The following is a 227,343-nucleotide window of genomic DNA, read 5'->3' on the forward strand; positions in this document are numbered from 1 at the left end:
GTCCGGGTTCTGTCGCCCTTGCGCGAAGCCATCGCCGGCAATATCGGGCGTTATGAAGGCCCTTACCGCACCACCTACAACGGCCATGACCTCAACATCGCCATGCATTGCGCACCGCTGCGCGACGAGGCCGGCGCCATCGTGGGCGGGATCGCCATCCTCGAGGACATCACCGAGCGGATGCTGAAGGACCAGGAGCTGGCCCGCTACCGGGACAGCCTGGAAGAACTGGTCGATGAGCGCACCGCCGATCTGGTGGCGGCGCGGGCCGAGGCCGAGCGCCTGGCCCGCGTGAAGAGCGAGTTCCTGGCCAACATGAGCCACGAGATCCGCACCCCGCTCAACGGGGTGCTGGGCCTGGCCCACATCGGCTACCGCGACAGCCGTGGGCGGGACAAGGCGAGGGACACCTTTGCCCGCATCCTGTCGTCGGGCCAGCTGCTGCTCGGCATCATCAATGACATCCTGGATTTCTCGAAGATCGAGTCGGGCAAGCTGCGGGTGGAGTCCATACCGGTGGATCTCGGCAAGGTGATCGGTGGGGCGCTGGAGCTGATGGAGGAGCGGGCCAGCGCCAAGGGCCTGATCCTGCGTTTCCGCCGCAGCGCGTCGCTGCCGGAGTCCTGCCTGAGCGACCCGCTGCGCATCGGCCAGATCCTGATCAACCTGCTGTCCAACGCCATCAAGTTCACCGACCACGGCGAGGTCAGCCTGGCGGCCGGTCTCGAGGGTGAGCGGCTGCTGTTCCAGGTGACGGACTCGGGTATCGGCATGAGCGAGGGCGAGCTGGCCAAGGTGTTTGCTCCCTTCGAGCAGGCGGACAACTCGACGACCCGCAAGTTTGGCGGGACGGGCCTCGGCCTTACGATCACCCGCCGCATCGTCGAGCTGATGGGCGGCGCCATGGTGGTGCACAGCCGGCCGGGTGAGGGCAGTTGCTTTGAAGTGCGCCTGCCCTGTGTGCCGGCCGCCTTGCTGCCGCCCCCCGAAGCGCCGCCGCCCCGGCCTGGCGCCATGCCGGGCGACCGGCGGCTGGCCGGGCTGTCCCTGCTGGTGGCGGAGGACAACGAGGTGAACCGCATGGTGCTCGAGGAGCTGCTGGGTGAGGAGGGGGCCACGGTGACCCTCGCCTGCAACGGGCAGGAGGCTGTCGATGCGGTGCGCGGGCAGGGCATGGCCGCTTTCGATGCAGTCTTGATGGACGTGCAGATGCCGGTGATGGACGGCTTCGATGCCACCCGGGCGATCCACGAGCTGGCGCCCCGCCTGCCGGTGATCGGCCAGACCGCTCACGCGCTCGACGAGGAGCGGGAGCGCTGCTTTGCCGCCGGCATGGTGGATCACCTGGCCAAGCCCATCGACCCCGAACGCCTGGTCGAGGTGGTGCGCCGGCATGCCGCCGCCCCCCTGCGGTTTGAGGGGGCGGGCGGGGCCGGTTAGCGCTGGCCGACCCGGGCGTCGGCGAACAGGTCGGGCAGGCCGCGCGGCTGGCAGCGCCAGTACTGCGGGGCGGCATGCACCTTGGCGCCCAGCTTGGCGGCGGCATGCCAGGGCCAGCGCGGGTCGTAGAGCATCACCCGGGCAACGCCCACCAGGTCGGCCTGGCCGCTGGCGACGATGGCCTCGGCGTGCTCGGCCTCGGTGATGAGGCCCACGGCCACCGTTGGCAGGCCGGTTTCGGCGCGGATGCGTTCGGCGAAGGGCAGTTGGTAGCCCGGGGCCAGGGTGATCTGCTGGCGGGGGGACAGGCCACCCGACGACACATGGATGAAGTCGCACCCGCGCGCCTTGAGCGCCTGACTGAAGGCGATGCTCTGCTCCAGGTCCCAGCCGCCGTCCACCCAGTCGGTGGCCGAGATGCGTATGCCCACCGGCTTGCCGGCGGGAAATACGGCGCGCACCGCGTCGAAGACCTCCAGCGGGAAGCGCAGGCGATTCTCAAGGCTGCCCCCGTAGGCGTCGCTGCGGATGTTCGAGAGTGGGGACAGGAACTGGTGCAGCAGGTAGCCGTGGGCCGCGTGTAGCTCCACCGCGTCAATGCCGATCGCCGCGGCGCGCCGGGCAGCGGCCACGAAGGCATCACGGACACGCAGCAGCCCGGCGTCGTCGAGGGCTAGCGGGGCGCGTTCATCGGCGCCGTGGGGCAGGGGCGAGGGGGCCACGGTATCCCAGCCGCCGGCGCCCAGGGGGATCAGCTGGCCGCCTTCCCAGGGCAGGTGGCTGGAGGCCTTGCGGCCGGCATGGGCGAGCTGCACGGCCACCGGCATCGACGAGTAGCGGCGCAGGCTGTCGAGGGTGCTGCCGAGGGCTGCCGCATTGGCGTCGGACCACAGGCCCAGGTCGGCCGGCGAGATGCGGCCCTCCGGCGTGACGGCGGTGGCTTCGATGATCAGCAGGGCGGCGCCGGACAGGGCCAGGTTGCCGAGGTGGATGCGGTGCCAGTCGGTGGCGTTGCCGTCCTCGGCCGAGTACTGGCACATGGGGGCGATGACGATGCGGTTGACCAGGGCCAGATCGCCCAGGCGATAGGGGGAGAACAGCGCGGACATGGAGACTCCGGTAGTGGATGGGCGGGGCGCTCAGCCCCGCGGCGCAAACATGATGATGGCCATGCCGGCCAGGGCCACGGCGCCGCCGGTGACGTCCCAGACGGTGGGGCGCAGCCCGTCCACCGCCCACAGCCAGATCAGCGCGACGCCGATATACACCCCGCCGTAGGCTGCATAGGTGCGCCCGGCCGCCGTGGGGTGGAGGGTCAGCAGCCAGGCGAAGGCGGCCAGGCTGAGCGCCGCCGGCACCACCAGCCAGGGGCTGCGCCCCTCCTTGAGCCACAGCCAGGGCAGGTAGCAGCCGAGGATCTCGGCCACCGCGGTGATGGCGAAGAGGGCGAGGGTGCGCAGTTCGAACATGGCGATGAGCGGGGCCGGGGATCAGGCCGCTCAGGCTTTGAGGCGGCGGGTCCAGGCGGCCAGGGCCTGCATCTGCTCGGCGATCAGCTTGAGCAGGCGCTCATCGGTCAGGTTGCCGTCGGCATCGAAGGAGGCCGAGAAGGCGTTGGCGAAGACTTCCGGCTTGTTCAGTGGATGCAGGTCGAGACACACGCAGACCTGGCGCAGGTGGTGCTGGGCGCGGGAGGTGCCCATGCCGCCGCCGGCGCCCATGATGGCGAGCGGCTTGCCGGCCAGGAGCAGGTTGTCCTTTTCGCGGGAGGCCCAGTCGAGGATGTTCTTGAGGGCCGGCGACAGGGAGTAGTTGTATTCCGGCCCGGCCAGCACCAGCGCGTCGGCGGCGCCGATCTGGGCCAGCACGCGCTGCACGGCGGCGGGCTTTTCGGTGAGATCGGCGTTGTAGAAGGGGATGTCCGACAGGTCGGCGGTGTCCATCACGACGCCGTCGGGCAGGCTGGCCGCGGCGGCGCGCAGCAGTCCCTTGTTGGTGGATTTCTGGCGCAGGCTTCCGGTGATTCCGAGATACTTGAGCGACATCATGATGCTCCCAGGACGGTGGGTGGCGGAGCGGCCCTGAGGCAGGGCCGGTGACGAGGGGGCATTTCGTCATGCGGCGGCGGTGCTGTCAATCCGCATCGCCGTCGGCCTGGCTTCCTCAGGCTGGGGTGGCCTCGAGCAGTGCCTCGAAGTGGGGCGCGGGGACGGGCGGGGAGAAGTGGTAGCCCTGGTATTCGGCGATCTCCCGCCTGGCCACCCAGGCCAGCTGCTCGCTGGTCTCGACGCCTTCGGCGACCACGTTGAGTTTGAGCAGGCGGCACAGGGAGACGATCATCTCGGCCAGCGGGCGGTCCACGTCGGGGGCCTGGATGAAGGTCTTGTCGATCTTCAGGGTGTGCAGCGGGTAGCGCTGCAGGTAGGCCAGATTCGAGTAGCCGGTGCCGAAGTCGTCCAGGGCGATCGACATGCCCAGCGCCTCGATGGCCTTGAGCACGGCGATCGGCCGCTCTTCGTTGCCGAGCAACATCGATTCGGTGACCTCCAGCTCGATCCGCGAGGGCTCGCAGCCGTAACGCCGCAGCACCGCCGCCATGCGGGCGACCAGGTGGGTGTCGGCGAGCTGGAGCGGCGACAGGTTGACCGAGATCTGCAGGTCGTGGCCGCGGGCGGCCCATTCGGTCTGCTGGCGGACCGCGGCCTCGAAGACGAACATGCCGAGCCGGCCGATCAGGCCCAGGCGTTCGCTCATCGGGATGAAGATGTCCGGCCCGACCAGGCCGTGCACGGGGTGGCGCCAGCGCACCAGCGCTTCGGCGCCGAGGATGCTGCGGCTGCGCACGGCCATGCGCGGCTGGTAGTGCACCTCGAACTCGCCGCGCTCGAGGGCCAGCCGCAGCTCGGCCTCCAGCGAGGTGCGGGCGCGCAGTTCCATGCCCATCGATTCGTTGTACAGGACCATGCGGTTGCGGCCTTCCGCCTTGGCGCCGTACATCGCCAGGTCGGCGTGGCGGAGCAGGGTCTCGATGTCGCAGGCGTGCTCGGGAAACAGGCTGACCCCGACGCTGGGGGTGATCCGGACCTCGAGCCCTCGGACATTCAGGGGCGCGGCGAGCGAGGTGGCGATGCGTCGATAGGCGTGGTCCACGTCGCCGCGGATGTCGGAAGAGCGGAGCAGGACCATGAACTCGTCGCCGCCCAGGCGCGCCACCAGGTCTTCGGTCCGGGTTGCGTCGCGCAGGCGCCTGGCCACGCCGACGAGGAGCTCGTCGCCGGCCGCGTGGCCGAGGGTGTCGTTGATGTCCTTGAAGTTGTCCAGGTCGATGAAGACCACGGCGGCCTCGGCGCCGCCGGCGCCCAGCTCGCGCAGGGCGTCGGCAAAGCGCGCCATCACCTGGGCCCGGTTGGGCAGGCCGGTGAGCGGGTCGTGCAGGGCCAGGTGCCGCACCTGCGCCTCGGTGTCCTTGATGGCCGTGACGTCGGCTTCGCTGAGCAGTAGCGCGTCCTGCCCGGACACCGCGTCGTGGCAGCGCCGGGCGGTGACCTCGTGCCAGCGCACGCCCTGCGGCGTATGGACGCGCAGGGTCAGCGAGCTGCCCCCGCCGCTGGCCAGGCTGTCGTGCAGCAGCTGTATGTCTTCCGCATCCACCAGCCGCTCGGGCAGGCATTCGTCGGGGCGGCAGGTGGAGTCGCGGGCTGCCGGGTTGCGGTAGAGCGGGTGCCCCTCCAGGTCGTAGAGGGAGATCATCAGGGTGGTGTGCAGCAGGGCCTCCACGGCCCGCACGGAGTCCGGCGCATGGGCACCGGCCGGCTGGCCTTCGCACATCATGGCCATGCGCCCGTCGGCCAGGCGGTGGCCGCTGAAGCGCACATGGAGGGCTACCGCCTCACCCACCGGGTAGAGCGTCCATTGCTCGGCGAAGATCGCGTTGTGGGCCTCGAAGTCGCGCTGGTACTGGGCGAGCCGGTGGGCGACGGTGGCCGACATGTCGCGGCCCAGGTCGCGGGCCTGCAGTTCTTCGAGGGAGCGGGCCTTCCAGACCTGCAGGGCCGGGCTGTTGGCCCACAGCACGTGCCGGCGGTCGATGTCGAAAATCCAGACAGGCTGGCTGATCAGTTCAAGGGCGGCGTAGTCGTTTGCGGAAGGGAGGGGGGCGGCTCCGGCGGTGTTCGGCTGGCTGGAGGACGGAGCGGGTGGGGATGGCGGTGGAAGCATGTAAGGTGCAGGACTCGGTGCAATCCCTTGTGCTTGCGATGGGAGGTCTGACCAGGCTGCCTGGCCACGTGCAAAGATACACTATTACACACTTATTCTTGTGCTCCGGGCATATGCCTTGGGGTTTTCGGGGCGCTGCGTGACATCTTTCTTGTCACCCGCCTACATCCGCCCCAGGCCACCTCCCGGCCCGCCTGCCATTCCTCCGGGGGTCGGTGGAGAGGCGGGAACGGTTGGGGCTGCGCGAGCCTCAGGCGGGTGCCCGGTAGACCAGCACCTTCAGTGAGCGCTCGCTCGATACGTCGGCAAACACCGGCGGGTTGGCGATGCGCTGCACGAATTCCAGTTGGGGGGCGATGGCCTGCATCTGCTCCTGCAGAAAGGCCACGCCCAGCTTCGGGGAGTTAAGGCACAGCAGCGCGTGCCCGCCCGGGGCCAGCAGGTCGGGCAGGCGGCGCATCAGGCGCGCGTAGTCCTTGTCGGCGACGAAGCTGCCCTTCTGGTAGCTCGGCGGGTCGAGGATGATCAGCTCATAGGGCCCGTTGCGGGTGATCTTGCCCCAGGAGCTGAAGATGTCGTGGGGCAGGAAGCTGGCGCCCGCGGTGAGCCCGTTGAGCAGGTGATTGCGCTTGCCGATGGCCAGCGCGCCATCGCTCATGTCCACATTGATCACCTGCCGGGCGCCGGCCTGCAGGGCCACCACCGAGAACGAGCAGGTGTAGGCGAACAGGTTGAGCACCTTCAGCCCGGGCCGGGCCGCCACGTGCTCGCGCACCCAGTGCCGGCCTTCGGCCATGTCCACAAAGAAACCATGGTTGAGGCCCTTGAGCAGATGCACCCGGAACTGCGCCCCGTTCTCGGTCACCACATGGGGCTCGGGCACGCTGCCCGCCATCAGCCGGGTCTCGGCCCGCGCCTCGAAGCGGTACTGGTAGACCCAGTTCAAGGGCTCACCGGGGCACAGCTGGTGCCAGCGTTCCGACAAGGCCATGTGGACGGCGGCCAGCTCGGCATCGCTGGCCGGCACGAAGCTGGTCAACACCCAGACGGGTGGAAAGACATCCAGCGTCCACTGCTCGCAGCCCGGGTAGAGGCCACCCCGTCCATGGAAGATGCGCTGGGCATCGGCAGACAGGGGCGCAGCGGAGATGGCGTCGAGGAGGGCTTGCATGGGCGGGGCAGGGGGCAGGGGAGGGCCGGATTGTCCCGGAAAGCCGGCGGGAAGGCGAGGTGAGGGGGCAGGCAGGCTGCGTGTCTGTTGTCGATTGATGTAGTGCCCATTCTGGTGCTATAAGATCGGCACTCTTCGTTGATGACATTTGGGAAAGCAAATGTCATCGGTCTGTGGTCCCGTCAATGTCCAGGAGCCTTCCCCATGACTCAGAACCTCGTCTCCATCGAATTCGCCCCGGCTGATCTTGAAGCGATCGACAGCGCCCTCGACGTGCTCGAAGCCCGGCTCGATGGCCTCGTCGTGCTCTCTGCCGAAGAGCGCCGCAAAGCCATCAAGATGGGCGACAAGTCCGAAGTCTTCTGCCGCCAGACCGAACTGGTGTTGCGCCAGAACCCCGGCATCGTGCCCTCCAACTTCGATCTCGCCGGGCTCCAGCGCGACATCGCCGCCCTCGACGCCCTGCGCTCGCGCCTGCAGCGCCTGCGTACTCTCACCGACCGGGCGGACGACACCGAGCTGGCCCTCGGTAGCGACATCATGAGCGCATCCTTCGACGGCTATGCCCTGGCCAAGGTCGGCGGCAAGGGGACTGCCCTGGACACCCTCAAGAGCGCCATGCAGACCCGCCTCTCCCGCAAGCCGCGCAACCCCGGCAAGCCCGACGCCTGATCACAGGCTTCGCCGCCGGCCCGCTTCCCGGGCTTGCACACCGGATACCGACCCGGCCTGTCCGGCAGTGGCTCGCCCCAGGCTCGGCGAATGGCAGGCCCTGTCCGCGCGTGTCTCGCGAGCGCGAAAGGGACAGGCCCACCCTATCCCGCATACAGGCCGGCCCACACCGCGAGCGCTTCGCGAGGCGCGTCGAGCTGCTCACGAGCAGCGTGGGGACTGGGGCGGGCGGTTTGGGGGAGGGCGCGGAGCAGCTCGGGGACTGGGGCGGCCTGGCTTCGACGCCGTCGCGACCAGAGCGTGACCAGACGGTCCGGCTGGCGACACCCGTCAGGCGACCTCCGCCACCAGCCTGATCCGCTGCGCGGCTGCCCGGACTCCCTTCATCCGGCCGTGGCCCGGCAGGATCTTCTCCGAAGCCGTGCCCAAGCCCGTCCGCGCCAGCTCGTCCACATCCCGCTTGGCCGCACTGCGGTCGCGATGGAGGCGCTCCGAGATCTGGGTGATCGAGCCAGGCATCTCCTTGATGGAACGGAGCAGGGCAAGCCGCGCTGTGGTGATCCTGCTCGAAGCGCTCTTCAATGTCTTCGAAGCTCACGAAGTCCACGGGCTCCACCACCCCGAAGCAGCAACCAGAAAACAAAAAGGCCAACCCCTGGAAGGTTGGCCTTTTTACGCGCAGATCAACGACCTGCATGAATCTGATGTGGAGCGGGCGATGGGAATCGAATCCGACCCCCAAGTTGTTGAGTCTTAATCGATTCTTCCAAACCTAAACCAGTCACTGGACTGGCTCATGGACTAGTTTACCCTGCCAGTCGGAAAGCAGGCAACGCCTTCGCTCCAAGGCGAGCCATCCTCAGCCATGGACAGCCAGCGCACGGGGTGGCCTTCCTGGCCCACGTTGAACGCTCGTACCCTTCTGCGGCGCGATTCCTTTTTAGCCTATCAGCATACCGACCAGGTCTGACCCAGGGCGCTTTTGCCTGAAATTGGGTGGTGTGAGGCATCGCATTGCCGGATATCTCAAAGTCATAGATCGCCGCGAGATCAGTCCATTCCCAGCCGGTCTTGCCGGCGCTTCGCGCGATCATGATCCTCGCATGCGCGGCAACAGAGGCGCAGCCCCCATCTTGCTGACGCCGGAGCGACCTGCGTGCGATCACCGGCCATTCGTCAAGGCCCTGAGTGGGCTACCCCGGGGTAGCTCGCGTGTAACGCCGACATTGAGCCTGAATGGGAGGCGACTCGCGATGAGGCTCGATCCCTCCGCGCAGGGCTGCGCAGCGCCATCGTACCGCTTACGGGTTTTCAAAGCACTGGCCTCGACCGGGACAGGCAGGAGTCCTTGATGGGGTAGCAGTTACAGGGAGGCAACTACATGCAAGGGAGTTCGCTTTCGGAGGTGTATTACCGACCCATCGATGCGGCCATCCGATGGGCCGGGTTGTTCCGGTTCAGGGATGACATTCTCGCGGCCGTCAAGTCAAGAAGCCTGCCGGTAACGCTGGATTGCCCGCGCTGCAACGAGCTTCGTCTTTATACCGATCGCATCTACGATGCCATCTTCCACGGTGAACTGCCCTACGGACTGAACGGCATTACGATCAATGACGAGTCCCTGTGGGACTCACCCGATCTGACCGTTCGCCACGTCGACCTCAAGCGCTGGATGCTTCGGACCTATCCAGAGCAACGGCCGACCTTCCTTTTCTCCCGCCACGAGAGGATCACCCATCCGGTAATCACGCTGGAGACCGGTCATGCGCTCTTGGTGGAACGGGAAGCGCTGAAGTCCCAGCTGGAGCAGTGTCGCCATCAGTTGCATCAGCTCCAAGAGCAGCAGAAGAAGCAAGGGGCCCCGAATCTCAACTGCACCCCGTGCCCCCTCAGTGATCGTGCCGAGATCACCTATCTGAACATCATCGGCACGATGTTGGCCTTGATGCTCGGACGAACACCTTCCGGGGCTCCATACTCCAGTTTCAACAGCCAGGACGCGATCATCAGCGCCCTGATCGCCCATCACGGCAACCTCATGGGCGTCACCGAGCGTACGCTGCAGGCCAAGTTCGCCCAGGCCCGCCGCAGGTTGCAGGCAGCGAACCATTGAAGAGCGTCAAGCCCCAATCTGCGGTCGCGGAAACCGCATTTGCGGTGTTCTTTCCCACGGGGTTCCTGTCAATTACGGGTCACGCCAAACAAGCGCCAGTAAGCGCTAAGGAGTGCCCCTCATGTCGGACAAGCCACTTCCGCAGCCTGCGGGCGAACACCGCATCCTGCGCCGCGAGGAAGTCGAAGCCAAGACCGGTTTCAAGCGCGCCCACATCTACAGCCTGATGAAGGCGGGCAAGTTTCCGAAAGCCATGCGTTTGGGAATACGTGCGGTCGGCTGGGACTCGCTCGAAATCGAGCAATGGATCGCCGAGCGCCGCAGTGAGCGCATCTGATCCTCGTTCAGCTCTCCAACAATGAAACGAGGAGTCTGACGATGCTGGTCATCTCGATCATCTCCACCAAGGGCGGTGTGGGCAAGACGACAACGGCGGCCAACCTGGGTGGCCTTGCCGCCGACGCAGGGCTGCGCGTGCTGCTGCTCGATCTGGATGTGCAGCCCACGCTGTCGAGCTACTTCGCGCTGGACGCACGTGCGCCCGCTGGCATCTATGAGTTGCTGGCGTTCAACGAGCGTCGCATCGATCAACTGGTGTCGCGCACCGCCATCGCCGGGCTGGACCTGGTGCTGTCGAACGACGACCGCGGAGAACTGAACACACTGCTGCTGCATGCGCCGGACGGACGCCTGCGGCTCCGACACCTGCTGCCGGTGCTGGCACCGTTCTATGACCTGCTGCTGATCGACACCCAGGGCGCTCGCAGCGTGCTGCTAGAAATGGCGGTGCTGGCCTCGAACCTGGCGCTGTCGCCGGTGACGCCGGAGATCCTGGCCGCACGCGAGCTGCGGCGCGGCACGCTGCAACTGATCGAGGACATCGGGCCGTATCGGCACCTCGGCATCGAGCCTCCGCCGCTGCACCTGCTCATCAATCGGGTGCACCCGGTGTCGTCGAATGCCCGGCTGATTCAGCAGACGCTGCGGCAGATGTTCCAAGGAACGACGGGCGTGCAGGTGCTGGACACCGACGTGCCAGCCATCGAGGCCTATCCGCGCGCGGCGACGCGCGGCCTCCCGGTGCACCAGGTGGAGTGCCGACAGCCCGCCGGTCGTGTCGCGCCTTCGGCGCTGATGACGATGCGCGCCCTGGCCGGCGAGCTGTTTCCGCAGTGGCGGGAACGCTTTGCGCGGGTGTCCGGCCGATGCGTTGCGAAAGGCCCGGCAGGGAGCGAGGGCAATGACGAACGCGCATGACCTGGCCCGCGGCCACAAGCGGCTGCGGGCGCTGATCGACTTCGCCCTGGGTGAAGGTTGGCACGTGGTGCGCACACCGGGCGGTCACCTGAAGTTCACCAAGCCGGGCTGCGCGTCGGTCTACACCAGCTCGACGGCGAGCGACCACCGCGCCGGGCTCAATGCCCGTGCGCAGCTTCGCCGTTCCGACCGGCAGGCGCCCATCGGCGGGATACCGCCCCAGGACAACGGCCGTGGTTGAGCTGACCCCGCAGGACATGGCCGCCAAGCTGATGGCCTCCGGCTTCGAGCGCGGCGGTCCGACGGCCAAGGCCTTGAGCGACCCAATCGCCGACACACCGATGGTGGTGACGCTGGATCAATTGCGCCCTTACGACCATGACCCGCGCGTGACCCGCAACCCGGCCTACGAGGAGATCAAGGCGTCGATCCGTGAGCGCGGGCTGGATGCCCCACCCGCGATCACACGCCGGCCCGGAGGGGCCCACTACATCATCCGCAACGGCGGCAACACGCGCCTGGCGATCCTGCGTGATCTGTGGAGCGAGACCAAGGAAGAGCGGTTTTTCCGCATTGCCTGCCTGTTCCGGCCATGGCCGCAGCGCGGCGAGATCGTGGCGCTCACCGGCCACTTGGCCGAGAACGAACTGCGTGGCGGGCTCACCTTCATCGAGCGGGCACTGGGCATCGAGAAGGCACGCGGCCTTTACGAGCAGGAGAACGGCGGGCAGGCGCTGTCGCAGTCCGAACTGGCTCGGCGCCTAACGGCCGACGGCTACCCGGTGCAGCAGTCGCACATCAGCCGCATGCAGGACGCAGTGCGCTACCTGCTGCCGGCGATTCCGACGGTGCTGTACCGCGGGCTGGGCCGGCATCAGGTCGAACGGCTCGCGGTGCTGCGCAAGGCTTGCGAGCGCGCTTGGGAACGGCGTGCGCTGGGCCATCAACCCGCCGTGGACTTCGCCTCGCTGTTCCAAGATGTGCTGTCGCAGTTCGACACGCAGCCGGATGGCTTCTCGCTCCAGCGGGTGCAGGACGAGCTGGTGGGCCAGATGGTCGAGCTGCTGGAAGCGGACTACGACACGCTGAGCCTGGAGATCGACGACAGCGAAATTCGGCAGCGGGCGTTGACCAGCGAGCCCCAGCCGATGAGCCCGGCGGCACCCATCATGCCTGCGGCGCCGCGGCCTGCATCACCACCTCCGGCGGGGATGCAGGTCGGCGCATCGGCTGCACCCGCTGCCGAGCTTCCCCCCACACAGAACGCTGTAGCACCCGTGGCTGGCAGTGGGCAAGGTGAGGGGGAAGACACCGCTCCAGTACTGGCAAGCCGCGATGCGGAGCGCCTGCAAGGGCACATCGTGTCTCCAGCACCAACCACCGAACGCCTGCAATCCATTCAGCGCCTGGTAGCCGACCAGTTGGGCGACAAGCTGCCCGACTTTGAGACCAATGCCTTGCGCGCGATTCCCGTGCAGGTCGGCGGGCTCTACCCCATCTCGGATGTCTGGTACATCGAGCCCGGATTGGACGCGCCTGACCGGCTCCGCGTGCATATCGCGCAGTTCGCTCGTGAGATCGCCGAGGAAGCGGCGGTAGCGGGGCAAATCGAGCCCAGTGAGAGCGGCATCGGTTTCATTTGTGTAACTTCGACCATTGCCCAGGTGAAAGCGCTACCGGCCTTTGCCCGTGCGATGCTGACTCTGCTGGATGCGCTGAGCGCGGCGCCGGCACCCGCGACGGGGCTGGATCGTGCGCGACTGACCGACGACCTGGCGCCGCTGCTGCACGGCAGTGGCGGAACATCCATGCGCATGAGCGACGCCGGCCTGGTGAAGCTGTTCCGGCTGCTGCGCCTGGCGCGCCGGCTGCTGGACTTGGAAAGCGGTGCGGCTTCAGCCGACCCGGGCCGCGATTCCTGAGCGCTGGAGGCAACCATGTCGTCACCCCATCCGCTCAACCAGGCCGTCATCGCACAAGCCCTGCACGATCTGCGCAACGGCCAGTTGCGCCGCTGCAAGGCGATGGGTTTCGGCGAAGAGGAGCTGGACGCGCTCAAGCATCCGGCGCTGGTCAGCGTCCTGGTCAACGCCACGGTGTCGTGGTGTTCGGTCTCGGTCAACCGCGAGGTACTGAAGCGACTGCTGACGCAGGTGCATGACGTGGAGCAGGAAATCGCCACGGTGGACCGCATGCTGCGCCTGGGCGCGAGCACGGAGATGGTGAGCCGGTTCTACGGCCTCACCCATCAGGAGGTCGCCCTGCGGCGCGACATCCTCGGGCTGCCCAAGCGCAAGGGCCGGCACCCGGTGCTGGACGAGGCGCAGGAAACCACCCTGTGGGAGCACTGGAAAGCCGGAGTCACCGAGCGCCATATCGCGCTGGACGACGAGTTGGCCATGTTGGGCCTGACCATGGACCTGGCCGAGACCCTGACGCTTCCGATGTCGGTGGTCTGGGCGGCGATACGGAACTGGATCGACCAGGGGCTGGTGTAGGCCATGGCGACGGGCGGCGCACCACGGCGCGATGGTCCCATGGCGCTGTCGGCGCTGTTCGACGACGCGCTGCAGAACCTGGCGATGGCGCAAGGCACGGCGCCGGCCGGCGACGGGTTCCTGTACAGCGGCAATCGCCATGAAAGCGTGCCGCGTGCACTGTTCCTCGACCGGCGCCTGACGCCGCTGGAGCGCAACGCCTGGCAGGTCTTCCGCCTCCAGCTCAACGACGACGGCGTGACGGCCTTTCCGACCTATGAACAGCTTCGGCCTTACCTGGCCTCGATGCCGTGCGGGGCGCGGGCCTCGCACGAGACCGTCGCGCGCGCCCTGACGCTGCTGCGCCTGACGCGCTGGCTCAGCCTAGTGCGCCGCCGCCGCGACCCCAAGACCGGCCGCATCCTGGGCAACCTCTATGTCCTGCACGACGAACCGCTGACGCCCTTCGAGGCGATGCAGCTCGACCCCGACTATCTGGGTCTGGTGAGCCAGGCACTTACCCATGCAGCCAAGGCGGTGCAAATCGTCGGCATGCACACGCTGAAGGAGATTGCCGAGGACCCGCTGCTCAGCGGCCGCACGCTGCCGACGCGCTTGCAGGTGCTGTCCCAGCACATGGCCCGGCATGGGTGGACGACGACGAGTTATCCACAGGAGGGTGTCGACCACGAATCCGAAGAAGGCAAAGATAGCTTGCTTCGGAATGCAGAACGCCCGTCTTCGGAATCCGAAGCGGGGCCGAAGCCCGCGCCGGATGGCTCTCTTCGGAATCCGAAGGAGGACCGTACCGTACGTAAGGATCGTATTGATGAAGTACGTACAGTACCGCGCGCGAGGACGGTGCAGAACCTGCGACTGCCCGAGCGATTCCTGCGCTTGAAGGAAGAGCAGCAGGCAGGGGCGATGATCGCTTTGCAGCAGGTGGAAGAGACCCAGCGGCAGGCGGTGCTCGACGAGTGGGCAGCGCGGTGCCGCAGCAGCGCGGTGCGCAACCCGGCCGGCTATCTGTTCGGCATCATCCAGAAGGCGATCCGTGGAGAGTTCAAGGCGTGGGCAGGTCAGTCCGGCCGAGAGCATGGTCCACCGACGCCCCTATCCCCTGGGGATAGCGCTTCCGCGCCTGCCACCCGCGAAGTTGCCCTGCGGCACATCGCCGACCTGCGGGAAAAGCTGCGATTGCGGTGACTGCGGGGGCGCGGTCCGGCCGGAATCAGAATGTGCTACAGGCAAGATGGGGATCGGGGCGGGCGCTCAGCGCAAGCATTGCCGAAGATCACGGGCCTTGACGCTGTCCTGGTAGATGGACACGAAGGTCGCGACATCGATACCCAGAATGCCGGCGATGTCGACGAACTCAGTGAAGTCGAGACGCCGCTCCCCTCGTTCGTACTTGGAGATGAAGCTCTGGGGCCGGCCGAGGGCCTTGGCAACCTGTACCTGGGTAAGCCCGGCGACTTCCCGCGCCTCGATCATCATCGTTCGGAAGAGCTCGTATTGGGGGCGGTGCAGCGAATTGACCATCCCCATACCTTAATAACCCATTGTGGGATATCCCGAATCGGGATCTCCTGATGACATGCATCCGGATCGCGTATCGACGCTGGAGGAACGGACTTCCGACGAGGGGGACTCTCGCCCCTGCCCAGTAGCGGGCGGCGAGGTGCCGCCCGGCGTGGCCGGCGACCGGGGCGGTCGGCTGGCGGCGATCGAGGCCGAGTTTCGGGCCGCGAAGGAGCGCGCGCTGGCTGAAGCAGAGCACCTGCGCCAGCTCAAGGCAGAATTCGTGAACAACATGCATCACGAATTGCGCACGCCCCTGTACGGCATCCTCGGCATGGCCACCGTCGGGATGCGTGCCAATGATGTTGAGAAATCCCGGCACGCCTGTCGGCGCATTCTGGAAGCAGGCCGCCGCTTGGCCGAGCTGGTGGAGAACGTCCTCGACTTTGCCCAGTTCGAGGCAGGCCACGGCCTTGTCAGGCCGGTGCCAACGGCACTCCGGAAGCCCCTGGAAGCGGTTGCGCGGCGTGCACTGGCGAGCGCGACGGCCAAGGGGCTGGGCTTCGAGCATCGGCATGAAGGCCCCCAGCCGGCCTACTGCGTGATCGACGGCCATCGACTGGAGGGTATCCTGGACCACCTCCTGGACAATGCCGTGAAATTCACCGATGAAGGGAGGGTCACCCTGGTTTCGGGGCGGGACGGCGACCAGCTGGTCTTCGTGGTGGCCGATACCGGCATCGGGATGGGTATCGACCACGTCCGACAGCTCTTCCGCCCCTTCGAACAGGCGAACGGGAGTGCCTCGCGCCGCTTCGGCGGAATGGGACTCGGATTGGCCTTGACGGAGCGGGTGGGGCGGCTGATGGGCGGAACGATTCGGGTGGAGTCGACGCCAGGGCAGGGAAGCCGCTTCGAGGTACGGTTGCCGTATGTCGAAGCGGCGGATGCTGATCTTGAGTGAATGCCTGCTGCGCTTCTGGCGCGGCCTTGAGATCTTCAACACCCCGACTGCCCCTTCCGCCCGGGATGCCAACGACCAAACGAAGGTCGCCACGCTGCGGCGCGTTGCGGCCGCGCGGAATCGGCGTACCGGGCAGGATGCAGCGTTTGCGTTCGCGGACGATCAGGAGTCGATCCTGCAGGCATTGCGGATCGCAGCCGTCGGCGGGCAACGCCGGGCCATCTTCTGCATTGTCCATCTCGATCTCGGCCAACGCCTGCCTATCCCCAGGGGATAGCCGGCACACACAGCCTTCCGCGTCGGGCAAACCGGGCGGACGTTGGATGCGGTTTGTTGACTGACAGCCTTCCGGCTGGTGCCGATGCTGGCGACTCGTTCATTCATCGCGAGTCGTCTCCATGGCCAACGAACCCCTGCAACTGAATCTCGGATCGCTGCGCAGCGCGATGTCGCTGACGCTGCACACCCATCACGCATCGCGCATCTGGCATGGCCGCGCGCCGGCCGAGGGTCGTCCTGGCATCATCGGCCTCAACGGCTACATCAGCGTGATGAACAAGATGAAGCGCGGTGCCGAGCAGGATGACCCCTACTCGGACTGGTGGATGCTGCGCATCGAAGACAAGCTCACGCAGACCAAGACCAGCCTACAGGCGTTGCGCGAACAGGTGGACCAAGCACTGGCTGATGTGCCGCCCGCGCTGTCCCTGGGCGAGAACATGAACGTGCAGCCAGTGAAGCTGCCGCTGTTCGTCAATGCGCAGCTTGGCTTCATGGCGGTGTACCTGCTGGCCGACTACGACGACCTCGCACGCAAGCTGATCCTGGCCCATCACACGGCACTGATCGACCGCAGCACGCTGGAGCGCTGGCTCAACGACGGTGCGCATGCACTGCGCAGCCTGTTCTCCCTGGCGCAGCAGTACCGCTACTCAGGTGCGACGCGCGACGACTTTGCGGCGAAGAACGCCGTGGCGCGGGCGGCGCTGGAGAAGTTCGGCGAGCTGCCGCAGGACATTTTCGAAGGCACGCGCCGTTCGCGCTTTGCGCCACCCATCGCACGGAGGGGAAGCCGGCCCGAGTCACCGGTCGCTGATGCTTTGGAGTCAGGCATTGGCGCAGGCGACTCCGCGAGACAAGACGATGAGGGCGTCAACGCATGACGGCACCTTCTTCTTCCGGCCACCCAGCGCGCTTCATTCCGCTGGGACAGACGGACTTCCAGCGGCTGGAACATGCAGGCTACCTAAAAGGCCTTTTACAGCCCTTTAAGGGTAAGGGGAGTCTGGAGACCTGGGCCAGCCAGTGCATGGCGCTGCGCGACGGGTTGATCGCCCTGGCACAACGGCAGGTGTTGCCCCAGGCGCGGGCCTACCCCTTCAACCTGCTCGATGTGCAACTGGCCCAGCAGACGACTGGCGCAGGGACGACCTTTCTGCGCTGGCGCAACCTCGACCGCTCGGCCATGGGCGTGGCCTTGTGGGAGTCGCTGCTCGATCGCCCCGCGACACCGGCCTCGCTGATCGACGACCTGTATGCGATGGAACTGCAGCGCATCGCGCTGAACATGCAGATCAGTCTGACCCACAGCATCACCCGCCTCGCCCTGGAATGCGCCAGCAGGGTGGACCGGGCCGAGGCAACCTATCTGCGGCGTGTCCACGGGCATGTCGCGTCCGTTCCCACCACTCCCAAGGAGTCACCATGAGCACGCACTTCGTCGGCGAGGGCAACATCGGTTCCGCGCCGGAGTACCGCGAATTCCCCAACGGCAACGACGAGCCGAGGCGGCTGCTGCGGCTGAACGTCTATTTCGACAATCCCATCCCGAAGAAGGATGGCGAGTACGAGGACCGCGGCGGCTTCTGGGCGCCCGTGGAGCTGTGGCATCGCGATGCCGAGCACTGGCAGTCGCTGTACCAGAAGGGCATGCGCGTACTGGTCGAAGGTCGCACCGTGCGCGATGAATGGGAGGACGCGGACGAGAACGAGCGCGTCACTTTCAAGATCGAGGCCCGGCGCGTCGGCATCCTGCCTTATCGCATCGAGGCGGTGACGCTCGGCGCCAAGCCTGCCGGGGGCCAGTGACCAAGCATCGCGGGCGGCTGTAGCAACCGTCAGACGCCCGCCTTGCACCAGTGGGCTATCCCCTGGGGATAGTTCCACTGCGGCCCACCGAGCTCCAGCCGCCCTCCCGACGCGAATTTCCCGCCCCTCATACCGCTGCGGCAACCATTCCCCAACCGAGGACAATTCGGTGTTCATGCCGTCCGGCTTCCTTGCTGCCGGTCTCTCCTGGCCCAGCCATGCTGTTGTCCATCTGATGAACCGCACATTCCCGAGGAGGCTTCATGCGCGTGTTCCTGTGCGAGAAGCCTTCGCAAGGCAAGGACATCGCCCGCGTGCTGGGTGCCGGCCAGCGTGGTTCCGGCTGCTACAGCGGCGCGGGTATCGTCGTGACCTGGTGCATCGGTCATCTGGTCGAAGCAGTTCCGCCCGAGGGTTATGACGAGCGCTACAAGCGCTGGGCCATCGAGCAACTGCCCATCATTCCCGAACGCTGGCGCGTCGAGCCCAAGGCTGCGACCGCCGCGCAGTTCAAGATCGTCAAGCAGCTCGTCGGCCAGGCCAACGAGCTGGTGATCGCCACCGATGCCGACCGCGAAGGCGAGATGATCGCCCGCGAGATCATCGAGCTGTGCGGCTATCGCGGACCGATCCAGCGGTTATGGCTGTCGGCGCTCAACGATGCGTCGATCCGCAAGGCACTGGGCGCGCTGAAGCCGTCGGCCGAGACGCTGCCGCTCTACTACTCGGCCCTGGCCCGCTCGCGTGCCGACTGGCTGATCGGCATGAACCTGAGCCGGCTGTTCACCCTGCTTGGACGCCAGGCCGGCTACACCGGTGTGCTGTCTGTGGGCCGGGTGCAGACCCCGACGCTCAAGCTGGTGGTGGATCGCGACCGCGAGATCGCCCGCTTCGTCTCGGTGCCGTTCTGGGCAATCGAGGTCACGCTGTCCCATGTGGGGCAGTCCTTCACGGCGAGCTGGACGCCGCCGCAAGGCTGTACCGACGACGCCGGCCGCTGCCTGCAGCAGCCCGTGGCACAGCAGGCCGCCGACCGCATGCGCGCCGCCAGCAGAGCCCAGGTGGTGTCGGTCGAGACGGAGCGCGTGCGCGAAGGTCCGCCGCTACCGTTCGACCTGGGCACGCTGCAGGAGGTGTGTTCCAAGCAGTTGGGCCTGGATGTGCAGGAGACGCTGGACATCGCCCAGGCGCTGTACGAGACCCACAAGGCGACGACCTACCCGCGCTCCGACTCGGGCTACTTGCCCGAGAGCATGCTGGCCGAGGTGCCGACCGTTCTCGAGAGCCTGGTCAAGACCGATCCCGGCCTGCGCCCGTTGATCGACCGCCTGGACCCGACCCAGCGCTCGCGCGCCTGGAACGACGGCAAGGTCACGGCACACCACGGCATCATCCCGACACTGGAACCGGCCAAGCTCTCGGCCATGAACGACAAGGAGCTGGCCGTCTACCGGTTGATCCGCGCGCATTACTTGGCACAGTTCCTGCTCCACCACGAGTTCGACCGAACGGTGGCGCAGCTCGCGTGCGGCGGGCAGTCGCTACTGGCCGTGGGCAAGCAGATCGCCGTGGCCGGCTGGCGCCAGGTGCTGGCGGCGCCGGAGGAAAGCGATGCGGATGGCGACGACGCCCAGCGCAGCCAGGTGCTACCGGCACTGCAAGCAGGATTGTCCTGCCAGGTCGGCCATGTCGATCTGAAGGCGCTGAAGACCTTGCCGCCCAAGCCCTACACGCAGGGCGAACTGGTCAAGGCCATGAAGGGCGTCGCGAAGCTCGTCACCGACCCGCGCCTCAAGCAGAAGCTCAAGGACACGACAGGCATCGGCACCGAAGCCACGCGCGCCAACATCATCGGCGGCCTGCTCGGTCGCGGCTATCTGCTGAAGAAGGGCCGCGCCATCCGTGCTTCGGATGCCGCCTTCACCTTGATCGACACCGTGCCGGCGGCCATTGCCGATCCGGGCACGACAGCAGTCTGGGAGCAGGCACTGGACATGATCGAGGCCGGCCAGATGACACTGGACACTTTCATCGCCAGGCAATCCGCCTGGGTGGCTCAACTCGTGCAGGAGTACCGCGGTGCGACGCTCGCCATCAAGCTGCCGCCTTCGCCCTCCTGCCCCCAGTGCGGCGGGCAGATGCGGCAGCGCACCGGCAAGAGCGGCGCTTTCTGGTCATGCAGTCGCTATCCGGACTGCAAGGGAACGCTGCCGATCGACAGCTCGGCAGGCAAGCACGGTGCGCCACGCAAGCAGAGGGCTTCCCGCAAGGCGTCCTGACACCGACGAATCCCTTCGCCACGCCAGCCGTTTCTAGCGGCGGGTCCAACCTCCCGTGCAATGCGGGATTCCCCAGCGCACGCCCCCTTCTGCAACGGTGTGCACGTCTGGCTGCCCAACGACGGGCTCGCAAGACGAGAAGGCCGTTTCTCCGCGAATCGCGTCTGTCGCGACTCCATTGATCGAGATGCTCCCGTCGATGACGAGGGGTCTCCTGACGCCTGGCGGACCTGTGTCGAAGCGAGCCGTCAGGAGACCCCTCGGGTCGACGGTATTCGGTGCCGGTGCCCGCCGGCGGAACAACGGGCTCCCTTTGTGCGCGGATGTGTGCCGAAGGATGTCGACCCCAGCCACGACACGGGTCGGGTGCGATTGCTGACGCAGCGAGCGGCTTTGACGACGGCCGGGACTGCCACAGCCCACAGGTGGTTTCTCTCTTCTCCGGCTGAAGGCTCAAGGGCCTTCGGCCCGTTGGTCATTGTTTGATCTTGGTCGGTGTCGCACAGCCTCAAAGCGGCCCTTGCGCGATGCACATTCCTAGAAGACGCCAGTGAGGCGTCGCGTCCATCCTGCAGTCATGTGCTGCTGACGGTCGTCAGCACCATGCCCTGGCAGCCCCGGTCTTCAAGGCTGCAACGCGGTTTGCCGCGTGGATCGAACCAGTCCGCTTCGCATCACCACCGCGGACGTGCGTCTTCACGACGCCGATGCTTCTTCCTTCAACCCTTCGGGAGATATCCGCTCCCGTCCGGGTGTGGGCTCCCGGTCCTTCAACCAGGAGAGCCCCATGTCCCTTGCATTCGCATCGGCACCGCTGAGCGCCGCCCAAGCCCGCACCGAAGCCATTGGCTATCTGGCCCTGGCCTGCACCGGTAAGCGCCTGTCCCTGCAGGTGCGCCACAGCGCCGCCGGCCACTTCATCGGCACCGCCGATGAAGACGGCCCGGTGTCCCGAGAGTCCGTCGAGTACTTCCGCTCGCAGCACGCCGCCGAGCACGCCCTGGCAACAGGCCGCTGGCAGCAACGCATCCACCCCTGACTTCCACTCACAAGGAGCCATCTCATGAACCAGTCTTTGCCCCAAGACGTACTTGATCAGATCGCCGCGGAAGAGCGGCATTTCGCCGAAGCCCCGCAGGCCTTCTTCGAAGGGTGGAAGCGCGGTGTGGAAATCGCCGGCGCCGAATGGTTCGGCGACGGCACGCCCGAAGGCCTGCAGCGCGCCACCAGCAAGTGGGATCTGCGCCCCAAGGTGCTGTTGCTCAACGACGCCCTGGATGTCCTCAGCGGCGGCCAGCGCATGTTCCTGTCCGCGATGGTGAGCTTCTACAACGCCCGCGAAGGCGGCGCGATGCTCAAGCGCTGCGGATTCGAGGGGCTTTCCGATCTGGGAGGTCTCGATCTGGATCGCCGCAAGGTCATCGCCGATCTGGTGCTGAACTACAGCGGCTGGTGATCCCGATTCGCTTGTTCGCCATCCGTTCCTTTTTTCCACCCACGAGGGACATGCGCCTCCTTTCGAGGCGGTGTCCCTCCCTGTTCTCAACATCTCTTCAACCACCCGCTGGGGGCTTGCTCCCCAGCCGGGGAATGGGCTCCACTTCCTCTGATGGAGAAACCCCATGTCCCCCGATTCCAACCCTTTCCTCCGCGGCTACCAGAACCTGCGCATTGATCGCTCCCTGTGCATCACCTACGAGGACGACTGCCCGCCGGTCTGGCACCCGCTGCATCCCAGCCAGGCGCATCTGCCAGACGACCAGATCGCGCTCTTCCCCTGCGTCTTCAACAACGACTTCGCTCTGATCACCGAAGGCCAGGACATTCCAGAAGACCTGGAGGCCCAATGCCAGACCGAGGGCGTGGTGCGCACCGTGGTCTACGCCGTCAGCGGCGACGACTTCGGCCAGCCCGTGCACGTCGGCGACACCTATTCGGAGGAAGCTGCGCGGGAAGTCGTGTGGCGACTGAGCTTCGAGACGGGCTTCTACAGCCGGTGCTGGGAGATCAGCAGCGCCCATCTCACCCCCGAGGCAGGCCGCTTCCTCGCCGGGTTGGCGGACATCGCCACACCGAGCGGCTTTCTGTTCGTCGCCTTCCGCATCCCGTACAGCCCCGCGATCGGCGTGAAGCTGATCGCCACCCCCTGGACGGATGCGAACCTGCAGCTTGTCGAGGGCATTACCGCCGAAGAGCTGCGGCAGGAGCACCGGGCCAAGGGCATGCCGGAGTCCCTCGTGGAGGTATTGCACCTGGCCGCACTCGCCAACGTCCGCATGCTGATCTTCGATGCCGATGCGCCGGTGCTGGACGGATTGCCCTTGTACGAAGACGAGTAGCACCTTCGAGCCCCCACCCGGGGCTCTTCCTTTTCGTGGAACGAGGTGGCGACAGGTTGCCGATTCCCGGACGACGGGCACCTGCGCCTGCCGCACGCTTCCCGCATGTTCGCTGGCGTTGCCGGCAGCATGCCCAGGCAGTCGAGACCTTCGAGACTGCGGTGCGGTTCGCCGCGCTGGTCGCTTCTTTCGCCGGACGCATGCCGCGTCCATCCACCTCACCCTCAAGGGACATACCTCCCTTGCGGGCGGGAGTCCCTTGGTTGCCACAAGGAGTCTCTCATGGATACCCAAGCCATCCGCGCACAGATGCCGACGCTCGTCCACGGCCATGTGCCTTCCAACGTCCGCAGCTTCAAGTTCAACATCTTCGACGGCCAGCCAAAGGTTTCGACGCTGGGCTTCCACATCGATCCCAAGCCCTTCGAGGGCAAGGTCATCGCCACCACCGAAGAGGCCATCGTCATCAAGACGGGACGCGCCGAATTCGCGGTGCTCGACCGGGCGCTCGTGACCGAGGTGCCCGGCGAGGGCGCCAAGGTGCAGGTCGAACCCTACGCCCGACGCCGTTTCGATGGTCTGCGCGCCGACACGCCCGAGGAAGAAACCGCATTCACTGCCGACGGCAAGCCGTACACGGTGCAGCGGTTCGTGCTCGGTTCCGCACCGGCGAAGCTGCCAATTCCAGAGGTACGCAGCCCTGAGCTGCAGGAGCTGATCCAGCAGATGGAACAGTTGCCCGCACCCGACGGCTACCGGCGCATCACCCATATGCTGGTGGATGCCGGCGCACGGGACTTCACCTGGGTCGATCCGCTGCCCAAGGACATCATCGCGACGCCACCGGCCATTGGCTTCACGGTGGCCACGGCGAAGTTCCAGGGACGCGTCACCGTGCTGTACGAGCGCGGGCTCGACGTGTACGCAGTGGAACTGCACCGCGACGGCGAGCTGGTCGAACGGGTCGATGAGGTGTTCTTCGACTCTCTCGGCGAGACGCTGGAGCGGCGGATCGACGACGGGAACTGGCGGCGCATTCGCGTGCAATGCCTGTCCGGTCGCAAGCCTGTCCGGCACTGACCTCCACGCAGCCTCCCGTCCTCTCGGCGGGAGGCCCTTCATTCGTTTTCCTGGAGATCACATCCATGTCTGTTCGATTCAAAGGTACCGACCTGCGGCCCGTGCTCGCCGAAGCGGTGGTCAATCAATGTCGTGTCGTCCTGGTCAAGGACCAGGGCGTGTACTTCCTGGCCGAGCGCGGTGAGCGCAGGCCCGATGGGCGCCAGAAGCTCATCGCCTACGCCGTGCACTGCAATCCGGATGTCGATGCGTTCGATGATTGGTGGGAGCTGGCGCGCGCCGAGTTCGGTGGCGACGACTTCGGCGAGTTCTTCGATCCGCACGATGGTGTCTTCGCGCTCATCCTGAGCGGCGAGGGCGACCTCGAGGTGTCCGCGACCGCGACGCACTTGTCATTGCATGCCGTGGCCCCTGCGCACAACGGCAATTGACAACCCCTTCCCCATGCCCCCTTTTCGGGGGCTTCTTTTTGCTGGCCTACAGTCGTTGTGATGCACTTCTTTGCCTACCAGAACGACCTGTTGGACTCGGCCAAAGAGTCGATGGCCCGGTTCTGCGACGCCTGAGTCAGACCCTCGCCAATGCGGGAACCAGATGGTGCCAATTCCGACTGGCGCGGGCATTGACCTCGGGCCACGCTTCCCACCATGTTCCGCTGACTTCCGTCAGCAGCATGCCCAGGTAGCCACGATCCTCAAGGCTACGACGCAGTTCCGACCGCGTTGATCCCACCAGTTCGCACCGGCGTCCATGCGCGAACGGCCATCGGTTCTCGATGGCGATGCCACCAAGCTGTTCCATCAACCCACGCGGGGGTTCCACACCTTCCCCGCCTGGGTCGGGTGTGTCTCCGCCTCTTTGTTCTTCAGGAGATTCACCATGACTACTTCCACCGAAAAGTCCTACTTCGATCTGCACATCACCGGCCTCGGGTACCTCAATCGCATCCGCGAAGTGAAGCCCAAGAAAGGCGATGCGTTCCTGGCCTGCGACATCGCGGCCCTGAACGGTCCCAGCGATGACGTCTCGTACGTGCGTTTCGACACGCGCGTATCGGGTTCGGAAGCGCAGCACCTGGTTCGTCGCTGCATCGACGCCGTCGAGGCAGAGAAGAAAGTGATGATCGGCTTCCGCCTGGGCGACCTGTGGACCGACACCTTCACCTATTCCAAGGGGAAGCGTGCCGGCGAGCAGGGTGTGAGCCTCAAGGCACGCCTGCTGTTCGTCAGTTGGATCAAGGTCGACGGCAAGCTCGTCTACAAGGCCGAATCCAAGCCGATCGAGACCGACGCGCGCGAGCCGGAAGTCCCCGAGGCTTCCGAGGTGCCCGCCGCGCAGCAAGCCTCGACACCGGAGCCCTCCAGGCCCGCTGCCGAAGCTGCCGACGATGCTGACGCCGATGCCCCCGCTTTGGCCGCTGCCGAGCCGTTCTGATCCGCAAGGCCCCGTTCCCTGGGGCCTTGTCTTCTCTTCGTCAGCAGGAGACCTTCATGATCACCATCCCCGGCCAACTGGCCATCAAGACCATCCACGGCCGCAACGGCGATTTCAACGTCGGCCGCCTCGCGACCTCCATCGGCGAGTTCGTCGTGAAGAACGCTGAGCTCGACCAGTACGCCGAAGGCAAGTACGAGGGCGATTTCGCCATTGCCGAGATTCGTCCCTCCACCTACAACGCCAACGGCCGCATGGTCATCGAGATCCGCGCCCTTCTGGGCGGGATGACGCTGTCCAACATCGACGCTCTGAGCCGCGACGAAGCCCGCCGGCTGAGTCCGCAGGAAGTCGATCCGATCGACGAGGAAGCGCAGGCACCCGCGCCGGCCGTACCCCAGGCCAAGCCGAAGGCGAAGCCACGCAACCCGCGCGATCCCCTGGTCGACACCACGCCGTTCGGCAGCGAGCCGACCGCATCCCCCGAGGCCTCGGCCAACGCGGATGACGCGGCGCTGTTCGGTGCGCTCTGGCCGCTGGGCGAGATCGTCAAGCTCGATGCCACCGTCGATCGCCGCGTCCTGCGTCAGCAGCGCGACCGTCTCGGTGTGTTGGGCTACGAGTTCGCTCCGCTGTCCCAGGACTGGCATCTCGCCAAGGCCTGATTCCCAACGCCGCGCCAGCGACGTTCCACCACCCGCCGGGGTTCCTCCCCGGTGGGGCGGGGCTCCGGTCTCTCATCCAAGGAGATCGTCATGCAACTCGCATCCCGCTTCACTTATCGCTCCCCGGTGCTGCGGTCGAATCATCCGCTGTCCGATGACCAGATTCGCACCGTAGCGCCGTCCATCTTCGCGGACACCCCGCACGAGAGCCGCTCCGAGCGGTACAGCTACATCCCCACGGCGGCAGTGCTGACCGAACTGCGCAAGGAAGGCTTCCAGCCGTTCATGGTGTGCCAGACCCGCGTGCGCCAGGAGGACCGCCGCGACTACACCAAGCACATGCTGCGCCTTCGCCATGCGAGCCAGATCAACGGCGCCGAGGCCAACGAGATCATCCTGCTCAATTCGCACGATGGCACCAGCAGCTACCAGATGCTGGCGGGCATGTTCCGCTTCGTCTGCCAGAACGGTCTGGTGTGCGGCGACACCTTCGCCGACGTGCGCGTGCCTCACAAGGGCAACGTCACCGATCACGTGATCGAGGGTGCCTACGAGGTGCTGCATGGCTTCGAGCAGGTGCAGGACTCGCGCGACGCCATGCGTGCCATCACGCTCGACGACGGCGAGGCCGAGGTCTTCGCCAGATCGGCCCTGGTCCTCAAGTACGACGAACCCGGCAAGACCGTGCCGATCACGGAAGGCCAGATCCTGCGCCCCCGTCGTTTCGACGACAACCACGCGGATTTGTGGTCCACGTTCAACCGCATCCAGGAGAACCTCGTCAAAGGCGGTCTGACCGGCCGCACTGCCAACGGGCGCCAGCAGCGCACACGGCCTGTCCAGGGCATCGACCAGAACGTCCGGCTCAACCGGGCACTCTGGCTGCTCGCGGAAGGCCTGCGTAAGCTGAAAGCCTGACCTCCAAGCGGATCGTGCCCATCGCGGCATGATCCGCTTCTTCTTTGTCGAGGTGCCCGAATGCGCGAGGGCCGATCAACGTGAGCAGTGCGCGCAGCGGTTTGTCGCTCACGTCCCGCTCGGCAATGAGGCAGGCTATGCCCATGTCCGTCGGCGAAGCCGACAGCATGCCCAGGTAGCCAAAACCTTCAAGGCTACGGCGCGTTGCGACGCGTAGGTCGTCCTTCTTTGCCAAGCCGCTTGCGGCGCTTTTTCCACCCCTTGGGGCAGTGAGTGCCCCGGCGGGCCGTGCTGCCTCCGATTCCTTCGAGGACAACACCATGCCTGTCACACATCCCTCCAAGACGCTGTATCGCATCGATGAATGCCCCGACCTCATGGCCGACGGCTGCATCGGTAACGAGAACGGCAACCTGGTCTTTCTCTCCATCTGGGCGCGCGACACCGCGGTTCAGGAATTCCTCGCTCGCCTGACCCTGGGACGGGATGAACAGGGACTGGACCAGTTCCATCTCATCACCGAGCAAGGCGGCAGCGTCCCGGTTTTCGTCGGCAACGTCGAGAATCTGGAAAAGCGCAGCGCGCGCGCCTACCGGCGCACGCTGTTCGGCTCGCTTTCCAACGTGTGGCTGTTCGACCGCCGTTGCGTGCGTCCCGATAAGGCCAACGCCAGCGCGCTGGCGCTTCTGCCACGCGACTCCACACACCGGCTCGACCGGCTGTGGTTGCTGGTGCGCGACACCTGCCCGCTGCCGCTGCTCGATCACTGGCGCGACCTCGTGCTGGAGCTGCTGCAGGCGAAGTCGATGCTGACCCGCCTGCCGTTCGCCCTCGGCCCACTGGAAGGCCACCGACTCGCCATCGACGTGCCGGTGCTGACCCAGACCCTGGGCGGCTTGATCCGCAGTGGGGTGCTCGCCGCTGAGACGCCTCGGCCCGAGCCTGTCTCAGCGCTGCCGCTCGAAACGGTGGCTTGAGACGCTTCCCCATCGGGCATGCCCCGCATGTCCGCTTTCCTTCATTCCCGCCTTCAGGAGAATCCCATGGCACTCATGTTTCCGCGGCTCGCCCGCAATTTCGTTAAGAACGGGTATTTCCCCACGGACGAGCCCACGCTCGAAAGAGCGCTCACTGCGCTGGCCCCTTCTGACGGGCCGATGTGCATTCTCGATCCCTGCGCCGGCGAAGGCGTGGCGATTGCCGAAGTCGCTCACGCCCTCGGGCGCGAGCAGGTCAAGGCTTTCGCCGTCGAGTACGACGACGAACGCGCCGCACACGCACGCGGACTCGTCGATCGCTGCATCCATGGCGACCTGATGGACACGCTGATCTCGCGCCAGACCTTTGGCCTGCTGTGGCTCAACCCGCCCTATGGCGACCTGAGCAAGGACGCCAACGGGAACATCGGCTACCAGGGCCAGGGTCGGGCCAGGCTGGAGAAGCTGTTCTATCAGCGTGCGCTGCCGCTGCTGCAGTACGGCGGCGTGCTGGTCTTCATCGTGCCGTCCTACGTGCTCGATGCCGAACTGGTCGGATGGCTGACGCGCCACTTCGCCGATCTGCGCATCTACCGTGCGGTGGAGACGCAGTTCAAGCAGGTGGTGGTCTTCGGTCGCAGGGTTCGCCAGCGCGACCAGGCATCGGATTCGGTCAAGGCCACGCGCGGTCTGCTGCTACAGATCGGGCAAGGCGACGCCGAAGCCGAGGAACTGCCGCTGGAATGGCCGTTCCTGCCGTACTCGGTCCCCATCAGCCCGGCCGAACCGGAGCACTTCTATCGCGTGACGATGGAACCCGAGCAGTTCGCCGACGAGGTCGGCCGGCTGCAAGGGCTCTGGCCGGCACTCGATACGCACCTCGGTGCCGCGCAGCAGGCGCTGCGCCCTCCGGCACGGGCCTTGTCGCATTGGCATCTCGCCCTGGCCCTGGCCGCGGGCGCGATCTCTGGCGTGGTGAGGTCCAGGACCGGGCGCGTGCTCGTCGTCAAAGGTGATACCCACAAGGAGAAGACTCTCCAGACGGAATACACCGAACGCGACGACGGCTCCGTGGCCGAGACGCGCATCCTCACCGACAAGTTCGTGCCGGTCATCCGCGCCTGGGACATGACGCCAGGTTCCCCGACACGGGGAGATGTGCTGACCATCCGCTGATCGCTGTTCCCTGACGGTTCGCCGTCGCTTTCATCCACCCACCGGGGTCATGTCGCCCCGATGGGGTGCCGTGGCCCCTTCTTCCAGAAGGAGAGCCCACCATGGCACTCGCAGTCCTCAACCTCGCGTCACAAGCACGTTTCTCGCCCGGTCAGGTAGTCATGACCATCGGCATCGATGCATTGGTCCAGCAGGGCCGGCTCAATCCGTCTCCGTACCTGCGTCGCCATCTCAGCGGCGATTGGGGCGATCTCGACGAAGGTGACAGGCAGCAGAACGACGCCGCACTGAAATCCGGCGAAGATCGTTTGTTCTCGTCCTACCAGGTCGCGCCCGATCTGAAGCTCTGGATCATCACCGAATGGGATCGCAGCGTCACGACGCTGCTGTTGCCCAGCGAGTACTGATCCTTCTCGACGGCCCCGCGCCGTTCCATTCTCCCCACCCCGGGGCATGCCATCGCCCTGCAGGGGGAGGTGCATGCCCCATTACTTTGGAGCATCACCATGTCCCTCGATCTCGAAACCACTCCCGAAACCGCTGTGCAGGGCGATCTGCTCGAATCGTCCGCTTCTCCTCTCACTCTCAGTCTGCAGGATTTCGTGTCCGAATTCGGCGACGAGCTGCTGGACTCGCTCAACCGAGCCAATCCCCCGGTCTACGCCGGACAGGCACGGTCGCATCGGCAGATCGTCCTCGCCAGTCTCAAGCGCAAGCTGTTCCAGGCGCAAGCCGATGTAGTCCATGCCGTCACCGAGCTGTTGGTTGACCGCGGCGAACGCGCCGCGATCGTCAATGGCGAGATGGGATGCGGCAAGACGACCGTCGGCATCGCGACGGCCGCCGTGCTCAACGCCGAAGGCTACCGCCGCACCTTGGTGCTCTCGCCACCTCACCTGGTCTACAAGTGGCGGCGCGAAATCCAGGAGACGGTGGCCGGCGCCAAGGTCTGGGTGCTCAACGGCCCGGACACCTTGCTCAAGCTGCTGAAGCTCCGCGAGCAGTTGGGCGTGCCGGCGAGCGGCCAGGAGTTCTTCGTCCTGGGCCGCGTGCGGATGCGGATGGGGTTCCACTGGAAACCTGTCTTCACCCTCCACCGCACACGCCACGGCGACGTGGGGGCGTGCCCGGACTGCGGCCATGTCATTGCCGACCTCGACGGCGAGCCGGCCAACCCGGTCGAGCTGGAAGCCGAGGAGTACCGCCGCAAGTGCAGCCAGTGCGCCGCACCGCTGTGGACGCTGATCCGCCCGAGGAGCCTGTCCGCCAGCGACCAGTCCTCGTCCGTGCTCAAAGCCTTGAAGCGCATCCCGACCATCGGGGAAGTCACCGCGCAGAAGCTGATGCAGAAGTTCGGCGATGCGTTCCTTGCGTCGATGCTCGGCGACAACATCCACGAGTTCATCAACCTGATGGACGACCGGGGTGAGTTGGTCTTCTCGGATCGCCAGGCGCACCGCATGGAGCGCGCGATGGCGAACATGGAGTTTGGTTTTGGCGAGGGCGGCTACCAGCCGTCCGAGTACATCAAGCGCTATCTGCCCCAGGGCACGTTCGACCTGCTCATCGCCGACGAGGCACACGAGTACAAGAACGGCGGTTCCGCTCAGGGCCAGGCCATGGGCGTGCTCGCAGCGAAGTCGCGCAAGACCTTGCTGCTCACCGGCACGCTGATGGGCGGCTACGGCGACGACCTGTTCCATCTGCTGTTCCGAGCCCTGCCCGGGCGGATGATCGAAGACGGCTACCGCCCGACCAAGAGCGGCAGCATGACCTCGGCCGCGATGGCGTTCATGCGCGATCACGGCGTGCTCAAGGACATCTATTCGGAGAGCACGGGCACGGCGCACAAGACGGCCAAGGGCACCAAGGTGTCGGTGCGCACGGTCAAGGCGCCGGGTTTCGGTCCCAAGGGCGTGCTGCGTTGCGTCCTGCCGTTCACCGTCTTCCTCAAGCTCAAGGACATCGGTGGCAACGTGTTGCCGCCCTACGACGAGGAGTTCCGCGAAGTCGCGATGGATACGGCGCAGGCCGCAGCCTACCGCGATCTGGCGGGTCGACTGACCCAGGAGCTGAAGCAGGCCCTGGCCAAACGCGACACGACACTGCTCGGCGTGGTCCTCAACGTGCTGCTGGCCTGGCCGGATTGCTGCTTCCGGTCGGAAACCGTGGTGCATCCGCGCACGCGCAACACCCTGGAATTCGTCCCGGCTCAGTTCAACGAGCTGGAGGTGATGCCCAAGGAGCGCGAGCTGATCGAGATATGCAAGCAGGAGAAAGCGGAAGGTCGCAAGACTCTGGTCTATTCGGTCTACACCGGCACGCGCGACACCACGTCGCGCCTGAAGGTGCTGCTGGAGCAGGAGGGCTTCAAGGTGGCGGTGCTGCGCGCAAGCGTGGATGCCTCCCGCCGCGAGGACTGGATCGCCGAGCAGTTGGACCGCGGCATCAACGTGCTCATCACCAATCCCGAGCTGGTCAAAACCGGGCTGGACCTGCTGGAATTCCCGACCATCGTTTTCATGCAATCGGGCTACAACGTGTATTCGCTGCAGCAGGCGGCGCGGCGCTCATGGCGCATCGGCCAGAAGCAACCGGTGCGCGTGATCTATCTCGGCTACGCCAGTTCCTCGCAGATGACTTGCCTGGGGCTGATGGCCAGGAAGATCATGGTCTCGCAATCCACCTCGGGCGACGTACCTGAATCGGGGCTCGATGTCCTGAACCAGGATGGCGATTCGGTGGAGGTGGCGCTGGCACGGCAGTTGGTGCATTGAGAGTTGCTGGACTTGGCGGCCCCTTCGGGGGCCGCTTCTTTTCAGCGAAGCTGGCGCTGTTTCCGTTCCTTGTCCCGAAGTTCTCGATCCGGCGGATGTCGCACGCCTGGGGCGCATGGCACCTCCTCGGAATTGGGGAACGGTCAATGCCCGATTCCCGGCTGCCTGCACGGCACCTTTCTGCAATGGTGATGGCATCTCGTCGCCAAGGGTTGCCACATGCCATCATCTTCTGCCCGACTACTTTGTGCGCTTTTCGTGCTCGGCGGATTGCTGTCCGGCTGCACGACGATTCCGGCCCCCTCTGAACCCGGAAGCCTTTCGCCGGTCGAGGCTGTGCCTGAGCAGACGCCGGAACTCGTTCCCGTCGTCCGCCAGGGGCGCTACACCCTGGTCGAGCTGGTGCCGGAACCGGCTCAGCGTGACCTGATGGAGCAGGTCGTCGAGGTCGCGATTCCACCCACCTTCGACGCGAGCGTGGGCGACGCCATGCGTCACGTCCTCCGCCGAACGGGCTATCGCCTTTGTGACGCTGCGGATGCCACGGCCCTGTATGCGCTTCCGTTGCCCGCAGCGCATCTGCGTCTCGGGCCGCTGGCTCTGCGCGACGCGCTGCTGGTGCTCGCCGGCCCGGCATGGGTTTTGTCGGTCGACGATGCCTCCCGCCACGTGTGCTTCCTGCGCCAGGCGGCACCCGCTTCCGCCAGTTCGATCGCAGTCCCGACTGGCGTCGTTCCGGGCGCAGATCAAGATCGGGTCGAGGCCGCAGAGCCTCGGGAGGTCCGGCCATGAACATCCCTCAGATCCCTCCCGCCAGCAACGACCGCACGCGCTGGCTCAGGATCGCCGCAGGCGTCTGGCTGCTGCTCGTCAGCGCTCTGACCATCGTCAACAGTGTCGGACTGTCGCGCCTGACCGAGCAAAGCCACACCAGCGCCCAGGACGCCCATGTCCAGGCACTCGCCACGCGCGTCGGCGACCTCGAACAGCAGGCCGAAGCGGTCAAGCACCAGCCCAAGCCTATCACCCAGACGGACTTCGACGCCGCCCGCCAGGCCCTCGAGGAGCGGCTGTCGCACGTCGAACAGGTACAGGCGGCGGATGCCCGCGGCGAAGACCTTCAGGCACTGCAGGTTCGCGTGGGCGCGATCGAAGCGCGCCTGAAGAAGGCGCCGCCACCAGCGACGGTATCCCGCCGCACCGCCGAGGCAGCGAAACCCAAGGTGCTCGAACCGCCGTTCAGCGTGGTCGGCCTTGAGCTGCGCGGCGGCGAACGCTTCCTGTCGGTTGCGGCGCCAGGAGCGACTTCGCTACCCGAAGTGCGGCTGCTGCGTGAGGGCAATTCCGTCGGTGCATGGCACCTGCAGGCCATCGAGGTGCATGTCGCCGTGTTCCGCGTGGATGGCCAGACGCTCCGCATCACGTTGCCGTAGGAGCGTGTGCCATGAAACCGGGATTTGCGTCTGCGATCAGCCTTGCCATGGCCCTCACCATCGCTGCGGCCGATACAGTCGCGCAATCAGCACCGGTGACCACTTCCCGAGCGGCTCCGAGCCAGGTGCAGAACAGCATGGACGCCGCACTCGACGAACGCCAGGCGCGGGACTGGGGGCTGCGCCCCGAGGAATGGGCGCGCTACCGGCAACTGATGCAGGGGCCGCTCGGCATCTATTCGCCCAACCTCGATCCACTCACTGCCCTGGGCATCGAGGCCCGCAGCTACGAGGAACGCAACCGCTATGCGGAACTGCAGGTGCAGGCGGAATCCAGGCGCGTGAATAAGACACTTGCCTACCAACGCGCCTACGATGCTGCGTGGAAGCGCCTCTTCCCGGGCCAGCAGCGCGTGAACCTGCCCGGCGCGCATGCGCCCGGTTCCGGCAACAAGGGGTCCGGCCGGCTGGCCGTTTTCGTGAAAGCCGATTGCCCGCCGTGCGAGCAGCGCGTGCGCCAATTGCAGGCGGCCGGCACATCCTTCGATCTCTACATGGTCGGAAGCCGTCAGGACGATGCGCGCATCCGCCAGTGGGCGGCCCAGGCCGGCATCGATCCCGGACGCGTCCAGGCACGCACGATCACGCTCAATCACGACGCCGGGCGCTGGCTGTCCCTTGGCTTGCCCGGCGAACTGCCAGCCGTGGTGCACGAGGTGAACGGCCAATGGCAGCGCCAATAGCCACCGGGCGCCTAGTGCAGTGGAGTGCAATGGCCGCCCATGCCGCACTGGTTCTCGGCACCTGCACTTGTGCGTCCCCCGCTCCTGCCCGGGAACTGCCGCCCCCAGCCTACCAGCTCGCTGCGCAACAGGTGGGTGTGCCGTCGCCGGTGCTGTACGCAGTGGCCCTGCAGGAGAGCGGCACCCGGCTGCGCGGCCGCCTGATTCCCTGGCCGTGGACGCTCAATGTCGCCGGCAGGGCCGAGCGCTACCCCACGCGGGCCAACGCCTGCACCGGACTTCGCAAGGCTCTCTCTCACACGCCGGCCAGCCGCATCGATGCCGGCCTCGGGCAGGTCAACCTCGGCCACCATGCGCACCGCTACGTCCACCCCTGCGAACTGCTCGATCCATACCGCAATCTCGCGATCGCTGCGGAGATCCTGCAGGAGCAACACACGGCCGGTGAGGATTGGCTGGTCGCCATCGGTCGCTACCACCGACCTGCAGGTGGCGCACCGGCCGCCCGTTACCGCCGCAGCGTCCACCAGCACCTCGCCCGGGTGCTGGGTCCGGATGCGTCCCTTTCCTCCATCCGGACCACCACACCATGAACCGCATCCTCTTCACCGCCACTCTGGGACTGCTCTTGGCCGCGAGTACCGCCGTCCAAGCCACCTCCGAACCGCTGATCGTCGTCGAGGACCGCAGTGGCACCTCGGCGCTGCCGTACTACCAGGCATTGGGTCCCCAAGACTCGGATCGCGCCACACCCCCGGTGCCGGAACCGGTTCCCCGCGTGGGTAGCGCGGCCGATGCCGAGGCGGCCATGCTGCCGGTGCGCTCGGCGCGGCTGTCACCGGGCGACGAGCCACGCCGTGTGATTCGCGCATCGGGCCTCACGCCGCTATTCCTGCTCGGCGACGACGACCGGTCCCGCACCTGGCTCAAGCAGAGGCGGGCGGCGCTGCAGGAGCTGCACGCGGTGGGGCTGGTGGTCAACGTGGCTTCGCCCGAAGCTCTGGCCGAGCTGCGCCGCCTCGCACCGGGGCTGACGCTCTCGCCGGCCTCGGGCGACGACCTGGCCCAGCGGCTGGGCATCCGCCACTACCCGGTGCTGATCACCGCCACCGGCATCGAGCCCTGAAGTGACGTGAAGCGCCGGCCATGGCCCAGTCCCAAGCCGTCGAGGTGTTGCTGCGGCCAGCGGTGGAGCTGTACACCGTCGCGGTCTGTGCCGGCGCCGCGCTACTGTGCCTGGTGGCGCCGTGGTCGCTCGCGCTGAGCCCCTTGCTGGGGCTGGGCAGCGCGCTGGCATTTCTGACCTTCGGCACCATCCGCCTGCGGGACGCTTGGGCCATCCTGCGCTACCGGCGCAACATCCGCAGATTGCCGCGCTACGTGATGACGAGCCGCGACGTACCGGTGAGCCAGCAGCGGCTGTTCATCGGCCGGGGCTTCCGCTGGGACCAGCGCCACACGCACCGGCTCATGCAGACCTACCGGCCGGAGTTCCGCCGCTACGTGGAGCCGACGGCGATCTATCGGGCGGCGCGGCGGATCGAGGAACGGCTGGAGTTCGCCCCGTTCCCGGTCTCGAAGTTGGCGAAGGCCCTGGCCTGGGACAGCCCGCTCAATCCGGCGCGCCCGCTGCAGCCAGTCGGCGGACTGCCTCGCCTGCACGGCATCGAGCCGAACGAGGTCGACGTCACCTTGCCGCTGGGGGAGCGGGTCGGCCATTCGCTGGTCCTGGGCACCACGCGCGTGGGCAAGACACGCCTGGGCGAACTCTTCATCACCCAGGACATTCGCCGCAAGGTCAATGGCCAGCACGAGGTGGTGATCGTCTTCGACCCCAAGGGCGATGCCGATCTGCTGAAACGCATGTACGTGGAGGCCGGGCGCGCCGGGCGCGAAGGCGAGTTCTACGTCTTCCACCTGGGCTGGCCGGACATCTCGGCGCGCTACAACGCCGTGGGCCGTTTCGGTCGCATCTCGGAAGTCGCCACCCGCATCGCGGGCCAGCTCTCGGGCGAGGGCAACAGCGCCGCCTTCCGCGAGTTCGCCTGGCGCTTCGTCAACATCATCGCCCGGGCCCTGGTGGAACTGGGGCAGCGGCCCGACTACCTGCTGATCCAGCGCCACGTCGTCAACATCGATGCGCTGTTCATCGAGTACGCCCAGCACTTCTTCGCGAAGAACGAGCCGAAGGCCTGGGAGATCATCGTCCAGCTCGAAGCCAGGCTGAACGACAAGAACATCCCGCGCAACATGATCGGCCGCGAGAAGCGCGTCGTAGCGCTGGAGCAGTACCTCTCGCAGGTGCGCATCTACGACCCGGTGCTTGACGGCCTGCGCAGCGCGGTGCGCTATGACCGCACCTACTTCGACAAGATCGTGGCGAGTCTCCTGCCGCTCCTGGAGAAGCTGACCACCGGCAAGATCGCCCAACTGCTCGCACCGAACTACTCGGACCTCGACGACCCGCGGCCGATCTTCGACTGGATGCAGATCATCCGCAAGCGTGCGGTGGTCTACGTCGGTCTGGATGCGCTGTCGGATGCGGAGGTCGCCGCCGCCGTGGGCAATTCGATGTTCAGCGACCTGGTGTCGGTTGCCGGGCACATCTACAAGTTCGGCATCGACGATGGCCTGCCGGGCGCCTCCGCCGGCGTAAAGGTGCCGATCAACGTCCATGCCGACGAGTTCAACGAGCTGATGGGCGACGAGTTCATCCCGATGATCAACAAGGGCGGTGGCGCCGGAGTCCAGGTCACGGCCTACACGCAGACGCTCTCGGACATCGAAGCGCGCATCGGCAACCGCGCCAAGGCCGGCCAGGTCGTCGGCAACTTCAACAACCTGTTCATGCTGCGCGTGCGCGAGACCGCCACGGCCGAGCTGCTGACGCGGCAACTTCCCAAGGTCGAGGTCTATGCAACCACGGTGATGAGCGGCGCGACCGACAGCTCCGACCCGACCGGCAACACCGCATTCACCTCCAACACCCAGGACCGAATCAGCAGCAACAGCGTGCCGCTGATCGAGCCGGCACACGTGGTCGGACTACCCAAAGGACAATGCTTCGCGCTCATCGAAGGCGGGCAACTGTGGAAGATCCGCATGCCGCTGCCGGCACCCGACCCCGACGAGGCTATGCCCAAGGACTTGCAGGAGCTGGCCGGCTACATGCGGCAGCATTACGTCGAGGCCGGCGAGTGGTGGGAGAGCGAGGGCGTCCCTGGCTTCCAGGATCAGGCGCTGCCGGACGATCTGCTGGCGAACTTCCAGCAGATGGCTGCGGCCGATGAGGCTGGCGAGGAAGGCGCCTGCACGTGAGCGATCCGGCCGTCGCGGCGCAGCGCCAGCAGGTCCGCCAGCAGGGGCTGATCGCGGGCCTCATCACCTTGCCGTTCCGGTTCTTCGGCGTGCTGTGCGGTTCGCTTCTCCTGTGCATCGTGATCGAGTGCGTCGGGATGCACTTCTTCTGGCCCGAGGAAAGCTGGCGCCACGCCCAGGGCATGCTCAACCACGAGCTGGCCCTGGTGTCTGAGAGCTTCACGCGCAGCGTACTGGTGCAGGAACCAGGACGCGCCACCCTGCATCTCGTTGAGCTGGCCTACGACTGGTTGTTCGTGAAAAGCGGGTTGCTCGACTGGATACGCGATGCCGCCACGCAGGCCAGCGCCGGCGCCCGCAGCAAGACCCATGACTTCCGGTACTACTTGGGCATGGTCTATGTGCATATGGAGAGCTACCTGATCGCCTCGGCCTACACCGTGCTCGTATTTCTCGTGAGGCTGCTGGTGCTGACGCTGACCTTGCCGCTGTTCCTGATGGCCGCCTTCGTCGGCCTGGTGGATGGGCTGGTGCGGCGCGACGTGCGCAGCTTCGGAGCTGGGCGCGAATCAGGGTTCGTCTACCACCGTGCGAAAGCCAGCCTGATGCCGCTGGCTATCCTGCCGTGGGTGACTTACTTGGCACTGCCGGTGAGCGTCCATCCGCTGCTGATCCTGCTGCCTAGTGCAGTATTGCTGGGGGCTGCGGTGGACATCGCGGCGGGAACGTTCAAGAAATATTTATAGCGCATGCCTTGTATCTGATGAGGGCTGTATTGGGTTAATATTCCCTACTTTACTGACCAGTTTTCGCCCTGATGGGTACTTCATGAAGATTCATTTCGGTACAAAAAAAGTACAGAAAATGGGACGAATTGCCCTCACTGAAGCGTTGCTACGCAATGCCGGCATCCAGGAGGGTGATTCAGTGGATCTGTATTTCGACGCTACCACAAAGGCCATCATCGTCGAACGCTCTCCATCGGCAGAGGCCGCTGAGGCTTCTATCGGCGCGAAACGCACCAAGAACAAGACCAAGGCACCATGACAGTCACCGATCGCTTTTCCGGACACGAGTCCTTCGTCTGCCGATATGGCTGGTTACCAAAGGCCTACCAGGCGGTCTCTGTCGAGCCCGGCCTTTTGAAGGATGAAGAGCGGGCAATGCACGCTCTGGGTATCGGTCGCAACATGCTGAAGTCGCTGCAATTCTGGTGCGAGGCCACGGGCATTCTTGTGTCCGTGACGGGTCATGGGCACCAACCTGGTCCCGTCGGACGCAAGCTGCTCGACCCCAAGCACGGGTGGGACCAGCATCTGGAGTCTCTTGAGTCGCTGTGGTTGTTGCATTGGCGTCTATGTACTCGTGCGGCGCTGGCAGCCTGGTCAGAAGTGTTTGGTGAGGGGCGACTGGTGCGCTTCGACCGTCAGCGGCTGGTCGCGGCACTGGCCCAACGCGCCGAAGGTTCAGCCAGGCCGCTCGCCGCCAGCACGCTGGAGCAGCATGCAGCCATCTTTCTCCAAAGTTACTACCAAGCCGAGCGTAGTGGCGACGACACCTCTTGGTGCCCGCTGCAGGATCTTGCATTGCTGCGCGCCGCCAAGGAAGAAGATGGACGTATCGTCTTTAACACCGATCTTCGCGCGCCAATCGGTTTGAGCCTGCGCGTGTTTGCTATTGCGTTAGTGGAGTTTGTAGCTTCGTCCGAACAAGGCTCGTCATCTGTGGATTTCCATCGTCTGCTCAAGGGGGTGAACAGCCCCGGGGTCGTCTTCCGCTTAGATGAACACCAGTTGCGCGCTTTCGTGGAGAACGTGGCACAAGGCCCCTTGCGCGATGCCGTGCGTTTCGTCGACACCTCCGACACGCAAAGCGTTGTACTTCACCGCGACCGCGTCGATCCGTACTACCTACTGGATGCACACGAGGAGGCTCCCATCCATGCTTAAACGAATCATCGATGGACTGGAGCTGAACGCGCACCACACCCGCTCAATCTCGCTGAGCCGCGACCTTCACGACGATACGACCATCGCCAGCTACCTGCCTACGCCCAATGCCGTCCAGGCGCTCAAGCAGATCGGTACGGCGCTTGCGGAGTGTCGGTCTCAGCGTGCCTGGAAAGTGGTTGGTCCGTACGGAAGCGGCAAGTCGGCGCTGGGGATTGTGCTTGCCCAATTGCTCGCTGGTCGTGACACTCATCCTGCGGCCTCGGAAATGCTGCGGGAAGCCTCCGCGTCTGTCGCCGACCTATTCGCAAGTTCCAAGCGTTTCGCGCTCGCGATCGTGGGAGCGCGGCTGTCCATCGGATTAGCGCTGGAAGCGGAAGTCCATCGCGCTCTGGAAGGCTGGCACCAAGGCAAAGGGGCAAACGCCCTGAAGCGCCATCTGAGCGAGCCGGGCCTCTACAAGGGGCGCCCCATCAACGCGGTTGCCGGGGAACTGATGCGCGATTTCGCGTCTGTCGCTCGAGCACAGGGTTTCTCTGGCACGTTGCTCCTGGTTGATGAAGTGGGCAAGTTCGTCGAGCACGCCGCGATGCACCCAGAAGCAGGGGACCTGATCGCACTTCAACAACTGGCTGAGGAAGCATGCCGGCAAGGGGACGATTCTCTCGCGATGGTTGTGCTTCAGCACCAGCACTTCGCGAGCTACGCGGCAGGCATTGGCCGCGCTCTGGGGGACGAATGGCACAAGGTCGCGTCGCGCTTCGAGGAGATACCCTTCGACGAGCCCGTCGAGCGCTACGTCCACTTCGCGACCCATGCGCTAGGCACTAAGCCGGCGCTGCACCGCGATTCCAAACTCGTGGGTGCCGCACGGTCTCTATTCGCAACGGCGCTGGAGCAATCCATCCTTCGGGCGCCAACCCCCGCTGACCGTCGTCTGTTCCAGCATCCCGAGAAACTTTACCCCCTCCATCCGCTGACGCTGGCTTCGCTGGCCGTCGTCTCCAAACGCTATGGTCAGAGCGAGCGCTCATTCCATGCCTTCCTCAACAGCAACGAGCCGGCGGGGCTTCGGGACTTTGCGCAAGTCACCTCCGTAGAGGGATACCCCTGGTATCGCCTGGCTCAGGTGTTCGACTATCTGGCTTCGGGGAATGGGCTACGCTTTCGCGATCTCGCTGCAGAGCGTCGTTGGGCATTTGCACTCGTCAGCATTGAGAGGCAGGCGAAAGACGCGGACGCTCTGGTGGCACTCAAGACCATCGCCGTGTTGGAGTTGGTGCAGGCACCCCTCGCGCTACGCATTACTCCGGAGTTGGTCGCATTCGCGCTCGGCAACCTCTCAGTCTCTGAGACACGGACGCTACTTGACCGCCTGGTGGACCAAGGCTTGCTGATCTGCCGCCACAGCCGTTCCGAATACGGATTCGCTGTATCAGATGCCATTAACATCGAAGCGCTCTACGAGCAAGCGGCGCAGGCGGGCGACGACGAGCTTACTGTGCGTGGTGCTTCGCACGCGCTTGGGAATCGGTTGGTTGTGGCCAACAAGCACTATGACCGCCGGGGAACGATCCGCACACTAGCCATTGATGTCGGAACAGTCACCGCGTGGCCCCATGCAGGCGCCAACAGAAGTGATTCAGACGGGCAACCTGACGGCTGGCTCCGCTTAATCCTGGTGACGGCAGACTCACGGGAAGAGCGACAAGTCCTGGACCGCGTACGCGACGCGGACGATCCGCTCAGCGTGCACTGCTGCCTGTCGCTGTCCGCTCGGGGGCGGGCGGCGCTCGCAGAGTTGGCGATCTGGCTGGCGGTGCAGCGCGAGGTAGCGGCCAAGCGGCTCGATCCCTGGACCAGCCAGTACGTCGAGAGCCGCCTCCATCAGGCCAAAGAGGATGTCGATGCACTCGTGTTGTCCGCATTGGCGTCTAATCCGGGGCGCATTGGCCCAGTGTATTGGCACCAGGGTAAGGCTGTGCCGGACAGCGAGTCGATGAACGTCGGCCAGGTGGCATCTTGGATGTTCGAGAAGGTCTTCCACCGTGCTCCGCGCATCATCAACGAGCTGATCAACAAGGATCGCCCCGCTTCCGCTATCGTCCTTGCGCGTCAGCGGTTGCTTGACGCTCTGCTGGCTGGTTCCGGTGGAGCCACACTCTTTCGCGACAACGAGTACCCGCCCGAGCGGCTAATCCACGCCACGCTGTTGCGCGACACGGGCATATGGCAGGCCGACGGCAACGACTGCGAGCTCGTTGAACCCAAGCTTGGGGCTCGCGTCGACATCTGCGCACTCTGGACTGAGATTTCGCTCGTCCTGACGAGAGACGAGGCACCCACGTTCGAGCAAGTGCTTCAGGAGCTTGCAGCTCCGCCGTTTGGTGTACGCAATGGTCCAGCCAGCGTATGGGTCACGCTTTACCTGATGATCCATCGCAGTCGCTGCGCAGTCTTCGAGCGGGGCACACTGGTGCTGGAACTCACGAGCGAGCACCTTCAGCGCATGCATCGGAATCCGCACACGTTCACGTTGCGCGAACTCCCGCAGGCGCAGGGCGGCCACAATTTGTTGCGTGACTACGGCGCTGTGCTTGCCTCGCTTGGGGCCGTGCCCAGCGGCGAAGCGACATATCTGGAGCTAGCTCGGGCCCTGTACCGCTGGTTCGGACGGCTGTCGGATTTCACTCAACAGACAGGACGAGTCAGCAAGGATGCCGCACTGGTTCGCTCGGCTTTGCGCAAAGCGCAGGATCCGATCCAGTTGCTGACCTCGACGCTGCCTAAAGTGTATGCCCAGAGCAAGGGGAAACGCCCCTTTCAAGAATGGCTGTCTGCGGCGCTGGTTGATCTGGGCATGAGCCAACGCAAGCTGCAGGATGTTGTGGTCACAGAGCTGGGGCAAGCGTTTGAGATGATCGGCCCGCTTGGCAAGATCCGCAGCCAGTTGCAGTCCGAATGCTCTGGTACCGCTACCGGATTGGCAGACGCCCGACTCAAGAGCTTTATCCTGCGTTGCACGGACTTAACGCTGACGGACGAGAAGTGGCTCGATTCCGTGGCCAGCCTACTCGTCCAGCTCCCTTTGGACGCCTGGACGGACGAGACTGTCGTCAGTTTTGCTCAGGCTGTGACAGACATCTCCGGCCACTACCGACGCTGGCTGCGTCTGGTGATGCAGCGCAAGGGCGCACCGCGCGCTGCCGAACGCTTCATGAGCCTGACGCTCACCAGCGCTAGCGGGCAGGAGTCCGCGTTGCTGGTCGCCACGACCGAGCATTCCACCCGGCTTGCGCACAACCTGTTGGACCTGCTCGCGCAGGAGGCCGGTGCTGACCCACAGACCGCCGCTGCTGCACTGGCGCAGGCACTGCAGAACTTGCAGGTAACGCGTGCACCGACGAATTCCACCGAGGAGAAGCACCATGACAAGCGAGAAGCGGGTTAGACATATTCTCAGCTTGTCTGGCGGGAAGGACAGCGCGGCACTGGCCATTTACCTGCGTGACCGCGTGCCGGAGATGGAATACATCTTCAGCGACACGCGCAAGGAGCTTCCCGAGACCTACGAGTATCTGCAACGCATCTCGAACTACCTCGGCAAGGAAGTGACGCATCTCAATGCAGACGTCGGGTTCGACCACTGGTACGAGATGTACGGCGGCATGATTCCATCCAATCACCGGCGCTGGTGCACGCGGGCCTTGAAGCTCAAGCCTTTCGAGCAATATTGCGGCAACGACGAGGTCGTGAACTACGTTGGATTGCGCGCTGACGAGGACCGCAGCGGCTACATCAGCCACAAGCCGAACATCAAGGCTGTCTATCCGTTCCGCGAAGACGGACTGGTGCTGCGCGACATCGAAGAAATCCTGAGGAATTCCGGCGTCGGCATGCCTCCATACACACGCTGGGGCCGTACCCGCTCGGGATGTTACTTCTGCTTCTACCAGCAGAAGATTGAGTGGGTCCGCCTCAAGGAAACGTATCCGGACTTGTACGACAAGGCCAAGGCGTACGAAAAGCCATACGAGAAGACCGGTAACTTCTTCACGTGGAGCCAGGGGGAAAGCCTGGCAGAGCTGGAGCGGCCGGAACGCATGGAGGAAATCAAGCGCGAGCACGTGATCCGTATCGAGCGCAAGGCCCAGCGCCGCGAAAACGTGACGCTGATGGAGGTCTTCTCCCAAGCGGATTCCGCCGAGGTGCCGGAGGACGATGATGATCAAGGGTGCCTCGTATGTCAGTTGTAGCTGCTGTTGAGCACAGAGCCATCTTGTCGGGAAACTTCCGAGCGTCGAGCGCCCCCCTGTTGATTGGGCGCTCAGCTCTTGCACCGGTAGGTAATTGTCTGTGGGTATAACAGTCAAGGCTCGCGTCCTGCTTGAACTCGGTGCTGAGTTGATCAGCTCCGACCAGATCGCTATCTACGAGTTGGTGAAGAACTCTTTAGATGCGCGGGCCACGCGCATTGCAGTACATGTTCGCGTCACATTACCGCGCAGTGAATACCTCGGCATTCGCCAGAGCCTTGAGCGATCTTTCCAGAAGAAGGAAAGTCTCTCTCGGGATACGGTTCGGCAAATGCTCGAGGCCGGCATGGAGCCCACGGCAGCGCAGGCGGACCGTGATGCATTTCTAGAGAAGGCGCTGTCGCCGTCAAATGGTGATTACATCCAGGCACTAGATGCCGCCTACACACGCTGCAATTGGGTCGAGATTACTGACGACGGTGGCGGCATGTCGTTCGAGGACCTTGGTGGCGTCTATCTCACCATTGGCACCACCCACCGCCTGGACGATCGAATGCGCAACAGCACCCACACGGTGCTTGGTGAAAAGGGCATCGGCCGCCTCTCCGCCGTGCGCCTTGGCGATCAGCTTCACGTCTTGACGTCTAAGACGGGCGATAAGACGCTGCATGAACTCAAGATCGACTGGTCCACGATCAAACGCAATCCACACCTCAACCTAGACGAGTTCCCTGCAGCTCCCAACGTCGGGCCGAAGAAGAACAAGGCGTCTGATCACGGCACAATCATCCGCATGTCGAACCTGACGAGCGAGTGGTCGATCGAAAAGATGGAGTCTCTTGCGAAGACAGATTTCGCCAAGTTGGTGGATCCGTTCCTGACTTCGTTCAGCCGCCCGAATGTGCGACTGTACTTTAATGGGCAGTCAGTCGACATCCCTTCGTTTCAGACGCGTCAGCTCGCATACGCGCATGCACGATGCTCGGCGAGTTTCGCGCTCGATGCCGACGGGCAACCTGTCCTATCGGGTGAGGTAACTTACAAGGCCTACGGACAGAGCAAGACCTTCAGCCTGGAGGGGATGCATCTTCTCAGCGCACTGACTTTGAAGGGCAAGCGTCCAAAGACGGGCGAGGCATTCCGTCCAGCGGGTACGCTGATGCAGGGTCTAGCGAGCCTAGGCCCTTTTGAGATGGAGGCGCATTGGTTTAACCGGCAGAAGCTTCGCCTCGATAAGCCTGATGGCTATGAAGCGGCCCTGCAGTGGTTGACTCACTGGGGCGGAGGGTTACTGCTTTATCGCGATCACTATCGCGTATATCCGTACGCAGAGGCGCGTGACGACTGGCTCGACCTGGACGGCATTGCGTTGGCCACGCAGGGCTACAAAATGAATCGGAAACAGCTGGTCGGTGCGGTCCGCATCTCCAGTCGTGGCAACCCACATCTGCAGGATCAGACCAATCGGGAAGGCTTGCGCGACACGGAAGAGAAAGCAGCACTGATCGCACTATTGCGCCACATCTTGGTGGTCGAGTTCAAGAGCTACCTCAACGCTGTTGAGGGGGCACAGGACGAGTCGGCGGCTAAGGAGTTTCCGAAGCTGGAGAAGCGCCTGGAGGAAGCCCAGAAACAGGCGCTGAAACAGGTCCAACACCTGAGGACCAAAGTCAAGGCTCCGGAGGACGTCGCGGCGATCAACACCCTGCTTGCTCGCATGACGGACATGTCCGAAGCCTGGGAGCGTTCGAAGATGACCGTGCGCGCCTATGAGGAGGACATTGACAAATACGTCCATCTCGCGGGCGTCGGCCTAATGACGGAGTTCATCTTCCATGAATTGGCGCGCCTTTCCGCAAACGCCTTGAAGCTGCTGCAGACCTACAAGCCGAGCAACGCTACCGAAAACCGCCAGCTTCGGAATCTGCGAGATCAACTGAGCACTCTCGAGAGGCGGATCCGAATCCTAGATCCATTGTCGACGCCGGGGCGTCAAAGGAAGGAATCGTTTGACCTAGTTCAGATGCTGCGGGATGTCGTGGAAATGCACGAACCTCAATGTGGGCGTCATGGAATCCGAGTCGACCTGACCGGTCTAGGCAAGACGCCCGTGCTGATCAAGGCCGTCCGCGGGCAGCTTCTGCAGATCGTAGAAAACTTCATCTCCAACTCGGTTTATTGGCTCAAATTGCTTGCGACGACGACGAGGTTCGAGCCCATCATCAGCTTCAGCATCGACAGGGCTGCCAACACACTCACCGTTTTGGACAACGGTCCTGGGATTTCAGAAGACCGCGGCGATGAAGTATTCAATGCGTTCTTCACGACCAAGCCTTCTGGCGAAGGGCGCGGGATGGGTTTGTATATCGCGAAGAAGCTTGCGGAAGGTAATGCGATGGAAATCGCACTTGCGGAAGCCGATGAAGACCGGATCCATCATGGATTCGTTGTCAGCTATAGAGGGGCAAGGAATGGAGGCTCTTGAAGAAGCGCTCGTCAAGCCGTTAAAGAAGGTTGTCGTAATCGACGATGCCTATGCATCGGCTGATCCCGTCGATATTGATGGAGAAGCGGTATCTCGATTTCGCGACACCCTACTCGATGTACCGAAGCGGTTGACGCAGGTGAAGAGGGAGTTTCATCGCCCAGAGCTTGATCCCTCAGTTCCGCAGCACCTTGATGAGCTTCTTCAAGACACGGCCACTGTGGCCCGGCTTTGGGCTTTGCGAGAGAAGCAAGCTTGGTCCTGGCTAGTTGAAACCGTCTTCCGAAAATATGCAGAGGACGTAGAAGAAAAGCTAGGCGCTCTCGAAGGGCTTGAGGGCTTCTTGAATGAGCAGAAATGGCGCGTCAACCGAGTTTCGAAGTTTGACCCCGCGATGCTCGATGTTACCGGATACCAGGTCATCTTTCTGGACTTCTACCTCAAAGACGAGAGAGATCCAGAGCGGTCATTAGCGCGCGCCGCGCAGCTTGCTCAACTGATCATTGATGCGAGGCACAAAGGTACTCTCAAGCAGTACCCGTTGGTTGTTCTGATGTCGTCGAGGCCTGGGGCTGCAGAACAGCAGGGAGCTTTCAAGGAACGAACGGGGCTTCGGGCGGATTTCTTCTGCTTCGTCGAGAAGAACCAGATCCCCCAACAGCTCATGCCGAAGCTCAGACGCATGCTTGAGGGCTACCATGGCAAACAGTCTTGGGCGCACATGCTCGACGAGTTCTGGCTAGGTGCCATTCGTGCAGCGATGACGTTGCGGCAGAATCTGTCGAAGATCGAGCCTTCGGAAATCGCGCTGCTTCATGAAGCTGAGCTTGCTGTCGAAGAGGCTAGGCTGCCTGATTACCTGTCATGGTTAGTCTCGGAGTCGCTCGCGAGCGGTCTGCTGGAGGACGCGGGAGTGCGCGCCTTGGGGGCGCAACTGCCAGACTTGATTGGGCACAGCGCGTTTCCCGGGACGGTACCGCCCGGCAGTCGACTGGCCGAGATGCACGTGCGCTCGGTGATGCGGCTGGATATCACTGACGACCTCCCAGAGACCAAGAGTTCGCCGGTCCAACTGGGTGACCTCTTCGCGAGATTGAACGGGGACGGCACACCGAAAGAGTTCCTTCTCGTGGTTGATCAGAGCTGTGACCTCGCAAGACCCCATTCCAGTCAGAAGACCGTGGTCTTGTGCCTGCGCTGTGTTCCGCAAGAGATCAGCGACGTGGCACTCGCGTTCTATCGGACGGCGTACGGATCGGTCGACTTGGTCAGCATGACTTTCGGCGAGGGGCAAAAGTACTACCTGGCGAGTTGGGATCCGGTGAACCCCACGACCCCGGAATTGGCGGAACTGTCCCAACGCAGGGGTGGCATCAAACGGCTGGCTCGATTGAAGCCAGTTGCTGCGCTTGCACGTCAAGAAGACTTAACTCAGCGCGTCGGGCGGATCGGTCAGCCTGTTGCGCCGCCGTCGGTGACAGCGTATCGCGCAAAGCTTGTCCTGATAGGCAAAGATGGGTTCCAGAAGGAATTTGATGCCACTAAAGAGCCTTGGGCTTCTGTGATCATCGTGCAAGGACGCCATATGCCCAAGCCAGACCCTGTCGACGGCGGCGCAACATCGAAGAAGAAGCCTCCGACAACGACGACCTTGAGTCTGACATCGGACTTCGGCGAATGGCTCTCGGGCAAGCTGGACCGCGCACACTTGGCAGACGCTCAAGCTTCCAGCCAAGCCAACCTGCTGAAGCAGCACTTGGCAGCTGGGACGGTACAGCGCGTGAGCTTTGAGAGCGGTGACCAGATTAAGGCGAGCCTTGGACGGGCATGGAGAAAGGCAAGCCTTAAGAAGCCACCGACTGCCATCCATTGCGTCTTCGACAAGACCATACCGAAGGATCTGACGGACGCCATGATCGTGCTGCTCTTAACGCCTTATGAGCAGCAGCTCTGATACTTAGTTTAACGCTGTTGGAAAAGGGATAATGACGATCGACGCCGAAAAATGGATCAGCTTCGTCAGGCAATATGGTCCTCTCGCGCGCAACGCGAACATGTACGACGAGGAGATTCGACGCTGGTCGAAGAAGCTCAGCGTCACACCCATTGCCTTCGAGCATCCGCTCAGCCGCGACGTACTCGCCTCCTTCACCGACCGCAAAGAAGGCCACGGCGGCGTGGTCATACTCACCGGCACAGCCGGTGACGGCAAGAGCTACCTCTGCTACCAAGTATGGGAGGCGTTGGGAGGCTCACCAGACGCCTGGGCCAGCAATATGTCCTATTACAAGCTGCCTGTGACCATCAATGGCCACGCCTACACACTCCATCTCATTCGCGACCTGACGCCGTTCTGCAAGAACGATCCAGACGGCTCAAAGGCCCAGCTTCTGCAGGAACTGAGCTCCGCGCTATTCGAGCCCTCGTCCAATCTGTTCCTGGTCGCCGCCAATGACGGGCCGCTCGTCGAAAACTGGCGAAAGCTAGGCAACCATGCTGCCTCACAGCGCGCCTTGGCGTTGTTCGAAGCCCGGCTCATGAATGACGAAGATCCAGAGCCGACCGACCGCCTGCATTTCTTCAATCTCAGCGCAGTGCCCAGTGCGACGGTACTGGCACTCTGTCTCGACGCACTCCTTGGCCACGAGGGCTGGGAGAGTTGCTATGCCGCCGCGCAACCGAACGGATTCTTCGGTCCCGGATGTCCGATCCGGCACAATTTTGAGCTTTTGCGCGACCCGCTCGTGCGTACCCGGCTCGTGGCGTTATTCCAACTCTTGGACTTCAACGAGCTCCACACCCCGGTCCGGCGCGTCCTTCTACTGCTTGCCAACGCTATCCTGGGCCATCCCGCAGCCAAGGACGGTCTCATGTCTGCATCTGACGTGGCCAAGATCCTCGCCGCTGGAGAAACCCACAAGGCGAGTCTCTTCGCCAATCTCTTCGGTGCCAATCTGAAGAGCGCGAAACGCGATGCACAGGAAATCTTCGACTATCTCAGTCGATTTGGCATCGGTTTTGAGACCACGAACCGGATCGACAACATCCTGATTTTCGGTTCGGAAGACGAGAACGTCAGCCAATATTTTCATGACCTGGTCGAGGCCGACGGCTTCTATGGTGCAACCGAACGATATCGCGGCGAGCAACGCAGCTATATCGAGATGCCAGAGGCGCAAAACGGCGAACGGCACCCCTTCCTAGACATGCTCATTGACCAGAGGCGCGGCTTGTTTTTCAAGATTCCAGATGCCCACGCCGACGAACTGAAACTTTGGTGTTTAACCGTATTCAATAGTGCTGGCGAATATCTGCGCGATGTCGCACAACCATTAAACGACGGCAGGCGTGTGTCGCGTCAAACAGTCAGCAAGCTCGTAAATGGGCTCAACCGCATCTTCACTGGACTCCTTACCACGACGAAGAGCGAGCTGCTGCTAGCGACCAGTCTGTCGCACTCCGGCGCCAAGATTAGCCAACTGCTCGAAGACAAAGTCGCCATCAACTCCCACGGGCGTGTGGAGCGAGTCGAAATATCCCTGTGCCGCGACTTTCCGCATCTGATCGTGACGCTGCCCAACGGACAAACGAGATCGCTGGCCCTCAACCTCACGCGCTACGAATTCCTCATGCGCGTGAGCGAAGGCGCACTACCTGGCAATTTCTCCCGCGAATGCTATGAGGATCTGCTGGCATTCAAGAGCGCTCTTCTCTCGGCTGCGGGGATCGACCGTCATGTGCTGGACGATGATGATGGCCTGATATTCCGGCTCCTTGCCCTGGATACCACCGGCAATGCCATCGACCAAGTTGTAGAGCTCTCAAATGACTGACATTGTCCAGCTTCCTCCGCCACCGGCGAGCTATCATGATGACAATGACCTGTGGCTCGACGAACAAATCTGGGGCCATCGACTGTGGGAGCAGGACCCATGGCTCCTATTCCTCGAATTTCTCTCGGTCGCAGAAGCTTCTCATGCAACCGGACAGCTATTCGCAGCTGACGCGACGCAATTTCCATTCAGTTTCCGGCCGGCGCAACGGCCCTATCTGCGTAATCTCTTGTTCAACAACGACAAGCTGCTGGAGCTCGCCGATCTCTATCCCGATAACGAAACCGGATGGGCTAAATGGCTCGAGTGGATGCAGAGCAACGCCAAGATGGTCGCCCACCGCGACTTTTCTTACCTCAAGAACAGATTTCAGAACTTCGAACAGCTCGTCAAAGTCATCGAAATGCTGCGCTCTGCGACGATCGAAAGCAGCATGAATAAGAGATGGAGTTCGCGCTTCGTATTTCCGTTCGGGCGCCATGCGATTTATGAAGACCTCAACACTGAGGGTAACCGCGAATACATCAATTTCACGCGCAACGGCGATCTGCTTTATCAGATGCTCGCGCGATCAAGCGCCGCACCCGAGCTCGCGCGGCATTTTGCACATCTGTTCGAGCGGCGTGATCCCTGCGATCGCCTAACCGAACTCCTCCAACCGGAAATCGCCGAGGAGCGGCATACGCGAAGCGGCAGCTACCTGCCTTACGCCAAGCATCCCGCCTTTGAGGTGCTGGCCCAGGATTGGCTGGCCGTTCTCGAGCTCCAGCTCCCGAGATTCGACGCCTATCCGTACCTGACGATCCTTGGAGCACTTCATATCACCCTTTATCAGCTACAGGTCGCCGCCCACGTCTGTGACAAGCCCAAACCCCACTTCATTTGCGAAGTTGTCGCGCCCAAGAAGACGCTGGTTCGCGAGCTTTCGGCAGGCAATTACATCGCGAACAACCAACTGTCGCTTTCGGCTGTCGATACCTATGTGCGAAACATCGGCAATTCGTCGGAGTGGATCGCAGCGGCGGCAGAGCAGTCGGGATTTGTGGCATGCCGTGAAATCATGCGAGAAAAAGTGCGTTGGCCCGATGAGGACTACACCGGCCCAGTCGACCCTGACGCTCTCCTCGAAAATCTGCGTCACACAGCGCAGCGGCGCCATCGTCAGCATACGGCCAACATCCACAACAGCCTCGGACGAGGCGCAGGGCTGGTCTCGCGTCGCGGCACCAATCGGCTGCGCTACGCACCAACCGATGAACTTCTCAAGGCCCTAATCCTCGCCAACGTTCCGGTGCGCATGGACTACGGCCAATTCCTTGGCCGCCTCTACGACCGCTACGGCCTCGTCTTTGGGGAGCAGGAGGGCCAGCTCGCCATCACCACGGAAGATTTCGACAAGCGCGCGTTTCAAGCCAATGCCTCGCGGCTCGAAAATCGCCTCAAGACTATCGGCATGCTACGGCGGCTCTCTGACGCCTGCGCCTATGTCGAAAATCCCTTGCGGAGATCCGCAGCATGAACGTAGCCTCGCTCGTCGGCGCAGTCGCCGCCGCCTATCTCCGCGAAGAACTCCAGGCCGATACGGGCGCAGTGCAGTCGACTGCGCGGTATGTGCTCAATCTCAGCGCCGAACAGGTCGCAGCCGTCGCACGCGCCGTGCTCGCGGATCCGTTTCTCAAAGAGCGCATCGACATCAAGCTACCGACCTCGCTTGTGAGCGGCCAAGGCCTACCCGATGAGACTCTGACGACCGAAAGCGCCACCTTCTATCGAAACGCTGATTGTCCGAAGGCCGCCTATCTACTTGCCGAACACGAACATGGTGAAGACGCCTCGATTCGTGAAATTGCGAAACTTGGCCCCCCTGAGCTACTGGAGCGCATCGACCTTTGGGTTCGCGAGGCCTCAAAAGGCCTGCCTATCGCCCAGGAACAGCAAAAATGGTGGGAAAAAGCCCTGACTGGGCTCCGTGATCTTCGAATCGTCTCGATCGACCGCTTTGCCGTCTACATCTTGCGCACCCGCCGAGAAAACGAGGAAGCGGGTCGCCCCATCATCGATGCGCTGGGCGCCGCAATGCCGGCACTACGTCTTCCTAACGACCCTGCGTGCTTCGGAAGCCTCAAAGAGCGCCAGCGCGGACATGCATCTGCATGGAAGCAGCAATTCAACAACGCTCACAAGAGGCGATCCGGGCTGCTCCTCAAGCAGACCTCAAGCCAGCTCCTGCTCAGCGAAGAAGACCTGCGCAACGCGTTCGAAAAGGTTGCGCACCAGATCCCGAATGCCTGTCATCCCGCGATCGAAGCCTTTATCGGGGCGCCCAGCGGCTGGAACGCCCAGGCCGAAGCTTTAGCAGAACAAGATTGGGAGCAAATAAAGCCGATCTTCGATGGCCTGCAGCGTGAGAAATTCAACCTTGGCAAAAACACACTTGAATACTTCAGTGAGCTAGAAGAAGACAAGCTTGAGGATGAGGAGCGGGAATATCTCAAGCTCTTGTCCAAGCGGTCGGAAAAAATCGATGAAGACACGGATTTTTATGAAGCCCACCGTAGCGAAATCAAAGACGACAAGAAGCTGAAGTCTGCTTGGGATCGCTTCGTATATGGCCGCCCCATCGAAACAACCGACTTCATCGCCGGCATTTGCGCGGTTATGGAGCCACTTTACAACCGGATGCCGCCAGGCGATCAGCGCAAGCTGAAAATCAAATGCGAATCCGCGACTAAGAGAGACCTGCGATCTCTCAACTATGAAGCAGGTCTCTATTTCGCGCACCGCTACGCCGGCCTGCGTCGTCTGTTCGGCGGGATGATCGATTGGGATGTCGGCGATCTCTTCGAATTCGACAAGCTTGTCTCCGACTGGAAAAAGGGCGACAAGGCCAAGAACAAGCTCAACACGTCCACCGCCAAACCGGCGCTTCAGCTCAAATTCGTCGTCGAATTGGAGACAACGACCGACGGGGACAGCATTCAAAAGCATTCGACGCAGCTGATCTGGCGCTACGACCCCTCATGCGTCGCGAGCCAATTGGTCGACGACTGGGGGCGGTTGACCCAAAATCCCTTCACGGCCTGCCGCACACAGCGCGAATTCACCGCTGACAAATCGATCGATTTGGCCAACGTAAAGACGTTCATGCCGGCGTTCGACCGTGATCGCGGCTCATTCGTGCCAGCGGCCAAACCTGACCGGAATCTCGACGCGCTTTGGCGCAACAATGTCAAAGAGTGCGTCGATCAAGCTTATCTCTCCGCCCAGGATGCCAAGACATTGGGTGAGGCCTTTACAGCCTTTGAAAGTGCCTACAAGCTCGCAATCGTCGACTTCTCGACGAAAGGAGGCGGCGCCGACTCCGTACTCAATCAGACGACAGCGTACGCTGCGCTGCTCGAAACCGTCCTAACACTCGCCAAGGGCGATCGCAATCGCGACAAGCTGCTCAAGCCACTGCTCATGATTGGTGTCGCGCCGATCGACGGCGGCAGGCCGGCGGCCGTCGTCGCGCCCTGGCATCCGATGCGTCTGGTCGCCATATGGCGAAAGTCTAAGCTTGCCGTCGATCTCGTCAGTCAGGTTCTCGGCAGCATCGAGGCAGAGGGCGATCCAAAGCTGTTCTTCCGGGATATCGCTCATGATTTCGAGCACGCGCTATACCCTGAGATTGTGTCGATCTGGACGAATGACGGCCCACAATTCCTTACGGTAAGCGACGTGGTCGCCGACTACAGTCTGCATGAACCTCCCGTCGCCGACCCCAAAGGCGAGAACGACACCAATGAAAGCCCAGCTGAGGGCGGCTCCTGCGTCCATGACCTCGTCAAGCGCTATCTCGCCCTGCAACCGCACGAACGCTCCAACCTGTCGGTCGTACTGTTTAATTGCGATTCCGCGCGGCTGCCTCAGGCGGTCGTGGCGAAGATCGGCGGCATGCAGGATGACGAGGACGACGTTCGATGCCAAGTTCTGCTGCGCCACATCGAAAGCCAGAAGCTTCGTAACATCTATTGCTCGATCTTGAGCTCCGAAGCTACGGCAGACGCCTATAGCGCGAGTGAAGCTTCTCAAGACTTCATGGCCCGCCTGCGGATCTCGGTGATTGCTGACCAGGCGCCGCCGCCCAACCCCAAAGACGGCCATCCATACGACATCGTCTTTTCGCAAGATGTCATATCGCGTCACGCGCAACTTGAATGGTATCTCGAACAAGGCGAACCAGCCGACATTCGCAAGCTGTTGCCGTCACGCTGGTCGCGCCGCCGGCCGGCCGCCAGAGACGACCTTAAGTCAGCGGTCTTCCTATGCTGCCCGGTACAAAGCGCCGAGGGCTGGGCCTATATCTCCGCCGTCGCGAGCATTTTCAAAGGCGACCGCGATGAATCGACATCCAAACGGTTTTTGCCCGTTCGCCAGCTCGACTTTGCCGACGGCCGGACCAAGCGCATCTTCGAAGAGACCCACGACCTAGGCAATTGGGTCGTCAATTTCGACGAGCTTCTCGACCGGCGTCAGCTAATGAACCACCAGGTCCGGGTCATACGCTACAAGCAGATCTCGACCCAGGGGCGCAACCTGATCATCTCTTCGCGGGCGCCAATGACGCTTTTGCGCTCGATGATTATGAGCCGCCTCAAGGCGCTGCAGCTGCCGCTGACCGACGCCGAGGTGCGGACACTGGCCGATCGCCTGATCGACGACGCTAATGATGTGTCGGGTGACATCGTGCTGCGTGCGGCCACATGCGGCCAGAGCGCCAGCGAACTCATGGGCATCGTGCTGAGCCGCCGCATGTTGCGTGACGACTTGGGTGCCGATCAGCTGATCGGCTGGTACTTTCTTGATGACTATGCGTCCTGGCTTGGCCAGCGCGAACAACAGATCGCCGATCTGCTCGCAATCTGCCCCCAAGTCGCCGAAGAAGGCACACTGCGAATCACGCTCGCTGTCAGCGAAGCGAAATACGTCGAGATCGAGAGCCTGGCCGCCAAGCGCAAAGAATCGCAAAAACAGCTGCGCGATACGCTTGAGCGCCTAGAAGACGCCATATTCGGTGATCCGGAGCGGCTCGACCGCCAATCCTGGCTAGCTCGGCTGGCTGACCTCATGCTTGACGGCATCCGCATCCCGGCCGCCCGCGGCATTGATCTCGGCGAATGGCGCCGCGCTATGCGCGAGGGCCGCTGCGAGGTCCACCTCAAAGGCCTATCTCATGTCTTCGTTCCGACCTCGTCCGACGCCGACGATCTCACGATCGCAACCGAGGTCGCCGACACTCGCTACGCCTATCAGGAAATCATCGGCCGCAAGGCGCTCAAGCAGCTCTTGATGGCCTACTGGCACAACCAGAGCACCGCCGACGTCCGGCGCAGCATGGGTTTCTACCATATGGACTTTGAGCCAACCTGGCGTGCTCCGGGCTCCGGCGTTGCCTTTCTCCGCAGTGCATATCGCGCGCCTGTCCGCAGACCGGCGCCCCTGCCTGCACTCCCTGTTCCTGAAGCGCCGGACACACCCGCTGAAGCGCCAACGGAACCGAGCATCGAAAATCTGTTCCACACGCCGCTCCCTGGCGATAGCGTGCCGTTACCCGTCGATTCTTCGCCGACACGGGCGCAAGCTCATTGGGCCTATTCGGAGATCGCCGATTTGCTCGCGTCGGCGCTCCACGTGGCCACTATCGCACCTGAAGAAGGGGAATGGCTCAAGCAAACAGCCTTTTCGACGCGCAGCGCCCTGCAGCAGTTACAGCTTCAGGCCAAATTGATCGAGTCCGCTCTTACGCCCAATTCTGCGCTATTGCGGTTCGCCGGCAACGCCAACCTCACTGTCGAGCAGGTCTTGAAGAAGCGGTCCGAGCTTTTGACGACCTATGGACTGAACGTCATCTCGGTCCGCCCAGAACCCGGTGCCGTCATCGTCGCGGTGGAGCGACCCAAACGCCAGATCATTGATATCCGCTCCCTTTGGTCCGATTGGTCACCGGCCTCGAACGGTTGGGGTAATCAAGAGCTCATGATCGCAGTGCAAGAAAACTCGGGCGCTCCCCTGTTCCTCTCACCTGGTAAAGACCATGCGCCACACACGCTGATCGCGGGCAGCACCGGCAGTGGCAAGTCCGTGCTGATGCAGAACATTATCATGGGGATCGCCGCGACCAACACACCGGAACAAGCGAAGATCGTCCTGATTGACCCCAAACAAGGCGTTGACTATTTCGCTTTCGACAGGCTGCCGCATATCGACGGCGGTGTCATCGATGATCAGATCTTGGCAACTCAGCGGCTCGAAGAACTCGTGGCCGAAATGGACCTCCGCTACGCTCGCTTCAAGGAAACGCGCGTATCCAATCTGGCCGCCTTCAATGCCAAGGTCGCAGCAAACGAACGCCTGCCTGTCATCTGGCTCATTCACGACGAGTTCGCCGAATGGATGCTGACGGAAGATTACAAGGACGCCGTGTCGGCAATCGTTCAGCGGCTCGGTGTGAAGGCTCGAGCCGCGGGCATCTATCTAATTTTCGCCGCCCAGCGGCCGGATGCCAATGTTATGCCGATGCAACTGCGCTCAAATTTGGGCAATCGCCTGATTCTGCGTGTCGACTCGGAAGGAACATCCGAAATCGCTCTTGGCGAAAAAGGCGCGGAACGTCTGCTGGGCAAAGGTCATCTGTTAGCGAAACTCGAAGGTGAGAGGGAGGTGATCTACGCCCAAGTTCCATTTGTCGACATTGAATTCGTCGAGACGCTCATCAAGAAAATGCTCAAAGAGCACACGGCCGCCTAGATTAGTCCGTTCCATCAGCTTCGAGCACGCGACCTCGGAGTCGCCCTGACGCAGCCGCATCAGGGCCCGGCGGTACTCAACATCTCGGTGCTCCTGCGGGCCGCCGCCTTCCTCCTGCCGAACACGCATTGGCTCCCATATGCCAGTCGGTGACAACATGGTCATGCGGTGTTCCACATTGATTGCGGCGCGAAGCGAAAACGTGCCACAGCATTTAGCCATTCGCTTCAAGAGGGAATGGCACGATGGGACAGACCTGCCGGCGCACATTAGCATGGCCTCGCTTGATGGCAGGCTTGCCACTAGCATTAGCTGTGTCGTTCTTAGTTCTGCGTCCTGCCCATGCCACCGACGACGCGCCAGAGCGCGAGCAACTTGCCACACTCGTACGCCAGCTTGACCTGATCGACCGTCTGGCCGAGCATGCGGCCAGCACTGCTCCGCGGGAACGTGCCCACTACCACTTCAACTACGCCCGGCTGCGCGCCGACCTCAAGCGCATCCGCGCCGGCCTGCAGGACTACCTCGTCCCGCAGCGTGCCCAACCACGCGATCCCGCTCCGCTGGCTGGCGACTACGTACGCAGCGATGAACGGCAGGAGCCGTTGCCATGACACCTTCCGCCGATCAAGTCGCCGCCTTCCAGGCCAACGGCGGTTTCACGCCCGTGACCGTCTCCACCGTTGTCCTCGGCTTCGTCTTCGCCATCCTGTTGCTGTGGGGCGTGTGGGCGATGCGTACCGCCTATGTCGGTTGGGCCGAGAACCGGCTGACCCAGCGCCAGTTCCTCGGCGTGGTCGTGCGCTTCGTCGCGATGTACCTGGTGCTGAGTTTCTTCCTCCTGTCCTGACCACCACGAAAGGTTGAATCGCCATGAACCCTTCTTCGACTTCTCATCGCGCCGCGCGCATTGCCGCCGTACTCGCTCCGCTGGGCATCGCGGCCACGCCGCTGGCTTCGTTCGCTGCCGGCTTGCCGACCATGGAAGACCCGTCGCGCGGCGCGGGCAGCGGCATCATGCAGACGCTGCAGAACTACGGCTACGACATCGTGCTGCTGATCGCGCTGCTCGTGGTCGCCTCGATGTTCGTCGGGGTCTGCTACCACGCCTATACGCGCTATGCCGAAATCCACACCGGCCGCACCACGTGGGGCCAGTTCGGCCTGACGGTGGCGGTAGGCGCGATCCTGCTGGTCGTCGGCATCTGGCTGCTGACCAAGGCCACCGGCGTGCTCTGAGGGCCGGCACCGATGGCCGGCTCCCCGGAGAGTCCGCGCGACGGGCTCGTGACCTTCCTGCCGCATCGCCTGAACCGCCACCCGGTGGTCGTGCGCGGACTGACCGCCGACGAGCTGTGGGTCTGCGCTGGTCTGTCGGCCGTAGCTGGATTTCTGGCCGGCATACCGCTGGCCTGGCTCACGCACAGCATCGCCATGGTGCCGACGCTGATCGTCGTCGGCATCGGGCTCGGCGTGTTTGCGGGTAGCGGCTTCCTGCGCCGGCAAAAGCGCGGCCGGCCCGACATCTGGCTGTACCGCCAGCTCCAGTGGCGGCTCGCACTGCGCTATCCTGCCCTGGCGGCCCACGTGGGGGGACGGCAGCTCATCACCCGCTCGGGCTGGTGGACCACGCGGCGCCAGCGGCCTTCCACGTCCATCCGTCGAGGTGCTGCCCATCCTCCCTCGGGAAGGGCGTCACGCAGTGACAGGGGGGCTGTCCAGTGAGTCGGTTCAAGAACGAAGTCATGCACCTGCGGGCGCACGTCAAGACCTTGCGCCTCGGCGCCGCCGCGCTCTTCGTCGTGGCACTGCTGCTTGGGTTCGGCTGGTGGAGCGCGCCGAAGAGCCTGACCATCCACGTACCCCCGGACTTGCGCTCCGGCAGCACCCGCAAGTGGTGGGACGTGCCTCCAGAAAGCGTCTACGCCTTCACCTTCTACATCTGGCAGCAGGCCCAGCGCTGGCCAACCAACGGCGAGGAAGACTACCCGCGCAACCTCAAGGCGCTGTCTGCCTACCTCACGCCGAGTTGCCGCTCGTTCCTGCAGCAGGACTACGAATTCCGGCGCAGCAACGGCGAGTTGCGTCAGCGCGTGCGCGGTATCTACGAGATTCCCGGCCGGGGTTACGGCGACGATCCCACGTCGCGCGTCCAGGTCGTGTCGGCAAAGAACTGGATCGTCACCCTCGACGTGAGCGCCGACGAGTACCTGGGCTCCGAGCAGGTCAAGCGCGCACTGGTGCGCTACGCCTTGAAGGTCGAACGCATGGACGTCGATCCGGAGCGCAACCCCTTCGGCCTGGCCCTGGATTGCTACGCGAGCGCGCCGCAGCGCATTGAACCGGCGCCGGCACCTGCGCCGGCCGCCCAGCCCGCCGCAGCCAACCACCTGCAAGGAGGAGCCTCATGAAGCGCCTTGTCCTGCCGGCCCTGGCCGGCTTCCTGCTCAGCATGGGGCTCGTCTCCACCAGCCAGGCCGTGGAGATCCTGCGCTGGGAGCGTCTGCCCCTGGCCGTACCGCTCGTGGTCGGCCAGGAGCGCGTGATCTTCATCGACCGCAACGTGCGCATCGGCGTGCCGGAGAGCATCGGATCGCACCTGCGGGTGCAGAGCGCGGGCGGTGCGATCTACCTGCGCGCGAGCGAGCCGATTCCGCCGTCGCGACTGGAACTGCAGGATGCCGAATCCGGGGCGCTGATCCTGATCGACATTGCCGCCGAGCCGGCCAAGGCGGGCCAGCCGGCGCTGGAGCCCGTGCGCATCGTGGAAGCGGAGGCCCCCGCGAAGCGCTACGGCGGCAGTGCAGCAAGCGGCGCGGACCAGCAGGCAGAAGCGCCCGCAGACAAATCCGTTCCCCGGCGCGAAACGCCGGTATCGGTCGTGCTGACGCGCCATGCCGCGCAAAACTTGTACGCGCCGCTGCGCACCGTCGAGCCGGTCGCCGGCATCGGGCGCGTGAACCTGCGCCGCGGCCTCGCGCTGAGCACCTTGCTGCCCACGCTGCCGGTGCGCGCACAGGCGCTGGCCGCATGGCGGCTCGAAGACCAGTGGGTGACGGCCGTGAGGCTCACCAACACCTCCGCGCGCTGGCTGAACCTCGATCCGCGCGCCCTGCAGGGCGATTTCGTCGCGGCGACCTTTCAGCATGCGAGCCTGGGGCCCGCCGGCCAATCGGCCGACACCACCGTGGTCTACCTCGTCACCCGTGGCCATGGCCTGGCCGAGTCGCTGCTGCCGAAGGTCGCGCCGATCGACGCGGCGGTGAGTCTGCCGCCGGCAGCCGCAGCCGGCCAGGCCGAAGGAGGAGGCGCTCGCGATGAAGAGTAACCCTCTCCTCAAGTGGCTGCTGATCCCGATGGCGCTGCTGGTGATCTTCGTCGGCATCAAGCTGTTCTCGGGCGACCGCGGCGCCAAACCCGCGCAACCCGGCGCCGCCAATCCGCTCACGCCCGAGGAGATGAAGGCCCTGGGCATCGAGGGCGACACACCGCGCGACACCGTTGCCACGCTGGTCGCCCAGGTCAAGCAGTTGCGCAACGAGCTGCAGACCGCGCTCACCGACAACAAGAACCAGAAGGCCGAGAACGAACGCATGCGCGCCCGCGAGAGCGCGGTCGACCAGCGCATCCAGACTGCCCTGGACGGCGAGCGCGGCCGCCTGCAGCAGGACCGTGAGCAGGTCGCCAGCGACCGCCAGCAGACGCAGAGCCTGCTGCAGGACCTGCAGCGGCGCCTTGATGGCCTCACCGGCAAGGGCGGCCAGGCCGATCTGCCTGTCGGGCTGGGCCTGGAGGAAGGCGACGGCAAGAACTTCGGCGGCAGCTTGGGCAGCGGCGCTCGCGGCAGTAGCACGCGCTGGGTGGAGCCGGACGACGCCAAGCCACCGAAGAACGGCGCCGCGAGCAGCGGCCCAACATTTCCCACCAGCTTCGGACCCGCGCAGAAAGCCCTGACCAATACGGCCGACAGCGTTGCGAGCACCGTCGCCGATGCGGGCAGCCGCGCCATGGGTGCCTCCGCCAAGCCGGTCTACACGGTGCCGTCGAACTCGACGCTGATGGGGTCGATTGCCATGACGGCGCTGATCGGACGCGTGCCGATCGACGGCACGGTCAATGACCCGTACCCCTTTAAGGTGCTGATCGGGCCGGACAACCTGACCGCCAACGGCATCGACATCCCCGACGTGGCCGGCGCCGTGGTCAGCGGCACCGCCTCGGGCGACTGGACGCTCTCGTGCGTGCGCGGACAGATCCGTAGCGTGACCTTCGTGTTCCAGGACGGGACCATCCGCACCGTGCCGGAGAACAGTTCGCGCAGCCAGGGTGGCAACGGCGGCCAAACCGGCGGCAGTGCCACTCAGGGCGGCCTGGGCTGGATCAGCGATCCCTACGGCATCCCCTGCGTCTCCGGCGAGCGGCGCAGCAACGCCCAGCAGTACCTCGGCTCGCAGGCCCTGATCACCGCGGCCGGTGCCGGTGCGGCCTCGCTGATCAAGTCCGACAACGGCAGTATGGCGGTGGTCGCCAACAGCAACGGCTCGCTCGGCACGGTCGGCATCTCGGGCAACGAGGCCATGGGCCGCATCCTGGCCGGTGGCGTGCGCGACATGGCCGATTGGGTCAACAAGCTCTACGGCCAGGCTTTCGCCGCCATCTACGTGCAGCCCGGCGCGAAGGTCGCCGTCCACCTGGAGCAGCCCCTCAACATCGACTACGACGCCAAGGGGCGCCGGGTCAATCACCGCATCGGAGGCGCCCATGCGTCGGAACTGGACTGATACGGTCGTGGCAATGCTCGTGGCCACGGCGCTGGGCGGCTGTGCCACCAGCAAGGACAAGGTGCTGCCGCATGGCGATCACACCATGCTAGATGTCTGGAACCAGGAGACCGGCGGCAGCGCTGGCGGGGGCCAGTCGGCCCGGCAACTGCTCGATGCGCGCCAGGGCCTGCGCCGGCCGCTGATCGAGGCCGACGTGCAGGCCGCGCCCGCGAACAATGCGGCCTACACCCGCACGGCGGCCAACGAAATCTACCGCCAGTTCCACCGGCTGCCGAACCCGGACCTGGTGATGTACGTCTTGCCGCACCTGGCCGGCACCGACCCCGTGCCGGTGCCCGGTTACACCACGGTGTTTCCGCTCTACCAGCGGGTTCAGTACGCCATGCCGGGCGAGCGTCTGGAGGACTACTGATGACCTGGTCCGTTCCCTTCCTGCAGGCGCGCCCGGCCGAAACCCCAGCCGGCGCAGAGGCAGATGCCGACGACGCATGGACGCGGCACGTGTCGATGCTGGCTACGCATGGCATCAGCGAGCCCGGCAGTGCGCTGGCCGTCCGCCGCCGCAAGCCGGCCACCGAGGCGGACGCCCAGGCGCTCTACGGCGTGGCCCCGTCCTTCGCCGATCTGTTGCCCTGGGTGGAATACCTGAACGAGTCGAAGTGCATGCTGCTGGAAGACGGCCAGTCGGTCGCCGCGTTCTTTGAATTGGCGCCGGTCGGCACCGAGGGTCGCGAACTGGCCTGGCTGTGGCAGGCGCGCGATGCGCTGGAGAACGCGCTGCAAGACTCCTTCGACGAACTCGACGAGAACCCCTGGGTGGTCCAGCTCTACGCCCAGGACGAGGCGAACTGGGACGGCTATCTGCGCGGGCTGGCCAGCTACGTGCGGCCACGCGCCCGGGGCAGCGCCTTCAGCGAATTCTACCTGCGCTTCTTCGCCCACCACCTGCGCGCGATCGCCAAGCCCGGCGGCCTGTTCGAGGACACCACGGTGACACGCCTGCCATGGCGCGGCCAAGTCCGGCGCGTGCGCATGGTGGTCTACCGGCGTACCCCGACCACCGCGTCGTCGCGGCGCGGCCAGTCCCCCGGGCAGGCCCTGGCCACGATCTGCGACCGGCTCGCCGGCGGGCTCGCGAACGCGGGCGTGAAGGCGCGGCGCATGAACGCCGCCGACATCCACGACTGGCTGTTGCGCTGGTTCAATCCCCACCCGACGCTGCTGGGGCCGAGCGCCGAGGATCGGGAGCGCTTCTATGCGCTGACCCGCTATCCCGAGGAGACGGAAGAGGGTGAGATCGAGCTGGCCAGCGGCGACTTCGCGCAACGCCTGTTCTTCGGCCAGCCGGGCTCGGACGTGGGCAACGGCACTTGGCTCTTCGACGGCATGCCACACCGGGTGATCGTGATGGACCGCCTGCGCATGCCGCCGCCAACGGGCCACATCACCGGCGAGACCCGCAAGGGCGGTGATGCGGTCAATGCGCTGTTCGACCAGATGCCGGAAGACACGGTGATGTGCCTCACGCTGGTCGCCACGCCCCAGGACGTGCTGGAAGCGTACCTGAACCACCTGAGCAGGAAGTCGGTCGGCGAGACGCTCGCTTCGGAGCAGACCCGCCAGGACGTGCAGCACGCGCGCAGCCTGATCGGCAGCGCGCACAAGCTCTATCGCGGGGCGCTGGCGTTCTTCCTGCGCGGGCGCGATCTGGCGCAGCTCGACGCCCGCGGCCTGCAACTGGTCAATGTCATGCTCAATGCTGGTCTACAGCCGGTGCGCGAGGAAGACGAGGTGGCGCCGCTCAACAGCTACCTGCGCTGGCTGCCCTGCATCTTCGACCCGGCCCTCGACAGGCGCCAGTGGTACACCCAGCTCATGTTCGTGCAGCACGCCGCGAACCTCGCGCCGGTCTGGGGCCGCAGCCAGGGGACGGGGCATCCGGGCATCACCTTCTTCAACCGCGGCGGCGGACCGATCACCTTCGATCCCTTGAATCGCCTCGACCGGCAGATGAACGCGCACCTGTTCCTGTTCGGCCCCACCGGCTCGGGCAAGAGCGCCACGCTCAACAACATCCTGAACCAGGTGACGGCGATCTACCGGCCGCGCCTCTTCATCGTCGAGGCGGGCAACAGCTTCGGCCTCTTCGGCGACTTCGCGGCGCGGCTGGGCCTCACGGTGCATCGCGTAAAGCTCGCACCCGGCGCAGGGGTCAGCCTCGCCCCGTTCGCCGACGCACACCGCCTGGTGGAAACGCCCAGCCAGGTGCAGACGCTGGATGCTGATGACCTGGACGAAGACCGCGACGAGGTAGCGCAGGTCGCCGATGCCGACGAGCAGCGCGACGTGCTGGGCGAACTGGAGATTACCGCGCGGCTGATGATCACCGGTGGCGAGGACAAGGAAGAGGCTCGCATGACGCGCGCCGACCGCAGCCTGATCCGCCAGTGCATCCTCGATGCGTCTCAGCGCTGCGTGGCGGAGAAGCGCACCGTGCTCACGCGCGACGTGCGCGACGCGCTGCGCGAACGCGCCCGCGATGCGACGCTGCCGGAGGCACGGCGCACCCGGCTGCTGGAGATGGCCGACGCCATGGACATGTTCTGCCAGGGTGTCGACGGCGAGATGTTCGACCGTCCCGGCACACCCTGGCCCGAGGCCGATATCACGATCGTGGACCTGGCGACCTTCGCCCGCGAGGGCTACAACGCCCAGCTCTCGATTGCCTACATCAGCCTCATCAACTCGGTGAACAACATCGCCGAACGCGATCAGTTCCTCGGACGACCGATCATCAATGTCACCGACGAGGGCCACATCATCACCAAGAACCCGCTGCTCGCGCCCTACGTGGTCAAGATCACCAAGATGTGGCGCAAGCTCGGCGCCTGGTACTGGCTGGCGACCCAGAACATCGACGACCTGCCCAAGGCGGCCGAACCGATGCTCAACATGATCGAGTGGTGGATCTGCCTCTCCATGCCCCCGGACGAGGTGGAGAAGATCGCGCGCTTCCGCGAGCTGAACCCGGCGCAGAAGGCGCTGATGCTCTCCGCCCGCAAGGAGGCCGGCAAATTTAGCGAAGGCGTGATCCTCTCGAAGTCGATGGAGGTGCTGTTCCGCGCGGTGCCGCCCAGTCTGTACCTAGCGCTGGCCCAAACCGAGCCGGAGGAGAAGGCCGAGCGCTACCAATTGATGCAGCAGTACGGCATCGGCGAGCTGGATGCCGCCTTCAAAGTGGCCGAGAAAATCGACCATGCCCGCGGCATCGAGTCGCTGGCGCTCGATACGCTGGCGTGACGGGGAGGCGGCAATGCACCTGCCCGGATTCGTACGATCCCGCCGTTTCATTCTGCTCGCGTTGCTGACAGCCGCCTTGCTTCTGCTCGCCGCCTTGTCCTTCCTGCGCCCGCGTGCCACGGCACAAGTTGAAACCCGCCCTCTAAGCTCCACAGAGACGGTGCCGTCTGTACCTTCACCACCATCCAGGCCACCCTGGCGCTATGGCCGGCCCGATGCGCGTTTCACGGTGGTTGAGTATGCCGATCTGGAGTGTCCGTTCTGTCGAACCTATTTCCCGGTACTCAAGCACTGGATCGATGGACATCCAGAAATGAGCTGGCAATGGCATCACCTGCCGCTGGCCATGCATGAACCGGCGGCCTCCGCCGAGGCACGCCTGGTCGAGTGCATCGGTGAGGCCGGCGGCCCCGCCGCGTTCTGGCAGGCCGTAGACTGGGTCTACGCGAACACGCGTGGCGACGGGCAGGGGCTGCCCGAAGGGCTGCGCTATCCCGACCTCACGCCTGCCGCGCAGCAGTGTCTCGCCAGTGATCGGCCCGACGCGGTGATCCACGCCCAGGTTGAGGAGGCGGTAAAGAACGGCGTTTCCGCTACGCCGGCGCTGCAACTACGTGACCGGGAGACCGGCAAGGCTCTCTTGTTGCACGGCTCCGTCGAGGGCGATGCTCTGCTGTCTGCTCTCGATCTGCTCACTGCGAGCGGCACCACCGGCTTGCCATCGAAGGAAATGCCAGCCGACTCTGTCGGCGACATGCCCAGGTAGCCATCGATCTTCAAGGCTACGGTGCGGCTCGACCGCACTGATCGAACCCGTTCGCTTCGCATCCTCGCCTGCGAACAGCCGCCGCGTTTGTGGCGGTGGATGCCTCTTCTTCCTCTGTTCCATCCCCGTCGTCCTTTGGAGGGTTTGCCCTCCTGGGGCATACGCCCTCCAATCTCATCCATTGGAGGTTCGCCATGTCTTGTGTCGTCGCCGATTCCCGCCCGGAGTCGCTTACCCTGATCGCCGCCCAGCACGAAGGCTGGATCATCCAGCAGGCCATTAACTTGCTGGAGAAACGCATCTTCAAAGCCGGGGCGTTGCTGGACAGTCCTGCCGCCGTGCGTGACTACCTGCGCCTGAAACTGGTCGTGGAGCCCAACGAAGTCTTCGCTGTCGTGTTCCTCGACAGCCAGCACCAGGTGCTCGCCTACGAGCCGTTGTTCAAGGGTTCAGTCGACCAAACCTCGGTATACCCGCGGGTGGTCGTCCAGCGCGCCTTGGCCCTCAACGCGTCGGCGCTGATCCTGGCGCACCAGCATCCCTCTGGGGTGACCGAGCCTTCGACCGCTGATCGCTCGCTCACGGATCGACTCAAAGCCGCTCTGGCCATTGTCGATGTCCGGGTGGTGGACCACTTCATCGTCGGCAAGGGCAAGCCGTACTCCTTCGCTGAGGCCGGTCTGCTGTAGCTCCCCGCTGTCCCGGCATCCGCCGTTCATCCCAATGGGAGCCCTCGGGCTCCCATACTTTTGCAGCACTCCTGAAAAATGGGGACTCCCCGGCAACGGATTCTTTGTCGCTCCGCACACGCTCTTGGTTTCGACTACAGCCTGTATCGACCCCCCGGAGGCGCGACATGCTGTTTTCATCTCACGGCTTTCTTCCTGGCTCACCGTCGTGGCAATCCATGGCTGCCGTAGTGGTGACGGGGTTGTGCATGGTCTTGTTGAGCGGGGTAGCACTGGCCGACGTGCTGGTCGTAACCGACAGCCGTCACCCGATCCAGCGCATGGGTGGTGAACGTGTCATAGAACTGGACCTCCCAGCCCGGATCGAAGCCGAACTGTCGACGGGGCTACCGGCCGATCCGGGGCGGGCCGAGGCAATCATGCAGCAGCGATTGCGTGAGGGCAACGAGACGTTGCAACGCCACATTGGGCTTGCCTACCAGGATGTTGCCGAAGCTTGGGGCTTGGGTATCGTCAAGATTCCCGCAGTGGTGGTCGATCGACGCTACGTGATCTACGGCGAGCCCAACGTGGCGCGTGCCGCCGCCCGTATCGATGCCTATCGGAGCGCGCGGCCATGACCCGTCTGTCAACAGCGCCGTCCCAACGCTTGCGGACAGTCATGGCTTCGCTGTTGCTATGCGGAGCCACGTCGAGCTTCGCGCTGAACACGGCGACCATCACTTCATCGTCCTTGTCGCCTGATTGCCTGGAATACCGCGTTGTCGGTGTCTGCTACTGGTTGTTCTGCACCATGTTCGGTTGCTCGGTACGCACCTCGGTCAAGGTTCGCCACTACGTTCCCGATGCGGTGGTATCCAGCTATTCGAACACCGGCGCGAACCCGTGGGGGGAAGTGCGGGCGATGAGCACGCCCAATTCCATGGCGCAGGCCGGCGGCGATGGCACCACGAACCACGACAACGAGAACAACCTCGCCAAGTTCAAGAACGCCGATGTGATCGGGCATCCCGGTGGCTCGGTGTTCAGCCAGTTCGCCAGCGCTTCCGGCTACACCTGTCAGGGAGCCGGCGCAGCCTTCATGCCCTACCTGCTGAGCACGCTCGACACGCTGGCCTGGCGCTACTACATCCCCGAGATGGTGTTCCCGGAAGCGCTCATTCCCGGTATGCGTGAGATCGGAAGCTACGCCAGCGCCAACCTGTGGGGCAGCGTCTACCCACGCGGCGGCTTCCTGCATCAAACCGACGACTACAAGAGCGGCGCGGTGGTGGTGCAGCGCGCGGGTGACATCGTGACCCGGCGTGGTCAGATCCACGTTTATCAGCCGCTGCTTGCGAATGCGCGCGATGGCTACTGGCCGGCTGGGGCGTTGATGGAGGGCGACGCTTCCACCGGCAAGTGGCAGGAACTGACGCCCACACTTTCCAGCACTTGTGCCGTCTTCCCTCACAGCAACACGCGCGTACAAGCGCAGCAAGGCGACTACGCCTGGGCGCTGTGGCGGCCCTATGCCTGCTGCCAGCGCCGTGGGCAGGTTTTCCTCGGTAGCGTTGATTTCCAGTGAGGTGCCCGCGATGAAGGTGTCCTTTTCCCACATCACTCAGCGAGCCAGGCTCTACACCCTGGCCGTTGCGCTCGCCTGTGCCGTCATGGCAGCGGGCGTCGCTTGGGCGCAGACCCGCATCAATCCCAGGGGCGTCAGTGTGAATGGCAGCGTCATCGGCGACGACGTGCTCTACAGCATCGGTGGCGGCCGGGCCGTTTCCATGGGTGGTGCGGGAAACATGCAGAGCATCGGCGTCGGTGTCGGTTGGAACAGCAACCTGATCTGCGGAAACATGAGCATCACGACCACGCTGCAGAACCAGCTCAATGGCATCACCAACGGCTTCCAGGCGATCATGAGCACGGTGATCCAGAACGCCACCAGTGCCGTGGCGTCGCTGCCGGCGCTGATCATCCAGCGTGCCGATCCGGGCCTCTACAACCTACTCACCAACGGCGTCCTGCAGGCTCGCCTGGACTTCGACCGCTCGAAGATGACCTGCCGGGCCATCGCCAACCGCCTCGCGGACATGGCGGGCGGCCAGGCAGGCTGGGACCAACTCGCTGAGGGCATGGCGCTGCGCGATGCGGTGAGCAGCACCGATGCCGTGTCGGCCGTCGAGCAGGCCGAGTCGAACAGGGGCAACAACGGCGTGCCCTGGGTCGGCGGCGGCAACGCGGGCGGCTCGGGCCAGGGGTCGATCAAGGTGGTGGGCGACGTGACGCGCGCAGGCTACAACCTGCTCAACGGGCGCAGTGTGACGGACACCTCGTCGATCTCTCGCGCCACCTGCGGCAACCGGCTGACCTGCCAGACCTGGTCCTCGCCTGGTGCGGCTGCAGCCTGGGCGACGCGCGTGCTGGGCGAGCGTGAGCAGCGCACCTGCGAAAGCTGCACCAAGACCCAAACCACGCCCGGTGTCGGGCTCACACCGGTGATCCAGGAGGAGTACGAGACCAAGCTGCAGGCGTTGCAGGAACTGGTGACCGGCGCCAAGCCGACGACGGTGGCGAACCTGGAAGCGGCCGGCAGCAACTCGCTGCCGATCACCCGCGGCGTGATCGAGGCCCTGCGTGACGAGCCCGACCAGGATCTGCTGGGCAAGCGCCTGGCCTCGGAGGCGGCGCTGTCCAGCGTGCTGGAGAAGGCACTGCTGTTGCAGCGGACGCTGCTGACCGGCAAGAAGGAGCCCAACGTCGCGGCCAACGAGCTGGCCGTGAAGGCGGTCGATCAGGAGAACGGCGCGCTGGAGCAGGAGATCAGCAATCTCAAGACTGAACTCGAATTGCGGCGCACGCTGGCGGGCAACTCCGCGATGGCCATCGTCCAGCGCCACGGCACGCGCGCCGGCGGCTCGCGCGGCATCTTCGAGGGCGACACCACGCGCGACCGCCTCAAGGAAGTCCAGAAACCCCGGAGCACACCATGACCGGCCGCACGTGGCTGCGGCCTACGTGGCTGTTCAACCGCCGGGTGGGCGTCGCACTGCTGTGGGCGCTGCTGGTGGCCGGAATCGCGGTGGCAGTGAACGTCGCCGGCATTCATGTCGTCGGCGGTATTGATGGCTGGGAGCGCTGGCTGCACGCGCATTCCGCCCACTTCCTCGTCTGGCGGCTTTTTCTCTACGCGGCGACGGCCTATGGCTGGTGGTGGATGCGGAAGCGCCTGCGGCAACGCGAGCCGTCAGCCGAAACGCATCACCGCCTGCTGCGCGTCGAGATCGCGGCCGTGACGACCATCGTACTGCTCGAAGGCAGCCAACTGCTGCGCCATGGCTGAGGCGGGGAGGATGTCATGACCCTCTACACGACCGACTACCTCGAGTATTACCTGACCCTGGTGGGCTGGCTGGTCAACAACGGCATTTGGAACATCCTCGTCGCCAGCGGCGTGTTCGCGCTCCCGTTCGTCGCCATCGTGATCCAGGAGTGGCTGCGGGCGCGCGCGGAAGGCGCGGACGAGGGCAACAAAGGTGTGCTGTCCTCGATGCGCATCGAGAACCGCGTCTGGGTGGCGATCGTGGTCATCATGTTCGCCGGCATCCCCTTCATTCCGGTGGACCTGAGCACGATCCGCTTCGATACGAGCCGCTCCGCGCAGTGCCAGGTCAGCGTTCCGCAGCCGGCGGACACGGGCTGGTCCAACGCCTACACCACGCTCAACAACCAGAGCGCGCTGGTGCCGGTGTGGTGGTTCTTCATGCACGCCATCTCCAAGGCCGTCACCGGGGCTGCGGTGGCGGCGATCCCCTGCGGGACCGATCTGCGGCAGATGCGCATGGACGTCGATTCCACCCGCATCGACGACCCGGTACTGGCCCAGGAGGTCGGGGATTTCGTGCACGACTGCTATGGGCCTTCGCGCGCCAAACTGTTCATGAACCGGCCGACGCTCTCCGACGAGCAGATGAACGACGTGACTTGGATCGGTTCGAGCTACTTCCTCGACGCGCCCGGCTTCTACGACACCTACCATTCGAGCACGCCGCGCACGGCTTGGCCCTACGATGCCACCCGCGACGCGGGGCTGGCCCAGGTGGACAGCGGCGGCGGCTATCCGAGCTGCCGGCAGTGGTGGTCCGACGGCAACAGCGGGCTACGCGCCCGCCTGCTGGCCCAGGTCGATCCCGATCTGCTCTCCCGTATCGGCCGCTGGGCGGGGTTCCTGTCGCAGAACGAGGTCAACGACTCGGTGATCCGCGCCGTCGTCTCACCCAGGCAGCAGAAGATGAACCAGGGCGCCGTCTACACCGACTACGGCGGCCAGATCGAGAAGACGCTGCCCAACATCGTGACCCGCGGTGCCGGCGACCTCGGGATGGCCGTCGGCTCGCTGGGCTTCTTTCCGGCCATGGATGTGGTCCGCCAGGCGTTGCCGATGGTGCTGTCGCTGCTCAAGATGGCGCTCGTCATCTGCATCCCGCTGGTGCTGCTCTTCGGCACCTACGAGCTGAAGGCCCTGGTCGCGGTGAGCTGCGTAGAGTTTGCGCTGTTCTTCGTGGACTTCTGGTTCCAGCTCGCGCGCTGGCTCGACAGCACGATCCTCGATGCGCTCTATGGCTGGGGCTTCGGCGCGAGCCGGCCGCATTCGAACTTCGATCCCCTGATCGGCCTGAACAACGCCTTCGGGGACATGCTGCTGAACTTCGTCATGGCGACGATGTTCATCGTGCTTCCGGGCTTTTGGGTGACGGCCCTGGGATGGGTGGGCATCCGCGCCGGCAATGCGCTTCAGGGGCTGTCGGAAGGCACGAAATCAGCAGGCCAAGCCGGATCAAGGGGCACGGGCACCGTGGTTCGGGCAGCCAAGTAACTACCTACCGCTCATCATCAAAGCGGGGGTCTGGATCGTCGTCGTAGTTGATTGGATCGTAGAAAACACTGCGCTTGTGATCCGCTTGATCGCCGATCGCCCATTCCTCCGCTTCGCCGGGAGCGGCGTTCCGTGCCGTCCAACCCGCAAACACGGCGATCATGATCAACATCGCAAGCCAGAGCGCGACGTAAATCAGCACGCCGAATGCAACGAGCTTGAGGATCAGCAACACCCCTCGGGCGGCAACAGGCGCCAATCCTTGCGCCACCAGCCAGTCGTGCGCTTGGCGGTCCAGACGCACACAAGCCCGCCACATCCGGCCCAGTGTCCGGCCAGCGCGTTCCGCGAAAGTGGTCTGTGCAGCGAGCTTCATGGTGGCTACCTCATGGCCGTCCTATGGGTTCTCACTCGGCACCCGCTCCAAGGGATCGTCGATTGGATCCATCGTGGATTTTTCAAAGATCGTTTGAAACTCCATGCGACATCCAATCAACGTTCCTTCGATGCCCATTCCGCCTGGCTCGTTGCTACAAGCGCCGCCCAGTCGTCGGGCGGATTGCCACGTCCGAGCATCTTCTCGAACACCGCATAGGGATCGGATTCGCTGCCAGCCGATCGCAAGGTCTGTTCGTCGTTGACCCAGGCAAACACGATCGCCTTCGCCTTGGAGTCGTAGCGGAAGAACAGGCGGAATCGCCGCCCGATCTTTGCGCGCCGCCAGTGACGGTACGCCGGTCCCAGGGTGTTGCCCTGGCGGTACTCGTCCCGTGAGGGATCGCTCGGCACGACCTCCATGATCAACTGGCTCAGCGCCCGAAACAGCTTGACGTTGGCGTTGCCCTCGAACCCTTGCGGGTCGTTCTGTTCGGCCCGTTCTGCGGCCGCCTGCAGCTTGCGCAACTGCTCGATCACGCCCTCGTGGAACAAGAGCGTCCAACCGTGCCGCTGCATCAGAGCGCCACTTCGCCGTCGATGTCTTCATCGAGATTGACCGCGTGGCCGGCACTCGCCAACATGACCCGGGCCAGATCATCCGGGAGGGACTGGACATGCCGGCCGGCCCGAATGTCGGCCTCCAGCAGGCCCAGGAAGGCCTCGATGGCCGGGTCTTCGTGCTCGGCGTCCGCGCGGGTCACGATGACTTCGCCTCCGCGCAGGTCGAAGGCCACTTTTCCGCCGGCGTCCACGCCCAGTGCCTGCCGGATGGGCTTGGGCAGTGTGATCTGGCCCTTGGAGGTCAGCGTGGCGACTTCATGGATCTCAGGCATGGATGTTCTCCTGATGACAACACTTGCATGGTAAGGAATTTTCCTTACATCGTCAATCTGCCTGAGCATGGGGCCTCCATCCAGTTGAAAGAGAAGGCCCCATCGTAGCCCCGGCACAGGCGCCTTCCCGCCAGAATCCGATTTGGGCCAGTCCCGCATTGGCTGTGGCTCGGCTACCTTCGCTGCTCTATACCAAAGACTTTCCGACAAAGGACAAAGGGCTGGGAAGGGGCAAGGGAACGGGGTCAAGGGGAAAGGCCCTACCCGAAAGGGCCAAGAGGCTCCCCCGAACAGCCCGCCATCCAGGATTCGCCATGCTCTCGCTGTTCCAACGCAAACGGATGCCACCTGCCACCGCAGTGACGCCCACTCCCTCCGCCGAGCCCCCCAAAGGGCTGACGCGGACGGAATCGGCCGCATCACTGCTGGCGACACCGCGCCGGCAGAAGCTGCTGGAACACATCTGGCAGCGCACGTCCGTCTCCCGTGACCAGTTCGCCACGCTGTATCGGGCGCCACTGGAGCGCTACGCCGAGCTGGTCCAGAATTTTCCAGCCTCGGAAAGCCACCACCACGCCTACCTGGGCGGCATGCTGGACCACGGCCTGGAAATCGTGGCCTACGCGCTGAAGCTGCGACAGTCCCATCTCCTGCCGGCCGGCGCCACGCCGGAAGCCCAGGCCGCCCAGGCCGAGGCCTGGACTGCGGGCATCGCCTACGCGGCACTGCTGCACGACGTCGGCAAGGTCGCCGTCGACCTGCATGTCGAGTATGCCGACGGCACGATCTGGCATCCCTGGCATGGTCCGCTCCGGAAGCCGTACCGCTTCCGCTACCACAAGGCACGCGAATACCGGCTGCACAGCGCAGCTACCGGGCTGCTCTACGCCCGACTGCTCGACGCCGGTATCTTCGACTGGCTCAGCGTGTATCCGGACCTGTGGTCGGCACTCCTGTACGTGCTGGCCGGCCAGTACGAGCATGCCGGCATGCTCGGGGAATTGGTCGTGCAGGCCGACCAAGCCTCGGTCGCCCAGGCGCTGGGTGGTGATCCGGCCAAGGCGCTGGCGGCACCCCGCCATGCGCTCCAACGCAAGCTCCTCGACGGATTGCGCTACCTGCTCAAGGAAGAGTTCAAACTGAACCAGCCCCAGGCCTCGGACGGATGGCTGACCCAGGATGCACTGTGGCTGGTCAGCAAGACGGTCTCGGACAAGCTGCGCGCCCATCTGCTGGCCCAGGGCATCGATGGCATCCCGTCCAGCAACACCGCCGTCTTCAACGTGCTGCAGGACCATGGCATTGCGCAACCGACGCCAGAGGGCAAGGCCATCTGGAAGGCGACCATCACCAGCGACGCGGGCTGGTCTCACACCTTCACGCTCCTGCGCCTCGCACCGTCGCTGATCTGGGAAGGCAATGAGCGGCCCACACCGTTCGCCGGCACAGTGATGGTGGTGCAGGACGAGGGGGAAGCAACTGTTTCCGCATCGTTGCCCGCCGTACCGGACTCGGTCGCCCCCGAGCCTCTGTCGGCGCAGCCAGCCGGCGAAGGCGTCGAGGCGCTTCTGGATCTGCTCGACATTCCAGATATGGCGTCGGCTGTTCTCTCGTCGACCACCGAAATGTTTTCTCCAACCCTGGAAGAGCCGCCTCTTGAGTCAGGTGAGTCAAGGTTACCGCTCGACTCGGCGACGCCTGCGTCGATTCCAGGATTGGAGGAAACGCCGTCAGGCGAGCATTTCGTCGCCTGGCTGCGCCGGCATATCGAAGAGCGCAAGCTCATCATCAATGACACCAAGGCACTGGTGCATACGGTCGCCGATACCGTCTATCTGGTCAGCCCCGGCGTGTTCCAGCGTTACGCTCAGGAACATCCAAGAACCGCCTTCCTTGCCAGGCAAGACCAACTGGCCGATTGGCAATGGGTGCAAAAACGCTTCGAGAAGCTGCAATTGCACCGCAAGCAGCAGAATGGTCTGAACATCTGGATATGCGCAGTCACAGGGCCGCGGAAATCGCGGAGACTCCACGGCTACCTGCTGGAAGACCCGCGAGTCCTGTTCAGCGATATGCCACCGAACAACCCTTACCTGTCGGTATCTGCTGCCGCCGATCCTGTGTAGGAAGGCACCTATCGGCAACCCACCCATGAATCACGGAGCGAGTCCAACGTACGAGATCGTCCAAAGGAAGGTCACCACGATGATGCAGCCGCCAGTGACGCATGGTCTCCCGCATCGCTTTCGCCGCTCTGTCACTCACGGCAGGAGAGAAACTGACGAAGAGCCCGCCCCTGCAAGCCGACTTCGAGGGGCCTCCCCTCATCTTTGGTAAAGCATCGCTTCTACCTCGCCATTGGCGGTTGCGTTCGTAGCACACGATGCCCTGGTACTTGGCAATGAGCACCTGTTCGCCGGGCTCGGCGCGGGATGCCAACGTCCATAGTGTCACCATCGAAATTGGTGGGCACGATCTTCAGCGGATGACCGCGCCATGGGACAGGTGAGTTTTCCGGGCGCTTACGCTATGTCGGCCAGCCATTCGCTCATGCCGTTGAGGAATGGCTTGGCGCTGAAGTCCAAATCGCCAAGCACAGCGAGTTGCATTCCTTTGCCGTCATGCCTCAGCGATGGGTCGTCGAGCGGTCATTCGCCTGGATCGAGAAATGCCGCCGCCACTGGAAAAACTGCGAGCGGAAACTCAACACCAGCTTGCAGTTCGTCCACTTGGCCTTCATCGCACTACTGCTCAAAGGATTGTGAACAGGTTCTCAGTAGGCTGGATGGTGCAAACCACATCTGACAGAGATATACTGATCGTTCGTTAAGTTTATCGGAAGGGCCACCAATCTATGATCCGCCAGCCGATTAGGATCATTCGCAAGCGAAAAACGCGGGAAGAGATTCTTGAACTATCGGCGCCTCTGTTTGCGCGGAACGGTTACGACGGCGTCTCGATGCGCGATGTCGCTGCTGCCGTCGGCCTCACCCAGGCGGCGCTTTACTACCACTTCGCCGACAAGGACCAGCTCTATCTCGATGCGGTGGCCTACGAATTCCGGGAAAGAGAGGCCGCGCTGAAAGACATGCTGGCCGGCGACGGTACTCCACGGGAGAGGCTTGAACGCTTTGTGGCCGGGCTCGCCCGGATGATGGCCACGGATAAGGACTTTCTGCGGCTGGTGCAGTGGGTACTTCTGGACAGCGACGAGGCGCGTCAGAGCACCTTGGCCAAACATGTATTCAGGGACATGTTCGTCGCCGTCCATGATCTCGCCAGCGAACTGGACCCGCATCAGGATGCCCACCTGCTTGCGATGTCGATCTTTGGCCTGGTGATCTTCCATTTCCAGACCGGTGCAACCCGTCAGTTCATGCCGGGACACCGGCCCCACCAGGACAACCCCGAAGTGCTGGCACGCCACGTATGCGAACTGCTGCGAAGGAGCCTAGCCGCAGCCGAGGGGGAGGCACGCTGAGGATGGGGCTCCTGGACAGCTCATACCGATACCCGGCCCCGTACACGCCGGATTTTCCACACTCTCACTTTGAAAAGGAGCAGCGACCATGACCAAGGCAAAATCCACCTCCGCTTCGAATGCGGCACCGGAATCCGTTGCGGAGAAGAATCCGCCCGTCACCGCCGAGGAGCGCTATCGAATGATCGCGGAGGCCGCCTATTTTCGCGCGGAGAAGCGCGCCTTTCTGGGCGGGAACGTGGCAGAGGACTGGCTGCAGGCCGAGGCCGAGATCGACCGGATGCTCAAAGAGCAGGGACGTCTTCCCTCGATGACGCCGGAGGAAATCGAGCAACGCGTACAAGGCGCCCTCGCCACCGACCCGGCCGCGATCGCCGCCCAGGTGCGCGCGATCACGCTCGATGCGCTCACGCGCGGCAGCCTCGACACCGAGGCGCTCAAACGCGTGACGGCGGCCGTGGTCAAAGGCGCCCGCGAAGGCGCCGCGCCGCTCGGGGAACACGGCGGACAGGCGCTGAAAGAGGCGATGCGCGGTCTGGACGAGGCCCTGGCCGGGGCAGCGGAGGCCGCCCAGTTGGCCATTCAGGAGGCCGCGGGTCGCACCAGCGAGTTCTCCCGGCAGGGGCTGAAGCGGGCGGCGGACGAGCTGGCTACGCTGCAGACGCTGTTCATCGAAACGCTGCAGGAGGCCGCGCAGAGCGCCAAGGGCGTCGTCCAGGCCACCTTCACCGAGCTTGCCGAACATGCCCGCACCAGTGGCTCGGCCGTCGGCCAACGTACCCGGATCGCGCTCGAGCAACTGGCCCAGGCCATTACGGCAGGCGCTCGCGATCAGGCCAAGAAAGGGACGGAAGTCGTGCGCCATGAAGCCGCGCTGCTTGCCGGTCTGGCCGCCGGCCTGCTCCAGGGCATCGCTGCCCGCCTGGAATCGAAAGATACCGGCAAGGACGTTTGATGCTATGGCAAGCGATCGGCGCCGTCCGCGACCTGGGCCGCCTGCATGACATCGCCTCCGTCCTGATCCGTTATGGCTTCGGCGATCTGGTGCGGCGGATCGGCATGGCGGGCGCCCTGGAACGTGCCGGCCGCACCCTGCACTGGCACGAACCGGAGGAACTGGCGCGGCTGGAGCCGCCGGCCCGCGTGCGCCGGGCGCTGGAGGAGCTGGGGCCGAGCTTCGTCAAGCTGGGGCAGATCCTCGCCACCCGCGTCGATCTGTTCCCGGCGGAATGGATCGCCGAGTTCAGCAAGCTGCAGGATGCCGCACCCGCCATCCCTTTCGCCGAGCTGCTGCCGCAGCTGACCGAGGACTTGGGCGAGTCGCCCGAGGCCATCTTCCCACGCCTGGAACCGCAGGCGCTGGCGGCGGCCTCGCTGGCCCAGGTGCATCGCGCCTGGCTGGCGGACGGCACGGCGGTCATCCTCAAGGTGCGGCGCCCCGGCATCCGGCCGATCGTGGAGGCCGACCTGCGCCTGCTGGCCCGTCTCGCCGAGATCGTCGAGGCGGAAGCGCCCGAGTTGCGCCGCTACCGGCCGCGGGAGGTGGTGCGCCATTTCACCCTGTCGCTGCGCCGCGAACTGGATTTTTCCGCCGAGGGCCGCAGCGCCGAGCGCATCGCCGCCAACTTCGCCGCCCACCCCGAGATCGTCGTTCCCCGCATCCACTGGCCGTGGACCGGCGGGCGGCTCAATGTGCAGAACTATGTCGAGGGCATTGCCGGCCGCGACCTGGCCGCCGTGGACGCGGCCGGCCTCGACCGCAGGCTGCTGGCCCGTCGCGGTGCCCGGGCCGTGCTCAAGATGATGCTCGAAGATGGCTTCTTCCACGCCGACCCGCATCCCGGTAACGTTTTCTACCTGCCGGACAACCGCATCGCCTTCATTGACTTCGGCATGGTCGGGCGCCTTTCCGAGGAGCGCCGCTATCAGCTGGCCGTGCTGTTGCACGGTCTCGTCAGCCACGATGCGGAGAAGGTGGCCGAAGTGCTGCTGGACTGGAGCGGCGGCGCCGAGATCGACAGCGAGACCTTGCAGCCCGAGATCGACGCCTTCGTCGACCAGTATCACGGCGTGCCGCTCAAGAACCTCGATCTGGGCGCCATGCTCTCCGACCTGGTCGCCATCCTGCGCGAGCACGGCCTCACCCTGCCGCCCGACCTGGCGCTGCTGATCAAGGCCTTCATCGCCCTGGAGGGACTGGGGCGCCAGCTCGACCCCGACTTCGACATGGCGGGCGAGGCTACGCCGTTTCTCGAACGGGTGCTGCTCGCCCACGCCGCGCCCGGCGCCCTGGTCTGGCGCGGCTGGCGCGCCTTGCGCGACACGCTTGCCCTCGTCGCCGGGCTGCCGCAAGACCTGCGCCAGCTCCTGCGCGCCGCGCGGCGCGGCAAGCTCCTGGTGCAAGTCGAGGTCCTGCCCCTCAAGCATTTCGGCGACCGTCTCGACCGCGCCGCCAGCCGCCTGGCGATCAGCGTCGTCACCGCCGCCCTGATCATCGGCTCGGCCATCGTCATGACCGTCGAGCGCGAGCCCGGCCTGCCATCTTTCGGCTTGCTCGGCTTCATCGCCGCCGTCATCGGCGGCATCTGGGTGCTGTTCTCCATCTGGCGTGGCGGCAAGGGCTAGAGATGGCGAAACCAGCACCCGAAACCGTTCCCAATCCGCCCGCGCGCAAGGTCGGCCTGGCGCTGGGCAGCGGTTCAGCGCGCGGGCTGGCGCACATCGGCGTGCTGCGTGCCATCGAGGAGGCCGGGATCAAGGTCGATCTGGTCGCCGGCACCAGCATAGGCGCGGTGGTGGGCGCGGTATATGCCGCCGGCAAGATCGGAGGCTTGGCCGACCGTTTTCGCGCCTTCGATTGGCGGCAGATCGTCGGCATGCTCGACCCCGTTCTCCCCCGTTCCGGGCTGATCGACGGCCAGAAGATCGCGGACTTTGTACGCGCCCATGTGGCGGCCGCAAGCATCGAGGATCTGCCGATCCCCTTCCGCGCCGTGGCCACCTGCATCATGAGCGGCGAGGAGGTGGTGTGCGCCTGGGGCGACCTGATCGATGCGGTGCGCGCCAGCATCTCGGTGCCCGGCATCTTCACGCCGGTGCGCAGCAACGGCCGCATTCTCGTCGACGGCGGTCTGGTCAACCCGGTGCCGGTGAGTGTGGTGCGTGCCATGGGCGCAGGCCTGGTCATCGCCGTCGACCTCAACCACGACATCGTGGCGAGCCGGGTATCCCGCCCAGATTCGAACTCACAGGGAACATTCCATACCCAGGCCATGGCGCGCCTGCTGGCAAGCCTCCGAACAAACCCCGGCTTGGTCCAGTTCGAAGCCTGGCTGCACAAGGAGCCGGAACCGCTGCCGGGCATCTTCGATGTGCTGCTGAGCTCCATCTACATCATGCAGGCGCGCATGACCCAGGCCAGCCTGCGGCAGGACAAGCCGGACATCCTCATCCGCCCGCCGCTGGGTGCGGTGCGTTTCATGGAGTTCGACCGCGCCGAGGAAATCATCGAGATCGGCTACCGCAGCGCGGCGCAGCAATTGGCCCGCTGGGCAGGAGCGCCCACTGATGACTGACAGGCATCCCATGAACTTCCCCGAGGCTGTGATGACGGGCGTCCGCGCCGCCATTGCAGGCGCCCTGACCTGCGAGGCACCCCCCGTCCAGCTTGCCTTGCGCCTGTTGCTGTCAGGCCAGCAGATTCCGATCCGGGCGCTGGTGACCAGCAGCTTTCATTCCGGGCAGGCGGGCATCGATGCCGGCACGGCCTTGGACCTGATCCATCTCAGCCTGCAGCAATTGCATGCCCACGTCGATGCGGCGAGCGGCCCATCCGCGCATCTCGGCAACGCCGCCACCGTGCTGGCGGGCGACTACTTGACCACCGGGGCCTTCCGCCTGCTGGTGCGCTGCGCTGACCTGCAAGTCCTCGCCCTGATTTCTCATGCGGTCAACCGTGCCGCGGAATTGGAGGCCGCGAATCTGAGCCTGGCGCGAGATGGCGTCGATGACCCGACGCAGTGGGTGCGAACCCGTCAACGGTTGGCGGCGCCGCTGGGCGGGGCGGCCGGTGCCACAGGGGCTGCGCTCGCGGGCTACCCGGAACCGCTCGCCGGCGTCGCTCGGCGCTACGGCGAAACCCTCGTGGCGAGCCACGTGTTGCTGCAAGAAGCCAATGCCATGGAGCGCTGCGAGGCACGCACCGCCCTCCTGTGCGCAGCGCGCGACCTGTGCCGTCAGGCGACGCAGGAGGCGCGCACCCTTGCGACGGCCACAGGGAACGGCCGTCCACTCGAACTGGCTGAACGGATCGCTGCCAGCATCGAGGCTGGAGGCAGTGAAAAGTAATCATGAATTTAATGAGCCCCAACCCTCAGCCGGCCCGCGTGACAAGCCAGCAGGGAATGAAAATGGACGCGTCCTTGCCACCGAAGAAGATCGTCATTTTCTATTCGTCGATCGGCTACGGGCACATCAGTGCTGCCCAAGCCATAAGGGCGGAGATACATCGGCAATCCCGGAACACCGAGGTGGTTCTGCAGGACATTCGCGCCTTCATGCACCCGCTCTGGCGGCGCGTCGACGAACGCCTGTACTGGTTCGTCGCCAGCAACTTGCCCGAGTGCTTCGAGAGCCTGTTCGACGCGATGCAAACCAGAGGCAACCGCATTCCCTCGCTGTCGATGATGCCCACGGACTACCCGGAGGGGAAAGTTCACGCCTACCTGACCCAACAGGCGCCGGACGTCATCCTGTCGACCCACTACGGCGCTGCCCAGGTGCTGGGAACGCTGCGCGAAAAGGGGTTCCTGGCCAATCGAAGAATCGGATGGCTGCATACGGACTTTTTCGAGGGCTACTTTCCACGTATCTCCAAGCTGATCGATCGCACCTTTCTGGCGCACCCGGAACTGGAATCGCGCTGGCTGGCGGCAGGCGTGCCACCGGACAAGGTAATCACCAGCGGGATGCCGGTGCAGGTCGAGGCGGTGTCCGCAGTCGCTCGCCAGGACATCCGCGCGTGTATCGGGTTATCGCCGGACATTCCCACCCTGACGCTCGCGGGCGGCAAGGAAGGCCGGGGGGACTATGTCGACTTCATCTACAGCGTGATGCGTCATGTTCCCTGCAGCCTGCAGATCATCGCCGCATGTGGCGCGAACGCGAGCCTGCGTGCCAGGCTCAAGGAACTGCGCGGGAGCCTGCCGTCGCGGCTAACACTGAAGGTCGTGGGACTGGTGCCACGATCCGACATGACTGCGTACATGGGCGCCGCCGACGTCCTGATCACCAAGGCGGGAGGACTGACGCTGGCGGAAGCGTTCACGATCGGCGTGCCGACCATCCTCCTCGATGTCATCAGCGGCCACGAGCGCGAGAACGCCGCCCTGTTCGTGCGCCAAGGGCTGGCCAGTTTTGCTGGCAATGCGGAAGACGCGGGAAGACTGGTCGAGGAAATCCTCTCCGATCCGGTCCGACGGGAAGAAATCCTCACCGCCCAACGGCAGTACAGAGAGCGGACGAACATCGTCAGCATCGCCCGGTTCGCACTGGACGACGCAGAGGATCCCGTATATCCATTGCCGACTTACGGGGTCGAAGATGGCGCGCCGGTGCTCGGCATCGACGCAGCGCTCGCACGACTCGACGCCGAGTCATCGGCCGAGGTCGAGTTGCTGCTTTCCTACGCGACCTCGCAGACGCCGGAGCGGATCGTCCGCGAAAATCCGTTCGGACACCTTGCCATCCGTATCGAGGGCGTCGTTTATAGCGCGAACTACATCGCGGACCCTTCCGTCGATCCAAATTTTCTCCAGCACGTGAGCCTTGCGGACTATTTGTACGGTGTCACTCGTCCGTCCCCATCGCAAGTTCATACCAACACCTATGGCATGGCCTACGGCCGCGAGACGCTCGGTTTGCGCGTCCGGGGCGTTCCCCCCGAAAGCCGCGCCGCGATGGTGGCCGAGGCGCGCCGCCAGGAAGGCGCGTTCCGGGATGGCAGCCTGCAATGGCACCGGAGCGATTTCAATTGCGCGGACGTCGTGGCGCAGATGCTTGCGGCCGGTGGCTATGGCCGCCGCTCCCTCGGCAACCGGATAGGGCTGCCGAGCATGCCTTTGGACGTGTTCGAGGGCATCCGAGCACGGTTCGAAGAAGACCCGTCGTTGCAGGAGGAATTGATCGCCTACCGTTTGCTGCCTGGAACTCAGGCGCCTTATCGCTTTTCCCGTTTTCCGCTCTCGATGTGGCAGCCATTGCGCTCGATGGCGCGCGTGCTCAGCGACGCGTCTCGCGACGAGCTTGAGCAGGCAACAACCCGACAGGTCACTGGGTATTTCAGCGATTCCCGGCTTTATGTCGAGGACTTGCGGGCCTGCCGGTCGGCATCGGGAACCGAGGATATCCCGCTTGTCGAGCGTCCTCCCCTGGCACTGGAGGAGGCGATCCTCGCCGACTTGCGGCGTGTGCTCGCGGTGTACTTGGAACTTCCGTTCCAGCGGATCGGGCGCTTGGAGGGTCGCCCTGCCATCAAGGGGTTTGACGCGCTCGTCAATCGGGGACTCGAACTCGCCCGGCTGGCGACGGAGCATGCCGAAGACGGTCTGCTCCGTCTTCGCGCGGACCGGCTACGCGCGCTATTCAACCGGCTCGTGGAAGACTACGGGCAGATCGACCCGCAGCGCTTCGAATTGCGTCACGTCCAGGTCTACTTGGCGCAGCTACGGGCGTTCGAGTCGGTGCTGGGACGGGAGCTGTTGCCCCCGGGCGCTTCGTGGACCGACAGAGTGCGGACATCGCTGCATGTTTGGTGGCGTCCAAAGGTGGTGTTTGCTCGCCGCGTTGCCCAGGTGTATTTCCGCAAAAGAGAGAAGTAACTTGCCTTCACCACGCCCCCATTCAATGTGGCTCTCGCACGTTCTGTCCGGCGCTCTTCTGTCTTTCGGCAGCACAACGGCATTCGGTGCCGATCAGCTCGGCAAACAGTTTCAGATGCGGATGCCCCAGCCGGAGCGCGCTGCCTACGAGGCCGCTCCGCACCGGCCGCCGCAACACTCGCGGCACCGACAAGGCCGCGTCCGCAGAATGGCTGGCCCGCGTCCTGCTAATCACCATTTAAAGTCCAATCGGAAAAACCCGCCCCATGAAAAGAAAAACCCTGCTCACACACATGGCGCCGCTGGCGCTCTACGCTCTCTTGACCGGATGCGGTAAAGCGCCGGAGGCCCCGACTCAAATCGACGCCAAGACCTGGAATCTTCCGGTCATGACGGCGAGCGCCAGTGCACCGGTCGAGTACACTACGGTCGGCTCGGTGGTGTCCGATCAGCGCGTCGAGGTCGCCTCGCGGCTGAGCGGTTATATCCGCGAGATCCAAGTGCAGGAGGGTGAACGGGTGCGGCGCGGCCAGGTGCTTGCCCGCCTCGATGCCGCGGACGTGGAAGGCGGCATCCGCCAAACGCGCGCGGCCCAAGGCGCAGCCGAGGCCGCCTTCCGGGATGCGCAGACTGACCTCGAGCGATTCGAGCGCCTGTTCGAACGCGGCAGCGTCTCGGAAAACGAGATGCGCAAGGTGCGCCTGAAGTTTGACGCCGCCCGCGAGGCCCTGAACCAGGCACGCGCCGGTCTCGACACGGCGCTCGCCCAGCGCGCCTATGCCGAGATCACCAGCCCCGTGGCGGGCACGGTGGTGGCCCGCCTCAAACGGGCCGGCGATCTCGCCGTGCCCGGCATGCCGCTCTTGACCGTGGAGTCGGGGCGCGGCCTGCTATTCGAGACCTTCGTGGCGGAAGGCCAGATCGCCGCCATGGCCGAGGGCAAGCCGGCGGTGGTCAGCATCGACAGCCTGCCCGCGCCCCTGAAAGGCACGGTGACCCGGGTGGTCCCCTCCGGTGACCCGGTCACCCGCAGCTACCAGGTCAAGATCGCCCTGCCAGAGACGGTAGGGCTGATGCCGGGGATGTTCGGCCGCGCGGTCTTCACGGTCGGAGAAAGCCCCTCGCCGGTGGTGCCCCGGCGGGCGCTGGCCGAGCGCGGCGGGCTCACCGGAGTCTTCGTGCTGGATGGCGAAGGCCGGGCGCGCTTCCGCTGGTTGCGCACCGGCCGCGAATGGCCCGACCGGGTCGAGGTAAGCGCCGGTCTGGCGGCCGACGAGCGCTTCGTGGCGGCGGTCGAGCCCGCCCTGCGCGAGGGTGACCGCGTCATGCCGGTGGAGGCGCCGCGATGATCGACCGCAGGCTCAACAGCGCCGGACGCCTGGCCGAGTTCTTCGTCAACTCCAGGCTGACCGTGCTATTCATGCTGGCCTGCGCGCTGCTGGGTCTGCTGGCAATGGCGCTCACCCCGCGCGAGGAAAACCCGCAGATCGTGGTCCCCGGCGCCGAGGTGCGGGTGGCCCTGCCCGGCGCCTCCCCCGAAGAGGTGGAGGAACTAGTGATCCGGCCACTGGAGGGTATCGTCAAGCAGATCCCGGGGGTGGACCACACCTACGCCACGGCAATGAACTCGCTGGGCGTGCTGATGGTGCAGTTCAAGGTAGGGGAGAACAAGGAGAAATCCCTGGTCAAGCTCTACGACCGCGTGCTCGGCCAGCGCGACCGCCTGCCCCTCGGGGCGATGGAGCCGCTCATCCGCAGTGTGGACGTAGACGACGTGCCCATCGTCACGGTCACTCTGGCCTCGGAGCGCTATGACGACTATGCGCTGAAGCGGCTGGCCGACCGCATGCTGGAGGGGCTGCGCAGCCTGGAGGCGGTATCCACCACTTTCGTGCAGGGTGGCCGCGACCGGGAGATGCGCATCGAACTAGACCCGCAGCGCCTGCAGTCCTTTGGCGTGACGCTGGACCAGGTGCGCGCCTTCCTGAGCGCGGGCAACGTCGCCGCCCCCCTGGGCACGGTGGTGCAGCAGGGCGAGAACCGCCAGGTGTACCTGGACGGCTTCCTCGCCTCGGCGGAGGAGCTCGGGCGCCTGATCGTCGGCAACCACGCCGGCCGCCCCATCTACCTGGGCGAGGTGGCGCGCGTCGTCGACGGCCCCCCCGAAGAGCGGGATAAACTGAGCCGCATGGCCTTCGGTCCGGCCGATGCGCGCTTCGGCAAGGTGCAGCAGGCGGAGATGCCGGCGGTGACACTGGCTGTGGCCAAGAAGGCCGGCACCAATGCCGTGGTCGTTGCTGATGAGGTGCTCGCCCGCATCGAGCGGATGCGGGTGCAATTCGTACCGGCCGACGTCGAGCTCGTGGTGACCCGCAACGACGGCCAGAAGGCGGACGCCGCCGTCAACGGCCTGATCGAGCACCTGGGCATCGCCGTGCTGGCCGTGTTCCTGGTGACCGCCGTCTTCCTGGGGCTGAAGGAGGCGCTGATCGTGGGCGTGACGGTGCCGCTGATTCTGGCGCTCACCCTGGGCGCGGCCTATTTCGGGAGCCTGACCATCAACCGCGTCTCCCTGTTCGCGCTGATCCTATCGCTCGGGCTGCTGGTCGATGCCGCGATCGTCGTCATCGAGAACATCCACCGCCGCTACGCCCGCCTCGGCCAGGAGGACAAGGCGCGGGCCACGGTGCAGGCGGTCAACGAGATCGGCTCCCCCACCAACCTTGCGACGCTGGCGGTGATGCTGGTGTTCGGCTCGCTGCTGATCGTCTCCGGCATGACGGGGCAGTATTTCTATCCGGTCGCCTTCAACGTCCCCGTCGCCATGGCCGCCTCCCTGCTGGTGGCCTATGCCGTCGTGCCCTGGGCGGCCAACCGCTGGCTCAAACCGGGCGAGGGGCACGACCTGGAAGACCACGACACCGGGGACCGCCTGCACCGCTTCTACCACGCGCTCATGGCGCCCTTGGTGGACCGCCCGCCCAGACGGCGGGGCGTCTTTCTGCTGGCCGCCCTGGCGATCGTGCTCTCCCTGTTCCAGGCCGCCTGGCAGTTCGTGCGCCCGGCGGGTCTGAGCGGGCCGCAGGCCTGGTTCGGCGTCGAGATGGCGATGATGCCCAAGGACGACAAGAATACCTTCAACATCACCTTCGACCTGCCGGAGACCACCCCGGTAGAAACCACCGATCGCCTCGCCCGTGAGATCGGTGCCCTGTTGCGCCAGAACCCCGACGTGAGCGATTACCAGAGCTGGATCGGCCAGGCCGGTGTGATCGACTTCAATGGCCTGCTGCGCGGCGCCGGCAGCAAGCAGGGACCGCATGTGGGGGAAGTCCGCGTCAACCTCCGGGACAAAACGGCGCGCGACAAGACCTCAATCGATATCGTTCGCGAGCTGCGTCCCGCGGTGCAGGCCATCGCCGCGCGCTTCCCCGGCAGTACCGTGCAGCTGGTGGAAGACCCGCCGGGGCCGCCGGTGCGCGCCACGGTGCTGGCCGAAATCTACGGCACCGACCCGCAGCAACTGCGCGCGCTCTCCGGGCAGGTCAAAGCGGCCTTCGGGCAAACCTACGACATGGTCGAAGTCACCGACACCGAGGTCGAGGATGTGTACCAACACCGCCTGACCGTCGACCGGGAAAAGGCCGCGCTCTCCGGGCTGACCGTCGCCGAGGTGGCCGTCGCGCTGCGCCGCTTGATCGACGGCGAGGCATTGGGGCGCGCCCATGTTCAAGGCGAAAAGAACCCCGTGCCCATCCGCTTGCAAATCCCGCGCAGCCACCAAATCGACCCCGAACTGCTGACACGGGTGTCGCTGACCAATCGGCAGGGCCAGCGGGTGCCGTTGTCGGAACTGGTGCAGGTGGCGCCCGCCCGGGCCGACCGGCCCATCCTGCACAAGGATGGCGAGCGCGTCACCTTCGTGGGCGGCGAGCTCGAATCCACCGCCCCCGTCTACGCGGTGCTCGATCTCGACCGGCGCCTGGACGGCCTGGCGCTGGCCGACGGCAGCCGCCTTGTGACCGGCAACCTGCGCTTCAAGCCGGTGGCGCCCGACACCCTGGACGGCCCCCGCCTGCTCTGGGATGGCGAACTGCGCATGACGCTCGATACCTACCGCGACATGCTGGGTGCCCTGGGGCTGGCGATCACCTTCATCTTCCTGGTGCTGGTGGCCTATTACCAGTCCTTCAGCCTGCCGCTGGTCGCCATGGCGGCGATCCCCCTGGGGCTGGCCGGTGTCTTTCCGGGACACTGGCTCATGGGGCAGCCGTTCAACGCCACCTCCATGATCGGCATCATCGCTCTGGCCGGCGTGGTGGTGCGCAACTCGCTGCTCATCATCGACTTCGTGCTCGACTACCGGCGCCAGGGCATGGACCTGCGCGAAGCCATCCTCGAAGCCGGTGCGGTGCGCCTGCGTCCCATCCTGCTGACGGCGCTGGCCATCGTCCTGGGCAGCGCCGTGATGCTCGCCGACCCGGTGTTCGGCGGCCTGGCCATCTCGCTGATCTTCGGCACGCTGGTCTCCACCGTGCTCACACTGATCGTCGTGCCCCTGCTGCTCTATCTGCTGCTGCGCCACAAACAGCGCAAAGAAGCGGCCACAAAAGAAGGAACAACATGAATTCCGCTCATCACCCAAAAAGACTCCGCGGCCTGCTGCCGCTGGCAGGCCTGGCCGCCGCGCTGCTCGCGGGCAACTCCGCTGCCGAATCCCTGCCGCAGGCATGGGACACCGCCCTGGCCGTGGACCGCGGCCTGAAGGCGGCGCGCGAAAACACCGCCGCCGCCGAGAGCCTGCTGGAGGCTGCCCGATCCAGCAGCCTGCCCAGCGTGAGTCTGGAGGCAGGCTATACCGCCCTCGACAACACGCCGGCGTTCAGGGCCGACCTGCTCGGCCAGTCGCTGCAGATGCCGATGGCCCAGCAAGACAGCGCCGCCTACAAGGCCATGGCGACCCTGCCGCTCTACACCGGGGGCCGCATCGAGCGCGGCATCGATGCGGCGGCGGCGGGCCTGGAGGCGGCGAGGCTGGGCGAGACGGCCGACGTGCAGAACCTCAAGCTGCGCGTGGCCGATGCCTACGTCAACGGGCTGCGCGCCGGCCGGATGCTGAAGGTCGCCGAAAGCCATGTCGAGAGTCTGTCGGCCCATGCTCGCGATGTGGGAAACCTGCACGAGCAGGGCATGGTGGCCAGGAGCGACCTGCTCTCCGTGCGGGTCGCCCTGGCCGATGCACGGCAAAAGGCCCTGCAGGCGGCCAATGCCCTGGATCTGGCCCGCGCGGCCTACAACCGGCTGCTGGGGCGCCCGCTTGACCAGGCCGTCAGCTTGGATGAACTGGCCCCCGATGCGGGTCGGGTACCCTTGGCGCGCTTGACCGAGCGGGCGCTCGTCCAGCGCAGCGAATTGGCCGCGCTGGCCGGACAGATCGAGGCCTTACGCCATCAGGCGGCAGCCGTGCGCGGAGAAAATCGTCCGCAGATTGCGCTGTCCGGCGGCTATGGCTACCAGCAAAACCGCTATCAGGTGCATGAAGGGCAGTGGATGGTCACCCTGGGAGCCCGATGGAACGTGTTCGATGGCGGTGTGGCCGGTCACCGCGCCGGCGCGGTCGAGCGCCAGGCGGCAGCGTTGACGGAGCAGCGCGAGGAGCTCGCCTCGGTGGTCGCCCTGCAGGTGCGCCAGACTTGGCTCGACGTGGAGGAAACGGGAAAGCGCATCGAGGTCACCCGCTCGGCCATCGACCAGGCCGAGGAAAACCTGCGCGTGGTGCGCGACCGCTATGCCAACGGCCTGTCCACCCATACCGAGGTGCTGGACGCCGAAACCCTGCGCGTCAACAGCGAGGCCAATCACGCCGCCGCGCACTATGACGCCGCGCTGGCTGGACTGCGACTGAAGCGTGCCGTGGGCGATCTTTAGAGAGGGAGCCAGCGTGAAGAAGAACATCCCGTTCGTTGGGCTCGTTTCCGGATTGACCGTGCTGGCCCTGCTCGCCGTCGCGGGTTGGTGGTTCTGGCTGCGCACGCCGCCGCTGCCTGATGGACTGATCCAAGCCAACGGCCGTATCGAGGGCGATCACTATGCCGTCGCCGGAAAGATGCCGGGTAAGGTGGCTGATCTCCCTGCCCGCGAAGGGGATAGCACGCAGAAGGGCAAGGTGCTCGCCCGCCTGGACGATGCCCAGGTCCGCGCCAGGCTCGATCAGGCCCGCCAGGCGGCAAGCGCCATGGAGGCGCAATGGCGGGCGGCGCAGACGGCGCTCGCAGTCGCGCGCAAGGACCTGCCCCTGGCGATCCAGACCGCCGAGGCCAACCTCGCCCATGCCCGCGCGCAGCTCGCCTCGGCCCACTCCAGCGCGGAGCAGGCGGCGCGGGATGCCGAACGCTTCCGCCGGCTGGCCGAGGCGGGAACGGTGGATCGGCACCGTTACGAGCAGATGGCGCTCGCCGCCGAGGTCGCGGCCAACCAGGCGCGCTCGGCCGAAGAGGCCGTGCGCGTGGCGGAAAGGCAGCTCGCCCAGGCGCGTCTGGGCGATGAACGGCTGGGCGCCAGAAAGGATGAAGTGAAGGCCCTGGCCGCCCAGCTCGATCAGGCGCGGGCCGCGCTGAAAGAGGCCGAGAGCGTGCTCGCCGATCTCGCCATTGTCGCGCCTGCCGACGGCATCATCACCCAGCGTCTGGTGAATGCGGGCGAGGTGGTCGGCGCGGGTGCGCCGCTTTTCGACGTCGTCGATCTCGACCGCCTCTATCTCAAGGCCTATGTGCCGGAGAAGGACATCGGCAAGGTGCGCCTGGGGCTGCCGGCGCGGGTGTACACCGACGCCTTCCCCGACCGGCCGTTCCCCGCCACGGTGCGCTACATCGCCGCGCGGGCGGAGTTCACGCCGAAGGAGGTGCAAACACCGGACGAGCGGGTCAAGCTGGTCTATGCGGTCAAGCTGTATCTGGATGTAAACCCGGAGCACCGCCTCACGCCGGGGCTGCCGGCCGATGCCATCATCCGTTGGCGCGAGGACACCCCATGGGCGAAGCCGCGCCGCTAACGCCCGCGCCGGCCGTCCGGGTGCAGGGTTTCGGCAAGCGCTATCGCCGGCAGGCGGCGGTCGCCGGGGTCGATCTCGAGGTGCGGCGCGGTGAAATCTACGGCCTCATCGGGCCGGACGGCGCCGGCAAGTCCAGCCTCATGAAGGCCGTCGCCGGGGTGCTCGCCTTCGAGGAGGGCTCGATCGAAATGTTCGGCATCCGCATCGATTCGGAGGCGGCGGCCGAGCGGGTGAAGGGCCGGCTCGGCTTCATGCCCCAAGGCCTGGGCCTCAACCTCTATCCCGAGCTGTCGGTGGAAGAAAACATCGACTTTTTCGCCCGCCTGCGCGGCGTGCCGGCCGCAGAGATTGCCGCGCGCAAGGCGAAGCTCCTGGCCATGACGCGGCTCGACCGCTTCACCGGCCGGCCGATGAAACACCTCTCCGGCGGCATGAAGCAGAAGCTCGGCCTCGTCTGCACCCTGATCCACGAGCCGGAGCTCATCGTCCTGGACGAGCCCACCACCGGTGTCGATCCGGTCTCGCGCCGGGATTTCTGGGCCATCCTCGCCGAGCTGTTGCGCGAGAAAGGCATCACCGCCCTGATCTCCACCGCCTACATGGACGAGGCCGAGCGCTTCCACCGCCTGTCCCTGATGCACGGCGGGCGCGTGCTTGCGAGCGGCGAACCCGATGCGATCCGGGCCCGGACGCCGGGCAGCGTGTTGGAACTCGAGGCCGAGCCGCAGGTGGAGGCGCTGGACCGCATCCAGGCCAGCCTTGCGCAGGCGGAGTCGGTGGGGCCGCGGCTGCGGGTGTTCGTGGACGACGCGGCGCCCGAAGCCGCCGTCGGCACGGTAGCCGGGCTCCTCAAGGGACTGTCTCTGCGGGACCTGCACGCCACCACGCCCGATCTCGAGGACGCCTTCGTCGCCCTCCTGCGCCGGCAGCGGCTGGTCGAGGAGAGGGCCGTTGCCAAACCCCGGGCCGGCGACGGCGATCCGCCTGGCGACGATGTCGCCATCCTCGCCAAGGATCTGACGCGGGATTTCGACGGCTTCCGTGCCGTGGATCGCGCGAGCTTCACCGTCCATCAGGGCGATATCTTCGGTCTGGTGGGCGCCAACGGTGCCGGCAAGACCACGCTGATCAAGATGCTCACCGGCATTCTGCCGCCCAGCGATGGCGAGGGGCGGGTGGCCGGGGCCGACATGCACTTTGCCGCGCAGGCGATCAAGGCGCGCATCGGCTACACCTCCCAGGCGTTTTCCCTGTATCAAGACCTGAGCGTGCTGGAGAACCTGCGCCTCTATGCCCGCATCTACGGCGTAGCGCGGCACGCGGCTGGCGAGCGCATCGAACAGGTGGCGGAGCTGACCGGGCTTACGGGCCGCGAGCGGCAGCTGGCGGGCCGCCTGCCGCTGGGCATCCGCCAGCGCCTGGCGCTCGCCTGCGCCATGGTGCATCGGCCGCGCATCCTGTTCCTGGACGAACCCACCTCCGGCGTGGACCCGATCGGCCGGCGCCGCTTCTGGGACATCCTCGTCCATCTCGCCCGCGTGGAGCAGGTCGCCATCCTCATCACCACCCACTACATGAGCGAGGCCGAGCATTGCGACCGCCTGGCCCTGATGCACGCCGGACGGATCGTCGCCGACGACCCGCCCGCGGCATTGAAGCAGGCCCTGCGCGAGGAGGCCGGCGAGCTGCTGGAGGTCGCCACCGACCGGCCGCTGGCCGCCATGGCGCTGCTGGAGCAGGCGGGCTTCGCGGGGGTGGCGCTGTTCGGCCGGCACATCCATCTGTTTGCCCGCGATGCGCACACCGCGACGCGCGAGATTCAGACCATCCTCGCCGGCCGCGGCATCGGGCTCGCCAGCGTGACACCGCGCCCGCCCTCGCTGGAGGATGTGTTCGTCTACCGGATCACGGCCTTGGAACAGGGGGAGCAGCGGCTATGAACCTCGCACGCATCGCGGCGCTGGCCCACAAGGAGTGGCGCGAGATCGTGCGCGACCGCCTGTTTCTCGCGCTGGCCTTCGTGGTGCCCGCTGCGCTGATGCTGGTCTTCGGCTACGGCCTGTCGCTCGACGTGGAGCATATCCCGTTCGCGGTGGTGGACCATGACCGCAGCGCCCTCTCGCGCGACTACACCCACCGCTTCATCGACTCGCGCTACTTCGACTACCGGGGCCATGTGAAGAGCGAACGCGAGCTCGACCCCCTGCTCGCCGACAGCCGCATCCGCTTCGCCATCGTGGTTCCGCCAAAATTCGAGGAGAACCTCATGGCGGGGCGGCCCGCGGCGGTGCAGAGCCTGATCGACGGCACCTTCCCGTTTCGCGCCTCGACCAGCAAGGGCTACGTCATCGCCATCAACGCGGCCTTCAACGGCGAACTGCTGGCCGCCTATATCAGCCGCCGCTTCGGCGTCGCGCCGGAACGGGCGGCGGCGCTCGCCCAGCCGGTGCGGGTGCAGCTGCGCTATCTCTACAACCAGGAGCTCAAGAGCACCTGGTCGATCGCCACGGCGCTGGTCATGCTGGTGCTGATGGTGGCGCCTCCATTCCTCACCGCGCTGGGGGTGGTGCGCGAGAAGGAGAGCGGCTCCATCTACAACATCTATGCCTCCACCGTCACCCGCGGCGAATTCCTGGCCGGCAAGCTCCTGCCCTACGTGGGTATCTCCATCGTCAACAGCCTCATTCTGTGGGCGCTCGCCACCGGTCTGTTCGGCGTGCCGTTCAAGGGCGATCCGCTGTTCTTCTTCCTCTCCTCGGTGATCTATGTCACCTGCACCACGGGCATCGGCCTGCTCGCCTCGCTCATCGTGCGCACCCAGGTGGCGGCGATGATGCTGACCGTAGTCATGACCATCATCCCCTCCGTGCTGTACTCGGGCCTGCTGGTGCCCATCGCCTCCATGGACCCGCAGGGGCAATTCGAGGCGCACCTGTTTCCCGCCATGTATTTCACCGACATCGCCTTGGGCAGCTTCCTCAAGGGGGTGGGCCTGGAACAGCTCTGGGGCAAGGCATTGGCGCTGGCCATTTACGCGGCCGTGCTGTGGCTGATCAGCTTCGCGCTCTTTCACAAAAGACCGCGCACATGAACTCAAGGTTGACACTCTGGTGGTCGCGGCTGGCAGCGATGACAGTCAAGGAGCTGCTGCAGCTCTTTCGCGACGGCTTTCTGATGTTCGCCATCGTCTTCCTGTTCACCGCCGACATCTACATGACCCGCAATGTGCGCCTGGAGCTCAACCATGCCACGGTGGTGGTGCACGATGCCGACCACAGCGCCGCCTCCCGCGAGCTGATCTACCGCTTCCGTCCGCCTTATTTCCAGCTGGGCGGCGAGATCCAGGACAGCCGCGAAGGGCAGGCGCTGCTGGACCAGGGGCAGGCGCTGGCGGTGCTGGACATCCCTCCCTACTTTCAGCGTGACCTGCAGAGCGGCCGGCCCACGGACGTGCAGGTTCTGGTGGACACCAGCAACACCGTGCTGGGGACGCTGGCCGCCAGCTACAGTGGCCAGATCATCGGTCGCTACGGCTTCGAGGCGGCGCTGGCGCGCATGGGGGCGAGCGAGGCGAGCCTCGACACTGTCCCCATGATCCAGGACCAGCACCGCGTCTGGTACAACCCGAACCAGAACGATGCCTGGTTCATCCCCATCTCGGAGCTGCTGACCGTCATCACCGTCATGGCCATCATGCTGCCGGCCGCCGCCGCGGTGCGCGAGAAGGAGCGCGGCACCATCGAGCAACTGCTGGTTTCGCCGCTGACCCCGGCGCTGATCCTGCTGCCGAAGGTGATCTCCATGACCCTGGTGATCCTCGCGGGCACTGCAATCTCCCTGTTCCTGGTCCTGGTGCCGGTCTTCGGCGTGCCCATCAAGGGCAGCCTGCCGCTGTTCTTCGCCGTGACCACCCTCTACACCGTCGCCACCTCCGGGCTCGGTCTCTACATCGCCACCCTGAGCCGCAACTTGGCCCAGGCGGCGATGCTGGCCATTTTCATCCTTATGCCCATGGTGTTTCTCTCCGGCGCCTGGACCCCGCCCGAGGCTATGCCCGCCGGTTTACGCGAGGCGATGTATCTGTCGCCGCTCTACTACTTCATCGAGATGGGCTACGGCATCCTGCTCAAGGGCGCGGGGCTCGACGTGCTGTGGGATTCGCTGCTGGGATTGACGCTGCTGGGGGTGGGGATCTTCGGTTTTGGCGTGCGCAGGTTCAGGCGGCAGTTTGGCTAGGCCATGACGTGAACCGGGTGACGAGCACCCTCTGTTCATCGGGCCACGTGATGTAGATCAGCTTCTGCCGCGCCGCCATGCGATGACCGATCGTCCCTGTCGATCACCGCGGCGTGCGAGGTGGCCGGCTAAGCGGCGCGGGTAGGGTAGTCCGTGTAGCCTTTCTCGCCGGGAGTGTAGAAAGTGTCGAAGTCCGGCGCGTTGAGCGCCAACCCCTGTTGCCAGCGGGCGGGCAGGTCCGGGTTGGCGAGAAAATCACACCCGACCGCGATCAGATCCGCGCGGCCGGCGTTCAGATCGTCCTGGGCGCGCTGCGCGTCATAAGCGCCGACCAGGATGACGGGGCCGCCGAAGGCCGCGCGCATGGCCTGCTTGATCTGCTCCGGCACTGCAGGCGCGCCCATGGCAGAATGATCCACGATGTGTAGATACGCCAGCCCCAGCTTGCCCAATTGCTCGGCCAGGTAGGTGTAGTCGGCCTCCATTTCCGCGTAAGGCGGCATGTCGTTGAACACGCCGTAGGGCGAGAGGCGAATGCCCACCCTGGAGGCGCCGATGGCCTCGGCCGTGGCCCTGGCCACTTCCAGCACGAAACGGGCGCGGTTTTCGATCGGGCCGCCGTAGTCGTCGCTGCGCTGGTTGCTGGTGGGGCGGATGAACTGCTCCAGCAGGTAGCCGTTGGCGCCGTGCAGCTCGACCCCGTCGAAACCGGCAGCAATGGCGTTTTGGGCCGCCTTGACGAAATCCTGCCGGGTGCGGGCGATGTCGTCGAGGCTCATCGCCCGGGGCGCCGGGTGCGGCTGCATGCCGGCGCGGTCGGTGTAGATCTCGCCGGCGGCGGCGATGGCCGAGGGAGCCAGTACCTGCGCGCCCTGCGGCAGATTGTGCGGATGGCCAATACGTCCGGTGTGCATGAACTGGACGAAGATCTTGGCGCCGCGGCTGTGAACCGCGCCGGTGACGCCCTTCCAGCCGGCCACCTGGGCCTCTGAGAACAGCCCTGGAATGCGCGGATAACCCAGGCCTTCGGGCGAGGGGCTGGTGCCTTCGGTGATGATCAGCCCGGCCAAGGCGCGCTGCGCATAATACTCGGCCATCAGCGCGTTGGGCAGATTCTCGATGGCGCGGTTGCGCGTCATCGGCGCCATGACGATGCGGTTCTGTAGCCGGTGGCCGGCGACGGTGGCCGGTGAGTACAAATCACGGTTGTTTTGAGTCACTGCTTTCTCCTCATTCATGGATGACGATGGTTGAAGGTAGATTTATATGGCCGCAGGCAAAGTCCCAGGAGGTGCGCAGGATGCCCAGCAGGATGTCGATCTCGGCGATGTCCCGGGGCGCGTAGGCCATCACGGCATTGGCCGGGATGTAGCCCGCCTCGGCCATGGGATGTGGCTCGCCCCAGCCTTTGCTGACCAGCTCCAGGGGCAGAATCAGGTGCATCGAACCGTCATCAGCCGGATGCACATGGGCGAACTCGCGACCGACCATGAAGGCTTGGGGCGGACCACATGCGCGCTCATGGGATAGCACCAGAGCCTCGGCCCCGGGGACCGAGATTCTCGATGGCTCGCTGCGCACGAAGGCAACTCGATGCGTGTACCTTGAAGGTCCGGTGCACCTCCGGAGCGCTGTTCTGGCTGATCTGGGTGTGCGGTGCACAAGGCGTGGTCCGCGGACGTTCGCCCGGGCGTGGCGGAAATTCGAAGCTCATGGCCTGCCTCCATACCTCCATATTCAAAGGCACTCTCCACGGTGCCCATGACGTGATCTTCCAGCATCTTGCGGCGTGGCTCGCCAGCGGCGGCGCCAGCCACCACATGCAGGGGTAACAGATGTTCCTCACGCGTGTCGGCGGCGACCGCCTCCAGCCAGGCATCGAATTCACGGCTCGCACCCGGCTGCGCCCGTGCATACCCGCTATCATCTCCTGCATGTTGTGGAAGCTGTTGTCCGAGCCGATGATCAGCACCCCTTCCTCGCGCAACGGGGCGAGCGCCGCGCCTGCGGTCAAGTGAACGTCGAGGCCGAGGCCGGCTTTGAGCGACGTCTGCGCGCATGGAAATCTTGCTTTGGGAGGGGCGATCTTCAGTGGCACGAACACCCCGTGGTCGAAGCCCTGTCCGTCGAAGGCGGTGGCGATGGCTGCGGCCTCGAGCAGCCCGCTCGCTCGGCCAGCCATGGCGCACCCGGCGCCGGCCAGGTGAGTTCGTAAGTGTCGGGTGGATCCAGCCCATGAAAAAACGGGGCCCGCCGCAGTGAGGGAGGTAGCGCGTGGGCTGGCGGCGCATGGGCTCAGCTTGTCAGGGCCGTGCGGTTCACCGCCAGCCAGTCGCCCAGGCTTTGCGGTTCACGGCCAGCGAAGTATGTCACCGCATCGGTGACCACGTTCATGTGCCCTGCGCGCACGTTGGCATCAAAGGCGACCATGAGCTCAACGAATGGGTGGGGACCCCTGCGTCGCGCATCCCGGCCGCGAGCGCGTCGTCGGAGACCTTGACCACCTCGATGGGCTTGCCCAGTTGCTTGCTGGTCGCGGTTGCCAGCGCGTCAACGGTCAAGGCCACAGGGCCGGTGATGTCCTGGATCGATGACTGGTCCTCTGTGAGCAGGGCGCCTGTGGCCGCTGCCGCGCAGTCGAGGCGCGTCACATAGCCCACTGTCCCATCGCCGGCAGCGGTGTACCAGCGCCCCGACGCAAGCACCGAGGGCATCGTGAACAGCAGGTTGTCGAAATACCAGTTGTTACGCAGAATGGTGTAAGGGATGCCGGTGGCGATGACCGCCTCCTCACTGCTGCGATGGTCCGGCGCGAAGGGGATCAGACTTTCAGGTCCAGGGTTGGTCATCGAGGTGTAGAGGATATGCCCGACGCCAGCCTTGGCGGCCGCCTCGATCGCCGCCTTCTGCTGGCGGGCGAGCTTGCCAGGTTCACCCAAAGCATCGGTGGCAACGATCAGCAATCGATCGATACCCTCGAAGGCTTCGTCCAGGCTGACTGGGTCGTCGAAATCCACCCTGATTTTTGACTCGGCGAGCCCGCTGATCCGCACCGGGAACCGGCTCCCTGCGGTCACGTACCGGGCGCCTTGGGCGTTGAGCGCCCGCAGCACCTGAGTGGCAAACTTGCCCGAAGCGCCGGTGATGAAAATCCGTGCGTCGCGAAAATGGGGCATAGCATTACCTTTCAGGTTACAATAAAGAACTTGGTGCATTCTAGGAACTGTCGTCAAACTGCACAAGAAGGCACGCGTATGTCGCAAGGTAATCATAAGGGAACCACTCCACTGCCTTTGCCCACCCACGGCGAAAGTTGCCCGGTGCGTGATGTGCTTGATCGGCTGGGGGACAAGTGGTCGGTCTTGATTTTGATCACCCTTGCCAACAACTCCATGCGCTTCAATGAACTCCTCCGCGCCGTACCCGACATCTCCCGTCGAATGCTCGCCGAAACCTTGCGTCATCTCGAACGCGACGGGCTCGTCTGGCGCGAGGTGACCTCCACCACGCCGCCAGCGGTGCGTTACGGACTCACGGCGCTCGGTACCTCGCTTATGCCCCCGCTCACCGCACTCATCGCTTGGGCGGAGCACCACCAGCCGGCGATCGCCGTCGCACGTGCCAGATTTCAGGCGCAAGTGCCGACGCAAGCGTCAGTCAGGTAGGCCAAGCGTAACCGGTAACTGCCCGGCGTACTTGCCTACGCCTGTGGATTTTGCAAAGGCGATCGGAGAGGATTGCTAGCGAAGAGTTGCTTCCACATGCGTGGCGTCAGTTCGTGGACCTGACTGGCCGGATGCTGACCAACTCGCTGCAGGACATCGACCAGATAGTCATACGAATCGATTTCGTGCAGGCGGCAAGTGACGATCAGGCATCTGCATGATGCCGACCTGCCTGGCGCCGAGTTCGGTCCAGCAGAACAGCCAGTTCCGGCGCTTATCGAAATATTTCGATAAGCGCCGTTATCCTCGGTCAACTATTAGGCAAGCTACGCCGTCGCGAGCGTTCTCCTGTACGGTGGTCCGCATGCACAGGTTTGCATAATTCAGAGGCTTTCGAGGAATTTGAGGACGGCGTCGCTTGGGCGATAGCGTTTGCGTTTGGTCTCCGGGGGCGCGAGGGTCGCGAGGGCACGTTCCTTCATTGCCAGATCAGCCTCGACATAGCCATGGGTCGTGACCGGGCTCTCGTGACCCAGCCACAAGGCGATGACCGTGATGTCGACACCGGCCTGCACAGATGCATGGCCGTCGCGTGCCTCCAGGAATGGGGCGATATTCTGCGCCCCGCCAGCCGCGGACACTGCGTCGTCGCGGCCGTGATCGCGAGGGCAAGTCGGTCGGCCACATTCGTGCGAGTCATCGGTCGCCCGCTGCGGTTGGGGACCAGGGGCTGGTCTGCACGCAAGTCTGCATACTTCAACCAGTGACCGATTTCGGCCGCCGTCTCCTTCCACAGCGGCACGGTTCGTTGCTTGCGCCCCTTGCCCTGCAAGCGCACCGAGGACGTCGTGGCGAGCGTGACATCGGCCACCCGGATGCCGATCATTTCGGAAACTCGCGCGCCGGTGTTGTAGAGCAACGCGAACATGACCCGATCACGGTGACCACATCAGGTGCTCGTGTCGGGGGCGGCGAGAACGCCTTGAACCTCATCGCGGGAGAGATACTCGAGCAGGGGCCGCTCGAAGCGTTTCATGGGTATCGCCAGGACCTGCTGTGCGTGTAGATGTGCGGGACGAGGCGCCGGTGCGCCGGGCCGAAGAGCCCCTGCGGCGGCATCTCCGTCGCCGGATCGTCGCGCAGGCAGAAACGTGCGAAGCCACGCAGAACCTCGATACGACTCGCCCACATGAGCGGATTCCGCCGCCGCGAGGAGCGGGCCCATGCGATGGCCAGCGCCACCGTCAGGTGATCTGCCGTGCCGGCTTCGTCAGCAAAGCGGGCAAACGATTGAAGCTGCGTGGCATCGATGCTGAGCTTGAATCCGTGACGACGCCGATACGCCAGATACGTCTCGACCCGAGTCATCCATGAAACCAGGGCGTTCATGGCAGACTCCCGGGCCACAGCAGGGCCACGGTCCACAACCCTTCCAGATCGACGCGGGCGTAGGTGTTGGCCGTGTCGAGGCTTTGGTGGCGCAGAAGATCGGCGATCTCTTTGACGGAAGGCCGAGCGCCTGTTCGACGTGCTCGATCCTGCGACTCACGAAGAACGGGAAACAGATTTCGTCGAGTTCCCCGTAGACCGGCTAGAGGTACGCCGCTTTCAACTTCCCCGGCCCGGCACGCCGTGCCTTGATCGGCGTCTCGTCCATCGCCTTGACGCACGAGGCGCGAATCGAGTCGAACTGCGCGGTGTAGATCGGCTCGAGCAACCCGATGCCTTGTTGCCCGATTCTAGGCCTTGCAGTTCGACGCACTTGAAAGGCGGGGCCGGCGTGTCAGTTGAGCAGAGCGTGCTTCCAAATGTACGCCCCTGAGCAGGGTTCGTCTTCCCGCAAGATCGTCGCTTGGGCCAGTCGTTCGTACCAGAGCACTTAGTGGCGCTCTTGCAATGCTGCACTGCAGCGTGCAAACATCCAAAAAATCGATTATCGTTAATCGACATTCGTGACAAGTCCGTCGCCAGTCGAGCAGCAGCGCCGCCACAAGTGCGATGTGCTGTCTCTAGGCGATTTCGAAGTTCAATTTTCAGAAAAGATATAGGTGAGAAGAGCGATGAATCAGCCAGCGTTGGGTAAAGAGGCAATTGGCATTGACCTTTTTGCGGCCGATGTTGCGTCGCCTAAAGGAAAGCCGCGCAGTCTGATTGAGTCAGTTATGCATAGGCTTCGATGCGAAATTGTGCAAGGAGTCTTGTCGGCAGGATCGAGACTGCTGATTGATGACCTTCAGCGGCGTTTCGATGTAAGTGGCGGGACAGTGCGTGAAGCCCTGAGCCTCCTGGTTTCTGACGGCTTGGTGCATGCCAAGACACAGCGAGGCTTTTTCGTGGCGCCAATGTCGTTGCAAGACTTGGAGGGCCTCACTCGAACCCGCATAGCGCTTGAGTGTGAATCTGTTCGCGAAAGTGTGAAGTGCGGTGGCTCTGAATGGGAGAGCAATTTGGTTGCCGCATATAGCGAACTCACTCGGTCCGATGAGCACGTAATGCGTAATCCGGACGACGAGTTTGACCGATGGGAGATAGCGAATCGCAATTTCCACCGTTCACTTATTAGCGCCTGTTCGTCCGATTGGACCTACAGATTCTTGGCTGTTCTGAATATTCACCTCGAGCGTTACCGGCGCCTTACGTCGACCCACACTTTGCCCGAGAGAAATGTCCACGCGGAGCACGAGCTCATTTTTCAAAGCGCGCTTGCGCGTGACGCAGAACAATGTTCCCTTCTGCTGCGTCAGCACATTGAGTCGTCAGTCAGTGTAGTTCGGCAGTTTGCATTGCTGCGGTGAAGCACCTACGCCGCAAGTTTAATTTATAGGTGCGTTTAACAGCTCTTCACCAAGGGCAATTGAGGAGACAAATATGAGTTCGTCAATTAACGAAGTTTCACAAGCCACGATTAGGCTTTCTCGAAAGTGGACTCCCGAGGAGATTCGTGGCCTCGTCGATCAAGAGCAAGGACTGCTTGATCCCCGTATCTATAGTGATCAGGATCTGTATGAGCTGGAACTGGAACGAATTTTTGCTCGTTCGTGGCTGCTTGTGTGCCACGAAGGACATATTCCAAATCCGGGTGACTATATAACGACGTATATGGGTGAAGACCCGGTGATCGTGGTTCGGCAAAAGGATCGCTCCATCAAGGTATTTCTGAATCAGTGCCGTCACCGTGGGATGGTCATTGAGCGCTCAACTTATGGTAATGCAAAGTCCTTTACTTGCACCTATCACGGCTGGGCGTACGACATTGCAGGCAATCTTGTCAATGTTCCGTTTGAAAAGGAAGCCTTCTGTGACAAGAAAGAAGGGGACTGTGGTTTCGAAAAAGCCGACTGGGGTCCGCTGCAGGCGCGGGTAGATACCTACAAGGGTTTGGTATTCGCCAATTGGGATGCAAAGGCGCCGGCCTTGATGGACTATCTCAGTGACGCCACGCCATATATGGATGTGATGCTGGACCGTACCGAGGCTGGGACTGAAGTGATTACCGGGATGCAGCGGACCGTTATTCCATGCAATTGGAAATTCGCAGCCGAGCAGTTTTGTAGCGACATGTATCACGCGTGCACTATGTCGCATGTGGCCGGTGTCGTTTCCAGCCTACGTCCCGATCAAGACCTATCCGACGTAAAGCTGCCTGTCACTGGGAACCAATTCCGTGCAGCGTGGGGTGGTCATGGAACGGGGTGGTTCAATGACGACTTCTCCCTGCTGTACGCAATTATGGGGCCTAAAGTTGTGGACTATTGGACAAAGGGTCCGGCCGCTGAACGTGCACAGGCGCGGCTCGGTAACAAACTGCCTGCGAACCGCATGGTTGCTCAGCACATGACCATCTTCCCGACCTGTTCATTCCTGCCGGGCATCAATACTGTTCGTACTTGGCATCCACGTGGACCGAACGAACTCGAAGTCTGGTCGTTCATCGTAGTCGATGCTGATGCCCCCGAGGAAATCAAGGATGAATATCGCCGAATGAATATCTTGACCTTCAACCAGGGTGGAACTTTCGAGCAGGACGATGGTGAAAATTGGGTTGAAGTGCAGCGTGTTTTGCGGGGGCATGTGGCCCGCAGCCAACCCTTCTGTGCATCAATGGGTGTCGGTAAACCAAATGCAAACAATCCAGATTTCCCAGGGAAGACTAGCTACGTCTACGGCGAGGAGGCTGCGCGCGGCTTTTATCACCATTGGAGCCGCATGATGTCCGAGCCGAGTTGGGAAACCCTCAAGCCGTAATTTACTACCGGCCACATTGCTATTCGTTCCGCACTAACCAAACAGATCAACTTGTCAGGCCAGTCTTGCTGATACTTCGATCCAAACGAAATGATGGAGACGTTCCATGTCCATAGAATTGACACAACCGTTTAATTATCTCGAAAAGCCTGTGAGTCTTGAGCTCCAAAACGCAGTCGAACAGTTTTACTATCGGGAAGCGCAACTTCTTGATCATCGTAAATATCAAGAATGGTTAACCCTGCTCACTGAGGACATCCATTATTGGGTTCCAATTCGGACCACTCAGACCACAAAAAATTCGAACCTGGAGTACTACGGTCCGGGATGTAACGCCCACTTCGACGAAGACCACAGTCGATTGACTGCCCGTATCCGTGGCAGGTTGTCAGGCCTTAACTGGACCGAAGACCCCCCTTCCCGATCCCGTCACATGATCACTAATGTGATTGTGCGCGAAGTGTCAGCTGAGAAGCTCGAAGTGAGTTCCGCCTTCTTGTGCTATCGCAATCGTCTTGAACGAATGACTGACATTTACGTCGGGGAGCGTCGCGATATTCTCCTACGGGCAAATGATGGTCTGGGTTTCAAGATCGACAAGCGCACAGTATTGCTCGATCAAGGCACGATCACGGCCAACAATCTGAGCATGTTCTTCTAAGGCTGGGGTATCGGAGAACCGACGACAGGGTTCGCACCGGGGGTGTGAATCCTGTCGTTCAGGAGGAAGCAATGAACGATAAAGCAATCCGCTGGTTCCTGGCTGCAATCGGCATTTTTTATTTACTAAATTTTTTGGGACTGCTTCCTGCCCGTAGTGCTGCCGTCCTGATGCTGATGTACCCCTCTGTCGGAAATGGCTTTCAAGGGGAACTCATGATGCTACTTCAGGATGCGTGGCTCGTGGTCGGGATGCAGCTTGGCGCTGTGGGGGTGCTCGCTCTTTGGGCCCTGCGCGAACCCATTCGCTATGCAGGCATTATTCCTGTCGTTGTGTTCATCGAGATTTTCGACGCAATGTGGGATGTCTATAGCATGGTCTTAAGTAGCGAGACCCTGTGGTTTGGGCTTACTACACTTGCTATTCATTTGGTGTGGATCATATGGGGAATCAGCCTCTGGCGCCAGGTAGGCGACCGCTTGAGTCAACCCCGTGCTGTTGATGCAGAAAGAAATTGAGCGGATTGAAAAGTTAAGTCCAATCTACGAGGTAAGGAATTATGGGTTTTGAGAAAGTTTGTGAGGTTAGTGATATCCCTGTCGGCGAAGCGCTCAAAGTTTCTGGCGAAGAATTCGATGTGGCGATCTTCAATGTAGACGGAGAACTATTTGCAACACAAGATCGTTGCACTCACGGCGATTGGTCTCTGTCCGAAGGAGGGTACTTGGACGGGGATGTCGTTGAGTGTTCGCTGCACTGCGGGAAATTCTGCGTTCGGACAGGAAAAGTCAAGGCATATCCACCGACTGAACCGCTGAAAGTCTTTCCGATACATGTAGAAGGAAATGCTGTTTACATTGATTTTAGCGCCGGAGATATTGCCCAATGATCAAGAGTATCGTCATTGTTGGCGCGGGACTCGCCGGGACAACGGCTGCGCGCGCCCTTCGTGCAAGGGGATATGCCGGGCGGATTCATCTGATCGGCAATGAATCCCAGCTGCCCTATGATCGCCCATCATTGTCAAAAGGGGTTCTAGGGGGGGCGCAGGAGATACCGCCTCTGCTGATGGAGGCCGCGTGGTTTGAGAGCGAAGGGATTGAACTGCATCTGGGCGACCCCGTATTTGCGATCAACGCCAAGGAGCGCCTTGTAACCCTGCACTCAGGTTTGAGCCTGGACTTCGACCGGCTTTTGTTCGCCACCGGAATGCGACCGCGCAAGCTGTCTATTCCTGGCGGCAATCTGGAAGGCGTGTTCAGCCTTCGCAACTTCGCGGATTGCGCCGCGTTACGCCAGGCCTTCACGGCGGCGAAATCGCTCGTAATTATCGGTGGCGGTCTGATCGGCTGCGAAGTGGCGACCTCCGCGCGCAAAGCGGGACTTGAAGTCACGATCCTGGAATGCGCCGATGAGTTACTGACGCGCGTTCTAGGCCGGCAAATTGGCGCGTGGTGCCGCGAGCAACTCGAGGCAATGGGCGTTCGCATCGAATTGAATGCGCATATTTCGCATCTTAGCGGTGAGCGCAGTGTGCGTTCGCTGGTGTTTGCTGATGGCAGAGAGGTGGAAGCCGAACTCGTATTGGTCAGCATTGGCGGCGATCCGGAAGATACCCTGTTGAATGCAGCTGGCGTCGCCTGCAATCAAGGCGTAGTTGTCGATGCGTGCGGACAAACATCATCGCCCGATATTTACGCCGCTGGCGACGTAGCTGTGTGGCCCCTAAGGCACGGGGGCCGCCGCGCGCTAGAGACCTATATCAACTCGCAGCAACAGGCGGAAGCGGCGGTAGCCGCGATGCTAGGCGAATACAATCCGGTGCCCCAAGTCGCTACATCGTGGACCGAGATCGCAGGGCACCGCATCCAGATGATTGGGGATATGCAGGGACCCGGTGAATATGTGCAGCGCGGCGAGTTCGAACCCAATCAGCAAACCGTGCTGTTCCGGGTTTTGGACGGCAAGGCGCTGGCTGCGGTGGCGATTAATTCGACCAAGGACTTCGGTGGCGTAAGCCGTTTAGTGATGTCCGAAATAGAGATAGTGCCTGACCACCTCGCTGATACGGATATCAGCATCCGCGAACTACTCAAGGGGAATGCGGCGCGAACCGTAACCGCCTAGATGATGACTACGGACAAAATATGGAATGTATGTCGCGCTTCAATTTGGGGATAGCAAAATGAATCTGAAAGATCAGGTTGTCTTTATTACAGGCGGTGCATCTGGGCTTGGTCGTGCGCTCGTCGAACGCTTCGTTACAGAAGGTGCAAAGGTAGGGGTGCTCGACAGATCCGAGAAAGGCATCCAAGAACTAGAGTCGATGCATCCAGGGCGGGTGATCGGAGTCGCGGGTGATGCCCGCTTGCTGGCTGACAATAAAACCGCAGTCCAGCGGTGCGTGGATTCCTTTGGAAAGATCAATACTCTGATTCCCAATGTTGGAATCTGGGATTACAACACCCCGTTGGTGGATATCCCAGACGAAAGGATCGATGAGTCTTTCGACGAAATCTTTCAAATCAATGTCAAATCCGGTCTCCTCGCGGTGAAGGCTGCTCTTCCTTATCTCGTTTCGAGTCGGGGGGGGGTGATATTCACGATTTCAAATGCTGGCTTTTATCCCAATGGCGGCGGCCCGCTATATACCGCATCGAAGCATGCACTGATTGGTGTTGTAAAAGAGCTTGCTTTTGAACTGGCCCCCTATGTCCGCGTCAATGGTGTAGCGCCTGGAGGCATGGCAACGGATTTACGCGGCCCGCAATCGTTGGGCATGGGGGATCGTTCCATTTCGAGTATTCCGCTTGGCGAATTACTTGAATCCGTCCTCCCAATTGGTCGAATGCCCGATGTGAGGGAGTACACCGGAGCGTATGTATTTTTTGCCAACCACGGAGATGCAGCTCCAGCCACCGGCGCTGTTCTCAACTACGACGGTGGGATGGGCGTTCGCGGCCTCTTCTCTGCAGTTGGTGGCAAAGATCTTGAAGAGAAACTGAAACTACAGAAGTGATTCATAACTAACCAAGGAGAAATAGGATGGAGATCAAGGCATTGGGTTATATGGGGTTTTCCGTAAACGATGTTCCGGAATGGCGGCGGTATCTCACCAAGCTGGCCGGTTTGATGGAAACGCCATGCTCAACAGATGAACAGGCCCGTTTTCGAATGGATTCGAGAAGCTGGCGTATTGGCGTAGAACAAGGCGACTTGGATGATCTGGCATTTGCAGGATTTGAAGTTGCTAATCCTAGTGCTCTAGAAAAAATGCGTGTCCGACTTCAGGAAGCTGGAGTAAAAATCATAAGCGATGTTGGCGATCTCGCGAAAAAGCGCGATGTGCTTGATCTGATTGCCTTCAAAGACCCGTTCGGCATGCAAATAGAAATCTTCTATGGCGCGGGGGATTCCTACGAAAAACCCTTTGTTTCGCCAACCGGCGTAACAGGCTTTCAAACGGGAGACCAAGGGTTGGGGCACTATTTTTATGCCGTTCCAGATGTTGTCAAGGGTTTGTCATTTTACGTTGACGTGCTTGGCTTTAAATTGTCGGACGTAATCGATATTCCTTTAGGTCCGGATATGACGGTACGTGGCCACTTTCTGCATTGCAATGGACGTCACCATACCATGGCAATCGCTGAAGCCCCCATGCCTAAGCGCATCCACCATTTCATGCTCCAAGCCGCCACGCTGGATGACGTTGGGCATGCATGTGATCGTTTGGACGGTTTTGATTACCAAACTACCGATTCCAATCTTGGAGTTGCTGAAGAAAAGCCCAATAGCTACCTGACCACCACTATTGGCCGGCATGTAAACGACCATATGGTTTCATTTTATGCCCGGACGCCATCAGGATTCGAAATGGAATTTGGTTGGGGCGCTCGTGCTGTTGACGATTGCAACTGGACAATGACCCGCCACAGTCGCACAGCCATGTGGGGGCACAAGTCGCTCCGGAAACAAAAATAGCGTGTGATCAAACTATTCTTCCCAAACGGTGGATTTTCAGATGTTTGGGGGGAATAGGAAAACGCCTTTAGGACAAAGTGATAGCTGAATGATTTTCTAAACAAAAGCTATCGGTCTATGACGGCAGACGGGTGATTTACTAAAGTTCCGAATAGGAGATTGAATGGCATGATGGATGAAGATATTGTCACCAAGCTGGGAGACGAGCTTTACGACGCATTATGTGCAAAAAGAATGCTCGAGCCTTTGAGCAACCGTTATCCCGGTATCTCAGTTGATGACGCTTACAGAATTCAGTTACGGATGATTTCCTGCCGCCAAAAAGCAGGAGAGAGAATTGTTGGAAAGAAAATTGGAATCACAAGTCGGCCTGTAATGGATCTGCTCAAGGTCTATCAGCCTGATTTTGGGTATTTGCTCGATGGAATGTCTATCTGTGACGGAGCGCGCATTCCAATTGAATCGCTTATTCAGCCCAAAATTGAAGGCGAAATTGCCTTTGTGTTAAAGCGCGACTTGATGGGGCCAGGAATCAGCGCAGCCGACGTCCTTGCGGCTACCGATTTTGTTATGCCTTGCTTTGAAATTGTCGATTCGCGTATTCGGGACTGGAAAATCCAGATACAGGATACGGTAGCAGACAACGCTTCCTGCGGCCTATTCGTGCTCGGAAACACCATGGCCGATCCGAGGAAGCTTGATCTAACAACTTGTGGCATGGTCTTGGAAAAAAATGGTGAGATTGTGGCGACAGGAGCAGGGGCGGCGGCGTTGGGGTCTCCTATCAATGCTGTAGTTTGGTTGGGGAATACACTTGGTGGCCTGGGAATTCCACTTAAGGCAGGAGAAATTATTCTTTCTGGGGCGCTTGCGAGTATGTTTAGTATTCATGCAGGCGACCATTATCGTGTGGCAATTGGAGGTATCGGTAGTTGTTCCGTCTCCTTTGTCTGACTGGATAGCCATTGACGTGGGGTTATTGGACGCCACTAAGTCACTATGCCACTCCGTGTGTTGCGGTATTCCTCAGCAATACTGATTTCCAATAGGCTAAGTTTGCAGGGGGACGTGCCATGCAAATAACGCCACCGCCAAAAGAATTGTGTATATGTGCATGTCAAATCTATGCTTTATGAATTGGAGTTTTAATGAACAAGATTAAGTGCGCCCTGATCGGCCCGGGCAACATCGGCACCGATCTTCTGTACAAACTTAAGCGCAGCCCCTTCCTCGAACCGGTGTGGATGATCGGCATCGACCCCGAATCCGAAGGCCTCAAGCGCGCCGCCGACATGGGCCTCAAGACCTGTGCCACCGGCGTCGATGGCTTCCTGCCGCATGTCCTCGCCGATAGCATCCAGATCGCCTTCGATGCGACCAGCGCCTACGTCCATGCCGAGAATAGTCGTAAGCTCAATGAGCTCGGCGTCCTGATGATCGACCTGACGCCGGCGGCCATCGGCCCCTACTGCGTGCCGCCGGTCAACCTCGTCGAGCACGTCGGCAAGCGCGAAATGAACGTCAATATGGTCACCTGCGGCGGACAAGCCACCATCCCGATGGTCGCTGCCGTCTCCCGTGTCCAGCCGGTCGCTTACGGCGAAATCGTCGCCACTGTCTCTTCGAAGAGCGCCGGCCCCGGCACCCGCAAGAATATCGACGAATTCACCCGCACGACCGCCGGTGCCGTCGAAAAGGTCGGCGGCGCCAAAAAAGGCAAGGCCATCATCATCATCAACCCGGCCGAACCACCGCTTGTCATGCGCGACACCGTGCATTGCCTGACCGAAACCGCGCCCGATCAGGAAAAAATAACTGAATCCATCCACGCCATGATCAAGGAAGTCCAGAAATACGTGCCGGGCTATCGCCTGGTCAACGGCCCAGTATTCGACGGCAACCGTGTGTCCGTCTACATGGAAGTCACCGGACTCGGGGATTTCCTCCCGACCTACGCCGGTAACCTCGACATCATGACTGCTGCCGGTGCCCGTACCGCCGAAATGTTCGCCGAAGAAATTATTGCTGGTCGCCTCACCCTCGAACCCAAGGTTGCTACCGGTTCCCCCAAACTGGCCGGTTGCGGTTCCAACTGATACGGAGAAAATAATCATGACCGCCAAAGGCAAGACCGTTACCGTCCACGACATGACCCTACGCGACGGGATGCATCCCAAGCGCCACCTGATGAGCCTCGACCAGATGGTGTCCATCGCCACCGGCCTTGATGCCGCTGGCATTCCGCTGATCGAAGTCACCCACGGCGATGGCCTCGGTGGGTCATCGGTCAACTACGGATTCCCGGCCCATACCGATGAAGAATACCTCGGCACCGTCATCCCCAAGATGAAGAACGCCAAGGTCTCCGCCCTGCTGCTCCCCGGCATCGGCACCGTCGACCACTTGAAGATGGCGCGCGACCTCGGCGTCAACACCATCCGTGTCGCCACCCACTGCACCGAGGCTGACGTCTCAGAGCAGCACATCACCATGGCCCGCAAGCTCGGCATGGACACCGTCGGTTTCCTCATGATGAGCCACATGAACAGCGCCGAAGGCCTGGTCAAGCAGGCCAAATTGATGGAAGGCTACGGCGCCAACTGCATCTACGTCACCGACTCGGCCGGTCACCTGCTGCCGGAAGGCGTCAAGGAACGTCTCGGTGCTGTGCGCGCTGCCCTCAAGCCGGAAACCGAACTCGGCTTCCACGGCCACCACAACCTGGCCATGGGCGTCGCCAACTCCATCGCCGCCATTGAAGTCGGCGCCAACCGCATCGATGCTGCTGCGGCCGGCCTCGGTGCCGGTGCCGGTAATACGCCGATGGAAGTCCTGATCGCCGTGTGCAGCCTGATGGGCATCGAAACCGGTGTCGATGTCGCCAAGATCACCGACGTTGCCGAAGACCTCGTGGTGCCAATGATGGACTTCCCGATCCGCATCGACCGTGATGCGCTGACCCTGGGTTATGCCGGGGTCTATGGCTCCTTCCTGCTCTTTGCCAAGCGGGCATCCGCCAAGTACGGCGTGCCGGCCCGCGACATTCTGGTCGAGCTGGGCCGCCGCGGTATGGTCGGCGGGCAGGAGGACATGATCGAGGATACCGCCATCACCATGGCCAAGGATCGCTCTATTGCCTCCGCATAATGCCACTTGGCGCTGAGCCTTTTATATATTTAACAGGGGGAGAGATGCAAATGAATCAATATACGGAATCTACAACCAGCAGGTTTGCCAAGATCAACGAGAAGGGATTTGAAGACTTCCAGGTTCATTTCAACGAAGCTGGCGACGGCGAGGCCGTCATCATGTTGCACGGTGGTGGGCCCGGGGCAGGTGGATGGAGTAACTATAGCCGCAATCTGGGCCCGCTGGTTCAAGCAGGTTATCGCGTGATTTTGAAGGACTCACCAGGATTTAATAAGTCTGACCCCGTCGTAATGGACGAACAGCGAGGTCTGGTGAACGCACGCGCCGTCAAGGGTTTGATGGATGCCCTAAACATCGAAAAAGCGCACCTGGTGGGCAACTCGATGGGGGGGGCCACCGCACTGAATTTTGCCATCGAATATCCGGAGCGCATCGGTAAGCTCATTCTGATGGGGCCGGGGGGGCTTGGCTCGAGTCTTTTTTCCGCGATGCCCATGGAAGGCATCAAATTGCTTTTCAAGCTGTATGCCGAGCCTACGCTTGAAAATTTGAAGCAAATGCTATCGGTATTTGTTTTTGATCAGACCCAGATCACCGATGAACTGATTGAGGGCCGCTGGCGGGCGATTCAGCATAATCAAGTACACCTTCGAAATTTTCTTGTCAGTACGCAACGCGTGCCATTGAGTGCTTGGGACGTTACATCGAGATTAGGAGAGATCAAGGCAGGAACGCTTGTCATCTGGGGGCGCGACGACCGCTTCGTACCTCTTGACCATGGATTGAAGTTGGCTTGGCACATCCATGATGCGCGCTTGCATGTCTTGCCTCGGTGCGGTCACTGGGCGCAATGGGAACATGCTGAAGAGTTTAATCGCTTGTTGATCGATTTCTTACAACATTGACACCAAAGGGGGCCCGATTGACCACTTTACTACGTAACCACCGGTTACGAACGAGAAGTAAGAATTTCGGATTTTCGAGATCAATAATCAGAAGCAATTAAACAGAACAGGAAGTAAGCCACCGCTTAGAAAAAACGGGGTTGATTTCTTTAATTAACATATAAAAATGGAGGAGGCTGTATGCAATTCAATCTTAAATCTAGTGTAATGGGCGTTGCTCTAGCAGGGGTATCCTATACTGCCTTGGCGACAACAAGCGATGTTTATCGCTTTGTCGGTCATGGTCCAGTTTCTGGGGCATTGGGTGGGGCCGCTACAGCCTTTGACGTCGGTGCGGCCGGCATGATGACAAATCCCGCTACCTTATCCCTTGGCAAGCCTGGGGAGGAAATGCACCTTGGAATGGACGTCATTTTTGCAGATCTATCAATCAAGAACACCGCGACGGGCGAATCCGCAAAATCCAAAGAGCATTCCAGCAACCGAGGACCCTATGCGGCTCCGCAAATGGCATATGCTTATCGTGCCGAACGATTTGCATTCGGTATTGGAGCCTTTGCACGTGGCGGAGTAGGCACAGAGTACGGAAAGGATAGCTTTCTTTCACGTGCAACAGGTGGATTGGATACGGGTTTGGAAAATTCAAGTCGCTTATTGACACTAAATATACCCATGGCCGCAAGCTTTCAGATGACTGATAGTCTTGCCGTTGGCGCAAGCGTGGATGCAGTGTGGCAGGGACTGAATTTAGATATGCTCCTCGGGGCCGATCAAGTGGGTTCCCTAATTGGCGCCGGGCGTGCGCAGGGAAGTTTGATCCCTGTGCTTGGAGGGTTGCCAGATATGCGTGGTGCGCATTTGAGCTTCACCAAGAATGAGCCAATTGCGAGTGGCGCCGACGCCTGGGGCTGGGGAGGGAAAATCGGCCTGACGTACAAGGTCAGCAAGGATACGATCCTAGGTGCTTCGTACGTTCTTGAAACACATCTTGATGACATGACTGGGAGTGCTACCCTTACCGCAATTGACGGCTTGGTAGGCCAAGTCAAGCTAGATGGAAAGATTCGTATTAAAGACTTCCAATCGCCGGCACAATTGAATTTCGGAATAAGCCATCGTTTTGACGATCAGTGGATGGTCGTGGCGGATATCTCCAGGGTATTCTGGAAACATGCAGTAAAAGATATTCATGTCTCCTTTGTTTCAAACGCTGGTCAAAATATCGATATTGATCTGCCTCAAAACTATAAGGACCAGACTGCATTGTCGTTGGGTGTCGCCTACACTTCCGGAAAATGGACATTGCGCGGAGGTGCTCGTGTTACTACACAGGCTTTGAGATCGGACACGGTATTGGCTGTAATCCCTGCCATTCCAAATAGATTCGGGACTCTTGGCTTTGGTTACCAACTTACACCTATGAGTAGTTTTGATTTTGCTTGGACTCATTCATTTAAAAAGACGATGCAAAACTCTTCATTGCCAAACACGTCTGCTCCTATCGAAATAAATCACGCCCAAGATAGTGCCACTTTTGCCTTCACTTATCGTTTTTAGGTTTGATATTAAGTTGAAATTGTCATGGTTGTGCAAATCTTAAAATTACAAGATTCTACCTGTTTTAATATTTTATGGTGAATTAACTAGGAAATTGAAATGACCAACGTAGAAATTGGAAAAGAAATCGTCGCTGCTGGAATTAAGACCAATTATCACGAGCTCGGAACAGGAGATCCTGTTTTTCTTATTCACGGATCGGGTCCAGGTGTCAGCGCTTATGCAAATTGGCGCTTGGTGTTGCCAACACTGGGGCAATTATTTCGCGTCATAGCACCGGATATGGCGGGGTTCGGTTTTACAGAGCGCCCGAAGAATTACATCTACTCAAAGGATAATTGGGTTGGGCACATCATAGGTATGCTTGACGCATTAAAAATCGAGCGTGCAGATTTTATTGGGAATTCTTTCGGTGGTGCCCTTGCAATCGCAACCGCCGTTAAGCACCCCGAACGCGTTGGCCGTTTGGTCTTGATGGGCGCAGCAGGAACACATTTTGAACTTACCCCTGGGCTGGATGCAGTTTGGGGTTATACGCCGTCAATTGAAAAAATGCGCAACCTGCTGGATATATTTGCCTTCGATCGTTCGCTTGTGAATGATGAACTTGCAAAACTGCGTTATGAGGCAAGCATTCGGCCAGGCTTTCAAGAGTCATTCGGCAGTATGTTCCCCGCTCCTCGGCAGCGCTGGGTTGACGCACTGGCGAGCTCGGATGAGCAAATTCGCAACCTCGCGAATGAGGTGCTTTTGATTCACGGCCGTGATGACCAGGTGGTACCACTGTCAAGCAGTCTTCGTCTTTTTCAACTATTGGAGAACGTCCAGTTGCATTCTTTTGCTCGCTGTGGGCACTGGGTGCAAATTGAAGCCGCCAATGACTTTTGTAGATTGGTTGTAGACTTTCTTAGCAAGCCGCATTGATTGAGCGTTCTGCGCATCCGGCGAAATTTCTTCTTCCAGATAATTGGGTAATGCGTCCGAATTGATTGGAAGGAGAAATCGAGTTGATGGTCTCATGAAGGCGTTACCGCTGGTTGTGGAACCAAGTCCTTCTTATACAAGACTCACATAGCCTCATCGTGTATCGCCTGCATGGTCGTGGTCGCGTCCAATGAAAGGGCTGTTTTAGTTGCGAAGGAAAGTCGCCTTCCTTTGCGCTCTTCCGCCCCGCGTCCCGTCTGACTCGGAAGGCTGTGCAGATCTACTGTGGTATCGCTACCGACCGCGCCTATCCACCACGTACCGGCCCGTACAGCCATATCGATCTGACGCACGCCTTGGCTGTTATTGAACGGGTCAAACATACCTGGTTCGGAACGGCTTGGACGCGAGGCTGCGAGCAAATCCCATTGGGTTCCCGTCTAGTATTTCAGTAGCGCCTGACGAGTAATTCATCGCTTCTGGATAGGCGGTCCAACCGACAGTCCTCGTGATTTGACTAGAACTGCAAGTATCCCGAGGCTGCAAGTGGAACCGTACGGTAACATCACGATGGAGGACAAACCATGGAGTTGCGCCACCTTCGCTGCTTCGCTGTCCTGGCGGAGGAACTGCACTTCACCCGTGCTGCTGAAAGGCTGCATATCGAGCAGTCCCCCCTGTCCCGTACCATCAAGGAGCTCGAAGACGAACTTGGCGCACTGCTATTCGATCGTGACCGCCGCGGCACACGGCTGACACAGGCCGGTGCAGTTTATCTCCAGGATGTGCTTCGGTTGTTCTCGACGCTGGAACTTGCCCGTGAAAACGTAAAAGCGGTTTCGTCAGGCTATCAGGGGATTCTTCGCATCGCCGTCCCCTGCGGCTGCATCGATCCGCGGCTATCTGGCTTTCTCGCACGCTGTCGCGAGGAAGATCCGGAAGTCGAGATACGTTTGACAGAAGCGACGCTGGCCGAGCAGGTGCGCGGACTGCGTTCGGGCAGCTTCAATGTGGGGTTTGCACATACCACCGACGTCGGGGATGGAATCGTTGCCGAACCGATCTGGATTGATCCGCTGGTCGTGGCCGTATCGGCACGGCATCCGCTGCTCGTTCACAAGCAGGTGCCCTTGGAGGAGTTGGTGCGTTATCCGCTCGTAATGGCTGATCCCCGGTTGTTCGGGCGGAGCAATTGCGAGCTGGATCGATTGCTGCACACCGCGACGGGCAAACCCGGCGCCGTCGAGCACGTCGCCTCGATGGACATGATGCTGACGCTGGTCGCAGCCGGTTATGGCGTTGGGTTCGCGAACGCTGCACGAATCAGAGTTTGTCATCGCCCCGACGTGGTGACTCGTCCTCTCGCGGCCCAAAATGTCACCCACACCACGTACCTGTTACGACCGGACAGTGGCGCGGACACCCCTTGCGCCATACCTCTGGACCGCTTTATGGCGCGTCTACACGCTCAAATCGACGAGTAACAGGCAAAGCCCGGTGCCGTTCACCGGTTACGTCTTTGGCCCCGAGCGCAGGTTATCCTCCGTCACAGCGATCAGATCAGCGGCACTTCTGTTCAGAGCCCCGGCGATTCTGAGGATCAGCGCCAGCGTGGGCATGTGCTCACCCCGTTCTATCTTTCCCATGTGGGAGCGCTCGATTTCCGCCAACGACGCCAGCTCCTCCTGAGCCATTCCCTGTTCCATCCGTGCCGCACGAACCGCCAGGCCGAAGGCCAGCGCAGGCTCAGGTTCGTAGGTGGTCGATCCGACAGGGCGGCCTCGCTGGACAGTACGCTTTTGCATCGGCAAAAGCGTCGAATATCGCGATACTTTTAACCACGTTAAATTTAACTCTTTGCTATGATGCTTGCTGCCACGGTCTGGCCTCCATCACGAAATGGCATCCATGAGTGCCCCCAGCCAATCGTCGATACTCAAACTCGCCGTTTCGGCTGACGCGCTGTCGCCACAGCTGGCGACCCTACTTGCCCTGCAACGTGCCGAGGAGCCGGAAACCCTCGTCCTGCTGCAGGAGGTCACTGCCGGCGATCTGGTCCGTGGCCTGGAAAACGGCGATTGCGACATGGGCATGGCGGTGAGGGCGACGTCAACGCACCTGGCGTTGGACACTCAGCCACTTTGGGGTGACGAACTGGCTTTGGCGGTTCCGTTACGCTCGCCGCTGCTTGCCCACGTCGAGGTGTCATTGGATGCGCTGCTGCACTATCCACTGGTTCGGTGGTGCCCACGGGCATGTGAAGCGCTGAGCCAGCAGGTTGATGCTGTCATTGGGCCTGAAGACCGTTCTGCCCGGGAGGTCAATTCCTTCGAACTCATGGCTCTGCTGGTGGCGGCAGGCTACGGTGTCGGCATTGCGCCCCGATCGCGCATCGCGCAGGCACGTGGCTGGGGTGTTGCCATGCGCCCCCTGGCCGACGGTCCCTATCTCATCCGAACCCAGTTGCTGCTGCCGTCGCGAGGGTGTGTGCCGGCTGTCGAGAGGTTTGCCGAACGGGCGGCGAAGATCACGGAGACCAGGTCGGCGTGATCAGGCGTCCATCGTACGTTCGCGTGTTTCCAGACGAAAGCGGCACGCGGCATCTTGCTGTGCAAGTTCGCCATCGCGCGTATCGCTAGGCGTACCGGGACAGTTGTGGAGTCCGACTATCGCGTTGCACCACCCTTTCGCTGACAGCGCTGCATACCAGATGAACGACGAGGTGAAGATTCTCCAGCGTCACTGCCTCGATGGGGGACTGCCCTTGGAAGAGATCGCTCGGCCGTGTGAGTGCATGGTAGATGTGCCACGTGTCGATTCCCGGGGGCATCTGCTTGAGGATGGTCTGGATCAGGCGGCGCTTGAGCGGATCGAGCTGCCAATCCGGCACGCGCTGTCCCCGGTTGCCCAGGCTGATCGACAGGAGGTTGCCGGCCTGGATTTCGTAAGTGATCCAGCGACGGGACTTGCCTGCGAGCTTGGCATAGTCGGCGACCGACAGGTTGTGCGGAGCCTCCAGAATGTCGAGCAGGATCATCCGCTCGCGCTGGACGTTGGAGATGGCCGGCTCGATCTTGGGCACGCGCACTGCGGAAAGGCGCTGCACCGGAGCCGTGGCCAGCGCCATGGCCCCCTGGAGCGGTTGCGACACCACCAGCGTGGGAGCAGCCCTGGCCGCCGACAACGGTTGCGCCTCCGCTTCGGTGGCGACCACGGGAAAGCCATCCAGTTTAATGGACAGCAGCGTACTGGCCGCTTCGACCTGCCCCTGCTCGAACAGGTCCAGCCGGTCCGCCCAGTCCTGCATCATGCGTCGGCGCTGCTCCACATACTTGGCGTGGTTGTAGGTTGCGCGAACCTGGTTGGGATCGACGTGGGAAAGCTGTGCATCCACCCATTTCTCGGGATACCCCAGTTCGTTGAGTGCGGTCGAGATGGTTCCGCGGATGCCGTGGCCGGTCAGCCGGCCCTTGTATCCCAAGCGATGCAGTGCTTTGTTGAGGGTGTTCTCGCTGATGCGCTGCTTGAGGCTCTTGTCCCCCGGGAACAGGTACGTCTGGGCTGGCTTGAACTGGTCGAGCATGTGCCGAACGATCTCGATCGCCTGCACGGACAGCGGCACGATGTAGGGTGGGATGTCCTCCGGCCGGACGTTCTCCTTCTGCATCTTCAATTCCAGCTGTTTCACCACCTCCGGCGGGATGATCCACAGGCCATCGTCGAGGTGGAACTGTTCTGGCGTCGCCAGCCGCAGTTCCCCGGTCCGCACGCCGGTCAGCAACAGCAGGCGGAGGCCAAGCTGCGTTTTCAGCTTGCCGGGGTACTTGCGCAGCAACTGCAAGAACTCGGGCAATTCGGGCATGCGCAGGAAGGGGTTGTGGCGTACCGGCGGCTGGGGCATGGCGACCACATCCAGGTCGGAGGCCGGGTTCTGTTCCAGGCCCGGCACGATCACGAGGGCATACCGGAAGAGTTGGTTGAACCAGGTGCGCACCTTCTCGGCGATGGATGGCGCGCCGCGCTTCTCGATGCGGCCGACGATTTCAAGTAGGTCGGCGCGGGTGATCTCGTAGATCGAACGCTTGCGCAGGCTCGGCAGGATGTCGTTCTTGAAGATGCGCGGGATCATCGACAGCGTGGTCTGCCGGCCTTTCTTGAGGCGCCCCTGCGCCCGGAAGGCGAGCCACTTGTCGTACACCGCCTCAAAGGTGTTCTGCTCGGCCTGGGTGGCGATGTGCCGATCCTTTTCTCGCTGCCGCTGTGGGTTGATGCCTTTGGCCACCTGCGCCCGCGCGTTGTCGCGGCGCTCGCGCGCTTCGCGCAGGCTGATCTCCGGGTACGTCCCCAGGGACATCCGCTTCTGTTGGCCCAGCCAGGTGTAGCGGAAGTGCCAGGACTTGGTGCCCTTGTCCGAGACCGCCAACGAGAGGCCGTCGAAATCGGGGATCGTGTAGTCCTTTCCGGTGGCCTTTGCCTGCCGGACGAACATGTCGGTGAGTGCCATGCTTGCTCCTGAACAGAGTCAGGAGTCAGATGCTCATCCCGGCACCCGCTCGGCCCAAGGAACAATCCGGACTCGAACACAACCGCTTTGATGGACTGCCGGATGGACTAATTTAGTCCAGCAGTGGGTGGATTTCGGTGGATCTCATTGGAATGTTGTCTAGCGAAAAATTCTTTTCTGACAACCGCTTATGGAACTCAGTGGATTTCCATGGAAGCCTAATTGGAGCGGGCGATGGGAATCGAACCCACGGCTCTAGCTTGGGAAGCTAGGGTATTACCATTATACGACGCCCGCTCGGGATCCGTAATTCTACGCGGCGGGCGGTCTGAGAGCAACCGGGCGGGCGTGGTAAACTTCGTGCCATGACTACGACTGCTTCAATTTCGACCCTTTCCCTCACGATCAACGGCGAGGCCCGCGTGCTGGCGGGGCCGGCTACGGTGGCGTCCCTGCTCGACGAGATGGGGCTGGCCGGCAAGCGGCTGGCGGTGGAGCGCAACGGCGAGATCGTGCCCCGCGGGCTGCATGCCACGACCGGGCTGGCGGATGGCGACCGGCTCGAGATTGTTGTGGCGGTGGGCGGCGGCTGAGGCTGTCCGGCTCCCTTCTTTCATTTTTTCAGACTGGCGCTTCGATGGACGATTTGCTGACGATTGCAGGCAAGGCCTATTCCTCCCGGCTGCTGGTGGGCACGGGCAAGTACAAGGATTTCACCGAGACCCGCGAGGCCGTCGTGGCCAGCGGGGCGCAGATCGTGACCGTGGCGATCCGCCGGACCAACATCGGCCAGGACCCGAATACGCCCAGCCTGCTGGATGCGCTGCCGCCGTCCGAATTCACCTACCTGCCCAATACGGCGGGCTGTTACAGCGCCGACGATGCGGTGCGCACCCTGCGCCTGGCCCGCGAGCTGCTGGACGACCACCGGCTGGTGAAGCTGGAGGTGCTGGGCGACCCGCACACCCTCTTCCCCAACATGCCGGAGACCCTCAAGGCGGCTCAGGTGCTGGTGAAGGAGGGCTTCGAGGTGATGGTGTACTGCTCCGATGATCCCATCCAGGCAAAGATGCTGGAGGACATCGGCTGTGTGGCGGTGATGCCGCTGGCGTCCCTGATCGGCTCTGGCATGGGCGTGCTCAATCCCTGGAACGTGCAGTTGGTGCGCGATGCGGTGAAGGTGCCGGTACTGCTGGATGCCGGCGTAGGTACGGCTTCCGATGCGGCCATCGCCATGGAGCTGGGCTGTGACGGGGTGCTGATGAACACCGCCATCGCGCTGGCGAAGGATCCGGTGAAGATGGCCGGCGCCATGAAGAAGGGTGTCGAGGCAGGTCGCGAGGCCTTCCTGGCCGGCCGCATGCCCAGGAAGTTCTACACGGCCAGTCCGAGTTCGCCCACCACGGGCATGATCGGCAGCTGATTGCCGGGTGGCGCAGGCCACCCCGGGTTATTTTGCGGCGCGCCTGGGGTGCGCCGCTTTGGTTTGACGGATTCCCTCATGAGTGACGAACAACTTCCCGTTTCCGGCGACGAGCCGACCCCCGCCGGCCGCCTGACCTCCCAGTCGATCCGCAGTTTCGTGCTGCGCCAGGGGCGCATGTCCGAGGCCCAGCACCGCTTCCTGGACGAGATGATGCCCAAGGTCGGCCTGCCGTTCCGGCCGGAGCCGGTGGACCTGGCCCAGGTGTTCGGCCGCAAGGCGCCACACATCGTGGAGATCGGTTTCGGCATGGGGCAGGCCACGGCCCAGATCGCCCAGGCCCGGCCGGATGATGATTTTGTCGGCATCGAGGTGCATGCGCCTGGCGTGGGCAGTCTGTGCAAGCTGATCGACGAAGGCGGCATCAGCAACCTGCGCATCGTCCAGCACGACGCGGTGGAGGTGCTGCGGGACATGATCCCGGAGGCGTCGCTGGCAGGGGTGCATATCTATTTCCCCGACCCCTGGCCCAAGAAGCGTCACCACAAGCGCCGGCTGGTGCAGGGGCCCTTCGTCAAGCTGATCGCCTCGCGCCTGGCGCCGGGCGGCTATCTGCACTGCGCCACCGACTGGGAGGAATACGCCCAGCAGATGCTCGAGGTGCTGTCGGCCGAGCCCCAGCTGGCCAACACGGCCGAAGGCTTTGCGCCCAAGCCCGACTATCGCCCCCTCACCAAGTTCGAGAACCGCGGCATCAAGCTGGGCCACGGGGTGTGGGACGTGGTCTTCCGGAAGGTCTGAGCGTGGCCTTGAAGCGGCTTCCGGCAGGCGCCTGGTTACTGGGGATTCCGGGGCTGCTGTGCCTGATCGCGGGTGGGCTGCTGCTGGCCGGCCTGGGCGCCGATCTGCATCCCCTGCTGCAGGAGTCGGGGGCCGGCCTGGTGCTGCTGGTGTCCGGCGTGGCCCTGGTCGGCAGTGCGGCGTTTCCGCTGGTGCTGGCGGAGCTGGCCGCGAAGGATGAGCCGTAGGGGCGGCTTTAGCCGCCCCTACAGGTTTCGCTCAGTAGATCTTCGGCTCGCCGGGCGGGCGGGTCTTGAAGCGGCGGTGCACCCAGTAATACTGGGCTGGCATGGTGCGCACCAGGTCTTCGATGCAGGCGTTCATGCGGCGGGTGTCGGCGTCCACATCGCCGCTGGGGAAGTCCGTCCACGGTTCGCCCAGCGTCACCACGTAGCCCTGGCCGCCGGGCAGCATGCGGGTCACGCAGGTGATCACCACCGCGCCGCCCAGGCGGGTGAGGCGGGGCAGGGCCGACAGGGTGGCGGCCTGCACGCCGAAGAAGGGCGAGAAGATCGAGTCCTCGATTCCGTTATCCATGTCCGGCAGGTAGTAAAAAGGCCGGATTTCCTTCATCGCCTTGATCGACGCGCGCACGCTCTCGTCCCGCCGCAGCAGCACCTGGCTGCCAAAGCGGCTGCGGCCGTGGTACAGCCAGCGGTCGATCACCGGGTCCCGCTGGCGGGCGTAGATGCTCACGCAGTCGAAGTCGGCGGCAATGCGCGTGCCGCCCAGGTCGAGGCCCAGGAAGTGGGGGGTCAGCATGATGATCGGCTGGCGTTGTTCGATCAGGCGGGCGAGGGTCTCCGCGCCTTCGATGCGCACCAGCCGGCGGATGCGTTCTTCAGGGGCGAACCAGGCCAGGCCCCGTTCGATCAGGCTGCGCCCCGCCAGGGCAAAGTGTTCCTTTGCCAGTGCGCGGCGCTCGGAGTCGGACAGTTCGGGGAAGCACAGGCGCAGGTTGGTGTTAACCACCCGCCGCCGCGGCGCGATGATCCAGTACAGCAGCAGGCCGATGCCGCGGCCGATGGGGGCCTGGACGGACAGGGGCAGCCAGTGGATCAACCACAGGAGGGCGACAAGGAGACGACTCATGCTTGGGGGTTCCGGTTTGCGGGGGCGGGGGGGGCGCCGGAGGGGCGTTTGTAGCGGTTGTAGCCCCACAGGTACTGGGCAGGGTTCTCGTGGATCTGGGCTTCCAACTCACGGTTGATGGCGGCTGCGCGGGTTTCGGTGTCGCCCTCGAGGGGGTGAAGCGCGGGGCGCAGGTGCAGGTGGAAGCCGCGTCCGCCGGGCAGGCGTTCGGCCCAGGCAAAGATCGTGGTCACCCCGGCCACCTCGGAGAGGCGCGCGGCGAGCGTCATGGTATACGCAGACCGTCCGAAAAACGGCAGCCATGCGCCTTCGCCGGCACCGGGCACCTGGTCGGGCAGCATGCCCACCGCCTCGCCGGCCCGCAAGGCCTTGATCAGGCGGCGCACTCCGCCCACGTCGGCGGGCGCCAGGCGCATGTTGCCACGGCTGCGGCCGGCATCGATGAGTGGCTGCAGGACGGCCTTTTTCGGGGGGCGGTAGAGCACCGTGATCGGCTTGTGCAGGGAGAAGTACTGGGCGGCGATCTCGAAGCAGCCCAGGTGGGGCGTGATGAAGAGGATGCCGTCACCACGGGCCTCAGCCGCTTCCACGTGCTGCCAGCCGCTGACCTGGGCCATTTTGGCGCGGAGGTGGTCCTGGGGGCGCAGCAGCACCCAGGGCAGCTCGAGCGCCTGCTTGCCGACCTCGCCGACGGCGCTGCGCCACAGCCGGAGTGCAGCCTCCTGGCCAAGCCCCTGCTCAAGATTCGCGCGCAGGCGCCGACGGTAGGTGGGTGATAGGGCGTAGGTCGCCCATCCCGCGAAGATGCCTAAGGCCTGCAGGAATCCAAGGGGAAGACTGGCCAGAAACTTGAAGATCATGGAGGCCATCACGGTGCCGGGTCGTGGCCGCTTTGACGGCCGGGTGCGTAAAGCTATAATTGTGATTCCGCCGAGTTAATCCGACAACTTGCAGGGCGGGGTTGCCAGGCTCAAAGGCCGCAGGCGAGTCCAAAAAATACTGCTAAAGCGTCGCCGCTCCGAAAATCCCCCGAGACGGCAACGCCGACACACCGGGGGTTTTTTGTTTTTTGGAGTGTTTCCATGGCACGTGAATTCCTCTTTACTTCGGAGTCTGTCTCCGAAGGCCATCCCGACAAGGTCGCCGACCAGATCTCCGATTCGGTGCTGGATGCCATCCTGGCCCAGGACCCCCTCGGCCGGGTGGCCTGCGAGACCCTCGTTTCCACCGGTCTGGTGGTGATTTCCGGCGAGATCACCACCAACGCCGACATCAACTACATGGATATCGCCCGGGAGACCGTCAAGCGCATCGGCTATGACGATTCCGAGATCGGTTTCGACTACAAGAGCTGCGCGGTGCTGACCGCCATCAACCGCCAGTCCTCCGACATCGCCCAGGGCGTGAACGAGGGCGAGGGCCTGGACCTCGACCAGGGGGCCGGTGACCAGGGCCTGATGTTCGGCTACGCCACCAACGAAACGCCGAGCCTGATGCCCTTCCCGATCTACTACGCTCACCGCATCATGCAGCGCCAGGCGGAAGTGCGTAAGGACGGCCGCCTGCCCTGGCTGCGTCCGGATGCCAAGAGCCAGCTCACCGTCAAGTACGTGGACGGCAAGCCGGTGGCCATCGACACGGTGGTGGTGTCCACCCAGCATCACCCGGATGTGTCCCACGCCGATCTGACCGAAGCCGTCATCGAGCTGGTGATCAAGCCGGTGCTGCCCAAGGAGCTGCTGACCGACGGCACCCGTTACCTGATCAACCCCACCGGGCGTTTCGTGATCGGTGGTCCGAACGGCGACTGCGGCCTGACCGGTCGCAAGATCATCGTCGACACCTACGGCGGCGCAGCCCACCACGGTGGCGGTGCATTCTCCGGCAAGGACCCTTCCAAGGTGGACCGTTCCGCCGCCTACGCCGGCCGTTACGTGGCCAAGAACATCGTGGCTGCCGGCCTGGCCGACCGCTGCGAGGTGCAGGTGGCCTACGCCATCGGCGTGGCCAGGCCGGTGAGCCTGATGGTCGAGACCTTCGGCACCGGCAAGGTGTCCGACGAGAAGATCGTCGAGCTGGTGCAGAAGCACTTCGATCTGCGTCCGAAGGGCATCATCGCCGCCCTCAACCTGCTGCGCCCGATCTACTCCCGCACCGCCGCCTACGGCCACTTCGGCCGTGACGAGGTGGACTTCACCTGGGAGCACACCGACAAGGCCGACGCACTGCGCGCTGACGCCGGGCTGTAAGTCCTGCCCCTGCAGGCAGCAAAAAGGGCGACCCTCGGGTCGCCCTTTTTGCTGCCTGGGGACGCGGCTTACCTGTCGCTGCGGATCGGGCTGAACTCCACCGGAACCCAGGCGTAGCCCTTGCCTTCGCTGCGCACGTGGCCGAGGCCCGGGAAGGGCAGGTGCATGCCGGCCAGGGCCAGCTTTTCGCGGGCGGCCAGGGCGAAGAGCTTCTTGCGCGCAGCGATGGCCTTCTTCTTGTCGCTGTCGAACTCGATGGCGACTTCGGGGCGGGCGAACTGCACGGCGTGGCTGTGCACCGCGTCACCGACGATGAGCAGGCGCTGCCCCCTGGATTCGACCATGTAGGCGGTGTGGCCGGGGGTGTGGCCATTGGCTTCCACGGCCTTCACGCCGGGGGCCAGCTCGGCCTCGCCCGCAAAAGGCTTCCACTTGCCGGCGGCCTGGTAGGGGGCGGCCGACTCCCGGGCCAGCTTGAAGAAGGGCTTGAAGCCGTCAGGCGCCTTGGCGGCGATCTCCTCGGACAGCCAGAAGTCGTTGTCGGCCTGGGCCACGCGGATTTCGGCGTTGGGGAAGAGGGGCTTGCCTTCGGCCGTGAGCAGGCCGGCAGCGTGGTCTGCGTGCAGGTGGGTGAGCAGCACCACGTCCACCTGTTCCGGTGTGTAGCCGGCGGCCTTGAGGTTGTCGCCGATGTAGCCCAGGGTGGGTCCAAAGGCCTTGGCGGCGCCCGCATCCACCAGCACGAGCTTGCCGCCAGTGTTGAGCAGGAAGGCGTTGACCGCAGTCTGCACCTTCTGGCCACCCAGGAACATGCGGGTCAGCAGGCGTTGGATCTCGGCCGGGGTGGCATTGTTGAGGACCTTGGTGTCGAGGTCGATGTAGCCGTCGTAGAGGGCGGTGACTTCCACGTCACCGACAGCCAGTCGGTAGTAGCCGGGGACCTGGGTCTTCACCTGGGGGGCCTCAGCCAGGGCCGGGGTGGCGGGGACGATGGTGACACCGAGGGCCAGGGCGAGGGCGACGCGGCTGAGCTTGCTTCGAATCATGGGTGACTCCGGGACGGTAAAGGACAAGAGAGTAGCGAATTATGCCGTCCAGGCGTAGCTCAGGTGGCCAGATGCAGGGCCAGCCAGACGGTGTCCGGCCCCGTGGCGGCGACCCGGTGCCGGCGTCCGGCAGGGATCAGCAGCCAGTCGCCGGGGCTCAGGGCCAGCTGTTCGCCATCGCCGAAGGCCAGCTCGGCATGGCCCTGGACCAGCAGCACCCATTCGTCTTCGCTTTGCTCGTACCAGAAGCCGGCAGGGCTGGCGTGACCATGCGACACGATGCGCTCGAGGCGCAGGCCGGAGCGGGACAGCAGGGTCTGGAAATGCTCTTCGACGCCCGGCGGGGGCAGGGGCGAAAGCAGGTTCTGAAGGAGCATCCGGAGAGGGGCGGTAGAAATGGCGGGATGAGCGGGCTAAATCAGAAGCCTGTCATTGCCGACAATAAGGGCCAGGGGGCAGCAGAAAAGAAAAAGGGCCACGCCGGGGAGACATCTCTGTGGGGTCTTGTGGGGGTATTGTAAGTGCCCCGGCGGGCCTTCCTTCATATTGACGCTTCCATCGTACGGGGTGTGGCCCTCATCCACAAATTGAATCCGGTGATGGACCGGATAGTGAATGGCTATCATATGCCCCGGATTTTCAGATTTGAGCCCATATTGGGTGGATGGGCTTCCCCGTTCATACCCCGGCAGGGCTAAGCTCGAACACGCAGGAAGACGGGGCACATTCCCGGAAATGTCCTGGAGAGACAATGGGACTGGTTTGGCAGCATTTTTTCGGATCCATGCGCACACGGATGGCCGCGGGGCTTCTGTTGGGTGCGATGCTGGCTGTCTGGGGCAGCACCATCAGCCTGGGTTATGTGCTCAGGCAGGAAATGCTGGCCACCTTGTCTGCCCAGCAGTATTCGGTGGTGGGGCTGCTGGCGGATGAGATAGATCGCTCGGTGAACGAGCGGATGCGCGCCCTGGAAGCGCTGGCCGAGACCATTGATGCTGCGACGCTCGCCGATCCCGCCCGGCTCGACGCGCTGCTGCGGCATCAGCCGGTGCTGCTGTCCCTCTTCAACTGGGGAGTGATGGTGACCGACGGCAAGGGTACGGCGCTGATCGACTTTCCCGAGTCCCTGCTGCGCAAGGGGAACAATTACGGGGACCAGGAGGTGGTGCGCCACGCCCTGGCAAGTGGCCGCAGCGGGGTGGGCGCGGCAGTGGTCGGCAAGACCACGCACCAGCCCCTGGTGCCGGTGATCGCACCCATCAAGGACGGCAGGGGGCGGGTGATCGGTACCGTCATCGGCTTCATCAATCTGGCGGCCCCCAATTTCCTCGATGAGATCGGCGCCAACCGCTTCGGGCGTCAGGGCGGCTACCTGATCACCGAGCCCAAACGGCGCATCTTCATCGCCGGCACGGACAAGAGCCGCGTGATGCAGCCAGGGCCACCGCCGGGCATCAATCCGGTTTATGACCGCTACATCGATGGTTATGAAGGGTCCGGGGTGGCGCGCAGTTCGCGCGGGGTGGTGGAGCTGTCGTCTAGCCGCCGGATCCGGTCCACCGGGTGGTTGATGCAGTCCGTGCTGCCGGCCGATGAGGCCTTTGCGCCGCTGTACAGCCTGGAGTGGCGTCTGCTCGCGGTGGCGGGCGGGCTGACCCTGCTGGCCGGGGGCCTGGTGTGGTGGTGGCTGCGGCGGGAGCTCAAGCCATTGGGCGAGGCATCGGACATGCTCAAGGCGATGCGGGACGGTGCGATTCCGCGGCAAGCCCTGCCTATCCACCGGGATGACGAGATCGGTGCCCTGGCGGGGGCCTTCAACGGCTTGCTGGAAACCATCCAGGAGGGCGAGGCGCGGGCCGCCGAGCACACCTTCAACCAGCGCCTGCGGGCCATCGTGGCCCAGGTGCCCGGAGTGGTCTTCCAGTACCGGATCGGTGGCGACGGCCACCATTCCCTGCCCTATGTCAGCGATGCGGTGCGTGACTCATGGGGCCTGGCGCCGGGTGATCTGGCGAGGGACGCGGGCGTTCTCCGGCAGGCGGTGCATCACGATGACCGGGATGGTTTTGCGGCGAGTCTGCGGGCCTCGGCGGAGTCCATGGGGCCGTGGCGGCTGGAGTTCCGCATCGATCATCCGCTGCGTGGCGTGCGCTGGATGCGGCTGGATGCGCTGCCTGAGGCTGGTGGCGAGGGTTGCGTCACCTGGCAGGGCTTCGCCATGGACATCACCGATGCCAAGGCCAGCGAGAGCGAGCTGCGCATTGCGGCGGCCACCTTCGAGACCCAGGAGGGCATCTTCATCACCGATGCGGACGAGCGCATCGTGCGGGTCAACCAGGCTTTCACCGCGATGACCGGATACACCGCCCGCGAGGTCGTCGGGCAGACGCCCCGGATGCTCCGCTCGGGTCGTCACGGGCCGGAGTTCTACCGCCGTCTGCGGGAGGGGCTGGCACGGGATGGCTTCTGGCGTGGCGAGATGTGGAATCGGCGCAAGAGTGGCGAGATCTTCGTGGAATGGGTGACGATCTCGACGGTGCGCGATCAGCAGGGGCGCCTCACCCACTATGTGGCGGCCTTCTCGGACATCACCGAGCACAAGAAGGCGGAGGAGCAGATCCACCGGCTGGCCTTCTATGATCCACTGACCCATCTGCCCAATCGCCGGCTGTTCCATGATCGTTTTGAGCAGGCCCTGGCGGCAAGCGCCCGCAACGGCAGCAGGGGCGCCCTGGTCTTCCTGGATCTGGATGGCTTCAAGGGGCTCAACGACAGCCGCGGCCACGTGGTGGGGGACCAACTGCTGACCGAGGTGGCGCGTCGCCTGAGCCTGTGCGTGCGCGAGTCGGATACGGTGGCGCGTCTGGGCGGCGACGAGTTCGTGGTGATCCTGGAAGACCTGGATGACGGCCAGCACGCTGCCACGGCACATGCCGGGCGGGTCGCCGAAAAGCTGCGCGAGGTGCTGAGCCAGCCCTATCTGCTGGCGTCGTCGGAGGGGGGCGACGCGGTGACCCACCGCTGTACGGCCAGCATCGGGGTATGCCTGTTCCAGGGGCACGGCCTGTCGCGGGATGAGCTGATCCGCCGGGCTGACGTGGCCATGTACGACGCTAAATCTGCCGGGCGGAATACCGTCCGGTTCTTCCGCCCGGAGGGCGGGGAGCAGCAGGCCGACGATCCGGCCTGACCGCTCCGCGGCGCCTGCCTCAGGGCAGGACCTTGTCGATGCTCAGCTGAAGGTTCTTGGCTCCGGGCTTCACCGGCACCAGCTCGCCGCTCAGGTCGCCGGACTTGGGAATGGCATCGCCGGACTTGGAGATGCGGGCCTCGATGCGCAGTTCGCCCGCCGACGAGAGCTTCATGTCCGGGCTCATGGCCATACTGTCGTCCAGGGTGAAGTCGCGGGGCAGGTCGGCGGCGCGGATGCGCAGGACGGCCAGCGGCATGCGCGGCCCCTGGGCGGCGCGGGCGAAGATGAAGACCACGTCGTCTGCTGCGGCCTTGCCGGCCAGGGCCGGGGCCAGGCTCACGCGGCCGCTCACCGCCGTTGCCGTGGTGCTTGCGGCAGCCTTGGCCGGGGCGGCGGGCTGTGCGGCAGGCGCAGCCTGACCCATCTGGCTGCGTACCTTCTCGATGCCGGCGGACAGGTTGCGGGCATCTTCGGAGTCGGGTGGCACCTGGGCCAGGACGCGTTCCCAGTGGCGCAGGGTGGCGGGGTAGTCCTGCCGGAAGTAGGCATCGGTGCCGGCCAGGACGAGGGCCCTGGGGTTGTCCGGCTGATCCTTGAGCACGCGCTTGAGCAGCGCCGCACCGCGGCCTTCGACCTTGCCCTGGTTCATCTCGGCGGACAATTCGGACACTTCGAGCATCAGCTCCGGATCCGACTCCATCGCGGCGCCAGCCTTGTCGAAGGCCTTGGCGGCGTCATCGAAGCGACCCATCACCTTGTAGCTGCGGCCGAGCATGACCCAGCCCTGGGGGTTGTCGGGGTTCTGCTCGAGGCGTGAGGCCAGCTTGGCGACCATCTCCTCCACTTCCGCGGCGGAGGGGCTGGCGGCGGCCTGCTGGGCTGCCGGGTCGAGGGCGGCCGGGGTGCCGATCAGCAGGTAGAGGGCGATGGCGGCGGCGGGCAGGGCTACGGTCAGGCCGATGGCTGTACGCGGCAGGCGGCGCTGGGCATCAGGCTCCGCCTGGGTGTCGGCGGCCACATCCTCGAGCACGCGGCGTTCGAGCTCCTCACGGGCGGTGGCGTGGTCGCCGGCTGACACCGCACCGCTCGCCAGGTCGCGGTCCAGCTCGGCGAGCTGGTCGCGGAAGATGGCGGTGTTGATGGATTGGCGGCTGTTTCCCGAGGATGACTTGCGGCGCAGCAGGGGCAGGCACAACAGGGCGAGGACCAGGGCCACAAGGGCCCCGGCGGCAATCCAGAAGGCGGTCATGCGTTGTCTTTCGGGGGGGCGGGGGGCGTGCCGAGCAGGGCTTGGGCGGCGGCCTTCTGCTCGTCGGACAAGGTGGTGGGGGTCAGGCGGGTGGCCCGGCGGCGCAGGTAGGCGATCAGCCCGAAAACAGCGCCGGCGAGGATCACGAAGGGGCCGAACCAGAGCAGCCAGGTGGTGGGCTTGACCGGCGGGCGGTAGAGCACGAAGTCACCGTAGCGGGCCACCAGGTAGTCGCGGATCTCCGCGTCGCTCTTGCCGTCGTTGATCAGCTTGCGGACTTCCCGGCGCAGATCGTCGGCCAGCTCGGCGCGGGACGCGGCCAGGCTCTCGTTCTGGCAGACCAGGCAGCGCAGTTCTTCGGAAATGGTGAGCAGGCGGGCTTCCACCACCGGATTGTCGGCCATCGGGGTGGCTTCGGCGGCGAGGAGGGGAGCGCTGGCGCCCAGCGTCAGGGTGGTTGCGATGGCCATCAGGGAGGCGCGGATCATCTCAGGACTCCGTCGCCAGCTGGCGCGCCAGGGGCAGGATCTTCTTCTCGAGGGCCTCGGGCGTGATCGGGCCGATCTGCTTGAAGCGGATCACTCCCTTCTTGTCGATCAGATAGGTCTCGGGCACGCCATACACGCCGTAGTCGATCCCCACCCGACCGTCCATGTCAAGGACCGACAGGGTGTAGGGGTTGCCATGCTGGCTGAGCCAGGCGCCGGCGCGCTGACGGGTCAGGGCGAGCTCGTCATCGGCGGACAGCTTCTTGGCGTCGATGCCGCCGTCGCCCCGCACTTCCTTGTAGTTCAGGCCGACGATGGGCAGCCCGCCCTGTTTGGCGAAGGCCACCAGCAGCGGGTGTTCGGCCCGGCACGAAACGCACCACGAGGCCCACACATTGAGCAGCCACACCTGGCCGCGCATGTCGGCGGGGGTGAAGCTCTTGTCGGGCGTTGCGAGGACGCCGAGTTTGAAGTCGGGTGCCGGCTTGCCCACCAGGGGCGAGGGAACCTCATGCGGATCGCGGTTGAGGCCGATGGCCAGGAAGACGACCAGGACCAGGAACAGCCCGAGGGGGATCAGGAAACGTTTCAAGATGCGGCTCCCTGGCCGGCCAGCTTGCCGGCCTGCGCAGCGGTTGATTTGATGCGGTAGCGGCGATCGGACGCGGCGAGCAGGCCACCGAGGGCCATGAAGACGGCGCCGGCCCAGATCCAGCTGACGAAAGGCTTGTAATACACGCGCACGCTCCAGGCGCCGTCGCCGCCTTCCAGCGGGTCACCGAGGGATACGTAGATGTCGCGGGTCAGGCCCGGGTCGATGAAGGCCTCGGTCATCGGCATGGCTGAGGACAGGTACTTGCGCTTCTCCGGATGCAGGGGCATCAGCACCTTGCCGTCGCGGATCAGCTCAAGATTGCCGCGGGCAGCGTTGTAGTTGGGGCCGGGCACGCTCTCCACGCCCAGGAAGCGGATCTGATAGTCGCCGGTCTGGACGGTGTCGCCGGGGGCCATGCGCACATCCTTCTCGGTTTCGTAGTGCTTGACCATGACAATGCCGACCAGGGTGACGGCGATGCCAACGTGGGCGAAGTGCATGCCCCAGAAGGCCCGCGGCGGCAGGCTGGACTTGCTGCGGGCCAGGATCTGCAGCACCGACGAGCCGGTGATCCAGATGGCCAGACCGATGCCCAGCGCCACCCCGGCCGACCAGCCGCCGAACAGGAAGGGCACACTCACGCCGCCCGTCACCGCAATGGCGAAGGCCAGGCGCACCGGGCGCACGATGTCGGCCAGCCGGGCTTCCTTCCAGCGTGCCACCGGGCCCACCGCCATGAGGAACAGCACCGGCACCATCAACGGCGCGAAGACTGCGTTGAAGTACGGGGGGCCGACCGACAGCTTGCCCAGGTTGAGGGCGTCGATCACCAGCGGGTAGAGGGTGCCGAGCAGCACGGCGCCGGCGGCCGACAGCAGCAGCACGTTGTTGATCAGCAGCAGGGTTTCCCGGGACACCAGGGCAAAGGCCCCGCCCAGGCTGACCTTGGGCGCGCGCCAGGCGAAGAGGGTCAGGGAGGCACCCACCACCACCACCAGGAAGAGCAGGATGAAGACGCCACGTTTCGGATCGGAGGCAAAGGCATGCACCGAGCTCAGCACCCCGGAGCGGACCAGGAAGGTGCCCAGCAGCGACAGCGAGAAGGCGCCGATGGCCAGCAGCACGGTCCAGTTCTTGAAGCTGCCGCGCTTCTCGGTGACGGCCAGGGAGTGGATCAGCGCGGTGCCCACCAGCCAGGGCATGAAGGAGGCGTTCTCCACCGGATCCCAGAACCACCAGCCACCCCAGCCCAGCTCATAGTAGGCCCAGATCGAACCCAGGCCGATGCCGAGGGTCAGGAAGATCCAGGCGGCGGTGGTCCAGGGGCGCGACCAGCGCGCCCAGGCCGCATCGAGGCGTCCCGACAGCAGGGCCGCGATGGCGAAGGCAAAGGCCACCGAGAAGCCCACGTAGCCCATGTAGAGCATGGGCGGATGGAAGATCAGGCCCGGGTCCTGCAGCAGCGGGTTGAGGTCGCGGCCCTCTTCGGCGCCGGGCAGCAGGCGTTCGAAGGGGCTGGAGGTGGCCAGGATGAACAGGATGAAGCCGAAGGCCACCAAGCCCAGCACGCCCTGCACCCGCGCCACCATGTCGTCCGGCAGGCTGCGCGAGAAGGCCGCCACGGCCAGTGACCACAGGGACAGCATCAGCACCCACAGCAGCAGGGAGCCCTCGTGGCCGCCCCACACGCCGGAGATGCGGTATTCGAGGGGCAGCCGCGAATTGGAGTGCTGCGCGACGTAGACCACCGAGAAGTCGTTGTTGATGAAGCTCGCCGTGAGGCAGCCAAAGGCGATGGCGATGAGCAGGAACAGCGTGCCCGAGGCCGGGCGCGCCAGCCCGATCCAGGCAGGGATGCCGCGCTGGGCGCCGATGAGGGGCAGGGTGCCCTGGACCAGCGAGACGAGCAGGGCCAGGACGAGGGCGAAGGTACCGAGTTCCGGAATCATGGGTGGCCTCCTGGCCTTACTGCTTGAGGGTGCGGCTGGCCTCGTGGGCCTTGTCCACGGCGGCCTGGGCTTCCGGCGGCATGTAGTTCTCGTCGTGCTTGGCCAGCACTTCGCTGGCCGTGAAATTGCCGTCGGCGCCGAGCGTGCCCTGGGCCACCACGCCCTTGCCTTCGCTGAACAGGTCCGGAAGGATGCCCTTGTAGGCCACCGGAATCTCCCTGGCGGTGTCGGTCACGATGAAGCGGGCGGTGATGTCGTTGCGCTGCAGGCTGCCTTCCTTGACCAGCCCGCCGATGCGGAAGGGGCGGTCTTTGGGGGCTTCGCCGCCGGCCACCTGGGTGGGGGTGAAGAAGAACACCAGATTGCTCTGGAAGGCGTTGAGGATCAGCGTGGCGGCGATGCCGACGGCGGCGAGGCCGCCGAGCACGATGGCGAGGCGTTTCTGGCGTGGTTTCATGATCAGTCTTGGTTGTCGCGGTCGGCGGCAAGTTCCCGGCGCAGCAGGCGACGGGTATCGGAAAGGCGTTTGCGGGCCAGCAGGGCTTCGATCAACAGGGCCGCCGCAGTAACCCCGAAACTGCCCCACACATAGAAACCATAGCCTCCCATGGCGAAGAATTCGCTGGCGCTGCCCCAGTTCATCGTTGCATCTCCGGCAGTTCGGCCACCCAGGTGGCGTGTCGTTCCCGTTCGAGGATGATCGCCCGCACCCGGTAGAGGGCGATGGCGATGCTGTACATCCAGAAGGCCAGGGCCATGATCAGCATGCCCCACAGCATGGTGGTGGCCATGGTCGGGGCCTTGGTCATCGAGACGGAGGCGCCCTGGTGCAAGGTGTTCCACCACTTCACCGAGAAATAGATGATCGGCACGTTGATCACGCCCACCAGCGCCACGATGGCGCCCGCCTTGTCGGCCCGTCGCGGGTCGTCGATGGCCGAGGTGAGGGCGATGTAGCCGATGTAGAGGAAGAACAGGATCAGTTCGGAGGTGAGCCGCGCATCCCACACCCACCAGGCACCCCACATGGGCTTGCCCCACAGGGCACCGGTCCATAGGGACAGGAACGCGAACAGCGCGCCGGTGGGTGCCAGGGCGGAGCTCATCATGCCCGACAGGCGGGTGTTGAAGGTGATCCCGATGGCCGCCCAGAAGGCCATCACGCAGTAGATGAACATGGACATCCACGACGCCGGCACGTGGATGAAGATGATCCGGTAGCCCTCCCCCTGCTGGAAGTCAGTGGGAGCGACGAAGAAGCTGATCCACAGGCCGACCGCGCAGAGCACGCTGGCCAGGCCGGCAAACCAAGGCCATAAAGTGCCCGCCAGGGGGTAGAAGCTGGCTGGCGAGGCGAACTTGAACCAGTTGATCAGACGCTGACTCATGGGGTGATCCGGTTGGGTTGGGGCGGGCGCCTACTCGAGCGCAATGCGCAGGGCTGCGGTGGCTGCCCAGGGGGCGAAAAACATGCCCAGGGCGAGCAGGGCCCCGAGCAGGGACAGGTGTCCGCCTGCGCCGAGCCCGGCCAGGTCGGCCTCCACGGCGCCGGCGCCGAAAATCAGGGCCGGAATATACAGGGGCAGCACCAGCAGGGACAGCAGCACACCACCACCGCGCACGCCCAGGGTCAGGGCCGCACCGATGGCGCCAATCAGCGATAGCACCGGGGTGCCCAGCAGCAAGCTGATCATCAGGATGCCGAGGGAGCGCGCCGACAGGTCGAACTGCAGGCCCAGCACCGGCGCCAGCAGCACCAGCGGCAGCCCGGCGGTGAGCCAGTGGGCCAGCACCTTGCCGCTGACCAGCAGAGCCAATGGAGTGGGAGACAGGCTCATCTGCTCCAGGGTTCCATCCTGGTGATCGGCGGCGAACAGGCGGTTGAGGGACAGCATGGCGGCCAGCAGCGCGGCAACCCACAGTACCCCCGGGGCGATGCGGCGCAGGGTGGCGGACTCCGGCCCGATGCCCAGGGGAAACAGGCTGACCACGATCATGAAGAAGAACAGGGCGGTGAACACCTCGCTCTTGCGCCGGGCAGCGAGCAGCAGGTCGCGCCGGACGATGGCCAGGAAGGCGTTCATGCCGCGCCCTCCCGGGGTGCCGGCGGGGTGCCGAGGCGCAGGCTGGCGCCCGTACCCGCCAGCTGCACGGCCTGGTGGCTGGTGAAGATCAGCATGCCGCCGCGGGACAGGTGGTCGTCGAGGATGCTGCAGAGCTGGGCCACGGCGGCCACGTCGAGGGCCACGAAGGGTTCGTCCAGGATCCACAGGCGGGCCTGGCTGCACAGCAGGCGGGCCAGGGCGACGCGGCGCTTCTGGCCCTGGGAGAGCACCCGGGCGGGCAGGTCCTCGCGGCCTTTCAGGCCGATCCGGCGCAGGGCCGCCATGGCGGTGGCCTCGTCGAGCGGGCGACCGGCCACTGCGGCGGTGGTATGCAGGTTTTCCAGGGCGGAGAGATCTTCCTTGATGGCCGGCGCGTGGCCTAGGTAAAGCAGGCGGGCGTGGTAGTCGTCGCGCACTTCGGCGACGGGGCGTCCCTCCCATTCGATCAGGCCTTCCGCCACCGGGGCGAGGCCGGCCAGGATGCGCAGCAGGCTGGTCTTGCCGGCACCGTTGGCGCCCTCCACCTGCAGCCACTCTCCGGGGGAGACGGACAGGTCCACCGCCGAGAAGAGTCGGCGGTCGCCGCGATCGCAGGCCAGGCCGTGGGCACGGAGCATGAAAGGAAGGAGCCGGGAAGTCTGAGGACGGCGCATTCTGCCCGACCCACCCCGGTGGGTAAACCGCCTAAATCAATGAAAGCCGATGAAAGCGGGACCTGCCGGCAGGACGGCCCCGTCAGTGGCGGGCGGTGCTGGCGTAGCCTTCCGGCAGTACGGTCGGGGGAGGCGAGCCAGCGGCCTCGTTGCGCTCCCGGGAAGCGCCGGGTGTGCTGGCCGCGTCACCGACCTCGAGGATGTCCAGCACCTGGCGGGCCAGTGCCCGGCAGGCATTGCCCAGGTTGGAGGGGAGACCTTCGGGGATGGACTTCTGCAGCAGTTGTTTGGAGGCCGACAGGCTCGGGACGGGGAGCAGCAGACGGTGCTTCTGCTCACCCAGGATCTGGGCCACGCTGCGGTCGGCGGCATCTCGCGCCCAGGCGTTGGTCGGCCACTGGGAGGGCAGGCCGTAGGCGTGGCTGAAATCCTGCAGGTCACGCAGCACGGTGCGGAGATCTTCGTGGGATTCGCGGAACGGCAGCAGCACGATGTCGGCCAGGCCGTTGAGGGTGCGGTCCACCTCGGTACGGTTGCCGCCGCCGTCGATCACGCCGATCCAGCCCTGCATGGTGCGCAGCTTGCTGACCACCTTGTGCAGGGCCTCGGGCGTGCGTGCATCGGCGGTCACGTAGCGGCGCCCATCCGGCGTCAGGGGCTCCCGGGACGTATCCGTCAGCACGCAGGCGGAGCGATGGCCAAGCAGGCCGAGCCCCTGGCAGAGCATGTGGGACAGGGTCGTCTTGCCGGTGCCGCCCTTGTTGCCGATGATGCAGATGATCCGGGACATGGTGATTACCTCGTGCTGAACGCAGGACGCGATGACAACATTATTCGGCTACTAACGGCAGCGCAGAGCCCGGAATTGAGGGGCTATCCGCCGGCAATTCCCGATTTCTGCCGATAGGCCGGGCCGGCCGGGAAGTAACAGTAGAGTCGGGTGCGCCGCCGGTCATCCACTTCGACCACCGAGTCGGGCTCCACGCCATCCACCGGGAAGCTGTTGCTCACCAGCATGGCACCGGGCCGCATCTCGGCGCGGGCCTTGTGCCACACCTGGGTCATGGGGACCGGCGAGAGGAAGGCGTACACCATATCGTAGTCGCTCCAGGGAATCTGGAAGAAGTCGCCGCGGGCCAGGCTGATGGTGGGCTGGTGGCGGCTCAGCAGCAGCGACAGGGCGTAGGGGGCCGGTGCCGACTCGATGCCTTCGAGGCGGCACTCCGGGCGCAGGCGGGCCAGCGGCCGCAGCAGGGACCCGGTGCCGCTGCCGAGATCAAGCAGGTGACCCGGCCGGCCGCGGGGCAGCAGTTCGGCCACGGCAGCGGCCGTGCGCCGGTTGGACAGGAACAGGGGGACCTGGGTGCGGAAGCTGCTCCAGAACACCAGCGCGAGGACGACAAAAGCCGCCAGGTACCAGCCGGGGGCGACGCGGGCCTGCAGCGCGGCCACCGCCAGGGGCAGGAAACCCAGGTGGATCCAGCGCCACCAGGGCGCACTGCGCAACAGGATGGCGGTGAGGGTGGCGCCGGCCGCCTGTACCGTGACGAGAGGCCAGATCCCGGCCGGCAGCAGGCCGCTGCGGCCGGCGCCAAAGGCCAGGGCCGCGCCGGCGAGCTGGGCCAGGAGTGCCTTGAGGGCAGGGGGTAGAGAAGGTCTGGCCGGCATGCGTTGGCCTCCGTGCATCGGCCTCAGCGGGCGCGCCGGACGATGAAGCCGTTGTCCACCGGCTCGAAACCCAGCCGGGGGTAGAAGTTCATGGCTTCGGGTGCCGACAGCAGGATGACCGACACCTCGTCACCCAGCAGCGCCCGGCAGCGCTCGACCAGTTCCCGGCCGATGCCCTGGTGCTGACAGGCCCGGTCCACCGCCAGATCGGACAGGTAGCAGCAATAGCTGAAGTCGGTGAGGGCCCGGCACACGCCGACCAGGCGCTCACCGTCCCAGGCCGAGAGGACCAGGCTCGACTGGGCGAACATGCGGCCGATACGCTCCGCATCGTCGATGGGCCGCCGGATCCCGGAGGCCTGGAAGACGCGGACGATATCCTCGGTCCGCAGGGGAACGTCCCGACGGTAGACGATCATGATGTTGCAGTGCAGGAAAAGCAGATGACGGGGAGCATACCGGACTCCCCGTCATCTGCGGCACCCCGGCGCCGCGTCGCCCTGCTTCAGCCTGCCTCGGCCTTCCTCAGGTCTTCCTTCTTTCATCGCCGGGCCGTCCCAAGATGAAAGGCGCCCCCCTGGGGGGCAGCGAGCCGCGCCAGCGGGGAGCGTGGGGGCATCTTTCATCGCCGGGCCGTCCCAAGATGAAAGGCGCCCCCCTGGGGGGCAGCGAGCCGCGCCAGCGGGGAGCGTGGGGGCTTCCTCAGGCCGCGCGGCTGGCGCTTGCCCCGGCCGGGCCGAGGCGCGCCAGCAGGTTCTCCCGGCGCGGCGCGACCCGGGCCATGGCGGCCGCCTTGATGTGGCCGAAGCCGCGGATATCCTCCGGCAGGCTGGCCAGTTCCACCACCAGGGGCAGGCGTTCCGCGTTGAGGCCGTCCAGCACGCCCAGCAGGTCGGCTTCGTACTGGTCGATGAGGCCTCTTTCCGCCTTGCGTTCCGGGTGATAGCCGAAGGGGTCGAAGGCGGTGCCGCGCAGCCGCCTGAAGCGCGCCAGCCACTTGAAGGCGGTGAGCATCCACGGCCCGAAGACCAGCTTGCGGATACGTCCGGAATCCGGGTCCGGCCGGGCCAGGAAGGTGGGGGCCAGGTGGAAGTTGAGCTTGAAGTCGCCCTCGAAGCCGGCGTCCAGTGCCTCCCGGAAGGCCGGGTCACTGTACAGCCGGGCCACCTCGTACTCATCCTTGTAGGCCATCAGCTTGTAGAAGTAGCGGGCGACGGCTTCGCCGAGGCGCTCGCTGCTCAGGGGCGCCTCGGCGGCCCGGACCCGCGCCACCAGGTCGGTATAGCGCCGGGCGTAGGCGGCGTCCTGGTAGTCGGTGAGCAGGGCGGCGCGGCGGGCAATGCGGTCGTCCAGGGTTTCCGGGCGGATCGGGATGACCGGCGCCGGGGTGACCTCCCGCTCCACCGCATGCAGATCCACGGCGGCGCGGCGGCCCCACAGCAAGGCCTTGCGGTTCATCTCCACCGCGGCGCCGTTGAGCTCGATGGCCTTGTCCAGGCTGTCGGCGCTGACCGGCACCCAGCCCCGCTGCCAGGCGTAGCCGAGCAGGAACAGGTTGGTGGCGATGGCGTCGCCCATCAGGCGGGTGGCCAGATGCTGGGCGTCGAGGAAGTCGCAGGCCTCCTTGCCGACCGCCTCGGCGATGGCTGACTGCATCTTTTCGAGGGGGAACTGCCAGTCCGGATTGCGGGTGAATTCCGAGGTCGGGGTCTCGGCGCAGTTCACCACGCCGCGGGTGCGGCCGACCGCCATCTTGGCCAGGGCATCGACGCTGGCGGTGACCACCACGTCGCCGCCGATCACCACATTGGCCTCGCCGGCAGCAATGCGCACCGCGTGCAGGTCTTCCGGCCGGTCGGCGATGCGGATGTGGCTGAACACCGAGCCGCCCTTCTGGGCCAGGCCGGTCATGTCGAGCACCGTGACACCCTTGCCGTCCAGGTGGGCGGCCATGCCGATCAGGGCGCCGATGGTGACTACCCCGGTGCCGCCGACGCCGGTGACCAGGATGCCCCAGGGCTCCCGGGTGGCCGGCAGGCGGGGGGCGGGCAGCTTGCCGAAGCGGCTGTCGTCGGCCTGCATGGCGCGGCCCTTGCGCACCCGTCCGCCCTCGATGGTGACGAAGCTCGGGCAGAAGCCGTTCATGCAGGAGTAGTCCTTGTTGCAGGCGGACTGGTCGATCTGGCGCTTGCGGCCGAACTCGGTCTCCACCGGCAGGATGGCCATGCAGTTGGATTCCCGTCCGCAATCGCCGCAGCCCTCGCAGACCGCTTCGTTGATATAGACGCGGGTCTGCGGGTCGGGGTAGGTGCCGCGCTTCCTGCGGCGGCGCTTCTCGGCGGCGCAGGTCTGGTCGAAGACCAGGGCCGACACGCCGGGGGTGGCGCGCAGCTCGCGCTGGATCACCTCGAGTTCGTCGCGGTGGCGGATCGGGATGCCGTGGGGGATGTCGGCCACATGCCAGGGGCGGTCGGTGCCGTCGGTGACCAGCACGATGGTGTTCACCCCTTCGCCCTGCAACTGGCGCAGCAGCTTGGGCACGCTCAGGTCGCCGTCCACCGGCTGGCCGCCGGTCATCGCCACGGCGTCGTTGTAGAGGATCTTGTAGGTGATGCCGCTGCCCTGCGGCTCGCTGCCGCCGGGCCGGTTGAAGGCGGCGACTGCCTGGCGGATGGCCAGCAGGCCGGAGTGGAAGTAGGTGCCGTCACCCAGGTTGGCAAAGATGTGCGGCTCATCGACGAAGGGGGCCTGGCCGACCCAGGGTACGCCTTCGCCGCCCATGTGGGTGAAGGTGCCGGTCTTGCGGTCGGGCATGAAGGTGGCCATGTAGTGGCAGCCGATGCCGGCCATGGCGCGGCTGCCCTCGGGCACCACGGTGGAGGTGTTGTGGGGGCAGCCGGGGCAGAAGGTGGGCACCCGGTCGATGGCGAAGACACGCCGCCCCAGGGCTGTCTCCTTGGCCTGCAGGAAGGCCAGGCGGGCCTCGATGCGCTCCGAGGTGAAGAAGCGCCCGATGCGCGCGGCGATGACCCGGGCGATCATCGCCGGGGTCAGTTCGCCGGCGGCCGGCAGCAGCCATTCACCGTGATCGACGGTGGCGCGGCCGTCAGGGCCGAGCGTGGTGAGCAGCGACCATTCGCCCTTTTCGTCGAACTTGCCGATGACCCGCGGGCGCACGTCCTCGCGCCAGTTGTAGAGCTCTTCCTTGAGCTGGTATTCGATCAGCTGGCGCTTTTCCTCGATCACCAGGATCTCGTCCAGGCCCTCGGCGAAGTGGCGCACGCCCTCTGCCTCGAGCGGCCACACCATGCCCACCTTGTACAGGCGGATGCCGATCTCGGCGGCCAGCTGTGCGTCGATGCCCAGGTCGTCGAAGGCCTGGCGCACATCCAGGTAGCTCTTGCCGGAGGTGATGATGCCCAGGCGCGGCTGCGGCGAGTCGATGATGATGCGGTTGAGGCCATTGGCCCGGCAGTAGGCCAGGGCGGCATACAGCTTGGCGTGGAGCAGGCGCTTCTCCTGCACCAGCGGCGGGTCGGGCCAGCGGATGTTGAGACCGTCTGGCGGCAGGGCGAAATCCTCGGGGGTCTTGGTGGTGACGCGCAGCGGATCCACATCCACCGAAGCCGAGGTCTCCACCGTGTCGGCCAGCGCCTTGAAGGCCACCCAGCAGCCTGAATAGCGGGACAGGGCCCAGCCATGCACGCCGAAGTCGAGATACTCCTGCACCCCGGCTGGCGCCAGCACCGGCATCATCATCGACTTGAAGAAGTGGTCGGTCTGGTGGGGCAGGGTGGATGACTTGGCCGCGTGGTCGTCGCCGGCGATCACCAGCACGCCGCCGTATTGCGAGCTGCCCGCCGCATTGGCGTGGCGGAACACGTCGCCGCAGCGGTCCACCCCGGGGCCCTTGCCGTACCACATGGCAAACACACCCTGCACGCGGGCCTTGGGCGACAGGGCGACCTGCTGGCTGCCCCACACGGTGGTGGCGGCCATGTCCTCGTTGATGCCTGGCTGGAAGACGATGTCGTGGCTGGCCAGGTGCTCCCTGGCCTTCCACAGGGACTGGTCCAGCCCGCCCAGGGGCGAACCCCGGTAGCCGGAGACGAAGCCGGCGGTGTTCAGGCCGGCGGCCCGGTCGCGGTCGCGCTGGATCATCAGGAGACGCACGAGCGCCTGGTAGCCGGTCAGGTAGACGCGGCCGGAGGTGGTGTATTTGCTGTCGATCAGCGCATTGCCTGCGCCGGACGGGGAGAGTGCGCGGACGGGGTCCTGCTCGGCCATGGTGGGGCTCCTCACAAAAATTGTGTTTTTGATCCGCTCGCGGGGAGAGCCTTGTGGGCCCGGCCGCAGAGGTGCTGCAAGGAAAGCCTAGGGGGTGCCGGACGGCGGTTCAATGCTTGGATACCCTAATGCGTGATCGGGTTCCGGCCGGATGATGGCTTAACATAGGCAACCTGGCAGGCCGGCGCTGGGACCGTCGGCCATTCACCTGCCCTGCATCCTGGACCCTGACCCTTGGAAACACGCCTGCCATCGCTGAATGAAACGGGTATTCCGGACTCCCGGACCCGTGTCCTGCTGCGCGCACTGGGGTGGAGGCTCCGCCATCTGTGGTGGCTCAAGGCCGGGGGGACCACCCTGTTCATGACGGCCTTCTTTGCGGCCTACCTCGAGCTGCTGCACCGGCCCTGGTACCCGGTGACACAGATGCCGCTCACCTGGCTGGACCGCCAGGTGGATTTCCAGCCCTGGGCGCTGGTGGCCTACGCGTCCCTGTGGATCTACGTGTCCCTGCCACCGGCCCTGGCTGCCAGCCGGGCACGGCTGTTCAGTTACGGCTGGCATATCGGCAGCCTGTGCGTGGCCGGGCTGCTGATCTTCGTGTTGTGGCCCACGGCTGTTCCGCCGGCCGCCGTCGATTGGGGGCTGTACCCGGGCTATGCCTTGCTCAAGGGCATCGACAAGGGCGGCAATGCCTGCCCCTCCCTGCATGTGGCCACGGCCCTGTACTCCTGCCTGTGGCTGGCGCGGGAACTGCGTGACCTGGGGGGCGGGCCGCAGCTGCGCCTGGCCAACTGGATATGGTGTGGGTTGATCGTGTTCTCGACCCTCGCCACCAAGCAGCACGTCAGTCTCGATGTGCTGGCCGGCGTGTTGCTGGCACTGGCCGTTGCAGCCCTCTCGCCCGGCCTGCGGAGGGCTGGCGGAGCAGCATGAACGGGGCTGGCGCGCGGGAGTGGCGGGGAGCCCGGGATTGGGGTATAACCCGCGCGGGCTTCCGCTCGAAATGGGGCGCGGCAGGTGTCAAACAATGCAATATGAATACTTTGCGAAGGCTGCCGTGCAATGAATGAATGCGATGTTCTGGTGATCGGCGGAGGGCCGGCCGGGTGTTCCGTTGCCCCCCTGCTGGCGCGCAAGGGGTACCGGGTCGTGCTGCTCGAAAAGGCGCACCATCCGCGCTTCCACATTGGCGAGTCCCTGCTGCCGGCCAACCTGCCCCTGCTCGAGCAGCTCGGGGTGGCCGACGAGGTGCGGGCCATCGGCATGGAGAAATGGGGGGCGGAATTCGTCTCCCCCTGGCATGCCCATGGCCAGGAGTTCCAATTTGCCGATGCCTGGAACAAGAGCCAGCCCAATGCTTATCAGGTCAAGCGGGCTGAGTTCGACCACATCCTGATCCGCAACGCGGCCCGTGAGGGCGTCGAGGTGATCGAGGGCTGCAAGGTGCGCGCCGTCGATTTCCAGCCTGACGGAGCGGGCGCCGTGGTGGGCGCCGTCTATGACGACGGACGCGAGGAAAGCTGGAAGGCCCGCTTCGTGGTCGATGCCTCCGGGCGCGATACCTTCCTGGCCAACCGCTTCCAGATCAAGCACCGTAACCCGCGTCACAATAGTGCGGCAATGTATGCCCATTTTGCTGGGGCGCGGCGCAATGCAGGGCAGGCCGAAGGGAACATCACCATCTTCTGGTTCGAACACGGCTGGTTCTGGTTCATCCCCCTGTCCGACGGCTCGACCAGCGTGGGCGCCACGGTGTGGCCTTACTACATGAAGACGCGTGCCGGGCGCAGCCTGGGCCAGTTCCTGATGGACACCATCGCGATGTGCCCGCCCCTGGCGGAGCGCCTGAGCAAGGCCGCGATGGTCACCGAGGCCGAGGCCACCGGCAACTTCTCGTATGTCTCCGAACGCAACCACGGCCCCAACTACCTGCTGCTGGGCGATGCCTATGCCTTCATCGACCCCGTGTTCTCCTCCGGGGTGATGCTGGCCATGAACAGTGGCTTCGAGGGCGCCAAGGCCATCGACGCCTGCCTGTCCCGCCCGGCCGAATCCGCCGCCGCGCTGCAGGCGTTCGACCGGGCCATGAGGCACGGGCCGGAGGTCTTCTCCTGGTTCATCTACCGCATCACCAACCCCACCATGCGGGACATCTTCATGGCCCCGCGGAATATCTTCCGGGTCAAGGAGGCCTTGCTGTCGGTGCTGGCCGGCGACATCTTCGGCTCCACCCCGATCTGGCGCGGGCTGCGCATCTTCAAGGTGATCTACTACCTGTCCTTCCTGGGCAATTTCCGCCAGTCCCTGGCCGGCTGGCGCGCCCGCAGGGTCAATATCCGGCCGGTGGACGAAGCCGGGCTGGGGGGCCGCCGATGAGGCCTGAATGCGGCCGGCTGCACCGCTTCCTGCCTGAAGCCTCGCTGGCTGGCGATGGGGAAGGCCCGGCCATGCTGGGCGCTTCCCGGGTCGGGCTGCAGGTGCCGGCGGATTCCGTTCCCGGCCTCCCGACCCAGCACATCCTTGCCCCGCTGCTCGACGGGGCGCCGGTCGAGGCCTGGTTCGGCCGTGGCGCCTGCCGCACCGGGAAAGCCCATGGGGTGAGCTTCCGCTGCGACGGCGAACTCCTGTTCGGCGTGATTGAGCTGGCCGAGGCGGCTTTTGCCGGCGACGCGGTGGCGACACCCCTGCAGCAGGCCGGTCAGCAGGCTTACGGGAGTCTGTTCCGGGTGCTGGCCGAGGAGGGTTTCCCGCACCTGTGGCGGGTCTGGAACTACCTGGGCGACATCAACGGCGAGACGATGGGTCTCGAGCGTTATCGCCAGTTCAATATCGGCCGCCATCAGGCCTTCGAGGCCGCCGGTCGCCTGGACATGGACAGCATCCCGGCGGCCAGTGCGCTGGGGGTGGCCGGCGGCCCCCTCAGCATTGCCTTCCTGGCGGGCCGGGTTCCTGCGCAGCCCGTCGAGAACCCCCGCCAGATGAGCGCCTATCGTTACCCCGCCGAGTACGGGCCGCGCAGCCCGACCTTTTCGCGGGCCGCCCTCGGCCGCCTGTCCGGCGAGGAATGGCTGTTCGTGTCCGGAACGGCCAGTATCGTCGGCCACCACAGCGTCCACCATGGTGATCCGGTGGCCCAGACCCGGGAGATCGTCGCCAACCTGGAGGCGCTGCTGGCCGAGGCCAGCCGCAGGACGGACGGGCCGGCCTATCGCCTCGACGAGCTGAGCGCCCGCGTCTATGTGCGTCACCCCGAGGACTATCCGGCCGTGCGGGCCGAACTGGCCGGCGCCCTCGGCGCTGCGGCACCGGTGGTCTACCTGCAGGCCGATGTGTGCCGTGCCGATCTCCTCGTCGAGGTGGAGGCTCAGGCCTGCCACCTCCTGACCTGAGTTCCGCATGCACCTGCTCCGCGTGTTCCCCCTCCTGTTGAGTTGCTCCACCGTCATGGCGGGGCAGGCGGCCGTCGCCGCGCCGGGAGCCGAGAACGCAGAGAGCGCCGGGAAACCCCTCTGGGAGGTGGGGGCCGGAGTCGGCGTGCTCAGCCTGCCGGCGTGGCGGGGCAGCGATGACACCCGCAGCTATGTGCTGCCGGTACCGTATTTCATCTATCACGGAAAATACCTGCGGGCCGACCGCCACGGGGTCCGCGGGGTGCTCTTCGACAGTGACCGGGTGGACCTGGGCATCAGCCTGGCCGCTGCACCCCCCGTCGGGAGCGACCGGAGCCGTGCCCGGGCTGGCATGGCCGATCTGGATGCCACCGCCGAGATCGGGCCGCAGCTCGACCTGACCCTCTGGCGCAGTGACGACCGGGAGCGCCAGCTCAAGCTGCTCCTGCCGCTGCGCAGTGCCTTCACCCTGAGCAGCCCGCCGCGCCAGGCGGGCTGGGTGTTTTCCCCGGCGCTCAACCTGGACGTAGGTGACCTGGCGGCCTTGCCGGGGTGGCGGCTCGGGCTGCGCAGCGGGCCGATCTTCGCCACCCGCCGCCAGCACGCCTACTACTACCAGGTGAGCCCCGCCGAGGCCACCGCCACCCGCCCCGCCTACGAGGCCGGTGGCGGCTACAGCGGGAGCCAGTTCCTGGCCTCCCTGTCGCGGCGCTACCCGGGCTACTGGGTCGGTGGCTATGTCCGCTACGATGCCCTGCAGGGCGCGGCCTTCGAGGACAGTCCGCTGGTGGCGCGCAGCCACTACCTGGCCATGGGGGTCGCCGTGGCGTGGATCCTGGGCGAATCCGCAGAGCGCGTGAGCGTCGATGACTAGGCCGCTGTCCCGCCTTGGCCGCGGCCTGTGGACGGCCTATGAATACCTGGCCATGGTGCTGGGGCTGGGCGTGCTGGCGGTGTTGTGTCTGAGCTGGCTGCCGTTCGCCCTGCTGTGCGGCGTCCTGCCCCGGCGGGCCGGGACCTTCGTCGGGCGGATGGCGATCATGATCGGCTTCCGGATCTACCTGAATTTCCTGACGATCTTCTGCGCCTGCCGCTTCGATCTGCGGGCCCTCGATGCCCTGCGCCAGGAGCGTCCCCTGATCCTGGTGGCCAACCATCCCTCCCTGCTCGACGTGGTGATGATCGTGTCACGCCTGCCCGACGCAGTCTGTGTGATGAAGGCGGCACTGATGGACAACATCCTGCTGGGGGCGGCTGCCCGGCTGGCCCGGTATATCCGCAACGATTCGCCGATGCGGATGGTCCGTGGTGCCCGCAGCGAGTTGCAGCGGGGCGCGCACCTGGTGATCTTCCCCGAGGGCTCGCGGACCCAGTGCTTTCCCTTCGACACCTGCACCAACGCGGCGGGCCTGATCGCCAGCAGCGCGAAGGTGCCGGTGCAGACGCTGCTCATCGAGTTCAGCTCCCCCTACCTGGGCAAGGCCTGGCCGCTGTTCCGCAAGCCCGAGCTGCCGTTGCGTTTCAGTATCCGGCTGGGGCGGCGTTTTGAGCCGCCGGAGCACGGGCGTGCCTTTGCCGGTGTCCTCGAAGCCTATTTCCGCGAAGAACTCGCCGGCCCGGCCGAGGCCTCCCGGCAGTCAGCCTCCCGTCAAGAAAGCCCCGCGTCGTGATGATCCAAGCCTCGGCCACCCACCTGGTCCTGATCCCAAGCTACAACCCCGGCCCCAAGGTCGATGAAACGGTGCGCGAGGCGCGCCGGTACTGGAACCCGGTGTGGGTCGTGGTGGATGGCAGCACGGACGGCAGCACTGCGCGCCTGCGGGCGATGGCGGCGGCGGATGCCGGCCTGCGGGTGATCGAGCTGCCGGTCAATCGTGGCAAGGGCTCGGCGGTGCTGGAGGGGCTGCGTGCCGCCACCGCCGAAGGCTTTACGCATGTGCTGACGATGGATTCCGACGGCCAGCACCCGGCGCCCTGCATCCCGGAGTTCATGGCCGTCTCGGCCCGCCACCCCGACTGCATGGTGCTGGGCAAGCCGGTGTTCGATGCAGCGGCGCCCAGCCTGCGGGTGAAGGGCCGTGAGATCTCCAACTGGTGGGCCAATCTCGAGACCCTGTGGATGGGTATCGGCGATTCGCTGTTCGGCTTCCGCATCTATCCGATCGGGCCGCTGGAGAAGATCATGCGCAGCCAGCGCTGGATGCGTCGCTTCGACTTTGATCCGGAGGCGGTGGTGCGCCTGGCCTGGGCGGGGGTGCCCCCGATCAACCTGCCGGCGCCGGTGCGCTACTTCAGGGCCGACGAGGGCGGGGTGTCGCACTTCCGTTATTTCCGCGACAACCGCCTGCTCACCTGGATGCACACCCGGCTGTTCATCGGCTTCTTATGGCGTCTGCCGCGCCTGCTCGGGCGCCGGCTGGTCGGGCGCTGAGCGCCCTGGCACGGGTAGTCCCATGCGCGGCAGCCAGCGGCGCAGCCCGGGGGTGGTGACCACGGTGCTGACGATGGCCATCAGGACCAGCATGGTGAACATGTCCTGGGAGATCACGCCCAGGTCGTAGCCCACGTTGATGACGATCAGCTCCATCAGCGCCCGCGTGTTCATCATGATGCCCAGCACGCTGGACTCCGCGTGGCCGAGGCCGCAGCTGCGCGCTGCCACGTAGGTGCCGCCGAACTTGCCGAGGGTCGCCAGCAGCGTGGTGAGGATGCACCAGCCCCACAGGCTGGCTGTATCGAGCCCGCCGATATTGGTGCGCAGGCCGGTATAGGTGAAGAAGATGGGAAGGAAGAAGACGCTCACGAAATGGCCGATGCGCTCCTTCCAGGCCTTCACCAGCTCGTGTTCGTCGTGCACCAGCACGCCCATCACGAAGCCGCCGAAGATGGCGAAGATGCCCAGCTTGTAGGTGGCCATGGCGCACAGGAAGATGGCCGCCAGCAGCAGACCCATCAGGTGCGGCGAGAGGTGGCCGTGGTGGCGCGTGCGGCGCACCGCCAGCTTCATCAGGGGGCGCAGGCCGTACCACGCGACCGCCATGACGAGCGCCACCAGCACGACCTTGGTGCCGAACTCCAGGGCATCGAAGCGGGACAGGGTGAGGGTGGTGACCAGGGCCAGCAGCAGCCAGCCGACCACGTCGTTGATGGCCGCCGCGCTGATCGCGATGACCCCGATGGGGCGCCGGGTCAGCTCGAACTCGATCATGATCCGGCCGAGGATGGGCAGGGCGGTGATCGAAAATGCGGTGGCGATGAACAGCCCGGAAGCCAGCCGGTCGGCCTGCGGCGACAGCTCGGGCGCCGACACCCAGCCGAAGGTCAGCCCCAGCGCGAAGGGCGCGGCCAGTCCGGCCAGGGCGACGCGGCTTACTGCCTTGCGGTTGTGGCGCTCCGACAGGTGAGAGAAATCGAACTCGATGCCGATCTGGAACATCAGCAGGATCAGGCCGATCTGCGACAGGATCTGCATGGGCTCCGGCGGCGCCGAGCGGAACACGTAATCGAACACGTCCGGGGCCAGCAGGCCGAACAGGGATGGCCCGAGCAGGATGCCGATGATGATCTCGCCGACCGCCGGCGACTGGCCGACCCGCTTGGCGAGGATGCCGCCGATGCGCCCGGCGAGGACGATCACCGTGAGCTGCAGCAGGGTGAAGAACAGCGTCGCCTCGGTCTTGTGGACCGAGATGCTGGCGGCCAGCTGGTGCCCGGTGCTCATCGCGTCAGACCATGCCGCCGTTGATCGAGATGACCTGGCCGGTGATGTAGGTGGCCCGGTCGGATGCCAGGAAGGCCACCAGGTCGGCGACCTCCTCGGGGCGGCCGGCGCGCTTCATGGGCACCAGGCGCTCGATCGCGGCCTGGTCGAAGCTGCCCTCGATCATGGCGGTGGCGATGATGCCCGGCGCCACCGCATTGACCGTGATGCCGCGGCTGGCCAGCTCCTGGGCGAGGGCCTTGGTGGCGGAATGCAGGGCGCCCTTGGCGGCGGAATAATTGACCTGGCCCCGGTTGCCCATCAGGCCGGCCACCGAGGTGATGGTGATGATGCGGCCCCAGCGCCCGCGGATCATCGGCATGGTGAGGGGCTGGGTGACGTTGTAGAAGCCGTTCAGGTTCACGTCGATGACCTGCCGCCACTTGTCCGGCCCCATGCCGGGGAACACCGCGTCGGCGTGCAGGCCGGCGTTGTTCACCAGGATGGAGACGGGGCCGTCGGCCAGGATGGCCTCGAGGGCAGCGGACGTGGCGGCTGCGTCGGTGATGTCGAAGCTCACGCTGTCGGCGGAGCCGCCGGCGGCGCGGATGCCAGCCACCACCTCGGCGGCCCTGGCCGCGTTGCTGTTGGCATGGACCAGCACGTGGTGGCCGTCGGCTGCCAGGCGGCGGGCGATGGCGGCGCCGATGCCGCCGCTGCCTCCGGTGACGAGGGCGCGCTTCATTGCAGGCCCTCCGCGTCGAGGATCACCGCGGCGCGGCCGTCCAGCAGGGCCTGGCCGGCGGCGGATACGGTAAAGCGGTAGAGCACCTGGCGGGCATCGCCCGACACCCGTTCGGCTTCGATCTGCAGGTCGGCGCCCTGGTTGTCCAGGCGCAGGGTATGGAAGCGTACCCCGCGCACGCTGGCCAGGTAGCCCTGGCGCGGCGGTTGGCCGTTGGCGGTGAGGAGCCCGCCATGCACGGCCATGGCCTGCGCGGCATATTCGATGCCCGCAGCCACACCCAGGCGGCCGCCCTCGCGCAGGGGGTTGTCACTGCGCCGGTGGCTGCTGGCGGTGCACTGGATGGAGGATTCATTCCAGGCGACGACGCGGTCGAGGAGGCACATGTCTCCCTGGTGGGGGATGCGGGCGGCAATGGCGCTGCGATCTAGCATGGGCTTACGGTCACCTGCAGGCTGAGGGGGGCGAGGTATTCGAGGACGGCGCTGCCGGCGCGGCGGGTGGCCAGCAGCTCGAGCAGGGGCAGGCCGCGCAGGGCCGGGATGGCCAGGCGCAGGGCGTCGAGCTGCGGGTCGGCGAGGGCCGTCACCGGCGAGTCCGACAGGTTCACGGAGATCTGCGCCAGGCTGCGCGGGCCCTGGGTCGGGCTGAGCACGAGGCCGATGCCTCCCGCGTCGGGGATGGGCCGGGCGGCGGCCAGGGGCGCGGGATACTCGGCGTCGTAGGCGATCAGGGTGCAGGACGCAGCGCTGCTGCCTACCTGCACCAGGGCCTCCAGCAGGCCTGCCGCAAAGCTGGCGTCGTGGGCGCACAGGGACTGGCTGGCCGCCATGGCCCCGGTGGCGATGCTCCAGTAGCCGGCCGGGGTGTTGTGCAGGGAGTTGTGGAAGCGGGTGGGGGAGACCCGCTGGTCGTCGGAGGCCAGGGTCTCGCACAGGGCGTGACAGTTGTGCCCGTCGGCGGTGGAGGCCGAGAACACCGTCGCGACCCCGGCAGGGTCGAGCCCGGCGTGGTCGAGGGCGGCCAGGCCGCTGGCCAGGGCGATCCGCACCACCCGGCTGGCCCGGCGCCTTTCAGCCGGTGGCAGCAAGGCCGGTGCGGGCAGCACGCTGGGGGCGCTGGCGAAGGCGTCCTGCCCGGCCAGCACGGCGCAGGCGGTGGACCAGTCGGGGAGGCCGGGGGCGATCAGGCCGACGCCGTCGATCCAGGCCGACAAAAGCGGAGAGGCGCTCATCCGGCCCTCCCGAAGACCAGGCTGCAGTTGCTGCCGCCGAAACCGAAGGAGTTGCTCATGGCGTGACGCGGCGCGGCGCGGCGGGTGGCGAGGAGGTAGTCGATGGGAATGGCCGGGTCGGCGCTGCGGGTGTTGGGGCTGCCCGGCAGGAAGCCGTCGGCGAGCGCCAGGGCGCAGACGCTGGCCTCCAGGGCGCCGGCCGCCCCCAGGGTGTGGCCGGTGATGCCCTTGGTCGAGCTGGCCGGCACCCGGGCGCCGAACAGGGCCGCCACCGCACAGCCTTCGGCCGCGTCGTTGTTGGGCGTGGCGGTGCCGTGCAGGTTGATGTAGTCGATGGCGTCGACATCCAGCCCGGCCTCGGCCAGGGCGGCTTCCATGGCCAGGCGGGCGCCAAGCCCCTCCGGATGGGGCGACGACATGTGGTGGGCGTCGCTGGATTCGCCGCTGCCCAGCAGCAGCACGGCGCCGGCATCCAGGCTGGCTGGCGGACGTTCGAGCAGGGCGAAGGCGGCGCCTTCACCGATGGAGATGCCCTTGCGCTCGGCGTCATAGGGCCGGCACGGCTCTGCGGCGGTGAGTTCCAGGGAGGCGAAGCCGTGCAGCGTGGTGTAGCACAGGCTGTCGACGCCGCCGACCAGGGCCACGTCGATCAGGCCCGCGCGGATCAGCCGTGCGGCGGCGGCGAAGACCTTGGCCGACGAGGAGCAGGCGGTGGACACCACGCAGGCCGGCCCTTCCAGGGCGAAGGCCTCACGCACAAAGGCGGCCAGGGAATAGGTGCTGTGGGTGCCAGGGTAGAAGAAGCCGGGGGGCAGGGCCCCGCTCTGCGGGTCCCGCTGGCGGTAGGCCAGCTCGGTACTGAGAATGCCGGACGTGCTGGTGCCCAGCACGATGCCGATGCGCCGCGGGCCATGCCGGGCGATGCGTTCGCGCAGGGCCTCGGCGACGCCGTCGGCCTCCAGGGCGCGCAGGGCCAGGCGGTTGTTGCGGCAGTCATAGGCGGCCAGTGCCGGCGGCAGCGGGCTGTCGTCCAGGCCGGCGATCTCGCCGATCCAGGTATCCAGGCCCAGGCCTTCGATGTGGTAGGGCTTGAGACCGCTGGTGCCGGCAAGGAGGGCGTTGCGCAGGGGCGCCAGCCCATCGCCGACGCAGGAGGTCACGGTGTGGTGTGCGAGGTGCAGTGGAGTCACGTTTCGGGGCGCTCGGGAAGTGGCCGAAGTCTAACAGAGGCGGCTGCCTCGGGTGTTTATGACAATGGTGTTCGGGTCGGGCGGGCGAGGATCAGGGTGTTGGCGAAGCCGGCGCCGGGCATGGGCCGGATCCCGGTGGCGAAGCCCAGTTCGCGCAGCAGTGCGCACCAGCTTGCCGCGCTGCGGCAATGGAGGCGCGGCCAGCCTCCGCCATGGCCCAGCACCACCAGGCTGTCCACCAGGCGGGACAGGTGATGGGGCAGCCCGGCGGCGGCGTCGCCGACCCGCAGCAGCAGGCGACCATCGTGCGGGAGGCTGGCGCGGATCCGGCGGAGGAGCATCTCCTGGGCCGCCGGGGGCACGTAATGAAGCACGTCGAACAGGGTGACCACGTCGGCCGGGGGCAGGGGGGCTGTACACATGTCGTCCACCTCAAGCTGCAGGGGGAGCGGGCTGCCGGCCAGTGCCTGGCTGGCATGGGCGACGGAGTGGGCCTGCATGTCCACGCCGTGGTACGCGAGCATGCGCGGCAGGGGGTGGGCAAGGTCGGCCGCGGGGCCTTGCGGGGGCGTCCCGGCCGCCGCCAGCAGCCAGCTGGCCAGCAGGCCCTGGCCGCAGCCCAGATCGAGATAACGCCCCGTTTCCGGAAGCAGGCCGGGTTCGAGCAGGGCCGCGAACAGGGGGTCGCCCTTCAGCTTGCCCCGGGCGAAGTGCCAGGCCCAGGGGCCGGCCGGACGATAGGGCGCGCTGGCCTGGTCCACCAAGTGTTGCAGGAGGGCGGCCTTCACGGCAGGGGCGTCGTGCTCAGGCCGGCGTCGCGGATGCGCGCCAGCAGGGTGGGCAGCACCTCGAGGATGACCGGCCGGCCGGCCGGCGTGCGCGCGGCGTTGCCGTCATGCAGCAGCAGGATGTCGCCGCCGCCGAGGCCGCTGCACAGGCGGGATAGCACGCGCTGCGGGTCGCCCGTGCGGGTGTCGTAGGCGCGCCGGGTCCAGCTGGCAAGGCGCAGGTCGAGGCGCGCCAGGATGGGGTCGAGAAAGGGGTTGCGCAGGCCGGCCGGTGCGCGGAAGTAGCGCGGCTGGCGGCCGGCCAGCCGGCCCAGGGTGTCCTGGGCTGCGGCGATCTCCCGCGCCATGGCGCCGGGGCCCAGGGTGGAGAAGCGCTTCCAGTGGTGTTCGCTGTGGTTCTCGATGGTGTGCCCGGCGGCCACGATGTCCCGCACCAGGGCCGGGTGGGAGGCTGCGCGCCGGCCGATGCAGAAGAAGGTGGCGCGTGCGTCGGCGGCAGCGAGTTGGTCCAGTACCCGGGGCGTGACCTCCGGGTCGGGGCCGTCATCGATGCTGATGACAATCTCGTTGCTGCCGGCGGGCAGGTGGGTGAGGTTGGGGCCGAGCAGGCGGCTGCGCGGCAGCAGGCCGGCGACCGTCAGGGCGGCGTGGTTGGCGACCAGTGCGCCGGCGGCGGCGGGCCACCAGGCCGGATTGGCAAGCAGCCCCGCCGCGGCGCCGGCGTGGACCAGGGCGCTGGCCTGCAGGAAGGGGCTGGGCCGCCAGCGGGCCATGTCAGCGTGGGCTCCGGCGGACCAGCATGGCGGAGAGCATCAGGGTCAGCACCGCGCCGGGGCCGACCGTGATGCCGATGGCCTTGAGCACCGGCACGGGCGAGAAGGCGAGGGCGCCGAAGCCGATCACGGTGGCCAGGTTGGCGAGCAGCAGGGAGGCCAGGGTGCGCGGGTCATCACCGGGGTTGCTGTCGGCCCGGTCGAAGAACAGCGCGTAATTGGTGCCCACCGCGACGATCAGCAGCATCCCGACCAGGTGCAGCAGGGTCAGCGCCTGGCCGCCCAGGGCCAGCCCGGCCATGACGATCAGCTCGGCGGTGACGACCGGGATCATCACCCGCAGCAGCCGCGCCGGCCGGCGCAGGGCGACCGCCATCAGCACCACGATGGCGAGGATGCCGGCCAGGGACAGCAGGATGGCCTCGTCGAGGTAGGTCTGGTAGAGCCGGTTGGACTCGCCGAAGATGTCCACGAAGAGCGCGTCGCTGCCGGCCAGGGCCGCCTGGATTCGCAGGGGGTCGAGGGGCGTGTCGCCGGCCGGTGCGCGCAGCGGCAGTAGCACCGTCCAGCCCTGGGGGCGCTCCAGCAGCAGGGAGTCCACGGCCAGGGCCAGGGTGGTGTGCTTGAGGGCTTCGGGGGTCAGCAGGGGCTGGCGCCGGGCGGCCTCCACGTCATCCAGGAAGGCGCTGAGTTTGCCGGGCCGCAGGGGGAGGTCGGCGAGTGCGGCGTCGAGGCGGCGGGCCAGTTCGCTGCGTTCGGGCAGCGACTGCTGCCGGGCGGTCTGGGTGGCGACGCTGGGCAGGAAGCGGGCGGGGGTTTCGAAGCCGCCCAGGGCGCCGTCGCGGACCAGCGTGTCCAGGCGCTGGCCGACGGCTTCGGCGGCGCGCAGGGCGGCCTCCCGGTCGGCGGCCTTCAGGACCACCAGGTAGCGCAGGTCCGGGGCGCCCAGGTCGGCGCGCAGGCTCTGGTCCAGGGCCTGGTCGGCGGCGGAGACCGGGCTGAGGCCCGACAGGCTGGCGCTCCACAGGTGGTCCCGGTGGGTGACCAGCACGACCACGGCGGCGATGGCCAGCACGGGAATGACCAGGCGGCCCCGCGACAGCTGGTTCCAGAAGCGGGAGAGGGCAATGCCGACCGGCGCGATGTCGCGGATCCGGAAGCCCGCCGGGCGCAGGTGGGGCAGCACGAAGCGGGTCACCGTTGCGGCGGTGATCAGGCCGGCGATCGAGTACAGGCCGAGCTGGGCGAGCCCCGGGAAACCCGAGAAGAGCAGCGAGGCAAAGCCGAAGATGGAGGTCAGCACGCCGAGCCGGATGGTCGGCCAGAAGCGCTCCATCCAGCTCCCTTCGTCCTTTCCGTCGGACTGCACGAAATAGTAGATGGTGTAATCCACGGCCTCGCCGATCAGGGTCGTGCCGAAGCCGATGGTCAGGCCATGCACGCCGCCGAAACCCAGGGCCACCGCGGCGATGCCGGCGAGGGCCCCGCTGGCCACCGGCAGCAGGCCGAGGAGCACGGCGGTGAAGGAGCGGTAGACCAGCAGCAGCAGGCTGATCACCGCCGCGGTGCTGAGGGTGGTGAGGCGGACGGCTTCCGATTCGATGGCGCTGCGGGAATTGACGGCGAAGACGGCCGCCCCCGAGACCAGCAGGCGGGCCTCCGGATGGCCGGCCTGGCGGGCCAGTGCGGCGAAGTCGTCGCGGATGCGCGTGATGGCGGCGGCCTGGGCATCGGTGTCCGAGCCGGACGCACGGGTCTGCAGCATGAGGATGGCCCGCCGGCCGTCGCGGGAGGCCCACACGCCATGCTGGCTGGCCGGGCTGCCGCTGGTGTCGAGGCTGCCGATCAGCTCCATCATCTCGCCGGTGGGGTCGTGGCTGAGCAGGCCCTTGAGCACCATGCCGGCGGGCGAGGCGAGCAGGTCGATGCTGGCTTCGACGGCGTCATGCAGCCCTTCGGTGGTGAAGCGTCCGGGGCTGACGGCGGGGCTCAGGAGGTAGCGGTGGGTGAACAGCAGCTCGCGGTCGCGGGCCAGGGTGGCGGCGTCGCCGTTGCGCACCGACAGGAACAGGCCACCTTCGTCCAGGCGCTTGGCCAACTGGCGGGACAGGTCGGCCCGGGCTTCGGGGCTGGCGCCTTCGATGCCGACCAGCAGCAGTCGCGACAGTACGCCCTCGGTCAGCTGGTCCACCAGCAATTGCTGGGCCGGGGTCGGGCTGCGCGGCAGGAAGGCCGACATGTCGGCGGTATAGTTGGCACGCAGGGCGATGCCGGCGCACAGGGCCAGGCCGATCAGCCACAGCAGGACGGGGCGGGCGGGCAGGCGCATCATCGCGCGTCGTCGGGCTCGATGGACATCACGGCCCGGTCGCCGTCTGCCTGCAGGTATTCGACGCTGCGCACCTGCTGGCGGCTGCCGCCGATGGTGATGCGGGTGACCAGCTCGGCGATGCGCGGGTTGCTGGGCGACAGGTTGAGCGTCCAGTTGTCCCGGTTGCCGGAGAGGAACAGGGCGTAGTTCTGTTCAAGGGCGGCCCGGTCGCCGGACAGGGTGCCGCGGATGCTGGCGACGAAGGCGAGGACTTCGGGCTGCTCGCGCAGGCGCAGGGTGAACTTCTGCTTGCCACGCTCCAGGCTGATCTGGTCGCGGTCGAGGATCATGGTTTCGGCCCGCGGCTTGAGGGTGCGCTTCTCCAGGTAGTCAGGCGCCACGTAGCGCATCTCGCCGGAGGAGACGACAGGCTTGTCGAGCAGGGCGATGTACTTCTTCTCGGTGAACAGGGCCCGGCCGCCCTGGTTGCGGGCGAGTTCGGTCATCAGCTGGGGAATGTCCCAGGCCGCGAGGGCCGGAGTGGCGGCCAGCAGCAGGGCCAGGGCGAAGGTGAAGGTCCGTGCGAGGCGGTGGGCGGTCATCGGGCTTGGGCGTTCGGCTGGGCCGGAAGTTCGCCCCAGAAGTCGAAGAAGTTGAACCAGTTGTAGGGCGCCTCCCGGCAGCGGGTTTCGAGCAGGGCGACGTAGGCGGCCTGGGCTGCGGTGATGGCGGCATCCCTGCCCTTGCGGTCCACCTGGCTGAAGTCGGCGAGGGGCGAGAAGCTGATCCGGTAGCGATTACCGCCGAGGTAGGCGCCGCACATGAAGAGCACGGGCCGGCGCAGCATGGCGGCGAGCCGGAAGGGGCCGGTCGGGAAGGCCGCAGGGCTGCCCAGGAAGGGGATGGGGGTGACGCCGTCCTTGCCCGGGTTGCGGTCGGCCAGCACGCCGATCATCTGCCCGGCATCGAGCCGGTCGCGCAGGTGCAGCATGGAATCCAGCTTGCCGAGGGGGAGGATGTCCTGGGTTGCGGCGGGGTTGATGGCGGCCAGCACGCTGTTGATCTTGCGGGCGTTTTCCGCATGCATGAGCATGCACACGGCGCGGTCGGTGCGGTTGCGGCCGATGGCGCGGAGCGCCTCGAAGCTGCCCAGGTGGGCACCGAAGAGCAGCACGCCGCGCCCGCCGGCCAGGTGCGCGTCGATCAGTTCGGCACCGCTGATCTCGATGTCGAAGAGCTCGAAGCGGCCGTTGAGAAAGTAGATCCGGTCGTGGATGGTGGTGGCGAAGCCGAGGATGTGGCGATAACGCTCGGCGAGGCCCGGGCGGCGCCCCAGGATGCGCCACAGATAATCGGCCGAGGCGCGCCTGGCGCGGGGGGCGAAGAGCAGGAAGTAGACGGCGATGCCGTGCAGCACCAGGCGGCTGAGGTGGCGCCCCAGGGTCAGGGACAGCCACACCATCAGGCGCATGATGGCGACGCCGCTGCGTTCGGCCTGGCCGGTCCAGGCGGCGCCGGCCGGAGGGGAGTCCTGGGGCGAGGTCACGGCCGTGGTGAGAGGCTCAGGCTGCCGGAGGCAACGAGCCGGTCGTTATCGAGGATCTCGAAAGCCTGGGCGGTGGCCGTGGCGGGCGGGAAGCGGAACACCAGGCGGGTGCCGGGCGCCACCGGCTGGAAGAACTTCGCGTTGCCGAGGCCCTGGATGGACACGCCCGGGCTGAGCACGCCCGCGGCCAGCTGGATGGCTTGGTCGAGGAGGACGACGCCGGGCAGGATCGGCCTGCCCGGGAAATGGCCTGCGAAGGCCGGATGCGCCGCCGGCACTGTCCAGGCGAGTTCGCTCATTCCGCGGCCTTGCCCGCAGGGGGCAGCAGGGCCAGCAGGCTGGCCCGCGGCAGCTTGCTGGCCTCGTTGCGCGGCAGTCGCTCCACGAAGACCAGCGGACGGGGCAGGAAGGCCGCGTCGACACGGCCGCGCAGGGCCTGGAGCAGGCTCTGGCGGGTGTGTCCGGGGGCCACCACGCAAGCGCACAGGCGGGTGGCGTGGTCGTCCGGCTCGGCCTCGGGCATGAAGAAGACGCCATCCTGCACGCCCGGTACGGCGAGCAGCTGCTGGTTCAGGAAGGCCAGGGAGGTGCGCTTGCCGGCGATGTTGACCAGGTCGGCGTTGCGCCCGTGGAGCAGGAAGTGCCGTGCGTCCACCTCCTCGATCACGTCGTTGATCGGCACGATGCCTTCCACGTGCCCGCCCTCGGCCACGTGGCCGCTGTCGGTGGCGCGCAGGCGGACCTCGCCGAGCAGCTCCCAGGTGCGCGTGGCGGTGGAGCGCCGGCTGGCGATCTGGCCGGTCTCGGTGCTGCCGTAGATCTCGAGCAGCGGCGCGGCGCAGATGGATTCGGCGCGCGCGGCGAGTTCTTCGGAGAGCGGAGCGGTGGCCGACAGCAGGAAGTCCACCGACGGCAGCGCCTGCTCCGCATCGAGCAGCGTGCGCAGGTGGAAGGGCGTGGTGATGAGCGCCCGCGGGGCCGGTACGGCAGCCAGGGCGTCGGCGATGTCGGCGGGGTAGAAGGGCCGCCCGGCCCAGGCGGCGGCTCCACCGTGCAGGCTGATCAGGACGGTGGATTCGAAGCCATACATGTGCTGCGGCGGGACGGTCCCGACCAGGGCATGGCCCCGCGCGCCGAGGCGCTCGGCTTCGGCCAGGGCGTTGATCACCAGCCCGCCCCAGGTTTTGCGGTGGGTCAGGGCGGTGCCGGTGGAGCCCGAAGTGAACACATGGGCGACGATGCGTTCCGAGGGGATCTCCGGTACCGGCAGGTCGTGCTCTGGGGCGGGGGGCGCATCCGGATAGGCGAAGCCGGGCAGGTCGATGTCATCCAGGTTGCCATCGTGCAGGCAGAACAGGTCTGGCGTGTCGGCCTTCAGGCGCCGGATGGTGTCGGGCGTGAGGGTGGACGGCAGCAGGCTGATGCGGCTGCTCACGATGGCGGCGGCGAATCCGACCAGGAAGTGGTAGCGGCTCTGGCAGATGTTGAGTACGTGCCCGCCCGGCGGCAGCAGGCTGGCCAGGTGGGCCACGTCGGTCAGGAAGCGGTGGCGGGTGACCGGGCCGGAGGGCTGCCAGGCAATGATGCTGGCGGGCGCGGGTTGGTCGGTGAGCGGGTAGGTGGGGTGCCTCATCGGGAAATCCGTGGCGTCAGCGCCTGGCCCTGCCCGTCAGCGGTGGCCCGGGTGCTGGCCTGGTAGGCACGCAGCGAGGCGATCACGCCATGGCGTTCTTCCCGGGGCAGCGCAAGGCGGCGTACCAGGCCTTCGACGACAAACATGAGGACCAGGGACGGCAGGTACAGGAGGTTGGAGAACAGGGACCAGGTCTGGATTGGTGCGAGTAGGTAGAGCAGCGTGGACGTCACGGCGCTGCCGACGAAGAAGAGCGTCCAGGCGATCGTGATCCGGTGGGTGTAGCGCAGCACCCGGGGGCTGGGCGACGGATGCAGGAGCAGGGCGAAGGCGGTGCACGCGGGGGTCTGCCCGGCGCCCAGGCTGCGTCCGAAGTACAGGCCGAGGGCCAGGTTGGTGCTGAGGTACTGGGCCAGGTAGAGGCTGCTCAGGTTACTCCCGAGATAGGGCCAGACCTGGCTGGCGAGGGCGCCGGCGATGACCGCGCCGAGCATCGCGGCCAGCCCGCCGGCGTGCTTGAAGAGCAGGCTGAGGGCAAAGCCGACGACCGGTGCCAGGGTGATCAGGGCGGCCCATGGTGCCGCATCCGCAAAGGTGCTGACGTAATGGGCGAGGCCGTCGTAGGCGATCAGGGCTCCGACCGCCAGCACACCGGCTAGAAGAGGCCGGAGCTTGTCCTTCATGCCGCCTTTTGACTGGCAATGTAATCCGCGAGGCTGCGCAGGGAGCTGAAGATGCGGGTGTTGTTCTCGTCGTCGGCGCGCAACTGGACGCCGTATTGCTTGGAGATGACCAGGGCGATCTCTAGGATGTCGATGGAGTCGAGGCCGAGCCCTTCACCGAACAGCGAGGCATCGGGGTCGATCTCCGACGGCGCCATCTCGAGATTGAGGGCGCTGACGATGAGGGCGGCGATTTCAGCGAGGGACGGGGTGGTGTCCGGCGTGTTCCCGGTTGGCGTCGTGCTCATGATGGAGGCGTCTCTGGGTCGGAATGTGGTTTGCGGCGGAGGGCTCAGTGTGCCTCGGCCTTGCGGAAGGCCAGGACGGCATTGCAGCCGCCGAAGGCGAAGGAGTTGGACAGGGCCACCCGCGCACCGCTGTTGCGCAGGGCGCCGCCGATGATGTGACGTACACCTTGGCAGGCGGGGTCGATGGTGTCGAGGTTGGCGGTGGGCGGCAGGGCGTCCCGGTGCAGGGCCAGCACCGTGCTCAGGGCCTCGATGGCGCCCGCGGCGCCCATCAGGTGGCCGTGCATGGACTTGGTGGCACTCACCGGCACTTCGGCGGCGCGGGCGCCGAACAGGGTGCGCAGGCTGTCCACCTCGATGGCGTCGCCCTCGATGGTGGCGGTGCCGTGGGCATTGACGTAGTCCACGTCGTCCGGCGACAGGCCGGCGTCGTCCAGGGCCAGGCGCATGGCCCGCACCTGCCCGTCCCGGTCGGGGCGGACCAGGTGGGAGTGGTCGCTGCAGGTGCCGTATCCGACCAGCTCGGCGAGGATGGTCGCGCCGCGTGCCCTGGCATGCTCCCATTCCTCGAGGATCAGGGTGGCGGCGCCTTCGCCGAGGACCAGGCCGCTGCGCCCTGGGTGGAAAGGCCGGCAGCAGCCCGGCGCGCTGTCCTCGTCGCCGAGCGCCACGACGCGCAGGGCGTCCCAGGCCTTCATGACCGCGTAGGCCAGGGGCACGTCGGAGCCGCCGGTGACCATAAGGGTGGCTTCGCCGTTGCGGATGCGCTTGTAGCCTTCGCCGATGGCCGCCGCGGCCGATGCGCAGGCGGCGACGTAGGTGAGGCTGGCGTTGCCGAGGCCGAGCTGGATCGAGATGTGCGATGCGGCCGCGTTGCTCATGCCGAGCACCACCGACAGGGGAGGCAGGCGGTCGCGCCCGTTCTGCCACATTTCCTTGTAGCCGCGCTCCCAGGTGGTGGTGCTCCCCAGCGCCGAGCCCCAGGACACGCCGTGCTCCGGGTTGCCGGCGCCGGTGACCGGGCTGCGTTCGAGGCCCGCGTCCTTCCAGGCTTCGAAGCAGGCCGCGAGCGCCATCTGCACCGACCGGTCGGTGCTGCTGGCGAGGGGGCGGCCGATGGCGGCGTCAGCGTTGAAGTCGGCGCAGTGGATCGCCGGCTGGGTGATCGGGCGGGGCGGCTGGTCGATGGTGTGCAGGCGCACAAAGGACTCCCCGTCGAGGAGGCGTCCGAACATCGAGCGTGCGTCCAGGCCTGCAGGGCTCACGACGCCCAGGCCGGTTACGGCGACACGGCGGGCTGTCATGCTTCAGCCCTGCTTGGCCGTCCGGGCTTCGGCGATGAACGTGTCGACGATGGTGATCAGCTCGCCGATGTTCTTGGGGGTGGGGACATCCCGCTCGAAGATGACGCTGAACTTTTCCTCGCACTCGAAGATCAGTTCGACGAGGAGAAGGGAGTCGATCTTCAATTCCTCCAGTGTCGTCTCCGGCTGGATCGCCGCAGGGTCGACTTCGAGGCGATCATGAAGAAATTCGCGGATGACGGTCAGAGTTTCCATGGCAGGCAAGGGCTGGGGCAAACAGAAAAATCTCGCGTCACGGCGGTGGCTGTGGCGCGAGACAGGCGTCCATCATTTTACCATGAGTGTCCGTTATTACGGACTGTAGGGCTCGCCCGCTGCGACCGGGCCTGCCCTAGAAATAATGCTGCCAGCCGATGCTGATGCGCCGGTCCGCCTCGTCATCGCCCGACCGCTCGATGCGTGTCCAGGTGTAGCCGGCGACCAGGTTGTCCCGGGGGCCGAGGCTTTGCCGCAGGTGCGCCTGCACCTGGCTGCGCTGCAGGTGGTTGTCATTGAACCATTGGTGTCCCGCCTCGAGTTGCAGGCGCAGTCGGGGAGCGGCATCCCACAGCAGGCCGGTCAGGGGGCCGCTGCCGATGGCCCAGTGCTTGTCCAGCTTGCCGTGGACCACGAGCTGGTTTTCCAGGAAGACGTAGCCGATCAGCCGGCCCATCCGGCCATCCCATTCCCAGGCGGCGCCGGGGCCGCCGGCCAGGGTGGGTGAGGTGGCCTGGCTGGCACCCAGGCTGCGCTCCCAGCCGAAGCGGACCTTCCACGAGAGGGGTTGGGTCCAGCTCTGCCGGGGGGCGACCGACACGATGTCCACCGGAAGGAAGCGGTCGATGCGCCAGCCCTGGCCCTGGCGCTGGCTGGCGCCGAGGTCGAAGAAGCGGATCTGGGCACCCCGGGCGTAGCCGGCTTCGGGGTCGAGGAGATCGTGGTAGGCCGGGCGCAGGTCCATGAACAGGGCCGGGTCGCCGCCCAGGCGCCCGGCGCCAAGGCCGAAGCGGCCGGAGGCGTGACCTTGCTCCGGCCGCGGCGGGACCGGGGGCTGGCCGACGTCGATGGTCGGCAGGGTGCTGCGCACGCTCTGGATGCTGCGCAGGCGAGCCAGGGCCTCGTCCTGCTCCAGCTTGCCGGCGTGGCCGCGGTAGGACACCAGCCGGTCGGCGAATTCCAGTTGTTCGATGGCCCGCGGGTCCTGGCCGAGGCTGGCCGGAGGGCGGCGGCCGTCGGCCACGGCGAGGGCGCTGTCCATCTCTTCGGCGGACAGGCGTCCGGCCCGGTAGGCCAGCTCGGTGCCGGCGGCCGGGCGGAAGCTGGCGCCGGCGACGAGCCCCGGAACCGCCACCACGCCCTTCACCGTGTCGACCGGGATGGCGGACAGCGGGAAGCGCTGGGCGGTGCGCAGGCCGGGCCGGGCCACGTCCAGCAGGCGCAGGATCATGTAGGAGCAGTTCTCGTCGAAGAACCAGTAGTCGAAGCGGGTGGCGCCGATCTCCCAGGCGTGGCGGAGCAGCTGGCGGGTTTCGTCGACCGTCAGGGTGAGCGGGTATTCCCACACGTCGCGGCTTTCCATGTCGCTGTATTCGCGCACCTTGGCGTAATACGGCGAGCTGGAGAGAATGCCCGGGTAGAGCCCGGTGAGGCCCTTGGCGGCAAAGCTGAAGCCGTCAGTTGCGTCGGCCTTGGCGGCGTAGTTGATCGTGTAGGCGAGCAGACGGGTGGCTTCGCTCTGGCCGGCCACGTCGATGCGCAGCAGGGTGTGGCCGAACATCGAGGCCGGGCTGTTGACGTAGGCGGACGGGAAGATCAGTGTGGCCCCGGCCGGGTTGATGCCGGCGATCCAGGCCGCCAGGCGCGGGCAGGGCTGGTCCGGCCACGGGGCGGAGCCGGGCAGGCGCGACTTGAGCCAGTGGTAGCGGGCCGGAAAGCGGCACTGGGGGTGATCGTCGGGGGCCTCCGGGCGGGCCGGGGAGAGCAGGGCGGTCAGGCTGGCGTCGAGTTCGGCTGCCGGGTCGCGGGCGCCGTCGGCGGCCAGGAAGAAGCCGGGGTCGTCGGCCAGGCTGCGCCAGTGGCCGCTGAGGGGCGCCGGAGCGTAGTGCAGGAGGTCGACCCAGGCGGGGTCGGCGGCGAGCTCGAGCGCCCGGGCTTCCTGCAGGGCCGGGGGCGTGGGGCTGGCAGATGCGGGCAGGGTGCCGAAGGCGAGGCCCATGGCCGCGGTGATGAGGGCGGAACGTGTCATGAAAAAGCCCTGTGCGGGCACAGGGCTTGATCCGGAGCTGGAGGGCTCAGACCGCGTCGGCGTACTTCGCCAGGCGGGCGTCGGCCTGCAGGGCAGCCTTGAGCTGGGTGGCGATCGACTCGGCAGATTCCACTGAGGCGAAGATCTCGGCGTGGTGGGTCTTGGTCAGGCTGACGAAGGCGGCCTTGTCGGCGGCATCGATCTTCAGCAGCGCGGCAAGGGCGTCGAGGGTTTCACCCTGGCCGGAAGCCGCGTCGCGGGCCAGCTGGGACTTGTTGCCGTCGATGAACAGGGCGGTCTTCCAGTTGGAGGACACCACGCCGTCCTGGCTGCAGCCCAGGGTGCCGGAGGTGATGCCGAAGGTCTGGTTGCCGAAGGTGCCGTTGGTGGTGACGGCGAGCACTTGCGGGCCGACGCCCTTCTGGCCTTCGAAGACCTTGGAACCGAGGCCGCAGGAACCAACGTTGTTGGCGGCAGCGAAAGCCGTGACGGGTAGGAATACAACCAGCGGGAACAGCAGTTTTTTCATGGCACTTACCCTCAGTTTGGTTATCTTTTGTCAGAACCGGCATTGCGGCCTGGCCGCGATGCCGACGGAATGGTAAGCGATTCCGTTTTTGCGGGTGTCCGGATTTTCAGGCAGCTGTTGTATTCCTGCAAATGACCCGCTTCAGAAGAGATCCACCTCGCCGGCATTGACGTCTGTTTGCATCACTGATTCAAAGCGGATCTGCTCGGCCGAGCGGGACGAGGCCTGGAGCAGGGACGACAGGGTCTCGATGCGGCGCTGGATGCGGGCGAGGCCGTCCCGCTCTTCCACGTCCCGGTGCACGTCGAAGAAGCCGTGGGCGTACTCGCTCATGAAGTCGGTGTGCTGGCGCAGTTTGCCGAGCAGCTGGCTGACGATGTCCTCGAACTGCATCGACAGGACGCCCTGCATCACCAGGCGCTGGATGGCTTCGGACACTTCGTTGATGCGCCGGGACTGCTCGCCGGCGCGCTGGGTGAGTTCGCGCATTTCCCGGCCCATGGTGACGACGCTGGTCTGGGAGGCTTCGGCCCGGCTGATGTCGGTGGAGGCGGTGACGTCCACCGCGCTGCCCACGTCGTCGATGGCGGAATGGATCTCGTGGAGCAGGGTGTCGATCTGCTCGCTGAACTTCTCGGTGCGCTGGGCCAGCTTGCGGACCTCGTCGGCCACTACCGCAAAGCCGCGGCCGGCCTCCCCGGCGCGGGCCGCCTCGATGGCCGCGTTGAGGGCCAGCAGGCCGGTCTGGCTGTTGATCTGGCTGACCTCGGTCATCAGGCGGCTGACCGCGTCCACCTTGCCGCGCATGGTGGTGAAGCGCTCCGCGATGTCGGCGCCGCTGCTCTTGAGCTGCTGCACGGTGGCCACGAAGGCGTTGAGGGTGCCGTGGGTTTCTTCGGCAAAGCGCTCCAGGCTGGAGTTGGTCGCGGCGCTGTCGTGGGCGCTGGAGAGGGTCACCAGCTCGTCGGCCAGTTGTTGCAGGGAGTCGGGCCGGGCGCCGCCATTGCCGGTGAGGCTGCGGTTGAGATCGCCCAGCGCGTTGGAGAACACGTCCTGCATCTGCCCCAGGGATTCCCGCAGGCGGTTGAACTGGGTCTCGCTCTCCCCGGCGATCTGTGCGCACAGGCCGTCGTAGGCCTGCACGCCGTTGTTGATGCGCTCCCGCTGCAACTGCTGGTTGCGCCGGGCCCGGTTGCGGGCCCGGTGGCTGATCAGAGTTGCCGCGAGCAGCGAGAGGATGGTGCCGACGCCGAAGGCATAGGCCAGCCAGTCCGGCCCGCCGACCGCGGTGTGGGTGATGCTGCCCACGGCGAGGAGAGTTCCGGACAGTGTTGCAATGTCGTCGGCGCGGAGGGGCGATGCATGCATGGGTCGGCTCGGGTTGTGGTCGTTATCCGGGTTTATCGACCGGAGCCGGGGTGACTTGATGGGGTTTGTGATGGATGTCACGCCCCTTGCGGGTTTATGGCATAGATTTCAAGACTTTTCCCGGGTTCTCAAGACTTTTCCCGGGTTCATCAGGTTCAGCGGGTCCAGGGCGGCCTTGAGGGCGGCCATCACGGCGACGCCTTCTCCGTGCTCGGCCAGTAGGAAGTCGCACTTGCCGATCCCGATGCCATGCTCGCCGGTGCAGGTGCCGTCGAGGGCCAGCGCGCATTCCACAATGCGCCGGCCGAGCTCTTCGGCGGCGTGCACCTGGGCCGGATCGTCCGGGGTGGTGAGGATCACCACGTGGAAGTTGCCGTCGCCCACATGGCCCACCACCGGTGCGGTGAGGCCGCTTTCGGCGATCGCCGCCTGGGCGCCGGCGATGGCTTCGGCCAGGCGCGAGATGGGCACGCAGACGTCGGTGGAAATGCCGCGGCTGCCGGGCTGAAGGGCCAGGCTGGCGTACAGCACGTCGTGGCGCGCCTGCCACAGGCGGCTGCGGTCTTCCGGGCGGGTGGCCCACTCGAAGCCCTCGCCGCCGTTGTCGGCGGCAATCTCCTGGACCGTGCGGGCCTGTTCCTCGACGCCATTCGGCGAGCCGTGGAATTCGAAGAAGAGCATCGGCGATTCGGGCAGGCTGGTCTTGCTGTAGCGATTGACCGCATGCACGGTCAGGGCGTCGAGCAGCTCGATGCGCGCCACCGGCACGCCGAGCTGGATGGTCTGGATCACCGTCTGCACGGCGCTGGCCACGTCCGGGAAGGAGCAGGTGGCGCTGGAGACCGCTTCCGGCAGAGGATGCAGGCGCACGGTGACCTCGGTGATCACGCCGAGGGTGCCCTCCGCGCCAACGAACAAACGGGTCAGGTCGTAGCCCGCCGAGGACTTGCGCGCCCGGCCGCCGGTGCGGATGACCCGTCCGTCGGCCAGCACCACCTCCAGGGCCAGCACGTTCTCGCGCATGGTGCCGTAGCGCACGGCGTTGGTGCCGGAGGCGCGGGTCGAGGCCATGCCGCCGAGGGAGGCGTCGGCGCCCGGGTCGATCGGGAAGAACAGGCCGCTGCCGTGCAGGGCCGCGTTGAGGGTCTTGCGGGTCACGCCGGGCTGCACCACCGCGTCCATGTCCTCGTTGTGGATGGCCAGCACCTGGTTCATCTCGGACATGTCCAGGGTCAGGCCGCCGCGGGTGGCCAGGATGTGGCCTTCCAGGGAGCTGCCCGCGCCGAAGGGGATCAGCGGCACCTGGTGGCTCCGGCACAGATTCACCACCTCGACCACCTCGGCGGTCGAGTGGGGCCACACCACGCCGTCGGGCAGGGCGTCGGGGAAGTGGGACTCGTCGTGACCATGATGGGCGCGTACCGCCTCGGCGGTGGAGAAGCGCTTGCCGAAGCGCTCGGACAATTGCTGGATCAGGGATTCGGGCAGGAGTGCGGGCAAGGACATGCTGGCGGCCGGAATGATTGAAAACGGTTAGGTTAGCGCCATTCCCTGCATGCCACTATCCACTTCCCGGTAAACTTCCGGGTTCCTTGCAGTGTTTGACCCCCCTGTTTTCGACCCTGTCCCACGGAGAGACCCATGTCCAAGCAGATCATCGCCACGCCGAATGCCCCCGCCGCCATCGGCACCTACTCCCAGGCCGTCAAGGCCGGCAACACCGTTTACCTGTCCGGCCAGATCGGCCTGGACCCGGTTTCCATGCAGATGGTGGAGGGCTTCGAGGCCCAGACCGTGCGCGTCTTCGAGAACCTCAAGGCGGTGGCCGAGGCCTCCGGCGGCTCCCTGGCCGATGCGGTCAAGCTGACCATCTACCTGACCGACCTGGCCAACTTCGCCAAGGTCAATGAGGTGATGTCCCGCTACTTCGCCGAGCCCTACCCGGCCCGCGCCGCCGTGGGCGTGAAGGAGCTGCCCCGCGGTGCGGTGGTGGAAGCCGATGCGATCCTGGTGATCGGCTGAGTCCTCCTCAAGTTCCCGCCGCCGTGAGCGTCGAGCCCGTCGCGGAAGCCGGCGCCGTAGCGCCCGCAGCAACCGCGCCGCCCAAGAAGCCGGCGGCGCGGGGCTGGCCGGGCGTCGGGCCACAGCTGGCCGAGCGCCTGGCGAAGATCGACGTCTTCTCGGCGGCCGACCTGATCCTCCATCTGCCCCTGCGCTACGAGGATGAAACCCACCTGACCCTGCTGGCGGACGTGCGCCCCGGCATGCCGGCCCAGTGCGAGGTGGAGGTCCTCTCCTGCGAAGTCACCCTGCGGCCCCGCCGCCAGCTGGTGGCACGGGCTGCCGATGCCAGCGGCGAGGTGATGCTGCGCTTCGTGCATTTCTACCCCAACCAGCAGAAGCAGCTGGCCGTGGGGGCCCGCCTGCGCATCTTCGGTGAGCTGCGCGACGGCTTCTTCGGGGCCGAGATGATCCACCCGCGGGTGCGCCCGGTGAATGCCGGCGAACCCCTGCCGGAGAGCCTCACCCCGATCTACCCCACCACCGCCGGCCTGGCCCAGTCGGCCCTGCGCAAGCTGGTGGCCGGCGCGATGCGCCACAACGCCCTGCGCGACGAGCTGCCGGACGAACTGCGCCGCCGCCTCAACCTGCCGGCCCTGCCCGATGCACTGCGCCTGCTGCATGCGCCGCCGCCGTCGGTGTCGGCCCTGGACATCGAGGATCGGGGGCATCCGGCGTGGCAGCGCATCAAGCTCGACGAACTGCTGGCCCAGCAGATCTCCCTGCGCCGGGCCTATGCGGCCCGCCGCGCCAAGAACGCCCCGTCGCTGCCCCCGCGCGAACGCCTCACCCGTGACCTGCTCGAACAGCTCCCCTTTGCACTGACCGGCGCCCAGAGCCGGGCCTTTGCCGAGATCGCCGGCGACCTGGCTTCTGACCACCCCATGCAGCGCCTGCTGCAGGGCGACGTGGGCAGCGGCAAGACCTGCGTCGCCGCGCTGGCCATGCTGCAGGCCGCCGAGAACGGCCGCCAGGCGGTGCTGATGGCGCCCACCGAGATCCTCGCCGAGCAGCACTACCGCAAGCTCGCCGTGTGGCTGGCGCCCCTCGGCATCGAGGTGGCGTGGCTGTCCGGCAGCCGGCGCAAGAAGGAGCGCGAGGCGACCCTGGCCCGCCTGGCCAGCGGCGAGACCCTGCTGGCGGTGGGCACCCACGCCCTCATCGAAGATCCGGTGGCCCTGCCGCTGCTGGCCCTGGCGGTGGTGGACGAGCAGCACCGTTTCGGCGTGCGCCAGCGCCTGGCCTTGCGCGAAAAGGGGCAGGCCGGCGAATCGCCGCACATGCTGATGATGTCGGCCACCCCCATCCCGCGGACCCTGGCGATGAGCTACTACGCCGACCTGGATGTGTCGGTGCTCGACGAACTGCCGCCCGGCCGTACGCCCATCGTCACCAAGCTGATCAAGGACGAGCGCCGCGACGAGGTGATCCAGCGCGTCCGCGACGCCTGCCTGCAGGGGCGCCAGGCCTACTGGGTGTGTCCGCTGATCGAGGAGTCCGAGGCGCTCCAGCTGAAGACCGCCCAGGAAAGCTACGAGATGCTCTCCGAGGCACTGCCGGAACTGAAGATCGGCCTGGTCCACGGGCGCCTCAAGAACGACGAGAAGTCCGCCACCATGGCCGCCTTCGTGGCCAACGAGGTCCAGGTGCTGGTGGCCACCACGGTGATCGAAGTGGGGGTGGACGTGCCCAACGCCAGCCTGATGGTGATCGAGCACGCCGAGCGCTTCGGCCTCGCCCAGCTGCACCAGCTGCGTGGCCGGGTCGGGCGGGGCGTGCATGAATCCGTGTGCATCCTGCTGTTCGCCCAGCCCCTGTCGCAGACCGGACGGGAACGCCTGAAGGCCATCTACGAGCATACCGATGGCTTCGTGATCGCCCGCGAGGACCTGCGCATCCGCGGCCCCGGCGAGTTCATCGGCGCCCGCCAGAGCGGCGTGCCCCTGCTGCGCTATGCCGACCTGGAAGAGGATGCCGCGCTGGTGGACATCGCCCGCGGGTTGGCCGAGGACATCCTGCGCGACATGCCACGGGTGGCGGATGCCGTCACCGCCCGCTGGTTCGGCGGGCGGGCGGCCCTGCTCAAGGCCTGATCCGGCCGGTCTGCAGGAGGGCGGCTGGCCGCCCATGCGGCGGCGCACTACAATGCGGCGGCTTCATCCACCGCCCTGACCGATCCCTACATGACCCTCGCCCACTTCCCGGGCCGCGATCCCTTCCGCATGGCCGCCTGGCGCGCTCCCCGCGGCATGCGCGGCTGGCTCACCGACGACCGCTCCCTGACGGCGCGCATCCGCTCCCGTTGCGGGCGCTTTGCGCTGCAGGTCGTCAGCCAGGGCAAAGGCGTGGTGCTACCCGACGAGATGGCCGCTCTCGGCATTCATCGCCACGGCAGGCTGTGGCAGCGGGAGGTCCTGCTGATCGCCGACGGTGAGCCCGTCGTCTTTGCCCGCTCGCTGGTGGCCACCACCACCATCCCGGCCGCCTGGCACCTGCTGCACGGACTGGGTGGGCGGCCGCTGGCGGCAGTATTGTTCGACGACCCGCGGGTGCGTCGCTCGCCCCTGGAGGCCGCCCGCCTGGATGCCCGCGATTCGCGCTGGCACCATGCCGCCTCCGCCACCCGCAACGCGGATCTGCCGCCCCTGTGGGCCCGGCGCTCGGCCTTTCGCCGGGACGGCGCACCGCTGCTGGTCACCGAAGTCTTCCTGCCTTCCATCCGGAATCTTGCCCCATGAGTAGCCTGAGTCTTTCCCAGCGCTTGTCCGAGTACGGCAAGCTGATGCGCATCGACAAGCCCATCGGCATCCTGCTGCTCCTGTGGCCGACCCTGTGGGCCTTGTGGGTGGCCGCAGAGGGGCGGCCGGCGCTGCTGCTGCTGGTCATCTTCACGCTGGGTACGGTGCTGATGCGCTCGGCCGGCTGCGTCATCAACGACTACGCGGACAAGGACTTCGACGGCCACGTGGAGCGCACCCGCAACCGCCCCCTGGCGGCCCGTCGGGTCAGCCCCCGGGAGGCCCTGCTGCTGGCCGCCGGGCTGTCGCTGTTGTCGCTGCTGCTGATCCTGCCGCTCAACGGCCTGACCATCGCCCTGAGCGTGCCGGCGCTTTTCCTCGCCGGCAGCTATCCCTTCACCAAGCGTTTCCTGGCCATTCCCCAGGCCTACCTGGGGATTGCCTTCGGCTTCGGCATTCCGATGGGCTTTGCCGCCGTGACCGGGGCCGTGCCGGTCGAAGCCTGGGTGATGCTGCTGGCCAACGTCTTCTGGGCGGTGGCCTATGACACCGAGTACGCTATGGTGGACCGCCCCGACGACCTCAAGATCGGCATCAAGACCTCGGCGATCACCTTCGGCCGCTTCGAGGTGACCGCCATCATGATCTGCTATGCGGTGACCCTGGCCCTGCTGGCCTGGGTCGGCCTGCGCACCGGGGCAGGAGTCTTCTTCCTGGCCGGCCTGGCCGGCGCAGCGGGGCTGATGGCTTACCACTACACCCTGATCCGCGAGCGCGACCGCCCGCGCTGCTTCAAGGCTTTCCTGCACAACAACTGGGTCGGCGCGACGATTTTCGCCGGCTGGGCGGCGGACTACCTGTTCCGCGCGCCGGTCTGAAACACGGCGGAATGACGATGAAAGACGGCAGAAATGCACCCTGTGCCTGCGGCAGCGGGCGGAAGTTCAAGCTGTGTTGCGGGCGCACGCAGGCAGGGGCGCCGACGCCCGAGGCGCAGCAGCATCTGGTCGCCCTGTTCCGGGCTGGCCTGTTCCCCGAGCTGGAGCGTCAGGCGGCGGCCCTGGTGGCCCGCTGGCCGGGCCATGGGCCGAGCTGGAACTTCCTGGGGGTCGCCCAGCTGGCCCAGGCCAGGGATGCCTTCGAAGCCCTCGGCCGGGCGGCGAGCCTGTTGCCCGGTGATCCGACGGCCCAGAACAACTTCGGCAATGCACTGAAGGACAGGGGGCGTCTGCTGGAGGCTGCCGACTGTTTTGCGCGCTCGATTGCGCTGCGCCCCGACAATCCCCGGGCGCACCTCAATCTGGGCGCGGTGCTGAAGGACCTGGGGCGGCTGGGCGAGTCGGCGGAGTGTTCCCGCCGGGCCCTGGCCCTGCAGCCCGACTATGCCGAGGCCTTGAGCAACCTGGGGATGGTCCTGCGCCTGCAGGGGCGCCCCGGCGAGGCGGAGGGCATCTTCCGGCGCGCCCTGGCGGCCAAGCCGGATTTCGTCGCGGCCCGCATGGGCCTGGCGATGAGCCTGTGCGACCAGGGGGACATGCATGGCGCGGAGCAGGGGCTGCGCGAGGCCCTGGCGCAGAAACCCGATTCCCTGGAGGCCCGTAGCGCCCTGCTCTTCGTGCTGAATTACCAGCCGGGGCGTGCCGCCGCCGAACTCCTCGAGGAAGCGCGCCTGTTTGGCCAGGCGGTCAGCCGTCAGGCCAGGCCCTTCACGGCCTGGCGCGGGAAGCCGGAGCCCGGCCGCCGCCTGAGGATCGGCTTCGTGTCTGGTGACTTCTGCCAGCACCCAGTGGGCCAGTTCATCGAACACGTCCTGGCGGCGCTGGGGAGCACCCATGCCGGCCGGCTGGAGCTGCATGCCTACCATGCACAGCATTACACGGACGGCCTGACCGCAAGGCTGAAGCCCCTGTTCAAGGGCTGGCGGATGGTTGCGGGCATGTCTGACGCCGTGCTGGCTGAGCAGATCCATCGCGATGGCATCGACATTCTCATCGATCTCTCGGGACATACCTCCCACAACCGGCTGCCGGTCTTCGCCTGGAAGCCCGCGCCGGTGCAGATGACCTGGCTGGGCTACCTGGCGACCACCGGTGTGCCGGGCATGGACTACCTGCTGGCGGACGAGCAGGTGCTGCCTGCCGAGGCGGAAGCGGCCTTCACGGAGCAGGTCGTGCGAATGCCGAAGAGCTACGTGTGCTTTACATCGCCGCGGGACGAGACGCCGCTGGCGGCGCTGCCTGCCCTGGCCCAGGGCGGGGTCACCTTTGGCAGCTTCAACAACCTGAGCAAGCTCAACGAAGAGGTCCTGGCCCTGTGGGCCCGCATCCTCGCCGCCGTGCCTGGGAGCCGGCTGCTGCTGAAGGCTCGCCAGCTGGCCGATGAGGCGGTTCGGAGCCGCCTGACCGTTTTTTTCGAGACGCGGGGGGTGAGTGCCGACCGATTGCTGCTGCTCGGGCATGTGGCCCGCGATGCGCACCTGGCGACCTATGGCCAGGTCGATATCGGTCTTGATCCCTTTCCCTACCCCGGCATCACCACGACCGTCGAGGCGCTGTGGATGGGGGTTCCGGTGGTGAGCCTGGCCGGAAGCAGCTTCATGGCGCGTCAGGGCGTGGGCTTGTTGACCCATGTCGGCCTCGCGGACTGGCTGGCCGACAGTGCGGAGGCTTATGTGGCGACGGCCGTCCGTCAGGCGGCAGACATAGAGGGGCTGGCGCGTCTGCGGGCCGGGCTGAGGAGCCGCTTGCAAGCGTCGCCGGTGTTCGACCAGCATGCCTTTGCCGATGATTTCGAGGCGATGCTGCGGCAGCTCTGGCGTAACTGGTGCGCCGGGCAGGCCGCTATCTAGTGTCTGCCTGAGCCGCTCCGGGCCTGCAGCAGGGGCGCCAGCAGGGCCAGGGTGCGCTCGGTGGCGCCCCGGTGCTGCTGGGCAAAATCCAGGCCGGCAGCGCCGATGGCCTTGCGCCGGGTCGGGTTGCGCAGCAGCTCCATGGCAAGTGTCAGCCCTCTCGTCAGGTCCTCGGCCCGTAGGGCGGCGCCGGCTTCTATGGCCTGTTCGCAGACCACCTTGAAATTGAAGGTGTGGGGGCCGACGATCACAGGGCAGCCCGTGGCACTGGCCTCGATGGGGTTCTGGCCACCCAGTTCCTTCCAGGAACCGCCGATCAGCGCCAGGTCGGCCGCATGGTAGTAGGCGTACATCTCTCCCATGGAGTCCCCGAGCCAGACCCGCGTGTCGGCCATCACGGGGTCATTGCCCGAGCGCCGCTGCAAGCTGAGCCCGGCGCGCCTGACCAGGCGGGCGACCTCCTCGAAGCGCTGAGGGTGGCGGGGTACCAACACCAGCAGGACCTCTGGCGGGCAGAGGTTCACCAGGGCTTTCAGCAGGAGCTCTTCCTCGCCTTCGCGGGTGCTGGCGGCCAGCACCACCTGGCGCGGCCCGAAGCGGTTGCGGAACGTGGCGCCGAGTACCTGCATGGCGGGCGGGGGAGCGATGTCGAACTTGATGTTGCCGGTCACCATGACGTAGCGGGCACCAAGCCCGCTCAGGCGTCGGCCGTCGCCTTCGGTCTGGGCGCCGATTGCCGACAGGCCGGCGAAGGCGTTCCGCGCCAGGGCGCCGGCGCGCCCATAGCCGCGGGCTGAGCGCTCCGACAGGCGAGCATTTACCATCACCAGCGGCATGCCCTTGCGCTGGCAGCCGGCGATCAGGTTGGGCCACACCTCTGTTTCCATCAGGATACCGATGCGGGGACGGAAATGACGCAGGAAGCGGTCGACCGCCGAGGGCAGGTCGTAGGGAAGATAGACGCTTTGCACCCGGGGCTGCAGCTTGCCGAAGAGTTCGACGGCTGTTGCGCGTCCGGTGGGCGTCATGTGGGTCAATAGCAGGCTGCACTCGGGATGGGCCTCGAGCAGGGCATGCACCAGCGGGGCGCTGGCCCGGGTCTCGCCGACGGATACGGCGTGCAGCCAGATCACCGGGCCGTCGAAGCGAACCGTATGGCGACCAATCCGTTCCCCCAGGTGTTGCAGGTATTCAGGCTGGCGACGCGCGCGCCACAGCAGGCGCAGGCCCGCCAGGGGAATTGCCAGATACCAGAGGGCTGTATAAAGGGCTCGAAGGATCAAGGGGATAGGCTGTGCCGCAGGAACGCGAAGTATAACTGTCGTTGCAGACGACACGCTTGCCTCGCCGCGCCGATTTACCCTGTCATGCTCCCGTGCGAGAATCCGGGGCTGTTGGCCGATTATCCGGGCGTCGTTTTTGGCTCCGGCCGGTCTGTTGCATTCAATCCCACGAAATTCTTCTGCGACCATGAAAATTCTCGTTACCGGCGCCGCCGGTTTCATCGGCATGCACACCAGTCAGCTCCTGCTGGCGCGAGGCGATCAGGTGGTCGGTCTCGACAATCTCAACGATTACTACGAGGTCCAGCTCAAGCATGACCGCCTGGCCCGCCTGACACCCCACGAGAACTTCCGCTTCGTGAAGCTGGATGTGGCCGACCGGGAAGGGATGGAGAAGCTCTTCGCCGAAGAGAAGTTCGACCGGGTCATCCACCTGGCCGCCCAGGCCGGCGTGCGCTACTCCCTGGTCAATCCCCATGCCTATGTCGAGAGCAACCTGACCGGCTTCATGAACATCCTGGAAGGCTGCCGCCACAACAAGGTGCAACACCTGGTCTATGCCAGCAGCTCCAGCGTGTATGGCGGCAACACCAGGATGCCCTTCTCGGAGCACGACAGCGTCGATCATCCGGTCAGCATCTACGCCGCCACCAAGAAGGCCAACGAGCTGATGGCCCACACCTACAGCCATCTCTACGGCCTGCCCACCACCGGGCTGCGTTTCTTCACCGTGTATGGCCCCTGGGGCCGGCCCGACATGGCGCTGTTCCTGTTCACCAAGGCGATCCTCGAAGGGCGTCCGATCGACGTCTTCAACCACGGCAAGATGAAGCGCGACTTCACCTATGTGGATGACATCGTGCAGGGCGTCATCAAGACCCTCGATCACGTGGCGGAACCCGATGCGGCCTACAACGCCGACAGCCCCGATCCCGGCACCAGCAACGTGCCTTACCGGGTCTTCAACATCGGCAACAACAACCCGGTCGAGCTGATGGCCTTTGTCGAGGCCATCGAGAATGCCCTGGGCATCGAGGCCCAGAAGAACTTCCTGCCGTTGCAGGACGGCGATGTGCCCGCCACCTACGCCAATACCGACGCCCTCAACGCCTGGACCGGCTTCGTGCCGGCTACCCCCGTGCCGGTGGGGATCAGTCGTTTCGTCGAGTGGTACCGGGGCTACTACGGGAAGTAATTGCCTGCATGAAGACCCGCCCCGGCGTGAGGGGCGGGCGGCACTTTGTGTGATCGTCAGATGGCGTGTCGGTTAAACTGTCGGTTGCGTCTGTCGGATTACCTTGAACGATGAAACCACGTTTCGCCCTCGGCATGCTCGCCGCGAGCCTGCTGAGCCTGTCTGGCCCTGCTTTCCCTGCCACCACCCCCGCATCCGAACCGGCTCCCCTGGTAGCGTTCCAGGCTTATCCGGCACGCCTGCAGGTTGCCCGGGAGGCAGTGGAAAGGGCCGCGCAGGGCGGTCGGGCCGACGCGCTGAAACTGGCCGCTGCCCTCAATGAGCTGGCCGTCATCCACATCCTCAATGCCGACCATGCCGAGGCACAAGACGCCCTCGAGCGTGCGCTTTCCATCCGGGAGGGGCAGCTTGGCGCCGATCACCCGGACGTGGCCACCACCCTCGGCAACCTGGGCCTGGTCTATCTCGGCCAGGGCCGGCTGGACAAGGCCGGAGCGCCCCTCGAACGGGCCCTGGCGATCCGCGAGAACGTGCGCGGTTATGCCAGCGTCGAGGTGGCCAATTCCCTCAACAACCTGGGTGCTTTCCGCAAGGCTTCCGGCGAATATGCCCGCGCTGCGCTGCTGCACAAGCGCGCCCTGACCTTGCGCGAGCGCGCCCTGTCGCCGACGCATCCGGACGTGGCCATGTCCCTGGCCAACCTGGCAGAACTGTACCGCGCCCAGGGTCTCTTCCCGGCCGCCGAACCCCTGCAGACGCGTGCCCTGGCGATCCGCGAAAAAGCGTTGTCAGCCGATCATCCCGACCTCGCCGCTTCGCTGGCCGACCAATGCGAGCTGCTGCGCGAGCAGGGGCGCTATGCCCAGGCCGAGGCGCTGTGCGAGCGCGCCCTGGAGATCAGCGAGAAGGCGCTCGGCGGTGCGCATCCGGACGTGGCGCGGGCGCTGCTGGTCAAGGCCGACCTGTACCGGGCCCAGTACCGCTTTGCCGCCGCCGAGCCCCTGCATGTGCGTGCCCTCGACATCATCGAGAAGCGCCTCGGCCGCAAGCATCCCGAGGCGGCGACGGCCCGGGTTCGCCTGGCCGAGCTGTACATGGACCAGCGCCAGTACGCCCTGGCGGAGCGCCTGTTCCGGCAGGCCCGGGAGATCCGCGAGGATCGCCTGGGCCGGGAGCATCCGGACCTCGCCGACGTGCTCGTCCGGCAGGCCCGGGCGGTGAGTGCCCTGGGGCGTCAGCAGGAAGCGGACGAGAGCCTTGATCAGGCTTTCCTGATCCTTCGCGACAGTGCCTGGGCTGATCATCCGGCCCTCACGCTGGCCGAGCTGACCCGGGCCCGCGTGGCGGTGGCGCGGGGCGACCTGGCGCGCGCCGAGCCGCTGTACCGGAGGGCCCTGGCCATGCGCGAGAAGAATCTCCCGGCGGGCCACCCCGCGGTGGCCCGGGCGCGCACCGCGCTGGCCGAACTGTATCGCCTGCAAGGCCGCTACGTGGATGCAGTGCCCCAGTTCAACCGCTCCCTCGATGCCCTGGAAAAGATCTTCGGCGCGACCCACCCCGAGTTGATGTCACCACTCAGCGGACTGGCCGCGATCAGCCGCGCCAAGGGCGAGCAGCGCGCCACCGAAGGTTATGACAAGCGTCTTCTGGCCGTTCAGGAAGCCTGGCTGGGGCCGGACAATCCGACCGTGCTGGCCTCGCTGGAAAGCCAGGCGGATGCCTATCTCGCCAGCAAGCGCTATACCGATGCCGCACCGCTCTACACCCGCCTGATCGCCGGCAGCGAGATCCGTCTGGGGGCGGCCAGCCCGGCCTTCGATGCCCTGCTGGAGCGGGTTGCCGGCATCCACAAGGCCAACGGCAACCAGGCCGAGGCCGAGCTGTTGTACCGGCGGCTGCTGGCCCTGCGGGAAGCTCGTCCGGGCGCTGACGCGGACCCGTCGATTCCCAATCTGCGCCTGATGCTGGCCGACCTGGCCTTCGCCCAGGGGCGCTACGCGGATGCGGCGACCGACTATCGCTACCTGCTGGAAACCCGCGCGGTGGTCTTCCATGAGGGCAATACCCAGACCGGGGTGCTGCTCAACAACCTCGGCGAATCCCTGCGCCTGCAGGGCAAGAGCGAGGAGGCCGAGGCGAGCTACGTGCGGGCCATCGCCATCCTGCGCCGGGCCGGCGGGTCGCAGCACCCCGAGCTGGCCAATGCAGAGAACAACTACGGGGTCTCCCTCTTCAACCGCAAGGCCCTGGCCGAAGCCGAGCCGCATCTGCTCGAAGCCCTGCGCATCCGCGAGCAGGTGCTGGCCCCGACCGACCTGGACCTCGCCACCTCCCTCAACAACCTTGCCAGCCTGCGCATCGCCCGCGGAGATTCGGCCGGTGCGGTGCCCTTGCTCGAACGTGCCCGCGTCATTGCCGACAAGCATCCCCAGGGGGCTGCGCTGAAGGTCGGCATCCGCCGCATGCTCGAGTCCGCCCGGGCGGTGAGTCAGCCGAAGGGCGACGCCCAGTGAGCGTATCTGGCTCCGCCCGGCCCCGCGCAGGGGCTGGCGGCGGGCGCCAAGGACATGGATTTTCAAGTGACTGAACAGACCGTCTCTTCCGACCCGCCTCTGCGCCCGATGCTGGGCGAACTGCTCATTGCCGATGGCAAGCTCGGGGCCCGCGACCTGGAGCGCGCCCTGTCGGCCCAGGCCGAGATGGGCGGCATGCTGGGCACGGTGCTGGTCCGCCTGGGTGTGGTTTCCGACCTGGACGTGGCACGGGTGTTGTCCCGGCAGCTGGGCATCCCGCTGCGCACCGCCGATTCCTTTTCGGCCGACCTGCCCCTGCCCGAAGGCGTTTCTCCGGATTTTCTGACGGCCCACCGGGTCCTGCCCCTGTCCGAGACGGATGGTGTGCTGACGGTGGCCTGCGTCGAGCCCCAGAACCCCTTCATCGCCAAGGCCTTGTCCCTGGCCACCGGGCTTCAGGTACGGGTGGCGATCGGTCTCGAAACCGAGATCGAGGCCGCCTTGAAGAACCTGCTGGAGGCGCCGCCGGAAGAGGATGACGAGCTCGGCCGCAGTGGTGATTTCGACGAGGGTGGCGATTTCATCGAGCACCTGAAGGACCTCGCCAGCGAAGCGCCGGTGATCCGCCTGGTGAATCACATCGTGGCGCGGGTCATCGACCTGAAGGCTTCCGACATCCACCTGGAGCCCTTCGACGACGGGCTCTACGTGCGCTACCGGGTGGACGGGGTGATCCAGGTCGGCGAGGTGGTGGCGCCCTCGATGGCGCCGGCGGTGGTGTCGCGGGTCAAGCTGCTGGCCCACCTCAACATCGCCGAGCGGCGCCTGCCCCAGGACGGCCGCATCAACCTGCGCATCAAGGGCCGGGAGCTCGACCTGCGGGTGTCCACGGTGCCCACCGTGCACGGCGAGAGCGTGGTGATGCGGGTCCTTGACCGGGCCAGCATCCGCTTCAGCCTCAACGAGATGGGCTTCAGCGCCGACACCCTGCGCGTCTTCGAGTCGCTGTTGCAGCGCCCCCACGGCATCCTGCTGGTGACCGGCCCGACCGGCTCCGGCAAGACCACCACCCTGTATGCGGCCCTGGGCAAGCTGGACGCCCGGGCCACCAAGATCATCACCGTCGAGGATCCGGTCGAATACCAGCTCGGCGGCATCAACCAGATCCAGGTCCATCCACAGATCGGCCTGACCTTTGCCAGCGCCCTGCGGGCCATCCTGCGCCAGGATCCGGACATCATCATGATCGGTGAAATGCGGGATGGTGAAACCGCGCAGATCGCCGTGCAGTCGGCCCTCACCGGCCACCTGGTGCTATCGACCCTGCACACCAACACGGCGGCCGGGGCGGTGATCCGCCTCCAGGACATGGGGCTGGAGCGCTACCTGATCACCTCCTCGGTGAACGGGGTGCTGGCCCAGCGCCTGGTGCGCAGGTTGTGCACGGCCTGCAAGTCGCCCCTGGACCTGGACGAGAGCGTGCTCGAGCGCAGCGGCCTGAAGCGTTTCATGCCGGCCGGCAGCCGGCAGGTCTACAACCCGGTGGGCTGCCCGGCCTGCCGTCAGACCGGTTATTCGGGCCGCACCGGCATCCACGAACTCTTCGTCCTGGGCGAGGACATGCACCAGGCCATCATCTCTGGCGCCGATGCCACCGAGCTGCACGAGACGGCCCGCAAGTCCGGCATGTTCACCCTCTACGAGGACGGTCTGCGCAAGGTTGCCGCGGGCGAGACCAGCCTGGAGGAAGTCCTCCGCGTGACCCAGGATCAGGGGCATGCCTGAGTACGCCTATCAGGCGGCCGACGCCAAGGGGGCGCGTCGCGATGGCGTCATCGAGGCGGCCTCCGAAGACGCCGCCCTGCGCACCCTGCGTGCCCGTGGCCTGACGCCCCTGCGTGTGTCCGCTCGTGCCGACGTGGCAACGCCTGGCGCCAGCGCCATCCCTGCCGCCGGAGCCAGGGTCGCGGCCAAGGGCAAGCCGACCCAGGTGGATCTGCTCGGCTTCACGTCCGAGCTGGCCATCATGCTGCGGGCCGGCCTGTCCCTCGACCGGGCGCTCAAGGTGCTCATCGGCATGAGCCACAAGGCCTCCGTGGGCGCGCTGCTGGCCGGTGTGCTGGACGCGGTGAAGGGCGGCGCGCCCCTCAGCCGGGCGATTGCACCGCACCGGGAGTTCTTCGGCGATTTCTATATCAACATGGTGCGATCCGGCGAGATCGGCGGCCAGCTCAGCGAGGTGCTGACGCGCCTGGTCGAGCACCTGGAGCGGATCCGGGCCCTGCGCGAAAGCGTCATCTCGGCGATGATCTACCCGGCCATCCTGCTGCTGGTGGCGGTGATCTCGGTGGTGGCGATGCTGGGTTTCGTGGTGCCGCAGTTCGAGTCCCTCTTCAAGGATATGGGCGATGCCCTGCCCACGCCGACCCGCATCGTGGTTGCGGTGGGGCATTTCTTCACCGATTACGGCCTGTTTCTCGCAGTGGGCGTGTTCCTGGCCGGCGGCGCCGCCGCCAAGTGGCTGGCCTCGCCGGCCGGCCGCCAGTGGTGGCAGGGCTGGATCCTGCGGGTGCCGGTGTTCGGGCGCATCTTCCTCAAGTACGAGATCACCCGCTTCACCCGATCCCTGGGCACCCTGCTGGGCAACGGCGTGCCGGTCATCTCGGCGCTCAACATCGCCACCGAAACGGTGGGCAATGTGCATGTGCGCAGCGCCTTCGGCGGCGTCGCGCCGGCGATGAAGGGGGGCGGCCGGATGACCGAGGCGCTGTACAAGACCGGGCTGTTTGAACCGATGGCGATCAATCTGGTCCGTGTCGGAGAGGAAACCGGCAGGCTCGACAGCATGATGCTGGAACTGGCCCGCATCCTCGACCGGGAGGTGGAGACCAGCATCAAGCGTGGCCTGACCCTTCTCGAACCCTTGCTAATTCTGACTCTCGGCGTGATGATCGCCGGGATCATCGTCTCCATCCTGATGGGCATCCTGTCCGTCAATGATCTGGCGGTTTAGCCTTGTTTTACTTAGAAATCCGGAGTTTTCATGGTGCATGATTCCCCTTCCTACCGCCGCGCGAAAGTGGCCGGCTTCACCCTGGTCGAACTGCTGGTGGTGCTGGCCATCCTGACCCTGCTGGTCGGCCTTGTCGGTCCGCGCATGCTCAACCAGCTCGGTGGTGCCAAGAGCAAGACCGCCGGTGTGCAGATCAGCGATCTCGAGAAATCCCTCGAGCTCTTCAAGCTCAGCGTGGGGCGCTTCCCTACTGACGAAGAAGGTCTGGACGCTCTGGTCAAGAAGCCGGCGTCCGCCAATGGCTGGGATGGTCCTTACCTGAAGGGCGGTACGGTGCCCCTCGATCCCTGGAACAATCCCTACAAATACAAGCGTGCGGCCAATGGTGCCGAGGTCGAGATCCTGTCCCTGGGCGCCGATGGGGCGCCCGGCGGCGAGGGCGAGAACGCTGACGTCCGTAATGGCAAGTAGTGTTGCCGGCCCGGCCGTCAGGCCGGGCCGCACGAAGGCGCGTGGCGCCTTCGCAGGTTTCACCCTCATCGAGCTGATCGTTACCTTTGCGGTGATGGCGCTGTTTCTGGGGCTGGCGCCGGTGGCCTTCGGCAAGCTGATGGAAGCATCCCATTACCGCAGCACGGTCCGCCACATGCTCGCGGGCATGGTGTCCGCCCGGCAGCAATCCATCACGAGCGGGCGAAGCACCGTCTTCTCGGTGGATCTCGAGAAGCGCCTGTTCGGCCCCGAGGGCAAGATGGACAACAGCTTCCCGGATTCGGTGCAGGTGCGCCTGGTGGTGGCAGGCATCGAGTCGGACCGGCGTGGCGGCAGCATCCGTTTCTATCCGGGCGGAGGTGCCACCGGTGGCAGCGTCGATGTGCTGCGTCCGTCGGGTGAGGGGGTGCGCCTGAGGGTGGATTGGCTGCTCGGCTCGGTGAGCCAGGAGCCCATCAGCCGATGAGTCTGCACAATGCCCGCCGGCAGCGGGGTTTCTCCCTTCTCGAGGTGCTGGTGGCGTTTGCCATCATGGCCATGTCGCTGGTGGTGCTGTACCGCACCAGCGGCGGCAGCGTGAAGGCGGTGGCGGATGCCGGGCTTTACGACCGCGCCGTGCGTACTGCCCGGTCGGTGCTGGCCATGCAGGATGGTGTGCCGCCCGCGGGGCTGGCCCTCGATGGCGAGGACGCAGGGATGCGCTGGCAACTGCGAACCTCGCCCTATCCGGTTCCGGCTGGCAGTGGGGCGGTGGTGCCCCTGCACCGGGTGGAGGTGGTGGTCTATTTCGGCAGTGACGGTGCCCGCTCGATCAGCCTGGCGGGTCTGCTGCCCCAGCTCAAGGCGCCACCGGGGGCGCCGCGGTGAGGCGCATCCGGATGTCGAAGCAGGGTGGCTTCACCCTGGTCGAGCTGATCATTTCCCTGGTCATCGTGGCTGTCATCATGGTCGGGCTGTTGGCTGCCCTGCGCTCTTTCGGCGTGACGGACGAGAAGCTGGAGCGGCGCCTCGCGCAAGCCGACGAGCGGCGTGTGGTGTCGGGCTTCCTCGAGGATGTGCTGGGCCAGGCGGTGCTCAGGCCCCGTCTGGCGATGGCCGGCAAGCCCGAGGAGAGCTGTTTTGTCGGTGGTCCGGACAGCCTGGAGTGGGTTGGTGTGATGCCGGCACGTCATGGTGTCGGTGGGCTCCATTATTTCCGGCTGTACTGGGCGGGCGATGGCCGCCGCGCGGCCCTGATGCTCGCCTATCTGCCTTTCGCAGGCCTCGATGCGCCACTGCCCGACTGGAGCCTGGCAGAACGTCGGGTGCTGGTCGAGGATGTGAGCGGTTTTGCCTTGCGCTATCAGCTTGAAGATGGGGGTGAGTGGCTGGGGCAGTGGCGCAACACGGTGGATTCGCGCCGGGTGGGGCGGGTCGGAGTGGCTCTGGCGGCGGGGGGCTCGGAGTGGCCTTTGCTGGTGGTGCCGGTGCGCAGCTTGGTGAGTGCGGGGGCCATGGGACGGATCGTCAATGGACCTTAGAGCACGCATGCGTGGCAGCTCGCGACACCGCCAGCAGGCCTATGCCCTGGTGGCGGTGATGTGGATGGTCAGTGCCCTGATGGTGCTGGTTTCCGCGCTGGTCTACCAGGCGCGTACCGAGATCCGTGTTGTTTCCGCCGGGCGTGATGCCCTGAGCGCGGCAACGCGTGGTGATGCGGCGATCCAGCTGGCGCTTGCCGCCATCGTGGGGGAGCCGCGTGCCTTCACCTACCAGCGCGCTCTCGATGTGACGTTTGAGGGGCAGGGGATCCGGGTGCTCGTCACTCCGCTCAATGGCCTTATCTCCCTCAACGGCGCGCCGGCGCCGCTGCTGGAGGCGATGTTCGTGCGTGCTGCGGGGCTTGATCCGGCCCTGGCTGGCGCTTTGGCGGAGCGGATTGTCGATTGGCGGGATTCGGATTTGGCGCCCCTGCCCAGGGGGGCGGAGGCTCCTGATTACCTGGCGGCGGGCAGCCCCTATCGGCCTCGCAACGGGCCTTTCGAAGCGCCCGAGGACCTGCTTCAGGTGCTTGGAGTGGACCTGGAAACCTATGATAAAATTAAGAACTTGATCACCGTCGATGGTGGTTCGGCGCTCACCAATCCGCTCGCGGCACCGCAGGAGGTCTTGCTGGTGCTGGCCCAGGGCAATGCCGCTGTCGCCGACAGGATTGCCACTGCACGGGATGCAGGGCAAGTGCAGGTTGATACCACCAGTCTGATGCAGGAATTCACCGATCAATCCTCCTCTTCGCGTTTCCGGCTCCAGGCCTTTGTCCCGACTGGTGACGGCCGGGCCATCGTGCGCACCCAGGTCGTCGATGCGAGCCCTGTGTCCTCCCCCCGTCTGCCGTGGCGCGTGATGCGTGTTGAGCGCCCTTATGGTGCCGGTGACATTTCCGGTGCGCCTCGCTGAATGACGTCTGCAAAGAATCAATACAGCCTGTTCGGGCTGGATCTCGCTGCGGTGGGGCGCTACTACGTGGAAGGCTGGCGGGAGGCCGCCGACTGGCGGGTGTTCCGCTGGTTGAGCCCGCGCCGGCCGGTGCGTGTCCTGGATTCGACAGGGCAGGCCAGCGTGCGTCTTGGTCGCTCCTCCGAAGCCGTCGACTTCAAGGGGGCGGTTGAGGCGCTGGCGGTCGAACTGCCCGAAGATCTGGTGCTCCGCCGGGCATTGGTGCTGCCGCAATTGTCGGACGCCGATATCGAGGCTGCGGTAGGGCTGGATGCTCGCGGCGCCAGCCCCTTTCCCGAGGCCGACCTCGTCTGGGGGTTCGTGCGACGTACGGCGGCTGATGGCCAATCCCTGAAGATCGAATCCGTGCTGTCGTCACGCGCCCTGATCGGCCGGCACCTCGAGAGCCTGGCCTCGGTGCTTGACGGACGTTCGCCGGAAGTCTGGGCGGGCGGCGCGATGCCCATTCCACTGAGGGGGTTCGGTGAGGAGGGGCGGCGGCGGGGCCTGGGTCTGGGTCGTGCCGTGAACATCCTGCTGGTGGTCGTTGCCGTGATCCTGGCGGCCCTGGTGGCCTTGACGCCCCTGTTGCAATTGCGGCTGCAGGTCATCGATGCCATTGGCCAGAATGAGCGCCTGCTCAAGGCGGCGGCCCCCCAGGCGGCCTTGCGCGCCGATCTGATGCGTTTCAATGCCAATCTCGAGTTGATCGGCAAGTATGTCGCCCAGTATCCCAATGCCTTGCTGACACTGGATGAGTTGTCCCGCTTGCTGCCCGACGATGTCCTCGTCAATACCCTGGAGTTCAAGGGGGATGTTGTCCGGCTGTCCGGCCAGGCGGCCAATGCCGCCAAATTGCTCGACCTGCTCGCGAGCCAGCCGGGGTATGTCGAAGTGAAGGCGCCTTCGGCCACCACCCGGGTGCAGGGCAGCGCCAAGGAGTATTTCACCATCGAGTTCAAGATCCGTCGCGGAGACAAGGCGCCATGAGTCTTGTCCGTCATCGCGCTGCGATTTCCGTTGGTCTGACGATTGCAATTGTCGTGGCGATCCTGGCTGCCGCAGGGTTCTACGCCTGGGAGCGTCAGCAGGCTGCTGAGTCGGCGCTTGCCGATATCGAGCCGCGCCATGCGCGTCTGCTGGGCCTGCAGGGTTCCGATGTGCCCCTCAAGAAGGCTGTGCTGGGGGCTTTCGAGGGTTTGCGTCGCTGGGCCTACCCGTCCGATCAGGATCCGGGCAAGGCAGGTAATGACGTGCAGCAGCGGGCGCGCCGTGCCGCAGAAGTGGGGGGCATGAACATCGTCAGCAGCCAGGTCCTGCCGCCGCGGGTGGAAGGGGGCGTCGAGCAGATCCCCGTGTCCCTGACCCTGGAAGGTCCGTTGCAGAGCCTGCAGGCCACGCTGGCCAACATGACAGGAGATCGTCCGACGATCTTCATCGACACCCTCGGTCTGCGGTCGATCGACAAGGGTGATCCGAAGCAGCCCCAGCAGGTTTCGGCGACCCTGGTTGTCATTTCCTTGCGCATGCAGCCATGAGGATCCGGCTCTGGCAGGTGCTCATCATGCTTGATCTGGCCTTGGCAGGAGGGCTGGCGGCGCTATGGCTCGACGAGGATTTCGATCCCAAGCATGTCACCTGGCATGCGCCCGCACCCATCGTCCCGGCGGCAGACTCCCTGGAGCTGGCCCGGATCGAGGCGCCGATGAACGATCTTGCCCGGCTTAATGCCACCAGTGAGCGGCCTTTGTTCTGGGTCACCCGGCGGCCGCCTCCGCCACCTCCGCCGCCGGAGAAGACGGCCGAGCAGCAGGAGCCGGACCCCTTTGCCGACATCCGCATCGTGGGCCTTGTCGATGCAGGCGAGGGCAGCGGTGCGATGGTGCTGACCGGAGGCAAGTTCCGGCGCGTGCAGCTTGGCGAACCCCTGGGGGCCTGGATACTGGATGGTGTGGAGGGTATGACGGCCCGCTTCAAGAGCCCCTCGTCTGGAGAGTTGCGGACAGTGGATCTGAAGCATGCGGTACAAGGAGCTGCTTCCGGTGTCGTCCAGACGGGTGGTTTTGGGGGGGATGGTCCCAAGGTGACGGGGGCGGATGGCCGGGTCATGTCCGTGGCTGAGGCTGTTGCCGAGAGGCGTGCGCGCAAGGCTGCCCTGCTGGCACGCGGCAGGGCAGTGCCTGCAAAGTGATCAAACGAACGGATTTTCGACGCATGAATCGGCTGCAATCCATTGTTGCAAGTATTTGCCTGGTCCTGGGGTTTCAGGTCAACGCCCTGGCCCAGGAGTCTGGTGGGGCGGTGCCGTCGATCGGGATCGGCATCGGGGTGCCTGCGTCTCCATCTGTATCGGCCGAGCCGTCGGGGCGTAGCGGTCAGGATCTGGCCGTGCCCAACGATGGCTATCGGGCCGAAGGCTCGGTGCCGGCGCCTGCCACGACGGCTGCGACCGCTGCGGAGGGTCGCCGTGGGCCTGTGCTCATCAAGGGCAATGACCAGGTCGTCAAACTGCCTCCCTCGCGCACGCTGGTATCGGCGGATGAGGCGGGGGTGGGGTTGCGCTTTGAGCAGGCCCCCGTCACCGAAGTCATCCACACCGTTTTCGGGAACATCCTGAAGCTCGACTATGCGATCGTGCCGCCCCTTACGGGCGAGATCACGCTGCATACTCAGGGGCCAGTGCCAAAGGATCAATTGCTCAGCATCATTGAGGCGCTTCTGCAGAACAACGGGATCGTCGTGGTGCCGGATGTTCATGGGCGCTATCGCATCGGCAGGGCGGATGTGCTGAAGAGTGCGGTTCCTGTCCCGCGTCGGGCTGATACCACCATGCCTGGCTACGGCAGCGTGATCATTCCGCTGCAGAACATCGGTGCGGCAGAAATGGCAGATGTCCTGCGTCCGGTGGCTCCGCCCGAGGCTTTCCTGAGGGTGGATACCTTGCGCAATCTGCTCGTGCTGGCGGGGTCGCGCAACCAGGTCGAAGGCTGGCTGGAGATCGTGTCCACCTTTGATGTGGACCTTCTCAAGGGCATGTCCGTAGGGCTCTTTCCGTTGGAGAACTCGTCGGTCAAGGAGGTCGAGACCGCTCTGCGCTCCCTCTTCTCCAGTGATGCCGCAGGTGCTTCGGCTTCGCGGCCTGCTGCAGCTGCGGGCGCAGCAGGTGCTGGCAAGACGGAGGAGGCCAATGCGCCAGTGGCTGTGCGCATGGCTGGTCCGCTGGGGGGGCTGGTGCGGGTCATGGGAATCGAGCGGCTCAACGCCCTGCTGGTGATTACTCCGCGTGCTCATGTACTGGAGCAGGCCAAGGTCTGGATCGAGCGCCTGGACAAGCCGGCGGATGCCAGCGGCGAAGCCCAGCTATATGTATATCCGGTGCAGAACGGTTCGGCCCAGCATCTGGCCAATCTGCTGAATGGTTTGTATTCGACCCAGGCGAATCCGACGGCCCAGTCCTCCACGGGGGTGGCGCCTGGTCTGGCGACATCCACCCAGGCGAGCACAGGTTTCGGCTCCACGACCGGCACGCTTGGCTCGGGTGCTGCTTTTGGTGCGAATGCGGGAGGGGTTGCGGGCAATCGGAGTGGCCAGAACAATCAGGTCAATCCTTCATCGGTCACCCAGGTAAGCCTTGGCAAGGACATCCGGGTGGTGGCGGACAACAATAACAATGCGCTACTGATCCACGCGCCGAAGCGTGATTACAAGCGTATCGAGGCGGCGCTGCGCCAGTTGGACATCACCCCGAATCAGGTGCTCATCGAAGCCAGTATTGTTGAGGTGACCCTGACGGACGCAACCAAGTATGGCCTCCAGTGGTACTTCGAGGGTGGCTTGGGAAATGGCTGGAAGGGGACCGGCGTGCTCGGCAATTCGAGTACCGGCACCATCTCCTCGGGGCAGCAGGGCTTCTCCTATACCGTGACCAATCCCCTCGGGGCTGTCCGGGCGGTTTTGAGTGCAATGGCCGACAAGCAGTTGGTGAACGTTATCTCCTCGCCGTCCTTGATGGTTCTGGACAACCAGACCGCATCCATCCAGGTTGGCGATCAGCAGCCTATCCGTTCTGCCACCACGGTGACGGATGGTGGTGTCAGTACATCCTCGATCACCTATAAGGATACGGGTGTGCTGCTGTCGGTGACGCCATCGGTGAATGCCGGCAATCTGATCACGATGCAGATCAATCAGAGCATCACGGATGTCGGCAGCCCCGACTCGGCGACCGGGCAGCGCAGCTTCCTGCAGCGCATGATCTCCAGCAAGGTGTCCGTGCGCAGTGGCGAGACCATCGTGCTCGGCGGCCTGATCCGTGACAACAAGGGTGATGGTCGGCAAGGGCTGCCATGGCTCCAGGATATTCCAGTGTTTGGCGCCTTGTTCGGGACCCGTACCCTTTCCAAGACCCGCACCGAATTGCTTGTCATGATCACGCCGCGGGTGGTCAGGACCGAGCAGGATGTGCGGGAGGTGGGGTCGGAATTGAAGTCCAAGATGCAGGGGTTGAAGCCGCTGATGGGGATGGGGCGGTAGTTGCTGTAACAGCAGGCCTTGCATGGGCGGGGTTGAAGAAGTCCGGGTATTGAAAGTGGTTGAAATGTGCAAGGGAGGTCTGAAAGTGTCTTCTGGCAATGGCTTGATCAAGTCGAGTGTGAATTTCTTCCAGGTAACGCGGCATTCCTCATGGATTATGATGGCGGCCGTGCTTTGTCTGATGCAGGCGGGGTGTGCGTTGCTGGGTTCCAGGTCGCCTGAGGATGTGGTCCGGGTGCGGGCCCAGGCTCGCTGGGATGCGTTGATTGCCGGAAAATGGGAGAAGGCATATGAGTATGCCACCCCGGGATTCCGGGGTTCGGTTGACGTCTTTGGTTTCCGTTCGCGGGTTGCAAGTCCGGTTAAACTTAAGTCTGCCGAGGTCGTTAGTGTCGACTGCAAGGACACGACCTGTGAGGTGACGATGCGGATAGGGTTGGTGCCCTTGCAAAAGGGATACCCGGAAACAACTACCGATCTGACTGAGCGATGGGTGCAGGAAGGTGGCGCGTGGTGGCGCTTCGAGCGCTACTGATCTTGTGTTAAGCCTTTGTTTCAGGTCGGTTTGTCGGGCTATATGCGTTTTCGTTGTTTTTGTACAACAAGATGGCCTTTTGATGTGTTGTCGAGTTGTTCAAAAAAATTGCTGTATGTGCTATGGTGTCATCCAGCGTAAGACTTGATTACGTTGCGTTCATTTTTTGAGCTATTTAGGAGTTCTGTATGAAGAAAAAGCTTCTTGCTGTTGGTGTTGCGGCAACTCTGGGTGCGCTGTCCGGGGTCTCGAACGCAGCGATGACCGTTGCGCAAAACGGTGTGGGCCAGATCAACGTTCTGCCCTACTACACCGTTCAGAACGGCAACATGACCCTCATCAGCATTGCCAACACCGACGAAACCAACGGTAAGGCTGTCAAGGTCCGCTTCCGTGGTGCCCAGTTCTCCGACGACGTGTTCGACTTCCAAGTCTTCCTGTCCCCGGCTGACGTCTGGACCGCCGCTGTGACCCTGGACGGCAGCGTTGCCCGTCTGGCCACCTCCGACAAGTCCTGCACCCTGCCGGTCAGCGTCAACCAGCCGTTCGTGACCGCTCGCCTGCTGGACGCCAACAAGGCTCAAGGCACCCGTGAAGGCTATGTTGAAATCATCAACATGGGCGACATCACCCCGGGTTCCGCCCTGTACACCGCTACCAAGCACGTGAATGGCGTTGCTCCTTGCACCACCGCCACCCTGATCGGCTCCGGCATCACCCCGAACGATCTGAGCACCGCGATGACCAACCCGACCACGGGTCTGACCTCCTTCGCGACCATCATCAACGTTGCTCAGTCCAAGGCCTTCACCGTTCCGGCGACCGCCCTGAACCAAGTTGGCGTGACCGTTCCGGTTCGTTACTCCCGTCAGGCCAACCTGACCATCGGTACCGCTTCCTACGGCTCCGTGGCCCCGGCTTTCGCCGCTGCCCAGACCGCTGACAGCGTGTTCGACACCGCCACCGGCAACGTGACGATGTACGAGTTCGACCTGCCCGACCTGTCGACCCCGTACGGTACCGCCAACGCCGCTGCCCAGCTGGCTGAACTCCAAACCGCTCTGGCCAAGGCCTCCGTGGTGACCGAGTACGCCACCGATGACTCCATCCTGGCTGCTACCGACGTTGTGCTGTCCCAGCCGACCCGTCGTTACTACTACACCTGGACCGACACCCCGAACGTTGCTGGTGGTGACACCAACAAGACCCTGGCCACCGTTGCTGGTGCCACCGGTGTCTACGCTGGTCTGGATGCCGCTACCAACAAGCTCCAGGTGGGCGCCCCGACCTTCTACGATCGTGAAGAGCAGAAGGTTGTCAACGCCAGCAGCATCGTGATCTCCCCGAACCCGCAAGGTACCTCCACCTTCACCCTGACCGGTGAAGTCTCGCTCGTGTCCATCAACAATGGCGCGACCCCGAGCGGTGCCCTGGGTGCAGCCCTGACCGTTCAGGACTACACCACCATCTACGCTGATGGTCTGGTTCGTCTGAGCACCACCAACCTGTCGAACTCTTCCCCGCTGCCGGTGATCGGCTTCACCGCGGTGAACGTGTTCAACTCTGGCGTCGGCGCTGCTGGCACCAACTACGGTCAAGTCCTGCCGCTCAAGTGGTAAGCTGAGCCGTACTGACGTTCTCCTCGAAAGGGGAGAACGCTCAAACGACAAAGGCGGGCTTTGCCCGCCTTTGTCGTTTTTATCTGTTGTTTCAATTCATGTCTGTCATGTGGGCCCTGCAGTTTCCCTGCGCGCGGGCCGCGTCGTTCCATCTGTAATCTGGAGTGATCGTGTTGAAGCCGTTATGTCTGCCCTTATCCGCCCTTTTTTCTCTGGCTCTTCTGGCGCCTTTGCCTGCGGCTGCAGACAGTGCAGTCCTGGCCAGCCGGGGGGATGTACAGGTAACTGCCGATGACCTCGCCGCGGATCTCGCGGGGCGCCCTGCCGATTTCATCACGCGCTTGCGGGAGCCTGGTGCAACCGGGGGAGAGCGACTTGTTGCGGACATCCTGTTGCGTCGTCTGGTGGCCAAGAAGGCACAGGACGATGGCCTGATTGCCCGGAAGGATGTTGCGGATCGTCTTCGCCTTGCCCAGGAGCGGGTGCTCTACGATATTTACATGGAGCGGGCCGAGTCACAGACCGTAAGGGAAGACCGGATCGAAGCGCTGGCGCGTGATGAATACCGTGCCTTTCCCGAAAAATTCACCAAGCCGGAGGAAATCCGTGTCCGGCATATCCTGTTCCGTCAGTGCAATTGTGACAAGAATGCTCATCGGGTGCTCGCCGAATCGGTGCTTGAGCGCTTGAACAAGGGTGAGTCCTTCGAGGAACTTGCCACTACCCTGTCTGAAGATCCGGGTTCGGCCAAGCGGGGGGGGGACCTCGGTCTGAAGCCCAAGGGCACCATGGTCCCGGAGTTCGAAGCAGCCGCTTATGCCCTCAAGAAGCCTGGCGAGTTGTCCGGCATTGTTGAAACCTCCTTTGGCTTGCACATCATCCGCTTCGAGGAGCGTGTGGCGCCCGTATTGCGGCCCTTCGACGAGGTCAAGGAGGGCTTGATGGAGGCTGCCCGTAACCGTGTGAAGGGCGAAGCCCGGAAGAAGATTGCGGATCCTTTCCGCGATCCCGCCACGCTGAGCGTCGACGCCGAGGCCGTAAGACGCGCACTGGCGAAGTAGGGCGACAGGGCGTTAAGGAGGTTTTCCAGGCGCCCGATGCAGGACGTGGTGGGGTTTGATCCGGGCTGATGAAGACAATTCTTGAACTTTGGCGCCAGCGATGGCTGTTTTTGACCTTCGCCAGGCGTGAGGTGAGCAACCGTTATTCCGGCACGCTGGCCGGCGGTTTGTGGGCCTTGGGGCAACCGGTCCTGTTGCTGGCCATCTATGGCTTTGTCTTCCGCAAAGTCTTCAAGGTCGGTTTTCCGGAGTTGGGAGAGCACAGTTTCGTGGCTTTCGTGGCCTGCGCCCTGTGGCCCTGGATGGCCTTCCAGGAAGGGGTGCAAAGGGCTACCCACGCCATCGTCGGCAATGCCGGTCTGGTTAAGAAAGTCCATTTTCCCCAGGAGTTGCTGGTGTTTGCCGGCGTGGGGGCGACCTTCTTCATTCATTTCCTCGGCTTCGCCGTGGTGCTCATTGCCTTGACCATCGGTGGCGAGCCCTTCCGTTTCGATGGCCTCCCTGTTGTATTGCTGGCTTGGCTGGCCTTGTTCCTGCTGGCGACCACCGTTGCGCTGGTGACTTCCGCCTTTCAGGTCTTCCTGAAGGATGTCGATCACATGCTGGGGCCGGCATTGATGATCATGTTCTACGTGACCCCCATTCTTTATCCGACCACCCAGGTGCCGGAGTCGGTGCGCTGGGCGGTGGCCTTCAATCCCCTGGTGCATTTGCTGGAGCCGATACGGGCGGGCCTGATGCACGGTGATCTGGGAAGCATGGGGGTGCTGAGCGCGTTTGTCGTCGGTGGCGCGCTGGCCATGATGGCCGCTGTTATGGTGTTCCGGCGTCTTTCCGATTATTTCGAGGATTTCATCTGATGAGCGTGTCTGCTTCTGACGCTGCGCTGATCAGCCTGTCGGGCATCGGCAAGTCCTACCCGATCGCCAATTCCGCTGCAGGACGAATCCGGACGCTGTATGCGCTGCTGCGCCGTCGCCCCTTTGCCGAGCGTTACGATGCCCTGACGGATATCAATCTTGAAGTCAGGCCCGGGGAGTCCCTGGGGCTTATCGGGGTGAATGGTGCCGGCAAATCCACCCTGCTCAAGGTCATCGCCGGTGTCGTGAAACCCACCTCGGGCGAGATCAAGCTGCGGGGCAGGATCAGCGCCTTGCTGGAACTTGGCGCAGGCTTTCACCCGGAATATACCGGCCGGCAGAACGTCTTCCTGGCCACCGCCCTGATGGGCATGAGCGAGCAGGAAACCCGGGCCCAGCTCGATGGCATTCTCGCCTTTGCCGATATCGGCGAGCACGTGGATCAGCCGATCAAGCACTATTCCTCCGGGATGATCGTGCGCCTCGGCTTTGCGGTGGCTACCGCGGTGCGGCCCGATATCCTGATCACCGATGAAGTGCTGGCCGTTGGCGACGAATCCTTTCAGCGCAAGTGCATCGCCTGGATGGAAAATTACCTGTCGAGCGGCGGCACCTTGCTGCTGTGCGCCCACAGCATGTTTCACATTCAGAAGCTGTGCCAGAAGGCGGCGTGGATCCACGACGGCCGTGTACGGGCTTACGGTGACGCTCATCGGGTGACCCGTGAATACCTCGCCTGGCACGACGCCCGTAATGCGCCCAAGGTGCAGAGTCATGCCCAGGCGCTGAAGAGCGGCGTCTACGCGCTGCTGTCCATGCTGTTGAACGACCAGTCCGGTCAGGAGGGTGCGATCCTACCGATGGGCGCATCATTGCGGGTCAGCGGCAGGGTGTTCTCGCCCGATGACCGGGCGCCCACCGTGCTGGTCGGCATCGTGCGCAAGGATGGAATGCCGATCTACGGCGTGTCCTCCGAGATGGATGGCCATGTGCTGGTTCGGGTGGCCCCCAACGAGTTCGCCTACGATTTCGAGATACCCGAACTGTCGTTGTTGCCTGGCGAATACACACTCAAGGGGCATGCCCTCGATCCCGAAGCCTATCGCCTGTTCGACGAGATCACCGCGGACCTGACTGTCCTCGGTGAAAGCCGTGAGATGGGCGTTTGCCGCCTGCCGCATCGGTGGAACGCCATCTGACTTCCAGAGGCAGCAGGGCTGTCTTGTCGGCCCTGCTGCTTGGCGTCATCGGGGCTGTTGCCCTGGCGCTGGTGGGGGGCGGCAAGGTGGCCGCGCTGTACCTGGTTCTGCCAGTGGCGGCGGCCCTGCGCTGGGCGTCCTGGCTGAGGCAGGCGACGGGCCTGGCGAGTCTTGCCGGTGGGTGGTCTCTCGCCATGCTGGCGCTCACCGCCTTGTTGACCTGTCTTGAGCTGGCGCGTGTTCCAGCGCAGGTGTCCGCCCTTGCGCTTGGAGGCCTGCTGCTGTGGGTGCCCCGTGGAAGCCGGTCTGAGTTGGCCAGTCAGACGACCGGGATGGCTAGCTTATTCCTGCTGGTGCTGGTGTCCCTGGGCCTGCTCGGCGCCTGGGGCTGCAGCCTGTGGAGCGGGCTGCAGCTCCTGGGGCAGGGTGGGGACTGGCTGCTCTGGCAGGATTGGAGCAACCACGGTGTGGTGATCGATGTGCTGGCCCAGGGCCGGGAGTTCGGCCTGCGCGATATCCGGGCAAGGGGCTTGCCCCTGCTGCCTTACCACTATCTGAGCTACGGTCTGCCGGCCTGGCTGGCCGCCTTGTCTGGCGTTGGCGGAATCGCCATGGCGCTGGCACTGTGGTGGCCTGTCGGTCTGCTCCTGCTGGTGACCGCGGGGAGTGAGTGGGTGGCCCGGCTGAGGCCCGAGCAGCCGTGGCTGGCGCTGGTCGTGCCCTTGTCCCTGTTCCTGCCGGATGCGGCCCTGCTCGGGTCGGGGCATGCCTTCCTGGGGTGGCACTGGCTGCAGATCATCGCCCCGGGTAGCCTCTACGGCGGGGCTGTGGTGGTGCTGTTGTCGAGCTGGCTGTATGGGTGGCGGCAGCGAAATGACATGTCCCGTCCAGGCTTTGAGCTGCTGGTCGTGCTGACGGTGCTGGCGCTGGCGATGTTCGTGAAGGCCCAGATCATTCTGCTGGCGGGGCCGTTGTTCATCCTTTGGTGGGCGGCCACCTGGCCTGGGTCGCCATCTGTGCGGCGTCTGCTCACAGGTGGCCTGCTGGTGCTGGCGTGGATCGTTCTTAACTGGATCACCCTGCCAGGCCTGCCGTTGATGCATCTTGGTGGCGGTGGCTGGCGGGAATACTGGCCCTTCCTCCTGCTTGTGCTGCAGGACGGCTGGCTGGACAGTCTGAAGGCCGACTGGATGGCGCCCGGCGTCATCCTCGTCGGAACACTGGGGTGGATGCTGGTTGGTGCTCTCGCCTGGCCGCGGGCGCCCTGGCCGGTACGCTGCTGGATGCTCCTGCTGATTGGAGGCTACCTGCTGTATGCCCTGGGGCTGGATCTGGATCACCGAGGCAGTACCGGTACTCCCGACGAGTTGCAGCACCGGCCGCTGGTCTGGGTTCTGCCCATGTGGTGGCTGACGACCGCGCCCTTTTTGTGGCCTGCCCGGAAACCGGAATGGCCGGTCTGCATCGGTATCGGCGCGGCGGTTTGCGCGGCGGCTTGTGTGGCGGGCCTGGTCTTCGGGCCGACGCTCCAGCTGGGGCCGCGCAAGCTCGCCGCTACGCCGCCATTGCCGGCCGGCCTCGCCGGGAGTGCGGCCTTCATCCGGCAGCATCGGGGTGAATCGGATGTGTGCCAGAACGCGGATGGCGACCCCCAGTTCCGCTGGTCGGCGCTGGCGCACTGCCCGGCCTACTGGGTGGATTTCAACGTGCATGCGCGCAGTTCGGCTGCCGTGAAGGCGCGTGCCGACGCGTGGCGAAACATCCGTTCCCTGCCGCCGGCGGAGCGCCTGGCGGCCCTCCGGGAGGCGGGCATTCGGTGGTACAGTGCGGGGCCGCTGCCGGCCGGCGGCAGCCCTTCCGATGATCCCCGTTTGCCTTTGACGCCCGCTTTTCAGTCCGGCGATGGTTATGTCGTATACCAGCTCCTCCCCTGACGGCTTGCCCCCCGTCCAGATGAACAACCTGAAGCGGGCCCATGCGCCCCTGCAGGCCGAACTCAAGGCCGCGGCGGCGAGGGTCATCGACAGTGGCTGGACCATCCTGGGGCCCGAAGTGGAAGCCTTCGAGCAGGCCTGGGCCAGCCAGGCCGGTGCTGCTTTCTGTGTAGGCGTGGCGAGCGGAAGTGATGCGCTCCAGCTGGCCTTGCGAGCCCTCGACATCGGTCCCGGCGATGCGGTGCTGACCGTTGCCAATGCCGGTGGCTATGCCACCCAGGCCATTCTCGCCATCGGGGCGCGGCCGCTGTTCGTGGATATCGACGGCGATTCCCTGCTCCTCGACCTGGAAGCCCTGCGCGCGGCCTTGTCGCCCGGCGTCCGGGCCCTGGTGGTCACCCACCTGTACGGCCGGATGGCCGCGATGCCGGACATCCTGGCGCTCTGCCGGGCGGCGGGCGTGCCAGTGATCGAGGATGCCGCCCAGGCCCATGGTGCCGCCTGGGAGGGCCGTCCCGCCGGTGGCTGGGGTGATCTGTCGTGCTTCAGCTTCTATCCCACCAAGAACCTCGGTGCGCTTGGCGATGGCGGCGCGGTGTGCTGCTCCGATCCGGCCCTGGCCACCCGCCTGCGCCAGTTGCGCCAGTATGGCTGGCAGCCCAAATACCACGTCCAGCTGCCGGGGGGGATGAACAGCCGCCTCGACGAGATGCAGGCTGCCTTCCTGCGCGTGCTGCTGCCTTCCCTGGAGGCTGCCAACACGGCGCGGCGGCAGGTGGCCGACCGTTATCTCGCCGTACTGGGCAGCCTGCCCGGTGGCACCCGGCCGGTCCGGCCGGCCGCGGCCCTCGACGTGGCCCACCTCTTCGTGCTGCGCCACCCCGATCGCGACGGCCTGCGTGCCCGCCTGCTGGCACGGGGGATCCAGAGTGACGTGCATTACCCGTGCGCCGACCACCTGCAGCCCGGTTTCGCGCGGCGCGTGGCGCAGCTGGGCCAGGCGCCGCTGCCACCGGCCGGCGCGCTGCCTCACACCGAAAGCGCCTGTGCCGGGATCCTCAGTCTGCCCTGCCATCCCTGGCTGGAGACGGGTGAGGTGGCCCGTGTGTCGGATGCGCTGCGTGAGGCCTGGCAATGACGGTCACCCGCCCGCGCTTCTCCCTCGTCATCCCGGTTTACCGCAACGAAGCCTCCCTGCCGGAGCTGCTCTCCGCCGTGGCCTGGCTCGCTGCCCGTCTGCCCGGGGCGCTCGAACTGGTGGTGGTGGTGGACGCCAGCCCCGACGCCTCCTACGGTTACCTGCTGGAGCACCTGCCGCGGCAACCCTTTGCCAGCCAGTTGCTGCTCCTGGCGCGCAATTTCGGTTCATTCGCGGCGATCCGTGAGGGTATGCGCCTGGCCCGAGGGGACTACATGGCCGTAATGGCTGCTGATCTGCAGGAACCCATCGAGCTGATGGAGCGCTTCTTCCTCAGCCTGGCCGCCAACGAGGCCGACGTGGTCGTGGGCAGCCGGGAGGAGCGGGATGATCCGTGGCTGCAGCGCCTGCCGGCCCAGCTTTTCTGGTCCACTTACCGGCGTTTGATCAATCCCGAGATTCCGCCGGGCGGGGTGGATGTGTTCGGCTGCACGCGAGCGTTTGCCGCGCACCTCGTAGCCCTGCCCGAGGCCCGCAGCTCCCTGGTGGGGCAGCTCTTCTGGCTGGGCCATCGGCGCAAGGTGCTGGGTTACCGGCGCGTCGCCCGGGCCCATGGCAAGAGTGCCTGGAGCCTGCGGCGCAAGATCGCCTACCTGTCCGACAGCCTGTTCGCCTTTTCCGATCTGCCGATCCGCATCCTGCTGGGGGTGGGCGTGCTGGGGCTGGGGCTGGCCCTGATCCTTGCCCTGGTGGTCGTGGTGGCCAAGGTGTCGGGACGGGTGCCGGTCCCGGGTTATGCGGCAATCATGGTGGCGATGACTTTTTTTGCCGGTCTCAATGCCCTGGGCTTGGGGCTGATCGGTTCCTATGCCTGGCGGGCCTACGAGAACAGCAAGCAGCGGCCTCTTGCCCTGGTGCTGGACCAGCATGCCTTCGAAGGAGATAAGCCGCGATGAGTTCGACACCTTCCGGGCCGTCCGATGTGTTCATTCACGAGGCGGCCCTTTGCGAAAGCCGCCAGCTGGGGGCAGGTACCCGGGTCTGGGCATTTGCCCACATCCTGCCCGGCGCCCGGATCGGGCGGGACTGCAATGTCTGCGACCATGTCTTCATCGAGAACCAGGTGGTGGTCGGCGATCGGGTCACCATCAAGTGCGGCGTCCAGCTGTGGGACGGCCTGGAGGTGGGGGACGATGTCTTCATCGGCCCCAATGCCACCTTCTGCAACGACCGCATGCCGCGCAGCAAGTGCTATCCCGAGGCCTACCTGCCCACCCGCATCCAGGCTGGCGCGTCCATCGGTGCCAACGCCACGGTGTTGCCGGGGCTGAGCATCGGACGCAATGCGATGGTAGGGGCCGGCGCGGTGGTCACCCGCTCGGTGCCGCCCAATGCGATCGTCGTCGGCAACCCGGCCCGCATCGTCGGCTATGTGGACACGGTGGACCAGGCTGCCGCGGCCGCTCCGCTGAACACCCCGGTACCGGCGGGGCAGGGTGGCGTGCAGCTCTTCCGCATGCCGCTGATCAAGGATATGCGGGGCGACCTGACGGTGGGCGAGTTCGGCCGTTCGCTGCCCTTCACGCCCCTGCGCTACTTCATGATCATGAACGTGCCCAGCCAGGAAGTCCGCGGCGAGCATGCCCACAAGGAGTGCGAGCAGTTCCTGGTGTGCGTGCGCGGGCGTTGCCAGGTGATGACCGATGACGGGCAGTTGCGCCAGGAGTTCACCCTCGACGACCCGACCCTCGGCCTGTATCTCCCACCCATGACCTGGGGTGTCCAGTACCGTTATTCGCCGGACACCATGCTGCTGGTCTTCGCCTCGCACTATTACGATGCGGATGACTACATCCGGGATTACCAGCTTTTCCTGGATGCGGTGGCAGGCCGTGCGGCCGCTGGCCAATGAGCGCGGCGGGCACCCGTCGCGAGTTGTTGCGCTTCATCCTGGTGGGAGTGCTCAACACCGGGGCCACGACCTTGCTGTACTGGGCCCTGCTGGCTGCCGGCCTCACGCCGGCCCTGTCCTTCGGGCTGGCGTTTGTCGCCGGCATCGGCCTGGCGTGGTGGATGAACGGGCGCTTCACCTTCCGTACCGGGGCGCGCGCAGGCGGCCTGGCGGTGTACCCGCTGGTTTATGTGCCGCCATGGGTGGTGGGGCAGGGGCTGTTGTCCCTGCTGCTCGATGCCGGTGTGGCCGGCTGGCTGGCCGGGCCGCTGGCCAGCCTGGCGGTGGTGCCCCTGAGCTTCGGCCTGAACCGGCTTTTTTTCCGCGGACGGCAAGCGTCCACGCGGTCCTGAGGACTGCCTGGGGCTGGCCGGCCGTTCCATACGATTCGGATTTGCAGTCATGACCCTGAGTTTTACCGGCGAACGTTTTCTCCCCAGCTGTGAGGGAGAAATGATCTATGAACACTGGCACCGCTACCTGTTCGCGCAGGCGCACGTGGCCGGCCGCCGCGTGCTCGACGTAGCCAGCGGCGAGGGTTATGGCAGTGCCCTGCTGGCCACCCGGGCGGCGAGCGTGACCGGGGTGGACATCTCCCCGGAGGCGGTCCGCCACGCCAGCGAGCGCTATGGCGGTGCGGCCAACCTGAGCTACTTGTGCGCGAGCTGCGCCAGCATTCCGCTGCCCGACGCGAGTTTCGACGTGATCATCTCCTTCGAGACCATCGAGCACATGACCGAGCATGATGCCTTCATGGCCGAGGTGCAGCGCCTGCTTGCGCCTGGGGGCCTGTTCATCATCTCGTCGCCCAACCGGGTCGAGTATTCCGACCGGACGGGTTACCGCAATGAGTATCACGTCAAGGAGCTGGACGGCCCGGAGCTGCGCACCCTGCTCGATCGCCATTTCCCGGCCCAGCACTGGTTTGCCCAGCGCCCGTGCTTCCAGTCGATGCTGTGGTCCCTGGAGGGGCCGGCGGAGTCGTCGAGTGTGCTGGCGGTGGATGGCGAAAGCGCTTACCCGGCCGAGCTGTACTTCCTGGTCTGCTGCGCCAGGGACCCGGCAGCGCTGGCGCCCATCCGCCCGTCCCTGAGCCTGGTGACGGACCGCCATCATTCCGTCTATAGCGAATGGAGCCGCACTTACGCCGAGAACCGGCAACTGGGGGCACGCGTGGCCGAACTGGAGCGGGAGCTGACGGAGGCACGGGCTCCGGCGGCGGCACTCCCGCCGCCGTCGATCAGGCAGCAATTGCGTACCCTGGCCCGCAGTCTGCTTGGTGTTGTCAGGCCCTGAGTCCCAGTCTTTAATGCGATTCGCTCCGGATTTGCTCAAATGACACGTGCCAACAGCATCTCTGCCGCCTTCGACCATGCAGTCCGCCTGCTCGAGAACAATCAGCCGGATGCGGCCCGATATGTACTCCGGCAGATCCTGGCGGTGGTGCCCGAGCATCCCGATGTGCTGCACCTTCTCGGCGTCTGCGATCTGGTCGAAGGCAAGCCCGGGCCGGCGGTCGACTGGATCCGCCGATCCCTTGCCGGCGCGCCGTCCGACCCGGTGCGCTACAACAACCTGGCGGTGGCCTTGATCCGGCTGGGCCGCTTCGACGAGGCGGTGGAGGCGACCGGGCAGGCCCTGGCCCTGCAGGCCGGCTATGCCGACGCCCTCAACAATCGGGGGTCTGCGCTGGCCGAACTGGGCCGCGATGCCGAGGCGCTGGACGCCTACACGCATGCTGCAGCCCTGGTCGCAGACAGCGCGGAGGTGCATGTCAACAAGGGGCATGTCCACCTTCGTCTCGGACAGCCGCGTGAGGCGCTGGACAGCTATCTCCAGGCCCTCGACATCGATGCGCAGCATGAGCCGGCCAGGGATAAACTGTCCCTGGCCAGCCACCTGGCCACCCTCTCGTATTTCGATCCGGACTCCCCCTACCTGGCTGAATGTCCGGTAGACCCGGCTTCCCTGGATGACTTCCGGGCGGCTTGCCGGCTGCTCAACGACGGCCACATCGGGCTGGCCGCAGATGGCTTCGAGGCCGTGCTCCAGCGCCATCCGGACTGGATCGAGGCCCGGCTGCTGGCGGCCATCGTCGAGTATCGCCGGGGCGGATTTGCCTCGGGGCTCGCGCATTGCGACCGCCTGGCCATGAAGGATCTGCCGCCTTCCCCGCAGGCCATCCTGGACGACTACCGTACCCGCTTGTCTTCGGTCCTGCGGCTGCAGGAATTGCAGGGGGCCGTGCATTCCGGGCCGGCCTTGCCACCCCGGCAGAACGGCGATGAGGTGCTGCATCTGGTGTGCGACTTTCCGCGCCGTGCGGGAACGGAGTTGCGCTGTCTCGACCTGGCAGCACGCCTCGGGAACCACGTCCGTGTCGAGGTGTGGGCGACGGGGCCGGACATCCACGAGAGCTTCGCGGGGCATGGCATCCGCTTGATCGACCCGGCGGCAGGCGAGGTGCCGGATGGCGGCACCCTTGCGGTGATCGGTGCCTGGCACCCCATCGGCGAGTGGTACCGCGCGGCCCGCTTCCGGCGCGTAGTGGTCGTGTACAACGTGGATCAGCCGAATCACCTGGAAGCGGCCATCAAGGCCCTGGCGCTGCCCGGCAAGCCCCCGCTCGAAATCGTGTACGCATCGGACTGGATGCGGGAGCAGACGAGGCTGCCCGGGCGCTTCGAGCCGTCTCCTGTCGATCTGCAGCGTTTCCGGCCGCAACCCGGTGCTTTCCAGCCGGAGCGTTTCGTGGTGGGGCGCCTGAGCCGCGACATGCATTACAAGTTTCATGTCGGGGCACCTGCATTCTTCTCGGCGCTTGCGGCGCGAGGCATCCCGGTACGGATGATGGGCGCCACGGTGCTGGCCGGAGTGCTGGGGGGCACGCCCGGCATCGAGTTGATGGCGGTCGAGACGCAGACGCCGGAGGACTTCCTGCGCAGCCTCGACTGTTTTGTCTACCGCACGCACAGTTATTTTCCGGAACCCTGGGGGCGTGTGGTCACCGAGGCGATGGCCACCGGCCTGCCTGTGGTGGCCCATGCAACGGGTGGATTCGCGCAGATCATCGAGCATGGCCGCAATGGTTTCCTGTTCCACTCCGACGAAGAAGCCCTGCACATCATCGATGCACTCCGGGCTTCACCCGGCTTGAGGCGCAGCGTCGGCGAAGCCGCCCGGGCCAGCATGGAGGCCTTGTATGCCGAGTCCTCCTTCGATCGTTACTGGCAGTTCTATGCCGACTGAGCTTCAACGGATTCGACCATGAGCACTTCGCGCACCCGCCTGTCCCTCGACGACGCCCTCAATGCCGCCATCCAGCTCCATCAGGCGGGACGTCTGCAGGACGCGGAGAACGTCTATCGCCAGGTGCTCGCGGTGCAACCCCGTCATCCCGAGGCGCTGCACCTGATGGGTCTGTGCGCCCACCAGAAAGGTGACCACGCCACCGCAGCAAAGCTGATCCGGACGGCACTTGAAATACAGCCCGCCCACCCCGCGGCCCACAACAGCCTTGGTGCCGTGCAGCTGGCCCTGGGGCAGGCCGGGGCGGCGCTCGAGGCCTTGCAGCGGGCCGTGGAGCTCAGCCCGGCCTATGCCGAAGCGTGGACCAACCGGGGGATCGCCCTGGGCGAGCTGCGCCGCAGCGACGAAGCTCTGGCCAGCTACGACGAGGCGCTGCGCCTGGGGTATGACAACCCCCTGCTGCATTTCAACCGGGCGCGCCTGCTGCAGTTGCTGGGGCGCCTCGAGGAGGCCCTCGGCGCCTACGGTCGTACGCTTGCCCAGGTGCCGGGCTACCGGGAGGCCTGGCACAACCTGGGGGTCCTGCAGGAAAAGCTGGGGCGGCTTACCGAAGCCCAGACCAGCTACGAACGGGCCGTACAACTCGAACCCGAGGCGCCCTACACCCGCGGGCACCTGTTGTTTGCCCGCCTGCGCCGCTGCGACTGGAAGGGCCTGGAGGCGCTGGGCAGTGCGATCCTGCGCGCGGTCGATGCCGGTCGGGCAGCGGCCGAGCCTTTCCCGCTGCTGGCCATCGACAGCACACCCCGGCAGCAGCTTCAATGCGCCCGTGCCTACGCGGCCGACAAGTTTCCGGCGGGCATGGCGCTGCCACCCATTCCCGCGCCCGCCGCAGTGCCGCAGAGACTGAAGCTGGCCTACTTGTCCGCCGATTTCCACGATCACGCCACCGCCCACCTGATCGCCGAAGTGTTCGAGCGTCATGACCGCAGCCGCTTCGAGCTGATCGCCTTGTCCTTCGGCCCCCCTCGGGACGACCCCTGGCGGCGTCGCCTGGTAGCCGCCTTTGACCGCTTCGAAGAGGTTGGCGACCTGACCGACCGGGAGATCGCCCTGCGTGCCCGCGAACTGGGCGTGCATGTGGCCATCGACCTGAAGGGCTATACCCAGGACTGCCGGACCGGCATCTTTGCCTGCCGCGCCGCACCCATCCAGGTGAATTACCTGGGCTATCCGGGCACCCTGGGCGTGCCGTGGATGGATTACCTGATCGCCGACCCGGTGGTGGTGCCGGTCCAGGACCGCGAGCATTACGCCGAGAAGATCGCCGCCCTGCCGGACTGCTACCAGCCCAACGACTCCACCAAGCCCATCGCGGGGGCGGTGCCGTCGCGGGCCGAGCTGGGGTTGCCGGAAGAGGGCTTCGTGTTCTGCTGCTTCAACAACAACTACAAGATCACCCCGGACGTGTTTGCGCTGTGGATGCGGCTGCTGGCACGCGTGCCGGGCAGCGTGCTGTGGCTGCTTGCCGCGCCGCCGGAGGCCATGGAGGCGCTGCGCCGGGAGGCTGTCCGCCTGGGTATTGCAGCCGAAAGGCTGGTGTTTGCCGAACGCGTGCCCCTGGCGGAGCACCTCGCCCGCCATGCGCGCGCTGACCTGTTCCTGGACACCTTCCACTACAACGCCCATACCACCGCCAGCGATGCCCTGTGGGCCGGCCTGCCGGTGCTGACCCGCCTGGGGCACAGCTTCTCGGGCCGGGTGGCGACCAGCCTGCTGACAGCGGCAGACCTGCCCGAGCTGATCGCCGCCGATGCGGCGGAGTATGAGTCCCTGGCCGTGGCGCTGGCAGGGGATCCGGCACGCCTGGCCGGGCTGCGGCAGCGCCTGGCGGCACAGCGGGGGCGCTGCGCCCTCTTCGATTGCGGGCGCTACACCGGCAAGCTGGAGGCTGCCTTCGAGGCCATGTGGCGCCGCCATATGGCAGGCGAAGCCCCGGCCCATCTAGACATCGTCTGAATGCCCCGGCTGGGGCTGCGTTTCAGCCCCTGCCCGACAGCAGCGTCTTCAGCCGCCGGAGCAGGCCGGGTGCCGGCTCCGGTGCCGCGCCATGTCCGGGTACGGCCAATGAGCCGGTATAGAGCAGGGCGGTTTCACCCCGGGCGGTCCTGCCCGAAACCTGCAGGAACACTTCCCCGCCCATGGTTGGCAGGGTGGTGGCGAAGCGCCAGCCGCTGCGGGCCAGGCGGGTGTCGTGGAGCACCCGGGCGACATCTTCCCGAGCCTCCCCGGTGGGGCAGCGGTGGGCCTGCCCATCCACGGTGATGAGCACCTCATCGAGTGGCCCGTCGTCCAGTGACGCAGCCCAGCCGTGCATCTCGAGGCGGCCATCGGCACCGAGTTCGAGGCCGTCCACCCAGCCCCAGGCGCCACGCCGGAAGCCACGCAGGCCGCTGAGGTCGGCCGCCGGATCGGCCGGCACCACGTAGAGATCCTGTTCATTGGCCAGACCGCGGGGCAGGCGGGCGTAGGCATGGCCCGGATGGCCCAGGCTGTCGCCGATGGCCCGCGCCACGAAGGGCTCGCCCACGTAGGTCGTGCCGTAGCTGCAGGTGTCCAGGTCGGCGTTCTCGCTGTCGGGGGTGAAGCGGATGCCGTTGTCGGGCAGCACCGCGCCTTCCGGCAGCAGGCACTGGTCATGCACGCTGAAGCACAGCACGCCGCGCGGGCTGAGCAGGCTGTGCAGCTTGCCGACCCAGGCCTTGAACAGCGCTTCGGGCAGGTGGGAGAACAGGGAGGCCACCCAGATGAAGTCGAAGCGCTGCCCCGGCTCGAAAGTGGCCGGGTCGGTCTGCGACAGGAGCCCGTGGACGCCGTATTCCTCCACCACGAAATCCACCGCTCCGGCCTGGATCTCGGCCGCCCAGATGCGTTCCGGTGGAATGCTCAGGCCGAGGAAGCGCAGCAGGCGCCCGTAGCCACAGGCGAAGTCGAGGACCTTGAGATCTTCGGGTGGGGTGGGAAAGACATGGCGCAGGATCTGCTGGGCCGCGTCGTGCTGCTGCAGGGCCACGTTGTAATACTGGCTGAGCGGGCGGTTCACCTCGTGGAAGTGCTTCAGCGAGTGCAGAAGCATCTGGTCGCCGGGGTGGATGCGCGTCTTCAGTTGTTCCGGCGAGGCGTCGCTGCGCAGGTAGCGGCAGTGCTGCCACAGCGCGGCCCGGAAGGCCGGCGTCTGGGCGGCTCGGTTGGCCTCGGCCTGCAGCCGCTCTTCGGTGAGGAGGTCGGTCACGGTGTTCAGCGGCCCTTGACGATGGCAAAGCCGTCCTGGTGGCCCCAGAAGCGGGCGGGGAACTCGTGCGTGGTGGCACCGCGCAGGTGGGCGGCGATGGCGCGGCGCACGTAGTCGGCCGAGGTGAAGGTCGAGCCGTATTCCTCGCCGGACAGGGCCGTGGATTCGCTGGACGGGATGAACAGGAAGCCGTTCGCTGGAAACTCGACGCCCATCATGCGGGCGAACTTCTCCCCGTGGGTGGTGATGATGAGGATCCCGTTGTCCTCGAGGGCGTTGTAGAGCTGGGACAGCCAGACCGACCACGTGCTCTCCGGCAGATGGCTGAACAGCGACAGCACGAAGATGACCTCGTACTTGCGCGGGGTGACGAGCTCGGCAGGCCGGGTGACCGAATAAAAGCCGTCCACGCCCAGGCGGGCCTTGAGGAAATCGACGCTGCCCGGCACCACGTCCGACACGTGCAGGGCCCCTGCGGGCACGGCCTTGACCAAGTGCCGGCTGAAGCGCCCGAAGCCGCTGGCGAACTCGAGGAAGCTGCGGCAGCGGCCGAGCGGGCGATCCAGGCTTTCCAGCAGGCTGCTCAGCTCGACCATGGTGCGCCAGCCATCCGACAGGTAGTCGCGGATCGGGTTGGTGCAGCTCGGGTGATTGGCGAAGAAGCGGAAGATGTCGTCGTCGGGCGAGATCTGCGCATCGATGCCGAAGGCATCGGTGAAGTTGCCCGGCAGTCGCTGCGCTTCGAGCAGGTTATGGGCTTCCAGGTGGGTCGGCTGCAGGCGCAGCAGGGCCTGCAGGCAGTGGCTGGCTTCGGCCAGCTGCCCTTGGCTGATCAGCGTGCGGGCGAGGGGGAGCAGTTCGGTGCCGGGGGTCATGACTTATTTGCCTCTCTTGGCCTGGTGATGCTGCCAGCGGACCCGCATGTACTTGTACACCTTGCCCGCCGAGATGGCGGTGGTGAGCAGGGCCTTGTGCATCGGGTTGAGATCGGTGCGTTTCTTGAGGCCGGTGGCCCACTGGGACTGGCGGATGTACTGGATCAGGCTGTGCCGGTCGCGGCGAACGAAGGGGGCGCGCAGCACCACGCCCATGGACGGTACGCTGCTCTGCTCGACGAACTGGCCGACCCCGAAGACCTCGTTGTGGTTGAGGGCGTTGTAGGCCTGGAACAGGTCTTCCGGCGTCTGCGCCACCAGCGAATGCCAGATGGCCAGGGCTTGGGGGCGCAGCTCGGCGCTGGAGACGGCGTGGTTGTCGAGATACTCGGTCCAGGCACGGGCGGCGTGCAGCACGCCGGCCTGGAAGTGGCTGACGTATTGCTCATGCACGGCGTTCTCGTCCTCGTCCACCAGGCGGCGCGCTTCGACCCGGCCTTCGGCGTTGCGGCGGTAGCCCTCGGTGCTGCCATGGGGCGAGTTGCTGAGCATCTCGAGCGGGGCCACTGCATCGAGCAAGTGGCTGGCCTCGACCTGCTTGTTGAGGTCGGGGCCGAAGGCGAACTTGCGGCAGTTGGCGGGCTGTTCGTTGAGCACCCGGGCGAGGCCCAGGTAATGGCCGAACAGGGTGTGGCCGGGCAGCAGGTGGGCCAGGTTGTCCTGGATGGTGCCGCGCCAGCCGATGTCCACGATGCCCACGCGGGTCACGCCGGCGCTGAGGCCGCGCTGGGCCAGGTAGCCGAGCAGCAGGCCGCGGTCTGCTGCGCAGTGGCCGGAGACGATGGACTGGAACTCCCCATCGGCGAACAGGGCCTGGACCCGGGCGTCCTGCCAGGGGTAGATGATCTCTTCCTGCAGGGGGATGCCGTGGCGGGCGCAGACGCTCTCCAGGGTGCTTGGCTCGAGGCCCAGGGAGCGGGCCAGGGCGAACATCGACTGGGAACTGTAGAGGTTCCACATGCGCATCAGCTCGGTGGTGCTGAGCTCGCGCAGGGAGGCGCCGAAGGTGGCCAGGCGGCTGACCTCCAGGGTCTCCGCCGGGGGCAGGGCATGGCCGGCCAGGCGCCCTTCGGGGAACAGACAGCGGAAGACCTCGATGAAGAACTCACCTTCCCGGGTGAAGAAGAACAGGCGCTGGAGCTGTTCGAGGATGCTCTGTTCGGCGACCGACAGGCAGAAGCCCACCCACAGGGGGGCGGCCCGGGTGCCCAGCTCGAAGGCTGTGCGGGCGGCGCCCTGGCGCTGCTCCAGGGCCTCCTGGCGGCTCGCCGCGATGATCCCATCGAGGTGGGCGAACAGGGTGGCCCGGTCGGTGAACAGGCTCTCGCGCAGTTGCCGGTCGGCGTGCGCTTGTTCGGGCAGGTAGTGCACCGACTTGATGCCGATGGCGCCCGGGATGCTGACGTCCGAGTGATGGTTGTCGCCGATATGCACATGGTGCTCAGGCGCCAGCGAGAAGGCCTCGTGCACGTGGTGGAACAACTGGCCCGAGCGCTTGTTGAGCCGGATGTCGCAGGAGCTGATGCCGTCGCCGGCGATGTCGTCGAGGCCGTGGTGGTGGAGCAGCTCCCTGAGCATGGGTGCCGGCATGTAGAAGTCCGACAGGAACAGGGTCTGCTCGGCCGGATACTGGCCGATCACGTGGCGGCAGCTAGGGTCCGGAAAGGTGTTGGCCTTCTCGAGGGCCAGCTCGGCAGCGGCCAGCTCGTCGGCGACCCGGGCGAGCTCCAGGTCGGGGGCAGTGACGACCCGCTGGAGCAGGACTTCGAGGACGTGGTGCAGGGTGTATTCGTCGTCGCTGCCCTGGCGGGCGGCGGCGCGGGCCAACTCACCCTCGATCTGGCAGCGCTCGCGGAAGATCGCCCAGTGGTCGGCAAAGCCCTCGGCCAGCTGCTGGCCGAAGCGCAGCTGCAGGTGGCGTGCCGCCGTGAGCTTGATGAAGTCGGGGTGGCACTTGCGGCGGAGCAGGGTATCCCAGACATCGAGCGTCTTGAGTTTGTACATGCGGCGGCGTCTCAGCGGTTCTCGAGGAGCCGGCGTGCCACCCGGGCGCCCCAGCCGACAAAGCGGCGCAGACGCGGCGGGAGGGCGTTGACGTAGGCATTCGGCGGCGTCGACAGGCGGCGCTGGATGCTGTCCGGCAGGGTCCCCACGTAGTGGCGCGAGGTCTCCGCCGGGGCGGTGTACAGGCGCTCGATGCCGCTCAGGTCGGGGCTCTGCCCCTTCAGCACGCGTTCGACGGCGTCACGGAACTGGTCGGTCTCGACGCTCAGCGGCCGGTCGGCCATGAAGCGGGTGCCGGCCTGGCTCATGGCGCTGCGGGTGGCGGGCTGGTTGAGCAGGCGCAGGATGCTCTCGGCGATGCACTCCGGCGTCTGGTTGGCCAGGCTCACGGCTTCCGGCGGGAAGTCGTAGAGGGTGTTCTCGCGCCACATCTCCACCACCGGCAGGCCGGCGGCCATCATCTCGAAGGGCACCCGGGACGGGTTGGAGCTGCTCAGGCACAGGCCCACCGCGCTGCGGTTGTAGAGCGCATTGCAGTCCTGCAGGTTGAGCAGGCCGAGGTGCTCGTGGTCGAACCAGATGTTGCCCTTGTCGCGCGCCGGGGAGCCGTACAGGTAGGTCTTCACCTCCGGCATGCGGTGCTTGACGATGCCCAGCGCCTCCAGGCCCAGCCGGCTGCAGCGGCGCGGCTTGTCGGGCTGGTGGATGAAGCACACGGCGAGCTCCTTGCGTACTTCGGGCAGGGGCCGGTAGATGTCCAGGTTGGCGCCAAAGTCGAAGTGATAGGCGGCCACCCCGAAGCGCGCGGCCAGCTCGTGGCGCAGCCAGCGCCCGATGGTCACCGGGGTCAGCCCGTAGCGGTAGGAGTTCTCCGCCATCAGGTAGGCGTCGCCCATGGGATTGAAGCAGGCCTCGTAGTCCTGCACGAAGTACAGCTTGCGGCAGGGGAAGGCCAGGTCGCGGACGATGGCGGCGGAGTACCAGATGGTGGCCACCACGGCGTCGGCGGGCTGGATTGTGTCCCAGCCGAAGCTGACCCGCTCGAAGCGGTAGCCGAAGATCTGCTCGATGAGCTGCCGGCCCTTGTCCGGGTCGGCGTGGCTGCCTTCAAGGTAGAGGTGACAGTGGTGTCCGTGACGCTCGAGGGCGAGGGCATGTTCGAGCATCGTGCGATGCCCGCCCGAGCCTTCGATCAGTCTCGGGATCAGCCAGGCGATAGTGGCCATGAGGGTGTGCGGTGGTGCGTAGCGTAATTATTCGAGGCGACCGGAGCGGGAAATGCCCCTCCCCGGTGCGCATAGCCCGCAATTATCGCATGCCCCCCATGGCGGGGGCAGCCCTAGTCCCTGCTGAAGCGGACCAGCTGGAGGGAACTGATGGCCGCAAAGCCGAGGTAGGCTGCGGTTTCGACGCTCTGGACGACAGATGTGTAAGGAATTCCTGCAAGCCGTATCTCGGTGAGGGTGCCCAGGCCGGCGCCAGATGGGTCGAAGGCCATGGTGAAGTCGCCCTCGAGGCCGAGCCCCCAGGTCGCCAGGAGGCCTGCAGAGAAGACGGACAGCAGGCACGCCTTGAGCAGGCTGTGGCTGCTGGTGGCGAGAATGACCACCGCGGGGAACAGGAAGATCGCCAGGCCGAAGGTGTGGGCGAAGGAGGCCTGGAAGCAGGCCACGATGATCCCGATGCCGAGGGCCCCGAGCGCCAATGGCGCTTCTGCATGGCGAACCCGCTCCGGCATCAGGTGGATCAGTATGAGCGTGGCGATCATGGCATAGCCGATGGGCCGGTTGATGCTGATGGCGCCGCCGAACAGGGACCACCACTCCGACCAGGCCAGGCGCCCTGTCTGCGGGTTGGCGTCGAGGGCTGCGTAGAATCCCGGTGCCAGGGAGTACGCTGCATAGGCGAGGCCACAGCCGGCCGCTAGGGCAAGCATGAAGGCGAGGTGCCGCCCGGCCGCCCGCCGGTCCGCAAGGGCGATGCCCAGCAGCCCGATCGGCGGCAGGGCCAGGAGGTGCTGGGGTTTGGCGAAACAGAGGCCGGCCAGCAGCAGGGCGAAGGCCGATGGCCAGGCCTTGCGCACATGGAGCTGGTAGAGTCCGCCCATGAGCAGGGTGACGACGATCAGATCGATCTGCCCCAGGAAGACCGTGTAGTAGAGCCCGAGCGGGTTGAGCAGGATGAAGTAGAACAGGGGGCGCCCCTGCAGCAAAGGCAGGCGCAGGGTCTGGACGATGGTCGTCATGAGTCCGACCAGAACCAGGTAGGTGACGAACAGCAGCCATTGGAGCAGGCCATGTCGAGGCGCCGGGCCAAGGCCCAGCGAATCCAGGGCGCCCTGGGCTTCAGAGAGGACTGCGAGCAGGAAGTAGGCCGGTGGGTTGTAGGGAAAGATCGGCAAGGCACCGGCCTGCCCCTGGAGGGCGCTGACCGTATAGAAGTTGACGCCCTCGCGGATGCCTTCGATCACCTGGCCGAGGGGCAGCATGTCGATGATGCCCGGCTTGCCGAGCACCCACAGGCTCATGCCGAAGAAGAGGGCACCCTCCAGAGGGTGGATGCGCCGGATGCGCCCGAGGAGCATCTCGCAGCCCTTGCGTAGCGGAGCGACGCGGCGGATGGCGATCAGGCTGCCCGCGAAGAGGGCCAGCCAGGCCAGCGTCCTGACATAGGGTTTGGGGCCGCCCCGGCTCTTCTCGCTGCGGACGTGGATGTCGCCATAGGCACGCTGGAAGATCCGGGTGCTGACCTCGACCTTCGGGGCTGCGGCGGGTTTGCTGATGTAGTCGGTGCGGACGAGGTGGGCGCCACCCAGGTGGATGGCGGCGGTGCCGCCAAGGTACAGGAGCAGGCTCAGGGCAAAGGCGAACAGCAGCGCGGCGGCCTTGCCCAGCGGCCGGGGCGATGCCGCCACGGTGGAGGCGGGGCGGGGCGTGCTCATCGCGTGGACATGGCTGCGGCCAGCTGGCGGCCGATGCGCCGGCCTTCGCGGATGGCATAGTTGGTGCCACGGTCCTCGGGGTAGATCTGGGCCATCGAGCACAGGTGGAGCCCCTCGACAGGCCCGTCTTCCGGGGGGATCAGCCGGCTGTAGTGGCGTGCCACGACCGGCTGCGACCAGCGGGCGCGCCACAGGTGACGGGCCTGGATCCACGACCGTTCAAGGGCCGGGAACATGGTCTTGAGGAAGGGCAGGGCGTAGTCGAGGAAGGCGTCCGCATCCATGGCGTAGAGCGGGTCGGTGTGGGGCAGGTACTTGGACAGGTACACGATGTGCCGGCCGCCGTAGGTTTCAGGGCGTTCGAAGTTGGTGTGTTCGATCACGCCTACAAAGGGGAAGCTGGGGTCGTTGACGTTGAGCCAGTAGGTCTTCGACAGCGGCCGGTCGAGCTCCAGCACCAGGCAGACGTTGCCGATGTACTGGATCTGCTCGAGGCTGCGCAGGTAGTCCGGGCTGGCCCAGCCCCGCAGCATGTCGGCCAGCAGCGGCAGTGCGGTGGTGCCGATCACCCTTTCGGACTGCACCACCCCGCCGGGGGTGGTGGTATGCCAGATGCCGTTCTGGTGGGCGATGGACGTGACGGGCGCATTCAGCTCGATGCGGCCGCCCAGTTCGCGGATGCGCCGGGCCAGTGCCTCGGCCAGCGCCACGAAGCCGCCCTTGAAGTAGGCGAGGCGCTCCTCGCCGCCCTTGCCCCGGCTGCCGCCACGCAGTTTGAGCTTGTTCCAGAACCAGACCGCCGAAATGTCCTCTGCGTAGGGGCCGAACTTGCCCTTCAGGAGGGGTTCCCAGACGACCTTGTAGACCTTGGCACCCCCCAGCTCACGCAGCCATTCGTGGGCGGTCTTGTTCTCGAGGGACATCCAGTCCTTGACCCGGCGGGCGCGCAGGGCCAGCAGGCCGAGGCGGATCCGGTCGGTGAAGCCGAGGGGCGTGAAATTGAGGAGGTCCCAGGGCGTCGACAGCTTGAAGAAGTTGTTGGCGTAGTACACCCCGGTGTTGGTGGGATTGATCTCCACCCGGTCGCCGAGGCCGAGTTCCTCGATGAGTTGCATCACCTCGAGGTCGTTGGTGAACCAGTGGTGATAGAAGCGGTCGAGCTTTTCTCCGGCCACGTCGAAGGCCGCGGCAAGGCCGCCGATCTCGTTCTCGGCCTCGAGGACGGTGACCTGGATGCCCTGAGAGGCCAGTTCGTAGGCAGCCGTCAGGCCGGTGAAGCCACCACCGACAATGGTGGTCCGGGTGGTATGGGAGAGCGTCATGGTCAGCAGGTTTCGGCTTCGGGGGATGGCCGGGTCGGATTCAGGATCAGGTAGATGCCGCCCGCCAGGGTGGCCGGCAGCCAGAGCAGGATGTGCACCAGCAGGGCGTAGGCGGTGGCCGCAGCGGCCGGGTTGCCAAGTTCGGTCATGGCCCGGGCGGTGAAGTAGTCGAAGGTGCCGATGTAGCCGGGCGTGCTGGGGATGAGCGTCGCCAGGGTGCCCACCGGCAGGGCCAGCCAGCCGCCAAGAGGGGCGGACAGGGCGGGCAGGGCCAGGCCCGCACACCAGAAGACACAGCCTTCGGCCAGCCAGGCCAGAAAGGACCAGGCGATCAACCGGGGCATGGTGTGGCCTGCCGAGAAATGCTCCAGCGTAGTCAGCGCCTTGTCGATCTCGGCCTGGATCTTCTGCCCCGGCCCGGGGGCCACCCGGGTGAGCGCCCGCGCCAGGGCGCGCGCCGGGGCGGCGAACAGCCGGGGGGACAGCAGCAGCCCGAGGATGCCGGCCGCCGCCGCGATCGGCACGGCGCTGCCGACACCAGCCAGCCGGGTGAGGTCGGTGCCGAAGCACGCCAGGGCTCCACCCAGGAAGAGCAGCACCATCAGCAGGTCCAGCAGGCGTTCGGCGAAGAGGGTGACGATGGCTGTGCTGGCGCCGATTCCCAGCCGCCGGTTGAAGCCGAAGGCCCGGACAAGGTCGCCAGCCCGGAAGGGCAGCACGTTGTTGGCCGCCACGCTGGCCATCAACGGGCCAGCACAGTGATGCCAGCCCAGGCTCGGGTTGTCCCGCTGCAGCATCAGGAGCCAGCGCTCGATCCGGCAGGCGTAGCCAACGAAGAAAGCGACCAGGGCGACTCCGATCCAGACGGGGTCGGCGGCGGCAAAAGCCGTTTTCAGGTCGGCCAGGCTGATCTGGCGTACGACCAGCCACAGGAAGAAGACCGCCAGCCCCACGCCCAGCATCAGCTTGAACAGCTTGCCGGCGCTCATCGGTTATGCACCACGGGGCTGCGGGAGGTGGCGGGCCCCTCTTCACGGAAGCCGATGTATTCATTGACCACGTAGAGCGGGCGCCCCTTGATCTCGTTGTAGATGCGACCCACGTATTCGCCGAGGATGCCCACGCTGATGAGCTGGACGCCACCGATGAACAGCACGGCGATCATCAGCGCCGTCCAGCCCTCCACCCAGATGTCGGTGAACAGCCTCAGGATGAGGGCATACAGGATGCCGGCCAGGGCAATGGACGCGCAGGTCATGCCCATCGCCACGGAGAGCTGCAGCGGCTTGCTCGAGAAGGACAGGATGCCGTCGGTGGCGAAGCGGATCATCTTGCGCAGGGGGTACTTGCTCTCGCCGGCAAAGCGTTCGGCCCGCCGATAGGGCAGGGCGATCTGGTTGAAACCGACCCAGCTGACCATGCCGCGCACGAAGCGGTCGCGTTCGGGCATCGCCTGCAGGGTGGTGACCACCTTGCGGCTCATGAGCCTGAAGTCGCCGGTGTCGAGCGGGATCGGCACATCCGACAGGCGGTTGAGGAGGCGGTAGAAGCCCCTTGCCGTGGCCAGCTTGAAGCGTGACTCCCCGGGCCTCTCGGTGCGCGTGCCATACACCACGTCGTAGCCTTCACGCCACTTCCGGACCATCTCGAGAATGACCTCGGGCGGGTCCTGCAGGTCTGCGTCGATCAGCACCACGGCATCGCCCCGTGCGGCGTCGATGCCCGCAGTCACCGCGATCTGGTGGCCGAAGTTGCGGGCAAAGCAGACGAGCTTGATCTGCGGGTCTTCGGCCGCAAAGCCCTTGAGCAGCAAGCGGGTGCGGTCGCGGCTGCCGTCGTCCACGAAGATCAGCTCGACGTCCAGATTATGCAGTTCCGCGCAGAAGGCCCGCAGGCGACAGAGCGTCTCACCGATGACCTCTTCCTCGTTGAAACAGGGGATGACGATGGAGAGAAGGGCGTGGCTGGATGCGCTGTTCCCCTTGGCCGGCGTTGCCATGGAAAGGGCTTCCGAAGGGGGGCTGGGCATGTTCATGATTGCGCGGTTCGTGAGGCGGCCTGCATATTCTGCGGCTATGTCATGCGGGCATGCTAGCGTCCTCTGCAATATTTGTCTTGCGCTGCAGCAATCCTTCTTCCGCCACCTGGCGTCTGCCTTCCGGATGGTACGTCGAACGGCGATGTCTCAATGGGGGGCGTGGGCTGTTATCCGTGCCTTCATCCGGGCTTGAAGGCACGGTTCAACGCGGGCCGCGACAAGAGCTGCGAGCAGGATTGACAGAGTGGAGGCCCCCAGCGCCATGAGCGGATAAGTGATCGTGTCTGCCAGGCCAGGATAACGCCCGAACCATTTGCGCTCGAAGATGGCGTGGGACCAGAAGCCCAGGTCGGCATGGACCAGGTAGAGGGGGTAGCTCATGGCCCCCAGCAGGGCGGCCCCGCGTGCGATCGGGCCTGGTGGCAATGCAGAGGCCCTGGCGGCAACAAGAACAATGCAGGCGATGGCTGGAGCGGCAAGGAGGATGCCGAGAGGCGGGAAGAGTACCTGGTAGCTGCCGCCCAGCCATTCGTCGATGTGCTGGATGTGTTTGGACATCAGGCTGAAGGCCAGCAGTAGCGCCGGGGTGGCGAAGCGGGGTGGCTGGCCGGCGTGGATGCGGTAGAGGATCATGCCGGCGCAGAAATGGCCGGCGTATTCAGTGATCAGTACCTCGGCCAGCAGCGGTTCACGGTGGAGGTACTGGGTTGCAAACGAGATGAGCAGCCAGCTCCAGAGGATCAGATCGCCATGGCGCTTCCACCAACCGACGGCGAGGAGCAGGGTCACCAGCCCATAGAACTGGACCTCGATGGCCAGGGTCCAGTAAACCGATGACAGGGGTTCCACTCCGAAGGCGCGGGGAAAATAGGTCAGGCTGGCCAGCCAGCGGGGCAGGATTTCCGCCGCCGATATGCCCGGCAGTGTAATCGCCATGCTGGCCGTGATTGCAGAGCAGACCAGGAAAGCGGGGAACAGGCGGGTCGCCCGGGCCGAGAGAAAGGCACCGGGGCCCCGGTTCTCGGAGGTCAGGGTGATCACGAAGCCGCTGATCACGAAAAACAGGTCCACTCCCAGATCACCCCAGTGAGCCAGGGGGAGGAAGAGGGTTTTCGGCCAGAAGCCTTGCAGGGGTCCGATGAAGGTGTAGTGGTAAAGCAGCACCGAGGCGGCTGCGAAGAAGCGCAGCAGGTCGAGACTGTCCAGGCGCTTCGCCGTGCCTACTGGCGTGAGGGAGAGAGCCTTCATCGCACCGTGCTCAGCGGCCGTCAACGATGCGTGCAACAAGCCCTCGCAAGCGGTTCCACGGGGTATGCCGGAGATGGGTGATTTCCTTGTCGCGTTCGCCGATCAGGCTGTCCCGGCTTTCAATTGCCTGTTCCATCGCAGTCATCGCCGCGTAGCGCTCTTCGAGCAGCCGTGCCTGGGCGGCGATGGCTTCGTCGCGGTGGGCGATCTCCTGCCCCATGTGGGCGATGGTGTCGGCCCTTTCCTCGATCAGGCGGGCCTGGGCGGCGATGCTGGCGTCGCGCTGGGCGATGGTTTCGCTCATGCGCTGGATGGTGTCCCAGCGTTCCTCGATCAGGGCGGCCTGGGCTTCCAGCGCCTGCTGCTGGTTGGACAGGGTGCGCGCGGACAGGAAGATCCGCGGGTCCAGCCCGCAGTCGCGGGCCATGCCGGGCAGAAGCCACTGCCCTCCGTCGGGCCGGGTGAAGGCCTGCAGTGCCTCCGGCTGCGGCAGGCGGCGGGCGGCGACCAGGAAGGCCAGGGTGGCGGCCGGGTGGAGGCTGGCGTTGTGCAGCAGCGCGGTGCAGGCCTGGCGGGCGTCCAGACCTTCCAGGCTGCCGCCCAGGGCCAGGGTCTGGATGTAGGCGTTCTCGTGGACATGGCGCCAGACATCGTCTTCCGCCAGGGTGTTGGCGGGATGGACCCGGTATTCGAGCAGGGTCTCACGCAGCCACATGGGCGGCAGCTGCACGCTGGCCCGCAGGGCCCAGTCCCAGTCGTGGGTGTAGCGCAGGTTGGCAAAGCTGCCGACCCGCTCGAACAGGCTGCGCGGAAACAGGAAGTTGGAGGTGCTGATGGCCAGGTTGCTGCTGAGCAGCCAGCCCGCCGGCGGCAGCTGGCCGGCCCGCCGGCAGGCCTCCGCATAGTCGTGGGCGCGTTCATGCTGAGGGGCGGGCAGGCCCTTGCCGTCCATGAAGCCGATGTCGCTGAAGGCCAGGCGCGGCGCGTCTCCCAGGGCATGCACCAAGCGCGCCAGGCGCTCGGGGTGGTAGCGGTCGTCGGAGTTGAGGATGGCCAGGTAGCGGCCGCGGGCGAGGGTCAGGCCTTCGTTGAGGGTCTGGTGGGCGCCCTGGTTGCCTGCATGCCGCAGGGCCCGGATGCGTGGGTCGCGCACGCTGTGGATGGCATCCCAGGTGCCGTCCCGGGAGGCGTCGTCGATGACGATCAGCTCCAGGTCGCCCAGGCTCTGGGCCAGCACGCTCTCGAGGGCTTCGACCACATAGGCCTCGTGGTTGAAGGCAGGGACGACGACGCTGATGGCGGGGGTGTGCATGGAGTCTCGCTGGTGAGCGGCAGTGGCTGGTGGTAGGGTAGGCGCCCCCGATGAGCCGGCGCCCCGGGCTGCCGCGGATGTTTCGGGCTGGAGCACCATCCCGCCCTGCCGGGCGGATGGAGTTTACCTTCAAAACTGCGTCACTCCGAGCGCTTTGTGCGCTGCACGAAGGCCGGTCGGCCGGATACCCGGCCGGCCCGGCCCGGGAATGATGGAGATGGATGAATCATGTCTTTGGAATTTACTGGCGAGCGTTTCCTCCCCGAATGCGAAGGGGAGATCATCTACGAACACTGGCACCGCTACCTGTTTGCACGGGCCCACGTGGCGGGTTTGCGGGTGCTGGATGTCGCCAGCGGGGAGGGCTATGGCAGCGCCCTGCTGGCGGAGCAGGCGGCGTCGGTGGTGGGCGTGGACATCTCCGCGGAAGCGGTCGGACACGCGGTGCAGCGTTACGGGCAGCGTGCCAACCTGCGCTACGTGAAGGCCAGCTGCGACAGCATCCCGCTGCCGGACGCCAGTTTCGACGTGATCGTATCCTTCGAGACGATCGAGCATATGGTGGCCCATGCGGCCTTCATGGACGAGGTGGATCGCCTGCTGGCGCCGGGTGGCCTGTTCATCATCTCATCGCCGAACCGGGTCGAGTACTCGGAGCGGCGGGGCTATCACAACCCCCATCACCTGCGCGAGCTGGACCGGGAAGAGCTGCGAGCCCTGCTGGCTCCGCATTTCCCCGGGCAGACCTGGTTCGCCCAGCGGCCCTGCTTCCACTCCCTGGTCTGGCCCCTCGGGCAGCCGGCTGCAAACGTGGAGGTGGTGGCGGTGGATGGCGACACGGCCCTGCCTCCCGAGCTGTATTTCCTGGTCTGCTGTGCCCGCGAGCAGGGTCGGCTCGATGGCATCACGCCGACCCTGAGCCTGGTGGCCGATCGGGAGCATTCGGTGTATGCGGAGTGGTCCCGGACCTACGCCGAAAACCGCGAGCTGCACGCCCGGCTGGCCGCCGTGGCGCAGGCAGGGAGCGGCCAGCCGGGCGCGGCCCTGCGGCGTGCGGCGGGACCGGTCCAGCTGCACGCGGTCCATGATTTCGGGGGTGGGGTGGTTCAGTGGCTGAACGACTTCTGCGCCGCCGACGCGACCCGGACGAATCTCGTCCTCAAGCCCTGGAGCCTCAGCCACGCCTACGCCGAAGGCCTGGTGCTGTACGACGGCCGGGCGCCCGGGCGGCCCCTGCGCCTGATCCGGCTGGCAAGGCCGATGCAGGCCACCGACGAGCATCACCCCGAATACCAGCAGGCCCTGGCGGACATCCTGCGGGATTTCCAGGTCTCGGCCATCCTGGTCTCGTCCTTCATCGGGCATGCCCTCGACATCCTGACGACCGGCCTGCCGACGCTGGTGATCAACCACGACTTCTATCCTGCCTGCCCGGCCATCAACCTGTACTTCAACGAGGTGTGCACCCGTTGCGACGCGGCGCGTCTGGCCGATTGCGCCGCCCACAATCCGGACTTCAATTCGCCCTACCGGGTCTTCCCCGTGGAGCAGCGCCTGCGCATCCGGGAAGGGCTGGCCCGCCTGCTGCAGACCCACGCGGTCACCATGGTGGTGCCGACCGACTCGGTGCGCCGGCATCTGGTTGGCATCGTGCCGGCCCTGGGCGCGCTGCGTTTCGAGACCATCCCCCACGGACGGGCGCCGGCACTACGGCCGGTGGCGCCGCCGGCACGGGGCGATGGGGCCCGCCTGCGCATCCTGGTGCTGGGCATCCAGTCGGTCACCAAGGGCATGAAGCTGCTTTTCGAGGTGCTGCCGGAGCTGACCGGCTTTGCCGATCTCTACCTGGTGGGCGCCAAGGAGGCTGGTGAGCTGTTCCGCTACCGGCCGGGGGTGCAGGTGGTGGACGAATACCGCCTGGAGGACCTGCCGGCGATCGTGGACGGCATCGCCCCGGATTGCGGCCTGCTGCTCAGCACCTGGCCGGAGACCTTCAGCTACACCCTCAGCGAGCTGCTGCAGATGCACATCCCGCCGCTGGCCACCCGCGTGGGCGGCTTCGCCGACCGGATCCGCGACGGGGAGGACGGCATCCTGTTCGATCCGGACAGGGCCTCGCTGCTGGCCTGCCTGCGCGCCATCGATGCCGACCGCGGCCGGCTGGCACGCATCCGGGCGGCCGTCGAGGTGCTGCCGGTGCGTTCCCTGGCCGATATGGTGGCGGACTACCACCGCCTGCTGCCACTGCCTGCCGGTGAGCTGATGATCCCGGCCGCAGGGCCGTCCGACCCGGCCACCGACAGCCTCCTGGCAGCGCTGCACAGCTGGAAAGGCGCCAGGAGCCTGGGCGTGCGCCTGGACATGAAGGAGGGGCGCCTGCGCGAAGTCCACGAGGCGCTCGAGCGACTGCGCGGCGAGGCGGAAGGGCTGCGGGCCGCACTGCGGGAGCGCGATCAGCACATCGCCGAGATCCATGCCTCCACCAGCTGGCGGGTGTCGCGCCCCCTGCGCTGGCTGGGCTTGTGCATGAAACGCTTGCGCGGCTAAGGCGCAGGAGCAGGGCCAGGAGCAGCCTCGCTGCCGGTGTGGAGGGGCCAGCGTGCCAGCAGCTCGGGCCAGCCGACCCAGGCCGTCTCATGGCCGGCCACCGCCTGCGGGGCCGGGTTCGCGATGACAGGCAGGCTGGCGCGGGCGATGTCGTCCCGGTTTTGGCCTAACTGCGTCGCGTCGGTGGCGACATAGGCGTCCGCGGCCCACAGGAAGGCCTCCCGGTCGTGCAGGGATGGCGAGAAGAACAGCTTGCGGCGGGCCACCAGGCTTTCGAGCTGTGTGGTGGCGGCCTGCCAGCACGCATGCTCCGGCCCCAGACCGCCCAGCACGAAGGCGATGTCGTTGCGCCCGCTGGTGAGCTGCCCGATCCTTTCGAGGAAAGCGCCACCCTGCGCGGGAGGGCCGAAGCCGAGAATGATGCGGCAGCGGTCCGGCATGTGGAACCAGCCTCTCACCCGACTCCGCAGTTCCTGCCGCTCTGCGGGCGACAGGCTGGCGCGGATGGCGGGCAGGGGCGCCGGGGGGGCTGGCTGGCTGGTGACGCCCGTGCTTCCGCGTAGGCCCCGCAGCACCCGTGACGCGGCGCGCAGCGGGGCCGACAGGCGCCAGGAGCTGGATGCGCGCAGCGCATCGAGCTGTTGCTGCAGCCTGCTGTTGAGGGCGGCGCCGGCGTCCCGTTCGTGGGCCAGCTGTTCGAGGCGGGCCTGCGCCGTGGCGGCTTCCCGTTCAAGCCGGGCCGCGGCTTTCTCGTGTTGCAGGCGGGCATGGGCGTGCAGGGTGTCGAGGAATCCTTCGGTGGCCGGCTGGCTCTCCGCTGGCGCCAGGGGGAGCAGGCGGTGGTAGTCCTCGACCATCTCCCGACTGAGCCGAACCGGGCGTTCCAGCACGTTCCGGCGCATGGCCTCGAGCAGGGCCCGGTCCTGGTCGAGCCCGGTGACGGCGGCGATGATCTCGTCGGGCTGCGGCGCCACCAGCAGGCCGGTGAGCCGGTGCCCGATGCGCTCGGCAAAGGCGCCGCTGTCGGTGGCAACGACCGGCAGGCCGCAGGCGAACATCTCGGAGAGGGTGTAGCTGAAGGACTCGGGCAGGGTGGACAGCATCAGGGCGGCATCGGGCTGGCAGGCCTCGAGATGGCTGGCCAGGTCGGGCTGCTGGTAGTCCGGTACCAGGCTGACGCCGGACAGGTGCTGGAAGGCTTTTCCGAAGGCGCCGCAGCCCAGCAGCACGACGTCGGCGACGGAGAGCAGCGCGGGCATCACGGCCTCGAGCAGCGCCAGGCCCTTCTGTGGGGACAGCCGGCCCGGGATGACGAGGCGCAGGCGATGGCCGTCGGGGCGCTGTGGCAGGGCGCGGGGCGCGGGGCCGGGTTGGTCGAGGCCGTGCTCGATGTGCTGCCAGGGGTGGGCGGCCATGGCGGGCAGGAGCTGGGCCCAGCGCTCCCGGACGCTGCGGGTGGGGGCGACGATGGCAATGCCGGGGGCGGACAGGCGGCGGCCGAGGGCTTCACGCAGCAACTGCCATTCGTGCGCCGTGCTGTTGTGCCAGAAGACGTTCAGCGGGTTGGACTGCAGGCAGCCGGCCAGGCGCCCGCTGGTGCAGCTGGTGCAGTTGCTGTCGAAATGGGCAAACAGGGCCGGGCAGAAAGGGTAGAGATCGTGCAGCACGAAGGCGGTGGGCAGCCCGGTGGCCAGTGCCTCGAGCCCGTGGCCGACCAGGGACGACACCAGCACGCTGCGCACGCCGAAGCCGCTGATCAGGCCCTCGAGCAGGCTGGCGTACTCGGGATGTTCAAGTGCGGTGTGGCGGATGGGGAGCGCCAGGTCCCACTCCAGCAGCGGCTCCGCCGACACGGCCGGCTCGAGCAGGGCCAGCCGGAAGCCTGCCGCATTGCGGTCGCTGCAGCTGCGCAGCCACAGGTTGCGGCGGGTGGTGTCGGCCTTGCAGAAGTCGAGCACCCAGCGTTCGACACCACCGCCCCAGCCGTGGCTGATGTGCAGCTGGACCGGGCGCGGCGCGGCGCGGCGGGCCGGCAGGGCCTTCAGGGTGGTCAGGGCGTGCGGCTTGCCCCGCTCGGCCAGCAGGTGGGCTTCCTCGTCGCTGCCGCAGGCCTGCCGGGCCTGGTCGATGCGCGTCCGCAGCGGCGCGGCGGGGTCGCGCCGGATGAACTCCATGACCACGTCCATGTAGTCCGGGTGGGCCTCCTGCAGGCGCTTCATGGCATTGGCCTGGAGAGCGGCGCGTTCGTCCGAGAAGCTGACTCCACCCTCATGGAAGACGAAGATATCGGCCGCCAGCAGGTTGTGCCAGCCGAGGCGGGCGGCGCGCCGGCAGAAATCGTTCTCTTCGCCATAGCCCCGGCCGAAGCGCTCGGCGTCGAAGAGGCCGGTCTCGTCGAGGCAGCGCCGCCGGATGTACATGCAGAAGCCCACGGCGGTGGGGATCTCCAGGGTCTGGCCGGCGAGGGTGGTGCTGATCAGCGTGTCGAGCCCGGCCAGGCCCAGTTTCCCCGGCGTGCCGCCGTTCCAGCCCTCGAAGGGGTAGGAGCAGATGGTGGCGTTGTTGGACCAGGGGGTCAGGGTGCCGGCCGAAGGGTGGCGGGCCGCACAGGCGACCAGCCGGTCCAGCCAGTCGTTGGCGACTTCCGTGTCGCTGTTGAGGAGCACCACGTCCCGATCCGGGTGCAGGGCCATGCCGCGGTTCACGGTGAGCACGAAGCCGAGGTTGTGCTCGTTCTCGAGCAGGCTGAGGTGGCCCTCCGCCGCCATTTCGCGCAGCCATGCGCTGAGCGCAGGCTCGGGGCCGGCGTCGTTGATGGCGATCAGCTCGAAGGGCGTCTGCTGGCGGGCGGCGAGCGCGCTTTCGATGCAGCGCCGGGTTTCATCCAGCCCCCGATAGACGGGAACGATGACGTCGATAGGGAGAGTGTTCACCGGGCTCCAGGCGGGTCGTCGGGGTAGGGCGGCGGGAGGCGGACAGCTGCCGTGCAGGGGCCGGATTCTAGCATTCCGGTGCGATGGTCCGGCATCCGGGACTTTAGGTTACAGACTGCCGATGCCTGTGTTTTCAATATGGTGCATCATGTCGGGCTTCCAATGTCCGGGTGGTCCGGGCGTTTGCATGGGGCCGTCCGCCTGGGGCGGGTTGGCACGGGGCAGGGTGAAGTCGATGCGTTGGTTCAAGGGGCAAAGCTGGCACTACCTCAGCGCCTGTCTGCTGGCCCTGCTCCTGGCCGGGCTGCCGGCCAGGGCTGCTGCGCCGCCCCTGCTGCTGGCCGAGGTGCTGCGCGGCGAGGTGGACCTGCCGCACTACTGGGTCAGCGAGAAACTGGATGGCGCCCGGGCGGTGTGGGATGGTCAGACCCTGCGCTTCCGCAGCGGTAATCCGGTTGTCGCGCCCGCCTGGTTCATTGCCGGCCTGCCCGCCGAAGCCCTCGACGGGGAGTTGTGGATGGGGCGTGGACGCTTCGATGTGCTGTCTGCGGCGGTACGCCGGAAAGCCCCGCAGGAGGCCGAGTGGCGCCAGATCCGCTTCATGGTGTTCGAGCAGCCGGGTGGCAGCGGCACCTTCACCGAGCGGGCCGGGCGTCTGCGTGACATCGTGGCGCGGGCCGGGGTGCCCTGGCTGCAGGCCGTCGAGCAGTTCCGCGTGCCCGACAGGCAGGCCTTGCAGGCCCGTCTGGCCGAGGTCGTGGCGGGCGGTGGCGAGGGCCTGATGCTGCACCGGGATGATGCGCCCTACCTGACCGGGCGCAGCGATGCCCTGCTCAAGCTCAAGCCCTGGCTCGATACGGAAGCCCGCGTGGTCGCCCACCTGCCTGGCAAGGGGCGCTTGGCGGGTATGCTGGGGGCGCTGCGGGTCGAGACGCCTGAAGGGCTTCGTTTCAACATCGGTACCGGCCTGCCGGATGCCCTGCGCCGCGATCCGCCGCCGCTGGGGACGCAGGTGACTTACCGCTACACCTCCCTGACGCCGGATGGCGTGCCGCGCTTTGCCCGTTTCCTGCGTGTCCGGGAGGCCTTCTGATGACGGGGGCGGTGCTGGTTTCCGGCGGGCGGGGTTTCATCGGGCGCCGTCTGGTGGCCAGGCTGCGCCAGGATGGGGCTGATGTCCATGTCATGACCCGGGGGTTGCCGGGGCCATCCGAGATACAGGCGGAGCTGACCCGCCCGGACACCCTGCCGCCGGCCTGCTCGGGCGTGGATACGGTTTATCACTGCGCCGGGCATGCCCACGCCTTTGCCTGCCTCGCCGCCGATGAGGAGGCGCGTCACTGGCAGGTGAACTTCGAAGGCACCCGGGCCCTGGCCGAGGCGGCCGGGCAGGCGGGGGTGCGTTGCTTCGTCTTCCTCTCCAGCGTCAAGGCCCAGGCCGAGCCGGGCGAGCTGTGTGCTGACGAGGACGCTCCGGGTGTGCCGGACTCGGCCTATGGGCAGGCCAAGCGGGCTGCCGAGGAGGCCGTGCTGGAGGCTGGCCGGCGCCATGGCATGCGGGTGATCAACCTGCGCCCGGCCATGGTCTTTGGCGCCGGTGGCCGGGGCAATCTGGAGCGCATGGCGGCCTTGGTGCGGCGCGGGCTCTTTCCGCCCTTGCCGGAAACCGGCAACCGGCGTTCGATGGTTCATGTGGATGATCTGGTGGCGGCCATGCGCCTGGTTGCCGGCGACCCGCGGGCGGCGGGCCGCACCTACATCATCGCCCACGCGCAGGCGCCCTCGGGGCGGGGGCTCTACGATGCCCTGCGCCATGCCGTCGGGCTGCCTCCGGTGGGCTGGGCCGTGCCCCGGGCGCTGCTGCTTGCCGCGGCCCGCTGCGGCGATCTGCTCCAGGTCTTGTCGGGCCGCCGGGTTCCGCTGGACAGCGAGGCGCTGGGACGCCTGCTCGATTCAGCCTGCTATTCGCCCCAGCGGATCGACCGGGAGCTGGGCTGGCGCGCCGTGGTGAGCCTCGAGGCCGGGCTGTGGGAGATGCTCCATGGCGCCTGAGGTCCTGCTGGTATCGGTAGTGCTGCTCGCCTTCGGCGTGGCCTGGGGTGTCACCCGGGCCTGCTGTCAGCCGGGCTCCTGGCTGCATTTCCTGGACATGCCCAACGAGCGCTCGCTGCATGCCACGCCGACTCCCCGCACCGGTGGGGTGGGGGTGATGGCCGGCGTGCTTGCCGCCGGTGCCTGGGTGGCCTTGCTTGGCCGGCCGGGCTGGGTGGAATTGGTGGCCTTGCCGGGGGCCGGGCTGCTGGCCTTGCTGGGCCTGGTGGATGACCGTCGCAGCCTGTCGGCGCGAGTCCGCCTGCTGGCCCAGGTGGCGGTGGCGGTCCTCTTCCTGGCCCTGGCCGGGTTTCAGCTGCCCTGGTGGGGTTGGCCGCTGCTGGGCCTGGGGCTGGTGTGGATGAGCAATCTGTACAACTTCATGGATGGCTCCGATGGCCTGGCCGGAGGCATGGCCCTGTTCGGCTTCTCGTTCCTGGCGGCGGCGGCGTGGCTGGTCGGCGAGGCGGGCCTGGCGGCCCTGGCCGCCAGCGTGGCGGCGGCGGCGGCGGGGTTCCTGTGCTTCAACCTGCATCCGGCACGGATCTTCATGGGCGACGTGGGCTCGGTGCCCCTCGGCTTCCTGGCCGGCGCGCTGGGGATCGCCGGTTGGGCCAGGGGGGCCTGGCCCCTGTGGTTCCCCCTGCTGGTCTTTGCACCCTTCATCCTCGATGCCACGGTGACCCTGGCGAAGCGGGCTCAGCGGGGGGAGAAGGTGTGGCAGGCGCACCGCAGCCACTATTACCAGCGCCTGGTGCGCCTGGGGCTGGGGCACAGGCGCACGGCCTGGCTGGCCTATGCCCTGATGGCTGGTGCGGGAGGAGCGGGCCTGCTGGCCTTGTCCTCGGGGTTTTCGCTGCAGTGCATCATCATTACAATGATCCTACTTGTCCATCTGCTCCTGGGTTACTGGATCGACCGCGCTTGGCGTTGTCATGAGGCCGGGGGTTAAAAGCCTTGATAAGCAAGAACTATTATTCCTTCCTGGTGTTCCTGTCCGATGTGTTCGGGGTTGTCCTGGCTTGGTGGCTGGCATACCTGGTGCGCTTCAACTTCGCGATTCCCCAGGAATTCCTGCCGGCCGCTGTCGTGGGCCTGGGTGTGGCCATCGTGGTCCAGGGCAGCATCCTGCGGGCTTTCGGGCTGTACCGGGGTGTGTGGGTGTTTGCCAGTCTGCCGGATCTGCTGCGCATCGCGCGGGCCGTTGCGGTGGCCGCCCTGGTCACGCCGCTGGTGGTCGTGGTGGTGGTGCGCTATCACCCGGAGGTGCCCCGCCTGGTCTTCCTGATGCAGCCCTTGCTGCTGGCGATCTACGCGGGCGGAACCCGGGCGCTTTACCGGACCTGGAAGGAGTTCCACCTGTATGGTGCCCTGCGGGCCCTCGGCGAGCCGGTGGTGGTGCTTGGCGGCGGCGAGGCGGCGGTGAACCTGGTGCGCGAACTGTCCCGTTCGGCGGAGTGGCGGGTGGTGGGCCTGCTCGACGACAGCCGGGCCCGCCAGGGGCGCGAAGTCTATGGCTGCAAGGTGCTGGGGCGCATCGACGACCTGGCGCGGGTGGCCGATGAATTCAAGGTCCGCCACGCGATCATCGCCATGCCCGGGGCGCGCCACGAGGTGCGGCGGGCGGTGGCCAGCGTGTGCGTGCGGGCCGGCGTGAAGGCCCTGATCGTGCCGGGTATCGAGGATGTGATGACCGGCCGGGTGAAGGTCAGCGAAGTCCGCAAGGTGGATGTGGAGGACTTGCTGGGCCGTGATCCGGTGCGCATCGATACCCTCGAGGTGCGGGAGTACCTGCGCGGCAAGGCCGTGATGGTCACCGGCGCGGGAGGGTCGATCGGCTCCGAGCTGTGTCGCCAGATCGCGCGTTTCGAGCCTTCGGTGCTGGTCTGCTTCGACATCAGCGAGTTTGGCCTCTACCGGCTGGCAGAGGAGTTTGCCGTCCATTATCCCCACGTCCAGATCGTCGTGCTGGCGGGGGACGTGAAGGACGTGGTGCGGGTGGACGAGGTGATGGCCCGTTACCGCCCTCACGTGGTGTTCCATGCGGCGGCCTACAAGCACGTGCCCCTGATGGAAGACGACAATGCCTGGCAGGCGGTGCGCAACAATGTGCTCGGAACCTGGCAGGTGGCGCGCAGCGCCGTGACTGCGGGGGTGCCGCGCTTTGTGCTGGTGTCCACCGACAAGGCGGTCAACCCGACCAATGTGATGGGGGCCACCAAGCGCCTGGCCGAGCGTGTCTGCCAGGCCCTGGCCCGGCAGGGCAGGACTCAGTTCGAGATCGTGCGCTTCGGCAATGTGCTGGGCAGCGCGGGCAGCGTGATCCCCAAGTTCCAGGAGCAGATCGCCAGTGGGGGGCCGGTGACGGTGACCCACCCCGAGATCACGCGTTTCTTCATGTCCATCCCCGAGGCGGCGCAGCTGTTGCTGCAGGCGGGGTCGATGGGGCAGGGTGGCGAGATCTTCGTGATGGACATGGGCGAGCCGGTGCGGATCGTCGAGCTGGCGCGCGACATGATCCGCCTGTCCGGGCGCTCCGAGGACGATGTGCGGATCGTGTTCACCGGCCTGCGCCCCGGCGAGAAGCTCTACGAGGAGGTTCTGGCCGACTCCGAGCAGACGCGCGCCACGCATCACCCCAAGCTGCGCATCGCCCGCGCCCAGCCCGTCGAGGACGGCTGGATCGAGGCCTTGCTGCTGTGGCTGCGCCAGCGTCGTGCGGTTGGTGCTGCAGAAGTGCGTGGCGAGCTGCGCCGCTGGGTGCCCGAGTATGTCCCTTCCCCCCCCTCCGCCCCGGTCCTGACGGTGGTCGAGAAGACCATCCAGCGAGCCTAGGATGAAACGATCCCCACGCCTGTTGCGATCGCTGCCTGCCGTGGGCGGGTCCGTATCCTCCGGGCGTTTCTGCGCGTACTGATATGGCCACTTATGCGATTGGTGACATCCAGGGCTGCTTTGCATCCCTGACCGCTTTGCTCAACCGGGTGGCATTCGATCCGGCCCGTGATCGCCTGTGGCTGGTCGGTGACCTGGTGAATCGCGGTCCGGAGTCGCTCAAGACCCTGCGTTTCGTGCGTGACCTGGGGTCGGCCGCGGTGACGGTGCTTGGCAATCATGATCTCTACCTGCTGATGGTCGCCTGTGGCAGCGTGCGCAGCCGGGCCAAGGACGACACGCTGCAGGCGGTGCTCGATGCGCCGGACCGGGAGGAGTTGCTGGTCTGGCTGCGCACCCGGCCGCTGATGCACGTGGAGAATGGCTTTGCGATGGTCCATGCCGGCCTGCTGCCGGGATGGACGGTGGCCCGGGCGCGGGATCTGGCGCGGGAGGTGGAGGGGGCGCTGGCCGGCCCCTATCATTCCGAGCTGCTGCACCACATGTGGGGCAGCGAGCCCTCCGCCTGGCGCGACGATCTGCGTGACCACGAGCGCATGCGGGTGATCGTCAACGCCATGACCCGCATGCGTTTCTGCACCGCCGAAGGGGTGATGGACTTCAAGGTCAAGGGCGAGGTTGCGCGGGCGCCAAAAGGCTTCATGCCCTGGTTCGATGTGCCGGGACGCAAGAGCGCCGATACGACGGTGGTGGTCGGGCATTGGTCCGCCCTCGGCCTCAAGATCACGCCCAACCTGCTGGCCCTGGATTCAGGCTGTCTGTGGGGGCGCGAACTGACCGCCGTGCGCCTGGAAGATCGCACTGTCTTCCAGGTGCCCTGTCCGGGGCTGACCCACGGGAAGGTCCGCCCGTCCTGATCTTCAGTCGATGATGCGCGCCGCGATGGCCTCCCGGGCCTCCCGGGCGAGGGTTTTGCGATCGGAGGTCTGGGCGCAGGTCTGCAGCGGGGGGGCGACCCGCACCCGGGCGATGATCTCGGCCTCGGCGATGATGGACTGCATGGACTCCAGCAGGCTCACATCACCATCGTAGGCCGCTGCCCGCGTGTAGCGCCCATCGGGAAGGCGGTAGCTGATGGCCAGGGGCTGGATCGGTGAGCCTGCCGCGATGGCGGGTTGCAGCAGGGCCGCGTGGAAGCCCTGCACATGGCTGCCGTCGGTGGTGGTGCCTTCCGGAAAGACCGCCACGTGGCGCCCGCGTTCA

208 protein-coding genes, 1 tRNA gene and 3 pseudogenes (2 of these 212 cut by a window edge) are annotated in these 227,343 nt (G+C 65.4%); 142 read left to right on the forward strand and 70 right to left on the reverse strand.

Annotated elements, in window-relative coordinates:
• Positions 1-1,440, forward strand: the 3' end of a protein-coding gene (locus tag HHL15_RS08045; protein WP_169145340.1) for an ATP-binding protein. 2,001 nt of this gene lie to the left of the window's left edge; 1,440 of the gene's 3,441 nt are visible here — the last part of the coding sequence; its start codon lies off the left edge, out of view; the stop codon is at positions 1,438-1,440.
• Here the strand turns inward: HHL15_RS08045 and HHL15_RS08050 are convergent.
• From HHL15_RS08050 to HHL15_RS08070, 5 genes are all read right to left on the reverse strand, one after another.
• On the reverse strand, positions 1,437-2,549 hold the full coding sequence (locus tag HHL15_RS08050) for an NADH:flavin oxidoreductase/NADH oxidase (protein ID WP_169145341.1): 1,113 nt from the start codon (positions 2,547-2,549) through the stop codon (positions 1,437-1,439). The genes HHL15_RS08045 and HHL15_RS08050 overlap by 4 nt on opposite strands.
• A gap of 30 nt (positions 2,550-2,579) precedes the next feature.
• Positions 2,580-2,909 carry a YnfA family protein gene (locus HHL15_RS08055; protein WP_169145342.1) on the reverse strand — a complete coding sequence of 110 codons (330 nt, stop codon included), beginning with the start codon at positions 2,907-2,909 and terminating at the stop codon, positions 2,580-2,582.
• Between the two features lie 30 nt (positions 2,910-2,939).
• Complete coding sequence (locus HHL15_RS08060) at positions 2,940-3,488, reverse strand: NADPH-dependent FMN reductase (RefSeq protein ID WP_206198676.1); 549 nt, start codon at positions 3,486-3,488, stop codon at positions 2,940-2,942.
• Between the two features lie 115 nt (positions 3,489-3,603).
• Positions 3,604-5,658, reverse strand: a complete 2,055-nt coding sequence (locus HHL15_RS08065; protein WP_169145343.1) for a putative bifunctional diguanylate cyclase/phosphodiesterase — start codon at positions 5,656-5,658, stop codon at positions 3,604-3,606.
• A 250-nt stretch (positions 5,659-5,908) separates the two neighbouring features.
• Positions 5,909-6,829 (reverse strand): class I SAM-dependent methyltransferase, encoded by a 921-nt coding sequence (locus tag HHL15_RS08070; RefSeq protein ID WP_169145344.1) that lies wholly within the window; start codon positions 6,827-6,829, stop codon positions 5,909-5,911.
• A gap of 204 nt (positions 6,830-7,033) precedes the next feature.
• Between HHL15_RS08070 and HHL15_RS08075 the strand changes: the two genes are divergently transcribed.
• Positions 7,034-7,501, forward strand: coding sequence for a hypothetical protein (locus tag HHL15_RS08075; protein WP_169145345.1), 468 nt, complete (start codon positions 7,034-7,036; stop codon positions 7,499-7,501).
• A 330-nt stretch (positions 7,502-7,831) separates the two neighbouring features.
• On the opposite strand, the gene HHL15_RS08080 is transcribed toward HHL15_RS08075, so the two are convergent.
• Positions 7,832-8,083 (reverse strand): HVO_A0114 family putative DNA-binding protein, encoded by a 252-nt coding sequence (locus HHL15_RS08080; protein ID WP_456243185.1) that lies wholly within the window; start codon positions 8,081-8,083, stop codon positions 7,832-7,834.
• On the opposite strand from HHL15_RS08080, the gene HHL15_RS08085 reads away from it, so the two are divergent.
• The 8 genes from HHL15_RS08085 to HHL15_RS08120 all read left to right on the forward strand — a co-directional run bounded on the left by HHL15_RS08085 (position 8,058) and on the right by HHL15_RS08120 (position 14,554).
• Positions 8,058-8,258 (forward strand): hypothetical protein, encoded by a 201-nt coding sequence (locus HHL15_RS08085; protein ID WP_169145347.1) that lies wholly within the window; start codon positions 8,058-8,060, stop codon positions 8,256-8,258. The two genes, HHL15_RS08080 and HHL15_RS08085, sit on opposite strands and share 26 nt — an antisense overlap.
• Positions 8,259-8,882: 624 nt before the next feature.
• Positions 8,883-9,614, forward strand: a complete 732-nt coding sequence (locus tag HHL15_RS08090) for a hypothetical protein (protein WP_076600436.1) — start codon at positions 8,883-8,885, stop codon at positions 9,612-9,614.
• A 121-nt stretch (positions 9,615-9,735) separates the two neighbouring features.
• On the forward strand, positions 9,736-9,951 hold the full coding sequence (locus tag HHL15_RS08095) for an AlpA family transcriptional regulator (RefSeq protein WP_061959016.1): 216 nt from the start codon (positions 9,736-9,738) through the stop codon (positions 9,949-9,951).
• 41 nt (positions 9,952-9,992) lie between these two features.
• Positions 9,993-10,871 (forward strand): ParA family protein, encoded by an 879-nt coding sequence (locus tag HHL15_RS08100; protein WP_076600435.1) that lies wholly within the window; start codon positions 9,993-9,995, stop codon positions 10,869-10,871.
• A complete protein-coding gene (locus tag HHL15_RS08105; protein WP_076600434.1) occupies positions 10,855-11,112 on the forward strand; it encodes a hypothetical protein in 258 nt (85 codons plus the stop codon). The genes HHL15_RS08100 and HHL15_RS08105 overlap by 17 nt, the downstream gene beginning before the upstream one ends.
• On the forward strand, positions 11,105-12,793 hold the full coding sequence (locus HHL15_RS08110) for a ParB family protein (protein ID WP_076600433.1): 1,689 nt from the start codon (positions 11,105-11,107) through the stop codon (positions 12,791-12,793). The genes HHL15_RS08105 and HHL15_RS08110 overlap by 8 nt, the downstream gene beginning before the upstream one ends.
• 15 nt (positions 12,794-12,808) lie before the next feature.
• Entirely contained in the window at positions 12,809-13,369 is a 561-nt protein-coding gene (locus HHL15_RS08115) for a DUF2857 domain-containing protein (RefSeq protein WP_076600432.1), read from the forward strand.
• Positions 13,370-13,372: 3 nt separating this feature from the next.
• Entirely contained in the window at positions 13,373-14,554 is a 1,182-nt protein-coding gene (locus tag HHL15_RS08120; RefSeq protein ID WP_076600431.1) for an STY4528 family pathogenicity island replication protein, read from the forward strand.
• Positions 14,555-14,620: 66 nt separating this feature from the next.
• Here the strand turns inward: HHL15_RS08120 and HHL15_RS08125 are convergent, their stop codons facing one another.
• Positions 14,621-14,890 carry a helix-turn-helix domain-containing protein gene (locus tag HHL15_RS08125; RefSeq protein WP_076600535.1) on the reverse strand — a complete coding sequence of 90 codons (270 nt, stop codon included), beginning with the start codon at positions 14,888-14,890 and terminating at the stop codon, positions 14,621-14,623.
• A 55-nt stretch (positions 14,891-14,945) separates the two neighbouring features.
• On the opposite strand from HHL15_RS08125, the gene HHL15_RS08130 reads away from it, so the two are divergent.
• The 50 genes from HHL15_RS08130 (at position 14,946) to HHL15_RS08375 (ending at position 70,772) form a co-directional block, all read left to right on the forward strand.
• The gene (locus HHL15_RS08130) at positions 14,946-15,833 is read left to right on the forward strand and encodes a sensor histidine kinase (protein WP_076600430.1); all 888 of its coding nucleotides are present in this window, start codon (positions 14,946-14,948) and stop codon (positions 15,831-15,833) included.
• A complete protein-coding gene (locus HHL15_RS08135; RefSeq protein ID WP_076600429.1) occupies positions 15,817-16,110 on the forward strand; it encodes a hypothetical protein in 294 nt (97 codons plus the stop codon). Before HHL15_RS08130 ends, HHL15_RS08135 begins: the two co-directional genes overlap by 17 nt.
• Before the next feature lie 121 nt (positions 16,111-16,231).
• Positions 16,232-16,996 (forward strand): PFL_4669 family integrating conjugative element protein, encoded by a 765-nt coding sequence (locus tag HHL15_RS08140; RefSeq protein WP_076600428.1) that lies wholly within the window; start codon positions 16,232-16,234, stop codon positions 16,994-16,996.
• Positions 16,993-17,541 carry a DUF3158 family protein gene (locus HHL15_RS08145; protein ID WP_076600427.1) on the forward strand — a complete coding sequence of 183 codons (549 nt, stop codon included), beginning with the start codon at positions 16,993-16,995 and terminating at the stop codon, positions 17,539-17,541. Before HHL15_RS08140 ends, HHL15_RS08145 begins: the two co-directional genes overlap by 4 nt.
• Positions 17,538-17,921, forward strand: a complete 384-nt coding sequence (locus HHL15_RS08150; protein WP_076600426.1) for a single-stranded DNA-binding protein — start codon at positions 17,538-17,540, stop codon at positions 17,919-17,921. The genes HHL15_RS08145 and HHL15_RS08150 overlap by 4 nt, the downstream gene beginning before the upstream one ends.
• 263 nt (positions 17,922-18,184) lie before the next feature.
• The gene (locus HHL15_RS08155; protein WP_076600425.1) at positions 18,185-20,200 is read left to right on the forward strand and encodes a DNA topoisomerase III; all 2,016 of its coding nucleotides are present in this window, start codon (positions 18,185-18,187) and stop codon (positions 20,198-20,200) included.
• Between the two features lie 787 nt (positions 20,201-20,987).
• A complete protein-coding gene (locus HHL15_RS08160) occupies positions 20,988-21,239 on the forward strand; it encodes a hypothetical protein (protein WP_076600424.1) in 252 nt (83 codons plus the stop codon).
• Positions 21,240-21,263: 24 nt separating this feature from the next.
• A complete protein-coding gene (locus HHL15_RS08165) occupies positions 21,264-21,656 on the forward strand; it encodes a hypothetical protein (protein ID WP_076600423.1) in 393 nt (130 codons plus the stop codon).
• Between the two features lie 166 nt (positions 21,657-21,822).
• Positions 21,823-22,539, forward strand: a complete 717-nt coding sequence (locus tag HHL15_RS08170; protein WP_076600422.1) for a DUF5983 family protein — start codon at positions 21,823-21,825, stop codon at positions 22,537-22,539.
• A gap of 282 nt (positions 22,540-22,821) precedes the next feature.
• Positions 22,822-23,619 (forward strand): GTPase, encoded by a 798-nt coding sequence (locus HHL15_RS08175; RefSeq protein WP_076600421.1) that lies wholly within the window; start codon positions 22,822-22,824, stop codon positions 23,617-23,619.
• A 65-nt stretch (positions 23,620-23,684) separates the two neighbouring features.
• On the forward strand, positions 23,685-24,050 hold the full coding sequence (locus HHL15_RS08180; RefSeq protein ID WP_076600420.1) for a DUF3085 domain-containing protein: 366 nt from the start codon (positions 23,685-23,687) through the stop codon (positions 24,048-24,050).
• A 448-nt stretch (positions 24,051-24,498) separates the two neighbouring features.
• Positions 24,499-25,053 carry an STY4534 family ICE replication protein gene (locus HHL15_RS08185; protein ID WP_076600419.1) on the forward strand — a complete coding sequence of 185 codons (555 nt, stop codon included), beginning with the start codon at positions 24,499-24,501 and terminating at the stop codon, positions 25,051-25,053.
• A gap of 56 nt (positions 25,054-25,109) precedes the next feature.
• Positions 25,110-25,718: a DUF3275 family protein gene (locus HHL15_RS08190; protein WP_076600418.1), complete on the forward strand. Its 609-nt coding sequence runs from the start codon at positions 25,110-25,112 to the stop codon at positions 25,716-25,718.
• Positions 25,719-25,808: 90 nt separating this feature from the next.
• The gene (locus tag HHL15_RS08195) at positions 25,809-26,636 is read left to right on the forward strand and encodes a DUF932 domain-containing protein (protein ID WP_076600417.1); all 828 of its coding nucleotides are present in this window, start codon (positions 25,809-25,811) and stop codon (positions 26,634-26,636) included.
• A gap of 320 nt (positions 26,637-26,956) precedes the next feature.
• Complete coding sequence (locus tag HHL15_RS08200; protein WP_076600416.1) at positions 26,957-27,613, forward strand: hypothetical protein; 657 nt, start codon at positions 26,957-26,959, stop codon at positions 27,611-27,613.
• Between the two features lie 66 nt (positions 27,614-27,679).
• Complete coding sequence (locus HHL15_RS08205) at positions 27,680-28,789, forward strand: DUF6094 domain-containing protein (protein WP_076600415.1); 1,110 nt, start codon at positions 27,680-27,682, stop codon at positions 28,787-28,789.
• 101 nt (positions 28,790-28,890) lie between these two features.
• The gene (locus HHL15_RS08210) at positions 28,891-29,196 is read left to right on the forward strand and encodes a hypothetical protein (protein ID WP_076600414.1); all 306 of its coding nucleotides are present in this window, start codon (positions 28,891-28,893) and stop codon (positions 29,194-29,196) included.
• A gap of 99 nt (positions 29,197-29,295) precedes the next feature.
• Complete coding sequence (locus HHL15_RS08215) at positions 29,296-31,566, forward strand: helicase-related protein (protein ID WP_076600413.1); 2,271 nt, start codon at positions 29,296-29,298, stop codon at positions 31,564-31,566.
• A gap of 219 nt (positions 31,567-31,785) precedes the next feature.
• On the forward strand, positions 31,786-32,358 hold the full coding sequence (gene pilL2 / locus HHL15_RS08220) for a PFGI-1 class ICE element type IV pilus protein PilL2 (RefSeq protein WP_076600412.1): 573 nt from the start codon (positions 31,786-31,788) through the stop codon (positions 32,356-32,358).
• Positions 32,355-32,999: a hypothetical protein gene (locus HHL15_RS08225; protein WP_076600411.1), complete on the forward strand. Its 645-nt coding sequence runs from the start codon at positions 32,355-32,357 to the stop codon at positions 32,997-32,999. Before pilL2 ends, HHL15_RS08225 begins: the two co-directional genes overlap by 4 nt.
• A 47-nt stretch (positions 33,000-33,046) precedes the next feature.
• A complete protein-coding gene (locus HHL15_RS08230; RefSeq protein WP_076600410.1) occupies positions 33,047-33,742 on the forward strand; it encodes a TIGR03759 family integrating conjugative element protein in 696 nt (231 codons plus the stop codon).
• Entirely contained in the window at positions 33,727-34,335 is a 609-nt protein-coding gene (locus HHL15_RS08235; RefSeq protein ID WP_076600409.1) for a transglycosylase SLT domain-containing protein, read from the forward strand. The genes HHL15_RS08230 and HHL15_RS08235 overlap by 16 nt, the downstream gene beginning before the upstream one ends.
• On the forward strand, positions 34,332-34,868 hold the full coding sequence (locus HHL15_RS08240) for an integrating conjugative element protein (protein ID WP_076600408.1): 537 nt from the start codon (positions 34,332-34,334) through the stop codon (positions 34,866-34,868). The genes HHL15_RS08235 and HHL15_RS08240 overlap by 4 nt, the downstream gene beginning before the upstream one ends.
• A 20-nt stretch (positions 34,869-34,888) precedes the next feature.
• Positions 34,889-37,060 carry a type IV conjugative transfer system coupling protein TraD gene (traD, locus tag HHL15_RS08245; RefSeq protein ID WP_076600407.1) on the forward strand — a complete coding sequence of 724 codons (2,172 nt, stop codon included), beginning with the start codon at positions 34,889-34,891 and terminating at the stop codon, positions 37,058-37,060.
• The gene (locus HHL15_RS08250; protein ID WP_076600406.1) at positions 37,057-37,806 is read left to right on the forward strand and encodes a TIGR03747 family integrating conjugative element membrane protein; all 750 of its coding nucleotides are present in this window, start codon (positions 37,057-37,059) and stop codon (positions 37,804-37,806) included. The genes traD and HHL15_RS08250 overlap by 4 nt, the downstream gene beginning before the upstream one ends.
• Before the next feature lie 82 nt (positions 37,807-37,888).
• Positions 37,889-38,107 carry a hypothetical protein gene (locus HHL15_RS08255; protein WP_076600405.1) on the forward strand — a complete coding sequence of 73 codons (219 nt, stop codon included), beginning with the start codon at positions 37,889-37,891 and terminating at the stop codon, positions 38,105-38,107.
• Positions 38,104-39,009, forward strand: a complete 906-nt coding sequence (locus tag HHL15_RS08260) for a DUF4007 family protein (protein WP_076600404.1) — start codon at positions 38,104-38,106, stop codon at positions 39,007-39,009. The genes HHL15_RS08255 and HHL15_RS08260 overlap by 4 nt, the downstream gene beginning before the upstream one ends.
• Positions 39,002-42,460, forward strand: coding sequence for a hypothetical protein (locus HHL15_RS08265; protein ID WP_076600403.1), 3,459 nt, complete (start codon positions 39,002-39,004; stop codon positions 42,458-42,460). The genes HHL15_RS08260 and HHL15_RS08265 overlap by 8 nt, the downstream gene beginning before the upstream one ends.
• The gene (locus tag HHL15_RS08270) at positions 42,438-43,265 is read left to right on the forward strand and encodes a phosphoadenosine phosphosulfate reductase domain-containing protein (protein WP_076600402.1); all 828 of its coding nucleotides are present in this window, start codon (positions 42,438-42,440) and stop codon (positions 43,263-43,265) included. The genes HHL15_RS08265 and HHL15_RS08270 overlap by 23 nt, the downstream gene beginning before the upstream one ends.
• A 148-nt stretch (positions 43,266-43,413) precedes the next feature.
• Positions 43,414-45,750 (forward strand): ATP-binding protein, encoded by a 2,337-nt coding sequence (locus tag HHL15_RS08275; RefSeq protein WP_139335880.1) that lies wholly within the window; start codon positions 43,414-43,416, stop codon positions 45,748-45,750.
• Entirely contained in the window at positions 45,704-47,704 is a 2,001-nt protein-coding gene (locus tag HHL15_RS08280) for a hypothetical protein (RefSeq protein ID WP_148577569.1), read from the forward strand. Before HHL15_RS08275 ends, HHL15_RS08280 begins: the two co-directional genes overlap by 47 nt.
• Positions 47,705-47,735: 31 nt before the next feature.
• Positions 47,736-49,583, forward strand: a complete 1,848-nt coding sequence (locus HHL15_RS08285) for a hypothetical protein (protein WP_076600399.1) — start codon at positions 47,736-47,738, stop codon at positions 49,581-49,583.
• Complete coding sequence (locus HHL15_RS08290) at positions 49,576-51,102, forward strand: hypothetical protein (protein WP_076600398.1); 1,527 nt, start codon at positions 49,576-49,578, stop codon at positions 51,100-51,102. Before HHL15_RS08285 ends, HHL15_RS08290 begins: the two co-directional genes overlap by 8 nt.
• Complete coding sequence (locus HHL15_RS08295; protein WP_076600397.1) at positions 51,099-56,372, forward strand: FtsK/SpoIIIE domain-containing protein; 5,274 nt, start codon at positions 51,099-51,101, stop codon at positions 56,370-56,372. Before HHL15_RS08290 ends, HHL15_RS08295 begins: the two co-directional genes overlap by 4 nt.
• Positions 56,373-56,686: 314 nt before the next feature.
• A complete protein-coding gene (locus tag HHL15_RS08300; RefSeq protein ID WP_425290199.1) occupies positions 56,687-56,986 on the forward strand; it encodes an integrative conjugative element protein, RAQPRD family in 300 nt (99 codons plus the stop codon).
• On the forward strand, positions 56,983-57,222 hold the full coding sequence (locus tag HHL15_RS08305) for a TIGR03758 family integrating conjugative element protein (protein ID WP_076600395.1): 240 nt from the start codon (positions 56,983-56,985) through the stop codon (positions 57,220-57,222). Before HHL15_RS08300 ends, HHL15_RS08305 begins: the two co-directional genes overlap by 4 nt.
• A 23-nt stretch (positions 57,223-57,245) precedes the next feature.
• A complete protein-coding gene (locus HHL15_RS08310; RefSeq protein ID WP_076600394.1) occupies positions 57,246-57,611 on the forward strand; it encodes a TIGR03745 family integrating conjugative element membrane protein in 366 nt (121 codons plus the stop codon).
• Between the two features lie 12 nt (positions 57,612-57,623).
• On the forward strand, positions 57,624-58,097 hold the full coding sequence (locus HHL15_RS08315; protein WP_076600393.1) for a TIGR03750 family conjugal transfer protein: 474 nt from the start codon (positions 57,624-57,626) through the stop codon (positions 58,095-58,097).
• Complete coding sequence (locus HHL15_RS08320) at positions 58,094-58,783, forward strand: PFL_4703 family integrating conjugative element protein (protein WP_076600392.1); 690 nt, start codon at positions 58,094-58,096, stop codon at positions 58,781-58,783. The genes HHL15_RS08315 and HHL15_RS08320 overlap by 4 nt, the downstream gene beginning before the upstream one ends.
• Complete coding sequence (locus HHL15_RS08325) at positions 58,780-59,700, forward strand: TIGR03749 family integrating conjugative element protein (protein WP_076600391.1); 921 nt, start codon at positions 58,780-58,782, stop codon at positions 59,698-59,700. Before HHL15_RS08320 ends, HHL15_RS08325 begins: the two co-directional genes overlap by 4 nt.
• Positions 59,690-61,153, forward strand: coding sequence for a TIGR03752 family integrating conjugative element protein (locus tag HHL15_RS08330; RefSeq protein WP_076600390.1), 1,464 nt, complete (start codon positions 59,690-59,692; stop codon positions 61,151-61,153). The genes HHL15_RS08325 and HHL15_RS08330 overlap by 11 nt, the downstream gene beginning before the upstream one ends.
• Positions 61,134-61,568: a TIGR03751 family conjugal transfer lipoprotein gene (locus tag HHL15_RS08335; RefSeq protein WP_076600389.1), complete on the forward strand. Its 435-nt coding sequence runs from the start codon at positions 61,134-61,136 to the stop codon at positions 61,566-61,568. Before HHL15_RS08330 ends, HHL15_RS08335 begins: the two co-directional genes overlap by 20 nt.
• Positions 61,568-64,456, forward strand: coding sequence for a conjugative transfer ATPase (locus tag HHL15_RS08340; RefSeq protein WP_076600388.1), 2,889 nt, complete (start codon positions 61,568-61,570; stop codon positions 64,454-64,456). The genes HHL15_RS08335 and HHL15_RS08340 overlap by 1 nt, the downstream gene beginning before the upstream one ends.
• A gap of 13 nt (positions 64,457-64,469) precedes the next feature.
• Entirely contained in the window at positions 64,470-65,222 is a 753-nt protein-coding gene (locus HHL15_RS08345) for a DsbA family protein (RefSeq protein ID WP_076600387.1), read from the forward strand.
• 194 nt (positions 65,223-65,416) lie between these two features.
• A complete protein-coding gene (gene radC / locus HHL15_RS08350; RefSeq protein WP_076600386.1) occupies positions 65,417-65,911 on the forward strand; it encodes a RadC family protein in 495 nt (164 codons plus the stop codon).
• Positions 65,912-66,078: 167 nt separating this feature from the next.
• A complete protein-coding gene (locus HHL15_RS08355) occupies positions 66,079-66,531 on the forward strand; it encodes a TIGR03757 family integrating conjugative element protein (protein WP_076600385.1) in 453 nt (150 codons plus the stop codon).
• On the forward strand, positions 66,528-67,478 hold the full coding sequence (locus tag HHL15_RS08360; RefSeq protein ID WP_076600384.1) for a TIGR03756 family integrating conjugative element protein: 951 nt from the start codon (positions 66,528-66,530) through the stop codon (positions 67,476-67,478). Before HHL15_RS08355 ends, HHL15_RS08360 begins: the two co-directional genes overlap by 4 nt.
• A gap of 85 nt (positions 67,479-67,563) precedes the next feature.
• Entirely contained in the window at positions 67,564-68,889 is a 1,326-nt protein-coding gene (locus HHL15_RS08365) for an integrating conjugative element protein (protein ID WP_235943303.1), read from the forward strand.
• On the forward strand, positions 68,886-69,239 hold the full coding sequence (locus HHL15_RS08370) for a hypothetical protein (RefSeq protein ID WP_076600383.1): 354 nt from the start codon (positions 68,886-68,888) through the stop codon (positions 69,237-69,239). Before HHL15_RS08365 ends, HHL15_RS08370 begins: the two co-directional genes overlap by 4 nt.
• A gap of 15 nt (positions 69,240-69,254) precedes the next feature.
• A complete protein-coding gene (locus HHL15_RS08375; RefSeq protein ID WP_076600382.1) occupies positions 69,255-70,772 on the forward strand; it encodes a conjugal transfer protein TraG N-terminal domain-containing protein in 1,518 nt (505 codons plus the stop codon).
• A gap of 4 nt (positions 70,773-70,776) precedes the next feature.
• Here the strand turns inward: HHL15_RS08375 and HHL15_RS08380 are convergent, their stop codons facing one another.
• The 3 genes from HHL15_RS08380 to HHL15_RS08390 form a co-directional block, all read right to left on the reverse strand.
• Positions 70,777-71,148 carry a DUF3742 family protein gene (locus HHL15_RS08380; RefSeq protein WP_076600381.1) on the reverse strand — a complete coding sequence of 124 codons (372 nt, stop codon included), beginning with the start codon at positions 71,146-71,148 and terminating at the stop codon, positions 70,777-70,779.
• 116 nt (positions 71,149-71,264) lie between these two features.
• A complete protein-coding gene (locus HHL15_RS08385) occupies positions 71,265-71,726 on the reverse strand; it encodes a type II toxin-antitoxin system YhaV family toxin (protein ID WP_076600380.1) in 462 nt (153 codons plus the stop codon).
• Entirely contained in the window at positions 71,726-72,043 is a 318-nt protein-coding gene (locus HHL15_RS08390) for a type II toxin-antitoxin system PrlF family antitoxin (protein WP_076600379.1), read from the reverse strand. Before HHL15_RS08390 ends, HHL15_RS08385 begins: the two co-directional genes overlap by 1 nt.
• Before the next feature lie 314 nt (positions 72,044-72,357).
• Here HHL15_RS08390 and mobH point away from each other — a divergent pair, with 314 nt between their 5' ends.
• The 15 genes and pseudogenes from mobH to HHL15_RS08465 all read left to right on the forward strand — a co-directional run bounded on the left by mobH (position 72,358) and on the right by HHL15_RS08465 (position 93,689).
• On the forward strand, positions 72,358-74,169 hold the full coding sequence (gene mobH, locus HHL15_RS08395) for a MobH family relaxase (protein ID WP_076600378.1): 1,812 nt from the start codon (positions 72,358-72,360) through the stop codon (positions 74,167-74,169).
• Between the two features lie 402 nt (positions 74,170-74,571).
• Positions 74,572-74,808: pseudogene (locus tag HHL15_RS08400) on the forward strand (transposase); the annotation flags it as partial.
• An 89-nt stretch (positions 74,809-74,897) separates the two neighbouring features.
• Entirely contained in the window at positions 74,898-75,524 is a 627-nt protein-coding gene (locus tag HHL15_RS08405) for a TetR/AcrR family transcriptional regulator (RefSeq protein ID WP_076600377.1), read from the forward strand.
• Between the two features lie 88 nt (positions 75,525-75,612).
• Positions 75,613-76,479 carry a DUF2934 domain-containing protein gene (locus HHL15_RS08410; protein ID WP_084204919.1) on the forward strand — a complete coding sequence of 289 codons (867 nt, stop codon included), beginning with the start codon at positions 75,613-75,615 and terminating at the stop codon, positions 76,477-76,479.
• On the forward strand, positions 76,479-78,149 hold the full coding sequence (locus HHL15_RS08415; RefSeq protein WP_076600376.1) for an ABC1 kinase family protein: 1,671 nt from the start codon (positions 76,479-76,481) through the stop codon (positions 78,147-78,149). Before HHL15_RS08410 ends, HHL15_RS08415 begins: the two co-directional genes overlap by 1 nt.
• A 2-nt stretch (positions 78,150-78,151) precedes the next feature.
• Positions 78,152-79,099 carry a patatin-like phospholipase family protein gene (locus HHL15_RS08420; RefSeq protein ID WP_076600375.1) on the forward strand — a complete coding sequence of 316 codons (948 nt, stop codon included), beginning with the start codon at positions 78,152-78,154 and terminating at the stop codon, positions 79,097-79,099.
• On the forward strand, positions 79,092-79,871 hold the full coding sequence (locus HHL15_RS08425) for a polyprenyl synthetase family protein (protein WP_076600374.1): 780 nt from the start codon (positions 79,092-79,094) through the stop codon (positions 79,869-79,871). Before HHL15_RS08420 ends, HHL15_RS08425 begins: the two co-directional genes overlap by 8 nt.
• A gap of 62 nt (positions 79,872-79,933) precedes the next feature.
• Positions 79,934-82,402 (forward strand): MGDG synthase family glycosyltransferase, encoded by a 2,469-nt coding sequence (locus HHL15_RS08430; RefSeq protein ID WP_084204924.1) that lies wholly within the window; start codon positions 79,934-79,936, stop codon positions 82,400-82,402.
• 389 nt (positions 82,403-82,791) lie between these two features.
• The gene (locus HHL15_RS08435; protein WP_235943304.1) at positions 82,792-83,751 is read left to right on the forward strand and encodes an efflux RND transporter periplasmic adaptor subunit; all 960 of its coding nucleotides are present in this window, start codon (positions 82,792-82,794) and stop codon (positions 83,749-83,751) included.
• Positions 83,748-87,029, forward strand: a complete 3,282-nt coding sequence (locus HHL15_RS08440) for an efflux RND transporter permease subunit (RefSeq protein ID WP_076600372.1) — start codon at positions 83,748-83,750, stop codon at positions 87,027-87,029. Before HHL15_RS08435 ends, HHL15_RS08440 begins: the two co-directional genes overlap by 4 nt.
• Positions 87,026-88,330, forward strand: coding sequence for a TolC family protein (locus HHL15_RS08445; RefSeq protein WP_076600371.1), 1,305 nt, complete (start codon positions 87,026-87,028; stop codon positions 88,328-88,330). The genes HHL15_RS08440 and HHL15_RS08445 overlap by 4 nt, the downstream gene beginning before the upstream one ends.
• Before the next feature lie 13 nt (positions 88,331-88,343).
• Entirely contained in the window at positions 88,344-89,453 is a 1,110-nt protein-coding gene (locus HHL15_RS08450; protein WP_076600370.1) for an HlyD family secretion protein, read from the forward strand.
• On the forward strand, positions 89,414-91,393 hold the full coding sequence (locus tag HHL15_RS08455; RefSeq protein WP_206198677.1) for an ATP-binding cassette domain-containing protein: 1,980 nt from the start codon (positions 89,414-89,416) through the stop codon (positions 91,391-91,393). The genes HHL15_RS08450 and HHL15_RS08455 overlap by 40 nt, the downstream gene beginning before the upstream one ends.
• Positions 91,390-92,544: an ABC transporter permease gene (locus HHL15_RS08460; RefSeq protein WP_076600368.1), complete on the forward strand. Its 1,155-nt coding sequence runs from the start codon at positions 91,390-91,392 to the stop codon at positions 92,542-92,544. Before HHL15_RS08455 ends, HHL15_RS08460 begins: the two co-directional genes overlap by 4 nt.
• Complete coding sequence (locus tag HHL15_RS08465; protein ID WP_076600367.1) at positions 92,541-93,689, forward strand: ABC transporter permease; 1,149 nt, start codon at positions 92,541-92,543, stop codon at positions 93,687-93,689. Before HHL15_RS08460 ends, HHL15_RS08465 begins: the two co-directional genes overlap by 4 nt.
• Positions 93,690-93,817: 128 nt before the next feature.
• Here the strand turns inward: HHL15_RS08465 and HHL15_RS08470 are convergent, their stop codons facing one another.
• Positions 93,818-94,909: an alkene reductase gene (locus HHL15_RS08470; RefSeq protein ID WP_246128593.1), complete on the reverse strand. Its 1,092-nt coding sequence runs from the start codon at positions 94,907-94,909 to the stop codon at positions 93,818-93,820.
• A 10-nt stretch (positions 94,910-94,919) separates the two neighbouring features.
• The gene (locus tag HHL15_RS08475) at positions 94,920-95,180 is read right to left on the reverse strand and encodes a luciferase domain-containing protein (RefSeq protein WP_050417874.1); all 261 of its coding nucleotides are present in this window, start codon (positions 95,178-95,180) and stop codon (positions 94,920-94,922) included.
• Positions 95,181-95,524: 344 nt separating this feature from the next.
• Between HHL15_RS08475 and HHL15_RS26420 the strand changes: the two genes are divergently transcribed.
• Positions 95,525-95,707: a hypothetical protein gene (locus HHL15_RS26420; RefSeq protein ID WP_050417873.1), complete on the forward strand. Its 183-nt coding sequence runs from the start codon at positions 95,525-95,527 to the stop codon at positions 95,705-95,707.
• A 372-nt stretch (positions 95,708-96,079) separates the two neighbouring features.
• Here the strand turns inward: HHL15_RS26420 and HHL15_RS08485 are convergent, their stop codons facing one another.
• Positions 96,080-96,865 carry an NAD(P)H-binding protein gene (locus HHL15_RS08485; RefSeq protein WP_169145348.1) on the reverse strand — a complete coding sequence of 262 codons (786 nt, stop codon included), beginning with the start codon at positions 96,863-96,865 and terminating at the stop codon, positions 96,080-96,082.
• A gap of 78 nt (positions 96,866-96,943) precedes the next feature.
• Between HHL15_RS08485 and HHL15_RS08490 the strand changes: the two genes are divergently transcribed.
• Positions 96,944-97,354 (forward strand): winged helix-turn-helix transcriptional regulator, encoded by a 411-nt coding sequence (locus HHL15_RS08490; RefSeq protein ID WP_076600364.1) that lies wholly within the window; start codon positions 96,944-96,946, stop codon positions 97,352-97,354.
• A 35-nt stretch (positions 97,355-97,389) separates the two neighbouring features.
• On the opposite strand, the pseudogene HHL15_RS08495 reads toward HHL15_RS08490, so the two are convergent.
• The 4 genes and pseudogenes from HHL15_RS08495 to HHL15_RS26430 all read right to left on the reverse strand — a co-directional run.
• A pseudogene (locus HHL15_RS08495) lies at positions 97,390-97,627 on the reverse strand (transposase domain-containing protein); the annotation flags it as partial.
• A 205-nt stretch (positions 97,628-97,832) separates the two neighbouring features.
• Positions 97,833-98,282, reverse strand: a complete 450-nt coding sequence (locus HHL15_RS26425) for a tyrosine-type recombinase/integrase (protein WP_328825006.1) — start codon at positions 98,280-98,282, stop codon at positions 97,833-97,835.
• A 104-nt stretch (positions 98,283-98,386) separates the two neighbouring features.
• On the reverse strand, positions 98,387-98,743 hold the full coding sequence (locus HHL15_RS08505; RefSeq protein ID WP_235943322.1) for a hypothetical protein: 357 nt from the start codon (positions 98,741-98,743) through the stop codon (positions 98,387-98,389).
• 121 nt (positions 98,744-98,864) lie between these two features.
• Positions 98,865-99,110: pseudogene (locus HHL15_RS26430) on the reverse strand (IS66 family transposase); the annotation flags it as partial.
• Between the two features lie 406 nt (positions 99,111-99,516).
• Here HHL15_RS26430 and HHL15_RS27005 point away from each other — a divergent pair.
• The 15 genes from HHL15_RS27005 to HHL15_RS08580 all read left to right on the forward strand — a co-directional run bounded on the left by HHL15_RS27005 (position 99,517) and on the right by HHL15_RS08580 (position 114,261).
• A complete protein-coding gene (locus HHL15_RS27005; RefSeq protein WP_408065723.1) occupies positions 99,517-100,149 on the forward strand; it encodes a GntR family transcriptional regulator in 633 nt (210 codons plus the stop codon).
• A gap of 73 nt (positions 100,150-100,222) precedes the next feature.
• Positions 100,223-101,599 carry an aromatic ring-hydroxylating dioxygenase subunit alpha gene (locus HHL15_RS08515; RefSeq protein WP_076600363.1) on the forward strand — a complete coding sequence of 459 codons (1,377 nt, stop codon included), beginning with the start codon at positions 100,223-100,225 and terminating at the stop codon, positions 101,597-101,599.
• A gap of 106 nt (positions 101,600-101,705) precedes the next feature.
• Positions 101,706-102,260 carry an aromatic-ring-hydroxylating dioxygenase subunit beta gene (locus HHL15_RS08520; RefSeq protein WP_076600362.1) on the forward strand — a complete coding sequence of 185 codons (555 nt, stop codon included), beginning with the start codon at positions 101,706-101,708 and terminating at the stop codon, positions 102,258-102,260.
• 71 nt (positions 102,261-102,331) lie between these two features.
• Positions 102,332-102,778, forward strand: a complete 447-nt coding sequence (locus HHL15_RS08525; RefSeq protein ID WP_076600361.1) for a BphX family protein — start codon at positions 102,332-102,334, stop codon at positions 102,776-102,778.
• Between the two features lie 41 nt (positions 102,779-102,819).
• A complete protein-coding gene (locus tag HHL15_RS08530) occupies positions 102,820-103,149 on the forward strand; it encodes a non-heme iron oxygenase ferredoxin subunit (RefSeq protein ID WP_076600360.1) in 330 nt (109 codons plus the stop codon).
• Positions 103,146-104,387 (forward strand): NAD(P)/FAD-dependent oxidoreductase, encoded by a 1,242-nt coding sequence (locus tag HHL15_RS08535; RefSeq protein WP_076600359.1) that lies wholly within the window; start codon positions 103,146-103,148, stop codon positions 104,385-104,387. Before HHL15_RS08530 ends, HHL15_RS08535 begins: the two co-directional genes overlap by 4 nt.
• A 58-nt stretch (positions 104,388-104,445) precedes the next feature.
• Positions 104,446-105,279 carry a cis-2,3-dihydrobiphenyl-2,3-diol dehydrogenase gene (bphB, locus tag HHL15_RS08540; RefSeq protein WP_076600531.1) on the forward strand — a complete coding sequence of 278 codons (834 nt, stop codon included), beginning with the start codon at positions 104,446-104,448 and terminating at the stop codon, positions 105,277-105,279.
• 26 nt (positions 105,280-105,305) lie between these two features.
• The gene (locus tag HHL15_RS08545) at positions 105,306-106,241 is read left to right on the forward strand and encodes a VOC family protein (protein ID WP_170879032.1); all 936 of its coding nucleotides are present in this window, start codon (positions 105,306-105,308) and stop codon (positions 106,239-106,241) included.
• A 171-nt stretch (positions 106,242-106,412) separates the two neighbouring features.
• Positions 106,413-107,195, forward strand: coding sequence for a 2-oxopent-4-enoate hydratase (dmpE, locus tag HHL15_RS08550; RefSeq protein ID WP_076600529.1), 783 nt, complete (start codon positions 106,413-106,415; stop codon positions 107,193-107,195).
• A 194-nt stretch (positions 107,196-107,389) separates the two neighbouring features.
• Positions 107,390-108,337, forward strand: coding sequence for an acetaldehyde dehydrogenase (acetylating) (locus HHL15_RS08555; protein ID WP_076600358.1), 948 nt, complete (start codon positions 107,390-107,392; stop codon positions 108,335-108,337).
• A gap of 16 nt (positions 108,338-108,353) precedes the next feature.
• Positions 108,354-109,388: a 4-hydroxy-2-oxovalerate aldolase gene (gene dmpG, locus HHL15_RS08560; RefSeq protein ID WP_076600357.1), complete on the forward strand. Its 1,035-nt coding sequence runs from the start codon at positions 108,354-108,356 to the stop codon at positions 109,386-109,388.
• Positions 109,389-109,438: 50 nt separating this feature from the next.
• The gene (gene bphD, locus HHL15_RS08565; protein WP_076600356.1) at positions 109,439-110,296 is read left to right on the forward strand and encodes a 2-hydroxy-6-oxo-6-phenylhexa-2,4-dienoate hydrolase; all 858 of its coding nucleotides are present in this window, start codon (positions 109,439-109,441) and stop codon (positions 110,294-110,296) included.
• Between the two features lie 180 nt (positions 110,297-110,476).
• Positions 110,477-111,853 (forward strand): OmpP1/FadL family transporter, encoded by a 1,377-nt coding sequence (locus HHL15_RS08570; protein ID WP_169145349.1) that lies wholly within the window; start codon positions 110,477-110,479, stop codon positions 111,851-111,853.
• 99 nt (positions 111,854-111,952) lie between these two features.
• The gene (locus tag HHL15_RS08575) at positions 111,953-112,777 is read left to right on the forward strand and encodes an alpha/beta fold hydrolase (RefSeq protein WP_076600354.1); all 825 of its coding nucleotides are present in this window, start codon (positions 111,953-111,955) and stop codon (positions 112,775-112,777) included.
• Positions 112,778-113,361: 584 nt separating this feature from the next.
• Positions 113,362-114,261 (forward strand): LysR family transcriptional regulator, encoded by a 900-nt coding sequence (locus tag HHL15_RS08580; protein WP_076600353.1) that lies wholly within the window; start codon positions 113,362-113,364, stop codon positions 114,259-114,261.
• Between the two features lie 27 nt (positions 114,262-114,288).
• Here the strand turns inward: HHL15_RS08580 and HHL15_RS08585 are convergent, their stop codons facing one another.
• Complete coding sequence (locus tag HHL15_RS08585; RefSeq protein WP_050417855.1) at positions 114,289-114,582, reverse strand: helix-turn-helix domain-containing protein; 294 nt, start codon at positions 114,580-114,582, stop codon at positions 114,289-114,291.
• A 103-nt stretch (positions 114,583-114,685) separates the two neighbouring features.
• On the opposite strand from HHL15_RS08585, the gene HHL15_RS08590 reads away from it, so the two are divergent.
• Positions 114,686-115,327 carry a LysR family substrate-binding domain-containing protein gene (locus HHL15_RS08590; protein WP_076600352.1) on the forward strand — a complete coding sequence of 214 codons (642 nt, stop codon included), beginning with the start codon at positions 114,686-114,688 and terminating at the stop codon, positions 115,325-115,327.
• 85 nt (positions 115,328-115,412) lie between these two features.
• On the opposite strand, the gene HHL15_RS08595 is transcribed toward HHL15_RS08590, so the two are convergent.
• Entirely contained in the window at positions 115,413-117,281 is a 1,869-nt protein-coding gene (locus HHL15_RS08595; protein ID WP_076600351.1) for a tyrosine-type recombinase/integrase, read from the reverse strand.
• 223 nt (positions 117,282-117,504) lie between these two features.
• Positions 117,505-117,578, reverse strand: a tRNA-Gly gene (locus tag HHL15_RS08600).
• A gap of 68 nt (positions 117,579-117,646) precedes the next feature.
• Here HHL15_RS08600 and thiS point away from each other — a divergent pair.
• The 4 genes from thiS (at position 117,647) to HHL15_RS08620 (ending at position 119,732) form a co-directional block, all read left to right on the forward strand.
• Complete coding sequence (gene thiS, locus HHL15_RS08605) at positions 117,647-117,874, forward strand: sulfur carrier protein ThiS (protein WP_169145350.1); 228 nt, start codon at positions 117,647-117,649, stop codon at positions 117,872-117,874.
• Positions 117,875-117,918: 44 nt separating this feature from the next.
• Positions 117,919-118,704 carry a thiazole synthase gene (locus tag HHL15_RS08610; protein ID WP_169145351.1) on the forward strand — a complete coding sequence of 262 codons (786 nt, stop codon included), beginning with the start codon at positions 117,919-117,921 and terminating at the stop codon, positions 118,702-118,704.
• Between the two features lie 78 nt (positions 118,705-118,782).
• Entirely contained in the window at positions 118,783-119,505 is a 723-nt protein-coding gene (gene trmB, locus HHL15_RS08615) for a tRNA (guanosine(46)-N7)-methyltransferase TrmB (RefSeq protein ID WP_169145352.1), read from the forward strand.
• Between the two features lie 8 nt (positions 119,506-119,513).
• Complete coding sequence (locus HHL15_RS08620) at positions 119,514-119,732, forward strand: hypothetical protein (protein WP_169145353.1); 219 nt, start codon at positions 119,514-119,516, stop codon at positions 119,730-119,732.
• Positions 119,733-119,763: 31 nt separating this feature from the next.
• On the opposite strand, the gene HHL15_RS08625 is transcribed toward HHL15_RS08620, so the two are convergent.
• Positions 119,764-120,636 carry an LpxL/LpxP family acyltransferase gene (locus HHL15_RS08625; protein WP_169145354.1) on the reverse strand — a complete coding sequence of 291 codons (873 nt, stop codon included), beginning with the start codon at positions 120,634-120,636 and terminating at the stop codon, positions 119,764-119,766.
• Entirely contained in the window at positions 120,633-121,496 is an 864-nt protein-coding gene (locus tag HHL15_RS08630) for a lysophospholipid acyltransferase family protein (RefSeq protein WP_235943291.1), read from the reverse strand. The genes HHL15_RS08625 and HHL15_RS08630 overlap by 4 nt, the downstream gene beginning before the upstream one ends.
• Positions 121,497-121,718: 222 nt before the next feature.
• Here HHL15_RS08630 and metK point away from each other — a divergent pair, with 222 nt between their 5' ends.
• On the forward strand, positions 121,719-122,885 hold the full coding sequence (metK, locus tag HHL15_RS08635) for a methionine adenosyltransferase (RefSeq protein WP_169145356.1): 1,167 nt from the start codon (positions 121,719-121,721) through the stop codon (positions 122,883-122,885).
• Between the two features lie 68 nt (positions 122,886-122,953).
• On the opposite strand, the gene HHL15_RS08640 is transcribed toward metK, so the two are convergent.
• On the reverse strand, positions 122,954-123,931 hold the full coding sequence (locus tag HHL15_RS08640) for an MBL fold metallo-hydrolase (RefSeq protein WP_169145357.1): 978 nt from the start codon (positions 123,929-123,931) through the stop codon (positions 122,954-122,956).
• Positions 123,932-123,990: 59 nt separating this feature from the next.
• Positions 123,991-124,308 (reverse strand): cupin domain-containing protein, encoded by a 318-nt coding sequence (locus HHL15_RS08645; RefSeq protein WP_169145358.1) that lies wholly within the window; start codon positions 124,306-124,308, stop codon positions 123,991-123,993.
• A 407-nt stretch (positions 124,309-124,715) separates the two neighbouring features.
• Between HHL15_RS08645 and HHL15_RS08650 the strand changes: the two genes are divergently transcribed.
• Positions 124,716-127,121 carry a diguanylate cyclase domain-containing protein gene (locus tag HHL15_RS08650; protein ID WP_169145359.1) on the forward strand — a complete coding sequence of 802 codons (2,406 nt, stop codon included), beginning with the start codon at positions 124,716-124,718 and terminating at the stop codon, positions 127,119-127,121.
• A 19-nt stretch (positions 127,122-127,140) separates the two neighbouring features.
• Here the strand turns inward: HHL15_RS08650 and ccmI are convergent, their stop codons facing one another.
• The 13 genes from ccmI to HHL15_RS08715 form a co-directional block, all read right to left on the reverse strand.
• Positions 127,141-128,373 (reverse strand): c-type cytochrome biogenesis protein CcmI, encoded by a 1,233-nt coding sequence (gene ccmI / locus HHL15_RS26780; protein ID WP_169145360.1) that lies wholly within the window; start codon positions 128,371-128,373, stop codon positions 127,141-127,143.
• The gene (locus HHL15_RS08660; protein WP_235943292.1) at positions 128,370-128,861 is read right to left on the reverse strand and encodes a cytochrome c-type biogenesis protein; all 492 of its coding nucleotides are present in this window, start codon (positions 128,859-128,861) and stop codon (positions 128,370-128,372) included. The genes ccmI and HHL15_RS08660 overlap by 4 nt, the downstream gene beginning before the upstream one ends.
• Position 128,862: 1 nt before the next feature.
• On the reverse strand, positions 128,863-129,453 hold the full coding sequence (locus HHL15_RS08665) for a DsbE family thiol:disulfide interchange protein (protein ID WP_206198679.1): 591 nt from the start codon (positions 129,451-129,453) through the stop codon (positions 128,863-128,865).
• Positions 129,450-131,405, reverse strand: coding sequence for a heme lyase CcmF/NrfE family subunit (locus HHL15_RS08670; RefSeq protein WP_169145361.1), 1,956 nt, complete (start codon positions 131,403-131,405; stop codon positions 129,450-129,452). The genes HHL15_RS08665 and HHL15_RS08670 overlap by 4 nt, the downstream gene beginning before the upstream one ends.
• A gap of 16 nt (positions 131,406-131,421) precedes the next feature.
• Complete coding sequence (gene ccmE, locus HHL15_RS08675) at positions 131,422-131,862, reverse strand: cytochrome c maturation protein CcmE (RefSeq protein ID WP_169145362.1); 441 nt, start codon at positions 131,860-131,862, stop codon at positions 131,422-131,424.
• A 2-nt stretch (positions 131,863-131,864) separates the two neighbouring features.
• The gene (gene ccmD, locus HHL15_RS08680; RefSeq protein ID WP_169145363.1) at positions 131,865-132,047 is read right to left on the reverse strand and encodes a heme exporter protein CcmD; all 183 of its coding nucleotides are present in this window, start codon (positions 132,045-132,047) and stop codon (positions 131,865-131,867) included.
• Entirely contained in the window at positions 132,044-132,793 is a 750-nt protein-coding gene (ccmC, locus tag HHL15_RS08685) for a heme ABC transporter permease CcmC (protein WP_169145364.1), read from the reverse strand. The genes ccmD and ccmC overlap by 4 nt, the downstream gene beginning before the upstream one ends.
• Positions 132,794-132,823: 30 nt before the next feature.
• A complete protein-coding gene (ccmB, locus tag HHL15_RS08690) occupies positions 132,824-133,489 on the reverse strand; it encodes a heme exporter protein CcmB (protein ID WP_169145365.1) in 666 nt (221 codons plus the stop codon).
• Positions 133,486-134,163 (reverse strand): cytochrome c biogenesis heme-transporting ATPase CcmA, encoded by a 678-nt coding sequence (ccmA, locus tag HHL15_RS08695; RefSeq protein WP_408065722.1) that lies wholly within the window; start codon positions 134,161-134,163, stop codon positions 133,486-133,488. The genes ccmB and ccmA overlap by 4 nt, the downstream gene beginning before the upstream one ends.
• 82 nt (positions 134,164-134,245) lie before the next feature.
• Positions 134,246-134,953, reverse strand: a complete 708-nt coding sequence (locus tag HHL15_RS08700) for a nucleotide-binding protein (protein WP_235943293.1) — start codon at positions 134,951-134,953, stop codon at positions 134,246-134,248.
• A gap of 83 nt (positions 134,954-135,036) precedes the next feature.
• Entirely contained in the window at positions 135,037-135,831 is a 795-nt protein-coding gene (locus tag HHL15_RS08705; protein WP_169145367.1) for a class I SAM-dependent methyltransferase, read from the reverse strand.
• A 23-nt stretch (positions 135,832-135,854) separates the two neighbouring features.
• Positions 135,855-136,250 carry a GNAT family N-acetyltransferase gene (locus tag HHL15_RS08710; protein ID WP_169145368.1) on the reverse strand — a complete coding sequence of 132 codons (396 nt, stop codon included), beginning with the start codon at positions 136,248-136,250 and terminating at the stop codon, positions 135,855-135,857.
• 283 nt (positions 136,251-136,533) lie between these two features.
• Entirely contained in the window at positions 136,534-140,118 is a 3,585-nt protein-coding gene (locus HHL15_RS08715) for an indolepyruvate ferredoxin oxidoreductase family protein (protein ID WP_169145369.1), read from the reverse strand.
• Positions 140,119-140,352: 234 nt separating this feature from the next.
• On the opposite strand from HHL15_RS08715, the gene HHL15_RS08720 reads away from it, so the two are divergent.
• The 6 genes from HHL15_RS08720 (at position 140,353) to HHL15_RS08745 (ending at position 145,941) form a co-directional block, all read left to right on the forward strand.
• A complete protein-coding gene (locus HHL15_RS08720) occupies positions 140,353-141,054 on the forward strand; it encodes a phosphatase PAP2 family protein (RefSeq protein WP_235943294.1) in 702 nt (233 codons plus the stop codon).
• A gap of 129 nt (positions 141,055-141,183) precedes the next feature.
• Positions 141,184-142,497 (forward strand): NAD(P)/FAD-dependent oxidoreductase, encoded by a 1,314-nt coding sequence (locus HHL15_RS08725; protein ID WP_169145370.1) that lies wholly within the window; start codon positions 141,184-141,186, stop codon positions 142,495-142,497.
• Positions 142,494-143,510 (forward strand): chorismate transformation enzyme, FkbO/Hyg5 family, encoded by a 1,017-nt coding sequence (locus tag HHL15_RS08730; RefSeq protein ID WP_235943295.1) that lies wholly within the window; start codon positions 142,494-142,496, stop codon positions 143,508-143,510. Before HHL15_RS08725 ends, HHL15_RS08730 begins: the two co-directional genes overlap by 4 nt.
• Before the next feature lie 7 nt (positions 143,511-143,517).
• Entirely contained in the window at positions 143,518-144,384 is an 867-nt protein-coding gene (locus HHL15_RS08735) for a MipA/OmpV family protein (RefSeq protein WP_235943296.1), read from the forward strand.
• On the forward strand, positions 144,377-145,180 hold the full coding sequence (locus HHL15_RS08740) for a lysophospholipid acyltransferase family protein (protein WP_169145371.1): 804 nt from the start codon (positions 144,377-144,379) through the stop codon (positions 145,178-145,180). The genes HHL15_RS08735 and HHL15_RS08740 overlap by 8 nt, the downstream gene beginning before the upstream one ends.
• The gene (locus HHL15_RS08745; RefSeq protein WP_169145468.1) at positions 145,180-145,941 is read left to right on the forward strand and encodes a glycosyltransferase family 2 protein; all 762 of its coding nucleotides are present in this window, start codon (positions 145,180-145,182) and stop codon (positions 145,939-145,941) included. The genes HHL15_RS08740 and HHL15_RS08745 overlap by 1 nt, the downstream gene beginning before the upstream one ends.
• Here HHL15_RS08745 and HHL15_RS08750 read toward each other — a convergent pair.
• The 20 genes from HHL15_RS08750 to HHL15_RS08845 form a co-directional block, all read right to left on the reverse strand.
• Complete coding sequence (locus tag HHL15_RS08750) at positions 145,894-147,231, reverse strand: cation:proton antiporter (protein WP_169145372.1); 1,338 nt, start codon at positions 147,229-147,231, stop codon at positions 145,894-145,896. The genes HHL15_RS08745 and HHL15_RS08750 overlap by 48 nt on opposite strands.
• A gap of 4 nt (positions 147,232-147,235) precedes the next feature.
• Positions 147,236-147,955, reverse strand: a complete 720-nt coding sequence (fabG, locus tag HHL15_RS08755) for a 3-oxoacyl-ACP reductase FabG (RefSeq protein ID WP_169145373.1) — start codon at positions 147,953-147,955, stop codon at positions 147,236-147,238.
• Complete coding sequence (locus HHL15_RS08760) at positions 147,952-148,389, reverse strand: 3-hydroxylacyl-ACP dehydratase (protein WP_169145374.1); 438 nt, start codon at positions 148,387-148,389, stop codon at positions 147,952-147,954. Before HHL15_RS08760 ends, fabG begins: the two co-directional genes overlap by 4 nt.
• Entirely contained in the window at positions 148,383-149,189 is an 807-nt protein-coding gene (locus HHL15_RS08765; protein WP_169145375.1) for a beta-ketoacyl synthase chain length factor, read from the reverse strand. The genes HHL15_RS08760 and HHL15_RS08765 overlap by 7 nt, the downstream gene beginning before the upstream one ends.
• Positions 149,186-150,379 (reverse strand): beta-ketoacyl-[acyl-carrier-protein] synthase family protein, encoded by a 1,194-nt coding sequence (locus tag HHL15_RS08770; protein ID WP_169145376.1) that lies wholly within the window; start codon positions 150,377-150,379, stop codon positions 149,186-149,188. The genes HHL15_RS08765 and HHL15_RS08770 overlap by 4 nt, the downstream gene beginning before the upstream one ends.
• 56 nt (positions 150,380-150,435) lie before the next feature.
• Complete coding sequence (locus HHL15_RS08775; RefSeq protein ID WP_169145377.1) at positions 150,436-151,167, reverse strand: class I SAM-dependent methyltransferase; 732 nt, start codon at positions 151,165-151,167, stop codon at positions 150,436-150,438.
• Complete coding sequence (locus HHL15_RS08780; protein WP_169145378.1) at positions 151,164-151,940, reverse strand: polysaccharide deacetylase family protein; 777 nt, start codon at positions 151,938-151,940, stop codon at positions 151,164-151,166. The genes HHL15_RS08775 and HHL15_RS08780 overlap by 4 nt, the downstream gene beginning before the upstream one ends.
• A gap of 1 nt (position 151,941) precedes the next feature.
• Entirely contained in the window at positions 151,942-154,272 is a 2,331-nt protein-coding gene (locus HHL15_RS08785) for an MMPL family transporter (protein WP_169145379.1), read from the reverse strand.
• A complete protein-coding gene (locus HHL15_RS08790) occupies positions 154,269-154,853 on the reverse strand; it encodes a LolA-related protein (RefSeq protein ID WP_169145380.1) in 585 nt (194 codons plus the stop codon). Before HHL15_RS08790 ends, HHL15_RS08785 begins: the two co-directional genes overlap by 4 nt.
• Positions 154,850-155,797, reverse strand: coding sequence for an LpxL/LpxP family acyltransferase (locus HHL15_RS08795; protein WP_328825007.1), 948 nt, complete (start codon positions 155,795-155,797; stop codon positions 154,850-154,852). The genes HHL15_RS08790 and HHL15_RS08795 overlap by 4 nt, the downstream gene beginning before the upstream one ends.
• A complete protein-coding gene (locus HHL15_RS08800) occupies positions 155,794-156,096 on the reverse strand; it encodes a 3-hydroxyacyl-ACP dehydratase FabZ family protein (protein WP_169145381.1) in 303 nt (100 codons plus the stop codon). The genes HHL15_RS08795 and HHL15_RS08800 overlap by 4 nt, the downstream gene beginning before the upstream one ends.
• A complete protein-coding gene (locus HHL15_RS08805) occupies positions 156,093-157,430 on the reverse strand; it encodes an AMP-binding protein (RefSeq protein WP_169145382.1) in 1,338 nt (445 codons plus the stop codon). Before HHL15_RS08805 ends, HHL15_RS08800 begins: the two co-directional genes overlap by 4 nt.
• Positions 157,427-158,113, reverse strand: coding sequence for a COG4648 family protein (locus HHL15_RS08810; protein ID WP_169145383.1), 687 nt, complete (start codon positions 158,111-158,113; stop codon positions 157,427-157,429). The genes HHL15_RS08805 and HHL15_RS08810 overlap by 4 nt, the downstream gene beginning before the upstream one ends.
• Positions 158,110-158,400, reverse strand: a complete 291-nt coding sequence (locus tag HHL15_RS08815) for a phosphopantetheine-binding protein (protein ID WP_169145384.1) — start codon at positions 158,398-158,400, stop codon at positions 158,110-158,112. The genes HHL15_RS08810 and HHL15_RS08815 overlap by 4 nt, the downstream gene beginning before the upstream one ends.
• A 44-nt stretch (positions 158,401-158,444) precedes the next feature.
• Positions 158,445-159,704, reverse strand: coding sequence for a beta-ketoacyl-[acyl-carrier-protein] synthase family protein (locus HHL15_RS08820; protein WP_169145385.1), 1,260 nt, complete (start codon positions 159,702-159,704; stop codon positions 158,445-158,447).
• A 3-nt stretch (positions 159,705-159,707) separates the two neighbouring features.
• On the reverse strand, positions 159,708-159,959 hold the full coding sequence (locus tag HHL15_RS08825; protein WP_169145386.1) for an acyl carrier protein: 252 nt from the start codon (positions 159,957-159,959) through the stop codon (positions 159,708-159,710).
• 136 nt (positions 159,960-160,095) lie between these two features.
• The gene (locus tag HHL15_RS08830; RefSeq protein ID WP_169145387.1) at positions 160,096-161,988 is read right to left on the reverse strand and encodes an Lnb N-terminal periplasmic domain-containing protein; all 1,893 of its coding nucleotides are present in this window, start codon (positions 161,986-161,988) and stop codon (positions 160,096-160,098) included.
• A 46-nt stretch (positions 161,989-162,034) separates the two neighbouring features.
• The gene (locus HHL15_RS08835) at positions 162,035-162,517 is read right to left on the reverse strand and encodes a DUF3015 family protein (protein ID WP_169145388.1); all 483 of its coding nucleotides are present in this window, start codon (positions 162,515-162,517) and stop codon (positions 162,035-162,037) included.
• Positions 162,518-162,658: 141 nt separating this feature from the next.
• Complete coding sequence (locus tag HHL15_RS08840) at positions 162,659-163,885, reverse strand: methyl-accepting chemotaxis protein (protein ID WP_169145389.1); 1,227 nt, start codon at positions 163,883-163,885, stop codon at positions 162,659-162,661.
• Positions 163,886-163,993: 108 nt separating this feature from the next.
• Positions 163,994-165,391, reverse strand: coding sequence for an FAD-binding oxidoreductase (locus HHL15_RS08845; protein WP_169145390.1), 1,398 nt, complete (start codon positions 165,389-165,391; stop codon positions 163,994-163,996).
• A gap of 135 nt (positions 165,392-165,526) precedes the next feature.
• On the opposite strand from HHL15_RS08845, the gene HHL15_RS08850 reads away from it, so the two are divergent.
• The 5 genes from HHL15_RS08850 (at position 165,527) to HHL15_RS08870 (ending at position 171,532) form a co-directional block, all read left to right on the forward strand.
• Positions 165,527-165,907 (forward strand): RidA family protein, encoded by a 381-nt coding sequence (locus HHL15_RS08850; RefSeq protein WP_169145391.1) that lies wholly within the window; start codon positions 165,527-165,529, stop codon positions 165,905-165,907.
• 23 nt (positions 165,908-165,930) lie between these two features.
• Positions 165,931-168,039 carry an ATP-dependent DNA helicase RecG gene (gene recG / locus HHL15_RS08855; protein ID WP_328825008.1) on the forward strand — a complete coding sequence of 703 codons (2,109 nt, stop codon included), beginning with the start codon at positions 165,931-165,933 and terminating at the stop codon, positions 168,037-168,039.
• Between the two features lie 90 nt (positions 168,040-168,129).
• Positions 168,130-168,684: a chorismate--pyruvate lyase family protein gene (locus tag HHL15_RS08860; RefSeq protein WP_235943297.1), complete on the forward strand. Its 555-nt coding sequence runs from the start codon at positions 168,130-168,132 to the stop codon at positions 168,682-168,684.
• The gene (gene ubiA, locus HHL15_RS08865; protein ID WP_169145392.1) at positions 168,681-169,562 is read left to right on the forward strand and encodes a 4-hydroxybenzoate octaprenyltransferase; all 882 of its coding nucleotides are present in this window, start codon (positions 168,681-168,683) and stop codon (positions 169,560-169,562) included. The genes HHL15_RS08860 and ubiA overlap by 4 nt, the downstream gene beginning before the upstream one ends.
• 17 nt (positions 169,563-169,579) lie before the next feature.
• Positions 169,580-171,532 (forward strand): O-linked N-acetylglucosamine transferase family protein, encoded by a 1,953-nt coding sequence (locus tag HHL15_RS08870; protein WP_169145393.1) that lies wholly within the window; start codon positions 169,580-169,582, stop codon positions 171,530-171,532.
• Here the strand turns inward: HHL15_RS08870 and waaA are convergent.
• Positions 171,529-172,815 (reverse strand): lipid IV(A) 3-deoxy-D-manno-octulosonic acid transferase, encoded by a 1,287-nt coding sequence (gene waaA / locus HHL15_RS08875; protein WP_169145394.1) that lies wholly within the window; start codon positions 172,813-172,815, stop codon positions 171,529-171,531. The genes HHL15_RS08870 and waaA overlap by 4 nt on opposite strands.
• A 187-nt stretch (positions 172,816-173,002) precedes the next feature.
• On the opposite strand from waaA, the gene HHL15_RS08880 reads away from it, so the two are divergent.
• The 26 genes from HHL15_RS08880 to HHL15_RS09005 all read left to right on the forward strand — a co-directional run bounded on the left by HHL15_RS08880 (position 173,003) and on the right by HHL15_RS09005 (position 202,601).
• Positions 173,003-174,010, forward strand: a complete 1,008-nt coding sequence (locus HHL15_RS08880; RefSeq protein WP_169145395.1) for an NAD-dependent epimerase — start codon at positions 173,003-173,005, stop codon at positions 174,008-174,010.
• A gap of 110 nt (positions 174,011-174,120) precedes the next feature.
• Positions 174,121-176,523 carry a tetratricopeptide repeat protein gene (locus tag HHL15_RS08885; protein ID WP_169145396.1) on the forward strand — a complete coding sequence of 801 codons (2,403 nt, stop codon included), beginning with the start codon at positions 174,121-174,123 and terminating at the stop codon, positions 176,521-176,523.
• A 66-nt stretch (positions 176,524-176,589) separates the two neighbouring features.
• Positions 176,590-178,308, forward strand: a complete 1,719-nt coding sequence (gene gspE / locus HHL15_RS08890; protein WP_328825009.1) for a type II secretion system ATPase GspE — start codon at positions 176,590-176,592, stop codon at positions 178,306-178,308.
• Positions 178,301-179,536: a type II secretion system F family protein gene (locus HHL15_RS08895; RefSeq protein WP_169145398.1), complete on the forward strand. Its 1,236-nt coding sequence runs from the start codon at positions 178,301-178,303 to the stop codon at positions 179,534-179,536. Before gspE ends, HHL15_RS08895 begins: the two co-directional genes overlap by 8 nt.
• Before the next feature lie 30 nt (positions 179,537-179,566).
• Positions 179,567-180,007 (forward strand): type II secretion system major pseudopilin GspG, encoded by a 441-nt coding sequence (gene gspG / locus HHL15_RS08900; RefSeq protein WP_169145399.1) that lies wholly within the window; start codon positions 179,567-179,569, stop codon positions 180,005-180,007.
• Positions 179,997-180,494 carry a pilus assembly FimT family protein gene (locus HHL15_RS08905; RefSeq protein WP_169145400.1) on the forward strand — a complete coding sequence of 166 codons (498 nt, stop codon included), beginning with the start codon at positions 179,997-179,999 and terminating at the stop codon, positions 180,492-180,494. Before gspG ends, HHL15_RS08905 begins: the two co-directional genes overlap by 11 nt.
• A complete protein-coding gene (locus HHL15_RS08910) occupies positions 180,491-180,895 on the forward strand; it encodes a type IV pilus modification PilV family protein (RefSeq protein ID WP_206198680.1) in 405 nt (134 codons plus the stop codon). The genes HHL15_RS08905 and HHL15_RS08910 overlap by 4 nt, the downstream gene beginning before the upstream one ends.
• An 11-nt stretch (positions 180,896-180,906) precedes the next feature.
• On the forward strand, positions 180,907-181,548 hold the full coding sequence (locus HHL15_RS08915; protein WP_169145401.1) for a prepilin-type N-terminal cleavage/methylation domain-containing protein: 642 nt from the start codon (positions 180,907-180,909) through the stop codon (positions 181,546-181,548).
• Positions 181,549-181,555: 7 nt separating this feature from the next.
• Positions 181,556-182,464, forward strand: coding sequence for a type II secretion system minor pseudopilin (locus HHL15_RS08920; protein WP_169145402.1), 909 nt, complete (start codon positions 181,556-181,558; stop codon positions 182,462-182,464).
• On the forward strand, positions 182,465-183,493 hold the full coding sequence (locus tag HHL15_RS08925; RefSeq protein ID WP_169145403.1) for a PilN domain-containing protein: 1,029 nt from the start codon (positions 182,465-182,467) through the stop codon (positions 183,491-183,493).
• On the forward strand, positions 183,490-184,041 hold the full coding sequence (gene gspM / locus HHL15_RS08930; protein WP_169145404.1) for a type II secretion system protein GspM: 552 nt from the start codon (positions 183,490-183,492) through the stop codon (positions 184,039-184,041). The genes HHL15_RS08925 and gspM overlap by 4 nt, the downstream gene beginning before the upstream one ends.
• A complete protein-coding gene (locus HHL15_RS08935) occupies positions 184,038-184,694 on the forward strand; it encodes a hypothetical protein (protein WP_169145405.1) in 657 nt (218 codons plus the stop codon). The genes gspM and HHL15_RS08935 overlap by 4 nt, the downstream gene beginning before the upstream one ends.
• Positions 184,695-184,717: 23 nt before the next feature.
• On the forward strand, positions 184,718-187,036 hold the full coding sequence (gene gspD, locus HHL15_RS08940) for a type II secretion system secretin GspD (RefSeq protein WP_169145406.1): 2,319 nt from the start codon (positions 184,718-184,720) through the stop codon (positions 187,034-187,036).
• A gap of 22 nt (positions 187,037-187,058) precedes the next feature.
• Positions 187,059-187,571, forward strand: coding sequence for a hypothetical protein (locus tag HHL15_RS08945; RefSeq protein ID WP_169145407.1), 513 nt, complete (start codon positions 187,059-187,061; stop codon positions 187,569-187,571).
• 260 nt (positions 187,572-187,831) lie between these two features.
• The gene (locus tag HHL15_RS08950) at positions 187,832-189,190 is read left to right on the forward strand and encodes a cell surface protein (protein WP_169145408.1); all 1,359 of its coding nucleotides are present in this window, start codon (positions 187,832-187,834) and stop codon (positions 189,188-189,190) included.
• 170 nt (positions 189,191-189,360) lie between these two features.
• Positions 189,361-190,251: a peptidylprolyl isomerase gene (locus tag HHL15_RS08955; RefSeq protein ID WP_169145409.1), complete on the forward strand. Its 891-nt coding sequence runs from the start codon at positions 189,361-189,363 to the stop codon at positions 190,249-190,251.
• 68 nt (positions 190,252-190,319) lie between these two features.
• The gene (locus HHL15_RS08960; RefSeq protein WP_235943298.1) at positions 190,320-191,111 is read left to right on the forward strand and encodes an ABC transporter permease; all 792 of its coding nucleotides are present in this window, start codon (positions 190,320-190,322) and stop codon (positions 191,109-191,111) included.
• Positions 191,111-192,310: an ABC transporter ATP-binding protein gene (locus HHL15_RS08965; protein WP_169145411.1), complete on the forward strand. Its 1,200-nt coding sequence runs from the start codon at positions 191,111-191,113 to the stop codon at positions 192,308-192,310. The genes HHL15_RS08960 and HHL15_RS08965 overlap by 1 nt, the downstream gene beginning before the upstream one ends.
• 23 nt (positions 192,311-192,333) lie before the next feature.
• Positions 192,334-194,244, forward strand: a complete 1,911-nt coding sequence (locus HHL15_RS08970) for a hypothetical protein (protein ID WP_169145412.1) — start codon at positions 192,334-192,336, stop codon at positions 194,242-194,244.
• A complete protein-coding gene (locus tag HHL15_RS08975; RefSeq protein WP_169145413.1) occupies positions 194,219-195,382 on the forward strand; it encodes a DegT/DnrJ/EryC1/StrS family aminotransferase in 1,164 nt (387 codons plus the stop codon). Before HHL15_RS08970 ends, HHL15_RS08975 begins: the two co-directional genes overlap by 26 nt.
• Positions 195,379-196,338, forward strand: coding sequence for a glycosyltransferase family 2 protein (locus tag HHL15_RS08980; RefSeq protein ID WP_169145414.1), 960 nt, complete (start codon positions 195,379-195,381; stop codon positions 196,336-196,338). Before HHL15_RS08975 ends, HHL15_RS08980 begins: the two co-directional genes overlap by 4 nt.
• Positions 196,335-197,294 carry a WxcM-like domain-containing protein gene (locus HHL15_RS26900; RefSeq protein WP_169145415.1) on the forward strand — a complete coding sequence of 320 codons (960 nt, stop codon included), beginning with the start codon at positions 196,335-196,337 and terminating at the stop codon, positions 197,292-197,294. The genes HHL15_RS08980 and HHL15_RS26900 overlap by 4 nt, the downstream gene beginning before the upstream one ends.
• Complete coding sequence (locus HHL15_RS08990) at positions 197,291-197,686, forward strand: GtrA family protein (protein ID WP_169145416.1); 396 nt, start codon at positions 197,291-197,293, stop codon at positions 197,684-197,686. The genes HHL15_RS26900 and HHL15_RS08990 overlap by 4 nt, the downstream gene beginning before the upstream one ends.
• A 49-nt stretch (positions 197,687-197,735) precedes the next feature.
• Positions 197,736-198,629 (forward strand): class I SAM-dependent methyltransferase, encoded by an 894-nt coding sequence (locus HHL15_RS08995; RefSeq protein ID WP_169145417.1) that lies wholly within the window; start codon positions 197,736-197,738, stop codon positions 198,627-198,629.
• A 39-nt stretch (positions 198,630-198,668) separates the two neighbouring features.
• Positions 198,669-200,582, forward strand: a complete 1,914-nt coding sequence (locus tag HHL15_RS09000; RefSeq protein WP_169145418.1) for a glycosyltransferase family 4 protein — start codon at positions 198,669-198,671, stop codon at positions 200,580-200,582.
• An 18-nt stretch (positions 200,583-200,600) separates the two neighbouring features.
• Entirely contained in the window at positions 200,601-202,601 is a 2,001-nt protein-coding gene (locus HHL15_RS09005) for an O-linked N-acetylglucosamine transferase, SPINDLY family protein (protein WP_169145419.1), read from the forward strand.
• 22 nt (positions 202,602-202,623) lie between these two features.
• Here the strand turns inward: HHL15_RS09005 and HHL15_RS09010 are convergent, their stop codons facing one another.
• From HHL15_RS09010 to HHL15_RS09055, 10 genes are all read right to left on the reverse strand, one after another.
• A complete protein-coding gene (locus HHL15_RS09010; RefSeq protein ID WP_169145420.1) occupies positions 202,624-203,874 on the reverse strand; it encodes an SAM-dependent methyltransferase in 1,251 nt (416 codons plus the stop codon).
• A 5-nt stretch (positions 203,875-203,879) separates the two neighbouring features.
• Entirely contained in the window at positions 203,880-204,749 is an 870-nt protein-coding gene (locus tag HHL15_RS09015; RefSeq protein WP_169145421.1) for a class I SAM-dependent methyltransferase, read from the reverse strand.
• A gap of 3 nt (positions 204,750-204,752) precedes the next feature.
• Positions 204,753-206,813, reverse strand: coding sequence for an HAD family hydrolase (locus HHL15_RS09020; protein WP_169145422.1), 2,061 nt, complete (start codon positions 206,811-206,813; stop codon positions 204,753-204,755).
• An 11-nt stretch (positions 206,814-206,824) separates the two neighbouring features.
• The gene (locus tag HHL15_RS09025; protein ID WP_169145423.1) at positions 206,825-208,039 is read right to left on the reverse strand and encodes a glycosyltransferase family 4 protein; all 1,215 of its coding nucleotides are present in this window, start codon (positions 208,037-208,039) and stop codon (positions 206,825-206,827) included.
• Positions 208,040-208,152: 113 nt separating this feature from the next.
• Positions 208,153-209,754 carry a glycosyltransferase family 87 protein gene (locus tag HHL15_RS09030; protein WP_169145424.1) on the reverse strand — a complete coding sequence of 534 codons (1,602 nt, stop codon included), beginning with the start codon at positions 209,752-209,754 and terminating at the stop codon, positions 208,153-208,155.
• Entirely contained in the window at positions 209,751-211,076 is a 1,326-nt protein-coding gene (locus tag HHL15_RS09035) for an NAD(P)/FAD-dependent oxidoreductase (RefSeq protein WP_169145425.1), read from the reverse strand. Before HHL15_RS09035 ends, HHL15_RS09030 begins: the two co-directional genes overlap by 4 nt.
• A 2-nt stretch (positions 211,077-211,078) precedes the next feature.
• Complete coding sequence (locus HHL15_RS09040) at positions 211,079-212,065, reverse strand: lysylphosphatidylglycerol synthase transmembrane domain-containing protein (protein WP_169145426.1); 987 nt, start codon at positions 212,063-212,065, stop codon at positions 211,079-211,081.
• Positions 212,062-213,111, reverse strand: coding sequence for a glycosyltransferase family 2 protein (locus HHL15_RS09045; protein ID WP_235943299.1), 1,050 nt, complete (start codon positions 213,109-213,111; stop codon positions 212,062-212,064). Before HHL15_RS09045 ends, HHL15_RS09040 begins: the two co-directional genes overlap by 4 nt.
• 150 nt (positions 213,112-213,261) lie before the next feature.
• Complete coding sequence (locus tag HHL15_RS09050) at positions 213,262-214,362, reverse strand: acyltransferase family protein (protein WP_169145427.1); 1,101 nt, start codon at positions 214,360-214,362, stop codon at positions 213,262-213,264.
• Between the two features lie 10 nt (positions 214,363-214,372).
• The gene (locus HHL15_RS09055) at positions 214,373-215,674 is read right to left on the reverse strand and encodes a glycosyltransferase family 2 protein (protein ID WP_169145428.1); all 1,302 of its coding nucleotides are present in this window, start codon (positions 215,672-215,674) and stop codon (positions 214,373-214,375) included.
• Between the two features lie 228 nt (positions 215,675-215,902).
• On the opposite strand from HHL15_RS09055, the gene HHL15_RS09060 reads away from it, so the two are divergent.
• A complete protein-coding gene (locus HHL15_RS09060; protein WP_169145429.1) occupies positions 215,903-218,221 on the forward strand; it encodes a methyltransferase domain-containing protein in 2,319 nt (772 codons plus the stop codon).
• Here HHL15_RS09060 and HHL15_RS09065 read toward each other — a convergent pair.
• On the reverse strand, positions 218,218-221,154 hold the full coding sequence (locus tag HHL15_RS09065; RefSeq protein ID WP_169145430.1) for a glycosyltransferase: 2,937 nt from the start codon (positions 221,152-221,154) through the stop codon (positions 218,218-218,220). The genes HHL15_RS09060 and HHL15_RS09065 overlap by 4 nt on opposite strands.
• Positions 221,155-221,389: 235 nt before the next feature.
• Here HHL15_RS09065 and HHL15_RS09070 point away from each other — a divergent pair, with 235 nt between their 5' ends.
• From HHL15_RS09070 to HHL15_RS09090, 5 genes are all read left to right on the forward strand, one after another.
• On the forward strand, positions 221,390-222,247 hold the full coding sequence (locus HHL15_RS09070; protein ID WP_169145431.1) for a DNA ligase: 858 nt from the start codon (positions 221,390-221,392) through the stop codon (positions 222,245-222,247).
• Positions 222,247-223,206, forward strand: a complete 960-nt coding sequence (locus HHL15_RS09075) for an NAD-dependent epimerase/dehydratase family protein (RefSeq protein WP_169145432.1) — start codon at positions 222,247-222,249, stop codon at positions 223,204-223,206. Before HHL15_RS09070 ends, HHL15_RS09075 begins: the two co-directional genes overlap by 1 nt.
• Positions 223,196-224,197, forward strand: a complete 1,002-nt coding sequence (locus HHL15_RS09080) for an MraY family glycosyltransferase (RefSeq protein ID WP_169145433.1) — start codon at positions 223,196-223,198, stop codon at positions 224,195-224,197. Before HHL15_RS09075 ends, HHL15_RS09080 begins: the two co-directional genes overlap by 11 nt.
• Positions 224,198-224,202: 5 nt before the next feature.
• Positions 224,203-226,080: a polysaccharide biosynthesis protein gene (locus HHL15_RS09085; protein ID WP_169145434.1), complete on the forward strand. Its 1,878-nt coding sequence runs from the start codon at positions 224,203-224,205 to the stop codon at positions 226,078-226,080.
• Between the two features lie 83 nt (positions 226,081-226,163).
• On the forward strand, positions 226,164-226,997 hold the full coding sequence (locus tag HHL15_RS09090) for a symmetrical bis(5'-nucleosyl)-tetraphosphatase (protein ID WP_169145435.1): 834 nt from the start codon (positions 226,164-226,166) through the stop codon (positions 226,995-226,997).
• A gap of 3 nt (positions 226,998-227,000) precedes the next feature.
• Here HHL15_RS09090 and HHL15_RS09095 read toward each other — a convergent pair whose 3' ends face one another.
• Positions 227,001-227,343, reverse strand: the 3' portion of a protein-coding gene (locus HHL15_RS09095) for a lysophospholipid acyltransferase family protein (protein WP_328825010.1). 239 nt of this gene lie beyond the right edge of the window; only the last 343 of its 582 coding nucleotides appear in the window; its start codon lies beyond the right edge, outside the window; it ends in the stop codon at positions 227,001-227,003.

It is taken from the genome of Zoogloea dura (assembly GCF_012927165.1).
Lineage (GTDB): Bacteria > Pseudomonadota > Gammaproteobacteria > Burkholderiales > Rhodocyclaceae > Zoogloea > Zoogloea dura.

Coding starts and splice junctions, on each gene's coding strand:
- HHL15_RS08050 (WP_169145341.1), bottom strand. CDS start 2,549: ATGTCCGCGCTGTTCTCCCCCTATCGCCTGGGCGATCTGGCCCTGGTC.
- HHL15_RS08055 (WP_169145342.1), bottom strand. CDS start 2,909: ATGTTCGAACTGCGCACCCTCGCCCTCTTCGCCATCACCGCGGTGGCC.
- HHL15_RS08060 (WP_206198676.1), bottom strand. CDS start 3,488: ATGATGTCGCTCAAGTATCTCGGAATCACCGGAAGCCTGCGCCAGAAA.
- HHL15_RS08065 (WP_169145343.1), bottom strand. CDS start 5,658: ATGCTTCCACCGCCATCCCCACCCGCTCCGTCCTCCAGCCAGCCGAAC.
- HHL15_RS08070 (WP_169145344.1), bottom strand. CDS start 6,829: ATGCAAGCCCTCCTCGACGCCATCTCCGCTGCGCCCCTGTCTGCCGAT.
- HHL15_RS08075 (WP_169145345.1), top strand. CDS start 7,034: ATGACTCAGAACCTCGTCTCCATCGAATTCGCCCCGGCTGATCTTGAA.
- HHL15_RS08090 (WP_076600436.1), top strand. CDS start 8,883: ATGCAAGGGAGTTCGCTTTCGGAGGTGTATTACCGACCCATCGATGCG.
- HHL15_RS08095 (WP_061959016.1), top strand. CDS start 9,736: ATGTCGGACAAGCCACTTCCGCAGCCTGCGGGCGAACACCGCATCCTG.
- HHL15_RS08100 (WP_076600435.1), top strand. CDS start 9,993: ATGCTGGTCATCTCGATCATCTCCACCAAGGGCGGTGTGGGCAAGACG.
- HHL15_RS08105 (WP_076600434.1), top strand. CDS start 10,855: ATGACGAACGCGCATGACCTGGCCCGCGGCCACAAGCGGCTGCGGGCG.
- HHL15_RS08115 (WP_076600432.1), top strand. CDS start 12,809: ATGTCGTCACCCCATCCGCTCAACCAGGCCGTCATCGCACAAGCCCTG.
- HHL15_RS08120 (WP_076600431.1), top strand. CDS start 13,373: ATGGCGACGGGCGGCGCACCACGGCGCGATGGTCCCATGGCGCTGTCG.
- HHL15_RS08125 (WP_076600535.1), bottom strand. CDS start 14,890: ATGGTCAATTCGCTGCACCGCCCCCAATACGAGCTCTTCCGAACGATG.
- HHL15_RS08130 (WP_076600430.1), top strand. CDS start 14,946: ATGCATCCGGATCGCGTATCGACGCTGGAGGAACGGACTTCCGACGAG.
- HHL15_RS08135 (WP_076600429.1), top strand. CDS start 15,817: ATGCTGATCTTGAGTGAATGCCTGCTGCGCTTCTGGCGCGGCCTTGAG.
- HHL15_RS08140 (WP_076600428.1), top strand. CDS start 16,232: ATGGCCAACGAACCCCTGCAACTGAATCTCGGATCGCTGCGCAGCGCG.
- HHL15_RS08145 (WP_076600427.1), top strand. CDS start 16,993: ATGACGGCACCTTCTTCTTCCGGCCACCCAGCGCGCTTCATTCCGCTG.
- HHL15_RS08150 (WP_076600426.1), top strand. CDS start 17,538: ATGAGCACGCACTTCGTCGGCGAGGGCAACATCGGTTCCGCGCCGGAG.
- HHL15_RS08155 (WP_076600425.1), top strand. CDS start 18,185: ATGCGCGTGTTCCTGTGCGAGAAGCCTTCGCAAGGCAAGGACATCGCC.
- HHL15_RS08160 (WP_076600424.1), top strand. CDS start 20,988: ATGTCCCTTGCATTCGCATCGGCACCGCTGAGCGCCGCCCAAGCCCGC.
- HHL15_RS08165 (WP_076600423.1), top strand. CDS start 21,264: ATGAACCAGTCTTTGCCCCAAGACGTACTTGATCAGATCGCCGCGGAA.
- HHL15_RS08170 (WP_076600422.1), top strand. CDS start 21,823: ATGTCCCCCGATTCCAACCCTTTCCTCCGCGGCTACCAGAACCTGCGC.
- HHL15_RS08175 (WP_076600421.1), top strand. CDS start 22,822: ATGGATACCCAAGCCATCCGCGCACAGATGCCGACGCTCGTCCACGGC.
- HHL15_RS08180 (WP_076600420.1), top strand. CDS start 23,685: ATGTCTGTTCGATTCAAAGGTACCGACCTGCGGCCCGTGCTCGCCGAA.
- HHL15_RS08185 (WP_076600419.1), top strand. CDS start 24,499: ATGACTACTTCCACCGAAAAGTCCTACTTCGATCTGCACATCACCGGC.
- HHL15_RS08190 (WP_076600418.1), top strand. CDS start 25,110: ATGATCACCATCCCCGGCCAACTGGCCATCAAGACCATCCACGGCCGC.
- HHL15_RS08195 (WP_076600417.1), top strand. CDS start 25,809: ATGCAACTCGCATCCCGCTTCACTTATCGCTCCCCGGTGCTGCGGTCG.
- HHL15_RS08200 (WP_076600416.1), top strand. CDS start 26,957: ATGCCTGTCACACATCCCTCCAAGACGCTGTATCGCATCGATGAATGC.
- HHL15_RS08205 (WP_076600415.1), top strand. CDS start 27,680: ATGGCACTCATGTTTCCGCGGCTCGCCCGCAATTTCGTTAAGAACGGG.
- HHL15_RS08210 (WP_076600414.1), top strand. CDS start 28,891: ATGGCACTCGCAGTCCTCAACCTCGCGTCACAAGCACGTTTCTCGCCC.
- HHL15_RS08215 (WP_076600413.1), top strand. CDS start 29,296: ATGTCCCTCGATCTCGAAACCACTCCCGAAACCGCTGTGCAGGGCGAT.
- pilL2 (WP_076600412.1), top strand. CDS start 31,786: ATGCCATCATCTTCTGCCCGACTACTTTGTGCGCTTTTCGTGCTCGGC.
- HHL15_RS08225 (WP_076600411.1), top strand. CDS start 32,355: ATGAACATCCCTCAGATCCCTCCCGCCAGCAACGACCGCACGCGCTGG.
- HHL15_RS08230 (WP_076600410.1), top strand. CDS start 33,047: ATGGCCCTCACCATCGCTGCGGCCGATACAGTCGCGCAATCAGCACCG.
- HHL15_RS08235 (WP_076600409.1), top strand. CDS start 33,727: ATGGCAGCGCCAATAGCCACCGGGCGCCTAGTGCAGTGGAGTGCAATG.
- HHL15_RS08240 (WP_076600408.1), top strand. CDS start 34,332: ATGAACCGCATCCTCTTCACCGCCACTCTGGGACTGCTCTTGGCCGCG.
- traD (WP_076600407.1), top strand. CDS start 34,889: ATGGCCCAGTCCCAAGCCGTCGAGGTGTTGCTGCGGCCAGCGGTGGAG.
- HHL15_RS08255 (WP_076600405.1), top strand. CDS start 37,889: ATGAAGATTCATTTCGGTACAAAAAAAGTACAGAAAATGGGACGAATT.
- HHL15_RS08260 (WP_076600404.1), top strand. CDS start 38,104: ATGACAGTCACCGATCGCTTTTCCGGACACGAGTCCTTCGTCTGCCGA.
- HHL15_RS08265 (WP_076600403.1), top strand. CDS start 39,002: ATGCTTAAACGAATCATCGATGGACTGGAGCTGAACGCGCACCACACC.
- HHL15_RS08270 (WP_076600402.1), top strand. CDS start 42,438: ATGACAAGCGAGAAGCGGGTTAGACATATTCTCAGCTTGTCTGGCGGG.
- HHL15_RS08280 (WP_148577569.1), top strand. CDS start 45,704: ATGGATTCGTTGTCAGCTATAGAGGGGCAAGGAATGGAGGCTCTTGAA.
- HHL15_RS08285 (WP_076600399.1), top strand. CDS start 47,736: ATGACGATCGACGCCGAAAAATGGATCAGCTTCGTCAGGCAATATGGT.
- HHL15_RS08290 (WP_076600398.1), top strand. CDS start 49,576: ATGACTGACATTGTCCAGCTTCCTCCGCCACCGGCGAGCTATCATGAT.
- HHL15_RS08295 (WP_076600397.1), top strand. CDS start 51,099: ATGAACGTAGCCTCGCTCGTCGGCGCAGTCGCCGCCGCCTATCTCCGC.
- HHL15_RS08305 (WP_076600395.1), top strand. CDS start 56,983: ATGACACCTTCCGCCGATCAAGTCGCCGCCTTCCAGGCCAACGGCGGT.
- HHL15_RS08310 (WP_076600394.1), top strand. CDS start 57,246: ATGAACCCTTCTTCGACTTCTCATCGCGCCGCGCGCATTGCCGCCGTA.
- HHL15_RS08315 (WP_076600393.1), top strand. CDS start 57,624: ATGGCCGGCTCCCCGGAGAGTCCGCGCGACGGGCTCGTGACCTTCCTG.
- HHL15_RS08325 (WP_076600391.1), top strand. CDS start 58,780: ATGAAGCGCCTTGTCCTGCCGGCCCTGGCCGGCTTCCTGCTCAGCATG.
- HHL15_RS08330 (WP_076600390.1), top strand. CDS start 59,690: ATGAAGAGTAACCCTCTCCTCAAGTGGCTGCTGATCCCGATGGCGCTG.
- HHL15_RS08335 (WP_076600389.1), top strand. CDS start 61,134: ATGCGTCGGAACTGGACTGATACGGTCGTGGCAATGCTCGTGGCCACG.
- HHL15_RS08340 (WP_076600388.1), top strand. CDS start 61,568: ATGACCTGGTCCGTTCCCTTCCTGCAGGCGCGCCCGGCCGAAACCCCA.
- HHL15_RS08345 (WP_076600387.1), top strand. CDS start 64,470: ATGCACCTGCCCGGATTCGTACGATCCCGCCGTTTCATTCTGCTCGCG.
- radC (WP_076600386.1), top strand. CDS start 65,417: ATGTCTTGTGTCGTCGCCGATTCCCGCCCGGAGTCGCTTACCCTGATC.
- HHL15_RS08355 (WP_076600385.1), top strand. CDS start 66,079: ATGCTGTTTTCATCTCACGGCTTTCTTCCTGGCTCACCGTCGTGGCAA.
- HHL15_RS08360 (WP_076600384.1), top strand. CDS start 66,528: ATGACCCGTCTGTCAACAGCGCCGTCCCAACGCTTGCGGACAGTCATG.
- HHL15_RS08365 (WP_235943303.1), top strand. CDS start 67,564: ATGGCAGCGGGCGTCGCTTGGGCGCAGACCCGCATCAATCCCAGGGGC.
- HHL15_RS08370 (WP_076600383.1), top strand. CDS start 68,886: ATGACCGGCCGCACGTGGCTGCGGCCTACGTGGCTGTTCAACCGCCGG.
- HHL15_RS08375 (WP_076600382.1), top strand. CDS start 69,255: ATGACCCTCTACACGACCGACTACCTCGAGTATTACCTGACCCTGGTG.
- HHL15_RS08380 (WP_076600381.1), bottom strand. CDS start 71,148: ATGAAGCTCGCTGCACAGACCACTTTCGCGGAACGCGCTGGCCGGACA.
- HHL15_RS08385 (WP_076600380.1), bottom strand. CDS start 71,726: ATGCAGCGGCACGGTTGGACGCTCTTGTTCCACGAGGGCGTGATCGAG.
- HHL15_RS08390 (WP_076600379.1), bottom strand. CDS start 72,043: ATGCCTGAGATCCATGAAGTCGCCACGCTGACCTCCAAGGGCCAGATC.
- mobH (WP_076600378.1), top strand. CDS start 72,358: ATGCTCTCGCTGTTCCAACGCAAACGGATGCCACCTGCCACCGCAGTG.
- HHL15_RS08405 (WP_076600377.1), top strand. CDS start 74,898: ATGATCCGCCAGCCGATTAGGATCATTCGCAAGCGAAAAACGCGGGAA.
- HHL15_RS08410 (WP_084204919.1), top strand. CDS start 75,613: ATGACCAAGGCAAAATCCACCTCCGCTTCGAATGCGGCACCGGAATCC.
- HHL15_RS08415 (WP_076600376.1), top strand. CDS start 76,479: ATGCTATGGCAAGCGATCGGCGCCGTCCGCGACCTGGGCCGCCTGCAT.
- HHL15_RS08420 (WP_076600375.1), top strand. CDS start 78,152: ATGGCGAAACCAGCACCCGAAACCGTTCCCAATCCGCCCGCGCGCAAG.
- HHL15_RS08425 (WP_076600374.1), top strand. CDS start 79,092: ATGACTGACAGGCATCCCATGAACTTCCCCGAGGCTGTGATGACGGGC.
- HHL15_RS08430 (WP_084204924.1), top strand. CDS start 79,934: ATGGACGCGTCCTTGCCACCGAAGAAGATCGTCATTTTCTATTCGTCG.
- HHL15_RS08435 (WP_235943304.1), top strand. CDS start 82,792: ATGACGGCGAGCGCCAGTGCACCGGTCGAGTACACTACGGTCGGCTCG.
- HHL15_RS08440 (WP_076600372.1), top strand. CDS start 83,748: ATGATCGACCGCAGGCTCAACAGCGCCGGACGCCTGGCCGAGTTCTTC.
- HHL15_RS08445 (WP_076600371.1), top strand. CDS start 87,026: ATGAATTCCGCTCATCACCCAAAAAGACTCCGCGGCCTGCTGCCGCTG.
- HHL15_RS08460 (WP_076600368.1), top strand. CDS start 91,390: ATGAACCTCGCACGCATCGCGGCGCTGGCCCACAAGGAGTGGCGCGAG.
- HHL15_RS08465 (WP_076600367.1), top strand. CDS start 92,541: ATGAACTCAAGGTTGACACTCTGGTGGTCGCGGCTGGCAGCGATGACA.
- HHL15_RS08475 (WP_050417874.1), bottom strand. CDS start 95,180: ATGGTCGGTCGCGAGTTCGCCCATGTGCATCCGGCTGATGACGGTTCG.
- HHL15_RS26420 (WP_050417873.1), top strand. CDS start 95,525: ATGTTCCTCACGCGTGTCGGCGGCGACCGCCTCCAGCCAGGCATCGAA.
- HHL15_RS08485 (WP_169145348.1), bottom strand. CDS start 96,865: ATGCCCCATTTTCGCGACGCACGGATTTTCATCACCGGCGCTTCGGGC.
- HHL15_RS08490 (WP_076600364.1), top strand. CDS start 96,944: ATGTCGCAAGGTAATCATAAGGGAACCACTCCACTGCCTTTGCCCACC.
- HHL15_RS26425 (WP_328825006.1), bottom strand. CDS start 98,282: ATGTTCGCGTTGCTCTACAACACCGGCGCGCGAGTTTCCGAAATGATC.
- HHL15_RS08505 (WP_235943322.1), bottom strand. CDS start 98,743: ATGAACGCCCTGGTTTCATGGATGACTCGGGTCGAGACGTATCTGGCG.
- HHL15_RS27005 (WP_408065723.1), top strand. CDS start 99,517: ATGCATAGGCTTCGATGCGAAATTGTGCAAGGAGTCTTGTCGGCAGGA.
- HHL15_RS08515 (WP_076600363.1), top strand. CDS start 100,223: ATGAGTTCGTCAATTAACGAAGTTTCACAAGCCACGATTAGGCTTTCT.
- HHL15_RS08520 (WP_076600362.1), top strand. CDS start 101,706: ATGTCCATAGAATTGACACAACCGTTTAATTATCTCGAAAAGCCTGTG.
- HHL15_RS08525 (WP_076600361.1), top strand. CDS start 102,332: ATGAACGATAAAGCAATCCGCTGGTTCCTGGCTGCAATCGGCATTTTT.
- HHL15_RS08530 (WP_076600360.1), top strand. CDS start 102,820: ATGGGTTTTGAGAAAGTTTGTGAGGTTAGTGATATCCCTGTCGGCGAA.
- HHL15_RS08535 (WP_076600359.1), top strand. CDS start 103,146: ATGATCAAGAGTATCGTCATTGTTGGCGCGGGACTCGCCGGGACAACG.
- bphB (WP_076600531.1), top strand. CDS start 104,446: ATGAATCTGAAAGATCAGGTTGTCTTTATTACAGGCGGTGCATCTGGG.
- HHL15_RS08545 (WP_170879032.1), top strand. CDS start 105,306: ATGGAGATCAAGGCATTGGGTTATATGGGGTTTTCCGTAAACGATGTT.
- dmpE (WP_076600529.1), top strand. CDS start 106,413: ATGGATGAAGATATTGTCACCAAGCTGGGAGACGAGCTTTACGACGCA.
- HHL15_RS08555 (WP_076600358.1), top strand. CDS start 107,390: ATGAACAAGATTAAGTGCGCCCTGATCGGCCCGGGCAACATCGGCACC.
- dmpG (WP_076600357.1), top strand. CDS start 108,354: ATGACCGCCAAAGGCAAGACCGTTACCGTCCACGACATGACCCTACGC.
- bphD (WP_076600356.1), top strand. CDS start 109,439: ATGAATCAATATACGGAATCTACAACCAGCAGGTTTGCCAAGATCAAC.
- HHL15_RS08570 (WP_169145349.1), top strand. CDS start 110,477: ATGCAATTCAATCTTAAATCTAGTGTAATGGGCGTTGCTCTAGCAGGG.
- HHL15_RS08575 (WP_076600354.1), top strand. CDS start 111,953: ATGACCAACGTAGAAATTGGAAAAGAAATCGTCGCTGCTGGAATTAAG.
- HHL15_RS08580 (WP_076600353.1), top strand. CDS start 113,362: ATGGAGTTGCGCCACCTTCGCTGCTTCGCTGTCCTGGCGGAGGAACTG.
- HHL15_RS08585 (WP_050417855.1), bottom strand. CDS start 114,582: ATGCAAAAGCGTACTGTCCAGCGAGGCCGCCCTGTCGGATCGACCACC.
- HHL15_RS08590 (WP_076600352.1), top strand. CDS start 114,686: ATGAGTGCCCCCAGCCAATCGTCGATACTCAAACTCGCCGTTTCGGCT.
- HHL15_RS08595 (WP_076600351.1), bottom strand. CDS start 117,281: ATGGCACTCACCGACATGTTCGTCCGGCAGGCAAAGGCCACCGGAAAG.
- thiS (WP_169145350.1), top strand. CDS start 117,647: ATGACTACGACTGCTTCAATTTCGACCCTTTCCCTCACGATCAACGGC.
- HHL15_RS08610 (WP_169145351.1), top strand. CDS start 117,919: ATGGACGATTTGCTGACGATTGCAGGCAAGGCCTATTCCTCCCGGCTG.
- trmB (WP_169145352.1), top strand. CDS start 118,783: ATGAGTGACGAACAACTTCCCGTTTCCGGCGACGAGCCGACCCCCGCC.
- HHL15_RS08625 (WP_169145354.1), bottom strand. CDS start 120,636: ATGAGTCGTCTCCTTGTCGCCCTCCTGTGGTTGATCCACTGGCTGCCC.
- HHL15_RS08630 (WP_235943291.1), bottom strand. CDS start 121,496: ATGATCTTCAAGTTTCTGGCCAGTCTTCCCCTTGGATTCCTGCAGGCC.
- metK (WP_169145356.1), top strand. CDS start 121,719: ATGGCACGTGAATTCCTCTTTACTTCGGAGTCTGTCTCCGAAGGCCAT.
- HHL15_RS08640 (WP_169145357.1), bottom strand. CDS start 123,931: ATGATTCGAAGCAAGCTCAGCCGCGTCGCCCTCGCCCTGGCCCTCGGT.
- HHL15_RS08645 (WP_169145358.1), bottom strand. CDS start 124,308: ATGCTCCTTCAGAACCTGCTTTCGCCCCTGCCCCCGCCGGGCGTCGAA.
- HHL15_RS08650 (WP_169145359.1), top strand. CDS start 124,716: ATGCGCACACGGATGGCCGCGGGGCTTCTGTTGGGTGCGATGCTGGCT.
- ccmI (WP_169145360.1), bottom strand. CDS start 128,373: ATGACCGCCTTCTGGATTGCCGCCGGGGCCCTTGTGGCCCTGGTCCTC.
- HHL15_RS08660 (WP_235943292.1), bottom strand. CDS start 128,861: ATGATCCGCGCCTCCCTGATGGCCATCGCAACCACCCTGACGCTGGGC.
- HHL15_RS08670 (WP_169145361.1), bottom strand. CDS start 131,405: ATGATTCCGGAACTCGGTACCTTCGCCCTCGTCCTGGCCCTGCTCGTC.
- ccmE (WP_169145362.1), bottom strand. CDS start 131,862: ATGAAACCACGCCAGAAACGCCTCGCCATCGTGCTCGGCGGCCTCGCC.
- ccmD (WP_169145363.1), bottom strand. CDS start 132,047: ATGAACTGGGGCAGCGCCAGCGAATTCTTCGCCATGGGAGGCTATGGT.
- ccmC (WP_169145364.1), bottom strand. CDS start 132,793: ATGAGTCAGCGTCTGATCAACTGGTTCAAGTTCGCCTCGCCAGCCAGC.
- ccmB (WP_169145365.1), bottom strand. CDS start 133,489: ATGAACGCCTTCCTGGCCATCGTCCGGCGCGACCTGCTGCTCGCTGCC.
- ccmA (WP_408065722.1), bottom strand. CDS start 134,163: ATGCGCCGTCCTCAGACTTCCCGGCTCCTTCCTTTCATGCTCCGTGCC.
- HHL15_RS08700 (WP_235943293.1), bottom strand. CDS start 134,953: ATGTCCCGGATCATCTGCATCATCGGCAACAAGGGCGGCACCGGCAAG.
- HHL15_RS08705 (WP_169145367.1), bottom strand. CDS start 135,831: ATGCCGGCCAGACCTTCTCTACCCCCTGCCCTCAAGGCACTCCTGGCC.
- HHL15_RS08710 (WP_169145368.1), bottom strand. CDS start 136,250: ATGATCGTCTACCGTCGGGACGTTCCCCTGCGGACCGAGGATATCGTC.
- HHL15_RS08715 (WP_169145369.1), bottom strand. CDS start 140,118: ATGGCCGAGCAGGACCCCGTCCGCGCACTCTCCCCGTCCGGCGCAGGC.
- HHL15_RS08725 (WP_169145370.1), top strand. CDS start 141,184: ATGAATGAATGCGATGTTCTGGTGATCGGCGGAGGGCCGGCCGGGTGT.
- HHL15_RS08730 (WP_235943295.1), top strand. CDS start 142,494: ATGAGGCCTGAATGCGGCCGGCTGCACCGCTTCCTGCCTGAAGCCTCG.
- HHL15_RS08735 (WP_235943296.1), top strand. CDS start 143,518: ATGCACCTGCTCCGCGTGTTCCCCCTCCTGTTGAGTTGCTCCACCGTC.
- HHL15_RS08740 (WP_169145371.1), top strand. CDS start 144,377: ATGACTAGGCCGCTGTCCCGCCTTGGCCGCGGCCTGTGGACGGCCTAT.
- HHL15_RS08745 (WP_169145468.1), top strand. CDS start 145,180: ATGATCCAAGCCTCGGCCACCCACCTGGTCCTGATCCCAAGCTACAAC.
- HHL15_RS08750 (WP_169145372.1), bottom strand. CDS start 147,231: ATGAGCACCGGGCACCAGCTGGCCGCCAGCATCTCGGTCCACAAGACC.
- fabG (WP_169145373.1), bottom strand. CDS start 147,955: ATGAAGCGCGCCCTCGTCACCGGAGGCAGCGGCGGCATCGGCGCCGCC.
- HHL15_RS08760 (WP_169145374.1), bottom strand. CDS start 148,389: ATGCTAGATCGCAGCGCCATTGCCGCCCGCATCCCCCACCAGGGAGAC.
- HHL15_RS08765 (WP_169145375.1), bottom strand. CDS start 149,189: ATGAGCGCCTCTCCGCTTTTGTCGGCCTGGATCGACGGCGTCGGCCTG.
- HHL15_RS08780 (WP_169145378.1), bottom strand. CDS start 151,940: ATGGCCCGCTGGCGGCCCAGCCCCTTCCTGCAGGCCAGCGCCCTGGTC.
- HHL15_RS08785 (WP_169145379.1), bottom strand. CDS start 154,272: ATGATGCGCCTGCCCGCCCGCCCCGTCCTGCTGTGGCTGATCGGCCTG.
- HHL15_RS08790 (WP_169145380.1), bottom strand. CDS start 154,853: ATGACCGCCCACCGCCTCGCACGGACCTTCACCTTCGCCCTGGCCCTG.
- HHL15_RS08800 (WP_169145381.1), bottom strand. CDS start 156,096: ATGAGCGAACTCGCCTGGACAGTGCCGGCGGCGCATCCGGCCTTCGCA.
- HHL15_RS08805 (WP_169145382.1), bottom strand. CDS start 157,430: ATGAGGCACCCCACCTACCCGCTCACCGACCAACCCGCGCCCGCCAGC.
- HHL15_RS08810 (WP_169145383.1), bottom strand. CDS start 158,113: ATGAAGGACAAGCTCCGGCCTCTTCTAGCCGGTGTGCTGGCGGTCGGA.
- HHL15_RS08815 (WP_169145384.1), bottom strand. CDS start 158,400: ATGAGCACGACGCCAACCGGGAACACGCCGGACACCACCCCGTCCCTC.
- HHL15_RS08820 (WP_169145385.1), bottom strand. CDS start 159,704: ATGACAGCCCGCCGTGTCGCCGTAACCGGCCTGGGCGTCGTGAGCCCT.
- HHL15_RS08825 (WP_169145386.1), bottom strand. CDS start 159,959: ATGGAAACTCTGACCGTCATCCGCGAATTTCTTCATGATCGCCTCGAA.
- HHL15_RS08830 (WP_169145387.1), bottom strand. CDS start 161,988: ATGACACGTTCCGCCCTCATCACCGCGGCCATGGGCCTCGCCTTCGGC.
- HHL15_RS08835 (WP_169145388.1), bottom strand. CDS start 162,517: ATGAAAAAACTGCTGTTCCCGCTGGTTGTATTCCTACCCGTCACGGCT.
- HHL15_RS08840 (WP_169145389.1), bottom strand. CDS start 163,885: ATGCATGCATCGCCCCTCCGCGCCGACGACATTGCAACACTGTCCGGA.
- HHL15_RS08845 (WP_169145390.1), bottom strand. CDS start 165,391: ATGTCCTTGCCCGCACTCCTGCCCGAATCCCTGATCCAGCAATTGTCC.
- HHL15_RS08850 (WP_169145391.1), top strand. CDS start 165,527: ATGTCCAAGCAGATCATCGCCACGCCGAATGCCCCCGCCGCCATCGGC.
- HHL15_RS08860 (WP_235943297.1), top strand. CDS start 168,130: ATGACCCTCGCCCACTTCCCGGGCCGCGATCCCTTCCGCATGGCCGCC.
- ubiA (WP_169145392.1), top strand. CDS start 168,681: ATGAGTAGCCTGAGTCTTTCCCAGCGCTTGTCCGAGTACGGCAAGCTG.
- HHL15_RS08870 (WP_169145393.1), top strand. CDS start 169,580: ATGAAAGACGGCAGAAATGCACCCTGTGCCTGCGGCAGCGGGCGGAAG.
- HHL15_RS08880 (WP_169145395.1), top strand. CDS start 173,003: ATGAAAATTCTCGTTACCGGCGCCGCCGGTTTCATCGGCATGCACACC.
- HHL15_RS08885 (WP_169145396.1), top strand. CDS start 174,121: ATGAAACCACGTTTCGCCCTCGGCATGCTCGCCGCGAGCCTGCTGAGC.
- HHL15_RS08895 (WP_169145398.1), top strand. CDS start 178,301: ATGCCTGAGTACGCCTATCAGGCGGCCGACGCCAAGGGGGCGCGTCGC.
- gspG (WP_169145399.1), top strand. CDS start 179,567: ATGGTGCATGATTCCCCTTCCTACCGCCGCGCGAAAGTGGCCGGCTTC.
- HHL15_RS08905 (WP_169145400.1), top strand. CDS start 179,997: ATGGCAAGTAGTGTTGCCGGCCCGGCCGTCAGGCCGGGCCGCACGAAG.
- HHL15_RS08910 (WP_206198680.1), top strand. CDS start 180,491: ATGAGTCTGCACAATGCCCGCCGGCAGCGGGGTTTCTCCCTTCTCGAG.
- HHL15_RS08915 (WP_169145401.1), top strand. CDS start 180,907: ATGTCGAAGCAGGGTGGCTTCACCCTGGTCGAGCTGATCATTTCCCTG.
- HHL15_RS08920 (WP_169145402.1), top strand. CDS start 181,556: ATGCGTGGCAGCTCGCGACACCGCCAGCAGGCCTATGCCCTGGTGGCG.
- HHL15_RS08925 (WP_169145403.1), top strand. CDS start 182,465: ATGACGTCTGCAAAGAATCAATACAGCCTGTTCGGGCTGGATCTCGCT.
- gspM (WP_169145404.1), top strand. CDS start 183,490: ATGAGTCTTGTCCGTCATCGCGCTGCGATTTCCGTTGGTCTGACGATT.
- HHL15_RS08935 (WP_169145405.1), top strand. CDS start 184,038: ATGAGGATCCGGCTCTGGCAGGTGCTCATCATGCTTGATCTGGCCTTG.
- gspD (WP_169145406.1), top strand. CDS start 184,718: ATGAATCGGCTGCAATCCATTGTTGCAAGTATTTGCCTGGTCCTGGGG.
- HHL15_RS08945 (WP_169145407.1), top strand. CDS start 187,059: ATGGGCGGGGTTGAAGAAGTCCGGGTATTGAAAGTGGTTGAAATGTGC.
- HHL15_RS08950 (WP_169145408.1), top strand. CDS start 187,832: ATGACCGTTGCGCAAAACGGTGTGGGCCAGATCAACGTTCTGCCCTAC.
- HHL15_RS08960 (WP_235943298.1), top strand. CDS start 190,320: ATGAAGACAATTCTTGAACTTTGGCGCCAGCGATGGCTGTTTTTGACC.
- HHL15_RS08965 (WP_169145411.1), top strand. CDS start 191,111: ATGAGCGTGTCTGCTTCTGACGCTGCGCTGATCAGCCTGTCGGGCATC.
- HHL15_RS08975 (WP_169145413.1), top strand. CDS start 194,219: ATGTCGTATACCAGCTCCTCCCCTGACGGCTTGCCCCCCGTCCAGATG.
- HHL15_RS08980 (WP_169145414.1), top strand. CDS start 195,379: ATGACGGTCACCCGCCCGCGCTTCTCCCTCGTCATCCCGGTTTACCGC.
- HHL15_RS26900 (WP_169145415.1), top strand. CDS start 196,335: ATGAGTTCGACACCTTCCGGGCCGTCCGATGTGTTCATTCACGAGGCG.
- HHL15_RS08990 (WP_169145416.1), top strand. CDS start 197,291: ATGAGCGCGGCGGGCACCCGTCGCGAGTTGTTGCGCTTCATCCTGGTG.
- HHL15_RS08995 (WP_169145417.1), top strand. CDS start 197,736: ATGACCCTGAGTTTTACCGGCGAACGTTTTCTCCCCAGCTGTGAGGGA.
- HHL15_RS09000 (WP_169145418.1), top strand. CDS start 198,669: ATGACACGTGCCAACAGCATCTCTGCCGCCTTCGACCATGCAGTCCGC.
- HHL15_RS09005 (WP_169145419.1), top strand. CDS start 200,601: ATGAGCACTTCGCGCACCCGCCTGTCCCTCGACGACGCCCTCAATGCC.
- HHL15_RS09015 (WP_169145421.1), bottom strand. CDS start 204,749: ATGACCCCCGGCACCGAACTGCTCCCCCTCGCCCGCACGCTGATCAGC.
- HHL15_RS09020 (WP_169145422.1), bottom strand. CDS start 206,813: ATGTACAAACTCAAGACGCTCGATGTCTGGGATACCCTGCTCCGCCGC.
- HHL15_RS09025 (WP_169145423.1), bottom strand. CDS start 208,039: ATGGCCACTATCGCCTGGCTGATCCCGAGACTGATCGAAGGCTCGGGC.
- HHL15_RS09030 (WP_169145424.1), bottom strand. CDS start 209,754: ATGAGCACGCCCCGCCCCGCCTCCACCGTGGCGGCATCGCCCCGGCCG.
- HHL15_RS09035 (WP_169145425.1), bottom strand. CDS start 211,076: ATGACGCTCTCCCATACCACCCGGACCACCATTGTCGGTGGTGGCTTC.
- HHL15_RS09040 (WP_169145426.1), bottom strand. CDS start 212,065: ATGAGCGCCGGCAAGCTGTTCAAGCTGATGCTGGGCGTGGGGCTGGCG.
- HHL15_RS09045 (WP_235943299.1), bottom strand. CDS start 213,111: ATGAACATGCCCAGCCCCCCTTCGGAAGCCCTTTCCATGGCAACGCCG.
- HHL15_RS09050 (WP_169145427.1), bottom strand. CDS start 214,362: ATGAAGGCTCTCTCCCTCACGCCAGTAGGCACGGCGAAGCGCCTGGAC.
- HHL15_RS09055 (WP_169145428.1), bottom strand. CDS start 215,674: ATGCACACCCCCGCCATCAGCGTCGTCGTCCCTGCCTTCAACCACGAG.
- HHL15_RS09060 (WP_169145429.1), top strand. CDS start 215,903: ATGTCTTTGGAATTTACTGGCGAGCGTTTCCTCCCCGAATGCGAAGGG.
- HHL15_RS09070 (WP_169145431.1), top strand. CDS start 221,390: ATGCGTTGGTTCAAGGGGCAAAGCTGGCACTACCTCAGCGCCTGTCTG.
- HHL15_RS09075 (WP_169145432.1), top strand. CDS start 222,247: ATGACGGGGGCGGTGCTGGTTTCCGGCGGGCGGGGTTTCATCGGGCGC.
- HHL15_RS09080 (WP_169145433.1), top strand. CDS start 223,196: ATGGCGCCTGAGGTCCTGCTGGTATCGGTAGTGCTGCTCGCCTTCGGC.
- HHL15_RS09090 (WP_169145435.1), top strand. CDS start 226,164: ATGGCCACTTATGCGATTGGTGACATCCAGGGCTGCTTTGCATCCCTG.